Source organism: Streptomyces lacaronensis, from assembly GCF_047337785.1.
GTDB classification, from domain to species: Bacteria; Actinomycetota; Actinomycetes; order Streptomycetales; family Streptomycetaceae; genus Streptomyces; species Streptomyces lycopersici.
The window spans coordinates 336,015-566,700 of sequence record NZ_JBLHDK010000003.1; the positions used below are offsets into that span (position 1 = coordinate 336,015).

At 70.6% G+C, this 230,686-nt stretch carries 169 protein-coding genes and 18 pseudogenes (1 of these 187 running past the window's edge); 85 read left to right on the forward strand and 102 right to left on the reverse strand.

The window, feature by feature from the left end:
• Nucleotides 1–14,805, reverse strand: partial view of a non-ribosomal peptide synthase/polyketide synthase gene (locus tag ACMTAK_RS02660; RefSeq protein ID WP_413804628.1) — the 5' portion only. The gene continues 3,996 nt to the left of window position 1, outside the view; the window shows 14,805 of its 18,801 coding nt (coding positions 1–14,805); the start codon lies at nt 14,803–14,805; its stop codon lies off the left edge, out of view.
• A 477-nt stretch (nt 14,806–15,282) separates the two neighbouring features.
• Between ACMTAK_RS02660 and ACMTAK_RS02665 the strand changes: the two genes are divergently transcribed.
• The 6 genes and pseudogenes from ACMTAK_RS02665 to ACMTAK_RS02690 all read left to right on the forward strand — a co-directional run bounded on the left by ACMTAK_RS02665 (nt 15,283) and on the right by ACMTAK_RS02690 (nt 20,470).
• Nucleotides 15,283–16,269, forward strand: coding sequence for a class I SAM-dependent methyltransferase (locus tag ACMTAK_RS02665; protein WP_413804629.1), 987 nt, complete (start codon nt 15,283–15,285; stop codon nt 16,267–16,269).
• Between the two features lie 38 nt (nt 16,270–16,307).
• Nucleotides 16,308–17,096 carry a 2-keto-4-pentenoate hydratase gene (locus ACMTAK_RS02670; protein ID WP_413804630.1) on the forward strand — a complete coding sequence of 263 codons (789 nt, stop codon included), beginning with the start codon at nt 16,308–16,310 and terminating at the stop codon, nt 17,094–17,096.
• Nucleotides 17,097–17,152: 56 nt separating this feature from the next.
• A complete protein-coding gene (locus ACMTAK_RS02675) occupies nt 17,153–18,100 on the forward strand; it encodes an acetylating acetaldehyde dehydrogenase (RefSeq protein ID WP_413804631.1) in 948 nt (315 codons plus the stop codon).
• Nucleotides 18,097–19,128, forward strand: a pseudogene (gene dmpG, locus ACMTAK_RS02680) (4-hydroxy-2-oxovalerate aldolase); the annotation flags it as partial. The gene ACMTAK_RS02675 and the pseudogene dmpG, both read left to right, overlap by 4 nt.
• A gap of 33 nt (nt 19,129–19,161) precedes the next feature.
• Nucleotides 19,162–19,431 (forward strand): acyl carrier protein, encoded by a 270-nt coding sequence (locus ACMTAK_RS02685; RefSeq protein ID WP_413812779.1) that lies wholly within the window; start codon nt 19,162–19,164, stop codon nt 19,429–19,431.
• 43 nt (nt 19,432–19,474) lie between these two features.
• Nucleotides 19,475–20,470 (forward strand): LnmK family bifunctional acyltransferase/decarboxylase, encoded by a 996-nt coding sequence (locus ACMTAK_RS02690; protein ID WP_413804632.1) that lies wholly within the window; start codon nt 19,475–19,477, stop codon nt 20,468–20,470.
• 141 nt (nt 20,471–20,611) lie between these two features.
• On the opposite strand, the gene ACMTAK_RS02695 is transcribed toward ACMTAK_RS02690, so the two are convergent.
• The 7 genes from ACMTAK_RS02695 to ACMTAK_RS02725 all read right to left on the reverse strand — a co-directional run bounded on the left by ACMTAK_RS02695 (nt 20,612) and on the right by ACMTAK_RS02725 (nt 56,601).
• Nucleotides 20,612–21,760, reverse strand: a complete 1,149-nt coding sequence (locus tag ACMTAK_RS02695) for a glycine amidinotransferase (RefSeq protein WP_413804633.1) — start codon at nt 21,758–21,760, stop codon at nt 20,612–20,614.
• Between the two features lie 28 nt (nt 21,761–21,788).
• The gene (locus ACMTAK_RS02700; protein ID WP_413804634.1) at nt 21,789–22,016 is read right to left on the reverse strand and encodes a hypothetical protein; all 228 of its coding nucleotides are present in this window, start codon (nt 22,014–22,016) and stop codon (nt 21,789–21,791) included.
• Nucleotides 22,013–23,320, reverse strand: a complete 1,308-nt coding sequence (locus tag ACMTAK_RS02705; RefSeq protein WP_413804635.1) for an aminotransferase-like domain-containing protein — start codon at nt 23,318–23,320, stop codon at nt 22,013–22,015. The genes ACMTAK_RS02700 and ACMTAK_RS02705 overlap by 4 nt, the downstream gene beginning before the upstream one ends.
• On the reverse strand, nt 23,317–24,660 hold the full coding sequence (gene dpgC / locus ACMTAK_RS02710; protein WP_413804636.1) for a (3,5-dihydroxyphenyl)acetyl-CoA 1,2-dioxygenase DpgC: 1,344 nt from the start codon (nt 24,658–24,660) through the stop codon (nt 23,317–23,319). The genes ACMTAK_RS02705 and dpgC overlap by 4 nt, the downstream gene beginning before the upstream one ends.
• Nucleotides 24,657–25,535, reverse strand: a complete 879-nt coding sequence (dpgB, locus tag ACMTAK_RS02715; RefSeq protein ID WP_413804637.1) for an enoyl-CoA-hydratase DpgB — start codon at nt 25,533–25,535, stop codon at nt 24,657–24,659. The genes dpgC and dpgB overlap by 4 nt, the downstream gene beginning before the upstream one ends.
• 317 nt (nt 25,536–25,852) lie before the next feature.
• Nucleotides 25,853–36,946, reverse strand: a complete 11,094-nt coding sequence (locus tag ACMTAK_RS02720; protein ID WP_461773806.1) for a type I polyketide synthase — start codon at nt 36,944–36,946, stop codon at nt 25,853–25,855.
• A 110-nt stretch (nt 36,947–37,056) separates the two neighbouring features.
• Nucleotides 37,057–56,601 (reverse strand): type I polyketide synthase, encoded by a 19,545-nt coding sequence (locus ACMTAK_RS02725; RefSeq protein ID WP_413804639.1) that lies wholly within the window; start codon nt 56,599–56,601, stop codon nt 37,057–37,059.
• Between the two features lie 248 nt (nt 56,602–56,849).
• Between ACMTAK_RS02725 and ACMTAK_RS02730 the strand changes: the two genes are divergently transcribed.
• Complete coding sequence (locus ACMTAK_RS02730; RefSeq protein ID WP_413804640.1) at nt 56,850–57,755, forward strand: 2OG-Fe dioxygenase family protein; 906 nt, start codon at nt 56,850–56,852, stop codon at nt 57,753–57,755.
• 127 nt (nt 57,756–57,882) lie between these two features.
• Nucleotides 57,883–59,088, forward strand: a complete 1,206-nt coding sequence (locus tag ACMTAK_RS02735; protein ID WP_413804641.1) for a cytochrome P450 — start codon at nt 57,883–57,885, stop codon at nt 59,086–59,088.
• A 73-nt stretch (nt 59,089–59,161) separates the two neighbouring features.
• On the opposite strand, the gene ACMTAK_RS02740 is transcribed toward ACMTAK_RS02735, so the two are convergent.
• Entirely contained in the window at nt 59,162–62,038 is a 2,877-nt protein-coding gene (locus ACMTAK_RS02740) for an ATP-binding protein (RefSeq protein WP_413804642.1), read from the reverse strand.
• A 296-nt stretch (nt 62,039–62,334) separates the two neighbouring features.
• Nucleotides 62,335–62,415 (reverse strand): annotated as a pseudogene (locus ACMTAK_RS02745) (transposase); the annotation flags it as partial.
• A gap of 1,129 nt (nt 62,416–63,544) precedes the next feature.
• On the opposite strand from ACMTAK_RS02745, the gene ACMTAK_RS02750 reads away from it, so the two are divergent.
• Nucleotides 63,545–65,935, forward strand: coding sequence for an ATP-binding protein (locus ACMTAK_RS02750; RefSeq protein ID WP_413804643.1), 2,391 nt, complete (start codon nt 63,545–63,547; stop codon nt 65,933–65,935).
• Nucleotides 65,936–66,363: 428 nt separating this feature from the next.
• Here ACMTAK_RS02750 and dpgA read toward each other — a convergent pair whose 3' ends face one another.
• The 3 genes from dpgA to ACMTAK_RS02765 all read right to left on the reverse strand — a co-directional run bounded on the left by dpgA (nt 66,364) and on the right by ACMTAK_RS02765 (nt 69,025).
• The gene (dpgA, locus tag ACMTAK_RS02755; RefSeq protein ID WP_413804644.1) at nt 66,364–67,437 is read right to left on the reverse strand and encodes a 3,5-dihydroxyphenylacetyl-CoA synthase DpgA; all 1,074 of its coding nucleotides are present in this window, start codon (nt 67,435–67,437) and stop codon (nt 66,364–66,366) included.
• Nucleotides 67,438–68,020: 583 nt separating this feature from the next.
• On the reverse strand, nt 68,021–68,644 hold the full coding sequence (locus tag ACMTAK_RS02760) for a TetR/AcrR family transcriptional regulator (RefSeq protein WP_413804645.1): 624 nt from the start codon (nt 68,642–68,644) through the stop codon (nt 68,021–68,023).
• Between the two features lie 174 nt (nt 68,645–68,818).
• The gene (locus tag ACMTAK_RS02765) at nt 68,819–69,025 is read right to left on the reverse strand and encodes an MbtH family protein (protein WP_413804646.1); all 207 of its coding nucleotides are present in this window, start codon (nt 69,023–69,025) and stop codon (nt 68,819–68,821) included.
• A gap of 1,327 nt (nt 69,026–70,352) precedes the next feature.
• On the opposite strand from ACMTAK_RS02765, the gene ACMTAK_RS02770 reads away from it, so the two are divergent.
• From ACMTAK_RS02770 to ACMTAK_RS02780, 3 genes are all read left to right on the forward strand, one after another.
• A complete protein-coding gene (locus ACMTAK_RS02770) occupies nt 70,353–70,766 on the forward strand; it encodes a hypothetical protein (protein ID WP_413804647.1) in 414 nt (137 codons plus the stop codon).
• Between the two features lie 49 nt (nt 70,767–70,815).
• A complete protein-coding gene (locus ACMTAK_RS02775; RefSeq protein ID WP_413804648.1) occupies nt 70,816–71,166 on the forward strand; it encodes an NUDIX domain-containing protein in 351 nt (116 codons plus the stop codon).
• A 143-nt stretch (nt 71,167–71,309) separates the two neighbouring features.
• Complete coding sequence (locus ACMTAK_RS02780) at nt 71,310–73,277, forward strand: ATP-binding cassette domain-containing protein (protein WP_413812780.1); 1,968 nt, start codon at nt 71,310–71,312, stop codon at nt 73,275–73,277.
• A gap of 651 nt (nt 73,278–73,928) precedes the next feature.
• On the opposite strand, the gene ACMTAK_RS02785 is transcribed toward ACMTAK_RS02780, so the two are convergent.
• The 6 genes from ACMTAK_RS02785 to ACMTAK_RS02810 all read right to left on the reverse strand — a co-directional run bounded on the left by ACMTAK_RS02785 (nt 73,929) and on the right by ACMTAK_RS02810 (nt 82,690).
• Nucleotides 73,929–75,350, reverse strand: a complete 1,422-nt coding sequence (locus tag ACMTAK_RS02785; RefSeq protein WP_413804649.1) for a glycoside hydrolase family 5 protein — start codon at nt 75,348–75,350, stop codon at nt 73,929–73,931.
• A gap of 87 nt (nt 75,351–75,437) precedes the next feature.
• Nucleotides 75,438–77,558: a beta-galactosidase gene (locus ACMTAK_RS02790; RefSeq protein ID WP_413804650.1), complete on the reverse strand. Its 2,121-nt coding sequence runs from the start codon at nt 77,556–77,558 to the stop codon at nt 75,438–75,440.
• Between the two features lie 66 nt (nt 77,559–77,624).
• Complete coding sequence (locus tag ACMTAK_RS02795; RefSeq protein ID WP_413804651.1) at nt 77,625–79,502, reverse strand: TolB-like translocation protein; 1,878 nt, start codon at nt 79,500–79,502, stop codon at nt 77,625–77,627.
• 49 nt (nt 79,503–79,551) lie between these two features.
• Nucleotides 79,552–80,457 carry a carbohydrate ABC transporter permease gene (locus ACMTAK_RS02800; RefSeq protein WP_413804652.1) on the reverse strand — a complete coding sequence of 302 codons (906 nt, stop codon included), beginning with the start codon at nt 80,455–80,457 and terminating at the stop codon, nt 79,552–79,554.
• The gene (locus tag ACMTAK_RS02805) at nt 80,454–81,359 is read right to left on the reverse strand and encodes a carbohydrate ABC transporter permease (protein WP_413804653.1); all 906 of its coding nucleotides are present in this window, start codon (nt 81,357–81,359) and stop codon (nt 80,454–80,456) included. Before ACMTAK_RS02805 ends, ACMTAK_RS02800 begins: the two co-directional genes overlap by 4 nt.
• Nucleotides 81,359–82,690 carry an ABC transporter substrate-binding protein gene (locus tag ACMTAK_RS02810; protein WP_413804654.1) on the reverse strand — a complete coding sequence of 444 codons (1,332 nt, stop codon included), beginning with the start codon at nt 82,688–82,690 and terminating at the stop codon, nt 81,359–81,361. The genes ACMTAK_RS02805 and ACMTAK_RS02810 overlap by 1 nt, the downstream gene beginning before the upstream one ends.
• A 339-nt stretch (nt 82,691–83,029) precedes the next feature.
• Between ACMTAK_RS02810 and ACMTAK_RS02815 the strand changes: the two genes are divergently transcribed.
• The 4 genes from ACMTAK_RS02815 to ACMTAK_RS02830 all read left to right on the forward strand — a co-directional run bounded on the left by ACMTAK_RS02815 (nt 83,030) and on the right by ACMTAK_RS02830 (nt 88,270).
• Nucleotides 83,030–84,106: a LacI family DNA-binding transcriptional regulator gene (locus tag ACMTAK_RS02815; protein ID WP_413804655.1), complete on the forward strand. Its 1,077-nt coding sequence runs from the start codon at nt 83,030–83,032 to the stop codon at nt 84,104–84,106.
• A 41-nt stretch (nt 84,107–84,147) separates the two neighbouring features.
• On the forward strand, nt 84,148–86,817 hold the full coding sequence (locus tag ACMTAK_RS02820) for a family 78 glycoside hydrolase catalytic domain (protein WP_413804656.1): 2,670 nt from the start codon (nt 84,148–84,150) through the stop codon (nt 86,815–86,817).
• Nucleotides 86,818–87,248: 431 nt separating this feature from the next.
• On the forward strand, nt 87,249–87,824 hold the full coding sequence (locus tag ACMTAK_RS02825; protein ID WP_413804657.1) for a hypothetical protein: 576 nt from the start codon (nt 87,249–87,251) through the stop codon (nt 87,822–87,824).
• A complete protein-coding gene (locus ACMTAK_RS02830) occupies nt 87,719–88,270 on the forward strand; it encodes a YciI family protein (protein WP_413804658.1) in 552 nt (183 codons plus the stop codon). The genes ACMTAK_RS02825 and ACMTAK_RS02830 overlap by 106 nt, the downstream gene beginning before the upstream one ends.
• 173 nt (nt 88,271–88,443) lie before the next feature.
• Here the strand turns inward: ACMTAK_RS02830 and ACMTAK_RS02835 are convergent, their stop codons facing one another.
• From ACMTAK_RS02835 to ACMTAK_RS02850, 4 genes are all read right to left on the reverse strand, one after another.
• On the reverse strand, nt 88,444–89,034 hold the full coding sequence (locus ACMTAK_RS02835; RefSeq protein WP_413804659.1) for a TetR/AcrR family transcriptional regulator: 591 nt from the start codon (nt 89,032–89,034) through the stop codon (nt 88,444–88,446).
• A gap of 137 nt (nt 89,035–89,171) precedes the next feature.
• On the reverse strand, nt 89,172–90,185 hold the full coding sequence (locus tag ACMTAK_RS02840) for an NADP-dependent oxidoreductase (RefSeq protein ID WP_413804660.1): 1,014 nt from the start codon (nt 90,183–90,185) through the stop codon (nt 89,172–89,174).
• Nucleotides 90,186–90,259: 74 nt separating this feature from the next.
• Nucleotides 90,260–91,171 (reverse strand): alpha/beta hydrolase, encoded by a 912-nt coding sequence (locus ACMTAK_RS02845; RefSeq protein ID WP_413804661.1) that lies wholly within the window; start codon nt 91,169–91,171, stop codon nt 90,260–90,262.
• A 74-nt stretch (nt 91,172–91,245) separates the two neighbouring features.
• Nucleotides 91,246–92,061 (reverse strand): oxidoreductase, encoded by an 816-nt coding sequence (locus ACMTAK_RS02850; protein ID WP_413804662.1) that lies wholly within the window; start codon nt 92,059–92,061, stop codon nt 91,246–91,248.
• Nucleotides 92,062–92,196: 135 nt separating this feature from the next.
• Between ACMTAK_RS02850 and ACMTAK_RS02855 the strand changes: the two genes are divergently transcribed.
• Nucleotides 92,197–92,493, forward strand: a complete 297-nt coding sequence (locus ACMTAK_RS02855; protein WP_413813268.1) for a hypothetical protein — start codon at nt 92,197–92,199, stop codon at nt 92,491–92,493.
• Nucleotides 92,494–92,528: 35 nt separating this feature from the next.
• On the opposite strand, the pseudogene ACMTAK_RS02860 reads toward ACMTAK_RS02855, so the two are convergent.
• Nucleotides 92,529–92,777, reverse strand: a pseudogene (locus tag ACMTAK_RS02860) (NUDIX hydrolase); the annotation flags it as partial.
• 5 nt (nt 92,778–92,782) lie between these two features.
• Between ACMTAK_RS02860 and ACMTAK_RS02865 the strand changes: the two are divergent.
• Nucleotides 92,783–92,980, forward strand: a pseudogene (locus tag ACMTAK_RS02865) (transposase); the annotation flags it as partial.
• Nucleotides 92,981–93,044: 64 nt separating this feature from the next.
• Here the strand turns inward: ACMTAK_RS02865 and ACMTAK_RS02870 are convergent.
• The 5 genes from ACMTAK_RS02870 to ACMTAK_RS02890 form a co-directional block, all read right to left on the reverse strand.
• Nucleotides 93,045–93,449, reverse strand: a complete 405-nt coding sequence (locus ACMTAK_RS02870) for a nuclear transport factor 2 family protein (protein WP_413804663.1) — start codon at nt 93,447–93,449, stop codon at nt 93,045–93,047.
• A gap of 618 nt (nt 93,450–94,067) precedes the next feature.
• Nucleotides 94,068–95,483 carry a hypothetical protein gene (locus ACMTAK_RS02875; RefSeq protein WP_413804664.1) on the reverse strand — a complete coding sequence of 472 codons (1,416 nt, stop codon included), beginning with the start codon at nt 95,481–95,483 and terminating at the stop codon, nt 94,068–94,070.
• Entirely contained in the window at nt 95,480–96,232 is a 753-nt protein-coding gene (locus ACMTAK_RS02880; protein ID WP_413804665.1) for an alpha/beta fold hydrolase, read from the reverse strand. The genes ACMTAK_RS02875 and ACMTAK_RS02880 overlap by 4 nt, the downstream gene beginning before the upstream one ends.
• A gap of 203 nt (nt 96,233–96,435) precedes the next feature.
• Nucleotides 96,436–97,239 (reverse strand): VOC family protein, encoded by an 804-nt coding sequence (locus ACMTAK_RS02885; protein ID WP_413804666.1) that lies wholly within the window; start codon nt 97,237–97,239, stop codon nt 96,436–96,438.
• A gap of 87 nt (nt 97,240–97,326) precedes the next feature.
• Nucleotides 97,327–97,560 (reverse strand): hypothetical protein, encoded by a 234-nt coding sequence (locus tag ACMTAK_RS02890; RefSeq protein WP_413804667.1) that lies wholly within the window; start codon nt 97,558–97,560, stop codon nt 97,327–97,329.
• 645 nt (nt 97,561–98,205) lie between these two features.
• On the opposite strand from ACMTAK_RS02890, the gene ACMTAK_RS02895 reads away from it, so the two are divergent.
• Together ACMTAK_RS02895 and qcrB are read left to right on the forward strand one after the other, a co-directional pair.
• Complete coding sequence (locus tag ACMTAK_RS02895) at nt 98,206–99,027, forward strand: SDR family oxidoreductase (protein ID WP_413804668.1); 822 nt, start codon at nt 98,206–98,208, stop codon at nt 99,025–99,027.
• A gap of 356 nt (nt 99,028–99,383) precedes the next feature.
• Nucleotides 99,384–100,805, forward strand: coding sequence for a cytochrome bc1 complex cytochrome b subunit (qcrB, locus tag ACMTAK_RS02900; protein WP_413812781.1), 1,422 nt, complete (start codon nt 99,384–99,386; stop codon nt 100,803–100,805).
• On the opposite strand, the gene ctaF is transcribed toward qcrB, so the two are convergent.
• The 7 genes from ctaF to ACMTAK_RS02935 all read right to left on the reverse strand — a co-directional run bounded on the left by ctaF (nt 100,735) and on the right by ACMTAK_RS02935 (nt 107,203).
• Nucleotides 100,735–101,124, reverse strand: a complete 390-nt coding sequence (ctaF, locus tag ACMTAK_RS02905; protein ID WP_413804669.1) for an aa3-type cytochrome oxidase subunit IV — start codon at nt 101,122–101,124, stop codon at nt 100,735–100,737. The genes qcrB and ctaF overlap by 71 nt on opposite strands.
• Entirely contained in the window at nt 101,121–102,719 is a 1,599-nt protein-coding gene (ctaD, locus tag ACMTAK_RS02910; RefSeq protein ID WP_413812782.1) for an aa3-type cytochrome oxidase subunit I, read from the reverse strand. The genes ctaF and ctaD overlap by 4 nt, the downstream gene beginning before the upstream one ends.
• 375 nt (nt 102,720–103,094) lie before the next feature.
• The gene (locus ACMTAK_RS02915; protein WP_413804670.1) at nt 103,095–103,295 is read right to left on the reverse strand and encodes a hypothetical protein; all 201 of its coding nucleotides are present in this window, start codon (nt 103,293–103,295) and stop codon (nt 103,095–103,097) included.
• Between the two features lie 230 nt (nt 103,296–103,525).
• Nucleotides 103,526–104,269 (reverse strand): SOS response-associated peptidase, encoded by a 744-nt coding sequence (locus ACMTAK_RS02920; protein ID WP_413804671.1) that lies wholly within the window; start codon nt 104,267–104,269, stop codon nt 103,526–103,528.
• Between the two features lie 153 nt (nt 104,270–104,422).
• Nucleotides 104,423–104,836: a DUF2267 domain-containing protein gene (locus tag ACMTAK_RS02925; RefSeq protein WP_413804672.1), complete on the reverse strand. Its 414-nt coding sequence runs from the start codon at nt 104,834–104,836 to the stop codon at nt 104,423–104,425.
• Nucleotides 104,837–105,865: 1,029 nt separating this feature from the next.
• Nucleotides 105,866–106,306, reverse strand: a complete 441-nt coding sequence (locus ACMTAK_RS02930; protein WP_413804673.1) for an SPW repeat protein — start codon at nt 106,304–106,306, stop codon at nt 105,866–105,868.
• A gap of 483 nt (nt 106,307–106,789) precedes the next feature.
• Nucleotides 106,790–107,203, reverse strand: coding sequence for a DUF2795 domain-containing protein (locus ACMTAK_RS02935; protein WP_413804674.1), 414 nt, complete (start codon nt 107,201–107,203; stop codon nt 106,790–106,792).
• A 435-nt stretch (nt 107,204–107,638) separates the two neighbouring features.
• On the opposite strand from ACMTAK_RS02935, the gene ACMTAK_RS02940 reads away from it, so the two are divergent.
• The 3 genes and pseudogenes from ACMTAK_RS02940 to ACMTAK_RS02950 all read left to right on the forward strand — a co-directional run bounded on the left by ACMTAK_RS02940 (nt 107,639) and on the right by ACMTAK_RS02950 (nt 109,236).
• Entirely contained in the window at nt 107,639–107,800 is a 162-nt protein-coding gene (locus tag ACMTAK_RS02940; protein ID WP_413804675.1) for a zinc ribbon-containing protein, read from the forward strand.
• A 100-nt stretch (nt 107,801–107,900) separates the two neighbouring features.
• Nucleotides 107,901–108,182, forward strand: a pseudogene (locus ACMTAK_RS02945) (transposase); the annotation flags it as partial.
• A 547-nt stretch (nt 108,183–108,729) separates the two neighbouring features.
• Nucleotides 108,730–109,236 (forward strand): RICIN domain-containing protein, encoded by a 507-nt coding sequence (locus ACMTAK_RS02950; RefSeq protein WP_413804676.1) that lies wholly within the window; start codon nt 108,730–108,732, stop codon nt 109,234–109,236.
• A 480-nt stretch (nt 109,237–109,716) separates the two neighbouring features.
• On the opposite strand, the pseudogene ACMTAK_RS02955 reads toward ACMTAK_RS02950, so the two are convergent.
• Together ACMTAK_RS02955 and ACMTAK_RS02960 are read right to left on the reverse strand one after the other, a co-directional pair.
• Nucleotides 109,717–109,891 (reverse strand): annotated as a pseudogene (locus ACMTAK_RS02955) (transposase family protein); the annotation flags it as partial.
• Nucleotides 109,892–109,959: 68 nt separating this feature from the next.
• The gene (locus ACMTAK_RS02960; protein WP_413804677.1) at nt 109,960–110,556 is read right to left on the reverse strand and encodes a TetR/AcrR family transcriptional regulator; all 597 of its coding nucleotides are present in this window, start codon (nt 110,554–110,556) and stop codon (nt 109,960–109,962) included.
• An 87-nt stretch (nt 110,557–110,643) separates the two neighbouring features.
• Between ACMTAK_RS02960 and ACMTAK_RS02965 the strand changes: the two genes are divergently transcribed.
• Complete coding sequence (locus ACMTAK_RS02965; RefSeq protein WP_413804678.1) at nt 110,644–111,378, forward strand: SDR family NAD(P)-dependent oxidoreductase; 735 nt, start codon at nt 110,644–110,646, stop codon at nt 111,376–111,378.
• Nucleotides 111,379–111,431: 53 nt separating this feature from the next.
• A complete protein-coding gene (locus ACMTAK_RS02970; protein ID WP_413804679.1) occupies nt 111,432–111,902 on the forward strand; it encodes a nitroreductase family deazaflavin-dependent oxidoreductase in 471 nt (156 codons plus the stop codon).
• Between the two features lie 306 nt (nt 111,903–112,208).
• On the opposite strand, the pseudogene ACMTAK_RS02975 reads toward ACMTAK_RS02970, so the two are convergent.
• The 8 genes and pseudogenes from ACMTAK_RS02975 to ACMTAK_RS03010 all read right to left on the reverse strand — a co-directional run.
• Nucleotides 112,209–112,475 (reverse strand): annotated as a pseudogene (locus ACMTAK_RS02975) (transposase family protein); the annotation flags it as partial.
• Nucleotides 112,382–112,701: pseudogene (locus ACMTAK_RS02980) on the reverse strand (transposase); the annotation flags it as partial. The pseudogenes ACMTAK_RS02975 and ACMTAK_RS02980, both read right to left, overlap by 94 nt.
• A gap of 324 nt (nt 112,702–113,025) precedes the next feature.
• On the reverse strand, nt 113,026–114,078 hold the full coding sequence (locus ACMTAK_RS02985; RefSeq protein WP_413804680.1) for a fatty acid desaturase family protein: 1,053 nt from the start codon (nt 114,076–114,078) through the stop codon (nt 113,026–113,028).
• Between the two features lie 223 nt (nt 114,079–114,301).
• The gene (locus ACMTAK_RS02990; protein WP_413804681.1) at nt 114,302–114,505 is read right to left on the reverse strand and encodes a hypothetical protein; all 204 of its coding nucleotides are present in this window, start codon (nt 114,503–114,505) and stop codon (nt 114,302–114,304) included.
• A 196-nt stretch (nt 114,506–114,701) separates the two neighbouring features.
• Nucleotides 114,702–114,857, reverse strand: a complete 156-nt coding sequence (locus ACMTAK_RS02995) for a hypothetical protein (RefSeq protein WP_413804682.1) — start codon at nt 114,855–114,857, stop codon at nt 114,702–114,704.
• 7 nt (nt 114,858–114,864) lie between these two features.
• Nucleotides 114,865–115,224, reverse strand: coding sequence for an IS630 family transposase (locus ACMTAK_RS03000; protein WP_413804683.1), 360 nt, complete (start codon nt 115,222–115,224; stop codon nt 114,865–114,867).
• Between the two features lie 113 nt (nt 115,225–115,337).
• Nucleotides 115,338–116,225: a reverse transcriptase domain-containing protein gene (locus tag ACMTAK_RS03005; RefSeq protein ID WP_413804684.1), complete on the reverse strand. Its 888-nt coding sequence runs from the start codon at nt 116,223–116,225 to the stop codon at nt 115,338–115,340.
• Nucleotide 116,226: 1 nt separating this feature from the next.
• Nucleotides 116,227–116,400 (reverse strand): annotated as a pseudogene (locus tag ACMTAK_RS03010) (maleylpyruvate isomerase N-terminal domain-containing protein); the annotation flags it as partial.
• Nucleotides 116,401–116,570: 170 nt separating this feature from the next.
• Between ACMTAK_RS03010 and ACMTAK_RS03015 the strand changes: the two are divergent.
• A complete protein-coding gene (locus ACMTAK_RS03015) occupies nt 116,571–117,473 on the forward strand; it encodes a hypothetical protein (protein WP_413804685.1) in 903 nt (300 codons plus the stop codon).
• A gap of 127 nt (nt 117,474–117,600) precedes the next feature.
• Nucleotides 117,601–118,179 carry a helix-turn-helix domain-containing protein gene (locus tag ACMTAK_RS03020; RefSeq protein ID WP_413804686.1) on the forward strand — a complete coding sequence of 193 codons (579 nt, stop codon included), beginning with the start codon at nt 117,601–117,603 and terminating at the stop codon, nt 118,177–118,179.
• Between the two features lie 417 nt (nt 118,180–118,596).
• Here the strand turns inward: ACMTAK_RS03020 and ACMTAK_RS03025 are convergent, their stop codons facing one another.
• Entirely contained in the window at nt 118,597–121,935 is a 3,339-nt protein-coding gene (locus ACMTAK_RS03025; protein WP_413804687.1) for a tetratricopeptide repeat protein, read from the reverse strand.
• A gap of 1,120 nt (nt 121,936–123,055) precedes the next feature.
• Nucleotides 123,056–123,655 carry a TetR/AcrR family transcriptional regulator gene (locus ACMTAK_RS03030; protein WP_413812783.1) on the reverse strand — a complete coding sequence of 200 codons (600 nt, stop codon included), beginning with the start codon at nt 123,653–123,655 and terminating at the stop codon, nt 123,056–123,058.
• A gap of 212 nt (nt 123,656–123,867) precedes the next feature.
• Between ACMTAK_RS03030 and ACMTAK_RS03035 the strand changes: the two genes are divergently transcribed.
• The 7 genes from ACMTAK_RS03035 to ACMTAK_RS03065 all read left to right on the forward strand — a co-directional run bounded on the left by ACMTAK_RS03035 (nt 123,868) and on the right by ACMTAK_RS03065 (nt 130,394).
• Nucleotides 123,868–124,512 (forward strand): VC0807 family protein, encoded by a 645-nt coding sequence (locus ACMTAK_RS03035; RefSeq protein WP_413804688.1) that lies wholly within the window; start codon nt 123,868–123,870, stop codon nt 124,510–124,512.
• Entirely contained in the window at nt 124,509–125,687 is a 1,179-nt protein-coding gene (gene aguA, locus ACMTAK_RS03040; RefSeq protein ID WP_413804689.1) for an agmatine deiminase, read from the forward strand. Before ACMTAK_RS03035 ends, aguA begins: the two co-directional genes overlap by 4 nt.
• Before the next feature lie 1,016 nt (nt 125,688–126,703).
• On the forward strand, nt 126,704–127,516 hold the full coding sequence (locus tag ACMTAK_RS03045) for an acyl carrier protein (protein WP_413804690.1): 813 nt from the start codon (nt 126,704–126,706) through the stop codon (nt 127,514–127,516).
• A gap of 1,038 nt (nt 127,517–128,554) precedes the next feature.
• Nucleotides 128,555–128,962 (forward strand): hypothetical protein, encoded by a 408-nt coding sequence (locus ACMTAK_RS03050; protein ID WP_413804691.1) that lies wholly within the window; start codon nt 128,555–128,557, stop codon nt 128,960–128,962.
• On the forward strand, nt 128,959–129,330 hold the full coding sequence (locus ACMTAK_RS03055) for a hypothetical protein (RefSeq protein ID WP_413804692.1): 372 nt from the start codon (nt 128,959–128,961) through the stop codon (nt 129,328–129,330). Before ACMTAK_RS03050 ends, ACMTAK_RS03055 begins: the two co-directional genes overlap by 4 nt.
• The gene (locus ACMTAK_RS03060; RefSeq protein ID WP_211831398.1) at nt 129,327–129,623 is read left to right on the forward strand and encodes a hypothetical protein; all 297 of its coding nucleotides are present in this window, start codon (nt 129,327–129,329) and stop codon (nt 129,621–129,623) included. The genes ACMTAK_RS03055 and ACMTAK_RS03060 overlap by 4 nt, the downstream gene beginning before the upstream one ends.
• A 441-nt stretch (nt 129,624–130,064) precedes the next feature.
• On the forward strand, nt 130,065–130,394 hold the full coding sequence (locus tag ACMTAK_RS03065) for a hypothetical protein (protein WP_413812784.1): 330 nt from the start codon (nt 130,065–130,067) through the stop codon (nt 130,392–130,394).
• Nucleotides 130,395–130,415: 21 nt separating this feature from the next.
• Here the strand turns inward: ACMTAK_RS03065 and ACMTAK_RS03070 are convergent, their stop codons facing one another.
• The 4 genes from ACMTAK_RS03070 to ACMTAK_RS03085 are packed head-to-tail and all read right to left on the reverse strand — an operon-like array spanning nt 130,416 to nt 134,080.
• The gene (locus tag ACMTAK_RS03070) at nt 130,416–131,294 is read right to left on the reverse strand and encodes a metal ABC transporter permease (RefSeq protein WP_413804693.1); all 879 of its coding nucleotides are present in this window, start codon (nt 131,292–131,294) and stop codon (nt 130,416–130,418) included.
• Nucleotides 131,291–132,217 carry a metal ABC transporter permease gene (locus ACMTAK_RS03075; protein WP_413804694.1) on the reverse strand — a complete coding sequence of 309 codons (927 nt, stop codon included), beginning with the start codon at nt 132,215–132,217 and terminating at the stop codon, nt 131,291–131,293. The genes ACMTAK_RS03070 and ACMTAK_RS03075 overlap by 4 nt, the downstream gene beginning before the upstream one ends.
• On the reverse strand, nt 132,192–133,097 hold the full coding sequence (locus ACMTAK_RS03080) for a metal ABC transporter ATP-binding protein (RefSeq protein WP_413812785.1): 906 nt from the start codon (nt 133,095–133,097) through the stop codon (nt 132,192–132,194). Before ACMTAK_RS03080 ends, ACMTAK_RS03075 begins: the two co-directional genes overlap by 26 nt.
• Nucleotides 133,098–133,111: 14 nt before the next feature.
• Nucleotides 133,112–134,080 carry a metal ABC transporter solute-binding protein, Zn/Mn family gene (locus ACMTAK_RS03085; protein ID WP_413804695.1) on the reverse strand — a complete coding sequence of 323 codons (969 nt, stop codon included), beginning with the start codon at nt 134,078–134,080 and terminating at the stop codon, nt 133,112–133,114.
• 245 nt (nt 134,081–134,325) lie between these two features.
• Here ACMTAK_RS03085 and ACMTAK_RS03090 point away from each other — a divergent pair, with 245 nt between their 5' ends.
• Nucleotides 134,326–135,309, forward strand: a complete 984-nt coding sequence (locus tag ACMTAK_RS03090; protein ID WP_413804696.1) for an ATP-binding protein — start codon at nt 134,326–134,328, stop codon at nt 135,307–135,309.
• A 51-nt stretch (nt 135,310–135,360) separates the two neighbouring features.
• Complete coding sequence (locus ACMTAK_RS03095; protein WP_413804697.1) at nt 135,361–135,753, forward strand: SCO5389 family protein; 393 nt, start codon at nt 135,361–135,363, stop codon at nt 135,751–135,753.
• A gap of 262 nt (nt 135,754–136,015) precedes the next feature.
• On the opposite strand, the pseudogene ACMTAK_RS03100 reads toward ACMTAK_RS03095, so the two are convergent.
• Nucleotides 136,016–136,492, reverse strand: a pseudogene (locus ACMTAK_RS03100) (permease); the annotation flags it as partial.
• Between the two features lie 171 nt (nt 136,493–136,663).
• On the opposite strand from ACMTAK_RS03100, the gene ACMTAK_RS03105 reads away from it, so the two are divergent.
• From ACMTAK_RS03105 to ACMTAK_RS03130, 6 genes and pseudogenes are all read left to right on the forward strand, one after another.
• Nucleotides 136,664–137,122: a Fur family transcriptional regulator gene (locus ACMTAK_RS03105; RefSeq protein WP_413804698.1), complete on the forward strand. Its 459-nt coding sequence runs from the start codon at nt 136,664–136,666 to the stop codon at nt 137,120–137,122.
• The gene (locus ACMTAK_RS03110) at nt 137,074–137,346 is read left to right on the forward strand and encodes a hypothetical protein (RefSeq protein ID WP_413804699.1); all 273 of its coding nucleotides are present in this window, start codon (nt 137,074–137,076) and stop codon (nt 137,344–137,346) included. The genes ACMTAK_RS03105 and ACMTAK_RS03110 overlap by 49 nt, the downstream gene beginning before the upstream one ends.
• Nucleotides 137,343–137,420 (forward strand): annotated as a pseudogene (locus ACMTAK_RS03115) (hypothetical protein); the annotation flags it as partial. The gene ACMTAK_RS03110 and the pseudogene ACMTAK_RS03115, both read left to right, overlap by 4 nt.
• 64 nt (nt 137,421–137,484) lie before the next feature.
• Complete coding sequence (locus ACMTAK_RS03120; RefSeq protein WP_413804700.1) at nt 137,485–138,186, forward strand: WD40 repeat domain-containing protein; 702 nt, start codon at nt 137,485–137,487, stop codon at nt 138,184–138,186.
• Nucleotides 138,183–138,620 (forward strand): (2Fe-2S) ferredoxin domain-containing protein, encoded by a 438-nt coding sequence (locus ACMTAK_RS03125; protein ID WP_413804701.1) that lies wholly within the window; start codon nt 138,183–138,185, stop codon nt 138,618–138,620. The genes ACMTAK_RS03120 and ACMTAK_RS03125 overlap by 4 nt, the downstream gene beginning before the upstream one ends.
• The gene (locus ACMTAK_RS03130) at nt 138,607–138,966 is read left to right on the forward strand and encodes an ArsR/SmtB family transcription factor (RefSeq protein ID WP_413804702.1); all 360 of its coding nucleotides are present in this window, start codon (nt 138,607–138,609) and stop codon (nt 138,964–138,966) included. Before ACMTAK_RS03125 ends, ACMTAK_RS03130 begins: the two co-directional genes overlap by 14 nt.
• Nucleotides 138,967–139,531: 565 nt before the next feature.
• On the opposite strand, the gene rpsR is transcribed toward ACMTAK_RS03130, so the two are convergent.
• The 4 genes from rpsR to rpmG are packed head-to-tail and all read right to left on the reverse strand — an operon-like array spanning nt 139,532 to nt 141,402.
• Nucleotides 139,532–139,777 (reverse strand): 30S ribosomal protein S18, encoded by a 246-nt coding sequence (rpsR, locus tag ACMTAK_RS03135; protein ID WP_413804703.1) that lies wholly within the window; start codon nt 139,775–139,777, stop codon nt 139,532–139,534.
• A 34-nt stretch (nt 139,778–139,811) separates the two neighbouring features.
• Nucleotides 139,812–140,978, reverse strand: a complete 1,167-nt coding sequence (locus ACMTAK_RS03140) for a GTP-binding protein (RefSeq protein ID WP_413804704.1) — start codon at nt 140,976–140,978, stop codon at nt 139,812–139,814.
• Nucleotides 140,975–141,232 carry a type B 50S ribosomal protein L31 gene (locus tag ACMTAK_RS03145; RefSeq protein WP_413804705.1) on the reverse strand — a complete coding sequence of 86 codons (258 nt, stop codon included), beginning with the start codon at nt 141,230–141,232 and terminating at the stop codon, nt 140,975–140,977. Before ACMTAK_RS03145 ends, ACMTAK_RS03140 begins: the two co-directional genes overlap by 4 nt.
• Nucleotides 141,233–141,237: 5 nt before the next feature.
• A complete protein-coding gene (gene rpmG, locus ACMTAK_RS03150) occupies nt 141,238–141,402 on the reverse strand; it encodes a 50S ribosomal protein L33 (RefSeq protein WP_037951410.1) in 165 nt (54 codons plus the stop codon).
• An 89-nt stretch (nt 141,403–141,491) separates the two neighbouring features.
• Between rpmG and rpmB the strand changes: the two genes are divergently transcribed.
• The 6 genes from rpmB (at nt 141,492) to ACMTAK_RS03180 (ending at nt 147,215) form a co-directional block, all read left to right on the forward strand.
• Complete coding sequence (gene rpmB, locus ACMTAK_RS03155; protein ID WP_413804706.1) at nt 141,492–141,728, forward strand: 50S ribosomal protein L28; 237 nt, start codon at nt 141,492–141,494, stop codon at nt 141,726–141,728.
• A complete protein-coding gene (rpsN, locus tag ACMTAK_RS03160; protein ID WP_413804707.1) occupies nt 141,728–142,033 on the forward strand; it encodes a 30S ribosomal protein S14 in 306 nt (101 codons plus the stop codon). Before rpmB ends, rpsN begins: the two co-directional genes overlap by 1 nt.
• Before the next feature lie 191 nt (nt 142,034–142,224).
• Nucleotides 142,225–143,694, forward strand: coding sequence for an ABC transporter substrate-binding protein (locus ACMTAK_RS03165; protein ID WP_413804708.1), 1,470 nt, complete (start codon nt 142,225–142,227; stop codon nt 143,692–143,694).
• On the forward strand, nt 143,691–145,427 hold the full coding sequence (locus ACMTAK_RS03170) for an ABC transporter permease subunit (protein ID WP_413804709.1): 1,737 nt from the start codon (nt 143,691–143,693) through the stop codon (nt 145,425–145,427). Before ACMTAK_RS03165 ends, ACMTAK_RS03170 begins: the two co-directional genes overlap by 4 nt.
• A gap of 61 nt (nt 145,428–145,488) precedes the next feature.
• Entirely contained in the window at nt 145,489–146,499 is a 1,011-nt protein-coding gene (locus ACMTAK_RS03175; protein ID WP_413804710.1) for an ABC transporter ATP-binding protein, read from the forward strand.
• Entirely contained in the window at nt 146,496–147,215 is a 720-nt protein-coding gene (locus ACMTAK_RS03180) for an ATP-binding cassette domain-containing protein (protein ID WP_413804711.1), read from the forward strand. The genes ACMTAK_RS03175 and ACMTAK_RS03180 overlap by 4 nt, the downstream gene beginning before the upstream one ends.
• Before the next feature lie 128 nt (nt 147,216–147,343).
• Here ACMTAK_RS03180 and ACMTAK_RS03185 read toward each other — a convergent pair whose 3' ends face one another.
• Nucleotides 147,344–148,111, reverse strand: coding sequence for a GTP-binding protein (locus ACMTAK_RS03185; RefSeq protein WP_413804712.1), 768 nt, complete (start codon nt 148,109–148,111; stop codon nt 147,344–147,346).
• A 624-nt stretch (nt 148,112–148,735) separates the two neighbouring features.
• Here ACMTAK_RS03185 and rpmF point away from each other — a divergent pair.
• Both rpmF and ACMTAK_RS03195 read left to right on the forward strand, forming a co-directional pair.
• Entirely contained in the window at nt 148,736–148,906 is a 171-nt protein-coding gene (rpmF, locus tag ACMTAK_RS03190) for a 50S ribosomal protein L32 (protein ID WP_413804713.1), read from the forward strand.
• Nucleotides 148,907–148,913: 7 nt separating this feature from the next.
• Nucleotides 148,914–150,182, forward strand: coding sequence for a GTP-binding protein (locus ACMTAK_RS03195; protein ID WP_413804714.1), 1,269 nt, complete (start codon nt 148,914–148,916; stop codon nt 150,180–150,182).
• Here ACMTAK_RS03195 and ACMTAK_RS03200 read toward each other — a convergent pair.
• The gene (locus tag ACMTAK_RS03200; protein WP_413804715.1) at nt 150,158–150,571 is read right to left on the reverse strand and encodes a hypothetical protein; all 414 of its coding nucleotides are present in this window, start codon (nt 150,569–150,571) and stop codon (nt 150,158–150,160) included. The two genes, ACMTAK_RS03195 and ACMTAK_RS03200, sit on opposite strands and share 25 nt — an antisense overlap.
• 983 nt (nt 150,572–151,554) lie before the next feature.
• On the reverse strand, nt 151,555–152,466 hold the full coding sequence (locus ACMTAK_RS03205) for a phosphotransferase family protein (RefSeq protein WP_413804716.1): 912 nt from the start codon (nt 152,464–152,466) through the stop codon (nt 151,555–151,557).
• A 216-nt stretch (nt 152,467–152,682) separates the two neighbouring features.
• Here ACMTAK_RS03205 and ACMTAK_RS03210 point away from each other — a divergent pair.
• Nucleotides 152,683–153,334, forward strand: a pseudogene (locus ACMTAK_RS03210) (site-specific integrase); the annotation flags it as partial.
• A gap of 386 nt (nt 153,335–153,720) precedes the next feature.
• The gene (locus tag ACMTAK_RS03215) at nt 153,721–153,957 is read left to right on the forward strand and encodes a hypothetical protein (RefSeq protein ID WP_413804717.1); all 237 of its coding nucleotides are present in this window, start codon (nt 153,721–153,723) and stop codon (nt 153,955–153,957) included.
• Between the two features lie 198 nt (nt 153,958–154,155).
• Here ACMTAK_RS03215 and ACMTAK_RS03220 read toward each other — a convergent pair whose 3' ends face one another.
• The gene (locus tag ACMTAK_RS03220) at nt 154,156–155,148 is read right to left on the reverse strand and encodes an aldo/keto reductase (RefSeq protein WP_413812786.1); all 993 of its coding nucleotides are present in this window, start codon (nt 155,146–155,148) and stop codon (nt 154,156–154,158) included.
• 227 nt (nt 155,149–155,375) lie between these two features.
• Nucleotides 155,376–155,600, reverse strand: a pseudogene (locus ACMTAK_RS03225) (transposase); the annotation flags it as partial.
• Between the two features lie 76 nt (nt 155,601–155,676).
• Here ACMTAK_RS03225 and ACMTAK_RS03230 point away from each other — a divergent pair.
• Complete coding sequence (locus ACMTAK_RS03230; RefSeq protein ID WP_413813269.1) at nt 155,677–155,997, forward strand: hypothetical protein; 321 nt, start codon at nt 155,677–155,679, stop codon at nt 155,995–155,997.
• Nucleotides 155,998–156,039: 42 nt separating this feature from the next.
• On the opposite strand, the gene ACMTAK_RS03235 is transcribed toward ACMTAK_RS03230, so the two are convergent.
• The 4 genes from ACMTAK_RS03235 to ACMTAK_RS03250 form a co-directional block, all read right to left on the reverse strand.
• Nucleotides 156,040–156,744 carry a flavodoxin gene (locus ACMTAK_RS03235; RefSeq protein WP_413804718.1) on the reverse strand — a complete coding sequence of 235 codons (705 nt, stop codon included), beginning with the start codon at nt 156,742–156,744 and terminating at the stop codon, nt 156,040–156,042.
• 94 nt (nt 156,745–156,838) lie between these two features.
• The gene (locus tag ACMTAK_RS03240; protein ID WP_413804719.1) at nt 156,839–157,690 is read right to left on the reverse strand and encodes an aldo/keto reductase; all 852 of its coding nucleotides are present in this window, start codon (nt 157,688–157,690) and stop codon (nt 156,839–156,841) included.
• Between the two features lie 40 nt (nt 157,691–157,730).
• Complete coding sequence (locus ACMTAK_RS03245; RefSeq protein WP_413804720.1) at nt 157,731–158,759, reverse strand: alcohol dehydrogenase catalytic domain-containing protein; 1,029 nt, start codon at nt 158,757–158,759, stop codon at nt 157,731–157,733.
• A gap of 44 nt (nt 158,760–158,803) precedes the next feature.
• A complete protein-coding gene (locus tag ACMTAK_RS03250) occupies nt 158,804–159,781 on the reverse strand; it encodes an aldo/keto reductase (RefSeq protein WP_413804721.1) in 978 nt (325 codons plus the stop codon).
• Nucleotides 159,782–159,996: 215 nt separating this feature from the next.
• Between ACMTAK_RS03250 and ACMTAK_RS03255 the strand changes: the two genes are divergently transcribed.
• From ACMTAK_RS03255 to ACMTAK_RS03270, 4 genes are all read left to right on the forward strand, one after another.
• Nucleotides 159,997–160,887, forward strand: coding sequence for a helix-turn-helix transcriptional regulator (locus ACMTAK_RS03255; protein ID WP_413804722.1), 891 nt, complete (start codon nt 159,997–159,999; stop codon nt 160,885–160,887).
• Between the two features lie 312 nt (nt 160,888–161,199).
• The gene (locus ACMTAK_RS03260) at nt 161,200–161,523 is read left to right on the forward strand and encodes a recombinase family protein (protein ID WP_413804723.1); all 324 of its coding nucleotides are present in this window, start codon (nt 161,200–161,202) and stop codon (nt 161,521–161,523) included.
• Nucleotides 161,469–161,714, forward strand: coding sequence for a hypothetical protein (locus tag ACMTAK_RS03265; RefSeq protein ID WP_413813270.1), 246 nt, complete (start codon nt 161,469–161,471; stop codon nt 161,712–161,714). The genes ACMTAK_RS03260 and ACMTAK_RS03265 overlap by 55 nt, the downstream gene beginning before the upstream one ends.
• 147 nt (nt 161,715–161,861) lie before the next feature.
• Nucleotides 161,862–162,173: a hypothetical protein gene (locus ACMTAK_RS03270; RefSeq protein ID WP_413813271.1), complete on the forward strand. Its 312-nt coding sequence runs from the start codon at nt 161,862–161,864 to the stop codon at nt 162,171–162,173.
• Here ACMTAK_RS03270 and ACMTAK_RS03275 read toward each other — a convergent pair.
• Nucleotides 162,170–163,162, reverse strand: a complete 993-nt coding sequence (locus ACMTAK_RS03275) for an aldo/keto reductase (RefSeq protein WP_089512095.1) — start codon at nt 163,160–163,162, stop codon at nt 162,170–162,172. The two genes, ACMTAK_RS03270 and ACMTAK_RS03275, sit on opposite strands and share 4 nt — an antisense overlap.
• Nucleotides 163,163–163,342: 180 nt before the next feature.
• Nucleotides 163,343–164,105, reverse strand: a pseudogene (locus tag ACMTAK_RS03280) (Tn3 family transposase); the annotation flags it as partial.
• Nucleotides 164,106–164,316: 211 nt separating this feature from the next.
• On the opposite strand from ACMTAK_RS03280, the pseudogene ACMTAK_RS03285 reads away from it, so the two are divergent.
• The 3 genes and pseudogenes from ACMTAK_RS03285 to ACMTAK_RS03295 form a co-directional block, all read left to right on the forward strand.
• Nucleotides 164,317–164,974: pseudogene (locus ACMTAK_RS03285) on the forward strand (proline racemase family protein); the annotation flags it as partial.
• 26 nt (nt 164,975–165,000) lie between these two features.
• Nucleotides 165,001–165,861 (forward strand): ornithine cyclodeaminase family protein, encoded by an 861-nt coding sequence (locus ACMTAK_RS03290; protein WP_413804724.1) that lies wholly within the window; start codon nt 165,001–165,003, stop codon nt 165,859–165,861.
• 212 nt (nt 165,862–166,073) lie between these two features.
• The gene (locus ACMTAK_RS03295) at nt 166,074–166,430 is read left to right on the forward strand and encodes a hypothetical protein (RefSeq protein ID WP_413804725.1); all 357 of its coding nucleotides are present in this window, start codon (nt 166,074–166,076) and stop codon (nt 166,428–166,430) included.
• Between the two features lie 546 nt (nt 166,431–166,976).
• Here ACMTAK_RS03295 and ACMTAK_RS03300 read toward each other — a convergent pair.
• The 15 genes and pseudogenes from ACMTAK_RS03300 to ACMTAK_RS03370 all read right to left on the reverse strand — a co-directional run bounded on the left by ACMTAK_RS03300 (nt 166,977) and on the right by ACMTAK_RS03370 (nt 196,962).
• Nucleotides 166,977–169,727, reverse strand: a complete 2,751-nt coding sequence (locus ACMTAK_RS03300) for an ATP-binding SpoIIE family protein phosphatase (protein ID WP_413804726.1) — start codon at nt 169,725–169,727, stop codon at nt 166,977–166,979.
• A gap of 156 nt (nt 169,728–169,883) precedes the next feature.
• The gene (locus ACMTAK_RS03305; protein ID WP_413804727.1) at nt 169,884–171,491 is read right to left on the reverse strand and encodes a GMC family oxidoreductase; all 1,608 of its coding nucleotides are present in this window, start codon (nt 171,489–171,491) and stop codon (nt 169,884–169,886) included.
• A gap of 273 nt (nt 171,492–171,764) precedes the next feature.
• Nucleotides 171,765–171,950: pseudogene (locus tag ACMTAK_RS03310) on the reverse strand (DUF3100 domain-containing protein); the annotation flags it as partial.
• Between the two features lie 225 nt (nt 171,951–172,175).
• Nucleotides 172,176–175,286 carry an alpha-N-acetylglucosaminidase gene (locus ACMTAK_RS03315; protein WP_413804728.1) on the reverse strand — a complete coding sequence of 1,037 codons (3,111 nt, stop codon included), beginning with the start codon at nt 175,284–175,286 and terminating at the stop codon, nt 172,176–172,178.
• Between the two features lie 28 nt (nt 175,287–175,314).
• A complete protein-coding gene (locus tag ACMTAK_RS03320) occupies nt 175,315–176,244 on the reverse strand; it encodes a CARDB domain-containing protein (RefSeq protein ID WP_413804729.1) in 930 nt (309 codons plus the stop codon).
• Entirely contained in the window at nt 176,241–177,185 is a 945-nt protein-coding gene (locus ACMTAK_RS03325; RefSeq protein ID WP_413804730.1) for a hypothetical protein, read from the reverse strand. Before ACMTAK_RS03325 ends, ACMTAK_RS03320 begins: the two co-directional genes overlap by 4 nt.
• A 5-nt stretch (nt 177,186–177,190) precedes the next feature.
• Nucleotides 177,191–178,633, reverse strand: a complete 1,443-nt coding sequence (locus tag ACMTAK_RS03330; protein ID WP_413804731.1) for an alpha-L-fucosidase — start codon at nt 178,631–178,633, stop codon at nt 177,191–177,193.
• Between the two features lie 11 nt (nt 178,634–178,644).
• Entirely contained in the window at nt 178,645–180,063 is a 1,419-nt protein-coding gene (locus ACMTAK_RS03335) for an SGNH/GDSL hydrolase family protein (protein ID WP_413804732.1), read from the reverse strand.
• A 68-nt stretch (nt 180,064–180,131) separates the two neighbouring features.
• Nucleotides 180,132–182,165, reverse strand: coding sequence for a TIM-barrel domain-containing protein (locus tag ACMTAK_RS03340; RefSeq protein WP_413804733.1), 2,034 nt, complete (start codon nt 182,163–182,165; stop codon nt 180,132–180,134).
• Nucleotides 182,165–185,854: a beta-galactosidase gene (locus ACMTAK_RS03345; RefSeq protein ID WP_413804734.1), complete on the reverse strand. Its 3,690-nt coding sequence runs from the start codon at nt 185,852–185,854 to the stop codon at nt 182,165–182,167. The genes ACMTAK_RS03340 and ACMTAK_RS03345 overlap by 1 nt, the downstream gene beginning before the upstream one ends.
• Nucleotides 185,851–189,492, reverse strand: a complete 3,642-nt coding sequence (locus ACMTAK_RS03350; protein WP_413804735.1) for a beta-galactosidase — start codon at nt 189,490–189,492, stop codon at nt 185,851–185,853. Before ACMTAK_RS03350 ends, ACMTAK_RS03345 begins: the two co-directional genes overlap by 4 nt.
• Nucleotides 189,489–191,357, reverse strand: a complete 1,869-nt coding sequence (locus tag ACMTAK_RS03355; protein WP_413804736.1) for a DUF4091 domain-containing protein — start codon at nt 191,355–191,357, stop codon at nt 189,489–189,491. The genes ACMTAK_RS03350 and ACMTAK_RS03355 overlap by 4 nt, the downstream gene beginning before the upstream one ends.
• Before the next feature lie 18 nt (nt 191,358–191,375).
• Complete coding sequence (locus tag ACMTAK_RS03360) at nt 191,376–194,387, reverse strand: TIM-barrel domain-containing protein (RefSeq protein ID WP_413804737.1); 3,012 nt, start codon at nt 194,385–194,387, stop codon at nt 191,376–191,378.
• 576 nt (nt 194,388–194,963) lie between these two features.
• On the reverse strand, nt 194,964–195,752 hold the full coding sequence (locus ACMTAK_RS03365; protein ID WP_413804738.1) for a DeoR/GlpR family DNA-binding transcription regulator: 789 nt from the start codon (nt 195,750–195,752) through the stop codon (nt 194,964–194,966).
• Between the two features lie 88 nt (nt 195,753–195,840).
• Nucleotides 195,841–196,962, reverse strand: a complete 1,122-nt coding sequence (locus ACMTAK_RS03370) for a serine hydrolase domain-containing protein (RefSeq protein WP_413804739.1) — start codon at nt 196,960–196,962, stop codon at nt 195,841–195,843.
• A gap of 130 nt (nt 196,963–197,092) precedes the next feature.
• On the opposite strand from ACMTAK_RS03370, the gene ACMTAK_RS03375 reads away from it, so the two are divergent.
• The 4 genes and pseudogenes from ACMTAK_RS03375 to ACMTAK_RS03390 all read left to right on the forward strand — a co-directional run bounded on the left by ACMTAK_RS03375 (nt 197,093) and on the right by ACMTAK_RS03390 (nt 200,469).
• Nucleotides 197,093–197,725, forward strand: a complete 633-nt coding sequence (locus ACMTAK_RS03375) for a TetR/AcrR family transcriptional regulator (RefSeq protein ID WP_413804740.1) — start codon at nt 197,093–197,095, stop codon at nt 197,723–197,725.
• Nucleotides 197,726–197,730: 5 nt separating this feature from the next.
• A pseudogene (locus tag ACMTAK_RS03380) lies at nt 197,731–198,000 on the forward strand (transposase); the annotation flags it as partial.
• Between the two features lie 224 nt (nt 198,001–198,224).
• The gene (locus tag ACMTAK_RS03385) at nt 198,225–199,580 is read left to right on the forward strand and encodes a radical SAM protein (protein WP_413804741.1); all 1,356 of its coding nucleotides are present in this window, start codon (nt 198,225–198,227) and stop codon (nt 199,578–199,580) included.
• A 517-nt stretch (nt 199,581–200,097) separates the two neighbouring features.
• Nucleotides 200,098–200,469 carry a hypothetical protein gene (locus ACMTAK_RS03390; protein WP_413804742.1) on the forward strand — a complete coding sequence of 124 codons (372 nt, stop codon included), beginning with the start codon at nt 200,098–200,100 and terminating at the stop codon, nt 200,467–200,469.
• 663 nt (nt 200,470–201,132) lie between these two features.
• Here the strand turns inward: ACMTAK_RS03390 and ACMTAK_RS03395 are convergent.
• From ACMTAK_RS03395 to ACMTAK_RS03410, 4 genes are all read right to left on the reverse strand, one after another.
• Complete coding sequence (locus tag ACMTAK_RS03395; protein ID WP_413804743.1) at nt 201,133–202,293, reverse strand: NAD(P)/FAD-dependent oxidoreductase; 1,161 nt, start codon at nt 202,291–202,293, stop codon at nt 201,133–201,135.
• A gap of 100 nt (nt 202,294–202,393) precedes the next feature.
• Nucleotides 202,394–203,158 carry an amino acid ABC transporter ATP-binding protein gene (locus ACMTAK_RS03400; protein WP_413804744.1) on the reverse strand — a complete coding sequence of 255 codons (765 nt, stop codon included), beginning with the start codon at nt 203,156–203,158 and terminating at the stop codon, nt 202,394–202,396.
• The gene (locus ACMTAK_RS03405) at nt 203,155–204,090 is read right to left on the reverse strand and encodes an amino acid ABC transporter permease (RefSeq protein ID WP_413804745.1); all 936 of its coding nucleotides are present in this window, start codon (nt 204,088–204,090) and stop codon (nt 203,155–203,157) included. The genes ACMTAK_RS03400 and ACMTAK_RS03405 overlap by 4 nt, the downstream gene beginning before the upstream one ends.
• Nucleotides 204,087–204,998, reverse strand: a complete 912-nt coding sequence (locus ACMTAK_RS03410) for an ABC transporter substrate-binding protein (protein ID WP_413804746.1) — start codon at nt 204,996–204,998, stop codon at nt 204,087–204,089. The genes ACMTAK_RS03405 and ACMTAK_RS03410 overlap by 4 nt, the downstream gene beginning before the upstream one ends.
• A gap of 131 nt (nt 204,999–205,129) precedes the next feature.
• On the opposite strand from ACMTAK_RS03410, the gene ACMTAK_RS03415 reads away from it, so the two are divergent.
• Both ACMTAK_RS03415 and ACMTAK_RS03420 read left to right on the forward strand, forming a co-directional pair.
• Nucleotides 205,130–206,083 (forward strand): LysR family transcriptional regulator, encoded by a 954-nt coding sequence (locus ACMTAK_RS03415; RefSeq protein WP_413804747.1) that lies wholly within the window; start codon nt 205,130–205,132, stop codon nt 206,081–206,083.
• 601 nt (nt 206,084–206,684) lie between these two features.
• A complete protein-coding gene (locus ACMTAK_RS03420) occupies nt 206,685–207,512 on the forward strand; it encodes a calcium-binding protein (protein ID WP_413804748.1) in 828 nt (275 codons plus the stop codon).
• Nucleotides 207,513–207,800: 288 nt separating this feature from the next.
• Here ACMTAK_RS03420 and ACMTAK_RS03425 read toward each other — a convergent pair whose 3' ends face one another.
• Nucleotides 207,801–208,331 carry a hypothetical protein gene (locus ACMTAK_RS03425; protein ID WP_413804749.1) on the reverse strand — a complete coding sequence of 177 codons (531 nt, stop codon included), beginning with the start codon at nt 208,329–208,331 and terminating at the stop codon, nt 207,801–207,803.
• Nucleotides 208,332–208,985: 654 nt separating this feature from the next.
• Between ACMTAK_RS03425 and ACMTAK_RS03430 the strand changes: the two genes are divergently transcribed.
• Nucleotides 208,986–209,789, forward strand: coding sequence for an aminoglycoside 3'-phosphotransferase (locus ACMTAK_RS03430; protein WP_413804750.1), 804 nt, complete (start codon nt 208,986–208,988; stop codon nt 209,787–209,789).
• A gap of 237 nt (nt 209,790–210,026) precedes the next feature.
• On the opposite strand, the gene ACMTAK_RS03435 is transcribed toward ACMTAK_RS03430, so the two are convergent.
• Both ACMTAK_RS03435 and ACMTAK_RS03440 read right to left on the reverse strand, forming a co-directional pair.
• Nucleotides 210,027–210,476: a nuclear transport factor 2 family protein gene (locus ACMTAK_RS03435; protein WP_413804751.1), complete on the reverse strand. Its 450-nt coding sequence runs from the start codon at nt 210,474–210,476 to the stop codon at nt 210,027–210,029.
• Nucleotides 210,477–210,780: 304 nt separating this feature from the next.
• Nucleotides 210,781–210,924, reverse strand: a complete 144-nt coding sequence (locus tag ACMTAK_RS03440; RefSeq protein WP_413804752.1) for a hypothetical protein — start codon at nt 210,922–210,924, stop codon at nt 210,781–210,783.
• A gap of 60 nt (nt 210,925–210,984) precedes the next feature.
• Between ACMTAK_RS03440 and ACMTAK_RS03445 the strand changes: the two genes are divergently transcribed.
• From ACMTAK_RS03445 to ACMTAK_RS03455, 3 genes are read left to right on the forward strand one after another with little or no spacing between them, the layout of a single operon-like run.
• The gene (locus ACMTAK_RS03445; protein WP_413804753.1) at nt 210,985–211,146 is read left to right on the forward strand and encodes a hypothetical protein; all 162 of its coding nucleotides are present in this window, start codon (nt 210,985–210,987) and stop codon (nt 211,144–211,146) included.
• 32 nt (nt 211,147–211,178) lie between these two features.
• A complete protein-coding gene (locus tag ACMTAK_RS03450; RefSeq protein WP_413804754.1) occupies nt 211,179–211,370 on the forward strand; it encodes a helix-turn-helix transcriptional regulator in 192 nt (63 codons plus the stop codon).
• Nucleotides 211,360–211,767: a DUF2178 domain-containing protein gene (locus ACMTAK_RS03455; protein WP_413804755.1), complete on the forward strand. Its 408-nt coding sequence runs from the start codon at nt 211,360–211,362 to the stop codon at nt 211,765–211,767. Before ACMTAK_RS03450 ends, ACMTAK_RS03455 begins: the two co-directional genes overlap by 11 nt.
• Before the next feature lie 68 nt (nt 211,768–211,835).
• Here the strand turns inward: ACMTAK_RS03455 and ACMTAK_RS03460 are convergent, their stop codons facing one another.
• Complete coding sequence (locus ACMTAK_RS03460; RefSeq protein WP_413804756.1) at nt 211,836–211,997, reverse strand: helix-turn-helix domain-containing protein; 162 nt, start codon at nt 211,995–211,997, stop codon at nt 211,836–211,838.
• Between the two features lie 89 nt (nt 211,998–212,086).
• Here ACMTAK_RS03460 and ACMTAK_RS03465 point away from each other — a divergent pair, with 89 nt between their 5' ends.
• Complete coding sequence (locus tag ACMTAK_RS03465) at nt 212,087–212,446, forward strand: hypothetical protein (RefSeq protein WP_413804757.1); 360 nt, start codon at nt 212,087–212,089, stop codon at nt 212,444–212,446.
• On the opposite strand, the gene ACMTAK_RS03470 is transcribed toward ACMTAK_RS03465, so the two are convergent.
• Nucleotides 212,427–213,194, reverse strand: coding sequence for a TetR/AcrR family transcriptional regulator (locus ACMTAK_RS03470; RefSeq protein WP_413804758.1), 768 nt, complete (start codon nt 213,192–213,194; stop codon nt 212,427–212,429). The genes ACMTAK_RS03465 and ACMTAK_RS03470 overlap by 20 nt on opposite strands.
• Nucleotides 213,195–213,307: 113 nt before the next feature.
• On the opposite strand from ACMTAK_RS03470, the gene ACMTAK_RS03475 reads away from it, so the two are divergent.
• The 3 genes from ACMTAK_RS03475 (at nt 213,308) to ACMTAK_RS03485 (ending at nt 215,265) form a co-directional block, all read left to right on the forward strand.
• Nucleotides 213,308–213,694 (forward strand): VOC family protein, encoded by a 387-nt coding sequence (locus tag ACMTAK_RS03475; RefSeq protein WP_413804759.1) that lies wholly within the window; start codon nt 213,308–213,310, stop codon nt 213,692–213,694.
• Between the two features lie 96 nt (nt 213,695–213,790).
• On the forward strand, nt 213,791–214,420 hold the full coding sequence (locus ACMTAK_RS03480) for a TetR/AcrR family transcriptional regulator (RefSeq protein WP_413804760.1): 630 nt from the start codon (nt 213,791–213,793) through the stop codon (nt 214,418–214,420).
• Nucleotides 214,417–215,265 (forward strand): SDR family NAD(P)-dependent oxidoreductase, encoded by an 849-nt coding sequence (locus ACMTAK_RS03485; RefSeq protein WP_413804761.1) that lies wholly within the window; start codon nt 214,417–214,419, stop codon nt 215,263–215,265. The genes ACMTAK_RS03480 and ACMTAK_RS03485 overlap by 4 nt, the downstream gene beginning before the upstream one ends.
• A 542-nt stretch (nt 215,266–215,807) precedes the next feature.
• Here ACMTAK_RS03485 and ACMTAK_RS03490 read toward each other — a convergent pair.
• Nucleotides 215,808–216,992: an LLM class flavin-dependent oxidoreductase gene (locus ACMTAK_RS03490; RefSeq protein ID WP_413804762.1), complete on the reverse strand. Its 1,185-nt coding sequence runs from the start codon at nt 216,990–216,992 to the stop codon at nt 215,808–215,810.
• 271 nt (nt 216,993–217,263) lie between these two features.
• Here ACMTAK_RS03490 and ACMTAK_RS03495 point away from each other — a divergent pair, with 271 nt between their 5' ends.
• The 4 genes from ACMTAK_RS03495 (at nt 217,264) to ACMTAK_RS03510 (ending at nt 218,949) form a co-directional block, all read left to right on the forward strand.
• A complete protein-coding gene (locus ACMTAK_RS03495) occupies nt 217,264–217,596 on the forward strand; it encodes a hypothetical protein (protein WP_413804763.1) in 333 nt (110 codons plus the stop codon).
• Nucleotides 217,597–217,640: 44 nt separating this feature from the next.
• On the forward strand, nt 217,641–218,162 hold the full coding sequence (locus tag ACMTAK_RS03500) for a flavin reductase family protein (RefSeq protein ID WP_413804764.1): 522 nt from the start codon (nt 217,641–217,643) through the stop codon (nt 218,160–218,162).
• Nucleotides 218,159–218,617 carry a nuclear transport factor 2 family protein gene (locus ACMTAK_RS03505; protein ID WP_413804765.1) on the forward strand — a complete coding sequence of 153 codons (459 nt, stop codon included), beginning with the start codon at nt 218,159–218,161 and terminating at the stop codon, nt 218,615–218,617. Before ACMTAK_RS03500 ends, ACMTAK_RS03505 begins: the two co-directional genes overlap by 4 nt.
• 164 nt (nt 218,618–218,781) lie before the next feature.
• Nucleotides 218,782–218,949: a hypothetical protein gene (locus ACMTAK_RS03510; RefSeq protein WP_413804766.1), complete on the forward strand. Its 168-nt coding sequence runs from the start codon at nt 218,782–218,784 to the stop codon at nt 218,947–218,949.
• Between the two features lie 193 nt (nt 218,950–219,142).
• Here ACMTAK_RS03510 and ACMTAK_RS03515 read toward each other — a convergent pair whose 3' ends face one another.
• From ACMTAK_RS03515 to ACMTAK_RS03540, 6 genes are read right to left on the reverse strand one after another with little or no spacing between them, the layout of a single operon-like run.
• Nucleotides 219,143–219,796, reverse strand: coding sequence for a TetR/AcrR family transcriptional regulator (locus ACMTAK_RS03515; protein WP_413804767.1), 654 nt, complete (start codon nt 219,794–219,796; stop codon nt 219,143–219,145).
• Between the two features lie 57 nt (nt 219,797–219,853).
• On the reverse strand, nt 219,854–220,276 hold the full coding sequence (locus ACMTAK_RS03520; protein WP_413804768.1) for a carboxymuconolactone decarboxylase family protein: 423 nt from the start codon (nt 220,274–220,276) through the stop codon (nt 219,854–219,856).
• A complete protein-coding gene (locus tag ACMTAK_RS03525; RefSeq protein WP_413804769.1) occupies nt 220,273–221,130 on the reverse strand; it encodes an SDR family NAD(P)-dependent oxidoreductase in 858 nt (285 codons plus the stop codon). The genes ACMTAK_RS03520 and ACMTAK_RS03525 overlap by 4 nt, the downstream gene beginning before the upstream one ends.
• The gene (locus tag ACMTAK_RS03530) at nt 221,127–222,359 is read right to left on the reverse strand and encodes a cytochrome P450 (RefSeq protein WP_413804770.1); all 1,233 of its coding nucleotides are present in this window, start codon (nt 222,357–222,359) and stop codon (nt 221,127–221,129) included. Before ACMTAK_RS03530 ends, ACMTAK_RS03525 begins: the two co-directional genes overlap by 4 nt.
• Nucleotides 222,250–223,251: an FAD-dependent oxidoreductase gene (locus tag ACMTAK_RS03535; protein WP_413804771.1), complete on the reverse strand. Its 1,002-nt coding sequence runs from the start codon at nt 223,249–223,251 to the stop codon at nt 222,250–222,252. The genes ACMTAK_RS03530 and ACMTAK_RS03535 overlap by 110 nt, the downstream gene beginning before the upstream one ends.
• A 1-nt stretch (nt 223,252) precedes the next feature.
• Nucleotides 223,253–223,450, reverse strand: a complete 198-nt coding sequence (locus ACMTAK_RS03540) for a ferredoxin (RefSeq protein ID WP_413804772.1) — start codon at nt 223,448–223,450, stop codon at nt 223,253–223,255.
• 174 nt (nt 223,451–223,624) lie between these two features.
• Between ACMTAK_RS03540 and ACMTAK_RS03545 the strand changes: the two genes are divergently transcribed.
• The 3 genes from ACMTAK_RS03545 to ACMTAK_RS03555 all read left to right on the forward strand — a co-directional run bounded on the left by ACMTAK_RS03545 (nt 223,625) and on the right by ACMTAK_RS03555 (nt 225,523).
• Complete coding sequence (locus ACMTAK_RS03545) at nt 223,625–223,765, forward strand: hypothetical protein (RefSeq protein WP_413813272.1); 141 nt, start codon at nt 223,625–223,627, stop codon at nt 223,763–223,765.
• A 232-nt stretch (nt 223,766–223,997) separates the two neighbouring features.
• Nucleotides 223,998–224,963, forward strand: coding sequence for a glycoside hydrolase family 6 protein (locus ACMTAK_RS03550; RefSeq protein ID WP_413804773.1), 966 nt, complete (start codon nt 223,998–224,000; stop codon nt 224,961–224,963).
• 317 nt (nt 224,964–225,280) lie between these two features.
• Nucleotides 225,281–225,523 carry a hypothetical protein gene (locus ACMTAK_RS03555; protein WP_413804774.1) on the forward strand — a complete coding sequence of 81 codons (243 nt, stop codon included), beginning with the start codon at nt 225,281–225,283 and terminating at the stop codon, nt 225,521–225,523.
• A gap of 384 nt (nt 225,524–225,907) precedes the next feature.
• On the opposite strand, the gene ACMTAK_RS03560 is transcribed toward ACMTAK_RS03555, so the two are convergent.
• A complete protein-coding gene (locus ACMTAK_RS03560) occupies nt 225,908–226,744 on the reverse strand; it encodes an enoyl-CoA hydratase/isomerase family protein (protein WP_413804775.1) in 837 nt (278 codons plus the stop codon).
• A gap of 107 nt (nt 226,745–226,851) precedes the next feature.
• Here ACMTAK_RS03560 and ACMTAK_RS03565 point away from each other — a divergent pair, with 107 nt between their 5' ends.
• Both ACMTAK_RS03565 and ACMTAK_RS03570 read left to right on the forward strand, forming a co-directional pair.
• Nucleotides 226,852–227,244 (forward strand): winged helix-turn-helix transcriptional regulator, encoded by a 393-nt coding sequence (locus ACMTAK_RS03565; RefSeq protein ID WP_413804776.1) that lies wholly within the window; start codon nt 226,852–226,854, stop codon nt 227,242–227,244.
• Nucleotides 227,245–227,307: 63 nt separating this feature from the next.
• Nucleotides 227,308–227,673 (forward strand): annotated as a pseudogene (locus tag ACMTAK_RS03570) (transposase); the annotation flags it as partial.
• A gap of 36 nt (nt 227,674–227,709) precedes the next feature.
• On the opposite strand, the gene ACMTAK_RS03575 reads toward ACMTAK_RS03570, so the two are convergent.
• A complete protein-coding gene (locus tag ACMTAK_RS03575) occupies nt 227,710–228,597 on the reverse strand; it encodes an aldo/keto reductase (RefSeq protein WP_413804777.1) in 888 nt (295 codons plus the stop codon).
• A gap of 83 nt (nt 228,598–228,680) precedes the next feature.
• Between ACMTAK_RS03575 and ACMTAK_RS03580 the strand changes: the two genes are divergently transcribed.
• The gene (locus tag ACMTAK_RS03580) at nt 228,681–229,259 is read left to right on the forward strand and encodes a TetR/AcrR family transcriptional regulator (protein WP_413804778.1); all 579 of its coding nucleotides are present in this window, start codon (nt 228,681–228,683) and stop codon (nt 229,257–229,259) included.
• A gap of 215 nt (nt 229,260–229,474) precedes the next feature.
• Here the strand turns inward: ACMTAK_RS03580 and ACMTAK_RS03585 are convergent, their stop codons facing one another.
• Nucleotides 229,475–229,693 (reverse strand): hypothetical protein, encoded by a 219-nt coding sequence (locus tag ACMTAK_RS03585; RefSeq protein WP_413804779.1) that lies wholly within the window; start codon nt 229,691–229,693, stop codon nt 229,475–229,477.
• Nucleotides 229,694–229,999: 306 nt separating this feature from the next.
• Here ACMTAK_RS03585 and ACMTAK_RS03590 point away from each other — a divergent pair, with 306 nt between their 5' ends.
• Complete coding sequence (locus ACMTAK_RS03590; RefSeq protein ID WP_413804780.1) at nt 230,000–230,566, forward strand: hypothetical protein; 567 nt, start codon at nt 230,000–230,002, stop codon at nt 230,564–230,566.
• The last annotated feature ends 120 nt before the right edge of the window (nt 230,567–230,686 follow it).

Here is a 230,686-nt window from a genome sequence, read left to right on the forward strand (position 1 = left end):
TCCGGCCACGGTCGGCGCCTCGAACACCGCCCGTACGGAGGTCTCCACACCGAGGACGGCCCGGATGCGGCTGACCAGCCGCACCGCGAGCAGAGAGTGCCCGCCCAGGGCGAAGAAGTCATCGTCGGGACCGACGCGCGGCACGCCGAGCACATAGGCGAAGACGGTGCACAGGAGTTCCTCCCGCGGGGAGGCCGGGGCACGTCCGGGGCCAGTCGCGGACATGGGTTCGGGTTCCGGCAGACCGGCGCGGTCCACCTTGCCGTTCGCGGTCAGGGGCAGCCGGTCGAGCACCGTCACATAGGACGGCACCAGATGTTTCGGCAGCCGCTCGGCCACGAACTCCCGCAAGCTGGAAGCGAGTTGGGCACCGTCGGTGCGGCCGGCGGGCACCACGTACGCCGCCAGGCGCTTGTCCCCCGGACCGTACTCGCGGACGGCGACCACGGCCTGGGTCACGTCGGCGTGCGCGGACACGACGGCCTCCACCTCGCCGGGCTCGACGCGGAATCCGCCGATCTTGGCCTGGTCGTCGACGCGGCCGACGAACTCCAGCACCCCGTCGGCCCGCCACCGCACCAGGTCGCCGGTGCGGTACATACGGGCGCCCGCGCCCTCGAACGGGCAGGCGACGAAGCGTTCGGCGGTCAGTCCGGGGCGTCCGGCGTAGCCGCGGGCGAGTCCGTCACCGGCTATGTACAGCTCACCGGGCACACCGACGGGAGCCGGGCGCAGGGCGCTGTCGAGGACGTAGCCGCGGGTTCGGGCCAGGGCGCGGCCGATGGGGATGTCCCGGCCGCTGTCGACGTCCGCGCGGCTGACGGGGTGGCTGTGGGTGTAGGTGGTGCTTTCGGTGGGGCCGTAGCCGTTGATCAGGACGGTGTCGGGCAGCGCGTCGAGCAGGGCGCGGCAGTGCTCGACGGAGAGTACGTCGCCGCCGGTCAGCAGGGAGCGCACGCCGCGCAGCGCGTCGACGCCGAGGTCGACGACCTGGTGCAGCAGTCCGGTGGGCAGCACGGCGACGGTGACGCGGTGCGCGGCCAGGAAGGTGCGCAGGGAGGCGGCGGACGGCGTCCCGGCGGGTGCGACGGCGAGGGTGGCGCCGTTGAGCAGGGTGATCCAGATCTCGAAGGTGGTGCAGTCGAACGACACGGACGCCATGTGCGCCACGACGTCCCCGGCCCGGACGTCCGCGTAGTCGGCGGGGCGGACCAGCCGGTCTATGGCGCGGTGGGTGACGGCGACACCCTTTGGGGTGCCGGTAGAGCCGGAGGTGTAGACGGTGTAGGCGGCCGCGTCGAGATGCGGGAGCGGAGCCGGGGGCGTGGCGTCCTCGGCGTGCACGGCGGCACGCGTCGCCGGGTCGTCCAGGACGAGACGGACCGGCACGGCGGTCGTCGCGGGCAGCCGGGCCGCGACGTCAGTGGTGGTGAGGAGGGCGACCGGGCCGGTGTCCCGCAGCATCAACTCAATGCGGGCGGCCGGGTATCCGGTGTCCACGGGAAGATAGGCGCCGCCCGTCTTCAGGACGGCGAGGAGGGCGGTGACCATCTGCGGTGAGCGGTCCATGACGACGGCGACGTACTTCTCCGGCCCGGCGCCATGGCGCACGAGATGCCGGGCGAGCCGGTCGGATGCGGCGTCGAGTTCGGCGTACGTCATTCGGGTGCCGTCGGAGACCAGGGCGGGAGCGTCCGGGGTGCGGGCGGCCTGCGCGCGGAACCGGGCGGGCACGGTCGCGGCCGGTTCGGACCGGCCGGTGGCGTTCCACTCGGTGAGGACGTGGTGCCGTTCGTTGGCGTCCAGAGGGTCGATGTCGCGGACCCGCAGCCGTGGGTCCGCGGCGACGACGCGCAGTACGTGCAGCAGCCGGGCGACCAGGGTCTCGGCGGTGGCGCGGTCGAAGAGGTCGGCGGCGTAGGTGAGCCCACCGTCGACGCCGGCGGGCCGGCCCTCGTCGTCGAACCGTTCGACGGCCTGGAAGTCGAGGTCGAACTTGGCCCCGGGCACATCGGTGGCAACGCCCTCGACGTGCAGGCCCGGCAGGTCAATGGTGGCAGTGGGCACGTTCTGCACGGCCAGCATGACCTGGAAGAGGGGGTGGCGGCCCATGGACCGGGCCGGTGCCAGTTCCTCCACGAGCCGCTCGAACGGCACTTCCTGATGCCCCAGCGCGCCCAGCGCCGACCTCCGTACCCGGCCGAGGACCTCGGCGAAGGTGGGGTCGCCGGACAGGTCGGTGCGCAGCACCAGGGTGTTGACGAAGAAGCCGACCAGGTCGTCGGCGGCCTCGTCGGTGCGGCCGGCGACCGGGCTGCCGAGTGGGATGTCCTCGCCCGCCCCGAGCCGGGACAGCAGGACGGCGACCGCCGCCTGCCACACCATGTGCATGGTGACGCCCTGCGCGGCGGCCAATTGGGCCAGCGCGCCGTGCAACTCGTCCGTAGCCCGCAGCGGCACCCAGCCGCCCTCGCGGCTCGCGACCGCGGGCCGGGGCCGGTCGGTGGGCAGCTCCAGCTCCTCCGGGATGCCGTGCAGCGCGTCCTTCCAGAAGGCGACCTGGCCGTTGAGGGGGCTGTCCGGGTCGTCGGAGTCGCCGAGCAGTTCGCGCTGCCACAGGGTGTGGTCGGCGTACTGCACCGGCAGCGGTTCCCAGCGCGGTGCGCTCCCGGCGCGGCGGGCGGTGTAGGCGGTGGACAGGTCGCGCAGCAGCGGGGCCATGGACCAGCCGTCGGCGGCGATGTGGTGGGTGACGAGGACCAGCACGGCCTCGCCCCCTTCAGCCGGTACGGCTCCCTGCGCCGCTTCTGCCGCGTCACCGGCGGCCGGCCCGCCGACGTCGAACAGGGTCGCCCGCACGGGAAGTTCCCCGGCGAGGTCGAAGACGTGGCCGGCCGCCTGGGCGATCCGCGCGTCGAGCGCGGCGCGGGAGACGGGCACGACGTCCAGGTGCGGACGGACCTCGCCGGCGGGTACGACGTCCTGGTAGGGCCGGCCGTCCTGCTGCGGGAAGCGGGTGCGCAGGCTCTCGTGCCGGGCCACCACGTCGGCCAGGGCGGCGCGCAGCGCACCGATGTCGAGGAGGCCGGTCAGCCGCAGCACGAGAGGGATGTTGTAGAGCGCGCTGGCGCCTTCGAGGCGATCCACGAACCACAGGCGACGCTGGGCGTACGACAGCGGCAGCCGCTCCGGCCGCGGCCGGGGCGTGAGGGCGGGCCGGGCCGGGAGGACGCCGGTCGCGTCGATCGCCGCGGCCAGTCCGGCGACGCTGGGCGTCTCGAAGACGGCCTGCACGGGGATCTCCGCGCCCAGAACGACGCGGACGCGGCTGACGAGGCGTACGGCGAGCAGCGAGTGCCCGCCGAGCGCGAAGAAGTCGTCGTCCACACCCACCCGGGGCACGCCCAGCACATGGGCGAAGACGGAGCAGAGCAGCTCCTCGCGCAGCGACGGCGGGCGGAGCAACGCGCCGGCGGCGACCGTCTCGGGGGCGGGCAGGGCGGCCCGGTCCACCTTGCCGTTGCCGGTCAGCGGCAGCCGGTCCAGGGTGACCACGGCGCTCGGCACCAGGTAGTCCGGCAGCCGGGCGGCGACATGGTCGCGGAGCGCGTCGCCCGATTCAGCGGCGTCGGCCGCCGATACCACGTACGCGACCAGGCGTTTGTCGCCCGGAGTGTCCTCCCGGACGGCGACCACCGCCTGGCCCACGGCCGGGTGCGCGGCGAGCAGTGACTCGGCCTCCGCGGGCTCCACCCGGAACCCGCGTATCTTCACCTGGTCGTCGACGCGACCGACGAACTCCAGCACCCCGTCAGTCCGCCACCGCACCAGGTCACCGGTGCGGTACATGCGTTCGCCGACCCCGTCGAACGGGCAGGCCACGAAGCGTTCCGCGGTGAGCCCGGCGCGGCCGACGTAGCCGCGGGCGAGGCCGGCCCCGGCGATGTACAGCTCTCCGGCGACTCCCGCCGGGACCGGGTCCAGGGCGTTGTCCAGGACGTACATCCGGGTGTTGTCCATGGGCCGGCCGATGGGGACGCTCTGGCCGATCCCCTCGGGGTCGGTCAGCGGGATCTGGGTGCCGATGACGGTGACCTCGGTGGGGCCGTAGCTGCTGCGGACGACGATCCCGGGGACCGCCTCGAGGATCTGCCGCACGGCGGCCTTGGGGACGACGTCGGCGCCGGTGAGCACGTCGGACACGCCGGCGAAGGCGGACGGGTCCTCCTCCGCGATGACGCGGAACAGGCCCGCCGTCATATGCACGTGCGTCAGCGCGTGCTGGGCGACGAGGGACCGCAGCCGGGCGGCGTCGAGGCGGCCGGGCGGGGCGATGACGAGTTCGCCGCTGGTGAGCAGCCGCACCCACAGCTCCACGGTGGAGCCGTCGAAGGTGTGCGGTGCGGCGAACAGGCCGCGGGCGGTGCCGGGGAACTGCCAGCAGCGGTCGCCGGCGAGGTCGACGATGTCCCGGTGGGTGGTCGCGATGCCCTTCGGTTCGCCGGTGGAGCCGGAGGTGAACATGATGTAGGCGAGCTGATCGGGCAGACTGCGCCCGGTGACCGCGGTGGCCGGGCGGTCCGCCCAGGCGGTGCCGCCGTCGTCGGCGACGACCACGGTGGCGACGTCATCGCGCACGTCGTCGGCGTACCTGCCGTCGGCCAGGCACACGCCGACTCCGGCGCGGGAGAGCACCTCGGCGATCCGGGGGGCGGGCTGGTCCGGGGCGACGGTGACGTAGGCGCCGCCGGCCTTGAGGATCGCGAGCAGAGCGGTGACGAGGTCGGTCGAGCGGTCCATGACCACGCCGACCGGGGTCTCGGGGGCGACACCGAGGTCGACGAGGTGGTGGGCGAGCCGGTTGGAGCGGGTGTCCAGTTCGCCGTAGGTGACCTGTTCAGTGCCGGAGGTGAGGGCGACGGCCTTCGGGGCCCGGGAGGCGCGGATGGTGAACAGTTCCGGGACGGTGAGCGCCAGGGTGTCGCTACGGGTGGCGTTCCACTCGGTGAGGAGGCGCCGCCGTTCGGTGTGGTCGAGGAGGTCGACGCGGGCGACAGGCTGGTGAGGGGCCGTGGTGACGGCGTCCAGGACGCGCAGCAGGCGCGCGACAAGGGTCTCGGCGGTGCCGGGGTCGAAGAGGTCGGTGGCGTAGGTGAGGCCGCCGAGCATCCCGTCCGGTTCGCCCGCGTCGTCGAAGAGTTCGATGACCTGGAAGTCGAGATCGAACTTGGCCAGGGTGGGCGGGCCCGGACGGGCGTCCACCTCGAGACCGGGCAGCACCACGTCGCTCTGCGGGATGTTCTGCACGGCCAGTATGACCTGGAAGAGAGGGTGGCGGTCGGTGTAGCGGGTGGGGGCGAGTTCCTCCACGAGGCGGTCGAAGGGGATGTCCTGGTGTTCCAGGGCGCCGAGTGCGGCCTGCCGCACCCGGGCCAGCACCTCGGTGAAGTCCGGGTCGCCGGACAGGTCGGTGCGCAGCACGACGGTGTTGACGAAGAACCCCACCAGGTCCTCCACCGCCTCATCCGTGCGGCCCGCCACCGGACTGCCCAGCGGAATGTCCTCCCCCGCACCGAGCCGTGACAGCAGCACGGCCATGGCCGCCTGCCACACCATGAACATCGTCACGCCCTCGGCCCGCGCCAACTCCACCAGCCGCACGTGCAGTTCGGTGGGTACGGCGATGTCCACCCAGCCGGCGCCGCGTCCGGTGCCGGCGGTACGGGGGCGGTCGAGCGGGAGCGTGAGTTCCTGGGGGGCGCCGTCGAGTACGGCCCGCCAGTACTCGACCTGCCCGCGCAGCAGGCTGTCGGGGTCGTCGGAGTCGCCCAGGAGGTTTCGCTGCCACAGCGCGTAGTCGGCGTACTGCACCTTCAGCGGCTCCCACACCGGCGCCCGACCCTCACACCGCGCCGCATACGCCGCCGACAGATCCCGCCACAACGGACCCATCGACCAGCCGTCACCCGCGATGTGATGCACCACCAGCACAAGAACGGAACTCTCCGGCCCATGGGTGAACAGGACCGCCCGAAAAGGCAGGTCGACAGCCAGATCGAAGACGTACCCCGACACCTCCGCGATCCGCGCCTCCAACTCCGCCGGATCCACTTCCGCCTCCGGCAGATCCACCACGGCCTCACCAGCGGGCACGATCTCCTGGTACGGCTCGCCGTCCACCTCCGGGAACCGGGTACGCAGCGTCTCGTGCCGGGCCAGCACATCCCCGAGGGCCGTACGCAACGCACCGACGTCGACACGCCCGGCCAACCGCAGCACCAGCGGAATGTTGTACAGCGCGCTGGCACCCTCCATGCGGTCCACGAACCACAGGCGGCGCTGCGCGAACGACAACGGCAGCCGCTCCGGCCGCGCCCCCGCTGTCAGCCCCGGACGTACGGGGGTACCGCCCGACCCGGCCAGCCGAGCCGCCAGCCCCGCCACGGTCGGCGCCTCGAACAGGGTGCGGACGCGAAGTTCCACACCGAGGACGGCGCGGATCCGGCTGGCCAGGCGCACCGCTTGGAGCGAGTGCCCGCCGAGCGCGAAGAAGTCGTCGTCGACACCCACCCGGGGCACACCGAGGACCTGGGCGAACACCGAGCACAGCAGCTCCTCGCGCAGGCTCACCGGGCGCCGCGCGGCCACCCCGGCGGCGGTGTCGTCGGCGGTGTCGCCGGGCTCCGGGTCGAGCGGGTGCAGCCTGCCTTCGCGGTCCCAGCGGGCGCGGCTGCCGGTGGGTCGCATGAGGCTCCCGTCGTCCGTGAACGGGCAGGGTACGGAGGCGTCATCGTCCTGGGCCGCGCCGTCGGTGACGTACACGTCGCCGGGTACGCCCGGAGCCACGGGGACGAGGTGGGCATCCAGGACGTAGACGCGGGCGCCGTGGCCCGCGAAGTGCGGCTGCCGGCCGGGCCACTCCGCCACGACGTGCTGCCGTTCGGCCGGTTCGAGGACGTCGACCGTGTGCACGGTGCGGCCGGGGTCCCGTGCCATGTCGTCGAGGACGCGCAGCAGGCGCGCGACAAGGGTCTCGGCGGTGCCGGGGTCGAAGAGGTCGGTGGCGTAGATGAGCACGCCCGCCATGCCCGCGGGCCGGCCCCCGGCGTCGAAGCTCTCCGCGATCTGGAGGTCCAGGTCGAACTTGGCGTCGCTGGTGCCGTACGGGAGTGGTTCGACGTCGGCACCGGTCAGTTCGGGGGCGGTGAGCGGGGTGGACCGCACCTCCAGGACGACCTGGAAGAGGGGATGGCGGCCCATGGAACGGGTCGGTGCCAGCTCCTCGACCAGCCGCTCGAAGGGGATGTCCTGGTGTTCCAGGGCGCCGAGCGTGACCTGCCGCACCCGGGCCAGCACCTCGGTGAAGTCCGGGTCGCCGGACAGGTCGGTGCGCAGCACCAGGGTGTTGACGAAGAATCCGACGAGGTTCTCAGCGGCCCCGTCGGTACGGCCCGCCACCGGGCTGCCCAGTGGAATGTCCTCTCCCGCACCGAGCCGTGACAGCAGCACGGCGACGGCCGCCTGCCACACCATGAACATCGTCACGCCCTCGGCCCGCGCCAACTCCACCAGCCGCTGGTGCAGTTCGGCGGGCACGTGCAGCGGCACCAGGTCACCGGCGTGGCTCTCCACGTCCGGTCGGGGCCGGTCGGTGGGCAAGGCGAGTTCCTGGGGGGCGCCGGCCAGTGCCGCGCGCCAGTAGGCGAGCTGGCCGGAGAGGAGGCTGTCGGGGTCGTCGGGATCGCCGAGGAGGTTTCGCTGCCACAGCGCGTAGTCGGCGTACTGCACCGGCAGCGGCTCCCACACCGGCGCCCGACCCTCACACCGCGCCGCATACGCCGCCGACAGATCCCGCCACAACGGACCCATCGACCAGCCATCACCCGCGATGTGATGCACCACCAGCACAAGAACGGAACTCTCCGGCCCATGGGTGAACAGGACCGCCCGAAGAGGAAGTTCTACAGCCAGATCGAAGACGTACCCCGACACCTCCGCGATCCGCGCCTTGAGCTCGCCGTCGTCCACCGGGATCACCGGCAGTTCGACCGGGGTCTCCGCCACAGGCACGATCTCCTGGTACGGCTCGCCGTCCACCTCCGGGAACCGGGTACGCAGCGTCTCGTGCCGGGCCAGCACATCCCCGAGGGCCGTACGCAACGCACCGACGTCGACACGCCCGGCCAACCGCAGCACCAGCGGAATGTTGTACAGCGCGCTGGCACCCTCCATATGGTCCACGAACCACAGGCGGCGCTGCGCGAACGACAACGGCAGCCGCTCCGGCCGCGCCCCCGCTGTCAGCCCCGGACGTACGGGGGTACCGCCCGGCTCGGCCAGCCGGGCGGCGAGCAGGGCGACCGTGGGCAACTCGAAGACGGCCTGCACGGGGATCTCCACGCCGAGCACGGTGCGGATCCGGCTGACGAGGCGGACGGCGAGCAGGGAGTGCCCGCCGAGCGCGAAGAAGTCGTCGTCGACACCCACCCGGTCCACGCCGAGGACCTGGGCGAACACCGAGCACAGCAGCTCCTCCCGCGGACCCGCCGGACGGGTGGCGGGGCCGGTGCCGTGCTCGGGCGAGGGCAGAGCGGCGCGGTCGAGCTTGCCGTTGACCGACAGCGGCAGCCGGTCGAGGACGACGAAGGCGGACGGTACCAGGTGGGCGGGCAGCCTGGACGCGAGGTGGCCGCGCAGGGCGGCGGGCAGGTCCGGGCCGGCCGGCCCGGCGGGGACGACGTATGCGGTGAGCCGTTTGTCGCCGGGGGTGTCCTCGCGGACGACGACCGCCGCCTGGGCGACTCGTGCGTGGTCGGCGAGCCGGGCCTCGATCTCGCCCGGCTCGATGCGGAAGCCACGGATCTTGACCTGGTCATCGGATCGGCCGACGTACAGCAGACGGCCTTGGGACGTGCGGCGGACGGTGTCACCGGTGCGGTACATGCGCGTGCCCGGAAGCCCGAACGGGTCGGCGACGAATCGCTCCGCGGTGAGGCTGTGGCGGCCGAGGTAGCCGCGGGCGACACCGCTTCCGGCCACATACAGGTCGCCGTCCACGCCATCCGGTACGGGATGCAGATGGGCGTCGAGGACGTAGAGGCGCACGCCGGGCAGCGGGCGGCCGATGGTGGGGGCGTCGCCGGGGCGCAGCGGGCCGTCCGCGGCGGCGATGACGGTGATCTCCGTCGGCCCGTACGCGTTGCCGAACCAGTGGTCGGCGCCCCACCGGTCGACGAGTGCGGAGCCCAGGGCCTCACCGGCCACCAGCAGGGTCCGTACGCAGGCCAGCCGGTGCGGCTCCGCGACCATGCCGAGGACGGTGGGTGGGAGTTGCAGATGGGTGACGCCGTGCCGGGCGACCGTCTCCTCCAGACCGGCGCCGGGCAGGAGTTCGGCGGCGGGGGCGACGACGAGGCAGGCGCCCGCGGCGAAGGCCGTCATGATCTCCCAGGTCGCGACATCGAAGCCGATCGAGGCGAACTGGAGGAGCCGGCCGCCGGGCTCCAGGTGCGGCCACCGGAAGGCGAGCAGGTTCACGGCGCCGGCGTGCGGGACGACGACGCCCTTGGGGGTGCCGGTGGAGCCGGAGGTGTAGATGACGTACGCCGGGTGGTCGGGGCGCAGCGGGGTGGTCCGGTCGGCCTGGGTGAGGGGGTGGCCGGGGAGGGCGGCGACGGCGGCCTGGACGGCGGGCGCGTCGACGACGATCGGGGCCGGTCCGGGCAGCTGGGTGTCCGCCGCGGCCGCGGTGGTGGTGAGGATGGCCACCGGGGCGGCGTCGGCGCACAGGTGGGCGATGCGTTCGGCGGGCTGGTCGTGGTCGATCGGCACGTAGGCGGCGCCGGACTTCAGCACCGCCAGGAGCGCGGTGATCAGGTCGGGTGAGCGGTCCATCAGAAGCACGACCCGGCCTTCGGGTCCGACACCGTGGCCGACCAGGTGGCGGGCCAGCCGGTTCGCGCGCTCGTCGAGTTCGGCGTAGCCGAGGCGTTCGGCACCGAAGGCGAGGGCGTCGGCTCCGGGGGTGGCGGCGGCCCGGTCGGCGAACAGGTCGGCGAGGGTGGTGGCGGGGTCGGAGTGACCTGTGCCGGGATGGCCTGTGTCGTTCAACTCGACGAGGATGCGGTGCCGTTCGCCGGGCGGCAGCACGTCGATGTGGGCGAGCGGGCTGTGCGGGGCCTGTTCGAGGGCGGTCACGACGTGGTCGGTGGTGGCGAGCAGCAGTCCGGCGACGGCGTCGGGGTCGATCCCCGCGGCGGCCTGCACGACGTACGCGATCTCGTGGCCGTGGCCGTGGTCGTCGACGGAGACGAGCAGCGGGTAGTTGGTGCGTTCCCGGAAGGCGAGGACGTCGGTGCCGGCGGGGAGGACGGCCTCGGGGTCGCCGGAGAAGTTGTGCCGGTAGTTGAGAACGGCGGTGAACAGCGGGGCGGGCACGCGGACGCCGCTGGCGCCCTGGGCGGCGGCGAGCGAGGCGTGTTCATGCACCATCAGCTCGGCCAGCTGGGTGTGCATGGCGCGCACCGCGTCGGCCACGCCGGTGCCGCCGGTTCGGGCCCGCACCGGCAGGGTGTTGATGAACATGCCCGGAACCCGGTCGGCGCCGCCGCCGGCCTGCATGCGGCCGAAAAGGAGGGTGCCGAACACGACGTCGTCGCGGCCGGAGAGCGCGGCCAGGACCCGGGCCCAGACGACGTGCAGGACGGTGGCGGCACCGACTCCGGCGCGGCGGGCCTGTTCGCGCAACCGGGTGGTGACGAGCGGGTCCAGGACGGTGCGGCGCTCGGTGACGTCGCGGCCGTCGCCGCGGACCTGGAGCACGCCGAAGGGGGCGGTCGGCTCGGTGACGTCGCCGAGGACGCGCGCGAAGTACGCGTCGTGGTCCTCGGCGGGCGTGCCGAGCAGGGCCTGGCCGACGAAGGTGCGGTAGGGCAGCGGGGCGGGCAGGTCGTCGCCGCGGCCGGCGAGGAGAGCGGCGACCTCACGGAGGACCAGTTCGAGGGTGGTGTGGTCCTGGGTGATGTGGTGCATGCGGACGACGAGCAGCCAGCGGTCGGTGCCGGGTTCGGCGGCTGTACGGATGTCCATCAGAGGGGCGCGGCGCAGGTCCATCGGGTCGTCGGCGCGGGCCAGGAGCCGTTCGACGAGTTCGGCGTCGTCGGCCGGGGCGCCGGGGGTGTCGGGGCCGAGATCGACCTCGGTGACGGGCAGCTCGACGTTCCGGTGCACGACCTGCACGGGATGCGGGAGCCCTGCCCAGGCGAGGCCGGTGCGCAGCACCTGGTGCCGCTCGATAACGCGTGGCCAGGCGTCGAGGAAGGCGTCCAGCAGCGTCCGGGTGTCGAACCGCATGACGTACCGCACGATGTACGGGTCACCCGCGTCGGTGCCGCTCTCGGTGTGCAGCCGGTGGTGGAAGAACAATCCTTCCTGGAGCGGGCCGAGCCGGTAGACGTCGGCGACATTGGCGGCGCCGCCGGGGACGGCGGCCGTGACGGTGTCCAGCTCGGCGGCGGTGAGCCCGGCCAGCGGCACCATGTCCGGGGTGATCCGGGTGGCGCCGGGCGGCACGGTGCCCTCCGGGAGCTCGACGGGCTCGCGGCCGGCGACGGCGGCGAGCCGGGCCGGCGTGGCCGCCGTGAACAGGGTCCGGATGTCGACCAGCACACCGCGGGCGCGCAGCTGCTCGACGAGTTGCACGGCCAGCAGGGAGTGCCCGCCGAGCGCGAAGAAGTCGTCATCGACACCCACCCGGTCCACGCCCAGAACGGTTTCGAAGACGGCGCAGAGGATTTCCTCGCGGACGGTGGCGGGGCCGCGGCCCTCGGCGGGGCCGGTGGTATGGGCGGGCGCGGGCAGGGCGGCACGATCGAGTTTGCCGTTGACGGTGAGCGGCAGCCGCTCCAACGGGACGACTGCCGCGGGCACCATGTGGGCGGGCAGTAGCCCGGTGACGGCGTCACGGACCAGCTGGGCCAGCGCGGCGCCGGTCTCCCCGGTGGCGTCGTCGGGACGGCGGGGTACGACGTAGGCGGTCAGCCGCCGGTCGCCGGGGGTGTCCTCGCGAACCACGACCGCGGCGTGCGCGACGCGCTCGTGGGTGAGCAGGGCGGCCTCGACCTCGCCGGGTTCGATGCGGAAGCCCCGCAGTTTGACCTGGTCGTCGGCGCGTCCCAGGTACTCCAGGGTGCCGTCGGGAGTCCACCGGGCGAGGTCCCCGGTGCGGTACATGCGGGCGCCGGCGGGCTCGAAGGGGCAGGCGACGAAGCGGCCCGCGGTCAGGGCGGGCCGGTTCAGGTAGCCGCGGGCGACGCCGGAGCCGGTGACGTACATCTCGCCGGGTACGCCGGGCGGTACGGGGCGCAGGTGGGCGTCGAGGACATGGACGCGGGTGTTGTCCAGGGGCCGGCCGATCGGGCTCGCGCCGTGCGGGCCGGGGCTCGTACCGGTGTCGAGGGTGAGGTGGGTGACGTGCACGGTGGTCTCGGTGATGCCGTACATGTTCACCAGCAGCGGAGCGCCGGAGTCATGGCGGGCGTACCAGTCGGCGAGCCGGGCGGTGTCCAGTGCCTCGCCGCCGAAGACGACGAGCCGCAGCCGAGCGCCGAGGCCGGTGCCGGGTTCCCGGGCGTCGGCGTACGCCAGTTGGTGGAAGGCGGAAGGGGTCTGGCTGAGCACGGTGACGTCCTCACGGACGAGGAGGCGCAGGAACTCCCGCGGGGAGCGGGAGGTTTCGTGGTCGACGACGACGAGCCGGCCGCCGGTCAGCAGGGCGCCCCACAGTTCCCACACCGAGAAGTCGAAGGCGTGGGAGTGGAACCAGGTCCACACGTCCTGGCCGTCGAACCCGTACCGTTCGGCGGCGGTCCGCAGCAGGACGGTGACCTGGGCGTGGGCGACGACGACGCCCTTCGGGGCGCCGGTGGAACCGGAGGTGTGGATGACGTACGCCGGATGGTCGGGCAGCAGCGGCGCGGAGCGCTCGTCCTGGGTGAGCGGGTCCGGGGCGCGGGCGTCGACGGCGGCGCGGACGACCGGGTCGTCGAGCAGGACGCGGGGGATGTCCGCGGCCTCGGGGAGGCGGTCGGCGAGGCCGGTGGTGGTGAGCAGGAGGGTGGGGGTGGCGTCGGTGAGGAGGGTGGCGATCCGGGCGGCCGGGTACGCGGGGTCGACGGGCAGATAGGCGCCGCCAGCCTTCATGACCGCCAGCAGCGCTGTGACGAGGTCGGGGGTGCGGTCCATGGCAACGGCGACCCGCGTCTGGGGGCCGACGCCCTGTCCGATCAGGTGGCGGGCGAGGCGGTTGGCGGCGGCGTCGAGTTCGGCGTAGGTGAGGCTCGCCCCGGCCGCGGTCACGGCGGCCGCGGCCGGGCGGGCGGCGGCCTGCTCGGCGAAGAGGTCGGGGAGGGTGGTCTCGGGCAGGGTGCGGGTGGGGCCGACGGCCGCTTCGCGGAGCGCGCGGTGCTCGGCCGGGTCGAGGACGTCGATGGCGTGCAGCCGGATGCCGGGGTCGGTGGCGACGGCGTGCAGCACGCGCAGCAGGCGGGCGGCGAACGACTCCACGGTCGCGTGGTCGAACAGGTCGGCCGAGTAGGTGATCTCGACGTCCTGCCCGGCGGGCCCACCCCGCGCGTCGCGGCGTTCCAGGACCTGGAAGTCGAGGTCGAACTTGGCGAGCGGCAGCGCGGCGGCGTGCGCGGTGGCCGTCAGACCGGGCAGCTCGACGGCCGCCTCGGGGGCGTTGTGGAGGGTCAGGTTGACCTGGAAGAGGGGGTGCCGGGTCAGGGAGCGGTGCGGGGCCAGCTCCGCCACGAGCCGTTCGAAGGGCACGTCCTGGTGTTGCAGGGCCTGTACGGTGTCCTGCCGGACCTGGGCCACGATCTCGGTGAAGTCGGGGTCGCCGGTCAAGTCGGTGCGCAGCACGAGGGTGTTGGCGAAGAACCCGACGAGATCCTCCAGGTCGGCCTCGTCGCGTCCGGCGACGGGGCTGCCGACGGGGATGTCCTCGCCGGCGCCGAGCTTGGACAGCAGGACGGCGATCGCGGCCCGCCACACCATGAAGAGGGTCGCGTCCTCAGCGCGCGCCAACTCCGCGAGCCGTCCGTGGAGTCCGGCCGGCACGTCGAGGCGCACGGTGCCGCCGGCGCGCGCCGAGGTGGTGGGGCGGGGCCGGTCGGTGGGCAGGGACAGCTCCTCGGGGGCACCGGCCAGGGCCGCGCGCCAATGGGCGAGCTGGGTGGCCAGCACGCTGTCGGGGTCGTCGGCGTCGCCGAGGAGTTTGCGTTGCCAGAGGGTGTAGTCGGCGTACTGCACCGGCAGCGGTTCCCAGCGCGGCGCGCTCCCGGCGACGCGCGCGGCGTAAGCGGCGGACAGGTCCCGCCACAGCGGGTCCACCGACCAGCCGTCGGCGACGATGTGGTGCAGCACCAGCACGAGGACGGACGTCTCGTCGCCGACGGTCAGCAGCCGGGCGTGGCACGGGAGGTCGTGCGCCAGGTCGAAGACGTGCCGGGCGGTGCGGCCGATCTCCGCCTCCAGCCGGTCCGGGGGCACGGCGGTGACGGTCAACGGGTCGCCGATGCCGTCGGGGGGCACGATGTCCTGGACGGGCTCCCCCTCGTGCTGCGGAAAGCGCGTGCGCAGGCTCTCGTGCCGGGTGAGCACGTCGGTGAGCGCCGCCCGCAGCGCGGCCGCGTCGAGCCGACCCGACAGCCGGAGGACGAGCGGAACGTTGTAGAGGGCGCCGGCCCCCTCCAGCCGGTCCAGGAACCACAGCCGACGCTGCGCGTACGACGCAGGAATCACGTGCACTCCTTAGTGCAGTGCGGGCACATCCGTCTGTGCGAGCGCATCCGGTGAGGGACGGACAACGGGTATCCGGGCGGAACGCGGGGCGGTCGCCGGTCCGGTCCGCGGCGGTAGGGGGCGTATGGCCCGGCCGACGTGTCCGGTTCCACTCCGACGGTTGTGATCGTGCTGGGCTACGGGGGTGGCGGCATCGGTGGGAGCCACAGTTACGGGCCACCCGCGCGACGCGCCCGGCGCCGACGGCGCTCCGGGTACCGGCGTGGAACGTGCCGCCGGGGCCGCGGCGACCGTAACGGCGGGGGTCGCGGATGCCCGTCCGCGCGGGGCGCCGAATCATGGCGCTGGACAGATCGGGTGCCGGGCGCGGGCCGCCCGGCGGGCGGACCGCGTCGGCCGACGGTTGGCGACGCGGAGCGGCCCGGCGCGCAGCGCCCTCTTTCGAGACATACGCCCTCGCACCTTCGGGAGTGACGCATGAACAGGACCGACGCCGCCGAGACCGCCGCGGATCTCGCCGCCGAGGCGGCGCTCTTGGAGATCGCCGAGGAGCTTGGGCTGTCCGACCTACTGGACCGTGCCGAACCGTTCACCCTGCGGCAGGCCACCGACCTCGCGGCGGTGCCCGCGCCGGGCGCGGCGGCGTATCTGGGTGCCCTGGTCTCGGCGGGCCTGGTCGAACAGGCGGCGCAGGACGAGCCGTACACGCCCGTCGCCGATCTGGCCGACCGCCGCTACCGGGCCGGCTATCTGTCCTGGGCGCTCAACGCCAACCGCCCCTACATCGACCACGCGGCGCTGTTCCTGCGGGATCCGGAGACGGCGGGCAAGAAGTACGCGCGGGACGGGCGGAAGGTCGCGGTGTCCTCACGGTGGATCGGTTCGCGGGGCTTCTACCCGGGCGTGATCCAGGAGATCACCTCGGGTGCGCCGCGCCGCATCGTCGACCTCGGGGCGGGCGCGGGCGGGCTGCTCGTCCGGCTGCTGCGCGACCTGCCCGACAGCACCGGTCTCGCCCTCGACCTCAGCGCCGCCGCCTGCGACGAGGCCCTGCGGGCCGCACGGCGGGCCGGTGTGGCCGACCGGCTGGACGTGGTCCACCGCTCCATCGAGTCGATCGCCGACGACCCGGCGCCGGTGCGGGGCGCGGACGTGGTGCACGCCGGATTCGTCCTGCACGACGTGGTGGCCAGGCCCGATGTCCTCGACGAGGTGCTGCGCGCCTGCCGCGAGTCGCTGGCGGAGGGCGGCCGCATGATCGTGACGGACGCGGTGCCGTACGTGCCGGACCCGCGGGAGCGGGCGTTCAGCGCGCTGTTCAGCTATCTGCACGCTTCGTCGATGGAAGTGAACCTGCCACCCACGGAGGTGTGGCACGAGGCGTTCCGCCGCGCCGGGTTCACCGACGTATCGAGCACCCCGCTACAGATGCCCGGCAGCCGCGTCTTCCAGGCCGCCGGATGACGCCGGCCGGGCCGCCGTCGGACAGGAGCCGCTTCGCGATGCCGGACCAGGACACCGCGCGCCGGGCACGCGCCCTCTACGAGGCGCGGGCCCGGCGCGTCCCCGTGCCGCCGTTCACCGACAGCGACCCTTCCCTGGGCATGGACGAAGGCTACGCCGTACAGCAGGAGCTGGTCCGGCTGCTGCTCGCCGACGGCGACCGCGTCGTCGGCTACAAGGCGGGGCTGACGTCCGCGCCGATGCAGGAGATGTTCGGCGTCGGCACCCCGGACTACGGGCCCGTGCTGGCGTCCACCGTGTACGCGGACGGGGCGCACGTGCCGTACGGGGCGTTCATCGCGTCGAAGGTGGAGGCGGAGATCGTCTTCCGGCTCGGCGCGCCGCTGAAGGGCCCGGGCGTCACGGTGGAGCAGGCGCGCGAGGCGGTCGCGGAGGTGTCGGCGGGCCTGGAGATCGTCGACTCGCGGATCGAGGACTGGCGTATCCGGCTCGCCGACACCATCGCCGACCTCGCGTCGAACGGCGCGGTCGTCCTGGGCCGCCCGCTCGCGCCACCCGCAGGCGCCGACCTGCGGCTGACCGGCATGGTCTTCCGGCGCGGCGGCGAGCTGATCGCCACCGGGGCGGGAGCCGCGGCGCTCGGCGACCCGTACGCCGTCGTGGCCTGGCTGGCCAACACCCTCGGCGAGCGCGGAGTGGCCCTGGAACGGGACCAGTTGATCATGACGGGCGCGTTGCACGCGGCGGTCCCGATGCGGCCCGGCGACACCTTCACCGCGGAGTTCGACCGGCTGGGCACCGTCACCCTGCACGTGGACGGCGCGTAGAAGCGACGCGCGCTCTCGCCGAGGCGGGAACGGGCGACGGGAAAGGCGATACAGCCATGAAACGAAACGGACGACTGTCCGTGGCCGTGCTGGGTGCCGGGCTCATCGGGATCGACCTGGCGGCGAAGGTGGCGCGCTCGCGCGCACTGGACTGCCGGCTCGTCGTGGCGCGTGCCGCGGACACCCCGGGCCTGCGGCAGGCGAGGGCGATGGGCCTGCCCACGGCGACCGACGGCATCGGCTCGCTGCTGGCGGCCGACGAACCCTTCGACGTGGTGTTCGACGCGACCAACGCCATGGCGCACGCCGAACACGCCGCGCTGCTCGGCCCGTTCGGCACGACGCTCATCGACCTGACGCCCAGCCAGGTCGGGCACATGGTGGTGCCGACGGTGAACGGCGCCGAGGCGGTCGGGCACCGGGACATCAACATGGTCAGCTGCGGCGGCCAGGCGTCGATCCCGCTGCTGCACGGCATCACCCGCCGGCACCGGGTGGACCACGTGGAGGTCGTGACCACCGCGGCGAGCCGGAGCGTGGGCCGGGGCACCCGGCTCAACCTCGACGAGTACGTGGAGACCACGCAGGACGCCGTCCGTGACTTCACCGGTGTGAAGGACGTCAAGGCGATCCTCAACATCAGTCCCGCCCGGCCCCCCGCGACGTTCCGGGTCGCCATGTCGATGGTGGGCCAGGACCTCAACCCCGAGTCGGTGCGCGCCGTCGCCGAGGAGGCGGCCGGCCGAGTACGGGCGTACGCCGCCGGGTTCGAGGTCACGGCGTGCGTCGCGGAGGGCGAACGGGCCTTCGTCGCCGTCGAGGTCGCCGCCTGCGGCGACCGCATTCCGCGCTACGGGGGCAACCTCGACCTCATCAACTCCGCCGCGCTCCAGGTCGCGGAGGTGATCGCGGACGCCCCCGGGCCCAGCCCGGCCGCCGCGCCGCCCCCGGAGCCGGGCCATACCACCCTCGCCGTTCCCACCGGCGGTACGGAGACGTCATGAGCCAGCAGACCACCGGCACGGGCGACGCCACCCGCGGGCACGTCCTCGTGCACGACCCGACCCTGCGCGACGGCCACCACGCCGTACGCCACCAGCTCACCACGGCACAGTTGCGCGGATACGCCGAAGCGGCCGACGCGGCGGGCGTACCGGTGGTCGAGGTCGGGCACGGCAACGGCCTGGGCGCCTCGTCCCTGCAAGCGGGCCGGGCACGGCTGAGCGACGATGAGATGCTGTCGGTGGTCCGCGAGGCCCTCTCCAGCAGCCGGATGGGCGTGTTCATGCTGCCCGGCTGGGGCACCATGCGCGACCTGCGGCGCGCGATAGCGCACGGCGCGGATGTGGTGCGCATCGGCACCCACTGCACCGAGGCCGACCTCGCCGAGCGCCACCTCGGCCTGCTGCGCGAGGCGGGCGTCGAGGCGCACGGCGTGCTGCTGATGAGCCATATGGCCTCGCCCGCGCAACTGGCCGACCAGTGCGCCCGGCTGGTGGGATACGGCGCGCAGGGCGTCGGCATCCTGGACTCCGCGGGCCACTACCTCCCGGCGGACGTGAGCGCCCGGATCGCGGCGATGCGGGCCGCGGTGGACGTACCGGTGATGTTCCACGGCCACAACAACCTGGGTATGGCGGTCGCCAACTCGGTGGCCGCGGCCGAGGCGGGCGCGGGCATCCTGGACGCCTGCGCCCGCGGCTTCGGCGCCGGGGCCGGCAACACCCAGCTGGAGGTGCTGGTCCCGGTCCTGGAACGGATGGGCTGGCGTACCGGCGTCGACGTCTACCGGCTGCTCGACGCGGCGGACATCGCGGAGCGCGAGCTGATGCCGAAGCCGCCGACCATCGACTCGGTGGGCGTCGTCAGCGGCCTGGCCGGGGTGTTCTCCGGCTTCAAGAACCGGGTCCTCGACGTCTCCGGGGGGCAGGGCGTCGATCCGCGCGACGTGTTCTTCGAACTCGGCCGGCGGCAAGCCGTGGCCGGCCAGGAGGACCTGATCGTGGACGTCGCCTTCGCCCTGAAGGAGAGGTCCGCCGGAGCGGGACGGGAAAGAGGATCACAGGTGTACGAGGAACTCAAGGGCATCCTGGTCGACGACCTTCAGATGCGGGCCGAGGACGTCGCTCCGACGGCCGGCCGGGAACAGGTCGGCCTGGACTCGCTCGCGGCGGTGGAGCTGGCGACGCTGCTCAGCGACCGGTACGGCGTGGAGATCCACGACTACGAGCTGCTGGAGGCCGACACCGTCGCGGACATCGCCGACCTGGTGGCCGAGCGGCGCGCGGTCGCCCCGGGCGCCACGCCCGCCGCCCCGGCTCCGGGAGCCTCATGAGGCTGCCCCGGCCCCGCCGCACCGCCGAGGCGGTGACCGGGGCATGAGCGAGCTGACACATCAGGCCGTGCCGGGGCAGCGGATCCATCGGCCCGACGCGAGTTCGCTGCGCCGCGAGGTCCTCGTCTCGCCCGGCATGTGCGGCGCCGGTTCGCTGGTGTTCGGACAGATCGGCGACTGGACCTGGGAGGCGGTCGCCGCGGCCTGCGGCACGAACGTGCACGCCGCGCGCACCGCCGACGGCCGTCCCGCCTATCTGTCGTTCTACTACTACCGGGTGCGCGGCGGCCAGACCCTGCACCCGCACGGCCTCACCTTCGGCGACGAACTGCGGGTCGACTCCCGCGTGTTCCAGTACGGCGGTCAGTCCGCCGTCACGCTGCACCGGCTGGCCCCGGCCGGACTCGACCTGCCCGACGGGCCGCTGGACCCCGCGGAGGTGTACGAGCGGCCTCATCCGGACTGCCTCTACGCGGAGAACTTCAACCGCTGGATCGCCCGCTCCCGCCCCGGCAGCAACGAGAGCCTCGCGCGGACGGCCCCGCCAGGCTTCGCCCACCGGCATCTGCCCCGGCTGCCGAACGCCCACTCACCGCGCTCCCCCGTCGGCCGGGCCCGGGAGGCCGGCACCTTCCATCCCGTTCCCCCGCCCGGCTTCGCTCCGGCGGGCCCCGGCTTCGGCTGCGGGTACGAACTCGACACCGTCCGGGACCTGAACGGCGCGGGCCTGGTGTACTTCGCCGCCTACTTCGCCATCTTCGACACCGCCCTGTTGCGGTCGTGGCGCTCGCTGGGCCGGTCCGACGAGCAGTTCCTCCGGCGTCGCGTGGTGGACGAGCGGATCGGCTTCTTCGGCAACGCGGACCCCGGTTCCGTCCTCCGGATCGAGGTGCGGCGCTGGCGCGGCGCCGGGTCCGAGCGGCCCGGCGCGGAGATCGCCGACATGGCACTGCGGGACGCGGCCTCCAGGCGGCTGCTGGCGGTGGCGTCCATCGAGACCGGCCCGGACGGCGACGCCGCGGCGGAGGGCGGACGATGACCGACGCCCCTTCGAACCGGCCGGTTTCCAGGCCGGCCGGCGGGGTGGGCCCGGCGAGGCATCGCGTACGGGCCCGTTCTTCGGCGATCCCCGGTGCGCGCCCGGCGTGTGCCCACGCCGGCCCGGCGGGAACGGGGACGGTCAGGCGAGGTAGTCCTCGGCCCCGCCGGTGCGCACGGTGTCCAGGGTGAAGCAGTGGAAACCGCCGCCGAAGATCCGACGGTGCCGGTGCCGGACCGGGACGGCGTCGAAGCCGTGCTGCTCCAGGGTGGCGATGAGGGTCTTGCAGGCGTCGTTGACCAGGACGGTGTGCTCGTCCACGGAGAGCACGTTCAGGTCGATGTACGGGCTGGCCGGGATCGGGTCGCCGTTCTCGTACTGCGGATAGTCGTCGATGCCGGGCGGCGGGGGCACGATGGTGTCCCAGCCGCGCAGGCCCTTCGGCAGGTAGTCGACGACGCCCGGGTCACGCAGCAGCAGGGTGCCGGGACGCAGCGGGACGACGACGCTGTCGATGTGGCTCTGGGTGAGCCGGTCCATGCGGTGCACACGGAACCGCCCGTCGAGGTGGCGTTCCAGCCAGTCGTGGGCCAGCGCGTGGTTGGCGTTGGATACGTTGACGATCAGGTCGCGGCCCAGGCGCAGGCAGTTGGCACCGTCGATCATGAGTTCCAGGCCGACGTCGTAGGGCGAGTCCCGGGGATCGAGGGGGACTTCGATGTTCGGGGCGGCATGAGCCACGTTGGCCGGGTCGAAGGAGCGGTCGGTCATCATGGGGCGCGGCATGGTCGTCCAGCGGGCGCCCTGACGGAAGTAGTCCTGGAAGACCGGCTTGAGGAACTGCGTCTCGAAGTAGCGGTCGCGCAGCATGGGCGGGGTCTCGATGATCTCGTCGCCGAGGACGAGGGTGTTGTCGCGGACGTTGAGCGGCGGCGTTACGGTGGCTTCGAAGGCAGGGGTGGCGACCCGGGTGAGGCCGGGGCCGGGCTGCCGGGGGCGGTGCACGGTGACCCCGAGCGCGGTCAGCTGGGCGGCGAGGCCCTCGACGTCCTCGACGAGTTCGCCGAGGAACCGCTCCTTCATCGCCAGCCGGTGCGGGGAGTTGCGCTCACGGCGCTCCTCGCTGTCCCGCCAGGTGGAGAGGGAGGGGTAGTAACCGCGGGCGCCGGAGAGGTTGTCGCTGATGAACATGTCGAAGGACATGTCACGGACGCGGTCGCGGTAGCCGTCTGCGGAGCCGAGAACGACCTCCTTCAGCGGAGTGAAGTCATCGTAGCTGTTCAGGCGCATCGGCGGGGGCCTTTCGGGTCGGTGGCCGTCACCAGGTGACGGGCAGGCGGTGGACTCCGTGAACGGTCGTGTCGCGGCGGTCGGGGGCGTCGGGGAACCGTTCGGGGTCACGGTCGGCGGCGGGCGGCGACACGGTGACGGAGTCCCCGGCGCGTGGCAGCCGGCCGCCGGACCCGACGTTCTCGGGCGGCGGCTCGAAGGGCGCGGGCCGCTCGGTGAGGTGGGGTGCCGAGGTGCGGGGTGTTTCGCCCTTCATGCCACCGCCTCCTTCCGGAGAAAGGTCGCGAGCCGCCGGACTCCCGTCTCGATCCGGTCGGGATCCAGATAGCTGCACGACAGCCGGAGTTGCCGGTCGCCGCCACCGGTGAGGGAGAACTGGCTCATCGGCGTCCACAGCACGCCGTACTCGGCGGCGGACACCTCCAGCAGGTTGATGTCGGCGGGGACCGGCAGGTCGACACGGACGAAGAATCCGCCGGCGGGCCGGTGCCAGGCGATGCCGGGCGGCAGGCCGTCGGCGAAGTGCCGGTCCAGGGCGTCGAGCAGGCAGTCGAGGTTGCGCCGGTAGCGCTCCGCCTTGCGGCGGGCGAGCGCGGTCAGGGAGCGCCCGTGGTCCAGCAGCAGGCCGCCGACGACCGCCTGGGCCAGCGGTGCGGTGTTGACGGTGACCATCGTCTTGAGATCGGCCAGCTCCTCGGCCAGCAGCCGCTCCCCGTCCGGGTGCCCGACGCGCTGGTCGGCGACCGCGTAGCCGACGCGGGCACCGGGGAAGCCCACCTTGGCGAAGGTGCCGACGTGGATGACGCGGCGCCGGGTGTCGAGGGCCTTGAGGCCGGGCAGGGTGTCGTCCTCGGGCGCGGTGAAGCCGTACGCGTTGTCCTCGATGAGCAGCAGATCCTCGCGGGCCGCCAGGTCGAGCAGCCGGTGTCGCGGGCCGAGGGGCATGCGAGCGCCGCCGGGGTTGGAGAAGTCGGGGGCGACGTAGCAGGCGCGGACCCGGCGGCCCTCCCGTCGGGCCTCGCCGCACCGGGCGGCGAGGTCGTCGATGTCGAGTCCGGCAGCCCCCTCCCGGATGGGCACCACAGGGATGTCGAGCAGCCGGGCGGCGCCGGTGATGCCGACGTAGCAGGGGTCGACGACTGCGAGGACGTCACCGTCGCCGGGGTGGCGGAACAGGGCGCGGAGCGTCAGCAGCAGCGCCTCCTGGGCACCGACGGTGATGATGATCTCGCGGGGGTCGGCGTGGATGCCCTGGTCACCGCTGAGTGCCTGGGCGACCAGGCCATTGATCAGCCCCTGCGCGGGCCCGTACTCGTAGAGGACGCGCTCCGCGCGGGCCGGGTCCAGGCCACGCTCGGCGACGAGGTGCGCGACAAACCGGTCGGCCAGCACACGGGTGTCCAGGTCCCGCACGAACTCCGGGTGCGGGGCGCCGGGCGCGAAGGAGATGGCGTCGGGGTACCGGCCCATCACCTCGTTGAGGAAACCGATGGAGCCGAGGACCGGGTCCTGGAGCGAACCGTGCAGGTCCCGCACGTACAGGTCAGGCGTGGCGGTCACGACCCGCTCCTCTCCACCGCGCGCCGCCGCTCCCGCTCCCGCCACCTGCGCTCGACCTTGGCCAGGACGTCCGGGGCGTAGGCGCGTTCCGCCTGGGCGACGGCGAACTCGGCGAGGTAGGCGCGGAACAGGTCGAGGGGTTCCTCGGCGACGGTGAGCATGTGCCGGTTGGCGGCGACGGCGGGCGCGGACAGGGTCCGTACGGCCCGGTCGACCGCCTCGTCCACGCCGTGGGCGGGGACGATCTCGTCGCAGACGAGCCGGGCCTCGGGGTCGGTCGCCGCGATGCGCCGCCCGCCGAGCACCACCTGGCGGGCGAGGCGGGCCCCGGTGTGCCGGGTGAGCCGGAGGTTGCCGAGGCCGGGCACGATGCCCTCCTCGGCGGCGGGCAGGCTGACGTAGGCGTTCTGCCCGGCGATGACATGGTCGAGGACGAGGAGGAGCTGCATGCCCCCGCCGATGGCGAAGGTGTCGACGGCGCCGATCCACGGTTTGCTCGTGGCCCGCTCGGTCCACCCGCCGGGCTCCGGATCGGTCAGCAGGCCCCGCAGGATCTTGTGGAGGTAGCCGAGTTCGCGGCCGAGGAGGAACTCGACGAACGGGATCCGCCCGTCGCGCAGGTCGGTGAGGTCGATGCCCGCGCTGAAGACGCGCCGCCCCTGGTACTTGGGATGGTCGACGGTGCCGCCGCGCAGGACGCCGACCGTGACCCCGTCGTCGAGGAGGGCCAGGTCCACGGCCGTGTCGAGATCGCCGATCAGCCGCTCGTCCTCGGCGTTGAGCCGCCCGGTGTTGCGGAACTCCACGTGCGCCGCCGTGCCGCGGCGTGTCACGAGCACCGTGTCCAGCTCGGCCCGGCCGTCGGCGCGGAAGGCGTCGAGGAGAGCGAGGGCACGCGGGGTGGGCCGCAGCATCGTCTCGACGAGGTGCCGGCCGGCGGTGGGCGAGCGCAGCACGGCGCCGCAGAACAGGCCCTGGTCGATCTCGCGGCCTTCCTTGTGTGCCTGGACGAGCGTCCGTTCGGCTGCCATCTGGTCGCGCGTCGGAACCAGTCCGGGGAAGCGGTCGGCCGCCTCGTACACGAGGTCCGGCAGCCGGACGGAGCGGGTCAGCCCGTCGGTGAGCAGCCCGTAGACCGTCTCGGTGTGGCGGGCGAGGAAGGCCCGGCGGGCCCGGCGGGCGGCCGCGTGGACGGCGGCGGCCCGGTTCCGGTCGGCCGGGGTGCGGTCGGGTGCGGGCGGCAGCGCGGCCAGCCGCTCCTCTCCTTCCTGGATGTACGTGGTGAGGAGGACGGTGTCCAGCCCGTGGTCGCCTCCGAGGACGAGGGGGACGGCGGTCATCCGGCGGTCTCCGCTTCCGGCGTGGCCGGCCCGTCGGCGGCCGGCCCCTCCGCGGTGCGCAGCCGCCGCAACTCGCGGTCGCAGGCGGCGAGATGGGCGCCCAGCGCGTCGTCGTACTCGGCGGACGCGGCTTCCTCCAGGAGGCGCCGTCGGATCCGCGTCTCGTGGTCGGACAGCCGGCCGCGCAGCACGGCCGCGGCGTGCACGGCCTCCGTCAGGTCGTCGCTGACCTGGTCGATGATGCCGAGGTCGGTGGCCTCGGCCACCGGGATGTCGGTGCCCCACAGCACGAGGCGGCGGGCCCGGGCGAGGCCGATGTGGTGCACGAGGCGGTAGAGCGACATGCCTGGCCAGAAGTGACCGTCGTTGATCGGCAGCATGAGGGTCAGATCGGGGGTGCCGATACGGAAGTCCGCCGCGAGCAGCAGATCGAGGACCGGCCCACCGCAGGTGCCCTCGGCGACGGCGATGTTGACGGCGTCGAGGCGTTCCAGCCGGCGGACCGCGCGTTCCCATCGGTTGACCTCCTGGATGGAGACCTCGCCGGGCCACTCACGCGGCTGGGCCGGGGCGGGCGGGAACCATAGGACGACAACCGTCCGCGCGCGCAGGTCCTCCACCTCCTCGCACACCGCGTTCACCATCGCGGTCAGCTCGGGTAGCGGACTGCCGCCGTCCAGCCGGGCGGAGACGCCCAGTCCGTCGGGCAGCCCGGTCCGGTCAGGCTTCGTCTTCATGTCGGCAGCGATCCCTTCCGTCACCAGCCCACCAGGGCCGTCGATGGTCGACCCCGGCCCCATGTCCAGCCGCCGGCGGGACGGCTCGATGCCGAGGTCCTTGATGAGCAGTGCCGAGAAGCCCGGTTGGGTGTACATGTGATGCTCCATGAGGGCGTCGTGCACGGCACCAGTGCTCGCCGCAGTTACGGGAGAGGCCCGAGCCGGCACGCGGTGCCCACGACGAGGGCCCGGGCCGGGCGGTCCTCGGCCACCGCCAACCGGTACTGACGACATGTCCGCCCTCGTTCGGCGCACTGTCGCCGTAACTGCGGCCAAGGCCGCGGGCGATGACGGCGCGGCCGTTCGACAGGACCCGTCCGACGGTGCGCGCCAAGCCGTCGGCGGTGGCGGACCGGTCACGCGGACGCGGTCGCGGTCGCGGTCCGCGCGGGAAAGCCACCTTTACGGCGTGGTCAGTCCCGGCTGCGGGGGCGCAGCCGTGGGCGCCGCCGGGGTCGCGGGGCGTCGTACAGACCGAGCAGATGCGCGGCCAGAGTGTCCGGGGTGGGGTGGGCGAAGACGGTTGCGGCGCTGACCTGGAGGCCGGTGGTGGCGGCAAGCCGGTTGCGCAGCCGGGTGGCGGTGAGGGAGTCGAAGCCCATCTCGACAAAGCCACGGCCGGGGGCGATGACGTCCGGGGTGCCGTGCCCGAGGACGACGGCGGCGTGGGTGCACACGACGCGCAACAGTTCCGCCTCGCGTTCTGCCGGGGGCAGGGCCTGGAGCTGTTTCCCGAACTCCTCCGGACTGTGCGGGCCCGGGGACGCCGCGGCCGTGGCCGCTTGGCGGACAGCGGGGATGCCGTCGAGGAGCCGGGCAAGGGGGCGGGCCCCGGGGTCGTCGGCGAGGTGTCCGGCGAAGCGCGGCCAGTCGGCGTCGAGGACGGCGACACGGCTGTCCTCGGCGGCCACGGCACGCTCCAGCGCCCGCAGGGCGAGACCGGGCTCCATCGGGGTGAGACCGCTGTGTCCGACGGTACGGCCGCCCGCACCGCCCGCGTCCGCCATGCCGGCGTCGGCCCACGGTCCCCAGGCCACACAGGTCACCGGCAGCCCCGCGGCGCTCCGTTCCTCGGCGAGGGCGTCCAGCAGGGCGTTGGCGACCGCGTAGTTGGCCTGCCCGGCAGCGCCGACGGTGCCGGTGAGGGACGAGAACAGCACGAAGGCGGTGAGGTCCCGGTCCCGGGTGAGGTCGTGCAGATGGCGGGCGGCCTGGGACCTGGCCCGTGCCACCGCCTGGAACCGTGCCGGGGTCATCGCCGTGAGGTCGCCGTGGTCGATGACTCCCGCGGCGTGCACCACAGCGGTCAGCGGCCGGTCGGCCGGGATACCGTCCAGCAGGGCGGCGACGGCGGCGCGGTCGCCGACGTCGCAGGCGACGAGGGAGGCTTGGGCGCCGAGGGCCATGAGTTCGTCGCGCAGCGCGGCGGCCCCGTCGGCGGCGGGGCCGCGCCGGGAGGCGAGCAGGAGGTGTCCGGCACCGGCGCGGGCCAGCCGCAGGGCGACCTGCCGACCGAGGGCGCCTGTGCCGCCGGTGATCAGGACGGTGCCGGTGGACGGCCACGGCCCGGCGGGGGCGGCGGTGCGGGCGGGCGCGGAACCCGGGACGAGGGCGGTGTCCGGGACGACGCGGCGGGCGAAGACTCCCCAGCCGCGGATGGCGATCTCGCTCTCCCCGATGCCTTGCGCCAGGACGGCGCCGAGCCGATCGCCCACCCAGCCGTCGAGGTGCTCGGGCAGATCGACGGTGCCGGCCCACCGTTCGGGCGTCTCCAGGACGGCGACACGTCCGAGGGCCCGTACGCCGAACTGCTCGGGCCGGCACACCCGTTCGGCACCGCCGACGGCGGCGGCGGACCTGGTCGCGTGCCATACGGGGACGCGCACTCCGGTCTCGTCCAGGGCCCGCGACAGCGCCAGGGTGAGGGCCACGCCCTGGGGCACCGCGTCGTGCTCCGGGTCGGGTCCGGCGGCGAGGGCGAGCAGGGACAGCACCCCGGAGACGGGGCCGGCACCGGCCACCGCGTCGCCGAGTTCCCCGGCGAGGCCGCCGGGGTGGGTGACGGGCACGGTCACCGGAGTCGCACCTCCGGCGGACAGCGCCTCGGTGAGACGGGTGACCCAGGGGTCGGCGGCGAGCCGCCCGGGGACGGCGACGAGCCAGGTACCGGCCGGCTCGGCGGCCGGGACGGCGACCGGTGTCCAGGTGGTGCGGTAGCGCCAGCCGTCGACGAGCGTGTCGTCGTGGCGGCGGCGCCGGTAGGCGGCGAGCAGCGGCAGCAGCGTGGCCGTGCTCTCCGCGTCGCCGAGAGCCAGCTCGGCGGCGAGTGCCGCGTCGTCACCGTGCGCCGCGGCGTCCCGTAGGCGGCCGTCGGGGGTGTCGTCGCGGTGCGCGGCGACACCCGTGGAGGGCAGCCAGTAGTCCGCGCGCTGGAAGGCGTACGTCGGAAGGCGTACGGGGCGCGGCGTACGGCCGAGTACGCGGGCGACGGCGGACCAGTCGACGTCCGTGCCGCGCACGAACAGGTGGGCGAGCGCCTCGGTCAGGGACGCCGTCTCGTCGGCGTCCGCGTGCAGCGAGGGCAGGAACTCCGCCTCGGGCGCGCAGTCCTGGCCGAGGGCCGACAACACTCCGTCCGGGCCGAGTTCCAGGAAGGTGGTGACCCCCTGGGCGGCGAGCGCGGTCACACCGTCGGCGAACCGGACCGGTTCCCGTATGTGCCGCACCCAGTGGTCGGCACCGCACGGCCGGTCCGCGGGCAGCGGCTCGCCGGTCAGGTGGGACATCACAAGCAGTTCGGGTGCGGCGAAGGCCAGTCGGCTCACCTCGTCCCGGAACGCGGTGAGAACGGGTTCCATGAGCGGCGAGTGGAAGGCGTGCGACACATCGAGCCGCTTCGTCTCGGCACCGCGTTCGCGCAGCACGGCGACGACCTTCTCGACGGCGTCGCGCGTGCCCGAGAGGACGACGGCCTCGGGCCCGTTGACGGCGGCCACGCCCACCGCGCCCTGATGGCCGGCCAGCAGCGGCAAAACGTCGGCCTCGGCGGCCCTGACGGCCACCATGACTCCGCCGTCCGGCAGTTCCTGGATGAGCCGGCCGCGGGCCGCGACGAGCGCGCAGGCGTCGGGGAGCGTGAGCACACCGGCGACATGCGCGGCGACGACCTCACCGATGGAGTGCCCGGCCACGGCGTCGGGCCGTACGCCCCAGGACTCGACGAGCCGGTAGAGCGCGGTCTCCACGGCGAACAGCCCGCACTGGGCGTACAGGGTGCGGGCCAGCTCGCGTTCCGCACCCTCGTGCTCGCCCAGCACGACGTCACGCACGGCCGGTCGTCCGGGCAGAAGCGCGTCGAAGTGGGCGCAGGCCGCGTCGAAGGCGTCGGCGAAGGCGGGGTACGTCGCGTGCAGCGTGCGCCCCATGCCGACGCGCTGGCTGCCCTGGCCGGTGAACAGCACGGCCGTCCTGCCGGTGGTGGCAGTGCCGGTCACCAGGCGCGGCGCGGGCCGGCCGGCGGCCAGCGCGGCGAGCCCCGTGGTGAGGTCCTCCTGCCGCTCCCCGAGCACGGCGGCCCGGTGCTCGAACACCGACCGCTGGGTCGCCAGGGCCGCCGCGACGTCCGCCGGGTCGACGGGCACGCCGGTGCGCACCACGTGCCGCCCGTGCCTCAGGTGGGTGAGCAGGTGGCGGGCCTGGTCCCGCAGGGCGTCCGCGGACCGCGCGGAGACGATCCACGGCACGGTCGTCCCGGCTTCGGAGGGGGAAGGCGCCGGGGCCGCCCCGTCCTCGGGCGGGGCCTCTTCGACCACCCCGTCCTCGGGCGGAGCCTCTTCGACGATGACGTGCGCGTTGGTGCCGCTGATGCCGAACGAGGAGACACCGGCGCGCCGCGGCCGGTCCGCCGCGGGCCAGGCCACGGGCTCCCGCAGCAGTGCGACGTCACCGCTGGACCAGTCGACGTGCTCCGAGGGTCGGCCGAGGTGCAGTGAGGCGGGCAGTACACCGTGTTCCAGCGCCTGCACCATCTTGATGACGCCGGCCACTCCGGCCGCGGCCTGGGTGTGCCCGATGTTCGCCTTGATCGAGCCGAGCCACAGCGGCTGTCGTCCACTGCCGCGGTCCTGTCCGTACGTCGCCAGTACGGCCTGCGCCTCGATCGGGTCGCCGAGCCTGGTCCCGGTGCCGTGCGCCTCCACGGCGTCCACGTCCGCGGGGGCGAGCCGGGCGTCCGCGAGGGCGGCACGGATGACGCGCTGCTGAGCGGGTCCGTTCGGGGCCGACAGCCCGTTGGAGGCGCCGTCCTGGTTCGTCGCCGTACCACGTATGACTCCCAGGACGCGGTGCCCGTTGCGGCGGGCGTCCGACAGCCGCTCGACCAGCAGGACGCCCGCGCCTTCGGCCAGGGAGGTGCCGTCGGCGTCCTCGGAGAACGCCTTGCAGCGTCCGTCGGGGGCCAGGCCGCGCTGCCGGCTGAAGCCCATCAGCGCGCCGGGTCCGGGCATCACGGCGACGCCCCCGGCCAGGGCGAGGTCGCACTCGCCGGTGCGCAGCGACCGTACGGCCATGTGCAGGGCCACGAGGGAGGACGAGCACGCGGTGTCCACGGTGACCGCGGGCCCTTCGAGCCCGAGGACGTAGGCCACCCGCCCGGACACGACGCTGCCGGCGGTGCCGGTGAGCAGATGCCCCTCGGCGCCCTGGCCGGCCTCGTGCAGGCGGGGGCCGTACTCCTGGTAGTGGGAGCCGACGAACACACCGGTCCGGCTGCCGCGTAGCGCGGCCGGAACGATCCCGGCCCGCTCGACCGCTTCCCAGCTGGTCTCCAGGAGTAGGCGCTGCTGCGGGTCCATGGCCAGCGCCTCGACGGGCGAGACACCGAAGAACTCCGCGTCGAAGCGGCCCGCGTCATAGAGGAATCCGCCCTCGCGGACATAGGTCCGGCCAGGTGCGTCCGGGTCGGGGTCGTGCAGAGCGTCGAGGTCCCAGCCACGGTCGGTGGGCAGTCCGCCGATCGCGTCCCCGCCGGAGGTGACGAGCCGCCACAGGTCCTCGGGGGTGGTGACGCCGCCGGGGTAGCGGCAGGCCATGCCGACGATGGCGATCAGGTCGTGGTCGTCGGGGCTGCCGGTGGCGTCGGCGGGCCGCGGGTCGGCGGTGGCCGGGAGGATCTCGCCTTCCGCCCCGACGGCGTGCGCCGCAAGGGCGTCCGGGCCGAGGATCTCCGTGAGGAGGTGCCCGGCGAGGGCGCTGCTGCTCGGATGGTCGAACGCGAGTGTGGCGGGCAGTCGCAGTCCGGTCGCCGTGCTGAGCCGGTTACGGAGGTCGACGGCCGTCAGGGAGTCCAGTCCAAGGTCCTTGAACGCCAGATCCGGCGCGACGGCGCCCAGGTCGTCGTGTCCGAGCACGGCCGAGACCCGGGTGCGTACGAGATCGAGCACCGTGTTCCGGCGGTCGTCCGGCCGCTGGGCGAGCAGTCGCTGCCGCAGCGCGGTCGGCCCGTCGGTGTCGGGACCGGCCTCCGGTGCGGCGAGGGCTCGGCGGCGGGGGGCCGCGGGCCGGCGAACAAGGGTGCGCAGCATGGGGTGCACAGGAGCGTTCGGGTCGGCCGTGCCGAGGGCGCGGGGGTCGAGGCGGGCGGCCAGGAGGAGGCTCTCGGGAGACTCGGTCGCGCGGTCGAACAGTTCCAGACCGTCCTCGGTGGAAAGTTCCTGGATTCCGGTGCGGGCGATGCGGGTGAGGTCGATGTCGTCCAGACCTTCGGTCATCACCGAACGCTGCTCCCACAACCCCCAGGCAATCGACACACCCGGCAACCCACGCGACCGCCGAAACGCCACCAGGGCATCCAGGAACGTATTCCCCGCCGCGTAGTTCGCCTGCCCCGCCGCCCCCAACACACCAGCCGCAGACGAGAACACCACGAATGACTGAACGTCGTGGCCGAGGGTGAGCTGATGCAGGTTCCAGGCACCCGTCACCTTCGCCGCCAGCACCCCCGCCAACCGCTCCGCACTCAACGACTCCACCATCACGTCATCCAACACACCCGCCGCATGCACCACCCCCGACACCCCACCCTCCAGGGACGACAGCACCCCCGCCAACGCATCCCGATCCGCCACATCACACGCCACAACCCGCACCTCAGCACCCCCAGCCACCAACTCCGCCACCAAACCCTCCGCCCCCGGCGCCTCCTCACCCCGACGACTGAGCAACAACAACCGCCGCACACCCCGCTCAGCCACCAGATGACGGGCCACCACACCCCCCAGCACACCCGACGCCCCCGACACCACCACCCAACCATCACCCGCATCAGACACCACCGGCACGCTCAACACCAACTTCCCCACATGTCGCGCCCGCCTCATCACACCAAACACCTCACCAGCCCGCCGCACATCCCCCACCCCCACCGGCAGCAACTCCAATACCCCCGCCTCAAAAAGCCCCACCACCTCACGCAACACCTCACCCAACCGCTCAACACCCGCCTCCGCAAGGTCAAACGCCCGATACCACACCCCACCAAAAGCCGCCGCCACCTCCCCCGCATCCCGCACATCCGACTTCCCCATCTCCACAAACCGCCCGCCCGGCCGCACCAACCGCAGCGACGCATCCACCAACTCCCCCGCCAACGAATCCAAAACCACATCCACACCCGGACCCACACCCGGCCGGAAAACCCTCTCGAACTCCGCCGAACGCGACGACGCAATCCGCTCCCCCGACACCCCCAACCCCCGCACCACCGACCACTTCGCCTCACTCGCCGTCGCAAACACCTCCGCACCCAGATAACGCGCCAACTGCACCGCCGCCATCCCCACCCCACCAGCAGCCGAGTGGATCAGCACCGACTCCCCCGCACGCACACCCGCCAGATCCACCAACGCGTAATACGCCGTCACAAACGCCACCGGCACCGAAGCAGCCTGCTCAAAACTCCACCCCGCCGGCACCCCCACCACCACACACTCATCCACCACCACCGACGACCGAAACCCGTCCTCCCACACACCCATCACACGATCACCAACAGACACACCCCTCACACCAGACCCCACCTCCACCACCACTCCGGCGCCTTCGCTGCCCATCAGAGCGTTCTCAGCGTCGGGATACATACCGAGCGAGACCAGAACATCACGGAAGTTCAGCCCCACCGCGCGCACCTCGACACGCACCTCATGCGGGCCCAGCGCGCGGGTCGCCGCGTCGCAGGGGACGAGTGACATACCGTCAAGCTCGGCTTCCGGGTCGACCTGGAGGCGCCAGGGACCGTCGGGGAGCTTCGGAGTGGCGGGGACGGCGGCCACCCCGGGGATGCTCGGTGCGCCGCGTCGCAGCGCCAACTGCGGTTCTCCGGTCTCCAGAGCGGCCGGCAGCGCGGTGAGTGAGGCTTCGTCCGCGTCGAGATCGACGAGAACGAAGCGGCCGGGGTGTTCGGTCTGCGCGGACCGCACCAGCCCCCAGACCGGGGAGGCGGTCAGGTCGGACACACCCTCGCCCGCCGCGACGGCGACGGCTCCCCGCGTGACGAGCACCAGCCGGGCCCCGGTCGCGGCGGACGTCTCGTCCGCGAGCCAGTCCTGAACGAGCGACAGGGCCCGGCCCGTGGTGGACATGGCCTCAGACGCGACGTCCGTTCCGGCGGAAGGGGCGATACCGGCCAGCACATAATCCGGCGGCGGGCACTCTCCGGCGGCCACCTGCCCGGCGAGGTCTGCCAGATCCTCGTAGCCGTCGCCGAGCCGGTCGAGGCCGAGTGCTTCGCCGCTGACGACGGCGAGACGCCGAGCCCGGCCCTCGATGTCCGTGGCCGATAGGGGCGTCCACTCGACGCGGTGCGGGGCAGCGGTGGTGTGCGTGTCCGCGGGGTCGCCGCCGCCTTCTCCGAGGGGCCGGGTGACCAGGGCCTCGACCGAGGCCACCGGACGGCCCGTGTCGTCCGCCACCAGGACCGACATGCCGCCGCCGGTAACCGGTGTGAGGCGTACCCGCAGCTTCGTCGCACCGGTGGCGTGCAAAGTGACACCGGTCCACAGGAACGGCAGCCGCACGCCGCCCGGACCCGCGTCGTCCGCACCCGCCGACCACGCGTGCAACGCCGCGTCCAGCAACGCCGGATGCAGGCCGAAACCGTCGCCGGCCCGGCGCGCCACCTCGGGCAGCGCGGCCTCGGCGTAAATCTCCTCCCCTCGGCGCCAGACGCGCTCCAGGCCGCGGAAGACCGGCCCGTAGGCCAGGCCGTCGTCACTCAGCCGCTCGTACAGCCCTGCCGTCTCCACCGGCCGCGCCCCCGCCGGTGGCCAACTGCCGAGGCCGGCCGGTTCACCGGATACACCAGCGGTCACGACGGTGCCGCGCGCATGGCGGGTCCAGACGCCGTCGGTACCACAGGTGTGCAGGCTGACGTACCGGCGGCCGTCGCTCCCCTCCGATCCGGTGCTGGTCACCTGGACACGCAGCGCTCCGCCGTCCTCGGGGAGCACCACCGGTGTCTCCAGGCTGAGTTCGTCGAGCCGGTCGCACCCGACGCTGTCCGCCGCGCGCAGGACGGTCTCCACCAGGGCGGTTCCCGGCACCACGGTCCGGCCGCGCACGGTGTGGTCGGCAAGCCAGGGGTGGGTACGCAGTGACCAACGGCCGGTGAGGAAGTGGCCGTCGGAGTCGGGCAGCGGTATACCGGCGTCGAGCAGTGGGTGTCCCATGGATTCCATGCCGATGGGGGCGGCGTCGGCAGGGGCGCTTGGGGCGAGCCAGTAACGCTGTCGTTGGAAGGCGTATGTCGGGAGGTCGACCCGGCGTGCACCGGTACCGCCGTAAACCCGCGCCCACTTCACAGGCGCACCCGCGACGTACGCCTCGGCAAGAGACCTCAACACACGCGCCTGACCACCCTCATCACGCCGCAACGTGCCCACCACCGACACATCGCTCCCGTAGTCCCCCGCGGTCTGCTCAACACCCGGCGTGAGCACAGGATGCGCACTCACCTCGACAAACTGCCGGAACCCCGCATCGAGAAGCACCCGCACCGTCTCCTCGAACCGAACCGGAGAACGCAAATTCCGATACCAGTACCCCGCATCCAACCCCGTCGTATCCACAACGCCACCAGTCACCGTCGAGTAGAACGGCACCTCCGCAACACGCGGCACCACACCAGAGACCGCCTCCTCCACCTCACCCCGAATCGCCTCCACCTGCACACAGTGAGAGGCGTAATCCACCGGAATACGACGAGCCCGAACACCACCAGCCTCACACCCCGCCAAAAACCCCTCAAGCTCACCAACACCACCCGACACAACAACCGCCGAAGGACCATTCACCGCCGCCACACAAAGACCACCCCCATACGACGCAACCAACCGCCGCACCACCTCCACCCCAGCAGCAACCGAAACCATCCCACCCCGACCCGACAACACCACCAACGCCCGACTCCGCAACACCACCAACCGCGCCCCCTCCTCCAACGACAAAGCACCCGCCACCACCGCCGCAGCAATCTCCCCCTGCGAATGACCCACCACAGCCGACGGCTCCACACCATACGAACGCCACACCTCAGCCAACGACACCATCACCGCCCACAACACCGGCTGCACCACATCGACACGGGCCAGCGCCCGCTCATCCGACAGCACATCCGGCAACGACCACTCCACCAGCCGAGCCAGCGCATCAGCGCACTCACCCATCCGCCGTGCGAACACGGGCGAGGACTCCAACAACCCCACCGCCATCCCCACCCACTGCGACCCCTGACCCGGAAACACAAAGACGGGTCCGGAGCCGTGGTGGGCGCTGCCGGTGATGAGTTCGGTGGTTTCCCGGCCGGTCGCGAGCTGCGTCAACTGCTCAATGGCGTGCGGGAGGCCAGGGGTGAGAAGTACCGCCCGGTGATCGAAGGCAGTGCGGGTCGTGGCGAGTGTGTGGCCGATGTCCGCGAGGGTGTGGTCGGGATGCTGTACAAGATGGGCGGCGAGCCGGCCGGCCTGGTCGCGCAGTGCGGCCTCGGACTTGGCCGACAGCGTCCAGGGCGCCGGCGCCAGTTCGCTTTCGCGCGTGGGGGCGGGGGGCTCCTGGGGTACGCCGTCGGGCACCGGTGCCTCTTCGACGATGATGTGCGCGTTGGTGCCGCTGATACCGAACGAGGAGACGCCGAAGCGGCGCGGCTGGTCACCCTGCGGCCAGTCGAGCGGGTCGGTCAGCAGACGTACCGTACCGGCGGACCAGTCCACGTGCGGCGACGGCTCATCCACGTGCAACGTCCGCGGCACCACACCCTGCCGCAACGCCGACACCATCTTGATCACACCCGCGACACCCGCCGCCGCCTGCGTGTGCCCGATGTTGGACTTCACCGACCCCAGCCACAACGGCCGCTCCGGGTCCCGCCCCCGCCCATACGTGGCGAGCAGTGCGTCAGCTTCGATCGGGTCGCCGAGCTTCGTCCCCGTCCCATGCGCCTCCACCACGTCCACATCGTCCGCGGACAGCCCCGCGTCCGCCAACGCCGCCCGGATCACCCGCTCTTGAGCGGGACCGCTGGGCGCGGAGAGGCCGCTGCTGGCGCCGTCCTGATTGATCGCGGTACCGCGGACGACCGCGAGGACAGGGTGCCCGGCGCGGTGGGCGTCGGAGAGCCGTTCGAGGCAGAGCATGCCCGCGCCTTCCGCCGGGCCGAAACCGTCGCCCGCGGCCGAGAAGGGCTTGCAGCGGCCGTCCGGGGCGAGGCCCCGCTGCCGGCTGAAGCCGATGAAGGTGCCGGGGGTGGACATGACGGTGACACCGCCGGCGAGCGCGAGGGAGCATTCGCCCCGGCGCAGGGACTGCACCGCGAGGTGGAGGGCGACGAGGGAGGAGGAGCAGGCGGTGTCGATCGTGACCGCGGGGCCCTCCAGGCCGAGGCTGTAGGCGATGCGTCCGGAGACGACGCTGGGGGAGCTGCCGGTGACGAGATGTCCTTCCATACCGTCGGCGACGGCGTGCAACCGCGGCCCGTAGTCGGGCAGGCCGGCTCCGACGAACACCCCTACGTCGCACCCCTTCAGGGAGGAGGGGTCGATGGCGGACCGTTCGACGGCCTCCCAGGAGGTCTCCAGCGACAGCCGCTGTTGTGGGTCCATGGCCTGAGCCTCACGGGGGGAGATACCGAAGAAGCCGGCATCGAAGTGCCCGACGTCGGCGACGAAGCCACCCGCCCGCGTGTATGTGCGCCCGGGGGCATCGGGGTCGGGATCGTAGACGGCTTCGGTGTCCCAGCCCCGGTCGTCGGGGAACGGTGTGATGGCGTCGGTGCCTTCCCGCACCAGGTGCCACAGGTCCTCGGGGGTGGTGACGCCACCGGGGTAGCGGCAGGCCATGCCGACGACGGCGATCGGCTCGCCTGCCACGGCTTCCAGCTCCCGTAGCCGGCCGCGCGTCTCATGGAGGTCGGCCGTCACTCGTCGGAGGTAACCGAGAAGCTTTTCCTGTTCCGACATCACTACCTCGGGGGGTCGGGCGGGCATGCAGAACCTGCGGGTGAAGGGGGTGAAGGGGGTGAAGAAGGCTGGGGCAGGGAGGGCCGAGGGGCGGGGAGGGGCGGGCGCCGTCAGTGCGAGCCGAATTCCCGGTCGATGAAGCTGAAGAGTTCGTCCGCCCCGGCCGACTCCAGGTTTTCGGCCACGTCGGCCGCCCCGCCGGCCCCCGCGTCATTCGAGGCGGCGCTCCCGTTCCTGGCAGTACTCCCGTTCGGGGCGGCGCTCCCATTCGGGGCGGCGCTCCCATTCGGGGCGGCGCTCCAGTGGGACAGGAGGTCCTGGAGCCGGGTGACCACCATGGCCCGGGTGGCGTCGTCTGTGATGGCGGTCGAGTCGTGCAACCTCGTCTCCAGCCGGTCGAGTTCGGCGCGCAGCGCGGTGTCGGCGTCGTCGACCGTGTCCGGTGGCGTCAGCCGCGCGCCGAGGTAGTCGGCGAGGCGGGTGGCGTCGGGGTGGTTGAAGACAAGGGTCGCGGGCAGCCGTAGTCCGGTCGCGGTGCTGAGGCGGTTACGCAGTTCCACAGCGGTCAGCGAGTCGAAACCCATGTCGAGGAAGCCCTGCTCGGCGGGGATCGACGCGGCCGACCCGTGTCCGAGTACGGTCGCGGCGTGCTCGCGCACGGAGAGCAGCAGCACCCGCCGGCGCTCACCCTCACCGAGTCCGACGAGCTGACGTGCCAACGGCGCGCCGTCCAGTCGCGGTTCGTCCCCGGTGGATGCGGTCCAACGGCGGCGGGATGGCACCTGCCGCTCGGCCAGGCCACGGAGCATGGGCTGGACCGGGGTGTCCATATCGGCCGCGCCGAGGGCGCGGCTGTCCAGTTCGGCCGCCAGCACCAGGCTCCGCGGGGACTCCGCGGCCGCGTCGAAGAGACGGAGCGCGTCGTCGTTCCGCATCGGTACGACGCCCATGCGGGCGAGGCGGGTGAGGTCGGTGCCGTCGAGGCCTTCCGTCATCGTCGAACGCTCGGCCCACAAACCCCACGCCACCGACACACCCGGCAGGCCACGCGACCGCCGGAACGCCGCCAGAGCATCCAGGAACGTGTTTCCCGCCGCGTAATTCGCCTGCCCCGGCCCACCCAGCACACCAGCAGCAGAAGAGAACACCACAAACGAACGGACACCGTGACGCAGGGTCAACTCATGCAGGTTCCACGCCCCCGCGACCTTCGCCGCCAAGACCCCCGCCAACCGCTCCGGACTCAGGGACTCCACCGTCACGTCATCCAGCACACCCGCCGCATGCACCACGCCTGATACGCCGCCGTCCAGAGAGGACAGCACCTCCCCGAGCGCGTCCCGGTCCGCCACATCACACGCGGTAACCCGCACCTCAGCCCCCGCGGAAGTGAGTTCCCCCACCAGCTCCCTCGTCCCCGGCGCGTCCTCACCCCGGCGGCTGAGCAACGCCAGACGCCGCACACCCCGCTCAGCCACCAGATGACGGGCCACCACACCACCCAGCACACCGGACGCCCCCGACACGACCACCCAGCCATTTTCGGCATCCACACCAGAGCGCACCGGCACACTCAGCACCAGCTTCCCCACATGCCGCGCCCGGCTCATCACCCAAAACGCCTCACCCGCCCGCCGCACATCCCACACCCCGACCGGCAACAACTCCAAAACACCCGACTCAAACAACCCCATCACCTCACGCAGCACCGCACCGATTCGCTCAGGACCCGCCTCCGCAAGGTCAAACGCCCGGTACCTCACCCCATCAAAAGCCTCAGCCACCTCCGCCGCATCCCGCACATCCACCTTCCCCATCTCCACAAACCGCCCGCCCGGCCGCACCAACCGCAGCGACGCATCCACCAACTCCCCCGCCAACGAATCCAAAACCACATCCACACCCGGACCCACACCCGGCCGGAAAACCCTCTCGAACTCCGCCGAACGCGACGACGCAATCCGCTCCCCCGACACCCCCAACCCCCGCACCACCGGCCACTTCGCCTCACTCGCCGTCGCGAACACCTCCGCACCCAAATGACGCGCCAACTGCACCGCCGCCATCCCCACCCCACCAGCAGCCGAGTGGATCAGCACCGACTCCCCCGCACGCACACCCGCCAGATCCACCAACGCGTAATACGCCGTCACAAACGCCACCGGCACCGAAGCAGCCTGCTCAAAACTCCACCCCGCCGGCACCCCCACCACCACACACTCATCCACCACCACCGACGACCGGAACCCGTCCTCCCACACGCCCATCACACGATCACCAACCCCGACACTCGTCACACCGGAGCCGACCTCCACCACAACCCCCGCACCCTCACTGCCCATCGCAGCACCCTCGGCGCCGGGATACATACCAAGTGAAAGAAGAACATCGCGGAAATTAACCCCAGCCGCGCACACCTCAACACACACCTCATGCGCACCCAGAACACGGTCGGCGGCCGCCGGGTCAGGAACCCATATCAGGCCGTCCAGCGTGCCGTTCCCGGTGGAGGCGAGCTGCCAGGGGCCGGTGTGCCGCGCGTGCGCCGACTGGCCGGGCTCGTCGCGGACATGTTCCGGCTCATCGCGGACGAGCTGCGGCGCCAGGATCTCGTCGCCGCGGATGGTGAGTTGGGGTTCGCCGACGGCCAGCGCCCGCCGTACCGTGTCAGGGTTCGTGCCGTGCGGATCCAGGTCGAGCAGTGCGAGACGGCCGGGGTGTTCGTTCTGCGCGGACCGCACCAGCCCCCAGACCGGGGAGGCCGCGAGGCCCGCCATGGGCTCGCCGCCTTCGACCGCGACCGCGCCCCGGGTCACCAGCACCAGCCGTGATCCGGTGAACCGTGCTGAGCCGAGCCAGCGCTGGACAAGGTCCAGGGCGTGCCGGGCGGCGTGTTCGGCGGCGGCCGGGAGCAGGTCGCCGCCTCGTGTGGAGACCTCGGCCAGGACGTGGTCGGGCACCGGCTGATCGCCGGAGCCCAGACGGTCCTCCAGCGCCGACAGGTCGCGGCAATCGGCGAGCGCGGGGTCGGGCTCCGGCAGGCCACCGGTGGCCTCGCCGAGCACCGCGACGTGGGGCGCCACCCCCGCCTCCGCCCCGGATCCGGCCACCGTGCTCCAAGCCACACGGTACAGGGACGCACCTGCCCCCGGGGGCGCGGGGAACGTCGCTTCGGTGACCGGGCGGGTCACCAGCGACCGGGCGGAGAGGACTGGCAGCCCGGCGGCGTCCGTGACCAGCACCGACAGCGCGCCCTCGCCCGATGCCTCCGGAGTGAGCACGACCCGTAGCCGCGTGGCTCCCGTGGCGTGCAGCGTGACGTCGGTCCACAGGAACGGCAGCCGTACGGTCTCCGAGTCCGGGCCGTCCGCACCGGCCAGCCACGCGTGCAACGCCGCGTCCAGCAGCGCCGGATGTACTCCGAAGCCAGCGATGTCCGGCTCCCCCGCATCCGGCTCCCCCGCGTCTGCCTCTGCCGCGCCGGGCAGCGTCACCTCGGCGAACACCACGCCGCCGCCGTCCCGCCAGACGGTCTCCACACCGCGGAAGACCGGCCCGTACGCCAGGCCCTCGCCGCTCAGCCGCTCGTAGAGCCCCGCCGTCTCCACCCGCCGCGCCCCGTCCGGGGGCCAACTGCCAAGACCGGCGGGCTCGTCGGGCGCGCCAGTGGTCAGCATTCCCCGTGCGTGCCGCGTCCAGGCGTGGGGCGGCGCGTCCTGGGCTCGGGCGTGGACGCTGATCTCGCGATCGCCGTCGTTGTCGGGCGCGGCCACTAGGACCTGCACATGGGTCGTCCCGGTCGCGGTGAGGACCAGCGGGGTTTCGAGGGTCAGTTCGGCCACGTGGTCGCATCCGACCACGTCGGCGGCGCGCAGCGCCATGTCCAGGAACGCCGTGCCGGGTACGACGACGCGGCCGAGCACGGAGTGGTCGGCCAGCCAGGGCTGGTCGCGGAGCGCCAGGCGCCCGGTGAACAGGAACCCGTCCGAGCCGGGCAGCGGTACGCCGCTGCCGAGCAGGGCGTGCCCGGTGCCGGCCATGCCGTGCGCGGCGGCGGAGGCGCCGTATTGCTGGACCCAGAAGCGGCGCCGCTGGAAGGCGTACGTCGGCAAGTCGACCCGGTGGGCGGGGGGCTGGCCGAGCGTGCGCGCCCATTCCACGGGGGCTCCGGCGACGTACGCCTCGGCGAGCGACCTCAGCAGACGTGCCTCGCCGCCGTCATCACGGCGGAGTGTGCCCACGACGGAGACCTCGGTGCCGCAATCCTCGGCGGTGTCCTGCACACCGGTCGTCAGCACCGGGTGCGGGCTGACCTCAACGAACTGCCGGAATCCCTCGTCGAGAAGCAGCCGTACGGTCTCCTCGAACCGGACCGGAGAACGCAGATTGCGATACCAGTAGTCGGCGTCCAGCCCCGTCGTGTCGAGGCAACCGGCGGTCACGGTGGAGTAGAACGGCACCTCGGCCGCGCACGGCACCACACCGGAGACCGCCTTCTCCACCTCACCCCGGATGTCCTCCACCTGCGCGCAGTGGGAGGCGTAGTCGACGGGAACGCGGCGCGCCCGTACGCCTTCGGCCTCGCACGCGGTGAGCAGTGCGTCGAGGGCGTCAGCGTCGCCCGACACGACCGTCGCGCCGGGGCCGTTGACCGCCGCGACGGTCATCCGCTCACCGTGGGCGGCGAGTCGCTGTTCGACCTCGGTGACCGGCTCGCTGACGGAGACCATACCGCCGCGGCCGGAGAGCCCGGCGGCAACAGCACGGCTGCGCAGGGCCACCACCCCCGCCCCGTCCTCCAACGACAACGCACCCGCCACCACCGCGGCGGCGATCTCCCCCTGCGAATGGCCGACCACAGCCGCCGGACGCACCCCGAACGACCGCCACACCTCCGCCAACGACACCATCACCGCCCACAACGCGGGCTGAACCAGCTCAACGCGCTCCAACGCCCCCGCATCACCCAGCACATCCAACAGCGGCCGGTCCAGATACGGCTCCAACGCCCCCGCACACTCCCCCATCCGCGCGGCGAACACCGGCGAATCAGCCAGCAACTCCGCCGCCATCCCCACCCACTGCGACCCCTGGCCCGGAAACACAAAGGCGACGCGGTCGCCGGAGGCGACGGTGGTGCCGCGGACGACGGCGGGCGTGTCCTGGTCCGTGGCCAGGCCCTCGAGCGCGTCGTGCCGTTCGGCGGTGCTCGCGCCGAGGACGACCGCCCGGTGGTCGAAGCGGGCGCGGGTGGTCGCCAGCGCGTGGCAGACGCCGGTGGCGGATGTGCCGTCGGCAAGCAGCGGCAGCAGCCGGCGGGCCTGCTCCCGTAGCGCGGCCTCGGACTTGGCCGACACCGCCCAGGGCACGACCGTGCTGTCGGGGACGGCCGGGTTCTCCGGGGCCGCGCAGTCGGGGCCCTGCTCCAGGATGACGTGGGCGTTCGTGCCGCTGACGCCGAACGAGGAGACCCCCGCGCGCCGCGGGCGCCCGGTGTCCGGCCAGTCGCGCGGCTCCACCAGCAGTCGTACGGCGTCGGAGGACCAGTCGACGTGCGGCGTGGGTTCGTCGACGTGCAGGGTCCGGGGGAGCTGTGCGTGGTGCAGGGCCAGTACGGTCTTGATGACGCCTGCCACTCCAGCGGCGGCCTGGGTATGCCCGAGGTTGGACTTCACCGACCCCAGCCAGAGCGGCCGTTGCGGGTCCCGCCCCCGCCCGTACGTGGCGAGCAGCGCCCGTGCCTCGATCGGGTCGCCCAGCTTCGTCCCCGTGCCGTGCGCCTCCACCACGTCCACATCGCCCGCGGACAGCCCCGCGTCCGCCAACGCCGCCCGGATCACCCGTTGCTGTGCCACGCCGTTGGGTGCTGTCAGACCGTTCGATGCCCCGTCCTGGTTGATGGCGCTTCCCCGTACGACCGCCCACACCCGATGCCCGTTCCGCCGGGCGTCCGACAGTCGTTCGACGACCAGCACCCCCACCCCCTCGGCGAAGCCCGCCCCGTCCGCGTTCGCGGCGAACGCCTTGCTGCGGCCGTCGGGGGCGAGCCCGCCCTGGCGGGTGAACTCGGTGAAGATGCCCGGTGTGGACATGACGGTGACGCCGCCGGCGAGGGCGAGGTCGCACTCGCCCTGCTGGAGCGACCGGGCGGCGAGATGCAGGGCGACGAGGGAGGCGGAGCAGGCGGTGTCGACGGTGATGGCCGGTCCCTCGAAGCCGAGCGCGTACGAGACCCGGCCGGACAGGACGCTGCCGATGTTGCCCGTGGCGACGTATCCGGCGGCCGCCTCGGGAGCGTCCGGGCCGATGGCGAGGTAGTCGCCGCCGTTGCTGCCGGTGAAGACGGCCGCGCGGGTGCCGCGCAGCGTCGTCGGGTCGATGCCCGCGCCCTCCAGCGCCTCCCACGAGGTCTCCAGCAGCAGCCGCTGCTGGGGATCCATCGCCAACGCCTCGCGCGGAGAAATACCGAAGAAGCCGGCGTCGAAGTCGCCCGCGTCGTAGAGGAAGCCGCCCTCGCGGGTGTGCGAGGTGCCGGCCCGGCCGGAGTCGGGGGCGTGGAGGGCGGCGAGATCCCAGCCACGGTCGTCGGGGAACGGCGCGATGGCGTCGCCGCCCGCCTGGAGCAGCCGCCACAGGTCCCCGGGCGAGCGGACGTCGCCGGGGAACCGGCAGCTCATACCGACGATGACGACGGGATCCTCCGCCTCTTCGGCGGCCGCAACGGGCGCCGCCGGGGGCGTGGGCAGGGTGTCCCGATCCGGGGTGTCGCCGAGGAGTTCGCTGTGCAGGTGCGCGGCCAGGGCGTGGGGGTTGGGGTGGTCGAAGACGATGGTGGACGGCAGTCGCAGGCCGGTGGCGCTGTTGAGCCGGTTGCGCAGTTCGACGGCGGTGACGGAGTCGAAGCCCAGATCCCGGTAGGCGGTGCTGGGATCCACCGCGTCGGGGCCCGCGTGGCCGAGCACCACGGCGGCCTGCTCGCGGACAGTGGTCAGGAGGGCGGCCCGTTGTTCGGTGTGGCCGCCGAGCGCGGTGAGCCGGGAGGCGAGATCCCCGGACCCGGTGGCGGCGCGTGGCGCGGGCGTGTCCGCAGGTTCGACCAGGGTGAGCCGCCGTACGTCGGGCAGGTCAGCGAGGAACGGGCTGGGCCGGGTGGCGGTGTAGGCGACGTGGAACCTGTCCCACTCCACGTCCGCGACCATGACGGTCGGCTCGGGGTCACCGGCCGCCACTGTCACGGCGGTGGCTGCGAGGCCGGGTGCCATGACGGGCAGGCCGTGGCGGCGGGCCGCCGCCCCGATGCCGTCCCCCGCGGCCATGCCCCGCTCGTCCCAGATGCCCCAGGCGATGGAGGTGGCGGGCAGTCCGAGGGCGTGCCTCTCTTCGGCGAGGGCGTCCAGATAGGCGTTGCCGGGGGCGTAGTTGCCCTGCCCGGAGGCGCCGAGAGTACCGGCCACGGAGGAGAACAGTACGAAGGCGTCCAGGTCGCTGTCCCGGGTCAGCTCGTGCAGGTGCCAGGCGCCGTCGGCCTTGGCGCGCAGGACCCGGTCGATCTGGCTGGAGGTGAGGTGCTCGACGACGGCGTCGTCGAGGGTGGCGGCGGTGTGCACCACGGCCGTCAGCGGGCAGTCGCCGGGCACGGCGTCGAGCAGCCGGGCGAGGTCCGCGCGGTCGCCGACGTCGCAGGCGGCCACGGTGACGCGTACGCCTTCGGCTTCCAGCTCGGCGCTCAGCTCGGCGGCACCGGGCGCGCCGGGGCCGCGGCGGCCGGCCAGTACGAGATGTTCGGCGCCGGACCGGGCCAGATGACGGGCCACGCGGGCGCCGAGTCCTCCGGTGCCGCCGGTGACCAGGACGGTGCCGCGCGGCCGCCATGCGGGGTGCGAACCAGTGGCGGCGGCCGCGCGGGCCAGGCGGCGTACGAGGGCACCGGACGAGCGGAGGGCGGCCTGGTCCTCGCCGGTGGTGCCGGAGAGAAGCCCCGCGAGGAGGCGGCCTGTTCGGGAGTCGGGCCGGGCGGGCAGGTCGACGAGACCGCCGAACCGCTCGGGGTGTTCCAAGGCAACGATCCTGCCCAAGCCCCACGCCATGTGCTGTGCCGCCGCGCTGCCGCGGTGGGTACGGACATCCTGGTCGGTGGCGGTGACCGCGTCGTGGGTCAGGAACCACAGGGGGACGCCGATCCCCGCGTCGCCGAGGGCCTGGATCAGGGCGACGGTCGCGGTGAGCCCGGCCCGCGGTAAGCCGTCCTCAGTGGCGGGGCCGTCGGCGGCGGACAGCAGGGACACCACGCCCGCGTACGTTCCCCCGGGCAGCAGCCGGGCGATGTCCTCCCGAGTGGCCGTGGTCGGCAGGTCGAGGGTGGTGACGTCACCGCCGTGGTCGCGTACGGCGGCGGTGACCGCGGCGGCACAGTCGGCCGCGACGGCGGAGCCGGCGGGTACGGCCAGCAGCCAGGCGCCGGTCAGGGTGGGCGCGTCCGGCAGGGACGCGGGGACCCAACGGGTGTGGTAGCGCCAGGAGTCGACGGTGGCCGCCGCCGTACGGTCCCGGCGCCAGGCGCGCAGGGCGGGCAGGACCGGGGCGAGGGACGCGCCGTCGAGGGCGAGGGCGCCCGCCAGGGTCTCGGTGTCGCCGTTCTCCACGGCCCCCCAGAAGCCGGTGTCGTCGGCGGAGCCGGTGGTGTCCTGGGGGATCGCGGGCCCCCGCAGCGTGGCGGGGTCCCACCAGTAGCGTGCGCGCTGGAAGGCGTACGTGGGCAGGCCGACGCGGCGGGCCCCGGAACCGGCGAACACCCGCGCCCAGTCCACAGGCACGCCCCGTACGAAGGCCTCGCCGAACGAGGTGAACAGGCGCCGGGCTCCGCCGTCGTCGCGGCGCAACGTCCCGGCCACCGCCGCCTCATGACCGACCGATTCCAGGGTCTCCCGCACGGCGGCGGTCAGCACCGGGTGGGGACTGCACTCGATGAACGCGCCGAAGCCGTTGGCTGCGAGGGCCCGTACGGCCTCCTCGAAACGGACGGGACGGCGGAGGTTGCGCACCCAGTAGGCGGCGTCCGGCACCTCCTCCCCCAGCCAGGAGCCGGTGACCGTGGAGAAGAACGGAACCTCCGCACGACGCGCCCGGATCGGGGCCAGATCGCCGAGGATCCGGTCCTGAAGCGCATCCACCTGAGCGGAATGCGAGGCATAGTCCACCGCCACCCGCCGGAACCGCACACCCTCCCGCCCACACCGGTCCTCCAGCTCCTTCAGCCCTTCCGGCGAACCCGAAACCACCGTGGTCACAGGCCCGTTGACCGCCGCGACGGACACCGCGTCCGTGACGTCCTCCATGAGGCGGCGCACCTCGTTCTCGGACGTGGCCACGACCGCCATGCCCCCGTGTCCGGCCAACTCGGCGGCGACGGCACGGCTGCGCAACGCCACCACCCGCGCCCCGTCCTCCAACGACAACGCATCCGCCACCACCGCGGCGGCGATCTCCCCCTGCGAATGGCCGACCACAGCCGCCGGACGCACCCCGAACGACCGCCACACCTCCGCCAACGACACCATCACCGCCCACAACGCGGGCTGAACCAGCTCAACGCGCTCCAACGCCCCCGCATCACCCAGCACATCCAGCAACGGCCGGTCCAGATACGGCTCCAACGCCCCCGCACACTCCCCCATCCGCGCGGCGAACACCGGCGAATCAGCCAGCAACTCCGCCGCCATCCCCACCCACTGCGACCCCTGCCCAGGGAACACGAACACCGCCCGAGGCTCGGCGTCGTCGCCCCGTACCTCGCCGCTGTCACCAGACCCACGGGCCAACGCCCGTACCGCGTCCAGCAGTTCATCCCGGCTCGCACCCGCTACCACCGCACGGTGCTCATGCACCGCACGACCGGTGACAAGCGAGGCCCCGACATCAACGAGGGACACCTCGGGCGCCGCCTCGACAAACGCCGCCAGCCGCTCCGCCTGCCCCCGCAACGCGGCACCACCACGCCCCGACAGCACCCACGGCACCACCGGAAGCTCACCGCGTTCACCACGCGGCTCAGCCACAGCCGGAGCTTCCTCCACGATCACATGCGCGTTCGTGCCGCTGATCCCGAACGACGACACACCCGCACGCCGCGGACGACCGCTCCGCACCGGCCAGTCGCGCCTCTCCGTCAGAAGCCGCATGGTCCCGGGGGACCAGTCGACATGCGGGGAGGGTTCCCCGGCGTACAGGGACGCGGGCAGCGTCCCGTGCCGCAGCGCCTGCACCATCTTGATCACGCCGGCGACACCGGCGGCGGCCTGGGTGTGCCCGATGTTGGACTTCACCGACCCCAGCCACAGCGGCCGTTCGGGATCCCGTCCCTCCCCGTACGTGGCGAGCAGGGCATCGGCCTCGATCGGGTCTCCGAGGGTCGTCCCCGTGCCATGCGCCTCGACCGCGTCCACCTCGTACGCCGACAGGCCCGCGTTCGCCAGCGCCGCCCGGATCACCCGCTGCTGCGAGGGACCGTTCGGCGCCGTCAGACCGTTCGACGCACCGTCCTGGTTGACGGCCGAGCCACGGACCACCGCCAGCACCTGGTGCCCGTTCCGCTGGGCGTCCGACAGCCGCTCCAGCACCAGGACACCCACGCCCTCGGAGAAGCCCGTACCGTCCGCGGCCGCCGAAAACGGCTTGCACCGGCCGTCCGCCGCCAGCCCTCGCTGCCGACCGAACTGAACAAAGGGGGCGGGAGTGGCCATGACCGTCACGCCGCCCGCCAGCGCCAGATCGCACTCCCCCGACCGCAGCGCCTGACCAGCCAGATGCAGCGCCACCAACGACGACGAACACGCCGTGTCCACCGTCACCGCGGGCCCCTCGAAACCGAACGTGTACGCCACACGTCCGGACAGAACGCTGCCGGTGTTACCGGCCAGGATGAGGCTCTCGATGTGCTCGGGGGTCCGGTCCAGAGGCGGAGCGTAGTCGTGGTACACGAGGCCCGCGAAGACGCCGGTGCGGTCGGCGCGTACGCCGCTCGCGTCGAGTCCTGCCTGCTCCAGCGCCTCCCACGACGTCTCCAGCAGCAGCCGCTGCTGCGGATCCATCGCCAACGCCTCCCGTGGCGAGATGCCGAAGAAGCCCGCGTCGAAGTCCCCCGCGTCATACAGGAATCCGCCCTCACGGGTGTACGAGGTGCCCGGGTGGTCGGGGTCGGGGTGGTAGAGCGCGTCGAGATCCCAGCCTCGGTCGGCCGGAAAGGGGCCGATGCCATCGGCGCCGGTGGACACCAACTCCCACAGGTCCTCGGGGCTGGCCACACCCCCGGGGTAGCGGCAGGCCATCCCGACGATCGCCAGGGGTTCGTCGGCCCGGGCGGCCCGTTCCTCTCCGGGCGCGGCGTCGGCCACCGTGGTGTCGGCGGGCGCGGCGTCGGGAGGTTCGTCGGCACGGGCGGTCAGCACGGGCCGCCCCTCGCCGGACGCGGCATCCACGGCACCGGCCAGTTCGCCCACCAGGAACGTGGCGAGCGCGGTGGGCGTGGGGTAGTCGAAGAGCAGCCCGGCGGGCAGCCGCAGGCCGGTCTCGGTGTTGAGCCGATTGCGCAGCTCGACCGAGCCGAGCGAGTCGAAGCCGATGTCCCGGAAGGGCCGTGTGGCGGGGACTCGCTCCGCCGACGCGAAGCGGAGGACGGCGGCGGCCTGGGCCCGTACGAGATCGAGGGCCAGGCCGGGCCGCTCGTCCGGTGCGAGGGCCGCCAGACGGGCGGCGAACGGAGAGTCCCCGTTTCCGCCGGTCGCACGCGGCGGGCGGACGATGCGGCGCAGCAGCGCCGGCACGCCGTCCTGCGGGGCCCGCTCACGGACCGGACGCACGTCCAGCTTCGCGGGGACCATGAGCGGCCTCGGGTCGGCGACCGCGCGGTCGAACAGGGCGAGAGCCTCGTCCTCGGGCAGCGGCACCACCCCGAGCTGCGCCAGCCGCGACCGGTCGGTGTCGTCGAGGCCCGATGCCATGCCGCCGCCGCTGCCGTGCTGGTCCCACAGGCCCCAGGCGTGGGACTGGCCGGGCAGGCCCAGATGGGAGCGGTGGGCGGCCAGTGCGTCGAGGAAGGCGTTGGCGGCGGCGTAGTTGGCCTGCCCGGCGGTGCCGAGCACACCGGAGACCGATGACAGGACGATGAACGCGGTCAGCGGCTCCTCACGGGTGAGTTCGTGCAGGTGCCAGGCGGCATCCACCTTGGGCCGCAGAACCTTGGCGAGTTGTCCGGCCGTCAAGGAGGTGACCGCACCGTCGTCGGTGGCGCCTGCGGCGTGCACCACCGCGGTGAGGGGGTGCTCGGTACGGACGCTCGCGAGGGCGGCGGCGAGCGCGCCGCGGTCGGCCGGGTCGCAGGCGACCGTCGTCACCGCGCAGCCCGCCTCGGTGAGTTCCGCGGCGAGGTCGCGGGTCGCGGCGGCTCCGCGGCGGCTGACGAACAACAACCTGCGTACGCCGTGTTCGTGGACCAGGCGCCGGGCGAGCAGGCCGCCGATCCGCCCGGAGGCGCCGGTGAGCAGGACCGTACCGTCCGGGCCGAAGGGGCCGGCGGCGTCGGCGGTCACGGCCGTGGCACGGGCGAGCCGGGGGGTGTGGACGCGGCCGGCGCGCAGTGCGACCTGCGGTTCCGCGCCCGCCGCGACGGCGGGCAGGAGCCGGAGTGATTCCCGGTGCCGGTCGGTGTCCACGAGGAGGAACCGCCCGGGGGTCTCGGTCTGCGCGGTGCGCAGCAGACCCCAGACGGTGGCCGCGGCGACGTCGGTCACGGCGTCCGGGCCGGCAGCACCCTCGGTGACGGCGAGGAGGCGGGTGGCGGTCATCCGGTCGTCGAGGAGCAGGGCGCGGGCGGTTTCCAGGGCCGCCGCCGCGTGCGCGTGGGCGGCGGTCACGGGGTCGTCGTCCGCGTGCGGCACGAGCCATACGAGGACGTCGGGTACGGCGGCGCCGGCGTCGAGGGCGGTGCGCAGATGGCCGGCGTCCCGGTAGGCGGCCGCTGTGGCCGGGAGGGCGCCGCTGTCCCGGAGGGCGGCCGGGACCGGGCCGTCGTCACCGGCCAGCAAGGCCCAGAGGCCGGTGGGTCGCGGGTCGCCCGGCGACAGGGCGTCCCACTCCACGGCGAACAGCGACCGGGCGGCTGCCCCGGTCGGCGCGCCGAGCCGAGCGGTGTCGGCCGGCCGCATGGTGAGCGATCCGATGCTTCCCACCGGGCGCCCGGCCTCGTCGGCGAGGTCGATGGCGACCTCGCCCTCGCCGGTACGCGCGATACGGGCGCGCAGGGCACGGGCACCGGCGGCGTACAGGGCGACATCGCCCCAGGCGTACGGCAGGCGCAGCTCGCCGCCCAGCACGCGGCCGGCCGACACGGCGTGCAGGACGGCATCGAGGAGGACCGGGTGGAGGGCGTATCCGTCGCCGTCACCGGTGACCGTGCCCGTGGCTGTTCCGGTGCTGGTGCCGTCCTGGTCCCGCTCCGGGAGGCGTGCGTCGGCGTAGACGGTTCCGTCGGGAGCCGCCCACAGGTGGCCGAGACCCTGGAACGCAGGTCCGTAGGTGTAGCCGGTGTCGGCCAGGTCGGCGTAGACATCGCCAGGGCCAGTCGGGGTGGCTCCGGCCGGCGGCCAGGTGGTGGCCCAGTCCGAGACGGGCCGGGCCCGGGTGGCGGGGGTCGCGGTAAGCGTCGCGGTGGCGTGGTGCGTCCACGGAGCGTCGGCGTCGTCCGTGGCAGCGCGTGCCTGGACGGTGGCCGTGGCACAGCCCGGCTCGCCGGACGAGGTAACCGTGATCTGGAGGTCCGCGGCGCCGCCCGGACCGGGCAGCACCATGGGGGCGTGGAGGACGAGTTCGCCGACGTGCGGGGCGCCGTACCGGTCCCCCGCCTGCACGGCCAGTTCGAGCAGAGCCGTCCCGGGCAGCAGGGCGAGGGTACCGACGGTGTGGTCGTAGAGCCATCGGTGGGTGTGCGCGGCGATCCGTCCGGTCAGGACGAGGGTGCTGCCGTCGGCGGTGCGGACGGCGGCGCCGAGCAGTGGATGCCGGGCGGGGGTGAGGCCGGCGGCCGACACGTCGAGGGTGCCCGTGTCGGCGTCGAACCAGTAGCGTTCATGTTGGAAGGCGTAGGTGGGCAGGTCGACGTGGCGGGCCCCGGAACCGGCGAACACCTGCGCCCAGTCCACCGGGACGCCCCGTACGAAAGCCTCCGCCAGCGAGGTCAGCAGGCGTCGTGGGCCACCGTCATCACGGACGAGCGAACCGACGACGGCCGCGTCCTGACCGGCCTCCTCCAGGGTGTGCTGAATGTCCCCTGTCAGCACCGGATGGGGGCTGCATTCGACGAACGCGCCGAAGCCGTCGGCAGCCAGCGCACGAACGGCCTCCTCGAAACGGACGGGACGGCGGAGGTTGCGCACCCAGTAGGAGGCGTCCGGCACCCCCTCCCCCAACCAGCCGCCGATGACCGTGGAGAAGAACGGAACCTCCGCACGACGCGCCCGGATCGGGGCCAGATCGGCGAGGATCCGGTCCTGAAGCGCATCCACCTGAGCGGAGTGCGAGGCGTAGTCCACCGCCACCCGCCGGAACCGCACCCCCTCCCGCCCACACCGGGCCTCAAGCGCCTCCAGCCCCTCCGGCGTACCCGAAACCACCGTGGTCGCAGGCCCGTTGACCGCCGCAACCGACACCACGTCCCGAAGATCTCCGATGACCCGGCGTGCCTCGTCGGCAGGGACCCGCACGACCGCCATGCCGCCACGCCCCGACAGTTCCGCGGCGACGGCGCGGCTGCGCAGGGCCACCACCCGCGCCCCGTCCTCCAGCGACAGAGCACCCGCGACGACAGCGGCGGCGATCTCACCCTGCGAATGACCCACCACAGCCGACGGCTCCACACCATACGAACGCCACACCTCGGCCAACGACACCATCACCGCCCACAGCGCGGGCTGCACCACATCCACCCGCTCCAACGCCACCGCATCACCCAGGACCTCAAGAAGCGGTAGGTCGAGATGAGGCTTCAACGCCACCGCGCACTCTCGCATCCGCGCGGCGAACACCGGCGAATCCGCCAACAACTCCACCGCCATACCCACCCACTGCGCCCCCTGCCCGGGGAACACCAGCACCACCCGCGACGCGGTGTCGTCGCGCTCGCCCACCACGGCGGCGCCTTCCGTGGTGCCGCGGGCCAGCGCCCGTACCGCGCCGAGGAGTTCATCCCGCCCGGTGCCCGCGACCACCGCCCGATGCTCCAGCACCGCACGGCCATTCACCAGGGAGGCCCCGACATCGGCGAAAGACACCTCGGGCCGCGCCTCGACGAACGCCGCCAGCCGCTCCGCCTGCCCCCGCAACGCCCCACCACTACGCCCCGACAGCACCCACGGCACCACCGGAAGCTCACCACGCTCGCTCCCCGGCTCGGCCACAGCCGGAGCTTCCTCCACGATCACATGCGCGTTCGTGCCACTGATCCCGAACGACGACACACCCGCACGCCGCGGACGACCGGCCCGCTCCGGCCACTCCCGTGGCTCCGCCAGCAGTTCCAGGCCGCTCGACTCCCACGCCACGCGCGGCGTCGGCTCTTCCGCGTGCAGCGAAGCGGGCAATGTCCCGTGCCGCATCGCCTGCACCATCTTGATCACGCCACCGACGCCGGCGGCGGCCTGGGTGTGCCCGATGTTGGACTTCAGCGACCCCAGCCACAACGGCCGCTCCGGATCCCGCCCCCGCCCGTATGCCTCCGCCAGCGCCTGCGCCTCGATCGGATCGCCCAGCCGCGTTCCCGTGCCGTGTGCCTCGACCACGTCCACCTCGTCCGCGGACAGCCCCGCGTCCGCCAACGCCGCCCGGATCACCCTCTGCTGCGACCGACCACTCGGCGCCGTCAGACCATTCGACGCACCATCCTGATTGACCGCACTCCCCCGCACCACCGCCAGCACCCCATGCCCAAGACGCCGGGCGTCCGACAACCGCTCCAGCACCAGGACACCAACACCCTCACTCCACCCCGTACCATCCGCAGCCGCAGAAAACGGCTTGCACCGCCCATCCACCGCCAACCCCCGCTGCTGACCGAACTCAATGAACATCCCCGGAGTGGCCATCACCGTCACACCACCCGCAAGCGCCAGATCACACTCCCCCGACCGCAACGCCCGACCAGCCAGATGCAACGCCACCAACGACGACGAACACGCCGTATCCACCGTCACCGCGGGCCCCTCAAAACCAAACGAGTACGCCACACGACCCGACAACACACTCGGCGTACTCCCCGTGAGAACGTGACCCGTGAGATGCTCCGGAGCACCGTACGCACGAGGACCGTAATCCTGCGTAGTGGCACCCACGTAAACACCCGTAGCCGAACCACGCAGACCCACCGGATCCATACCAGCCCGCTCCAACGCCTCCCAAGCACTCTCCAGCAACAACCGCTGCTGCGGATCCATCGCCAACGCCTCCCGCGGAGAAATACCGAAGAACTCCGCGTCGAAGTCGCCCGCGTTGTACAGGAAGCCGCCGGCCGGAACGTGGTCGCCGGAGTCCGCTCCGTGCAGGATGTCCAGGGCCCAGCCGCGGTCGGTGGGCGGCCCGCCGATCGCGTCCCCGCCGGACGCCAAGAGGCGCCACAGGTCGTCCGCCGAGGCAACGCCGCCCGGGTAGCGGCAGGCCATGCCGACGATCGCCAACGGCTCGTCCGCCGCCCGCCGTTCACGAGTATCTGGGATGTGTTCGGTGCTGGTGAGCGCATCGCGCAGATGCTCGGCCAGGGCCGCGGGGGTCGGGTACCCGAAGACCGCCTCCGCTTTGAGAGGCAGGCCGGTGCGGGCTGCGAGCGCCTCCGCGAGTTCCTCGGTCATGAGCGAGTTGAAGCCGAGGTCCCTGAACGTCAGCGCCGTATCGACGGGGCCGGAGTCCCGCATGATGGCGCCTGTCTGCTCCCGCACCAGTTGGAGCAGGTCGGGCAGTTCACGCAGGGTGCGGGGGAACGCACCGGAAGGTTCTCCGGCCGGAGCGGTGACGGAGGCCGGGATCGGGGTCGGAGTGGGAATTGGGGCGGAGGCGGCGGCCGGAGCATCGACGTCGAGCCAGAACCGTTGCCGCTGGAACGGGTACGTCGGCAGATCCACCTGCCGTGCGGCCCCGAGCAGCGGCTCCCAGTCGACATCGGTCCCGCGCGCCCACAGCTGCGCGAGCGCCTGGACCAGCGACTGTCCCTCGTCCAGGTCACGGCGGCACAGAGGGACCGCGGAGACGTCGGGACGCTGCTCGGCGCCGGGCGCCGACGCGCGTACGGACTCCTTGATCATAGTAGTGAGGGCGGCCCCGGGGCCGATCTCCAGGAACGTCGAGACCCCTTGGGCCCGCATGGCGGAGACCTCGTCGGCGAACCGCACCGTCTCCTCGACATGCCGCGCCCAGTAGGCGGGATTCCGCAGCAGCTCCGGCTCGGCGACCCGCCCCGTGACATTCGATGTCACAGCCAGCCGGGGAGCCGCGAACTCCACCGACCCCAGCACCCGGCCGAACTGCTCCAACATCGGCTCCATCAACCAGCCGCGCGCCAACACCACCCGCGCCGCATCCCGCAACGACCACACGCCCGCCACATGAGCGGCGATCGCTTCCCCCACCGAATGCCCGGCCACCACCGACGGCACCACGCCCAACGACGACACCAGCCGCCACGCCGCCACACCGAACGCGAACAACCCCGCCTGAGCCCAACCGGTCCCGCCCAGACCGGGTTCCCCGTCGTCGGCCCCCTCCGCCATCACACGCCGCAGAAGCGCGCCGAACTCCCCCCGCTCCACACCGAACCGCTCACGCGCCTCCTCCGACAGACCAACCTCGTCCGCGACCTCCCCGGCCACCTCGTCGAAGACCTGGCACACCTCGGCCAGCGCCTCGGCGAAGGCCGGGAAACGAGCCAGGCCCGTCCCCATACCACCGTGCTCGGACCCCTGACCCGAGAACACCACCCCCACTCCACCCGGTACGGCCGTCCCGGTCAGGACACCGGGCGCGGTGGATCCCTCGGCCAGCGCCCGCACCCCGGCGAGGAGGTCGTCCCGTGAGGACGCCACGATCGCGGCGCGGCGCTCGAAGGCGCTCCGGGAGGAGGCGAGGGACCAGGCGACATCTGCCGCCGAGACCTCCGGGTCACGCGCGGCATCGCTGTTCTCGAGCCGGGACGCGGCGTCGCGCAGAGCCGCCTCGCCACGCCCGGACAGCAGCCAGGGCACGGCGAGCGGGTCCGGTTCGGGCCGGGCCGGTTCGGGCTCGGGGTGCCAGTCGCTCAGTACGACATGGCAGTTGCTGCCGCCCATACCGAAGGAGCTGACGCCTGCCACGAGTGACCGGTCGGCGGCGGGGGCGCCGGGCCATGGGCCCAGCTGCCGCTGGACGCGCAGGTTGAGTGCGTCGAGGGGGATACGCGGATGGGGATTGTCGAAGTTGAGGCTGGGGGGCAGTTGCCGGTGGACGAGGGCGAGCACGGTCTTGATGAAGCCGGCGATGCCGGCCGCGCCGCTCAGGTGGCCGATGTTGGTCTTCACGGAACCCACGGCCAAGGGGCGGTCGGCGGGGCGGTGTCGGCCGATGACCTCGCTGAGGGCGGCGGCCTCGACGGGGTCCCCGGTAGGGGTGCCGGTGCCGTGCAGTTCGACGTAGTCGACGGCGTCCGGGGCGATACCGGCGTGCCGGTAGGCGCGGGCGAGGGCATCAGCCTGGGCGGCGACGGTCGGCGCGGTGAGGGTTACGCCGTCCGGGTCGTTGGTGGTGGCGCTGCCACGGACCAGGCACAGGATGCGGTCGCCATCGGCGAGGGCGGTGCGAAGGCGCTTCAGGACGACGGCGCCGCCGCCCTCGCCGGGCACGTAGCCGTCCGCCCGCTCGTCGAAGGCGAAGCAGCGCCCCCGCGGGGACAGGGCGCCCAGGCGGGAGGCGAGCAGCACACTCTGCGGCAGCAGATGGAGGTTGACCCCGCATACGAGCGCCATGTCGGACTCCTCGCCGCGCAGGCTCCCGCAGGCCAGGTGGAGCGCGACCAAGGAGGAGGACTGGGCGGAGTCGACAGTGATGCTGGGGCCGCGGGCACCGAGGAAGGCAGCGAGGCGGTTGGCGATGACGCCGCGCTGCACACCGGGCAGGGAGTGCTGGGTGGCGAGGGTGTGGACGTGCGGGGACAACAGCTGGGCGTAGTCGTCGCCGGTGGCTCCGACGAACGTGCCCAGGCGGGTGCCGCGCACCTGGTCCGGCACGATGCGGGCGTTCTCCAGGGCCTCCCAGCCGAGCTCCAGGGCGAGCCGCTGCTGCGGGTCGACGTACGGCGCCTCGCGCGGGGAGATGCCGAAGAACGCGGCGTCGAACTCCTCGGGGCGTTCCAGGAACGCTCCCCAGCGGGGTGTCTCCTCGGCGGCGGGGCCGGACCAGCGGCCGGGCGGCACCTCGCCGACGCTGCTCTCGCCCGCGGTCAGCAGCCGCCACATCCGGTCCGGGTTCTCGGCACCGGGGAATCGGCACGAGACGCCGATGACGGCCATCGTCGTATCCGGGTCGACGAGGTGCCCGGCGACGCCCCTGGAGTATTCCGCTGCCTTCGTGAGTGCGCTTTTCGCAGCCATTTTCCTCGCGACCTTTTCTCACGTCCGGTACCCGCCATACCCGATCGTTCTTCGCGCGGCCCCGCCTGGGCATCCGCGAATGCCGCCGTTACGGCCGTACGCGGGCGCGTTTACCGAGGTGCGGACCCTGACCCTTTCGTTCGACTATTGCTTTCCCGAACCCCCGATGCTAGACCGGTGGCAGCTGTGGTTTCAGCGCCTGCCACTTTTTTTCGCAATTTCGCGGCACCGTCCTGGAGGAAAAGGGAATGCCGAACGACAGCCTGGATTCCGATCTCGCCCAGATACGCTCGTCCTATATCCGTGACCGTTTCACCTTCGTGCCCGGCGAGAAAATGGTCCGTATCGTGCAGGCTCTGGGTGCCACGGACGAGGATCTCGACCGGCTCGTCACCGTCAGCGACGCGCTGGAGAGCGATCCGACGCTGCCGTTCCGCAAGACCCGCACCGGTCGTTTCGGTTTCGACCCGGTGGCGATGGAGGTGCGGCGGCTGGAGTTCCAGCCGTTCATGCTGTCCACGGAGGACGACTTCGTGCGGCACGACGCCGGAAAGGTGCGGATCTTCGACGAGATCCGCGACGATCTCCAGCTCAACACCGCGCTGAAGGCGCTGTTCGTGTTCAAGTTCCTGGTGTTCGACGGGATGACGATCGAGCACCGGCCGAAGCTCGACTACGGCAGCGACCGCTGGGTGTGCACACTGCTGAACGTGCGGACCACCACCGACGGGGACCTGATCGGCGAGCCGGCGCTGGAGGGTGTGCACAGCGACGGCGTCGACCACACCATGACGACGTACCTCGGTAGCCAGAACATGACCGAGGACAGCGCGGTCACGTTTCTGCACGAGATGGACGAGGCCAATGGCACCCGCTGGCATGACACGGATCCGGAGCTCGTGCGCGCCCGCGCCCAGCACCGCGACTTCCTCGACACGTGCCTGATCGTCGACCACGAGCTGAAGCACAGCGTGTCGACGCTGTACGCGGCTGACCCGGAGCGTCCCGCTACCCGTGACCTACTGGCGTTTCTGACCCGCAGGCCGGTGGCGGAGGGGCACCATTCCCAGGAGTTCGACTCCGCCGCACCGCACCCGACCATGCCGATGACGGTGCCACTGCGGGCTCTGGACGGTACGACTCGGGTGGGCTGACCGCCCGGCCGGACTCGTGACAGCAGGTCAATTCTTCGTCACCGCATCACATTGATGCGACGGCAATTTCTCGAGAGTGATTTTCGAGCATTGTTAAAAAGCGTGCTGTACAAGATGAGGTTTGGTCATGGATGAATCCCTGCACACCGTCACGACGATGCCGACGGCGCGTCAGCCCGGCCGTCCCTTCGACCCGCCGGCAGAGCTGCTCGACGCCCGTCGGCACGGCCCCATCAGCCGCTACACCTTCCCCAGCGGAAAACCCGGCTGGCTGCTCACCGGGTACGACCTGATCAAGTCGGTCCTGGCCGACCCGAGATTCAGCTCACGCAAGGAGCTCATGCTCCACCCGACCATCGACTACGGAGGCATCCAGATCCCCCCGGCGCCGCCCGGTGAGTTCCTCCTCATGGACGAGCCCCGGCACAGCCGTTATCGGAAACCGTTGATGGGCAAGTTCACCGTACGGCGGATGCGACTGCTCACCGAGCGCCTTGAGCAGATCACCGCCGACCACCTGGACGCCATGGAGAAGGCCGGGCCTCCGGCCGATCTGGTGACCGCGTTCGCCAAACCCATCCCCGCCATCATGATCTGTGAGCTGCTGGGGGTGCCGCACCAGGACCGGGACTCCTTCCAGGACCAGTTCGCCTCATTCATGGACGCGGAGGCAGACGACGAGGACCTGATGGCGGCCTACACCACGACCCAATACCACCTCGCGGAGTTGGTGGCCGCCAAACGCGCGCACCCCACCGACGACGTGCTCAGCGACCTCACCGACAGCGATCTGACCGACGAGGAGCTGAAGGGCATCGCCCTGATCCTGCTGGCGGCCGGGCTCGACACCACCGCGAACATGCTGGCGCTCGGCACCTTCGCGCTGCTGCGCAACCCGGATCAGCTGGCCGCGCTGCGCGCCGACCCCTCACTCACCGACCGGGCCGTGGAGGAACTGCTGCGATATCTGAGCGTCGGCAAGACGTTCATGCGGACCGCGCTGGAGGACGTCGACCTCGGCGGCCAGACCATCAAGGCCGGCTCGCCGCTGATCCTGTCGTACAACACCGCCAACCGCGACCCCGAGCGCTTCGCCGACCCCCACGTGCTCGACCTTCACCGGCAGGACGGCGGGCACCTGGCCTTCGGCCACGGCGTCCACCAGTGCCTGGGCCAGCAACTGGCCCGCGTCGAGATGCGCGTCGCCTTCCCCGCCCTCCTCAACCGCTTCCCCACACTGCGCCTTGCCATACCGGCCGAACAGGTCCCCCTGCGCCCGGAGATCGCGGACATCCACGGGGTGAAGAGTCTCCCAGTCACCTGGGATGCGTGACCCGGCACGCGGAGGTCGGGGTGTTCACGACGCGCGGCCCGACGGTCGTCCAGCCCTACGGCCGCCTCATCGGTCACTGCGGGTGAGGCGGCTCGGCGCTGCCCGCGCCCGTGTCCGGCTCCAGCCCGCGGCGCAGCTCCCGACGACCGGACGACAGACCGAGCTTGCGGTACACCGAGGTCAGGTGCGCCTCCACAGTCCGGCGCGTGACGAAGAGGGCGTCCGCGATCCGCGTGTTCGACCAGCCGTCGGCCGCCAGGCGCGCGACCTGGGCCTCGCTCCGGGTGAGCGCGCCGGACCTGCCCGAGACGGCGCGCCGGGGCCGGGCCCCGGTCGCCAGCAGGGCCTGGTGGGCGGCGGCGTGGAGCGCGCGGGCGCCGAGCGCGTGGGTCTCCCGCCAGCCCTTGTGCAGTACCGTCCGGGCCGCCTGGGTGTGCCCGGCGCGTTGCAGCGCCCGGCCCCGGAGCACCCGCACCCGGGCCAGCAGCAGCGCCGCACGGGTTGGCGCCAGCACCGATTCCGCCTCGTCGAGCAGAGCCAGCCGGTCCCGCTCGTCGGCGGCCTCGGCCAGCAGTTCGAGCCCGGTCCCCAGCGCGCAGGGCAGCCCCGCCGGGCGTGCCAGGCCCACGGCCCATTCGCCCAGCTCGACCGCTGCCGTGCGGTCGCCCACCGCCAGGTGGGCCTGTCCCGCCCAGTACCACCAGAAGGAGACGGCCGGATTCGTACGGTGCCACGCCCGCTGCCGGTGTCCGCACTCCGTCAAGTCCCGCAGGGCGGCCCGTGGTTCGCCCTGGGCCAGGCGCAGGCGCCCGCGGGCGCACAGCAGTTCGTTCCACTGCCAGTCGTCGTCGGCCCGGGGGTCGGGCATCTCGGCGGCCAGGCCTGTGGCGGCCGCGAGATCGCCCTGGTCGAGGAAGGTGTGCAGCCGTACCGCCAGGGGCAGCGCCTCATGCCGGGTGGCCCGCGCGATCCGGGTCTTCCGCAGCGCCTTGGCCGTGGTCCGCAGCGCCTCGTCGAGAGCCCCGAGCCGCTCGTCGGCCGCCGCGCCGAGCGCCAGCAGCGTGGGGTACGCCTGGCTCCGCACGTCGGTGCCGTCCATCAGCTGCCGGTACGCACGGTCCGCCTCGTGCGGGCGGTCACCGTACAGCAGCACGGAGGCGGCCGTGGCCAGGGTGACGGTCGAGTCGGTGGTCGGCCCACCCATCCTGATCACCGTGCCCGCCGCGCTGAGTGCCTGCGGCACGTGATCCATGCGGCACACCGAGATGAACGCGCGCCACGCGAGGAGGGCGCGTGCCTCCGGCGTGTCGCCCGGCAGGTCCATGTGGAACGACTCCGTCTTGAGGATTTTGGTGTACGCGTCGAGGTTGTCGATGGCGGCCATCAGCATGTCCGCCTCCAGGAGCCTCGCGCTCGCGGCCCCGGCCGCGGTACCGGCCATGGCGGAGCGGTGCCGGGCGAGGAGCGTGACGGCGCGGTCCACCTGGCCCGTACGCGCCAGTCCACCGACGAGTGCGCTGAGGGAGGCGAACCGCAGACCGGGGCGGGAGACGCGGTCCAGGACCGCCGTCAGATGCCGGATACCGGCCGCCGTGTCCACCCTGCTTTCGGCGATGCCCAGTTCCGCCACCAGGTCCGGGTCACAGGCGTCCGCCGCGCCGTCCGGCACGCACCGACGCAGCAGTTCCACCGCACGTGCCACCGCGCCGTCGAGCATCGCCTTGCGCGCCGTGTCCAGCAGTACGGCCTTCGCCCACGGCTGATCCGCCGTCACCTCGGACCGCAGCAGATGCTCGGCGACGTCCGAGGTGGGTGCCCCACCGTCGTGCAGCAACCGGGCCGCCCGGCCGTGCAGCGCGGCACGTTGCCCGGCCGGCGTGTCGGCCAGGACCGCGTTCCGTACGGCGGGATGCGTGAGGGACCAGCCGTCCGTACGGGAGGACGCGTGTGCCAGTCCGAGGGAGCCCAGGGCGGACAGGGCACGGGCGAAAGTGGTGGCGTCGGCCCTGGCCAGCTGGGCACAGGTCTCGCGGTCCGCCGCGTCACCGAGTACCGCCACGGCCTGGGCGGCCCGCACGGTCGGCGGTGGCTGACGGCGCAGCAGCCGCACGACGCACTCGCGGAAGGCGGGTAGGTCGTGATCGCCCGCCGCCTCGAGTCCCGCGCCGGTCAGCGACACACCGCGCTCCCGCAGCGCGGTGACCAGCCCGGTCACCAGAAGGGGGCTTCCACCGGTGGCCGCCAGGCAGTCCGCCTGGAACCGCGCCTCGGTGTCCGCGCCGGTGAGCCGCCGGGCTAGCCGGCCGATGCCCGGCGCGGTGAGCGGCCGTGGCCGCACGACGCGGCACAGCGGCTGGGCCATCGCCGCCTCGTCCAGCGGGGTCCACGCGTTGCCGTCGCGCCGGCCCAGCGCCAGCAGGACCGGCAGCCCGGTCAGCCTGCGCGCGGTGTACGCGAGGCAACGCAGCGACACCGGGTCGGCCTCATGGACGTCGTCGATCGCGATCAGGAGCGGGCCTCGCGCCGCGGTGGTGCGCACAGCCTCGTGCCATCCGGTCAGGGCCCTGTGGAGGACACCGGCCGGGGCGCGGGCGGCTTCGCCGGGGGCCGGCTGCCGCGGCGGCGTGGCCGGGCCCGGGAGTGTGTCGGCGGGCATGGCCCCCCAAAGGGCCCTCACGGTGCCCAGCGGCAGGGTGCGCCGGTCCGGGTCGGCCCGCGTGTGCAGAACGCGCAGCCCGAGCCGGCGCGCGTCCGCGGTGAGGGTGTGGAGCAACGCCGTCCTGCCGATGCCGTCCGGCCCCTGTACGACGACAAGGCCGGGGTGGCCCGCCGCGGTCCGCCTGGCAAGGTCGCCGAGCACGGCGAGTTCGCGGTCCCGCTCCACCCATCGCACGGGCTGTTCGCCGTCTCGCGTCCCGTACGCGCCGTGCCCGACCGGGGTGACGATCACTGCCGCGTCCCTCTCCCTCTCCCCCCTCGGCCGCGACGATCATGTCCCTTCTGCCACTGAGGGATTTCCTAGAACGTGGCGTTTTCCCCTGTCGTTCGCCACGTTCCGGCAGTCGCGTGAAGAGTTGAAGGTCACCTGGCCTCACGAAGGTCCGTTGGGCCGGGTCACACCCGGACGCCGGGGCGGAACTGCTGACGGAGGCCGTCCGCGTACTCTCGGCCCGTACGTCGCACACCCTTGGGCGGCAGGTCGTGCGGTGTCATAGGCGCTCTGTTGACCGCTGACCGAGCTATGGCCTTCCACGCGGCGATCGCCGGCTCGATCAGGACCCACTGCTCGTCCGATAAGTCACTCGGATACGGCTTCCGTTCACTCACCCGGCCAGCCCTCCAGACCACAGACCCCCGGCGGGAAGGTGGATCACCGAGCGGACCATGTCCTGGCCTGTCTCGGGCTGGCAGTCACCCTCTGCTGCCACAAACGACTGCTCAAGCTGACCATGTAGGACACGGTCTTGCTTGCCTGCACCACCGAACCCTGGAACCACAATGTTTCGGGACCGTGCAAAGGATTGCTTGACCGGCCAAGAGAAAATTCCTATCGTCAACTGCATTACTTGCGACCGACGGCCGTTAACCCCCACATATGAGCGTAGAAAGACGGTGCGCCGTGGCGACCACTCGTCCAGCAGGCATCGCAGGCGATCGAGATCGGACAGCCCCTCCTCCTGCCTCTCACGGTCTCGCAGAAGGGTCCCCGCCGCATCAGTGGGCCACCCCGGGCACGTACACGGCACACATCGACCCCCAGATGCGCATCCTCGCTGTGGAAGCGGGGATCTCCCACCAGCTCGGCCGGACCTCGGCCTCCTCCGGCGAGTTGACAGCCGTCACGGCGCAGGACAGCGGCTGACGGCTGGTCGACATCGTTGTCCAGGTGCGCCCGGACGACGAGGCCACCAAGGACCGGGCCGACGGGACCCGGCTGTCCCACAGAGCCTGCCAACGGGGAAAGATCGACGCACTCGTCCTCGCCGATGGCCGCGGCGTGTGCTGCCGGAGTTCATCAAGTAATTCTCAGGACCGGGACCACATTCTCAGTGACTCTCCTGGTTCAGGGGCGCACCTCACCACCGCGCTCCCGGCGAAAACGGAGTAAGAATTCGGCATGCCCCCACCACCTCGATCGCTTGCCGATCAGGCGCGCCGGCCACGTGACGTCCCGTCGGCTTGACTGAAACCGCGCCACGCCAAATCCCCCGCACGCTCCCACTCTTTTCCGCCATCGAGCCGTCCGCCGTCCGCCGTCAGGCGGACACGCGTCCTTGTATCCCGGGACGGCCCTTACCCATGCCCGTCCTCACCCACAAAGGTAGGTGCTATGTCCGCTTCCCCGACGGCTAGCTGCGACATGTGCGGCCGGCCGGTGCGCCCGCACGGGCAGTCAAGTACCTCGCCGCCGCGGGCCCGCTACTGCTCCAACGCCTGCCGGCAACGCTCCTACCGCATGCGGCAGAAGTCCGGCGGCATGGACACCGCGCTGGTCGAGACACCGTTGACACAGATGAGCAGCTTCATCGGACGCACGGACGAACTCATCGACCTGGCCCGTATTCTGCGTGAGTCGCGGCTGCTGACACTGACCGGCCCAGCGGGCGTCGGCAAGACGCGGCTGGCCCTGGAACTGGCCGGCCAGGAGGCCCGCGGCCGACGCCACGAGGTGGCGGTGGTGAAGCTGGGTCAACTCACCGAACCGGAGGAGATACGGCAGCGCATCCTCACCACGGTCGACGCGATGCCCGACAATGCGGATGGGGCGGAGAAGGACCGGCTGCTCCTCCTCGACGACTGCGAACACGTCCTCGACACCTGCGGCACACTGCTGACCGATCTGCTGCCGCGCCACCCCCGACTGCGGATCCTGGTCACCAGCCGCGAACCCCTGCGACTCCCAGGCGAATCGGTCTTCCCGGTGATCGAACTGGCGCTGCCGGACCTGGACTCCGGCACCGTGCTCGCCGCCTGCCTCCGCTCCGACGCGGTCACCCTGTTCATGGACCGGGCTCGCGCCGTCGCTCCCGACTTCCAGCTCACCGAGGCCAACGCGGCGGACGTGGGCGAGATCTGTGTACGGCTGGACGGGGTGCCGCTGCCCATCGAGATGGCGGCCCGGCTGATGCGCGTGTTCCCGCCTGCCGAGGTCCGGGACCGGATGGACGACAGGCTCGCGCTGCTGACGAACGGATGGCGGCTCGCCGACGGCCGGCACCGGAGCCTGCGCGCCTCCCTGGAATGGGGCTACGACCTGCTGAGCTCGGCGGAACGCGCGCTGGTGCGCAGGCTGTCGGTGCTCCCGGGCGGTTTCGGGCCGGATGCGGCCGCCGCGCTCGCGGCCGACATCCCCGAGGCGGTGTCGGCGATGCCCGAGATCCTCATCGGTCTGGAGGCGAAGTCCGTCATCACACCAGTCCCCGGCGCGGACGGCCCGGCCCGCTTCCGGCTCCTGGAGTCCATGCGACACTTCGGGCACGAGATGTTAGTCGCCCAGGGCGAGGACACAGCGGCATACGAGCGGCTGACCGCCTGGCTGACCACGGCGTCCCTGCCACTGCGCGAGGAGGCCGTCGCACCGGCCGGGACACTGAGCATGCTGGAAAAGGAACACGCCAACCTCACACACGCCCTGCGCAGACTCGGCTCGGGTGACGACGAACGCCAATTGCTGCTGGCCGTGGCGCTGGCAGCGGCGGAGGTCGCCGGCGGGCGGCACACCGGTGCCGCAGAACACGTGGCGCACGCCCTGGACCGCACCGCGCCGACCTCCGTCTACCGTGGCGTCGCACTGGAGGCGGCGGCCGCGCTGGCGCGCCGGGACGGCGAAGACGCCGCCGCGGCCCGGCGGGCCGACGAGGCGGTGGCACTGGAGCGCGAACGCGGCGGAGGCACAGCCCGGCTGGGCCGCCTGCTCCTGCTGCGCGGCACGATCCGGCAGCTGGCGGACGAGCGGGAGGCGTCCCGAGCCGACTTGGCGGGGGCCCTGAAGATCGGCCTACGGCTGGGCCACAACATGCTGACCGCGCTCTGTCTGGGCGAAATCGCCCGGCAGCAGATGGAGAACGGCGAACTCGGCGGCGCTGAGCAGACGATCCGCCGTGTCCTGCCCACGCTGCGCCGCCACGCGGCACCCTTCCGACTGCGCTCGGTGCTGGTCACGGCCGGTGCGCTGGCTCTGGAGAAGGACGACCTGACATTGGCGGAGGCACACTTCACCGAGGTGCTTTGTGTACGCCCGGCCCATCGGAGCGACACTGCCGCGGCGATCGAGGGGCTGGCTCTGGTCGCCACCCGGGCCCGCCGGTTCGACCGGGGGCTGCGGCTGCTGGGCGCGGCGGAGCGAATCCGCGACAACGCCGGGCGGGACACCGAGTGGTGGCGTCGGCGCGTTCACGAGGCGCGGGAGACCGCGCTCCGGGCCATGCCGCCCGCCCGCGCCGAAGCCTGGCTCGATTCGGGCCATGGTCTGCCGGAACATCAGGCGGTCGCGCTCGCGCTCGGCGACGACGGGCCCGGAACACACCACAAGCGCCCCGCCCACCCGTTGAGCAGACGGGAACGGGACGTGGCCGAGCTGGTCGTGGAAGGCCTCACCAACCGTCAGATCGCGGCACGGATGCATGTGTCGGTACGGACCGTCGAAACCCATATCCGGCACATCCGCACCACCCTGGGGCTGCGGTCCCGGGCGCACATCGCGGCGTGGGTGGCGCAGCGGCAGCCGAAGCCCCTGGCCCGCCTCACCACCCCACCCGCGGAGCAGCGGATGCCTCAGGTACGCAGCGTGGTCCATGGTGCCCGCGTCATGGGCGGGCCCAGCCCCCGACAGCTCAACGACACCTGATGCCGGGGCCGACGCCCAGGGCCGCCGCCCTCACTCGGCCGTGGTCTCCACCGGAAGCAGCACCACCGCGGCCGCCGACGCCGGCTCCACCTCCCGCTCCGTGTCGACCGACCGCGATGACGTGGCCGAGCCTGACACGGGTGATCCGGCGTCCGCTCATGAGCCGCTCCACCCGCTTGAGGTTGACGGCGGCCCAGTCGCCACGGTTCAGCGTGCGTCCGCGGAACACCGCAAGCGCCCCTCGGAGCCGGGTGAACCAGAGTGATCTCGGTGTGACGAGGCACAGGTCGACGGACTCGGTCAGCGGTGTGTCGGTGCCCCACAAGACGACAGCGAACGGCCGCTCTCCAGCGGGGCCGGCACGTCCAGGCGGCCGGGCAGCCGGGTCCGGTCGGGCTCGGTCCACATGTCCGCAACGGTTCCTTCCGTCACCAGCCCACGAGAGCCGTTTCGATGGTCGATCCCGGTCCCATGGTCATCAGCACCCCGATGTCGCCGGGGAGAGCCGCCTTCTCGTCGCGCAGCCGCTCGTAGGAGAACAGGAACGAGCCGCTGGAGAGGTTGCCGTGGTCCCGCAGGACTCCGATGGTGTGCCGCACGTCGTGCCGGGACAGGCCGAGGTTCACCCGGACCGAGTCGATGACCTTCTTGCCGCCGGAGTGCACCACCCAGTGGGTGACGTCGCTCGTGTGTATCCCGGTGCCGGCCAGAAGGCGCTCTACGGCGGTTTCGGCGTTGGCCCCGACGACGTAGGGAACGTCGGGGTCGAGGTAGAAGCTGAACTTGCCGTGCGCGTCATCCCAGTCGTAGCGCATGGCGTCGACGGCTTCAGGGATGATGTGGCTGGTGAACCGCAGCAGCGCGGGCGTCGGCGGCTGCTCCCCGGAAGTCCGTCCCGGGGCGCGGACGGCAACGGCCGCCGCCCCGTCACCGAACAGACTGTTGACCACGGACGAGCGCAGGGTCCCGTCGAAGACATACGCGGCGGAGCACACCTCGACGCACACCATCACCGCCAGTTCGCCGGGGTGGCCGGCGGCCCAGGCGGACACGGAGTTCAGGGCGTTGAGTCCGGCGTTGCAGCCCATGCCGACCACGTCCAGGCGCTGGCAGGACCGCTCGACGCCCAAGTCCTTGATGAGCAGCGCGGAGAAGCCCGGTGTGAGAAGTCCGGTGGAGGTGACACAGCACAGGTAGCGCACGTCGGCAAGGGAGGCGCCCCCGTCCTTCAGACAGCGCTCGACGGCCTCGCGCCCCATGCGCAGCCCGCTCGCCGTGTGTTTGCGCAGCAGGTCGCCCTGTGTCTCGGTGGTGGGCTTCCCGTCGGGGCCGAGCGGCGGCAGGCTGAGGTTGCGCCGCTCGATCGCTCCGTTGAGGAAGATCGAGCGGATACGGGGGTCGGTGATGCCGAAGGTATCGAGGAGTTCCTGCTGCGTGTAGGAGTCCGGCGGCACCGCGGCACCTACGCCGACGATGCCGGGCGCCTCTCGGATCGCTCGCATGATTCCCTCTCGTATCGCCGTATCACGGGCAGTCGCCGTCGGCCGGATTACGCCGACAAATCAGAACACTTCCGCGTCCGCCCCGGCCCGGTATCAATACTGGAGCAGGGCGAGGCCAAACGGCACCAGTGGTAGCCACAGTTACGCGTCCGCGCGCCGATCGGTATTCCCGCCGGGTTTCCGGGAGCCGCTGTCGCCTTTCCCATGGGGATGGAAGGTACGGGCCGCCCGCAATTCGAATTGGGATCCGCCCGTTCATGATCGAACGCTACGGGGCAAGGTCGCGAAGCTCACCACGCGCGTCGACATGGAGCCGGGAGACTCATTGCGGCAGATCGAGTGGATGGCCGAGCCCGTGGGGTTGGAGGTCGTGCGGGTGGGCATCGCCGATGTCCACGGGAGCGGCCTTGTGCGTGGCGATCGCGCGTCGCGGCCCATCTCACCGGCCCGAGAAATCGAGGCTCGCCCGGCCGCGCGCCCTCTGTTGGTGCCGTCCGTGTGGCGTTCACCCATCGCCCGGGAGACCATGACGGCCGAGAACATCAGCGGTCGCCTTTGTCAGGACTGGCCGACGGCCGGACCCTTATACCGATGTGATGCAGCGGTCGAAAAGGTCCACCAACTGTCGCGCGCACCGTTCCAGATCGACGTCACCATCGCGGAGATGGTGATGACGGACGACGTTGTCGATGGCGCCGCGGATAGCGAGGGCCATCAGACGGGAGTCGGACGTGTGGAACTCGCCCGCTTTGCATCCCTGCTCCAGCAGGTTGACCAGACACTCGATGGACAGAGCGCTGCGGGCGATGTCGTCCAGGCCGTCGACCTGGCGCGTCTGAGCCATGGCGACGATCTCCGCCAGTGCCTGGGCGTACAGCGGCCGACGAATGACAATGGTCACCTGAGAGGCGATATAGGCGCCGAGCTTCCCCCGGTATGTCATCTCAGCGGCGATACTGGCCTCTATGGCCGTTCCGGCCTCCGTCAGGATGGTTTGGCCGACCTCCCGAAAGAGTTCGGGCTTCCCCGAGAAATAGTAGGAGATCATTCCGGTACTACTGAGCCTGGCCCGTCGGCATATCGCACTGAATGAGGCTTTTGAATAACCAATTTCGGCCAGTGTCTCGATAGTTGCCTGGACTATCTGCGCTCTGCGTGCGTCCTGGGTGAATGTTCGAGCGCTCAGCTGGGCGGCCCTGGTCATCATGATGCGAAAGTAGCAGCTCCGGCTTCAGGATATACGACTCCTGCCCCTGACAGGTGATGTCCGCCTGGCCACGGCCCGCGGCGCGGATCGGAGCTCCTGCTGGAAGCAGCCGGGCGACGCGCCCCTCGCCCGCGCCCCGTCACGCCGCCTTCGGCGGCAGACATCAGTCGACGCTCAGCCGCCCATCGCCTCGATCAGGCTCTTGGGCCGCATATCCGTCCAGTTCTCCTCGATATGGGCCAGGCACGCTTCGCGGGTGTCCTTGTCATGGTCGACCGTCCACCCCTCGGGTACATCCGCGAAGGCCGGCCACAACGAGTACTGTCCCTCGTGGTTGACCAGCACCAGAAATTCCGCGTCGGAATCGTCGAAGGGATTCACGCCAGTCTCCGCCTCTCATACCGCTACCGTCCTGACAGTGGACGACCCACCGGGACGCCTCCATGTTTATGCGTCACGGCGGGATCGGCATCAGCGAGAGCCACCGTTACGGACGTTGGCGGTCGCCCGGCGCGGGCCGAGGTCACGGGTGTAGTCGTCGATGGCGGCCTTGGACGCTTTCCTCCCCTGAACCAAGACCGGGTGTAGCCCGTCCGTACCGACCAGCGAGACGCTTGACCGTGCTGCTGCGACTCCTCTACGTCACCCTGTCGACCGTGTTCACGTTCGTACGGCTCGTGCCGATGAGCGATCGCAAGAAGGACCTGGAGATTCTGGCGCTGCGCCACCAAGTCGCCGTACTGCAGCTTACGGTAGACCGTCCGCAGTTGACCTGGCCCGCCTGCGCCGCCGCCGCCACGCGAAGGCCTCCCGTCCCAAACGCCGCGGCCGACCACGTACCGTCCGGCCGCCCGCACCCGAACGGGAACACACAACCTGGGGGCCGTCTTACGGACGCCGTCCCGACGCATCCGCCGTGCCCACCGGCTCTCCATCCACGATCGACGAACTCCAGCCCGACGGGCGCAGCCTGTCACCGCGCTGTCACGCCGAAGAGACCTCGATTTGTTCCCTCCTGGCAGCACCCGAGGTGGTGTCCCCGGTGGGCGAGTTGTTCACACGTCAATCCCTCAGCCGAGTGAACCCGCCCCGCTCGAACGACCCAGAAGACCGGCGAGCCCCACCACAGCAGGCGAACCGCCGCTGCATGGAACTTTTGTTCGCCAGATACCCGTAACGGTGCCCCGTCCGGCGCCGTTATTAGAGCACCAGTACCTCAGACGCGCCCTTCCGGAGGACACCGTGGCCCCCAGTCCTGTTCCAGCGCCTGCCCTTGTCTTAATCGAACAACATCGTTCCGGCAGGCTGACTGCCGCACTGATGCGGCGCCGTGTTGACGCTGTCACAATGGCTACCGCCCCACGGGCCCGCACTGAGTGGTCTGTGCTTCCGCTCTCCCCGCTGCGGCGGCGCGGCCACCGGCTTCCTTCGACGGAGCGGTGGTGGAGCGTGTCTGCCGGTGCCCAGGTTCTGGTCATCGGCCCGCCCGCCGAAGTGCTCGGGCAGGAGCAGTGGGCATGAAGCCGTGGAGGAAGCCGGGAGAGACGGCGAGCGGGATTTCGGACGCGGAGCAGGAGCTGTACGGAGGCCGGCTGCGCTGGGATCAGTCCTTCGCGCATCATCAGGACGCGCTGACTCGCAAGGGGTTCGGGAAGATGGCCAGGTCGAGCGGGCCATCTCCGCCCGGTATGACCAGGCCGTCACCCAGGTGGAGGTCGAGGCGACCGAGCGGCCGGAGGTCCAACGGGTCTTGGAGGCGGGGAAGTTCGGCACCGACTCGGCACGCAACATGCTCAGACTGTCGGTGGGCGTGGAAAACGTGTTGATCAGTCTGGTGGCGGCCATCGTGCTTGCCTCGCCGCACTGGACTTTGCTTCCGATGCTGCTGGCGATCGCCCTGCCCAAAGGGTGGGGCGCGGTGCGCTCGGCGCGCCGCGATGACACCTCGCGGCTGAACTGGGTCGATCACCGGCGCGCTGTGGCCTCGTTACTGGCGTACCTGACCAGGCCGCACGCCGCTGGTGAGATCCGCGTACACGCGGCGGGCAAGCGGACAGCGTTCGCAGCAGCTGACGTCGCCAGCGCGCTCGCCTACGTCCCCGGCACGGCGACCCGCTCGTGACCGCGCGCAGCCGGCACACCGTCGAACGCCTCCTGCAGGAGGGCTGTCTGTGAGCAACGCGCCTCACCTGCTGATCGCTGACGTGGTCCAGGTCCTGCTCCGTGCGAACGGCGCCGCCCTGTGCGTGCGCCGCAAGCCGGACGCGGCCCTCGCCCCGGGACAACTCACCGTCGTGGGCGGCCATCTGGAAGCCGGGGAACCGCTCGATCGCGCCGCACGGCGCGAAGCGAAAGAAGAGACAGGGGTCCACATCAACACTGATCAGCAGGAATTCTGCGGCCTCAGCCACCACCACGAACCCGGCGACGGCATGGACCGGATCACCGCCGTGTTCATCGCCCAGTCCTGGGCGGGCGAGCCGCACAACGCCGAGCCGGACAAGCACGAGGAGCTGTTCTGAGTGCCGATGGAGAAACCCCCGCCGGACTGCCACCCTTACACCGCCGCCATCTTCCACATGCTCACCCACGGCCCGTCATACCGGGGGCTGAACTGGCCTACCCCGGGAGGCGCCCGGTGAAGAGGTTCTTCGGACGGGTGAGAATGGCCGAGCCCCGGGTCTCCGACGCCGAACAAGAGCTGTTCGGCGGACCGCTGCGCTACGACATGGGCTGGTCCCACCACGAGCACGCCGGCCTCGACCTGACCATGATGTCGGCACTGCGATCCATGCCCGCGCTCGTCGGCGCCACCCTGCGCATGGCGTGGCAGGCCGACCGGCGCGCGCTGCTGGCCGTGGCGGTCAGTGAGATCGGCCAGGGCATCGCAGCGGCCATCGGTCTGCTCGCCATCAACGCCGTCATGCACGCGCTGCTCGCCGGAACCGGCAGCGCCGACCAGCGGCTGCACGCGCTGTTACCCGGTCTGCTGGCCGCCGCCGCCATCGGTGTCATCAACTCCGCCCTCTCCGCCTGGTCCACCTCCCGCGCGGGGCGCCTGGAGCCGAAGGTCGAGCGGATCGCCACCACCCAGTACCTGGCCGCCGCCGCCGACGCCGAGCTGGAAGCCATCGACGACCCTGACTTCCGTCGGCTCGTCGACATCGCCCAGCACGGCCCCGGCTCCGCCCGCCGCATGATCGGCGCCTGCGTCGCCGCCCTCAACGGCCTGATCTCCCTGATCACCACCGCCGGCGTTCTCGCCGTTCTGCACCCCCTCCTGCTGCCCATGCTGATCCTCATCGCCGCCCCGCGCGGCTGGGGTGCCATGCGCGTGGCCCAGGAGCGGTACGTGTCGGTGATGACCTGGATCGAGCACGTGCGAGCCAGCCGCCTCATCGGCAATCTGCTCACCGAGCGCACCGCCGCCCAGGAGGTCCGCCTCCATGCCGTCGGCGCCTTCCTTCTCAGCCGCTACGAGCGCATGGCCGAGAGCGCCGAAGCCGAACAGGAACGCCTCGCCTCCAGCAAAGCCCTGACCGAATGGGTCGCCTCCGCGCTGTCCGGGCTGGCGATGGCCGCAACCTACGGGGCCATGTTCTGGCTGATCATCGCCGGGCACATGAGCCTCGCCGTCGCCGGGACCGCCGTGATCGCGGTGCGGACCGGCTCGGCGAGCCTGGGCGCGCTGGTGATGAACATCAACCAGCTGCACGAGGAATCCCTCTACGTCCGCGACCACGGCCGGTTCCTCACCCAAGCCGCGCAGCGCACCATTCCCGCGGGCGGCGACCCGGTGCCTGATCGGGTCAAGGAGATCGTCCTGGACCAGGTCACCTACCGCTACCCCGACCGTGACACGGCGGCCCTGGAGCAGGTGTCGCTGACCCTGCCGATGGGGTCGGTCACCGCAGTGGTGGGTGAGAACGGCTCCGGCAAGAGCACCCTCATGAAGGTCTTGTCGGGCATGCTGCTGCCCCAGGCCGGCGCCCTGCGCTGGGGCGAGGCGGACGTCACCGGTCTCGACCGTTCGCAGGTCTTCGAGCGCGTCTCCCTGCTCACCCAGGATTTCCAGCGCTGGCCGGTGACCGCCGCGATGAACATCCGCCTTGGCCGCCCTGCCCACGCCGCGACCTCGCAGGACCTGCAGCCATCGGTCGACTACGCGGGTGCCGCCCCGGTCATCGCCAAACTCCCCGACGGTCTTCGGAGCTTGCTGGCCCGCATGTTCCGCGGCGCCATCGAACTCTCCGGCGGCGAGTGGCAGAAAGTGGGGCTGGCCCGCACCCATTGGCGTAGCGCGACCTCGCAGGCGGACAGCGTCCTCATCGTGGACGAGCCCACCTCCGCGCTCGATCCCGAGGCCGAGATCGAAGCCTTCGACCGCATCCGCCGCCTCGCCGCCCCGAACCGGGCCGTCGTCCTGGTCACCCACCGCATGTCCGGCGTACGCCACGCCGACCACATCTACGTCCTCAACGCGGGACACCTCGTCGAACACGGCACGCACGACGAACTCATCGCCAAACGCGGCCGGTACGCCGCCATGTCCCACGCGCAGGCCGCCCAGTACGCCCCCACCACAGCCAGCATCCCGAACCCCGCCGCACCCACCGTCGCGGATCCCGCATGACCCGCTCGAGCGAAAGGCCCGCCGTGGCGACACCCCCGTCACCGACCCCGACGAAGCCAGCGCCCTGCGCCACCAGCTGGCCGACCAGCGACCACGTCCGCGCCTGGAACGCGAACCGGCGCACCGTCCCCGACACCGGCGTCCACCCCGACGGCGAGAACGGGGTCCTGAACCCGCCGCCCAAGCACTGGCCCGGCGCCGCGATCGTCCGCGGTGCCTCCCTCGCGCGGCTGGCCACCGAGCGTATCTCCGACAGAGACGACGGCAACACCCTGTACGAGTTCGTCGTCCACGGCTACGGTCCGCACGGCCACCTGGCCGCGAAAGAGATGGCCGAACAGGTCCAGCACTGGCAGCAGTGCCTTCGCCCCGTTGACCTGGCACCTTCCCGCCGGCCATCGCGAAGACATGGAATCCGCCGTCACTTGCATGGTCCGGGATCTTCTACGTCCCCATGGGCTGGTCCCGACGGGGTCCGCATCCTGACGACCGGCTTGGCGGCACTCTCAGCGGCTCCGCTGCCTGCCGTCGCCAGAACCGCTACCGAGAAGGGCGGACCTTCGCAGATGAGCACCACGCAGGACGAAGAGAACCGCGGCTCCGCCGAAGGGCGCCGCACACCGTCGAGCACGCACGACAAGGAGGACGCCGTCATCCGGTTTCGAGCGCGTCCAGTAGCCAGTCGCGCCGTACGCACTGCTCCAGCGCGAAGGAGTCGGCCAGGGCCAGGAGGTCGTCGTCGCCCAGGCCCCGGAACAGTTCTGCGTATTCCAGGACCAGAGGCTGGCCCAACAGGACATGCCGCAGGAGGACGTCCAGCCACTGACGGGCCCCGAACGGCTGGGGAGAGAAGCGGGGGAACTCGTCGGCAATGAGTTGTTCGAGCGGCTTGGCAAGCTCGCGGATCTCGCCTTCCGGGGAGCCCCAGGCCTCCGCTCCCAGTCGGTGCTTCTTCGCCATGAACGCGGCGAAGTGCCGGTGGTAGGCGCTGTTCGGCGCGATGTGGACGAGTCCTTGCAGACCGACGTCCTTGTAGGTCCAGATGGACCAGCTCGCCTCGTGTCGGCGGTAGATCTCCAGCTGGTCGGCGAGCAGTTGTGCGCACTGCTCGTCCCGCGCCGGGTCACCGGTGTAGACGGGGCCGAACTCGCCGATCCAGATCGGGGTGCCGGTTTCGCGCATGTAGGCGGTGCGGCGCAGGAAGGCTTCCTCGACCTGTTCCTTGCCGGTCCAGACGCCGTCCGTGTGACCGGGGTAGCCGCCGCTGCGGGCGAAGCCGGCGCGTGCGTAGTCATGGCAGGTGTAGACGGCGTTCTCGATGGGGTCGCCGAAGATGCCGAAGTCCGTGGAGTAGTGGTTTCCGTCGAGGAAGAGGATATGGCGGGGGTCTATCGACCGGATCGCTGCCGCGAGACGGTCGTAGAAGGCGGGCAGTACCCGCCCGGAGTCGTCGGCGGGCTCGTTGATCGGGTTGTAGCCGGCCACCCACGGGTTGTCCTTGTAGCGGTCCGCGATGACCTCCCACACGCGCACCACCCGGTCCTGGAAGTGCGGGTGGGTCCAGAAGAACGCCAGGTGCGTGGGGTTGTCGGAGTGCCACTGGTGGTTCTGGCCACCGGGCAGGGAGTGCAGGTCGATGACGGTGTAGATGCCGTGCCGTCCGCACAGTTCCACCACGCGGTCGAGCTGGGCGAAGCCCTCCTCGCGGATCTCGAACGGGCGGGCGTCGTCCTCGAGGTGGCGGTAGTTCACCGGCAGCCGCAGGCAGTTGACGCCCTTGGAGGCGAGCAGCGCCGCGTCTGCCTCGTCGAAGAAGGCCGTCAGGAGCCGGTCGAAGAAGAGGCGGTAGCGGCGCTCGCCGAGCACTTCCCGCACAGCGGAGCGCATCGCGGCCTCGTTGCCCGGAAAGCCGGTGATGAAGTTCTCCATGTTCATCCAGCCCCCGAGACCGGCGCCCCGCAGCCGGACGGGGGTGCCGTCCTGGGTCTCCAGCCGGGTACCGGAGACCCTCAGCAGCGGGTTCGGGGAAGGGCGAGGGGAACGGACGGAGGACGAGGAAGGTGAGGTGACCAAGACGGGCGGATCCTTCGTGATGCGGTGACGGACGGGGTTCGGTGGTGCCGTGCCATCTGGTTGAGGCGGGCTCACGACGGGGCGGGCTCAGGAGGGGGCGGACTTGTCGTCGGCGCCGACGAAGACCCGTACGTCCCAGGGACCCAGGCGCAGGGTCGTACCGGCCGGTGCGGCGGTGTCGTCCAGTACGTCGGACAGCGCCAACGGCGCCGTGACATGCGCCGGGTCCCAGCTCCAGTTGTGGACGACGTGGACACGGCGTCCGTCCGGCGAGGTCGCGGTGGCGGCCGTGACCGACGGCGGCAGGTCCCGCCAACCGCTGCGCGGGGCGGGCGCCAGCCAGTCCGCCAGCGCCCGCGCGAGGCCGCGGCCGGGAACCGTGCCGACGCAGGTGACGCGGCCCGCACCGTGGCGGCGGGTGGTGACGGCCGGCCAGCGGCCGAAATGCGGGTGGTCGTACGTGGCGAGTACCTCGGCGTCCAGGGCGGTGAGTCCGTCCACCCAGCGGGTGGCCGTGGCCTGTTCCGGCAGCCGCAGCGGGCCGCCGGGCGCAGCGCGCAGCGGGATGTCGGCCGCCAGGTTGCTGAATTCCTCGTAGCCGGCCCCGGCCGCGTCGACGAGCCGCCCCGGCGCCGGTTCCCGGCGCACCCGGGCCTCGTGGTCGGCGTAGCCGGTCCGGGGTCCGAGCACCAGGTGGCCGCCCGCGTGTGCGTAGGCCGCGCACCAGTCCAGTGTGGTGTCGGCGGCCAGGTACAGCGCCGGGACGACGAGGACGGGATGGCGGCGTGCCGCCTCCCCGGGACTCGGGCCGGGGCGTTCGCCGCTCGGGTCGTGCAGCTGGCGGGCGTGCACGATCCGGACCTGGCGCCCCGCCTCGAAGGCGCCGCGGTAGAAGGGGTCGAAGATCCCGTGGTAGGCGTTCGCGTCGGGCCCTCCGTCGGGGCCGGCCAGCGGCGGGTACTTCTGCATCAGCCACTTGCTCGGCGTCGAGTAGACCATGGTGAGGTCCGCGTCCGGTTCCAGACCGGCGACCAGGGGCCCGACGGCCTCGAACTCGGCTCCCAGGCGGGCCAGTTCGTCGTAAGTGCGGCCGGGCCTGCCGCTGTGCGGGAGGATGCCACCCACATAGGTCTCGGTACCGAAGTGCAGGGTGTGCCAGTGCCAGTACTCGACCATCCGCGCCCCGCGCGCGACCAGCGCCCAGGCCGCCTGGCGCCACTGGCCGTCGTAGGCGGGGCGGTTGTCCCAGGGCGGGCCGATGGTGCCGGCGTTGGTCTCGGTGACCAGGAACGGGGCCTGGCGGGAGGAGTACATCCAGTCCCCGAGCTGGGTGACGGACCAGGCGCGCTCGGTGGCGAGCAGGGCGTCCTGCATGCCGTAGTAGGGGTTGCCCGCTGCGACGTCCAGGACTGCGTTGAGCTCGTGGTCCTCCACCCCCGGGCGGGGATACGACAGGCAGGTGGTGACGAACTGTGCGGCGTCGGCGAACTCGCGGACGATGTCGGCCTGCCAGGCGACGAAGTCGATGGTCAGAGTGGCCTGGAACGCCCGCCAGGCCACGTCGTACTGCGGCTGCCTGTTGCCGTCCGGCCTCCACAGGTCGGCCCACGTGGTCAGTCGGTGCGACCAGTAGACCAGGCCCCACTCGCGGTTGAGGGTTTCCACGTCGCCGTACTTCTGGCGGAGGTGGTCGGTGAAGCGCTGGAAGACACCGTGGTTGTGGAGGAGTTCCAGGCCGGGCTCGTTGTCCACCTGGAAGCCGATGACCGCCGGATGCCGGGCGTAGCGGGCGAGAATGCGGCGGATGACGCGTTCGGCGTGGAAGAGGAAGGCGGGGTGGGTGTAGTCGACCTCCTGGCGCGCGCCCCAGGGGATGCGCTCTCCGGTGCGCCGCTCACCCGCGATCTCCGGGTACTGGCGTGCCAGCCACGGCGGAACCGCGTAGGTCGGGGTGCCCAGGATGACGGAGATACCGCGTTCGTGGGCGCCGTCGAGGACCGGCTGGAGCCAGTCCAGGTCGAAGACATCGTTCTCCGGCTCCCAGGTCGACCAGACCGACTCGCCGACCCGGATGACGCTGAAGTGCGCCTCGGTCATCAGGTCGAGGTCGTTCTTGAGCTGCTCCTCGGCCGGTTCGGTGCCGTAGGGCGGCCGGTACTCGTGGTAGTACGCGGCGCCGAAGAGAACGCGGGCGGGCAGGTCCGCCATGAAGTGGGCCTCCTGAAGGCAGAGTTGGTGCACGGGAGCGGCGGGGAAGATCCGCCGCTCCCCGGATCAGCTGCCGTTGGCCGGCTGGCTGTAGGTGGTCCCGTCGATGGTCGTGGTGAGCGTGCCAACCGCCTGGAAGTCGTTCCTGAGCATCGCGGACGGGCCGAGCGTGAAGCCTTCTGGGCCGGTGCGCTTGGTGCCCGTGTGCCGGCCGGACAGCTTCAGGTCCTCGGTCCACGTGACGCAGGCGAGGGCCGTGGCGGTGCCGGGCGTGCAGCCGAGCGCGGTATTGGAGACGCGCTCAACCTTTTCGGTGCCGTCGATGATGTTCGTTCCGTCGTCGCTGTAATCGCGGTAGTCGACGGCGATGCTGAGCGTCTGGGTGCCGGCGCTGTCGTTGGTGATCTGGACGGTCGCGGAGCCCTGGACCTTTCCGCGCAGGGTGTACGTACCGGTCGGCACCGGCTTCGGCTGCTGCGGAGGTGTGTTCGGGTCGTAGGGCCGGCCCCAGGTCTTGTCGGAGACCGGCGCGGGAGTCACGGGCGCGCTGGGCTCGAAGTCCGGGAAGCGGGCGATCATCACCCGGCTGTTGCGGCCTCCGGGTTCCGTCGAGTCGGCGCAGCGGTGCGGTGTCGGGTTGGCGCCGCAGGCCAGGTTCTCGGTGTAGACGACGGCCGTGCTGTCGGCGAGCCACACCGGGTCGGCGGCGGCGTTCCAGTTCGGGTCGGACCCGGCGTTGATCTGGAAGCCGCGACCGGTCGCGGGGTCGACGAGCCAGGGCGAGAAGTAGCGGCGGTTGCCTGCGTTGCGGATTCCGGAGACGTACGGGGCGGTGCCCGCCTGCGCGGTGAGCGGTGGGATGCCCGGCATGCCGGAGATGAAGTTGAGGCGTCCCGAGCCGTTGACCTCTTCGGCGAGCAGCCACTTGCCGTTGGGCGACATGGCCATCGGGTCGGTGTAGTGCGCCTGCCGGGTCAGCGGCTCGGAGCTGCCGGTCGCCAGGTCGGTGGCCCAGGCGTCCATGTTGTCGGAGTTCAGGCTCTGGATGCCGAGGGTCGCCCGTCCGTCGGCGGTCCAGCCGCGCGGCTCGCCGATCATTCCGGCCTGGTTGAAGCGCAGTTGGTTACCGTTCTCGACGACCATGGGCTGGTAGGCCGAGGACGGGTTCTGCAGCACCGAGACATTGGTGAGGTGGTAGCGCCCCTTCTCCTGGTCGTAGGCGATTCGGCCGACGTATGGCGCGATGGTGAGGACCCTGAAGTCGACGACATTGAACACCAGGTGCTCGCCGTCCGGGCTCAGCCGCCACTCGCGGCCGTTGTTGACCCCGTGCTCGTCACGCTCGAAGAGCGGCTTGTCGTTCCAGTAGATGGGGGTGATGCGGGTGTTGGCCGGAGTGCAGCGCGGGTCGGTGACGGTGTACTCGGCTCCGTCAGCGCCGCACTCCAGGATGCCGTTGCTGACCAGGACGTGCTTGCGGTCGGGCAGCTCGTTCGCCGGTGGGTAGACGAGCTGGCTGGTGTCGATCGCGGAGCCGAAGGAGACCCCGCAGGTGATGCACTTCCACGCCTCGCCGTTCGGGAAGGTGGTGCCGTCGGTGCGGACCACCAGGACCTGATTGCCGCTGTAGACGCTCGCCGGGCCGGAGGCCGGTGCCCCGGCGTAGGTGATTCCCAGGAACGTGTACTTCGGGTCCCTGGCGGGGCCGGGTGTTCCGATGCCGCTCCAGTCGGCCGAGACACAGCCGGTGGGATGGGTGCACACGCCGTCCTGCGGGACGGTCGGCGGCACCGGCAGTTCCTTGATGTCGACCCGCGGTCGGGTCGTGCTCGACGCGTCCGCGGCGGCGTCCGCGTCCACGGCCATGGACGTCTGGGGGCCGGACAGGGCCGCGGCGAGCACCAGTACGGCGGCCGCGGTGCCTCTCGCGAGGGTGGAACGCACACTCCGAACTCTCATGATCGCTGCAGCTCCCTCTCTGGTCGTCGCGTGGTCACTTGAGCGCTCCCGCCGAGAGCCCGCTGATGATGTGGCGCTGTGCGATCGCGTAGAAGATGACGATCGGCAGGACCGCGATGATCGAGGCGGCGAGCAGGATCTGCTGTTGAGGGGACTCCGCCGAGACGAAGTTGGTGAGTCCGCGCTGTACGGGCATGAGTGAGCTGTCGTTGAACAGCACCAGGCCCATGAGGTACTCGTTCCAGACCCCCATGGCCTGGATGACGGCCACCGCGACCAGGCCCGGCTTGGCCAGCGGGAGGATGATGCGCCAGAAGGTGCCGAGCAGGGAGGCGCCGTCGATGGCGGCGGCCTCCTCCAGTTCCTTGGGCTGGCTGGCGAAGAACCCGCGCATGATCAGGATGGAGATCGGCAGTCCACCGGCGATGAGGACGAGGATGTAGCCGATGCGGGTGTTGGCGAGCCCGAGCGTGATCAGCAGCTTGTACTGGGCGATGAACGACGCCGGCAGCGGGATGATCATGATGACGAGGATGGCGCCCACGATGGCGCCTCGTCCGGGGAACTCGATGCGCGCCAGGGCGTACCCGGCCAGGCTCGCGATGATCAGGATCCCGAGGACCGCGGCCGCGGTGTACAGGAGGCTGTTGGGCAGGTACTGGCTGAAGCCTCCCTCGTTCCAGGCGGTGGTGAAGTTGCCCCATTCGAAGGGGTGGGGAATGGGGTCGGTTCCCTTGTACAGCTGCTCGGCGCTCTGCAGGGATCCGCTCAGCACCCACAGGATCGGCACCAGCGCTTCCAGCGCTCCGGCGATCAGCAGGGCGTACAGGGCTACGCGTGGTCCGCGCAGACGGTTTCGACGGCCTCGTGGACTGCCCTGTGCCGGTGTCGGCGCCGTCTTTGGCTTCGGTGCCGGGTCGAGAAGCGTGTTCACCGTCACCTTCCGTTCTCCGTCCGGGGGTTGGCGCTTCCGCCGAGCCTTCGGGAGACCCACAGCTGGACACAGGCGAGGGCCACCAGGCACGCCCCGAAGATGACCGACATCGCGGCCGCGCGACCGTACTCGTTGAACTGGAAGGCCTGTTGGTAGATGTGCAGGGTGGGGACCGAGGTGTGGCCGGCGGGGCCGCCGTTGGTCAGCACCTGGACGGTGCCGAAGATCTGCAGGCCGCTCAGCAGGGTCAGCACGCTGACGATGCCGGTGACATGGGACATCCCGGGCCAGGTGATATAGCGGAACTGTGCCCAGCCGCGCGCCCCGTCCAGCGACGCGGCCTCGTACAGCTCGTTGGGGACGTCCTGGCGGCCGGCGAGGAAGAGGATGAAACCGAATCCCCAGTGGTACCAGACGAACACGGCGGCAACGGCGATCACGGCTGTCTTGGGGTCACCCAGCCAGTTGTGCGTCAGGCCGTCCAGACCGAGCGTCTTCAGCGCCTGATTGACGATCCCGATCTTCGGGTCGAGGAACCACGAGAACATGACGCCCACCACCACCGTGGAGAACACCCCGGGCAGGTAGTAGACGGTGCGGAAGAACGCTGATCCGCGGCGGGCGCGGTGCACGGCCAGCGCCATGACCATCGACACCGCGTTGGCGACGACCAGACCGACGGCGCCGAAGACGACGGCGTTCTTCATCGAGCCCCAGAACTCGGTGTCGTCCATCACCCAGCGGTAGTTGTCGAGCCCCACGAACGGCGTGTCCGGGCTGACCCCGTCCCAGGACTGGAAGCTCAGCAGAATGCCCTGAACGAAGGGAATCACCGTGAACACGGCGATCATCGCCAGGGCCGGCGCCAGGAAGACGCCGGCGGCCAGCATCCGATTGCGGCGCCTCACTACGCCCTCCGCTGCGCCGCGTCGAGGTCACCGAGGACCTCGTCGACCGAGCGTTCCTTGAGCACGATGGCCTCAGCGCCCTTCTGCAGGGCGGTGACGACCTGCAATTTCATCTGATTGGCAACGAGCTGGACGTCGGAGATCTTCGCGGCGATACCGGTGAGCTGCTGCGGAATGTTCTCCGCGGGCACGGACCGCGCGGAGGGGATGAGCGGAACCTCCTTGACGAAGACCGTCTGCTGGTCCGGATCGGTCAGCCACCGCACGAACTTCAGCGCCTTGCCCGCGTTCCTGCTCCTGGGGTTGACCGCGGCCCCCTTCGCGGCACCGCCCACCATGCGCGGTGTCCGGGTGCCGTCATCGGCCTTGGGGACCGGAAAGGAGCGGAAGTCCGTGAAGTCCGGGGCAGTCGCGCGAGCCACACCGACGGCCGAGGTGCCGTCGAAGACGGCCGCGACGCCCTGGTTGTTGAAGAAGGCCTTCTCGACGGTCGGGTTGTCGCTGTTGCCGGACGGAAGTGAGCCTGTGGAGATCACACCGGCATCCCGCAGGTCGACCAGGAGCTGGAAGCTCTTGCGCCAGCCCTCGCTCTTCCAGCTGGACTTGCCGGTGAAGGTGGCGTTCAGCTCCTCGTCGGTGAAGTAGTTGGAGGCGTACGACTGGACCAGCTGGTTCGACAGGCTGGCCGCGAACCAGAAGGGGTCCTTCCCAGCCTTCTTGATCTTCCGCAGCTGATCGATGAACTCGCTCATGGTGGCGGGCGGCTGGTCCGGGTCCAGCCCGGCGGCCTTGAACATCGAGGCGTTGACGAAGATCCCCATGGCTGGGCTCTCCCAGTGGGCGCTGTAGATGCCCGGCTTCACGCCCTGCGAGTTGTCCGCCTCGAACGTCGACGCCTTGATCGTGGCGAGCCGGAAGGTGTCGCCCCAGCTGCCCTTCATCCGGTCGGTCAGGTCCATGGCCCAACCCGCCTTGTTGTAGGGCGCCATGGAGAAGGAGTCCATCGCCGAGTAGATGTCGGGCATGTCGCGGGCCTGGGAGCTCGACTGGAGCTTGGTCAGAAAGTCGGCCGGTCCGACGTTGTCGATCTTGATCTTCACGCCGGTCTGCTGCGTGTACTTCCGCGCCAGCTGTCCGAGCGCCGCCGCCTGTCCGCGGGACTGGTTCATGAACACGATCTCGGAGCTGCTTCCCGTACTGCCCCCGCCCGACCCGCAGGCGGCCAGCGTGGTGGCGGCCAGTCCGCCGCCGACGGCGCCGAGGAAACCGCGCCGGGACGGGAATGTGGCGGCGGTCGGCGAAGCCGCCTCCGCGGTGTGGTCTCGCCTCATCGCGAGTCCTCCTCCATGGGTCGGTGACGATGACGTCGGGGCACCGGGCGTCCGTCGGAAAGCAGGCCGAGGCAGCGCGCGAAGGGTGGCCGCAACTCGGCGACAGTGCTGTGCGGGCTATCGAAAATTAATGACCTATTTGATCGAAACTCATTTCCCCTGAGTTCCGTTGACGCTGAACGCTAGGTATGACGGTGACCTTCGTCAACCCTCCCGACTGCCCCTGTTTTCGCATTTTCTCTCCGCGACGCGAGCCGATAGGACTCCGAAAAATATTTCGGTGCTACTGTGCTGACTGCACGGAACGCTACGTCCGACACGGTCGTCAAAGGGGCAGCCATGGCATCCACTTCGAGCCGCGTGACACTGGCGCAGATCGCCGAGTCCGCCGGCGTCTCGGTGGCCACCGTCTCCAAGGTCATCAATGGGCGCCCCGACGTGGCGCAGCAGACGCGCGACCTGGTGCTGGATCTGATGCGCCAGTACAACTACGGCGGGAACCGGGACGATCTGCGCGCGTACCCCACGGTGGAACTGTTCTTCGGGTTCGCCCGGTTGAGCATCTACCACACGGAGATCATCCAGAGTGTGGTGGACGCGGGGGCCCGCGAGGGCATCGGCGTGGTGGTCGGCAGACGCGGCGACCACGACCCTGCGGCCGACCCCGCCGCATGGGCCCGCGGCCTGGCCGCCGCCGGCCGGCGCGCGGTCATCGCGGTCACGGCGAACACTCTGTCGGCCCCGATCCTCGAAGCCCTGAACCGGGTCCGGCTGCCGGTGGTGCTGCTCGACCCGGAGTCGTTGCCCGATGGCTCTATCGTCAGCGTCGGTGCGACCAACTTCGCCGGCGGCCACGCCGCCGCCACGCATCTGCTCTCCCTCGGCCACCGCCGTATCGCCTACCTCGGCGGCACGGAGCACGCCTGGTCCAACCAGGCCCGGCTACACGGGTTCCGCAGCGCGATGGAAGCGGCCGGCGCGCCGGTGCTGGGCGAATTGATCCGCCATGCCGGCACGTTCCACGCCGCCGAGGGCATCGAGCACGGCGGGCGACTGCTGGCCGTGGACCCCGCGCCCACCGCGGTGTTCGCCGCCTCCGACGAACTGGCCGCCGGGGTCATCGAAGCCGCTCGGCGGCGCGGCCTGCGCGTACCGGACGACCTCAGCGTCGTCGGCTTCGACAACACCCCGCTGGCTCAGGTGATCTCACCCCCGCTGACCACCATCCACGGTCCCGTGCCTGAGATGGGGACCGTGGCTCTGCGCACCGCCCTTCGCCTTGCCGCCTCAGAGGAGATCGACTCCCACCATGTCGAGCTGGCCACCAGGCTGATTGTCCGCGACTCGACCAGACCCCTCCCCTCCGTGACCGACCGCGACGCCCCCGGGCCGGCCCCGGGTGGCGCCACCTCCTGAATCAATCGGCCACCCACCCCGAAAGGGAGACGATGGCACCGATGTCCGCGCCCGCTCCGTACGACCTCACGATCGACTTCGGCGGCGACCTGTTCCCGGTCTCCGGGAGCAGCCCGCGCCTGTCGTGGAAACCCGCCGAGGGCATGCCGGCCCGCGGCGCCCACGAGCTGGAGATACGCGTCGAGGACCGCCCCCCGCTGACGGCGCCCGTCGACGATCACCTCTACGCCGACTGGCCGGCCCCGCCGCTGCGCAGCGGCGAACGCGTCCGCTGGCGGGTGCGGTCCCGTACCGAGGCACAGCTCTCCCCATGGAGCGCCTGGCACGACTTCGAGGCCGGGCTGCTCGACGCGGACTGGACGGCACGCTGGATCACCCCCGCGGGCGATCCGCAGACTGCGCGCCTGGCCCCCGGCACCCGCCCCGCGCACGTCCTGCGCGCCACCTTCACCACCACCGGCGCGGTTCGCGCTCGCCTGTACTCGACCGCCCTCGGCGTGTACGAGGCGTTCGTCAACGGCGAGCGCGCGGGCACCATCGAACTCGCGCCCGGCTCGACCTCGTACGACCGCACCCTGTACGCCCAGGCCGCCGACGTCACCGCCTCCGTCCACCCCGGCACCAACACTGTCGAGATCGTGCTGTCCGACGGCTGGTACCGCGGCCAGGTCGGCGCCTTCCGTAAACCGGCCGGCTGGGGGGAACTCCTCGCCGCCCGGCTGGAGTTGCATGTGGAGCATGCCGACGGGACGCGTCAGGTCGCACGCACCGACGAGCACTGGACCTGCGCCCCGAGCCCCTTCATCCGGGCCGATCTGATGGACGGCCAGATCACCGACTTCCTCGCCCCCCGCGGGCCCGAGCGGCCCGTCCTCGTCGACGCCGTTACCGCGCCCCCGATCGACTGGTCACCGGCCCCGCCCGTGCGCCGCGTCGAGGACCGTCCCGCCGCCTCGCTCATCCGGCTGCCCGGCGGCGCCTGGATCGCCGACTTCGGCCAGAACGCCTCCGGCTGGGTCGCCCTCACCGACCTCGGCCCGACCGGAACCCGCACGGTGATCGACTACGGTGAGCACCTCGACCCTTCCACCGGCGATCTGACCACCTCTCACCTGGACATCCAGCGCCCGGGCGACCCGGTGACCGTCTTCGTCCAGCACGACGAGGCCGTCTCCTCCGGAGCCGCCGGCGAGGTCTTCGAACCCCGCCACACCGTGCACGGATTCCGGTACGCCCGCCTGGAGCGCGGCGACGCCCCGCTCGACGCGTCGAGCCTCACCATGCGCGTGGTCCACACCGACCTGCGCTCCACCGGCACCTTCGCCTGCTCCCACCCAGACCTGAACCACCTGTACGAGGTCGCCCGCTGGAGCTTCCGCGGCAACGCCGTCGACGTCCCCACCGACTGCCCCACCCGCGAACGCATCGGCTGGACCGGCGACTACCAGGTCTTCGCGCCCAGCGCCGTGCGCCTCTACGACGTGTACGGCTTCAGCCGCAAATGGCTCCGCTCGGTCCGCGACGACCAACTCGACGACGGACGCATCGCCAACTTCTCGCCTGACGGACGGCGCATCAAGCTCCGCGGCGACCGGCGCCTGGACAGGATGACGGGCTCGGCAGGCTGGGGCGACGCCATCGTGCTGGTGCCCTGGCTGCTGTACGAGACCTACGGCGACCACCGGTTGCTCGCCGAGAACTGGGACGCGATGACCCGCTGGGTCGAGTGGGCACTGACCACCGCCCGTACCGCCCGCCACCCCTCCCGCGTGGCCCGCTCTACCCAGCCCCTGCCGCACGAGGAGTTCATCTGGGACGGTTCCTTCCACTGGGGGGAGTGGGGCGAGCCGAAAGCCCGCGCCGAGGACGGTTCGCTGATCGAACCGGTGGAGGACGGCCCGGACGGCTGGATGAGCACCGACAAGGGCGAGGTGGGCACCGCCTTCCTGTACCGCTCCACCGCCACCCTCGCCCAGGTCGCCACCGTCCTGGGCCGCGAGGCCGATGCCGCCCGCTACACCCGGCTGGCCCAGCGGACCAAGGACGCCTGGTGCACTGAGTTCCTCGACGACACCGGCCGCACCACCGTCGACACCCAGGCGAGCTACGTCCGCGCCCTCGCCCTCGGACTGGCACCCGAGAGGCTGCGCGACGCCGTCGCCGGGCGCCTGGCCGAGCTGATCCGCAAGGCCGGAACACACCTGGGCACCGGCTTCCTCTCCACCCCCGACCTGCTGCCCGTCCTCGCCGACACCGGCCACCAGGACCTCGCTTACGAGGTACTTCTCCAGCGCACGTCGCCGTCCTGGCTCGGCATGCTCGACCGCGGCGCCACCACGATCTGGGAGGACTGGGACGGCATCGACGAGAACGGCGACGCGCACGACTCGCTCAACCACTACAGCAAGGGCGCCGTCATCCACTTCCTGCACACCCACACCCTCGGACTACGACAGGCCGAAGGCTCGGTGGCCTGGGAGCGGTTCGTCGTCGCGCCCTTGCCCCACGCGTCGGTCGAGTGGGCGCGCGGCACCTTCGACAGCCCGCGCGGCGTGATCGCGGTCGAATGGCGCACGGAGGACGACGAACTGCACATCACCGTTGATGTCCCGCCCACAACCAGCGCCACGGTTCTCTTTCCCGACGGCGAGAAACTGCCACTTGGGCCGGGCCGGTTCGTGTCGCGCCATCCTTTGGCTCGCGGTAGGTAGCGGGTGATTACAGCTCCAGCTCCAGCGGGAGGAGTTGCCGGCGATGTCCTGGTGCAGGACGCCGCATCCGGATACTGGGCGCCACCGCACCCCCGACCACCTCCTGGGTAACGCAAGAGCACTTCTACAACGCCCACCAACCGCACCAGGGCATCGACAACGCCCGACCGCTGCACCCACTGCCCACACCGGTCGACGACCGCGACGCGTTAACCCGCCTCGACATACGGCCGGGCCCAGGCCACCTGGGCGATCAAGGCCAGCGGCAAGGCGTCAGTGATCAAGGCGTACCCGCGGCAGGTCCCTGCCAGCGGCTGTTATTCGCGAACCTGCAGCGGCCCAAGAACGGCGGCCCGCCGGTCGGCAAGCCCGGACGACGCGTCCCGAAGCGCCCACTGGTTCCCGAACGGCCCCGCGTGATCACGGGCTGGGTGCAGCTGACGCTGTTCACCGTGTCCCGCGATTTCCGGCGGTTCGACCGGGAGCAGCACGCTGACCTGGCCATCCCCTGGCTGGTCCGGGCCCGGCAGACGGCCCGGGTGCTGGGCGAGGTCCGCGGCTGGAGCCGCTGGATCACCAGCGACGTCGGCCACATCTTCCGCAACCCCACGATCCGGATCCGTGTCCCCCGACAGACCGGCGGCATCCTCCAGTCCCTTGAACAGGCGGACATCGACAAGGCAATCGCCACCGCCACCACCCCGCTCGACGAGCTCACCCACCGTGCTGTCCTGGACTGGCTCGACCACCGCCGCGGCCGCTGGCCGAACACGGCCAACCCCCACCTGCTGATCATGCAGAAGACCGCCGTCGAGCCCGGCCCGGCCGGCAGGCTCTATCGCAGCAGTCATCGCGGTGAAACTCGCTCGCCTGGTTACCTCCTTGACGAGACCCTATGGGCATGGAGTTCCTCTGCTACCACCGCGACCGGCCCGGTTCCCTGCCGCTGCGCGACAAGCTGCTGGAAGATCATTGGTCCTACATGGACCGGTACGCGAAGGAAATGATCGCCCGGGGCCCGACCCTCGCCGACGACGGCGACACACCCACCGGCAGCGTGCACATCGTCGACCTGCCCGATCCCGCCGCTGCCCGCGTTTTCGCCTTCGACGAGCCGAACTACCAGGCCGGCGCCTACCGGGACGTGCTGCTGCGACGGTGGCGCAACACGCTGGGGCGCACCATGTGGGACTTCCCCGGCGGCCGGACCGGCGGCAACCGCTATCTGGTGCTCGGTCTCGGCACGGGGCGGCCCGCCGACCTCGCGGTGCCGCCCGACCGGGACGAGCTGATCGCCTACGGGCCGTTGCGGTCCGACGACGGCACCACCTGGCTGGGCACGGCGGTGTTGCTCCGGGCGCCGGACCCGGAAACGGCACGCGCCATCCTGACTCCGGACCGGTACGCCGACATCGAGGTGCACAACTGGCAGTTCGGCGGGCGGCCCTCATGACGGAGGACGTCCAGGCCGACGTCACCGCGGAAGTCCGTCGGATCGCTCGGCATCCCCGTGTTTCACCCGGACCCGCGGATGGATCGGCCTGACGCGTACTGGCGAACCCGTGGGTTCACGCTGAACACCTTTCAGTTTCCCCGAACCCACGGGGATCTCGGCCCTGCGGCGTGTCAGCGGGACTGCTGTGCGCTGAGCAGAGTGAGGGCGTTGCGGATGCCCTCTTCGAGGAGTTCGTCGGAGAGTCGCCGGTCGGCCAGGGCGCGGGAGAGCTGCAGCGTCCCGACCATCATGGCGTAGACGCTGAGGGTCTTCATGTGCACCGAGCGCGGATCGGCAGGCGCCAGGCGAGCGGCGATACCGTCGATGACGGCGACCACGCCGTCGGTGTACGCCTGCTTGGTCTCGTCCGCGCAGCGCCCGATCTCATCGAGGAGTGCGGCGGAGGGGCAGCCGTCGTCGGGACTGTCGCGGTGCTGGGGCGACAGATACCACCGTACGATCTGCTCGAGTCCGGCGACCCCGGGGGCCGCCTGCTCGATGACGTTCGCGTACTGCGTGCGCAACTGGTCCGCGACCGCGGTGGCCACGAGATCGTCCTTGGACGCGAAGTGGGCGTAGAAGGCGCCGTTGGTCAGTCCGGCGTCGGCCATCAGCGTCGAGATGCCCGAGCCGTCGATACCGTCCTGCTTGAACCGGCGGCCGGCGGTCTCGATGATCCGCTGCCTCGTCGCCTGCTTGTGCTCTTTCCCGTAACGCGCCACGCGCTCGCTCCTTTGTGCGCCGGAAGGGTCACCTGCCCTCCGCCGGCTTCGCCATCATATTGGATTGCGAACGTACTCCAATGGTATGCGAACGGCGTCTTGGAGCACCGCCACGCCTTCTCTGCGGCCAGCTCGATTCAGTCATTGTCGGGCGCCATCGAGATCACGACCTTTCCGGCCGTGGTACGCCCCTGCTCGACATACGCCATCGCCTCGAGCGTCCGGTCGAAGGGGAAAGTTCGGTCGATGACCGGGCGGAGCCGTCCGTTGTCGTACAGGGCGCCGAGTTCACGGAGCTGGGCGCCGCCGGCCTGCATGAAGAAGAACTGATAGCGCACACCCAGGACCTTGGCCCGCTTGCGCACCCTGCGGCTGAGCGCGGACATGACCACGCCCATGAACGACGGGGCGTCGAGTTGCCTGGCGAACCCGGCGTCCGGCGGGCCGACGACACCGATGGCCAGGCCGCCCGGCTTCAGCACGGTCAGCGACTTCTCGAGGTTCGCCCCGCCAAGGGAGTCCAGCACCAGGTCGTAGCCGGACAGCAGCTGCGAGAAGTCCTCCTTGGTGTAGTCGACGACGATGTCGGCGCCGAGGCTCCTGACCAACTTCTCGGTGCGGGAGTTCGTGGTCGTCGCCACCGTGGCACCGAGGTGCTTGGCGAGCTGGATGACCGTCGATCCGAGGCCACCGGCACCGGCGTGGATGAGCACCTTCTGACCCGGCATCACGTGGGCGCGGTCGACGAGGATCTGCCAGGCGGCCAAGCCCACCAGCGGCACCGCGGCCGCCTCGCGGAGGGTGAGTGACTCCGGCTTGGGCGAGACGTCGTCCTGGTCGATCGCGATGAACTCGGCGAAGCCTCCGATCCGCAGGTCGCGGGGACGTGCGTAGACCTCGTCGCCGACTGTCAAGTCGCGCACGGCCGACCCGACCTGCGTCACGATGCCGGCGACATCGTGGCCGAGCACGAACGGAAGCTTGTACTTCAGGAGTCGTTTGAACTCCCCGTTGCGGACCATTTTGTCCAGTGGGTTGATGCTGGTGGCGCTCACTCGGACCAGGACGTCGCCATCCCCGACGGTGGGCTCGGGAACCTCTGCGGCGCGCAGGCCGTCCTTGCCGTACTTCTCGACGACGAATGCCTTCATGTCGGCCATCCCTTTGCGTGATCTTCTCGGTTGCCTTATCGGCGGACGATGCGCATGTCCGGGCAGCTTCCACGTCAGCTGCCGAGGTGCCGACGAAGCCACTGACCCATCTGCTCGATCGCCCGGTCCACCTCGGGCACGCGCCCCGCGCCGAGGATGAACGAGTGCTGGCCCTCGGGCAGCGGGCGGACCTCGGAGAGGGTCTTGAAGTCGGCGAGTCGGCGGCCGAAGTCGGCGCCCTCGCCGGCAAGCACCTCGTACTCGCCGTAGTGGAGGGCCGTGGGCGGCAGGCCGGTCAGGTCGGCGTTCACGAGGCTGATGTCGGGGTCGGTGAAGTCCACGCCGGGGTCCTGCAGCCAGGCTGCTCGGAACTGCTCGAGGATGTCCCGGCTGAGCATCTTGTCGAGTTCCTCGTTCTCGTCCACCTTCGGGTTGCTGATGGTGAGGTCGGTCCACGGCGAGATGCTGATGATCGCCCCGGGGGCTGGCTCGCCCTTGGCGAGCAGGCGCAGCGGCAGCGCGACCGCGAGGGTGCCTCCGATGGAGTGACCGGTGCTGCCTATGTTCCGCGGCTCGTAGCCCTGCGCGAGCAGCCAGCGGTAGGCGGTCTCGGCGTCGTCGATCTGCGCCGGGTGGGGGTGCTCGGGCGCCAGGCGGAAGCCCACGACGAGTGAGCGGGCTCCGGCCGCCTTGGCGATGTGGCCGGCGGCCTTGCGGTCCGAAGAGATCGAGGCGGCGACCGATCCGCCGAAATGGAAGTGGAGCAGCGCCTTGTCAGGGTCGGCGCCCTCAGGGATGGCCCACAGGGCGGGGACGCCGCCCGCGTCCACGTCGGCGTAGGTGACGCCTTCCGGCTCGGTCGATGCCGAAGCATGTGTGTCGACGATGTCGCGGACGACGGCCAGATCGAGGCCCGGTGTCGACGCCTTCGCGCGCACGCTTTCGAGGAACTGCGCGAACCGCTGTGCTTCCGTGCTGATTCCCACGGTGATGCTCCTTGCCAGGTCAGAGCCGAACGCGCCTCTCGCGCGCACTGCAGGTCGATGGGCCGGGTGCGACGTCAGCCGGGCATCCGGTTGAATCTGCGGATCTGCTTGTCGAAGATCCCGGCGGGGACGAGACGTCGCGCGGTGGCGATGCGCGAGGCCAGCGGTCCGGCGGTGTAGCGCAGCTTCGGCTTCGGGGCGGTGGCTGCCGTGACGATCACCTTGGCGACGACGGCGGGGTCGTCGCCGGTCTTCATCGCCGCGGCGACCACTTCGTCGAAGACACGCCGCCGCTCCGTATACAGCGGCAGCGGGGTGTCGGGCTGCGCGGCATTGGCATCGAAGGCGGTCCGGGTGTAGCCGGGCTCGACGAGCAGGACGCGGACGCCGTGCTCGCGGACCTCGTGGTCCAGGGACTCGGAGTAGCCCTCGATGGCGTGCTTCGCGGCGACGTAGAGGGCCATGTAGGGCTGCGGGATGACGCCGAGGACGGACGAGAGGTTGACGATGCGTCCACGGCCCTGGGCGCGCATGTGGGGCAGGACGGCCTTCGTCATGCGGACGAGACCGAAGAAGTTGAGGTTGAAGAGGCTCTGGGCCTGGGCGACGGAGTTCTCCTCGGCGGCGCCGGCCGAACCCAGACCGGCGTTGTTGACGAGGACGTCGATCCGGCCGAACCGTTCGATCACTTCCTGGACGGCGGCGGTGACGGATTCGTCACTGGTCACGTCGAGGTCCAGGAAGGTCACACCGGCGGGCGGGGTGAGTCCCGAGGTGCTCCGTCCGGTTCCGATCACCTCGAACCCGGCTGTGACGAAGGCGCGAGCGGTTGTGTTACCGATCCCCGATGACGCCCCCGTCACGAGTGCTACCGGTCGATGTATCGCCATCACAGACTCCCTGCATAATTGAATTACGATCGTTTAGCTTACGATCGTAATCGTACTGCGGGACGGGGGCCGATGGCAAGGAGCGGCTCCGGCGACCGCCGGGAACCTGCCGTTTGGTGCGGGAGGGGAAAGGGGGTGACGAGGGCGGCAAGCCACCGATACAAGCAGCAGCGGCGCCCGCCGACAGCCGTGCCCCGCGAGGTGTTCCTCGGCAGCCACCTCTACCGGCAGAACCGCGACCCGCTGTGGGAGCCGGTCTCCCGCGGCGACCCCGGCGAGGAGGACTGGCTGCACCTGGCGTACGCCGACAAGACCCTGGCGACCCAGATCGACGGACTGGGCGCCGCCGCTGCCACCACGCCGCGGACGGGCCGGCCCACATCCTCGGGGGAGAAGTCGGCGTTCGACTCGTGCGTGAGCCGAGCGAGGTAGGTGTCCAGGGGTTGCACGCGTCCTGGGAGGGCTTCGTGGAGGTCGCGCGCACCCGCCTGACGAGGGGGTTCACCTGCTTCAATACGCCCGCCAGGCAGTTCCCAGGACTGGCGGAACCGATCGAAGACCATGAGGACCCGGTCGGCGTGCCAGACGGCAACCAACGCCGCCGACAACGGCGCATCATCCGGTGGGGCTCCTTCCGCCCCGAGCCCGAAGGAGATCAAGGCGTTACCGCACTCGTCGGCTGGAGCCGCGACGGGGGTGAGGGAGTTTCGGAACACGGCTCCCGCTGATAGCCCGGCGCGGCACCGAGCACGGTTCCGGACTCGGCACCCAACGCTGGGTCGTGGAGCGCGCGTTCGCCCACCCGCACTGGTTCCGCCGCCTGCGGATCCGCTGGGAGATCCGCGACGACATCCATGAAGCCTTCCTCACCCTCGCATGCGCGCTCATCTGCTGGAGGCGCTCGAAGTCATCGCAATAGGAGTTCTTGGAACTTCAACAAAGTGACAGACCGGTCACCCGGCTGACCCGAGCGAGGCCAAGAATCAGGCTCCGGCGATGGTCCGGCCCGGCATTGGCTCCGCGAGCGCGGCCCGCCAGGCCGGCGCGCCGAACGGGTCGGCGAAGTACTGCGTCTCGTGCACCACGTGCTGGTCAGCGAGTTCCATGATGCTCACCGAGTACGAAGGCACACCGTCGTAGGTGATGACGCATTCGCTCACCCACAGATTCGCATGGCCGGTGATCCGCTGGACGGTGAAGTGTCGGTCGGCCGGGTGCCCGCCGCGTTGCGCCGAGATCGCCGCTCGGCCCCGGAACCGCTCACCTGACTGCGGATAGTCCAGGATCGCGTCCGTGGCGTAGATGGCGTGCTCGGCTTCGGTGTTCCCGCGTTCCGAGGCCTGCCAATGCTCCTCGATCGCGGCCCTGGTACGGGAGTCAGCATCCATGGCACCGCCTTTCCGTAGCGGTGACAGCCTAGGCACTCCGGGCCACAGCCGGCCCGGGCCAGGCGGACCTGGGCTGCCACGTCCCCCCTTTGGCCGGATCGGAGGGCGGCAACCGTCCACCCTGGCATGGCGTCGAGTGACCGCCACCCGGCTCACCCCATCTTCGGACCGCACGAGCCGACCGCGGTCGGAAGAACCGGCGCCCAGGTCAGCCGGGTCCGAGTCCGGTGCGCGCCGCGCCAGCAGCCACGACCGCTGGAACTCATCCATCAGCTGCCCTTCCTCTTGTAGGGGAGCGGCCCGCCACCGAGGCATTCCCAGTGGCGAGCCGAGGGTAACGGCGCGACGCCGAAGCGGATCGCGAGCGGCGCGGCGGCGACCTCTTCCGCTGTCTCCGCCTGCCTCCCCCGGCTCTGGGTCGACGGTCTTCTCTGCTCGGGGCCGGCTCGCCGACCGCGATCGGCAGCGACCCGCGCCCCTCGCGCGGAATATCCCACGCGTCGGGGCCCGTCACCGGGGCGGCGAGGCGCGATTCGGGCTCCTCGCCAGGCAGGAGGATCGGTTCCTCCCGCGTGGCTGGGTCACGGCGTCACTGAACTCCGGCGCGGCGGGCTGACATCACCCGTCCGGACGCCAGTCGATGTGTCCCCGGCCGGTGAGCGCCGCGGTGGCGTCGGCGATGCCGAGTGGCAGTGGCATCGGGTAGCGGGCGCGGATCCTGGCCAGTTCCCGGTGCGAGCGGACCAAGCCGGCGAAGTCGCGGGGGTACGCGGCGGCGTCCACACCGGTCAGCACGCCGATCTTGCGGGCACGGGCCGCCGTACGCCGCCAGTCCTCCGCGCCGGCCAGGCCGATGGAGTCGGTGCCGTGGTTGAAGAGCAGCACGCGGATCTCGTCGTACGGCTCGGTGGTGTCCAGATACGCGTCGAGGCCGGCGCGGGACGCCTGGGTGCCGAAGACCGTCCAGTACGGCACGGAGCCGGTTCGCAGTGCTTGCCAGGGGTCGAGCAGGAGGAAGGACTCCACCAGGAGCCGGCCGGTGGGCAGGCCGCGCTCGGCGTACCAGGAGCGGTGGAGGTCGGCGACGGCGGGGCTGAGCCGCTGCGGCGTGTCGAAGCGCAGCAGGCCCAGGCGGAGCCGGTGCCGTCCGGCGAAGGCGGAGACGTCGTCGAGGAGCGCCGGCTGGAGGCCCCACTCCGCCTCGGGGCTCTCGCCGTCGGCGGTGGGCGGGTCCCAGCAGCGCGTGGCGGAGCCGTAGCGGGCCAGCAGGTCGGCGACGCGCGGGCCGCCGGACCTGTACTCGTCGGGTGCGGCGTCCCCCAGGGCGCCGAACTGGAACACATAGCGATCGTCCACGTGGGTGGTGGGCCAGCGTAGTGTGCAGTCGACGGCGATGACCGTTCCGCTGGGGGCCAGGTGGTCGCGGATGAAGCGGCGGTAGGCCACCGGCAGCCGGTGCCATTTGACGCGGAAGTACGTCATCCCGGCGATCATGAGCCGGTCCTGATTGGGATCGTGCATGTGGTGCAGGAGCACATCCGGGTTGGCGGCGAGCAGGGCCCGGCCCGCGTCGTGGACGGCGGCCAGATCGCCGCGCGGATCGTCGGGCCCGACGCCGCGGCGGCGCACCGGGAGCAGCAGGGTTTGCGGCAGCCATGCCGCGTCCAGGGCGGCGGCCAGATGGACCAGTGCCCCGTTGGCGGAACCGATGAAGATCACGGGGTAGCGGCGCCGGGGGTAGTGGGACGTCGCCCATGCGGCCAGGGCCTCGGACCGGACGGCGCCGACCCTGCGCAGGGGCAGGGCCTCGGCCCAGCCGCTCGCGGCGTAGGCCCGCTCCCGCGCCGGCGTCGGCAGCCGGTTGAGGGCGCCCAGCAAACCGGACAGCGGCACCTCGAAGGCGGTGGGGAACTGGCCGATGGCCGGGACGTCACGCCCGGCGAGGAAACGCGACAGGGCGCGCAGCATCCCGGTGGCCGAGTCGAACACGGCGACCGCCCGGGACGCCTTCACCTCCGCCCCGGACACCCTCACCTCGCCGTCCTTCCACGGACCTCGGCGAGGAACTCGCCGACGACCCCGGACAGCTCATCCGGCCTCCGGTAGGGCACCATGTGGCCGGCGTCCGGCACCACGGCCAGCCGGCCCGCCGGCAGCAGCCGGGTCACTTCCTCGGCCCACTCCTGGGGAACCAGCCGGTCATCGGCTCCCCGGACCACCAGGGCCGGCATGACGACATGGGGCAGCTTGTCCTCGATGCGGTCGCGCAGCGCCTCGCCGAAGGTACTGAACACGCGGCGCAGGCCCGCGTCGCGGTAGTCGGCCAGGTTGAGCGCCGCCATCGAGGCCCGTTCGTGGGGCGAGTTGCGCAGCCAGCGCAGCAGCTGCCGGGTGAAGCCCCGTGCGGCGGGGTCCACCGTCGGCCCGACCAGGACCAGCCCGGCCACCCGGCCCGGATGGCGGACCGCGGTGTCCACGGCCACCTGGCAGCCGAAGGAGCCGCCCAGCAGCACCACGTGCTCCAGGCCCACAGCGCTCAGCCACCCCGCGAGCGCGTCGGCCAGCGCCCGCAGCCCCAGCGGATGCGCGGGCCCGGTGCTCGCGCCGAACCCGGGAAGGTCGAGGGCCCACACGTCATGGCGGCGGCCGAACACGTCGAGGAACGGCCGGAACTCCCGGCTGGAGACACCGGCACCATGGACGCACACCACCGACGGTCCCCGCCCGGTGCGCCACCAAGCCACCACCGGCCAGTCGCCCGCCGTCGCCACGATCCGTCGCATGGTCCATCTCTACCGGGATTCCGCACCCGCCGCGTCGGTGAAGCGGCGCCCGCGGCACCGGCGCACGGCACATGCCAGGACGACGGCCCAGCCGGCTCAAGGCTCGGGCCGGCCGTGAGCCGGGGCCGGACGCGTCCTGGGGCGGGTTAGCCCGGACGGAGGCCGACGGCGGCCGGCGGACCTCGTTCATCGGCGGACCTCGTTCATCGGTCGGTGACAGTGAACAGGCTCCCCTCGGGGTCCCGGACGATCGCGCGTCTCCCCGTGGAGGTGGTGGCCGGCGGGTCGGCGACACCGCCTCCCGCGGAGCGCGCCGCCGCCGCGGCGGTGTCCACATCGGGTACGCGGAAGTGGAGGCGCCAGCGCGGTTGGAGGGGCGGATCGGGACGGGCCTTCGCCTGTTCCCCCCGAAGCCTGACGACGGTCTTCCCGCCCGCCCGTACGACCACCTCGGGGTCCTCGTAGGCGACGGTGGGGCCATCGTGGGCATCGTCGCCGGAGGCCCAGTCGAAGACCTCGCCGTAGAACATCGCGGCCGCGAACGCGTCACGGGTACGGAGCAGCGGCCATACGGCCGGCCTGCGCTCTCGCGTCCCCGGGGCCGAGCGCTCGCCGTGCGGGACGGCGGGGCGCGGCCTGGCCCAGACCCCGAACGCGGCGCCGTCGCGGTCCGCGGCCAGCGCGGCCCGGCCGGTCCCGCAGGAGAGGGGGCCGACACCGACCGTGCCACCGCGCTCATGCACCCGTGCAACAGTCTCGTCCACGTCGGGGACCGTGAAGAACGGGATCCAGCAGGCCACCGCCTGGAGGGCGGCTCCACATGCTCCGAGGCTCGCCACGGCCGAGCCCCCGGCGAAGGCGATCCGGAAGTCCTCTCCGAGGGGATCAGCGCGCCACTCCCAGCCCAGGACCGAGCCGTAGAACGCCTGAGCGGCCGGAAGGTCACGGGCAGCCAGACTCGCCCAGCACGAGAAATGACCGCCTCGCGCACGCCCGGAAGCCGTCATGGAACTCACCCTCGCTCTCTCACTCGCGCGCGAAGGCCCCGGCGTCCGGGGCCCTCGGGTGTTCGGGGCCCTCGGGTGTTCGGCGGATCAGCTGCCGAGCCGTGCCTTCAGCAGCTGTTTGCCCAGCTCAGCACCCTTGCGGCTGTCGGCCTGGGCCCTGCGGAACAAGTCCGCGACCTCGGTGTCCTTCTCGCGTTCCGCGTCCTGGATGTAGGTCTCCAAGCGCAGGGCATTGCTCAGGCATGCCTCGACATACCAGACCAGGTTGTAGTTCTTGTCCTTGGTGCCGGTGATCTCGCCTGTTTCGGTGCTCTGGGCCATGGTGGCTCTCCACTGTCGAGTGCTGTGGTGATGCGGGCAACATTGAGCGAGTTGCCCTCCTGACCGGACCGGCGGAACGGCCTCCCGTCGATCGCACAGCGCCGGGTGCCCCCTGAGTTCAGTGATGATTCGTAAAGGAGCGCGCCGATCGCAGGTGACGCAGCGCGGCCGCGGCCCTGATCTGGTTCGTGACCTGCTGGTTCGTCCCCCGGGCCCGGCTCTTCCACCGTTCGCGCAAGGATCGCTGACGGCGAGTCTCACGCCTGACCGGTGCGGCCCTGCCCCGGGAGCGAACTCGTCAACGAGTCCGGCGACGTTGAGGAAGCCAAGGCAGTCGTGGCGGGCCTGATCCGGACATCGGCTTCGACCCGGCTGACGCCGGTCGCCGCGGACCGGACGGCCCCGCGGTCGGCGCGAGCGACGACCGGGACGAGAAGGCTCTACCGCTCGCCCTCGCCGCGGCAGACCGACGGGAGACCACCGCGCGCCTGGTCCACGCCCGGACGCTCCGGCACCGATTACGGCCGGCGCCGACGGGTACCCGCGCGCCTCACACGAGGCCGCTGGGACCGTCCCCCCGACCGCACGTCCGGTCCCCGTGCCGGACATATCCCGCACCCGACCACCCCTCATCGGAGCCGATGGATGAGCAACCACCAGAACACCGGACCTGATGGCATCGCCCGCGTTGCCGTCCTCACCGGCGCGGACTCCGGCATCGGGCGCGCCACGGCCGTACGGCTGGCCACCGAAGGCATGGACATCGGCATCACCTGGAACAGTGACCGCGAGGGCGCCGAGCGGACCGCGGCCGAGGTCCGGGAGCTCGGACAGCGGGCTGTTGTCGAGCAGATGGATCTGACCGGGCTGCCGGAAGCCGCGGACGCGGTCGACCGGCTCGCCGAACGCCTCGGTCGCCTCGATGTGCTGGTCAACAACGCGGGCACCGGCACCGCCACCCCTTTCCTCGATATCGACCTGATGACCGTCCGGCGGGTGCTGGACGTCGACCTGGTGGGCCCCTTCCTGTGTGGTCAGCGCGCCGCCCGGCACATGATCCGTCGGGGCGGAGGCGGCCGTATCGTCAACGTCACCAGCGTGCACGAGCATCAGCCGCGCGTTGGCGCCGCACCCTACTGCGCGGCGAAGGGCGGACTTGGCCTGCTCACCCAGGTGATGGCCCTCGAGCTGGCCGAGCACGGCATCCAGGTCAACGCGGTGGCGCCGGGCGAGATCGCCACACCGATGACCGGCCAGGAGGACACCGACGTCCGGACCGAGGAGCGTCCCGGGGTGCCGGTGGGCCGGCCCGGCGACGCCCGGGAGGTCGCGGCCGTGATCGCCTTCCTCGCCGGTCCGGACGCCACCTATGTCACCGGCGCCTCCTGGGCCGTGGACGGGGGCATGCTCCGCATGGGCCCGATGGCGGGCTCCCACCTGCGAAACGATGACTGGCGCCGGGGCTGAACCACCGTTGCGCGACCGTCTTTTCGGACGCTCGGGCGCGCCGTGTCCCGCCGCTTTCGCAATGTGCCGCGCAGACGGCGAAGGGAGGCGCGCGGTGCGAGTGATTCCCGGCGTGTGGGTACCCGCCTTGCGGTCCGGAAGCGACAGATGGCGAGGAGCGAGCCGTGACGAGGCGCAGGAGCAGGCGACCCGACCGCCAGAGGCGTGCGCGGCCCGTCGACCACGCTGTGGACGACCGCGAGCCGGGCGGGAGCCCGAGGGCGGACGCGCCGCCGTCGGCTGAACACCGGCGCCGCGGCGAGCGGTTCGCCGACGCGGTCGACGCGCGGCTGCCGGTCGTCGACGGTGGCGGGCGGATGCTGCGCAAGGCGTTCCCCGACCACTGGTCCTTCCTCCTCGGCGAGATCGCGCTTTACAGCCTGATCGTCCTGCTGCTCACGGGGGTGTGGCTGACGCTGTTCTTCAAGCCGGAGATGCACGAGGTGGTCTACGCCGGACGTCATGTGCCCCTGCGCGGAGTGCGGATGTCGGCGGCCTTCGAGTCGACCCTGCGCATCAGCTTCGACGTACGCGGTGGTCTCCTCATCCGGCAGACGCACCATTGGGCGGCACTCGTCTTCGTCGGCGCCATCGGTCTGCATATGTTGCGGATCTTCTTCACCGGTGCCTTCCGCAGGCCCCGGGAGGCGAACTGGATCATCGGCGTCACGTTGTTCCTGCTGTCTCTCGCGGAGGGCTTCGCGGGCTACTCGCTTCCCGATGACCTGCTGTCCGGTACGGGGCTGCGCATCGCGCAGGGCATCATGCTGTCGATCCCGGTCGTCGGCACGTACGTGAGCACCCTGGTGTTCGGCGGCGAGTTCCCCGGCCATGACATCGTCACGCGGCTGTACGGCATGCACATCCTGCTGCTTCCGGGTGCGCTGATCGCCCTGCTCACGGCGCATCTGATCCTGGTCGTCCACCTGAAGCACACCCAATGGAGGGGTCCGGGCAGGTCGAACGCGAACGCGGTCGGCAAGCCGTTCCTCCCGCAATTCGCAGCCTCCTCCGGCGGCCTGTTCCTCGGCGTCTTCGGCGTGCTGGCGATGCTCGGCGGTATCGCCCAGATCAATCCGGTGTGGGTGTACGGGCCGTACCGGCCGGACCAGGTATCGAGTGGTTCACAGCCCGACTGGTACGTGGGCTTCCTGGAGGGCGCGTTGCGGTTGGTGCCGCCCTGGGAGACGACAGTCGCCGGGCACACCCTCATGTGGAACGTACTGCTCCCGGCGGTCGTCCTGCCCGCGCTGCTCTTCCTCGTCCTGTACTCGTACCCCTTCGTCGAGCAGCGGCTGACCGGCGAATGGCGCCATGAGCAGCACCTGTGCGACCGGCCGCGGGAACGGCCCGTGCGCACCGGTCTCGGGGTCGCCGGCGTCACCTTCTACGGCGTCCTGATGCTGGCCGGCGGCAACGACGTCGTGGCACACACGTTCCGCATCTCGGTCAACACGCTGACCTGGGTGCTGCGTATCGCCCTGGTGGTGGCGCCGGTCGTCGCCTTCGTGATCACGCGACAGCTCTGCCACGCCCTGCGGGACGCCGAACGCGAACTCCTCGAGGAGGGGGAGGAGACCGGCGAGGTGCGGCAGACCGTGGAAGGCGGGTACGTGAGCGGGCACCGGCCCGTCGACACGTTCCGTCCAGGGGCGCCCAGGCGCCCGCTCAGTCCTGGCGGCGAGCGTACTGGAACACCATCCCCAGAACGCCCCGCGCCAGCACCCCGACGCCGATGAGGAACAGCCACAGCCCGTAGACCACACCGGCGGAGACGATGGCGAAACCGAGAGCCGTGATCAGCGGCCAGGGGCTCTTCGCCGGGAAGAACCCCAGCGGTCCACCGGCGTCGGCCACTTCCGCGTCGCGGCGGTCCTGTGGGCGCCGCCCCCGGCGCCGGTATTGCACCGCGCAGAAGAAGCTCACCAGGGCGCCCATCAGGAACGCGACCACCAGGGCGGCCGTCCCGGCCGGATCGCCGGACCACCAGCCGTACAGCACGGCGGCGCCCGCGAAGAACGCGGCGACGCCGCCGAAGAGGAACGCCTCGACCCTCATCGCTCTCCCTCGGCCTTCGCCCGCTTGAGAACCTCGGGGTGGTGCAGATCGAACGCGGGCGACTCCGACCGTACGCGGGGAAGCGCCACGAAGTTGTGGCGGGGCGGCGGGCAGGAGGTCACCCACTCCAGCCCGCGCCCCCACCCCCAAGGATCGTCCTCCGTCACCTTCTCCCCGTACCGGGCCGTGCGCCAGACGTTGTACAGGAAGGGCAGCGTGGAGACGCCCAGCAGGAAAGCGCCCACCGACGACAGCGTGTTGAGCAGCGTGAATCCGTCGGCGGGCAGGTAGTCGGCGTATCTGCGGGGCATGCCCTCCTCGCCGAGCCAGTGCTGTACCAGGAAGGTCAGGTGGAAGGCCGGGAAGAGCAGCCAGAAGTGCAGCTTGCCGAGCCGCTCGTCGAGCATCTTCCCCGTGAACTTCGGCCACCAGAAGTAGAACCCGGCGAACATCGCGAAGACCACCGTGCCGAACAGGACGTAGTGCAGGTGGGCCACGATGAAGTACGAGTCGGTGAGGTGGAAGTCGAGCGGCGGGGACGCGATCAGCACCCCGCTCAACCCCCCGAGCAGGAACGACACCAGGAAGCCCAGCGCCCACAGCATGGGCGTCTCGAACGACACCGATCCCTTGACCATGGTGCCGATCCACGCGAAGAACTTGATCCCCGTGGGCACCGCGATCAGGAACGACATCAGGGAGAAGAACGGCAGCAGCACCGCACCGGTGGCGAACATGTGGTGCGCCCACACCACCGCCGACAGCATGGTGATCGCGATGGTCGCGCCGATCAGCGGCACGTACCCGAACAGCGGCTTGCGCGAGAACACCGGCAGGATCTCCGAAATGACCCCGAAGAACGGCAGCGCGACGATATAGACCTCCGGATGGCCGAAGAACCAGAACAGATGCTGCCACAGGAGGGCGCCCCCGTTCGCCGCGTCGAAGATGTGCCCCCCGAACTTGCGGTCCGCCTCCAGGGCGAGCAGCGCGGCGGTCAGCACCGGAAACGCCAACAGCACCAGGATCGACGTGAACAGGATGTTCCACGTGAAGATCGGCATCCGGAACATCGTCATCCCCGGAGCCCGTAGGCACAGGACCGTGGTGATGAAGTTGACCGCGCCGAGCGTCGTCGACACGCCCGTCACGACCAAGCCCATCACCCACAGATCACCACCCGCTCCGGGCGAGTGATAAGCGCTGTTCAGCGGAGCGTAGGCGAACCAGCCGAACGCCGCGGCACCGCCCGGCACCAGGAAACCCGAGACGACCATGAGGCCACCGAAGAGATACATCCAGTACGACAGGGCGTTCAGCCGGGGGAACGCCACGTCCGGGGCCCCGATCTGCAGGGGCATCACCGCGTTCGCGAACCCGGCGAACATCGGTGTCGCGAACAGCAACATCATGATCGTGCCATGGACCGTGAACAACTGGTTGTACGTGTGTTCGTTCACCAACTGCATGCCCGGCCGGGCCAGTTCGGCCCGCATCGCCAAGGCCAGCAGACCGGCGAGGAGAAAGAAGCAGAAGGCCGTGACCATGTACAGACCACCGATCACCTTGTGATCGGTGGTGGAGGACCAGCCCATCAGCCTACGCCCCAGAGAGGGTGTCGAGACGGCCTCCTGCCGTGCGGTGCCGACGCGCTTCGACGGTGCGGTCATCGTCCTCCTCCACGGGTCCGCCCCAGGCCCGCGACGCCGACAGGAACCGTGCCGGGAGGCAGGAGGAGCGCCTCGCGAGTGCCCCTTTCCCCTCGCGGGAAAACCAGCCGCGGCTCTGTCAACCAGCCGGCGGTGTCGCACTCTCGGTGCTGACCACGTGTTGCCTCCCACGCCGCCTCGGTGGGACGGCGCGGGCGGCGGATCTGTTCGGACCGGCTTCCGGTCTCCCGCGGCGCGGGCGCTTCTGGACGCGCACGCCACGGGCGGCTGCGCCGGTACGCCGCGGAAGCGACGTGGACGTCAGTCGGAGCCTCCCGGGCGCTCACCCTTCGGCCCCCGGCCGCGCTCGGTCCTGGGGCCGCGGCTGCGCCATTCGTCGCTGTCCTGCAGCTCCTCGTTGGCCGCCCGGTTGGCGTCCTGGTCGGTCACCCCGGACCTCTCGGCGTCCTTGCGGAGCCGGGCCCGCCGGGTGTCGTACTTCTTGCTTCCTGGCTCGGGCATGACGATTCACCTCCTGCCGCCCCAGGTCCCCGGGCCCTCCGGAGGGCAAACGCCTCGTCTGCGAAGGCTCCCAGAGGCAGACGGAGCAAGGTATCTCGTAGGTGAGAGGGGTGGCTCGGTCATTCCGGGTACCTGCTCGGCGGCGGAGCCGGATATGACGCGTCCGGCTCGGACAGACCGACAACGAACACACCGAGGGACCGGCCGACGCGGCTGTCGGATATCGCGGCTTACGGGGTGATCTCCTCAAGGAGCTCCGCGCTGTTGCTGCGGACATCGTTGACGGCGGTGGAGACGGGGCGGGCGTTCAGGTGACCGCCCGCGGGCGGGGTGAGCAGTGCGCGCAGTTGGCCGGGCTCCTCGTGGCGTGGGTCCAGCCAGGCGTCGTAGTGGTCGGGGGTGAGTGCGAGGGGCATGCGGGGGTGGATGCGGCCGGCGGCGTCGGTGGCCTCGGTGGTAATGATCGTGCAGGTCATCAGCCAGGCGGCCGGGTCCTCGTCGTGCTTGATCTCCGGATTGCGCCAGTATTCGTACAGCCCGGCGAGCGCCAGCACCTGACCGTCCTCTGGGTGGATGTAGTAGGGCTGCTTGCGGGCCTTTCCCGACTCCTCGTCCTTCATCTGCTCCCACTCGTAGAAGCCATCGGCCGGCAGCAGGCAGCGGCGTGTGACGAATGCGCGGCGGAAGGCGGGCTTCTTGTGCACGCTCTCCGCCCGTGCGTTGATCATCCGCGCGCCGATCTTCATATCCTCCGCCCAGGACGGCACCAGCCCCCACCGCAGCGGCCGCAGTTGCCGACGTACCGACGCCATGTCGTCACTCCCGCGTGGGGTGCGCTCCAGGACGGCCCACACGTCGTCGGTCGGGGCCACGTTCCAGCTCGGCGCCAGGGCCTCTTCCGGATTCCAGTCCGTGACGCGGAAAAGCCGGGCCAAGTCCTCGGGGCTGCGGGTGGAGACATAGCGACCGCACATGACATCACTGTGACACGGCACGTTGTCACCGTGCTGGGCGGACCGCGCCGCCGGGCCGAGCGTGCGGTGCCGCCATGCCCGCCGTCCGGCCGGTGCCGCCTGTGCGCGCTGCCGCGGACACGCGGCCCGGTGGATGGCTTCTCTCGACGTTGGTCAGGTGATGGTGCCGGTGCTGCCGGCGAAGAGGATGCGGGCGAGTTCGTCGTCCAGCGCCCGGCGGACCTTCTCGGTCAGGCCGCCCTGGGTTGCCTCGCCGACAACCTCCATGACAGTGCGGGCCTCGTGGGTGGCCTTGGCCTTGTCGGCTCCCGCGCGCTGGGCGACACGGTCCAGGAATTCGTCGTAGGCCATCCGGATACCGGTGTCGGGCTGGTCCGGGGCGGTGGCGACGCGGTGCAGGTGTTCGCCGATCTCGCGAGGCAGCTGGGCAGCGAGGTTGTCCGCCAGGGAGGCGGGTATGCGCTCCGCAAGGGTCTCCAGGGTGGCTCGGGTGGCGGCCTCAGCGGCACCGCGGCTGTCGAGCCGGGCCCGTGCCTGTACCTGACCGATAAGGGTGTCGTGGTCCATGCCCGTTCTCCGTTTCGCATGTGGTCGGTGGGTGGCGAGGGCGGCCCTCCTCCGTAGGCAGGGCCGCGCCGATGTCCTTGCCCCGTATGCGGCGGGGTACGTCGACCTCGATGCACCGGAGGCCCTCGACCGGCGGGGCGGTCATGACGTCCCGCACCCACTTTTGGACCGTGGGTCCCGGCACCCTGTTTGGATCGTGGCGAGCTCCCGGGGATCGTCGTAGCGCCATGCTGGCAGGGGCGCGTACCGCCGTCAGGGTGCGGTTCCAGTGTGATCGTGGTGGCTGCGGGCTGCATCTGGAAGCGCGGATCATGGTGAGTCTGTGCGCGGCACCGGTCGTGCCGGAGACGCGCGCGGTCGGTTCATCCGGGAGACGCTCATTCGGCTGCGCAGCGGCGCCTGGGACACGGGCTTTCGGGCGAGGTTTCGGCCCCGGTTCCGGGGCTACCCAACGGTTGACAGACAAAGTCGGGCACGTCACGGGGCATGAGCACTGCCGGATCTGTGCCGAGCCTGTCGCCCCTGTGAACTGTCCTGCCGCGTTCGGTCTCTCGGGTGGCACCTTGCGTCATGGGACGAACTGACAGGCCCGCCCCCGGCCGACAGGAAGAGGCGAGATGAGTAATCAGCATCGTGATGATCTTCCGCTCCCGGACTATGATCATCTGCCGGTAGGTTCTCTGGAGCACCGCATACGATCGCTGGGCTCCGAAGAACTTCAGGAATTGCTCCACTACGAGCGCCAACACGCCAATCGACGGGCCGTGGTCGACCTGATCGGCTCCCGTATCGACCAATTGGCAGCCGGTGGCACTCCGTCAGCCGGGGACAGAAGCGGTGTCCGCCCAGAGCAACCCGAACCACCGCAGGGAGGTTCGCCCGTCGCGCCCGACACCTCTCCCGAGCCGATACATCCACCGCCGCACGGAACGCCTGGCCAGTACGGCAAGCCCAAGGGGGATCGCTCGTAAGGGGCCTTGGGCTTGCGGTCCGGCGGGTAGACACAGGCAGGTCATGTGTCCGACTCGTTCACCGCTCCTGCGCTCGCGCTCCGCCTCCCGCCCCGAGAGCCGAGGTGGCCAGCCCCAGGAGGAAGGTCACCGCGCCGGTGACCACATTGCTTGTGATGGTGCCTGCGGCGGCCGAGGGACCCGAGACGATCCATGGCGTGATGATCGTCCAGATGCCGATCGCCGACACGACCCAGCCCAGGCCGTGCGTGCGCTCGTAGACCGAGCCGAAGCCGAGCGCCAGGATCGCGACCGCCAGTCCGGTGATCAGGTTGTTGACGGTCAGCCCTGTAGCGGTCCCGGAGAAGCCCACGACCCACGGAGAGATGGCCAGGTACAGTCCGGCCAGCAGAGTCAGACCCTCTACGGCCCGGGCCTGCGGAGTCGTCGCCGCCCGCTCGTAGCGGGCCCTGAGCTCCATCAGGTCGGGGTGTTGTTCGATGCGGCCATGTGTGGTCATGCTGACTCACTCCCTTTGCTTGTGGCGGTCTCCCCCGAATAGCCACGAAGAGCGTGTCCAATCAGGGTGGCCGTGCCGGATGTGCGCGGCAGATGCTGCGGGAGCGCTGTCGGGGTTATCCGATCCGTTGCTCTTCCCACCCGCTCGGGGTGAGTGACAGGCCATGCCCAGGGCGGGTCCGGTCGGCCCGGAACGGGGCCGCCGTACGGCTCGACCGGCTCGCGTGGAGCGGGGCGGCGCGCGGCTGCACGGGGCGGAGCGCGGCTGGAACGGGCTCGCCGACACGGTCCCGCGCGCGAACCGCCGTCGCTGCCTGAGCCCTCGGGGCCACTGGTCCCGCACCGAGGGCGACGAAAGGCCGGAAGCCGCTCTGCCGCTGCCCCCGCCCGCGGCTGGCTCCTCGCGGACGACCTCAGCGGACGGGACGTCGCTTCCCGACGATCGGGGCGGCTCACGGCGGCTCACCGCAAGTGTCCTGACCGGTCAGGTCCGGTGATCCTCCACGCCGAGCCCGAGGGCCCGTGCGATGTCCTGGGCGTTGCGGTAGGTCTCGCCTTCCGGGAGCCGCGCGGCGAGGCTCATGAGACGGTCGGGGGCGTTGTTGTCCCGCAGAGTCTCCAGCACCGTGCCGCGGTCGGCCGGATACAGGCCGCGCCCGAGGTACCGGGCCAGCTCGGAGCGTGATTGGACGTCCTCGGCCGTCATACCGGGCGGTGTGCCACCGGTGAGACCGGTGTCCGGGGCGCGTTCCGCCACCGGCTGGTCCTCGCCGGAGGGCTCCGGTTCCCGCTCCTCCTCCACGCGCGTGGACCGGTCCGCCCTGATCTCGCCCTGCGTCCGCTTCTTGAGCTCATCGTCCCGCAGAGGACCGGTCTTGTCCCTCCCGTGTGCCGCCATCTCTGTCGCCTCCCTCGTCCGCCCCTCATGTGCGGCCGCGGGTACCCCCCGATCGCGGTGGTAATCGGGGTTCGGGAGGGCGGTGGGATCAGGTCTCTTCGACAATGGACACCGAGACGTGCACCCGGAATGTGCCGCCGGGACCCGGTCGGGGTTCCGGGTGGCAGCGGCATCGCCCCTGAAGAAAGCCGGGGACCAACGTCCGAGCGGTCCGGCGCAACGGACCGGCATGCCGTCGCCACATCATGTGACCGGGTACAGGTGATCAGGAGAGGAGGACAGCCACATGGTGCGCACGAGAGTCAGGATCGCAGCGCACCGATGAGCGGCCCCCGGAGGCGCGGGGCGCGTGGCGCCGCAAGAGCCGCTCCTTTCACGGGGTGGGCCGCCCCCGGAGTCCAGAAGCTCGGCCCTGCGGGAGAACAGGAGCAGCCCATGACAGCGAAAGCGGGCGAGAAGGCCCAGAAGACCGGCGACTTCTACTGCGCCAAGTGCGACAGCAAGGTCCATGTGGCCCAGGGCGACAAGATCCCGAAGTGCCCGAACGGCCACGCCGAATTCGAAACCCGCCGGCATGAGCCCGACACGAAGTCATAGGCCGGCGACTCAGGCCGCTGCCGCAGACGTCCTCGCTGCCCTCAGTCGCACGAGTACAGCACGGACGTGAAGGGGCACCGCTTCAGGGGCACCGCTTCCCCTGCCGGGTGAGAAGGTGGCCTCGACCCTCATGGCCCGCCTGGCGAAGGGGGTGATTGCCCTTAACGAGGAGATCGCCGAAGTCGACGCACTCATCGAGGCCCGGTTTCGCCAGCGCCAGTACGCGAAGATGATCAACAGCCTGCCCGGCATGGGGCCCCGGCTCGGGGCTGAGTTCATCGCCGCCACCGGTGGTGACCTGGCGCCCTTCGGTACCGCCGACCGCCTGGCCGCCTTCGCCGGCCTGGCACCCGTTCCACGCGACTCCGGTCGCGTCAACGGCAATCCGGTCGCGTCAACGGCAACATGGGTCGGCCTAGCCGTTTCCACCGTGGCCTCCTGCGAGCCTTCTGCCTCTCCTCACTGGCCAGCCTCAGGGTCTGTCCGGCCTCGCGGACGTACTACGAACGCAAGCGCGAGGAAGGCAAGAACCACCAATCATCCCTGTACGTGCAGTTCGGTGCCACGGGCAGCCGCCGCTCGTAGCCCCTCGGTTAGCTCGGCGAAGCGCTCGCGTGAGCGGACGGTGATCCGATCCGGCTTCAGATCGTGAGCGACGGCTGTACCAGGAAGGCGGGCTCACGCCTCCCGTTCTCGTAGGTCTGCGGGCGGCGCTCGCGCCGGGCTTGTAGGGGATTTGCCATGCGCCGGTGCACTTCTGCCGCATGGATACACGACGTGTCCATGCGGTTGTTTCCGGGAAATTGCCAATACATAAACGGAGGTTGCCCCTCCGGCTTCTGATTTCCTATTCGCTTCTCGCGCGTAGCGTTCATGGGCACCTTCATAAGGCCGTCCATCTGTGTCAACAACACGAGAAAGGACTCCTCATGACCACTCCTCACCTCAGCGGCGACGCGGACCCACAGTCTGTCCGTCCGCCATCTGTGATCATCCCGACAGGCCGGGATGTATGGATCGACCATCTGCAGTCTTCCCTGCACCTCAACAGCGAAGGCTTCCACGGAGGCCCGAATGGTCACGCGTTCCTGTTCCACGACCGGGACACGACCAACACGCTCGGCGAAAAGTGGAGGTTCGAGAGCGCCGGGGACGGCACCTATTACATCACGAACGCGGAATCGCGTCGCCAACTCATCACAGCGGCCAGCGGCCTGGACTACAAGAAGGTTGTCCTGACCGGAGACCAGAACGCTGCCCAGACCCAAAAGTGGCGCGTGCGGGCCTCAGGTCTGTTCGACAGTTTCAGCATGCACCCGGACGACGACCCTTCCCAGGCGATCGCCCCGCTCAACAACGCGGATCTGCACCTGTATCTGTTGCCTTTCCAGCAGTACCTGACGCAGTTCTTCAAGGTAGTCGAGAGGAACGTCTGACAAGGCGGTACGCCGACAACAGCGCGGCTCACTCGGGGAAGGGCCGGTCGCCGCACCGGTATCTACGTGCGTGCGGCGACCGCAAATCCAGTAAGGCCGAAGGTTGCAACACCGCACGGGGCTGCGCTCGTATCGCTTGGTTGGGCCAGCGGCAGGCGTCGGCCCAGTCGTGATCCTGCGCGTGCTGGACGAGCCGTTCATCGTCCCTCGCGTGCCGGCGGGCATACATCATCCACGCCAGATTCCGCTCCCCCCCGACCCACCAGCGGCGGACACAACCTGGCTCACGGTCGCACGCTCACGAGGCTACGCATGGCACCTCAGCGCCCTGGCCGAATACAGCAGCGGCCACCCCCTGCTGCTCGCCGCCGAGGCCGAGGCCAAGTGGTTCGCCAGGCAGGTGCAGGAATTCATGAACGACGGGTCCGATTTTGAGTTCTCCGCCTACCTGACGGCCTGTCAGGGGTTCCGGCCCTCATCGGGGATGCCCAGACATTCGCAGATATGGATGATCCGGTGGGTACGGGCGGCGGTCAGGTCGGGGGCACGGCCCGGCAGTGCACAGGCCCGGCGCGCGCTCGGCGAGCAGGTCGGTGACCGCTGTGGTGCAGGCGTGAGCAGTGGACTCACTGATGCCGAATCCTGCGGCGATCTGCGTACCCGAGGCCTCGCCTGTCACGCAACCCTGGGCCATCCCCCGATCGGTGGCCAGACCGAAGAAGCTCAGTGAGCGGGGCGGGGCAGTACGGCAAGGGCTGTCCGGGCTATATCGATCAGCGTCTCCTCGGTCGCTCCGGCCTTGCCCAGCGCTTCAATGCCGCGCAGTACGGCGAGCACCAGCGCGGCCAGCTTTCCCGGATCCGCGTCCGCGGCGATATCGCCATTGCGCTGACAGGCTGCGATGTCGCCCTCCAGCAGCGCCTGCAGCGCCTCGATGGCCGCGCGCGCCCGCTTGGCCACCGTCTCGTCGTGTTCGGCCAGCTCGGCGGCGCCCTTGGCCAACAGACATCCGCGGTGGGCGGTGTCTGCGGCAGTGGCCGCCGCCACCGCGTACACGTGGGCGGACAGCCGCGCGTAGGCGTCCGCGTCGTCGCCGCGCAGCTGACGGCTCACAGCATCGACGACGGAGCCGCAGTAATCGTCGAACACGCGGTGGAACAGCTCCTGCTTCCCGCCGAACGCGCCGTACAGGCTGCCTTTGCCGAGCCCCGTTGCCTCGGCGATGTCTTCCATGCGCGTGGCGGCGTACCCACCCGACCAGAACCGCTCCCGGGCAGTGTCCAGTACCTGCCGCTCGTCGAACTTCCTAGGTCGTGCCATGGGGGCAGCTTACCCATTCTTGACTGGGTCGTCCATTACGGTTAGCGTTATGGACGAACCAGTCAAGAATTGAGGAGTGGGCGCGTCATGACGAAAGTACTCGCGGGCAAGGTGGCGGTGGTCACCGGAGCCAACAGCGGCATCGGGCTTGCCATCGCCAGGCGGTTCGCCGCGGAGGGGGCACGGGTGTTCCTGGCCGGTCGGCGTCAGGAGCCGCTCGACGCGGCCGTCGCCGAGATCGGGCCGGCGGCCACCGGTGTGAGGACCGACGTTTCGGTACAGACGGACCTCGATGACCTTTACTCGGTCGTGCGCGAGGAGGCGGGCCGCATCGACGTGCTGGTTGCCAACGCCGGCAGCGCTGTCCCTCAGCGTCTCGGTGAGATCACAGAGGAAGCCATCGACGCCACCTTCGGTACGAACGTGAAGGGCACGATCTTCACCGTACAGAAGGCGCTGCCCCTGCTGTCGGACGGCGCCTCGATCGTAGTGACAGGATCGACCACCAACCTCCGCCCCGGACCGAGCCTGGAAATCTACGGCGCGTCGAAGGCAGCGGTGCGCAACCTGGTGCGCAGCTGGGCGCTCAGCGCACAGGAACGGAAGTTCCGGGTGAACGTACTGAGCCCCGGCCCGACCGAGACCCCGGGCCTGGTCGGCGCCGTAGGCCCGGACCTCCACCAGTTCGCCTCGGAGGTGCCGCTCGGCAGGATCGGCCGCCCGGATGAGATCGCCGCCGTGGCGACGTTCCTGGCCTCGGACGCTTCCAGCTTCGTCAACGGCGTCGAATGGTTCGTCGACGGAGGCCAGGCGCAGGTCTGACGGTGAGCCTTTGCCAACCTGGCTGACTCTTCGACAGTATGGAGATGGGCGACATGCCACTTAAAGGCGAGTATGAGCCGAGCACGATGCAGTTGGTACGTGACCAGGTGGAGCTGTACGAAAGCTCCGGTGGCACGGTAGGAACGACGCTGAACGAACTGTTCGGTCCGGATGGGCGGGATTTGCCTGTCGTCATCCTGACCACCCTGGGCGCGAAGAGCGGCAAGATCCGCAAGTCCCCGGTCATGCGGGTGGAGCACGACGGCTCCTACGCCGCCGTCGCCTCCTTGGGAGGAGCTCCCAAGCACCCGGTCTGGTACCACAACATGGTGGCCGACCCCCGGGTGGAGCTTCAGGACGGCCCGGTGCGCCAGGACATGGTGGCACGCGAGGTGACCGGGGACGAGAAGGCCGTCTGGTGGGCTCGCGCCGTCGAGGCGTTCCCGGACTATGCCGACTACCAGAAGAAGACGGACCGGGAGATCCCGGTCTTCGTTCTGGAGCCGGCGGCCGAGCAGCACTGACGCGGCACAGCTGGTTCATATCCGAAGAGGGGCCATGGCGCCCGCAGCGCCAGGTCCGCCTACGCACACGTGAGCTCAAGATCGATCGTGATAAGCGGGGTCACCACATGCCGCCGCATGACAGTCTGTGCAGGTCAGAGGATTGCGGCGGCATGTTGAGGGTCACCCCCTGCCAACGGCCCCGAAGTCGTCCGGGCACGCAATGGGCACGCAGTGGGCACGCTGCGTGGGTCCTGCAACCTGGGCTTTTACAGGTGGCACGGAGGTTTTGAACCCGCGCCGTGCGTGCCCGTCGTCGGCACGCATGCGCAGGAGACGCCAGGTCTTGAGGGTGGCCATCGCCTGTTCGCCGAGCGCGCGGATCTTGGCGTGGGAGCGGTTGACGGCCTGCTGACCTGCGGACAGCTTCTCCCAGCGGCCTCGGTAGGGAACCAGCACCGTACCCCCGGCGCCCTGATACGCCTTGTCGGCCCAGCATCCAGGGCGACGTGGACGGGCCGGTTCGCCACCTGCCCGTCGCACACCTTCACGTGCACGCAGTCGATGAAGATCACCGGATAGACCGGGTCCAGCGGCCGGTTCTGCCCCTCGGCCATCCCGTCCATGACCTTGTCGGTGATGGTCGAGATCGTCTGCTTGGACACGCTCGCGCCCACCTGGCCCGGGTCTATGCGGAGATGTCGCCGTGTGTCAGACCACGCGCGGACAGCGACAGGACCATCTCGTCGACACCGGTCAGTGGCCGCTGCCGCTTCTTGACGATCCGCGGCTCGAAGCTGCCGTCGCGGTCACGCGGCAGCCCCCGACCGGTGCGGGGCAGGGCTTTGAGAACGGCTGGTTCGAGGGCGTGCGAGCGGTGGCGAGCGATCTGCCGCGCATCGCCGACACCACCGCCGCAGCCGCCGCGCTCGATGCGGATGAGGTCCTGGCGGCGGCGCGGCGGTGTACATGGGCATGCACCGATCCGAACCGCTTCTTCGATCCCGGGGCGTCGGCGGAGATCCTCACCGCGGACCTCAGCGCCGTACGCGACGAAGAACGGGCCGAGTACGCGCAGTGTCTGGTGACGTTCGCCGACCGGCGTCAGCCCGGACCGGCCCCGTGGCCCCGTGGCCGACGGGGCTCATTCGGGCCGGGCCGCACCGCCGACCGTGTGCATGTGCCGCAGTCCTTGCCGGTAGGAGTCGAGCAGCCCGGTCTCGGCGTACAAGATCCCGAGGTCGCGGCAGTGTTGACGGACCAGAGGCTGTACGAGCCTGAGATGGGGCCTGGGCATGTTCGGGAAGAGGTGATGTTCGATCTGGTAGTTCAGCCCGCCGAGGAGCCAGTCCGTGACCGGCCCGCCCCGGACGTTCCGCGAGGTCAGAACCTGGCGGCGCAGATGCCCCCAGCGCTCGCCCGCCGGGTCGGGCATGTCCATGCCCTTGTGGTTGGGCGCGAAGGCCATCCCCAAGTGAAGCCCGAAGAGCGCCTGATGGAGCAGTGCGAACGCGATGGCCTTGCCCACCGGCAGGCAGATCAGCAGCAGGGCACCGTAACCGGCCGTGTGCAGCGCCAGCAGGGCGCCCTCGACGACCCGCTCGCGCACCGGCTGCCGCCGCAGATCCTGGACGCTGCTCACCTTCAGGGCGATGCCTTCGAGCAGCAGCATCGGGAAGAACAGCCAGGCCTGGTGGCGGGTGACCCAGCGGGCGAATCCGCGGCGCACAGCGGCCTGCTCCGCGGTCCACACCAGTGCGCCGGCGCCGACGTCGGGGTCCTTCTCGATGTGGTTGGGGTTGGCGTGGTGCCGGTTGTGCTTGTCGTTCCACCATGCGTAGCTCATGCCCAGAAGCAGATTGCCGTGGAGGAGTCCGATGGCGCGGTTCGCCCGGCGGCCGACGGCGATCTGGGCGTGCCCGGCGTCGTGGCCGACGTAGGCGGTGCGGGCGGACAGAATGGCGAGCGGCACGGCGAGCAGCAGCGTCCACCAGGTGTCCCCGGCGAGGACGAACCCTGTCACCACGGCGGCCAGGGCGAGGAGGTTCACGGTAATCATCCGCGCGTACCAGCCCTTGCGGCGCTCCAGCAGCCCCCGTCCCCTGACCTTCTGCAGCAGGGGGGTGAACTCACTCCCCTGCCGCGCGGGGGCGCCGACGGGTGCGGTGGACACAGACGGCGCGGTGGTCTGAGACATGGAGGACTCCGGTCCTGAATCGGCCAGCAAGGCTCTGACCTGCTTAAACGTACGGACCTGGGACCATGCGGCGCCATGGCGTCAACACCCCGGCCGCACGGGGGCCAGCCCCAGGACCCCGAAGGGGGCTAGCGACACCCCCGCCCCGGCCTCCAGACGACCACCACGCCGGGGCACCTGGGTCATGCCGCGAAGGAACCGCTCCTGCGGCGCCGCACGGTGATCACCACTCCGCGCCGACCGCCGTGCCGGTGGTGTGGGGCACGGTCATGGTGAAGGTGCGCCGGCCGCCACCGGCCACGATCGTGCCGGGCACCCTGTTGAGCGTGAATCGCGCCATGGAGTGGGGCCCGTTGCGGCAGGCATCGGCGACGCGGAGGGCGGCCAACGACCCGCCGTCGGCGGGGGCGGCGGTCGCCGCCCGCAACCGTGCCGCTGCTCCAGCAGCACCTGCCCGAGCAGCCCCCGGATGACACGGCATGAAGCCCCCTCGCCCTCACGGGCGGCGGCCCACGGCAGTTGTCCAGCGCTTCGGGAGCCACCCGACCACCCGAACTGCGCGGTGTTGGATGTTCGTGAGAAGCGGTTCTGGCTCAGCTTCTGTGGCCAGTGACGGAGAGCTACTAGTGTCCCGGTCCGGAGATCCTGTCGCAGTAGCGGCAGATGCGGTCGATGATCTGATCTGCGGTCTTGGTCCACTTGAAGGGCCGAGCCTGTTCGTTCCAGGTCTTGATCCACTCTTCGAGCCCGGTCTTCAGTTCGTCAAGTGAGCAGAACACGCCGCGTTCAAGGCAGCGTCGTTCCAGCTCCGCGAACCACCGCTCGGACCTGGTTGATCCAGGACGAGTAGGTCGGGGTGAAGTGCAGGCGGAGCCGGGGATGCGCAAGCAGCCACTTGTGCACCACCGGCGCCTTGTGGGCGGAGAGGTTGTCGCAGATCACGTGGACCGCCAGGCCGGGATCGGTCTGGCGGTCGATCTCGTCGAGGAAGTCACGGAAGTCGACCGCGCGGTGCTGTGCGGACAGCTTCCCGATCACCTTGCCGGTGGCGGTGTTCAGGGCGGCGAAGAGGTCCACGGTGCCGTGCCGGACGTAGTCGAAGCTGCGGCGCTCAGGGGTGCCCGGCACCATCGGCAGCACCGGCACTGTCCGTTCCAGGGCCTGGGTGAGTCGGCGGCGGGAATTTCACCCGCCGCCGCTCTCAGAACCGTGCGTAAGCCTCGCGGCTTACACGGCTCCCATCGTCCAGTCGTTCACGGTCACGGCGTGACGAACTTCCAGTGGGCAAAGAGCCCTGGGAACAGCCGGGCATGACGGCGCAAAGCCTCCCGTGCTCGTGCTCGTTTCCGTTTGAACCGCTTGTACTTGCGGACGAGCCAGCGCACCAGATAATCGTTGATGCGGTTGAGGCTGAACCTCAACGCGGACGGCTGGAACCGCCCGAAATAGTTGATCCAGCCCCGGACGACCGGGTTGATTTCCCGGGCCAGTCCCTCCAGGCTCGTCTCACTGCGCAAATGCAGCCGCCACCGGCGGATCTGCACCCGTATCCGCTTGGCGGTCTCGTCGCTGATCGCCGGGCTGAAGCCGAAGAAGAAATCCCCGTACTTCGTCCGCAGCTTTCGCGCTCGAAACCCGTATCCCAGGAACGTGAACGATGTGTGCTCAGCTGAGCCACGCCTGTTCCGGTCCCGGCAGTACACAATGCGGGTCTTCTCTGGATGCAACTCCAACCCCCCGCAATCGGCCAGCCGACCAGCGATATCCTGACGCACCTGGTGCGCCTGGGTCTCGTTGCGGCAGTGGACCACGATGTCATCACAATAGCGCTCGAACCGGACGGCAGGGTACTCACGTGCCATCCACGCATCGAAGGCATAGTGCATGAACAGGTTGGCCAGCACACGTGAGACCGCCGAGCCCTGGGGACTCCCACGATCACGGGCTTGCAGGCTGCCGTCCGGCCCCTGGAGCGGGGCTTTGAGCCACCGCTCCACATACAGCAGGACCCACCGCAAGTCGGTGTGGTACGCGACCGCATTGAGGACAAAGCCGTGGTCAAGGTTGTCGAAAAAGCCCTGGATGTCGAGATCGATCACCCAGTCCGTCTTCCAGCACCTCTCCCGGCACACCGCGACCGCGTCCATCGGCCAGCAGCGCCGAATGGTCCGTCCAGGCGAGATGCGCGATCTGGTGGGCGACGCTCCAGCCGGGCGCCGGGGTGGCGAGGGCCCACTGCTCGGCGCTCAACTCGGCCACCAGCCCGTCGAGTTCCTCGCTCTCCTCGCGCAGGTCGTCGAACACGGGCGTCGGATCGGACACGGGACGCTCCCCTCGGGCATGGCAGCGCCGAAGAAAACAAGCAAGCATGCTTGCATAATTGTGGCCGTTCGGTGCACGCCCCGGGGCGAGGGCTGCGCGGACCCTGTGTGCTCAATACACTCGGCGATCGCGCCCATCGCGGCGCACACTCGCATATCGGGGGACGAACGATGAGCAACTGGAACCCGGGCGGACAGCCGCCCCAGGGGCCGCAGCCCTACCAGCCGCAGCCACCTCAGCCCTATCCGTCCCAGCCCTACGTGCCGCCACAGCCCCAGCCGCCCTACCCGGGGCCGCCGGTGCCGCCGCCGGGCGGGCCGATCACCCGGCTGCGGCGGCGGATCGGCCCCATCCACACCGCGCGCAGGGTCTTCACCCCGTCACGGCCGGGCATCGTCTCGGATCCTGAGGTGGCGCGGATGCGGAAGATCAGGACCCTGGTCGGCGTGGGCGCGTTCCTGTGGATGTCCTACTCCTACAAGCTCGCCCCCAAGCTCAGCGATGCGGCGGACGAGCAGGTCGACAAGTCGTGGACCAGCGCCCTCGTGCTGGCGGCGACCCTCCCGGTCGTCGTCGGCGTCCTGTACGGCCTGGCCGCTCCGGCGGCGCGACGGGACCTGCTGCGCCGGGCGGGGCGGTGCTTCGGCGCGATCGTGGCCATGATGGCGGCGGCCTCCGTCTTCCCGATCATCGTGCTCTCAGGGTTCTTCGAGGGCCAGGAACCCCTCGTGGAGGGCCACTTCACCGTGACGAAGGGACTCATCCTCGCGTTCACCCTCTTCGTCCTCTTCTGGGTGACGCCGTTCGTCGTCTGGGGCGTGGGACTCGCCGTCCAGCACGTGTTCCGCACCGCGGACATCCACGAGACGGTGCCGCCGCTGCTGATCATGGCGTTGGCGTGGGGGATGGCACTGATCGACATGTTCACCGGCGCCCACGAGGGCGTGCCGACGGTGATCCGGTACCTGTTCATCCTGGGCGCCCCGCTCTCCGTCACGGCGGTGGGCCTGTGGGAGCTGCACCGGCTGCGCGTGCACTACGGGCTGGGGATGCGGGGACTGCTGATGCGCTAGGAACGGCGCCTCGCAGGACGTACTAGTGATCTGGTTTTGAGGTCGTGGGTCGCCACGTGAGGCGTCCCCTCTTTCAGATTGCGGCGTTCTGCTGCGGCGGGTAGCGCGCTCGCGCTGTGCTGCGTGGATGGGCGATACCCGGCTGGAACCTGTCGTGTTGTCGGAGGCCGAGCGGCTGACGCTGGAGAGTTGGGCCAAGCGCCGCTCGACCGCCCAGGGACTGGCCGTTCGCGCACGCATCGTGCTGGCGTGCGCGAACGCCTGGAACAACACCGTGGTCGCCGCGCGACTCGGTGTCGGCAGAGATACCGTGCGCCGCTGGCGCACACGGTTCCTTGCCCGGCGACTGGACGGACTCGCCGACGAGCCGCGGCCCGGGGTGCCGCGGACCATCACCGATGCCCAGGTGGAAGAGGTCGTGGTCCGCACCCTGGAGCAGACGCCACAGGGCGGGACGCACTGGTCGAAGCGGGAGCTGGCCAAGGTCGTGGGGATCTCGCCGGCGAGCGTACTGCGGATCTGGCACGCCTTCGGCCTGCAGCCGTGGCGGACTGAGACCTTCAAGATCTCACCCGACCCGTTCCTGATCGACAAGATCCGATGTCGTCGGCCTTTACCTCGCCCCGCCGGCCAATGCCGTCGTCTTCGCGATGGACGAGAAACCACAGATCGTGTGCCACGAACGCGGAAGGGAGCGTTGATGTAGGAGCTCCTGGAAGCGGTGCTGTGCAGGAGATGGAGGTAGGTCCTCCGGGGTCGCCCTGCAGGGGGAGGCCCCAAACTACCGCAGGCTGCGTCGGTTAAAGGCCGGTCGTGGTGAGCGCTGCGGAAAAGGCGCGACAGTGATCGCGTCAGGTATGGGTCAGGAAGGCGAGCGTGAGCGAACCGCTGATGACGTGTCGTAAATTCTTCAGTGGCGTCGAAACCTGAGAAGCGACAGCACCCGGCGGCCGGCCATGGCTGCGTCGCTCGATCATTCGCGAAGTGGCCCCTGTTATCCGCGGCAACGCAGCGGTCAGTTCCTACCGCACGATCCGGTGCGCTGTGTTCCCCGGTCCTCCGTTCCGCTCGATCGTGACGGGCCCGGTCGGGCTCGATCCCGCGGGAGCCCGTCGGTTGCTCGTCATTCGTCCGGAGGGAGCTGGTCCAGGTCGAGCCGCAGGCCGGTCTCCAGGTCGGGGTTCGCGCCAGGCGGCAGGACCTCCAGGGCGCGCAGCCACTGCTCGCGGCATTCCGCGATACATGAGGCGCCCTTGAACAGCGCTCCGAGCCAGGTTCGTATCGACGCCTCCATGACCCGGTCGCCGAGGTCCTGGTAGAGCGTCACCACCTCAGTGCCTGTGGCGACGGCCGCCTGCGTGGCTCCTGACTGCTGCTCTACGAAGAACTGCCGGGTCAGCGCACCGGCCAGCGTCCTGTGGTCTTCGATGCCGCGGAGGGCCGCGACGCACTCCTGGTGGCGGGCCTGTGCCTCGTCGTACCGCTGCAGGTGCCACAGTGCCTCGCTGAGCGTGCCCAGCGCGCCGCCGGTCCGCCGGTCGCCGGCCGCGGTGAACAGTTCCACGGCCCGCTCCAGCAGCGGTACGGCCTCGGCATGACGTTCCAGCTGCATGAGGGTCTGGCCGCCGCCGAGCAGCGCATGTGCCGCTCGCGGGCCGTCGCCGTGCGGTTCGAGGACTGCCCGGGCCCGGTCGAACAGTTTCAGCGCCTCTTCCCGGTCGCCTTGTCCGCCGGTGGCAAGGGCGAGGTTGACCAGGGTGTCGCCGAGGAGCCCTGGGTCGTCGAGCGTCTCGCACATCTCCAGCACAGCGCGGTGCGTGCGCACCGCGTCGTCGTAGCGCAGCAGTTGTGCCTGCGCGACGCCGAGGTTGTTTCCGGCCGCGACTTGCCCGGCGGGGTCGTCGAGTTGCTCGAAGAGATGAGCTGACTCGGTGCAGACGGCGATCGCCTCCTCGAACCGGTGAGACGCCCAAAGGGCGCTGCCCAGGCTGGTCAGCGCGATGGCCGCGGCATGTCGGTCGCCCAAGGCCCGGTCGACCTCTGCCTCCTCCCGGTGGACCTCGATGGCCGCCTCGAAGTCGGCCGACTCTCGCAGTACCTGACCCAGGCCGTTCAGGGCCATGCTCAGCGAGCGCAGGTCAGTGGTCCCGCGCAGGAGGGCGACACTCTCCACCAGCCACTGCCGCGCCTCCGGGAGCCGGTGCGCCTCGAACAGGGCCGCTCCCAGGTGGGTCAGCGCCTGGGCCTCGCCGTGCCGCTCGCCGCGGCCGCGGAAGATCTTCAGACTCCGCTCGTGGACCTCCACGGCGGCTGCGGGCCGGTGTCCCCGTAACAGGGCGATGCCCAGGCCGCTCAGCGCGTAACCCAGCGCCGTACCGTCATAGCCGACCTTGTTCAGGATGCTCACGGCCTCCTGGTGCGCGGTGATCGCCTCGGCCGTACTCCCTTGCGCGGTCAGGGCCAGCCCCCGGCTGTGCAGAGCCCGTGCCTCGTCGAACGCGTCGTCCGCGGCGCGGGCCGCCGCGAGCGCTGTGTCGGCCATGTCCAGTGCGTCCGTGAGGTGGCGGTACTGGACGAGGAAGTCGCCCTGCGCCTGGGCCAGGTCGAACGCCCGGCGACCGAGACCATGTTCCTCCGCGGCCCGCGCCGACGCCACGAGATTCGGGCGTTCGGTCTCCAACCAGCTCACCGCCGCCGCGCGGTTCGGGAAACGGGCCGTGCCGGCCACTCCGCTCAGCCGCTCGTCCGCCTCCCGCGCAGTGGCCACGTACCAGTCCAGCAGCCGCTCCCGGGCGGCCCCGCGGCCGTCCGGGAGGGCCTGAGTCTCTCCCAGTTCGTCGGCGAACAGCCGCACCAAGTCGTGCATGCGCCAGCGGCCCCAGGTGGGTCCGGGTGCGATCAGGTGAGCGCGCGTGAGGTCCTGCAACAGTTCCTCGGTCCGGTACTGGTCGATGCCGGCCAGGTAGGCGGCGGATTCGGTGGACAGGTCCGGGCCGGCGTTGAGCGGCAGCAGCCGGAACAGGCGGGCGTGGTCGTCACTGACGCGTTGGTAGGACAGGTCGAAGGCGGCGCGCACCGCGCGGTCCTCGCGGCGTAGCCGGTCCAGCCGGGTGTGCGCCGCCTCCAGGGTCCCTGCGAGGGAGGCCAGCGGGCGGGTGGAGATGTCGGCGAGCTGGGCGGCGGCGATGCGCAGGGCCAGGGGCAGGCCCCCGCACAGCCGGGCGATCGTGGCGGCCTGCTCGGGCGCGTCGTCCACGCGGGTGTCGGCGGCGCCGCGGGCCCGCAGCAGGGCCTGGCGGAGCAGTTCGACCGAGGCGTGCTCGTCGAGGATGTCCAGGTCGTGCAGGCGGGCGTCGAGGTCCAGGGTGTGGCGGGAGGTGAGCAGGGCCGCGGTGGTGCCGTCGGCGGGCAGCAGGGGGCGGGCCTGGTCGGCGGTGGAGACGTTGTCGATGACGACCAGGATCCGGCGGCCTTGTTCGGCGAAGTTCGCCAGAATACTGCGGTACAACCGGGAGCGGTCCTGCACGTTGACGGGAAGGTGTTCGCCAGGCATGCCCAGCGCCCGCAGCAGGCCGTCCAGCGCGTGTCCGTGGGACAGCCGGCGTTCCGGGTCGTAGCCGAACATGTCGAGGAACAAGACACCGCCGGGAAACCAGCCGGGCCGTCTGAGTGCCTGGGCGGCGGTCTGCAGTACGAGTTCGGTCTTGCCGACCCCGGCCAGCCCCGCCACCAGTACTGCCTGCGGACGGTCTGCGCCGGGCGCCAGCACCCCGAGGAGTTCCTCCACCTGTTCGTCGCGGCCGGTAAAGGTGACCGAGGCGGCTGGAAGGCCGGACAGTGCCGGGGTGATCTGCGGGGGCAACTGCACGGTGATGTCCCGGCCCTGAATCACCGCGTGGAAGAAGACACCGCCGCTGATCCGATTCTCCACCGCCCGGCCTATGCCAGCCGGGCTGTGGGGGTCCGAGTCTGCCACGCCGGTCAGCTCTGCGCGGAGGGCGTTCCGGGGCCTTGAACGGCTTGCGGCGGCGGGGGCGGGGGGCGCGGGGGTGGGCCCGGGCGGCGCGGGGGCGAAGGACACCCCGGAGATATCCCGGCCGAGCAGCACCGGCCCGTTGAAGGTGTCGCCACTGATCGTGCTGTCCACCTGCCCGTCGCCGGTGCGCACCAGCTGCGCCTGCTCGTGCCACCTTTCCAGGCCGGTACGGAAGTCCGCGTCCACTGCCGCCCGAACCACCAGCGCGGTACTGAGGGCCCGCGCGCACGCCGGATCAGCCGGCGCCCGCTCCAACTCCGCCAGCTCCACCTCCCCCGACCTCACCGCGGGCCCATCCTCGGTGCCCTGGCCGTCCCGAAGCGGACGTCGCACCAATGCGGTCAGCCCCGTCCACGCCTGCCAACCGATCTCACCCCCGGCGCCGCCAGCCAACGCCGCCAGCAACTCCACCGATACCGGATCCACCCCGCACCCCCCGCCACATGCACCTGGAAGTAGACACGCTACGAGGAGCCATGCCCGCGCCGCACGGCAAACGTGAGATGCCGTTCACCGCCCCAGGGCACAAGCCCAGCGGGGCCGGCTCACGCAACGCACAGCGCGCAGATCCGGGTAGCGCACGATCTGACACGCGTTGTTCCTCCACCCCGGGCCTCCCAGCTGGTACAGCTGCTCGAGGCCGATGAGCGGCAGCGGGCCGGTTTCGGCCGCAACCACCGGCGCTGTCGAGACGTGTGAGCATATCGACTCGCGGACGAGCACCAGCTGCCCCCCAACTGGTGTACAAGCGCTGTGGGTTCTCCCGGACAGAGCCTGCACGCCGGATTCCCGGTAGGCGCGGACGTCGTGGCGTTGCCGGGCGTGGGCCGTCCGGTCGCTACGACCAGGCGGGTGTTGGCGTCGACAGCGCACACGCTACTGGCGGGACGGGCCAGGCCGCGCTCCGGGCGGCGGCCCACACGGCGGCGCCAGTCCTGGCCGCCGACCACGTGGCGGGGCCGGCAACACTTCGCCACCACCCCCGCACCGGCCCCGCCACGGCCCGGCGACCCACCGCGGAGCCGGGAAGAACGCCTGGCGTACCGCGGGGATCGACCTCGGCCGCGTCCACTGTGCGCCGGCACACGGTGGAGGCCAGAGGAATCACGCCATCCGCCCCCGCCTCGGTGAAGGCATCGACGCGGATCCGGCGTCCGCTGTGCAGCCGGATCTCGCACGTAGAACCCATACCCCGGGTGCCGGCGAGCGACCGGCCGTCACCACCAGTGCTACTCATCTGCGCGACGTCCTCCCAGGGGGTCACGGTGGCGGTGCCCGCCACCCGGTGGGTGAACCGCCGCCCAGGAATGGCGAAGCACTGCTCCCGGGTACGGAACGCCCGCACCAGGTGCCAGCTCCCCAGGCCCCACCCCACCAGGCCGACCCCGAGCGGTAACCCCGCCGGCCCGGGGGCCTCCGGCAGGGCCTGGAAGCGTGGTTGAGCGAGCTGGGCGTCACCACCGAGGCCCCGGCGTGCGGCTGTTCCTGAGCGCCGCCGTCGTGCTTGGGCCGTGTGGAAGGCCCGCGGAGCCTGCCGCGCGTGCGCCTATGCGTCCGGGGGCTCGGACTCGTTTGCCGCGCCGGGCAGTTGGGTCAGGTGCCGGTGCAGGACGGCCCGTATGGTGTCCGGACTCAGGCGGTCGGGGTGGAGCGTCGCGCCAAGGGCGAGTCCGTCGAGTACTGCGGCGAGATGCTCCGCCGCCACCGGATCGTCCACGCCCAGACGGTGCAGCAGACGCCCGGCGACGTCCCGCAGTCCGTCGTGGAGCTCGGCGGCGATCTCGCCCAGGGCGGGGTCGGTGCGGGCAGCCGCGACGAAGTCCAGCCAGACCGCGATCTCGTCGGCACGCGCCGCGTCGAGCGGCAGGAACTGACCCACCACCTCCTGCGCCATCAGGTACGGGTCGTCCCCCGGCTGCCGCCGCTCCCGCTGGGCCGCCACTCGGACGTCCACCCGGCGCACCATCTCGCGGGCCGCGGCCATGAGGAGCTCGTGGTGGCTGGCGAAGTAGTGCCGTACGGACCCGACGGCGAGACCGGCCTCGGCGGCGACGTTCCGGAGAGTGGCCTGCTGGATGCCGCCGCGGGCCACGACCCGGAAGACGGCGTCCACGACGTCGCGGCGGCGCTGCTCGGGATCCACCATCTTCGGCACCCGGCTTTTATAGCACGACCGTGCTACGGTTTATTTAGCATGGCGGTGCTAAATAAATGGCTGACGCCGCAGCCCGCCATCCCGGTGACAAGGATCAAGGAGAAGCCATGGACCCGTCGGAGCCGACATCTTCGCCTTCAGTACCGCAGCCGGCCCGGCCGTCGGCGCCCGCGCGCCCGCGCCACCTCGGCCGCCTGGCCCGCTTGGCTCGCTTGGCCCTCGACCTGGGCATCTCGCCCCTTGCGTACTACGGCTGCCTCCTTGCGGGTCTGGCCACACTCCCCGCGCTCCTGGCCGCGACCGGAGTAGCGGCCCTCTGGCTCGCCGCCACCGTCCTGCACGACCGGCGTGCCGACGGCCTGGCCCTTGCCATGCTCCTCATGTACGGATTTTCGGCCGCCTTCGCCGCCGTGACCTCCGAACCCCAGCCGCTGCTCCTGCGTGACCCACTGATCAGCGCCCTCGCCGGATTCGTGTTCCTCACAAGCTGCCTCACCGCTACGCCCGCCACCGCCTATCTGGCCGACAAGCTGCACGGTCAACCGTTGCGTGACCCGATCCTGCTCCGCGCGCACCGCACGGAGACGCTGGTGTGCGGTGCCGGACTCATGGCAGAGGCCGTGGCGCGTGTTCTGCTCGTGCTGACCTTGCCGGTGGCCACGGCCGCGTCGCTCACACCACCGCTGGAATTCGCCGTCCTCATCCCGATCGTCGTGTGGACGATCCGCCACCGCAGGAACGCGCGCACCCGTATCACCGCCCAAGTGCCTTCGCGGACGCAGGATCCCGAGCCCGCGCCGCCGTCGGTCGCCCTCGTCCTCGAACGCCATCGCGGGGGTGCGCGATGAGGACCATCGACAGCACGCCCGCCGCGGACGGCTTCCGCATGCCGGCGGAATGGGAGCCGCACGACGGATGCTGGATGACGTGGCCGCAGAACGGCTACGTCTGGCGCGAAGGAGCCCGCCCCGCGCAGCGCGCCCTCGCGGCCCTCGCCAACGCCGTCGCGGACACCGGGGAGGCAGTCACCGTCACGGTCACCGGCGACCAGTACGCACATGCCCGCTCCCGCCTCGACTCCCGCGTCCGCGTGGTGGAGACGACCAGTTGGCTGGGCTGGGCCCGGGACATCGCCCCCGCCTTCGTGGTCGACGGCACCGGGCGGCGCCGCGGCGTGGACTTCGCCTTCAACGGCTACGGCAACCGCTACCCGTACTGGGCCACCGACGACCAGTACGCCCGAAGGGTGCTCGACCTCACCTCCACCGACCGCTACCGCGCCCCGCTCGTGCTGGAGGGCGGCTCCTTCCACGTCGACGGGCAGGGAACCGCCCTCGTCACGGCCGAGACCCTGCTCGACCCCGCCCGCAACGACGCCCCCTCACGCACCGCCATGCATCACCTCATGGCGGCCTACCTCGGAGTCACCCGCACCGTGTGGATCGAGTGGGGCCTCGCCCACGACGGAACGCGCGGCCACGTGGACAACATGGCGTGCTTCGCCGCCCCCGGAGTGGTCTGTCTGACCTGGACCGACGACACGAGCGACCCCCAGTACGAGCGCAGCGCACGCGCCCTGGAAGACCTGAGAAACGTCCAGGACGCCAGAGGCCGTACCCTCCGGGTGGAGAAACTGCCGCTGCCCGGCCCGCTGTACGCCACCGAGGTCGAGCTTCGAGGCATCGACCGTCACGGCGTCCCGGTCACCGGCACCGTGCCACGCCCCCGGCTCGCCGCCTCCTACGCCAACTTCTACGCCACGGAGGACCACCTCTTCGTCCCCCTGCTCGACCCCGAACACGACGACGAAGCCCTCGCCCGCCTCGCCAGGATCCACCCGCACCACACGGTTGTCGGCCTCCCTACCCGCGAACTCCTCCTCGGCGGCGGCAACATCCACTGCGCCACCCAGCAGATACCGAGCAGCGGTGCGGTGGCGACGGGTCCTGGCAGTGGAGCCGGGCGGCGCCTCCGATCGAACCATTCGAATGCCAGCAATCCCGTCGAACACTCTGTCCGGTGACCGAGTCGGCGTGGGGCGCGCGTCGCCTCGCACGCCGGACCGGACGGCTTCGGACGCGATCACGGGTCGGCACACCAGGACGCCGACACCCCGCGTGAGGCGTCCCGCCACCACTGCCCGATCCTGAACCGGGTGCAGCGCCCGGACGGCTCCTGGTGCGCGCTGGATGCCGTCTGCCTCTACCAGCACGTCGTCGCCGTTACTGACTTCGGCTCGTCAAGGTGACGCTGATCCGTCGAGGGTCGGGCCGGTGCCCCTCAGCCGAGATCACCGGCAAGCTGAAGAACCCCGCGTGGCTCCAGGAGGGGCGCCCCCTGGCCCTGATCGGCGACAGCGGCGCGGGCTGGCCATGTGTGGGCGTGGGGTGTCTTTCCTGTCACCAAACGGCATCAGAGGGCTGCCGCAGGTGACGGCACGGCACGGGCTCGGGGGACCGCCGCATGCTGGTGGGCGCGGCAAGAGGTGGAGTCGACGCCGACCAGCCTCCGTCGATCCAGCCACTGTGGTTGTCAGCGACACCGTCGTGCTCCGCGGGCCGATCGGGTCGGGGGCCGGCATCGGCGCCTGCGCGATTCCATGGGGCGGGAGAGTTCACCGGAACTCCACGGCCGATCCGGCCAGGCGGGTGCCGGCGGCGACGTCGCGCCCGCCCGGCGGGCACCGCTTTCGCTCGCACGACCCTATGGGTAAGGCCGTGCACATGCTGCGTGACCGTCAGCCACTCACACCTCACACACCGCATGCCCCGCGCGGAAGTGTCACGCTTCCCGCTCTACCTCACATCCGCATCATCCACTCATCGAGGGCAATGCGGGGCAGCCTCCGGCCGACATCCAGGTGAACGTGCAACCCGGACAAACCCCTCTCCTGCCACAGCCGCGTAACAGCGGCCGCACAGGGGACAACTCCCGCCCCACCCCGCCGGTCGAACCTGGTGCGTCGCACACCTGCGCTGCGGCGGAACCGGTGCCGCCCGGCGCGACTTCCCCAGTCCCGACAAAAGTTGGAGTTGCCCCGTGCCCAGGAAGTCCTTGCCGACGCGGCTTGCCGCCACCGCCGCGCTCCTGCTCGCCACAGGCGCCCTGTCCGCGCCCGCCGCCTCAGCGGAGCCCTCGGACGCCTCCCCCGGCGACGCCTACGTGCTGACCGTGAGCACCAACCCGACCAGCACCGACTACGACAACCGCAACGTCGACGTCACCGGCACCGTCACCAAGGCCGACGGCACCCCGGCGCCCAACATCCCCGTCACCGTCCAGGAAGTCGTCCTCTTCACCACCTGGAATCCGTGGGGCGACCCGATCGACCCCAACTACTACGAGCCGCGCGACCTGGGCACGCCGGTCACCGACACCAACGGGAAATTCACCATCCCCGACGTCGACATCGACCACGTGAGCGGCAGCAGCCTGCTCAATGTCCAGCACCGGGTGCAGATCACGGCCCTCTACGACGAGGACGGCGACCCCAACACCCCGCAAGACGGCTACTACGCGGACACCGCCGTGGCTGCCAACACCAAGCCCAGCTCCGTCAGTTACCAGGTCAACAAGAAGAAGGTGAAGGCGGGCGACATCCTCACCGTCCGGGGCAGGGTCAGCCTCCCCCGAGGGGTCGAGCCCCAGGGCACCGAGGTCTTCCTGCAGACCTACTGGGAGAACGAGTACCACGTGAAGACCACCGTCGAGGACGACGGCTTCTTCGTGCTGTCCGTGCGCGTCTCGCGCGAGGACGATACGTTCGAGCTGCGCACGGCTCCGACGGACCTCTACGTAGCGGGCGCGGACCAGCCGCTCCCGGTCACCAACACCTCGCTCCCCCGCAGGTAGACGCAGCCCTCCGGACGACGGGACTTCGGACCCATGGGGGCCGTAGCGCCGAGGGAAGGAACCCCTGGGTCCCAGCGACGGTCACCCTCGCGCGAGCGGGGGTGACCCTTGTGCTTCCGCGCGGCCCGCGGGGCTACGCGGTCAGGGCGGAGACGAGGTCGGCAGCCTCCCGGACACATCGGGCGAATCCGGCCTGCGGCCGGTCGGTCCAGCGCTCGCGGGCGGTCTGGATGATGCCGAGGCCGACGTGGACGAGCAGTCCCGCCCTCGGATTCGGTGGCGCCCCACTACCGCAACGCGCCGGCGCTCTGGCGGCCGTATGACTGAACCACGGGCTTCCCGCGGTCGGTGGGTGGGCGACGAGCAGCGTGCCCACCACCGTGGTGACCTTCCTGCTCGCAGGCGGGCCGCGCCGACTCCTTGCGTTCCGTCAGGTGCTGTGACGTGACGTACATCGGCCCGTGTGCCCGCATGTCTCGTCTCGTGCGGACCACTCCCCACGGCGCGGACAGGCGCTGGAGCGTCGTGTGCGGATGGAGCAGATCCACAAGGAGAAGGGCCTGCTTCGTGCGTACCGTTGAGCCAGATCGGACCTTCGTGAGTAAGGGCACTGAGCTGCGGAAGGCCACTTCGGCCGGACCTGGTGGCCGTCGCTCACCGCCCGCAGAGACCACATCAACGCGGTCGCCGTCATCGACCCCGACGCGCAGGCCCTCGCACTCCGGGGCTGAAATCGCGCGTCCCCTGAGCATCCCCTGACCGCGGTTCCGCTACGGCCTGCTGCCCCTCCAGCCACTGCATCACCGCAGATCACAGCGTTAAGGACAACTGCAGACCCAGGCGGCTGACGAAGCGACACCCAAGGGGGTCACCCGCATGCCCCGCCTCAACCCCATGTCCTGCGGGTGTGGGCAGGTCGCGCCTTGAGGCCACTTCTCGCGGCATCGGAGACCCTGACACTCCCGGAGCGTTGATTGCTAGACTTTGAAAGTCTAGTCTCGACGGAATATATCGTGACCGGCCCCCGATGGAGGAAGCGTGAGAGCCACCGGCAGCACGGCACGCGTTGGCCGCCTGGTCTGGATGGACACGGACCTGTGGAAGCGGCGGGTGAAGCAGCGCGCCGAGGGCAACGGCCTGGCCCGAGCCCGCTCGCGGGTCCTCGAGGCACTCCTGGCCGCGTACGCCGAAGGGTCGCTCGGCGCGCCCGTGCCGGCCGGCAGCACGTTCGGCACGGTGGAGCGGGGCGGGTGCCGCGTCTACCTCGATGACAGCGTGTGCGAGAGGGCAGAGGCCAGGTGGAAGATTCAGGAGCAGGCCCGTCGAGGAGGCGACCCCGGGTTCGGACTCCTGTGTGAGGTGCTGCTGAGGGAGTATGCCGAGGGGCGCGTCGAGTTGCGGATCACCGCGGCTCCCGCCGGGAGCGCTGGAAGCGTGGCGGCATGAGCGAAGCAGCAGCGGACGGGCACGAAGCCCTGATTCCGCAGCCCAATACCACGGCGGAGGAGTTGCGCGCGGCTGTGGTGCAGATCGCGCCCAACCAGGTGGCTGTGTTCGACGCCGAGCGGACGGCGGCGGTGGAGGCGGCCCGCAGCCAGGTCGACGCGGCCCCCATGCGCCGGTTCCTGAGGCGGTGGGCACTCGCGGTGGCGATCGAGCGCGTTCCTGCGCGGGCGGCACGACTGAGCGAGCTGGAGGCCCGCGCGGGGCAGGTGGAGAGTCTGGCCGAGGGACGTGCCATCGCCGCCGAGGTGGCGGCCATCCACGCGGAGGCAGCGGCCGAGGCCGGGATCGACGGGCGGACCGCCGGGTGACCGAAGACGCCGGACAGGGATGGCGCTGGGAGTACGAGCCCGACTACGAGCACGTGGCGAAGGGGCTGTCCGAACGCGTGGTCGGGGAGGTGGAGCGGCTTGCCGGGCAGCTGGTGGACCTGGCCGAGATGGGCATCGACATCACGGCCATCGGAGACGGTCCGAGGCCGGGAGCCGCAGGCGGTGTGCGGCGCCTGCCGGTCCTGGACGACGGGTTCATGCTGGTCCTGCCGCTCCCCCGGCTGCTCCTTGTCGCCGTCACATACGTCTGCCCCCCGTTCGCCGACTTGTAGGTTCTTTCGCGTACGCGAGGACGGCAGGCCCTGGCGGGCGGAGCCGTACGGACGATCTACCCACTCGCTACACGGATCTTCGCGTGGTTCGCTCTGCTGCTGTACCGGTCCCCTGCGGCTCAGAACGCCGAAATACTCGTTCCCCGCCATGAGGCCGCCGTGCCGACAAGTGCCCACTCCGAAACGCAACTACGTACGATCTGCCCTTGGCAGGCTGCCCCGGGTGAAACGACTCGAGCCGCCGCCTGCTGGAAGGCGGACTCCGCAAGGGTGAGGAGCGGCTGGTGGTGGTCGCGGGCAGCGGACTGACGGCATCCAGTGCGCCGCGGAGATCGCCGAACGGCGCCCGGAGCTGAACGTTGTGCTGGTGGACCGGAACGAGCCTCGCTCAGCGCGCGGCTGGCCGGACGGCTACCCGAGGCGGAGGTCGTCGCGGTGGACATGGACCCGCTGCGGCTGGAACTCGACCGCACCCGCCACGCCGACGCGGCCCGGTACGTCGAGACGGTCATCCGCGCGGCTGGATGGATCGACGCACTGGGCCTGGACCGGCCGCCGCACGCCGTCGTCTCCACGACGGCGCCGCACTGCCTCGCCGAGGACTCCCTGCGGGGTACCTACCACCAGCTCGCGGACCCCCTCCACGAAGGCCACGACCACCAGCACCGGGAGGGCTGCGGCCATGTCGCGGTCCCGCACGGCGACCATGTGGACTACGTCCACGACGGACACCGCCACGCCCAGCACCAGGACCACTGGGACGACCACTGACAGCTTCCGCCCGCGTGCCGGTCACAGCCGTGACGGCCCCGGCACATTGCCCCGCGACCCCTGCGATGTCACCGTGCGGCCCCGGCGGGGCCGCACGGTGAGGAACGTCGCGAGGTAGACGGCGGTGGCGGTGGCCAGGATGGCGAAGCTGGGCGGCAGTCGCGGCGCGGCGTAGCTCAGCCCCAGCCCGGCCCACATCTCGGCCACCGCCAGCCCGGCCGACAAGGCCAGGGCGTGGTATGGGCGGGCGGTCAGCCGGTGGGCGGCTCCGGCGGGGGCAGCGAGCAGGCCGAGCAACAGCAGGGAGCCGACCGCCTGGGTGGCTTGGGCGGCGCAGGCCCCCACCAGAACCAGGAACGCCAGGCCCAGCGCCCGCACGGGCACACCGCGCGCCGCGGCCACCGCCTCGTCGACCGAGGCGAACAGCAGCGGCCGGGCGAGCAGCGCCACCAACGCGCAGATCCCGGCGGCCACCAGCGCCGCCACTCCCGCCTGGCCCGCCGACAGGCCGAAGATCGAGCCGAACAACACGCTCACCCCCGCGGTGCCATGAGCGGCGCCGCGGGTGCTGTAAAGGGTGAGGAAGAAGGCGCCCAGGCCCAGGATCCAGGCGAAGACGCTGCCGATGGCCACGTCGTCGGAGCGGCCCCGTTTCCCGAGCGCGCCGATCAGCACGGCGAACACCACGGTCGCGGCGAACAGTCCCAGCCGCAGGTCGTAGCCGAGCGCGAGCGCCGCCAGCCCTCCGGTGAACGCCACGTGGCCGAGCGCGTCCCCGGTGAACACCTGCGCGCGAAGCACCAGGAAGTACCCCACCAGACCCGCCGCCGCGGCGATCCCCGTTCCGGCCAGCAGCGCATGCGTGAAGTACGGGTGGTCGAACGCGGTGAACACGCTCATACCGCACCCCCGGAGAGGCGGGCGGACGCCGGGGCACGCCGGGCGAGGACCTGTGTGAGGACGCGCGTGAGCCGGGCCAAAGCGTAGGCGCCCAAGGCGAAGGTGGTCACGAAGAACCCGATCGGGTACGGCGAGTAATACGCGGCGATCAGCCCGGTCCACGTCACAATGAGCCCCACCAGCACCGAGACGGCCAGTCCCGTGGCGGGCCGGGCGGTGAGTTGCTGGGCGGTGGCGGCGGGCATCACCAACAGGGCGAAGACCAGCAGGGTGCCGGTGATCTGACTGGTCGCCGCGGTTGCTGTACCGAGCAGGACGAGGAACACCACGGACAGGACGCGTACCGGAACCCCGCGTACGGCGGCGACAGCGGGATCGACCGAGGCGAACAGCAGCGGCCGTGCGATCACCGCCAGGGTGGCCAGTGTCGCGGCCGCCACTGCCGCCAGGACGGTCACCTGAGTGGTGGTGATGCCGAGGAAGCTGCCGAACAGCAGGGAGTTGATCCCGCCGAGGAAGCCCTTGTACAGCGCGACGAAGAGGAATCCGCAGGCCAGCCCGAACGCCTGGACCGTCCCGGTCAGGGCCGCTTCCTGGCCGCTGCCGCCCTGCCCGGCTCGCGGGATGGCTGCGATGACCAGGGCGGCGCCGACGCAGAAGGCGAAGTATCCGACGACCGGGGCGATGCCCAGCAGGGTGGCGCAGGCCGCGCCCGGGAAGCTGACCTGGGCGAGCGTATGGCCGGCGAAGCTCTGCCGGCGCAGCACCATGTACCAGCCGATGACACCCGCGAGGACGGCGACGACAGTGCCGGCCCGGAAGGCGTTGACCATGAACGGGAAGGCCCACATCGCCCGCAGCTCGGTCACCGGGTTCCAGGACCAGACCGGGTTGGCGTCAGTCAAGCTCAGGGTGGTGACCATGGCCTCCCCCTTCCCCTGTGCCGTGCCCGCCTCCGACGACCACCAGCCGCCCGTCGCCCGCGCGCAGCACCTCCACCGGCGCGCCGTAGAGCCGCGAGAGCGTCTGTGTGGTGATGACCTGCTGTGGCGGGCCTGCGGCAGCGCCGCCCTCGGCGAGGTACAGCACCCGGTCCAGCCAGGGAAGGATCGGGTTGACGTCGTGCGCGACCATCACCACGCTGACCCCCTCCGCACGGCAGATTAGCCCGAGGCGCGCGGCCACCGCACCCTGGTGGGACAGGTCCAGGCTGTCCAACGGCTCGTCCAGCAGCAGTTCGGGCCCGCGGACGAGCGCCTGGGCGATCAGCAGCCGCTGCTGCTGACCCCCGGAACAATCCCCGAGCGGCCGATGGGCGTACGCACTCGCCCCGACCAGGTCGATGACCTCGGCGATACGGTCCCGAGCCGCCCGGCGCCGCGCGCTGAACCGCGAGGGCAGGGGCAGCGGAACGCCCCAGCGGTCACCGTCCAGGCCCATGCGCACCACATCGATGCCGCGGATCCGCAGGGACGGATCGACGTTGCGGCGCTGCGGCAGATAGCCGATCCGGTGCCCGGTCCGGCCGGGGGCCTCACCCAGCACCCGCGCCTCACCCGCGGCGGTCGGCAGGATCCCGAGTATCACCTTGAGCAGAGTGGACTTGCCGACACCGTTCGGGCCGAGAACGGCCGTGAACTCTCCCGCTCCGACCCCCAGATCCACGCCGGACCACAGGGTACGCCCGCCGACCCGTACGGCCGCGCCGCGCAGGGACACGACGCACTCACCGCCTTCGCGGCGTCCGACAGTGGTGGCTTGCGGCGGTACGCGGTACCGCACCGCCTCCCGTATCCGGGCCATCGTTCCCACCGTCCTTACTTCTTGCCCGTCGCCTCGGCCAGGGCCTTCTGGATGCCCTTCAGCTGGCGGACCTGCCAGTCCTGGAACGAGGCACCCGCCGGGGTGGGGGTCTCGGTGACCGCGGCCACCGGGATACCGGCCGCCTTGGCCTCCTTGACCTGGGCTCGCACATCCGGGGTGGAGTTCTGGCTGTTGTAGACGTAGATCTTGATCTTCTTGTTCTTGATCTGCTGATCGATGGCGGTCTTGTCCTTCGCGGTGGGGTCGGTGCCCTCGCTGATGGCGTCGAGGAACGACTCGGGGGTGGCCATCTTCAGGCCCAGGCCCTGGGCGAGTGGCGCGACGATGGACTCGGAAGCGCCGACGGACGTGCCCGCGTAAGTGGACTTGATGCCGGACACCAACCGGCTGTAGGGGGCCAGACTGGTGTCCAGATAGGTCTTCTTCCGCGCGTCGTAGAAGGCGGCGTGGTCCGGGTCGATCTTCTTGTAGTCGGCGGTGATCTTCTCGATCACCTTGTGGACGTCAGCCGGGGCATACCAGCGGTGGGGGTTGCCACCCGGCTTGACGCCGACCAGGTCACCGATCTTCAGCTCGGTGCGGTCGCCGCCCGGGTTGGCGGAGAGCAGCTTGTCGGCCCACGCGTCGTAGCCGATACCGTTGACGATCGTGTACCGGGCGGTGGCGGCGGCGCGACCGTCGGCGGCGGTCGGCTCGTAGTCGTGCGGGTCGGCGGCAGGGTTGTCGATGATGCTCGTGACGTGTACGTGGCTGCCGCCCAGCTGCTGCGCGATGCTGCCCCAGAAATTTTCCGCGGCCACGATCTGGATCACCTTGCCGGACGCCGCCTTGCCTGAGGCGGAGCCATCGGACGTGTCCGAGGAAGCGGTGGAACAGGCGCTGGTGCCGGCGAGCACGGCTACGGCGGCGGCACACCCGGCGAGGGCGCGGGGACGTATGCGGTGGGCTATGGCCGATCTCATGGCAGGGGACTCCTCAAGGGCGGAACGAACGCCACGAGGCTAGATGAAAATGATTTCCAGAACCACTTTGCCGCCACCCGAGGTGGGAATCATTGCCAGAACTTGACCCCGCCCCGCCACACAGGCAACGGCACTCCGAACCCATCCCCCCTTCTTCAGCGGCGACTTGACAGCGAAGCCACGATCCGGGAAGTCTTCAGAGCTCGCACATGACATTCATATTCACCTGGAGGTGATGCGCAGCCATGCGTACCGCGTTCGTCGGCAAGGGCGGAAGTGGCAAGACCACGCTGTCCGCCCTCTTCGCCCGGCATCTGGCACGCTCCAACGCGCCCGTCGTCGCCATCGATGCCGACATCAACCAGCATCTGGGGGCGGCGCTGGGGCTGGAGGAGGACGAACTGCGCGAGGTCGTCCCGCTCAGCACTCGCCTCGGCGGGATCAAGGAGTATCTGCGCGGCGACAATCCCCGTATCGCCTCCGCCGACGCCATGGTCAAGACCACTCCCCCGGGACGTGGCTCCCGCCTGCTGCGGCCGCTGGGACCCGACCCGGTGCACGCCCGCCACGTCCGGGACGTCGCGGGAGTCCGGCTGATGACCACCGGCGTGTTCACCGAGGAGGACCTCGGTGTCGCGTGCTACCACTCCAAGCTCGGCGCCGTCGAGCTGTATCTGAACCACCTCGTGGACGGCCCCGGCGAGTACGTCGTGGTCGACATGACCGCCGGCGCGGACTCCTTCGCCTCCGGGCTGTTCACCCGGTTCGACATGACCTTTCTGGTGGCCGAGCCCACGCGCAAGGGGGTGTCCGTCTACCGCCAGTACAAGGACCACGCCGCCGAGTTCGGCGTGCCGCTCGCCGTGGTCGGCAACAAGGTGACCGGCGAGGACGACCGGCTCTTCCTCAAAGAGCACATCGGCGACGACCTGCTGGCCTGCTTCGGCCACTCCGACTGGGTCCGCGCCCGCGAGCAGGGCCGCCACACGGGGGAACTGGAACCCGAGCACCGCCTGGCGCTGGAGGAGTTGCGCCGCGCGGTGGACGGCCGCACCAAGGACTGGGAGACCTTCCAGAGGCAAGCGGTCGAGTTCCATCTGCGCAACGCCCGCGCCTGGGCCGACCGCGCCACCGGCCAGGACCTGAGCACCCAGGTCGACCCCGACTTCCAGCACGGACCGGCTGCCCTGTCCGAGACACTCATCGCCGCCCCCACGGCATCGAGCTGAACACCCCCGCCCATCCACATCCGCAACCCAGCCGTTAGGACACCGCATCCCATGTCACTGAACGTCGCACCGGAGCTCCTCGCCCAGGCCGAACAGGGCGAGATCCAGGAGCGGGACTTCGTCGCCACCGTCCGCGAGTCGCTTCCGTACGCCTACAACCTCATCGCCGGTCTGGCGGACAAGCTCCGCGACGGTGACGCCGAGTTCGCCGACAACCAGACCCCGCCACCGTCGGAGGCCGAACGCGGACAGCTGCTACGGGCCCTGGCCAGCAACGCCATCCGCGGCAGCCTCGAACGTCACTTCGGCATCACCCTGGCCTTCATGAACTGCCACCGGGTGGCCGCGTTTCGGCCCGGGACCGAAAGTGGCACCATCTATGCGAAGTTCACCTCCACGCGCTCCCAGATCCTCAACCAGTCACCCGAGTTCCGCGACTGCTAAGCCGCGCGGCGTGCTTGAGCCCCAGGCCGCCGGCCTGGGGCTCAAGTACGCCGCCGCCGCTTCAGCGACCGTCCGGGGTGACCACCACATCGTGGTACGGGTCCTTGGGCGCGGGAACGCGTTCGACGGTGGAGACGTCGGGGGCCGGGCTGGCGTCGTCGGTGCCCAGCTTTCCGGTGGGGTGCCAGGTGCCGGTGACCGTCACCCAGGTGTCGGCGGGTGGAGCGGCGGGCCCGTGCACCCGCGCCTTGCGCACTTGCGCAGCCGCCGCCGGGGCCACCCCGCGCCGCATCAGACTGCCGGCCACCGGAACCGAAGCGCACTCACACCCCGGCGGCACCACCCCGGCGGCACCGGCCACCGGTACGGCGAGCGCCGGGTTGCGCGGAAGCACCCGGGTGAACACCCACGCCGGTACGAACGCGCTGATGGCGGCCGACACCACCGTGCCCAGCAGCAGAAACGGCACGCCCTGGACGACGATCGCGGTGAACACCGCGCGCCACGCCGCCACTGCACGGTCGTCCAGCGCGGCGGTGATGGTCGGCCCCAGCATGATCGCGACGACGCCGAGCACTACCACCGGAAGCCCAGCGATCAGCGCGTGAATGGCGACGCGCGCCGCCGTGCGCACTCCACCGGCCTCATCGGCCCCGTCCACTCCGTCGGGGCGCCGCGACAGCGTCCGGCCGCTGCCGCCGCTCACATGCTGCGGCGCTATATCGACATCACTGTCCATTCGTGTCTCCATACGGCTTTCGTCACGGCGGCGTCCGGGCGCACCTTAGCGGCGGCGGATGGAAGGCAGACACACCATCACGCATGAAGGGGCGTTCACATGGACATGGATTTCATTTTCACCTATCTTATATATACCGCTTCCCGCCGAGCGCCAGTGAGGTGATCCGCCGTGAGCAACCGCAGGACCCGGCAGCGAACCGCCGTCCTGCGCGTCCTCACCGGCTGCCAGGACTTCGTCTCCGCGCAGGAATTGCACGCACTGCTGACCGCGGCCCACGTTCCGATCGGGCTGACCACGGTCTACCGGGCCCTGAGGGATCTGGAGGCTGCGGGTGGCGTCGACGTCGTACGCGACGGGGCGGGAGAGCGGCTCTACCGCCCGCGGCCCGCCGACGGACACCGTCACTACCTGATCTGCCGCTGCTGCGGCCGCAGTCGTCCGGTGGACTCCGAGATCGTGGAGCAGTGGGCCGACCGGGTCGGAGCGGACACCGGATTCGCCGCGGTGGAGCACACCGTCGAACTCACCGGCATCTGCGGCGACTGTCAACCCGCCACCGACGAAGGAGAACCGCCGCCATGCCACTGGGAGCCCGTCCGGGGCCGAGCCCACAGCTGCGCCGGCTGAGGCAGTCCGTACGGCGCCTGCTCGGACTCGACGAGGACACAGCCGTCGTCATCCGGCAACTCGCCTGCGCCGTACCTGGCTGCCCACCCCTGGAGACGGTCATCGCCGTCCTTCCCATGACCGGCCGGGCCCGCCGCTGGACCCTGCACACCACCGCCGAAGAGATCACCGAGGACGACCTGCGGGCCGCCTTGCTCGCCCATGACCCGAAGGAGTCCGAATGACCAACCAAACGTCCGACGAGCCCCGCGACCAGCGCGTCCGCGTCACCGTACTGACCGGCTTCTTCGGCTCCGGCAAGACGACCCTGCTCAACCGCATCCGCCTGGTCCTCCACAGCGGCGTGGGCGGACAACGAGCGGGTGGCGATCGCCACCGGACGCCACGCCCTCGTCCTCACCCCGGACGGCGAGGAACGGTGGGCCACCGAGCCCGCTGCCAGCACCGTCACCGACCTCGCCTGGCTGCGCCAGGGGCGGCGGCTGGCCGTCGCCGCCTACGGGGCCGTGCGCTGCCACGAACGGCACACCCCCAAGCCGGTGATGACCTACCCCTACATCGGCTCGCACCTCGCGCTCGCCGTCGCCCCCACCGGACGGTGGATCTGCAGCGGCAACCAGGACGCCTCCATCCACATCTGGCGCACCCGCGACGGCGGCGAACTCACCATGTCCGGCTACCCGGAGAAGGTCTCCCGCCTCGCCTTCGACGACACCGGCTTCTGGCTCGCCGCCGACGGCGCCCCCGACGTGACTGTCTGGGACTTCTCCGGCAAGGGCCCCGCCGGCACCGCGCCCCGCTCCCTGCGCTGCCATGAGACCATCACCGCGCTGGCGTGGCGGACCGGCGGGGGCGGTCACCTCGCCAGCGGTGGCGCCGACGGCACGGTCGCGCTGTGGCGGGCCTCGGCGGGGCGGCCCGAATCCCGGCCCTCCCCCGCCCGCACCCTGGACGGCGATACGGCCGTCACCGCTCTGACCTGGGCCGGCCCCGAGCTGCTGATCTGTGCGTACTGGGACGGCCGGATACGGGTCCGCCGGCTGCCTTCCCGGACCGCACTGTGAGCCCGCGCGTGGCCACCGTGGGGGCCGCCCGCGACCGGCCGTGCACTCTGGTCGTCTGCCGTGGCTGCTGCTGTGGCAACCCACGCAAGCAACCCCATGTCGACCATCAGTGGCAACTCGACCGGCTACGCGCCGCTGTCGCCGACTCCGGTGGTCGGCTCGCCGTCCACACGACGGACTACCTCGGCCCGTGCGACCAGGCCAACGTCATCGTGGTTCAGCCCGCCGCAGCCGGGCGTGCGAAGGGCGGCCGGACGACCTGGATCGGTTGGGCCAACGACGACGACTGCATGGACGACCTCCTCCGTTGGGCGGCCGCCGGCGGTCCGGGCCTGGCCCAGCCGTCGGCCACGCTCGAGCTGCAGTTCATCCGCCCACCGGGAGAAGCCCGGACACGGGCCCGCGGCCGCGGACGCGGACGTGCACGCCGATGAGGCCAGGGGCGGTCGCGACATCCTCGCGACCGCCCGCCTCGACGACGTCACGGCAGCGTCCGTGGCCACTACGCTCCAGGCCCTGGCCACCCCGTCGCGGCTGTTGATCCTCACGGTCCTGCGGCAATCGCCCCACTCTGTCACCGAACTGGCCACCGAGGTCGGCATGGGGCAGTCCGCCGTATCCCATCAACTCCGTCTCCTGCGCACCCTCGGTCTGGTCACCGAGCGCCGCGACGGCCGCCGCATCGTCTATCGCCTCTATGACGACCACGTGGCCCAATTCCTCGACCAGGCCGTCCGCCACATCGAACACCTACGCCTCGGCATCCGCGACACACCCTGACATCCGACCCGCGCCGTACACGGCCACCACGCTGCCGTAGAGGCCGACGCCCGGAACGGGGCCCGACGGCACAACCGTCGGGCCCCGCTTCGGCGTGGAGAATGCGCCCTTGCCAGGCATATGAGGCCGTCAGTTGAGGTGGGCGGCTCCCGCTGGAGAAGGGACCGCACGCAGCCGGTCAGGAAGGGTGCCATCGTCCGGCATCCCCCTCCGTAGCCACGTGCTCAGCGCCTCGGCGTCGGCTACGGTGACGACTGGCCCCAGCCGCGCCACGGGTCCGCTGGGCCTGCGATCCACCGCACACGGCTGGACGGCAGCGTACAGCCCGTGGCGACGACGGCAGTCCAGGAGCTTGCCGAGACATCCGGTGGAAGCGAGGACCCCGTGCGAAGAGCCTTGGACAGCCTTGCGCATGCTCTCCATCACCTCATCGCCGTCGGATCCCCCACGACAGCTCCCGCAGATGACAAGAGTGAAGGGGCGGTTCGGGTGGTCGTCCGGGCCATGCGGCATAAGGCTCCTCCGTGGGCAACTGAGGCGAAGTCCGGTCGACGCAATCGGACAGCTAACGGGAGCCGTAGGGAAGCAGGGCCATCTCGCGCGCGTTCTTGATGGCGCGGGCGATCTGGCGCTGCTGCTGTCGTGTCACATGGGTCACCCGGCGGCTGCGTATCTTGCCGCGGTCGGAGATGAACTTTCGCAGGAGGTCGGTGTTCTTGTAGTCGACGTAGGTGACGCCGGCGGCGTCGAGCGGGTTGACGCGGGGGCGCTTGGCTCCCCGACGGTCGGTGATGGTGGTGCGGCGGGCCATGAGCGAGTCCTGTCCGTATGAGCGTGAGGCGCCGTCAGGCGACCGGGTCGAGCAGTTCGTCGAAGGCGTGCGGCAGCCGGCTCCAGGCCTCCGGCCCGGCCGCGTACTCGGCGTCGGTCAGCAGACACGAGTCGAGCAGCGCCAGCAGCCCGTCGCGGTCGAGACCGGGCGAGGTGAAGGTCAGGTGCTGACAGCGGTCGCCATGGTCGGGGTGCCAGTCCAGCGCGGCGGCCACCCGCCGCTCGGCCGGCACCATCTCCCAGGCCGCGTCCGGCAGCGCGGCCAGCCACGGCCCGGCCGACTCCACGCACAGCGCCCCGCCCGCCGCGTCCCACGACAGCAGGGTGTCCCCCCGGTCCGCCAGCCAGAAACGGCCTCGGCTGCGGGCCGCGGCACAGGTCAGATCCTCCAGCGCTTCGTAGAGCCGCCCCGGGTGGAAGGGCCGCTCGCGCCGCCAGACGAGCGTGGCCACGCCGTGCTCATCGCCCTCCTGCGGCAGCAGCGCGCACGCCGGATGCTGCCGGGCGGCCGCCGCCGCGATGTCGAAACCCTGAAGGAGCGCGGGCCCCAAGGCCCCCTCGCCCAGCCGCATCTTCCGTGCGCCCGGGGTCAGTTGGGTGAGCAACGCGTGGTCGCCATCGTCCGCGGGCTCCTCACATGTGGTGTCCTCGGCCACGGCGAGCACGGTGGGGTACTCCAACTGCCGGGCAAAGGTGTCCGCGATGGTGCGCCGGTCGGTCGGGGCCGCGGCGAGACCGACGTCGGCCAGGTCGTCGCCGTTGGCCAGGTACGGCACCACCAAGGCCGGATCGACCGCGGTGGCCACCCCGGTCAGCTCCAGCGGCGCGCCCTCGCCCGCGATGACGGCGGCCATGGCCTGGGGCTCGACCGAGTCCCACAGCTCCACGACGGCGAGCCGGTGCCCACCGCCCGTGGCCAGACGCAGCAGTTCGGGGACGATGTCCTCACGCAGCGCACAGCAGGCGCAGTCGTTCACCAGCGGCGCCTCGCCCTCGCCGAGCGGCCCGGAGGCGTCGCGCACGGTGCGGCGCACCGCGCGGTCGGTGGCGGCGGACAGATCGTGGTGCAGCGCCACCGAGCCGGGCACCGTGCGCAGGATCTCCTCGACGGCGGCGCGGCGGGCGTCGGCGTGCAGTCCGCCCACGACCGCCACGGCCAGCCGGTTCCCGTCCGCGGTCACCGGTCCCTCCGCATCCGTCCGTAGCGCCGCTCGAACCGCTCGACGCGGCCCGCGGTGTCCACCACGCGCTGGTTGCCGGTGTAGAAGGGGTGGCTGGCCGAGGAGATCTCGACGTCGATGACCGGATAGGTGTTGCCGTCCCGCCACTCGACCGTCTGGTCACTGGTGGCGGTGGAACGGGTGAGGAAGGCGAAGTCGGCGGCCCGGTCACGGAAGACGACGGGCCGGTACGCGGGGTGGATACCGGGCTTCATAGCGGTCAGCGCTCCTCACGGAAGTCGACATGGCGGCCGACGACCGGGTCGTACTTGCGCAGGGTCAGCCGGTCGGGGTCGTTCCGCCGGCTCTTGCGGGTCACATACGTGTAGCCGGTGCCCGCGGTGGACCTCAGCTTGATGATCGGGCGTAGTTCATTGCGTGCCATGAACCGCAGCATACACCGAAGTGGTTTTCATTTTCATCTAGCTGCTACGCTGCCGCGACATCCACACCACACGACCGAACGGAGAACCCATGTCCGCCCACTGCCAACTCACCGGCCGCCAGCCCGGCTTCGGGCACCACATCTCGCACTCCCACCGCCGCACCAAGCGCCGGTTCGACCCCAACGTCCAGCGCAAGCGCTACTGGCTGCCCAGCGAGGGCCGCCACATCCGGCTCACCCTCAGCACCAAGGCCGTCAAGACCGTCGACACCATCGGCATCGAGGCCGCCGTGGCCCGCATCCGCGCCCGGGGAGGAAAGGTCTGATGGCCAAGAAGAGCAAGATCGCCAAGAACGAGAAGCGGCGCCTTGTCGTGGCCCGCTACGCCAAGCGCCGCGCCGAGCTGAAGGCGGTCATCGCCGACCCTCGGACCTCGGCGGAGGAACGGCTCGACGCCCAGCGGGAGCTGCGCCGCCAGCCCCGCGACGCCAGCGCCACCCGCGTACGCAACCGCGACTCCATCGACGGCCGCCCCCGCGGCCATCTGCGCGCCTTCGGACTGTCCCGCATCCGGCTGCGCGAAATGGCCCACGCGGGCGAACTCCCCGGGGTGACCAAGAGCAGCTGGTAACCCTCGCCGGGCCACCGGACGCGGGCGGACGCCACATGCCACATTCCGGCCCGGAGCGTCCGCACCGCGGCCCCCGCCGCGCCCGCGTTCGCACTCGCGTCGACAGCCTGCCCGGCAAGCCAATTTGGTTTATCGTGTGCTACGGCCAAGGGCAGGTAAATTCCCGGCTCGCCGCCATCAGGAAGACTCCTGTGAACCTGCCCAAGGCGCTGCCCAACGCCGCGATATCCGTGGCTTCCTCGCTTCTGCTCACCGGCTGCTTCGCCTCCAGCGCGCCCTCGGCCGCCGAGGGCAAGCGCATCCGCGTCGCGATGACGCAGCCGCCGCGCTCCGGTCTGTCCCCGCTCAGCGACGATGCGTTCAAGCCGTCGCGCTGGAGCACCGCCGAGACCCTGGCCACCCTCGACAAGGACGGCGACGCGCAACCGGCCCTCGCCACAAAGTGGCGGCAGAGCGGAGAGAAGACCTGGACCTTCACCCTCCGTCAGGGCGTGGAATTCCACGACGGGACGGCACTCACCGCCCAGGCCGTCGCGTGGTCCTTGAACACCGCCGCCAAGGCCGCGCCCAAGCCGCGCATCCTGGACGGGGTCGCTATGACGGTGAAGGCGAGCGGTGGCAGCGCCGGCACCGTCACCACCGCTGACGCGGACCCGCTCGTCCCGCAGCGGCTGTCCTCTCCGCAGCTGTCGATCCTCGCCGCCAAGGCGTACCGGGGGAAGACGGTCAACCCGGTCAGCGCCGGCACCGGCGCCTTCGTCCTGAAGAGGGTAAACGGCACTACTTCGGCCACTCTCGATCAGAACCCGGACTACTGGGGCGGCAAGGCCAAGGCCGCTGGTATCGACGTCACCTTCGTGCCCGACGGCGCCGCCCGGGCCGCCGCCCTGCGCAGCGGCGAGGCCGACATCGTCGAAGCCGTACCCGTCTCCCAGGCGGCACTGCTGGACCAGGACCAGATCAGCGAAGTCCCCATGCCGCGTACCAACACCCTGTACCTCAACACCGAGCGAGGCCCGTTCCGCGACCCGGCGCTGCGCGCCGCCGCCCGCCGGGCCATGGACGCCAAGGCGCTGGTGAAGGGCGTCTACGAGGGCCGCGCCGATGTCGCGCGGGGGCTGCTGGGGCCGGCGTTGCCCTGGGCTGCCGAGGGGCGGGAGGGCCGTACGAAGACCGTCAAGGCCGATAACCCGGACGGCCGGTCCCTCACCATCGGGACCTTCACCGATCGCGCTGAACTGCCCGAGGTCGCCGCCGTGCTGCAGCAGCAGCTCAAGGACGCGGGCTTCAGGGTGAAGCTGGAGGTGCGCGAGTACGCCAACATCGAATCCGATGCCCTGGCGGGGAGGTTCGACGCCTTCGTCCTCTCCCGTGCGACGGTGCTGGACTCCGGTGACCCGGCCGCGTATCTGCACAGCGACTTCGCCGAGGACGGCTCCTTCAATATCGCCCAGCTCCGCGACGAAACGGTCGACAAGGCGGTGCGGAAGGCCGAGGCCACCGCGTCCGGCGATGCCCGGCGGGCGGCGATCCTCAACACCGACGCCGCGATCCCCATGCTGCACGAGCGGGTCATCCAGGGGGATGCGGTGGACGTCGTGGGCTCCGCCAAGGACCCGCGCGAGCGTGAGCTGGTCACCGTCGATACCTACGTCAAGTGAGCGCCGCTCTACGGGTCGGGCTGACCCGGGTGGCGGTGCTGGCCGCCGTCACCGCCGGCGTCGGGCTGCTGCCGTGGCTCTCCGGCCGGGACCCGGCGCTCACCGTGCTGCGCGCCCGGTCCGCCGAACAGGAGCCGACACACGAGGCGTTGGCGGATGTGCGGCGGGATCTCGGGCTGGACGCCGGGGCGCCGGCTCTGCTCGGCGACTGGGCGGGCGGGGTGGTGCGCGGCGACCTCGGACGGTCCTGGGTCTCCGGCACCGATGTACTGCCGTCGGTGCTTTCCGGGCTCGGCGTCTCCCTTGCGCTGATGGGCGCGTCACTGCTGGTGGCGCTGCTGATCGCCACCAGCCTGTGTGCTCCGGCGCTGGTACGGGGTGCGCGGGGCACCGCACGCGGCGGTGGTGGCGCGGTGGCCGCGATGCTGGCGGCCGTGCCCGAATTCCTGCTGGCGACCGTGCTGCTGATCGCGCTCGGGGTGTGGTGCGACTGGCTTCCGACCTCCGGGTGGCAGGGACCCGCGCACATGGTGCTGCCCGCTCTCGCCATGGGTGTCCCGGCGGGTGGCATCGTCGGACGGCTCCTCGACGACGCGCTGCCCGCCGCCTTCAGTGAGCGGTGGGCGGGGTTGTGGCGGGCCTCGGGTGTCACGGGGGGACGCATCGCCTGCGCGGCGCTGCGGAGGGCCATGCCCGCACTGGTGCCGCAGCTCGGTCTGGTGGCGGTCGGCCTCACGGGTGGCGCCGTCGCGGTCGAGACCGTCTTCGCCGTGCCGGGGCTGGGGCGCACCGCCCTCGGCGCCGCCAAGTCCCAGGACCTGCCGCTGCTTCAGGGCACCGTACTCTTCCTGCTCGCGCTCGGGCTGGCGGCGGGCGCGCTGGCCCATCTCGTCCGCGGTCGGCTGCTCGGGCCGGGGATGAAGGACGCGGCACTGTCCCTTCCCGCCCCCGCCGCGCCCCAGCCGACACGGCTGCGCCGGGCGGTGCCAGTGCTGTTCGCGGCCGTCCTGACGGCCGCCATCGGCTGGGGGCTGCTCGGCGATCCGTTCCGTCTGGACACAGCCGGGCGCCTGGCCGTGCCCTCGTTCGCCCATCCGCTCGGCACGGACGCACTGGGCCGCGACGTCCTGGCCCGGCTGGGACACGGCGCCGCCGCGACGGTCGGCGTGGCCATCGCCGTGTGCGTGGTCTCGTATCTCTTCGCCCTGGCCTTCGGCTTCCTGCCGAACGTCTCGACCGGCGCCGCCGATATCGCCAATGCCCTACCCCCGGTCGTCGTCGGCATCCTCGTCGCCGCCGTCCTCGGTCCCGGCACGGCGGGGGCATCGATCGCCGTCGCCCTCGTCTCCTGGCCGCCACTCGCCGCGCATGCGGCGGCGCTGGTGGTGGAGACGCGCGCGACGGCCTATCTGACCGCCCAACGGGCCATCGGCGCACGGCCTTTGTGGATCCTCACCCGGCACATCCTCCCCACGGTCGCCGGGCCGGTCGCCCGCCACGCGGTGCTGCGGCTGCCCGGCATCGCGCTCGCGCTGGCCTCGCTCGGCTTCCTGGGGCTCGGCGCCCAGCCGCCCGCACCCGAATGGGGCCTCATGCTCGACGAGTCACGGCTGTACGTGGAGCGGGCCCCCTGGGCCGCCCTCGCCCCCGCGCTGGCCCTCGCCCTGCTGGCCGGGCTGGCGGTCTCCCTCTCGACCGCCGGCCTGCGCACGCGCCGGAACACCGGCCCGTGAGGTCGCTGCCCGCCCCGCGTACGTATCCGATCCGCACCCTCCGCCTCAAAGGAGACATCCCATGCCCGAACCAGTCCTCTCCGTACGCGACCTTCGTGTGACCCTGAGGGACAGGGGCCACGTCATACCCGCCGTGTGGGGGTTGTCGTTCGAGGTGGACGAAGGCGAAGTCCTCGCGCTCATCGGGGAGTCGGGAGCCGGAAAATCCCTGACCGCGCGGGCGGTCCTCGGGATGCCGCCATCCGGGGCCCACGTCACCGGCAGCGTGCGGCTGCGCGGGCGCGAACTCATCGCGAAACCCCGCGCGGACGTGTGGGGCCGCCGGATGGCGTTCGTGCCGCAGGACGCGCTGACCGTGCTCAGCCCGGTGCACACGATCGGCGACCAGATCGCCGCAGCCGTGCGGTCCGTCGCGAAGACCTCCCGCAAGGAGGCCCGGTCCCGAGCCGTGGCGGCCCTGGACCGCGTGGGCATCGCGGACGCCGCGCGGCGGGCACGGGCGTATCCGCACGAGTTCTCGGGCGGGATGCGACAGCGTGCGGTGATCGCGATGGCGATGGTGAACGAGCCGGAGGTGATCATCGCCGACGAGCCGACGACCGCGCTGGACCCGGCGATCGAGGCCCAGATTCTGAACGTCCTGGCGACAGCACGCGAGGCCACCGGCGCGGCGCTGGTGCTGATCACCCATGACCTGCGGATCGTCGCACGGCACGCGGACCGGGTCCTGGTGATGTACGCGGGTCGGGCCGTGGAATCGGGCCCGGTGGAACCGGTGTTCCGCGCACCCCGAGCCCCGTACACCGCCGGCCTGATCGCCTCCCTTCCACCCATCGAGGCGGACATGGCGGACCGGTGGCTGCCATCGATCGACGGGGCACCGCCTTCGCCGACCGACCTTCCGCGCGGCTGCGCCTTCGCACCGCGCTGCCCGCTGGCCGGGCAAAAGTGCGACGGCCGTGAGCCCGCGCTGACCGAGGCCGGGGAGCCAGGGCAACTGGCCGCGTGCCACAGCTCGATGGATCTCCCCATACCGGCGACCGAACTCTTCTCACGGAAGGCGCCAGCATGACCGACCCACTGCTGAAGGTGACCGACCTCGTCGTCCGCTACGGCCGCCACACCGCCGTCGACAAGGTCTCCTTCGAGATCCACGCGGGCGAGACACTCGGCCTGGTCGGTGCGTCGGGCTGCGGCAAATCCTCCACCGCTCTGGCCACGCTGGCGCTACGCCGCCCGGAAGGTGGGAGCGTACGTTTCGAGGGACGGGAGCTCACCGGCCTGCCGGAGCGGGAGCTACGTCCGCTGCGGCCACGGTTCCAGCCGGTATTCCAGGACCCCTACGGCTCGCTCAGTCCACGCCTGAAGGTCCGCGACGCGATCGCCGAACCTCTACGTGTCCAAGGGAGGTCATCGGCACCCGGCCGGATCGAGGAGCTGATGGAGACGGTGGGCCTCGACGTCTCGCTGGGCGGCCGGCTGCCGCACGAACTATCCGGGGGGCAATGCCAGCGCGTCGGAATCGCGCGGGCGCTCGCGGGCGAGCCACGCCTGCTGGTCCTGGACGAGCCGGTCTCGGCACTCGACCCGTCGGTGCGCGCCGGGGTGCTGAACCTGCTCACTGCCCTCCAGGAGGACCGCGGGCTGGCGTATCTGTTCATCTGCCACGACCTCGCACTTGTACGCCACATCGCACATCGTGTCGCGGTCATGCGCCGGGGCCGGATCGTCGAGACCCGCCCCGCACGCGAGCTGAGCCTCACCGCGCTCGGCGGCCCTCCTGCCTAGCTTTGTCCCGCAGCGGGGGCGGCGGCGGCCCTCGCGCTCAGCCGCCCTCCTCATCTCCAGCCGGCGCCGAAGGTGGGTGGCCAGTTTGCCGCCGCACGCACTGCCGCACGGCCCCGGCCACTTACCGTTCAACCCTCCGGCTTCTGTGCCGCGGTGCCGAGCAGCGGATCGGGCAGGCAAGTCCAGTGGGCGGCGCCGAGTGCCAGTTCACGGTCGTCAAGTACGGCGGTGTCCAGCGCGGCCCGCAGCCGGTCCTCGTCCAGTTCCGCTCCGATGAACACGATCTCGTTGCGACGCTCGCCGTAGTGGTCATCCCAGTGCCACGAGGCCAGGGTTCGCCGCTCGGGCGACGCGGCGCGCCACGCGCCCGTATCGCCGTCCTCCAACCACTTCCCCGCCTGCCGCAGTTCGAGATGGCGACCGGTCGACCGCCAGGAGACAACCGTGTCCGGGTGGGTGGCCACCCACAGGTGCCCTCGGCTGCGTACCACCGCGGGCATGATCCGGGGCAGGGTTTCCGCCAGCCGCTGGGGGTACAGCGGGCGCCCGGACCGGCACAGCACCGAGGCCACGCCGTGGCTGATGCCACGACGGCGTATGGCGGGGGCGATGACATCGAGCCGGTCGGCCGGTCCAGCCGCGGCCCACCCGGAATCGGGCCGTGTCAAAGGCGTCAGCGAGGTGCTGTCGCGAGCTTCCGTATCGAGAAGGACCAGCGCGGACGGGTTGAGATGGTCGAGCAGGGCGCGGGAGCCTTCAAGGCGGCCGTCGTCCTCCGCTCCTCCCTCCCGCAGGACCATCACCTGCGCGGCCTCGACTTGTCGGGCGGCGGCCTCGGCGAGCGTAAGGGCTACGGCGTGCGGGTGGTCACCGAAGATGTGCGCGGCGCGGTGCACACAGCGCAGGTCACTCGGCAGCCGGCCGGGGTCAACGCCGACGGCGAGGGCGCGAAATCGTAGTGGTCCGACAGCGGAGTCCTGCCCAGCGGGGTCCGCCACAGCTCGGCCAGAAACGGCAGGGGTCAACGTTGCCAGGGAGCGCAAGCACGACATGCGGGCAGGTGGCGGCCTGGGCAATGGCACTCAGATCCTGGCGGATGATGACCGCCGGGTCGCCCGTGGCCGCTTGGGACAACGAAGCCAGCTGCCGTTCGTCACCGCCCATGGCGAACCGCTGCACGACGGGGTACCGCCCCGCCTCGTCTCCGTGGACCGAGACAGCGAGCACCAGCGCGCCGGGCGAGGCGCGGCGCAGCAGGTCCAGGACGCGACCTCGCGCTTCGGGGGTGTTGCCGGACACCACACCCAGCAAGCCGCGGACCCGTCCCCCATCCCTCACTCCGGCCTCCGTCCGATGGCGGTGACGAGCGCATAAGCGGTCCTGCGTACCCGCGACATCACCAACGGCACTTCTCCTCCTGAACGACGGCCTCACAACAACCAACACACCTACATGGAAACGGTACCCATTTTCATATACGGTTGCGGGGACAACACCGAGCAGGAAAGGACCCGTACGTCATGGCCGTGCCCAAGCGGAAGATGTCCCGGAGCAACACCCGCCACCGCCGCGCGCAGTGGAAGGCGACAGCACCGGAGCTGGCGACGATCACCATCGACGGGCGCGAACACCGGGTGCCGCGACAGCTGGTCCCCGCCTACCGGCGCGGTCTGCTGCGCCCCGAGGACTGACCGCGCCATGGCCGACCAGCTTCCGGTGACGGTCCTGTCGGGTTTCCTGGGATCCGGCAAGACCACCCTTCTCAACCACCTCCTCAACAACCGCGACGGACTGCGGGTCGCGGTCATCGTCAACGACATGAGCGAGGTGAACATCGACGCCGCACTCGTCCGCGACGGCGACGCGGCCCTCTCCCGTACCGAAGAGCGCCTGGTCGAGATGACGAATGGCTGCATCTGCTGCACCCTGCGCGACGACCTGCTCGAGGAGGTGGACCGGCTCGGGAGGGAGGGGCGATTCGACTATCTCCTCATCGAGTCCAGCGGCATCTCCGAACCCATGCCCGTCGCCGCGACGTTCGCCTTCCCCCGCGACGACGGGGCCACGCTCGGCGAGGTCGCGCGCCTCGACACCATGGTCACCGTCGTCGACGCCGCGAACTTCCTGCCGGAGCTGACCGGGGGTGACGAGTTGGTCGAGCGGGGCCTGGACCAGTACGAGGACGACGAGCGCACCGTCAGCGATCTCCTCATGGACCAGGTCGAGTTCGCCGACGTCATCGTCCTCAACAAGCTCGACCTGGTCACCCCCGAGACGGCCGAACGGCTGGCGGCGGCGCTGTCCCGGCTCAACCCCGCCGCCCGTCTCCTACCCGCCACACACGGCCGCGTCGCCCCCGCAGACGTGCTCGGCACCGGCCGCTTCGACCTCGAACGCGCCCAGCAGGCCCCCGGCTGGGTGAGGGAACTCAACGGCGACCACGTACCGGAGACCGAGGAGTACGGCATCTCCAGCACCGTCTTCCGCGCCACCCGGCCCTTCCACCCCGCCCGGCTGTGGGACTTCGTCACCGCCGACCTGGACACCGGGGCCTACGGCAGCGTCCTGCGCTCCAAGGGCTTCTTCTGGCTGGCCACCCGCCCCCGAGTGACCGGACTGTGGTCGCAGGCCGGCGCCGTCGCCCGATTCGAGCCCTCCGGAGCGCGCGACGGCCACAGCGAGGGCGAGGAAGCCGCCGCGCGCGGCCAGGAACTCGTCTTCATCGGCACCGGCCTGCGCCCCGCCGCCCTGCACAAGGCACTGTCCGCATGCCTGCTCACCGACCATGAACACGCGCTGGGCACCCAGGGCTGGTCGGCCTGGCACGACCCGTTCCCCGCCTGGGAGACCCACGGCCTCGACGAGACGTGTGACCACGAGCACGGTCCACACGAGGCCGAACCCCTACCGGTGCCCCGGACGCCGGCCTCGCCGCCGCCTTGTCAGCCCCGCTCGGACCAGACGTAGTCGAACTTGAAGGTGACGGGGTTGTATGCACACGGCTTGTCGATGTCGTGGTCCTCGGCATAGCCGCGCTGGCCGTCCAGACAGCTTTCCATCGAGTAGTTGCTTTGCGTGTGGAGGTGATTGCCCCGTCCGGCCGGCTCCTGCCAGGCGAAGATGTACTGCCGGAACGTGTCGAGATGGCAGGTCTGCTTGATGATGTGGCCCTGCGCCACATGCTTTTCCAGAGCGGCCTTGCAATCGGCCTCATAGTCGTAGGCCAACTGCCAGTGGGTGTCATAGGCGGCCGCGGCGCGCGGCGCCTGCGATGCACCGGCCGGGGCCGCGCCGACGGTGAGTCCTCCGAGCAGGAGGGCGCCGACGATCGCCGCGCCCCGCTTGGTCCCCTTCATGGATTCTCCCGAGAGTTCACAAGTATTGATTATCGGGTCAGGAATTGCGTCGCCGACATTAACAGGGAAAGGGGAATGAGTCGGGGCCGGTATTCGGCCAACCTGCTGCAAACAATGTGAATTGGAAGTTTTTTGTGCGGGGTTTACCGCGGCGGACTTCTTCGGTGAGGGAGAAGGCGGCCGGGGCAGGCCGACGCCTTGTTCCAGCGGCACCGGTTAAGTGCTGCACGCATCACTGGTTGGGTGCACGTGGGAAGGGCAGACGACGCCTCTCTCCGTGAAGTCTCACGGGCGAACTGCCGGTTCGGTGATCCTTTACCAGGCCCCGGCTGGATCCGGCCGGGCGCGCGACTTCCAGCAGTACTTCGAGCTGCGCAAGGTCTCCCTGGACACCTGCGGCCGCCCCTACGGAACCCCCTGCAAGCGCGAACACGCCTGCTTAACCGGAACTGATCTTGGCGGTCCCGTATCTGCGCACTGAGATGGCCACTTCACGCAGGGTGGCCGGAAGAAATCTTGAGGCGCTGCGACTTCCGGGCGTGTCGGCCCGAGGCTACGAGTTGCCGAACCATCCGGGCACGTCGAGCAGGAATGGCTCTGCGGGTGTCACGCTGCGTAAGTGGGCTTCCAGAGGCTGCGGTACTCCTGGCCGTGGCATTCGGCTCTGCGGCGTGCGATGAAGGCCGGTGGTGGGCGATGACGTCGTCGGAGTAGATCGCCGCATATCCCATCGTGGTGTCGAGAACCTGGTGGCCGCAGATCGCGGCGGCGATGTGTGGAGGCAGCCCGGCGCGGATCGCATCGGTGATGAACAGCCTGCGGAAGTCGTGCGGCGCGAACGTCAGCGGCTGGTTGCCGACGTCGGTGAGCGCGGCCGTGGTGACGGCCGTAATGGGGATGCCCGGAATTCCCCAGGGTCTGCCCGGCCCACTTGGTTGAGCGATGAACGATGAGGTCGGGGCCGCGCCCCGGACCGCTTTGACTCAGCCCAACGCGTCCATCACGGCGGTGACATAGGCATCCAGCCGCTCCCCCACCGCTCGCGTCGTCAGCTCTGTCCGCCCTGCCTCCCGCCATGGCCGCGCCACCAACCGCACTTCTTCTGAGCACGCCAGCCCGTCCCGCACCCGCCAGTACAGCCGCTCGCTCGCCGCCGCGGCCAGCACGCCGCCGGCCTCCTCATACGCCTCAGCGAACCGCAGACCCCACGCCGGGCCGTGCAGCAGCGCGAGATGGGTGGAGCAGTGCGCCACATCGAGATCCGCCGGGCCCCAGGAGGTCGCCGCCCAGTCGACGACGCCGGTGATCCGGGCACCTGCCGGGCTTGGGGACGGCACGTCGAACAGCACGTTGCCGGGTTGGAAGTCCCGGTGCAGGAACCGCCCCTCATAGGGCGGTGCGGGCTTGCGGATCACGTCGATCGCGGCGGCCCATACCGCCGCGTCGGCACCCTTCGGAACGACGACGGTGTCGGCGGTCGTCAACGCCACGTACCCCCGGGGCCGCACGGCGGGTCGCACCGCGTGGATCGCCACGAGTTGACGGGCCAGCAGAGGAACGCGCGTCTCCAATCCCTCATCGTCGAGGACCGTCCGGCCCGCCAGATGGGTCATCAGGAGCGACGGATACTCGCAATACGCGGCGGTCGGATCAACCGCGACCATTCCAGGAGCCGGTACACCGGTCCCCATGAGCAGGGTCAGGGCGCCGGCCTCCCTGTTCAGCCAGTCCTCGGCGTGCCCCACGTAGAACGGGTCGACGAAGCTCCGCAGCACCAGGTCGCGGGTGCCTCCGTCCGGCGTGCCGACGGTCAGCCGCCGCATTTCGGCGGTGATGCCGCCGTGCAATGCCTCGGTCCTGACGATCCACTCGCCGACCTCGAGGTGCCGGCTCACCCAAGCCAGGGTCAACGGTCGGACAGCCGCCGCGTCATCGTGGTTGGTCACCGTGCCACCTCATCATCCGGACGACGGCACGCGCGAAAGTTTTATTGGATGCGATGGCCGTGCTGCTCCGTCAGACGCGAGCCGAGCGGGTCCGAGACCACCACGGCCTTCACCGCCCCGAGCACGACCAGCACCAGCGCATCCACCCTGGCCTGCCGGCTGAGGCGCCCACTCGGGTCGGTCGCGGACGATGAGATCGGCGAGGCCCTGGAACTGCTGTGGGGCACCGCGGCGGTCAACACCTGGAGCGCCCGCCGGGTGGCGGTGCTGTCCTGGCTGGGCTGGTGCGAGGAGTACGGCTACGACGGCCCGGCGGTCCCGGCCTGGACGAAGCGGCTGGCGGTGCCGGACTCCGAGACCCCGGCCCGCCCGAAGATGGCCGTGGACCGGCTCATCGCCCGGCGCGAGGTCCACCTGCGGGAGAAGACGCTGTGGCGGATGCTCTACGAGACCGCCGGGCGGTCGGAGGAGATCCTCGGCGTGAACATCGAGGAACTGGACCTGGCCGCGCACCGCTGCCCGGTCAAGGCCAAGGGTGCCCGGAACAAGGCCCGCCGCCGCGGGCAGGCGCGCGAGGACTTCGTGCTGGAGACCGTCTACTGGGATGCCGGCACCGCCCGGCTCCTGCCCCGCCTGCTGCGCGGCCGCACCCGCGGCCCGGTGTTCGTCACTCACCGCCGCCCCGGCCTGGGGAAGGTCGTCAGCCCCCGCGACATGTGCCCGGACACCGGCCCTGGCCCTCCGCTGCTTCAAGCCGTCGCCCGAGGCGATCTCGGAGCTGACCGATCTCCTTGCGCCCGGCGACGCGCGCCGCTGACACCACAGGCGGCGGGGCGGCGCCCTCCGGGTGGCAGGGCGTATCCGGCACCGTGGCGGCTCGTTGGCCAGCCGGGGGCCGACGAGCGAGGAGGCCCCCGATGGGGCGGGTCAAGAAGAAGCGCGCGGTGCGCGACGCCCGCCGCAGCCCGGGACCCGGCCGCGGACGGCTCCGCCGTTCCCGCAGGCCGAGATCGAGCGGGTCATGCGGCTGTGGGACCGGGCGATCGACACCGGGCTCATGGCCACCGGCACCGATGTGAAGTACCACCTGGGTCCGGACGGCACCGTCCTCCCCGTCGCGCTCGGCCGCAGCGGGCAGATCCCTGGCCAACGGCCAACGGCGAACGGCTCGCCCCCTCGGCAGCCGAGCGCCTGCGGGAGCAGATGCCGCTGCTCGCGGGGATGGTCACCTTCTACGAGAACAACCAGCTCGCCGGCCGCGGCCTGGAGGGAGCACCCGAGGACGGTGTCACGTCGTTGGCGCCGCCTCCGGGGCCCGATCCGATGCCGCCGCTGAACGAACAGGCCCTGGCCGAGGCGCAGGCCGCCACCGCGATGCTGGTCCGCCAGGGCAAGGTCGCCGAGCCGGTGGGCGCGATGGTGATCCCCGCCCGGGGGTGACCGAGATACGCGTCAAGGAGGCAACGGGATGATCTTGAGTGCTTAGGTCCGGCCTCGGGGAACATCGGTACAGCACCCACTCCTACCGCGTCGCTCACACCCGAAACCGGAAAAACACGGCGGCCAGCTGAACGGTTCCGTGGCCGCATCTTGTGGGTTCGACCTCGATCCCGGAGGCCGGTGCAGAATTCGAGCGGGTTAGCGGCCGAACAGTGACTTCAACTGCTCGGGAACGCGCCCGCCCTGGATATGAATTTGGGCCGCGGTCTCCTCGATACGCTGCAGGTCACCGGGCGTCAGCTCGACGTCGAGTGCACCTAGGTTCTCTTCTAGGCGGTGCAGCTTGGTGGTGCCGGGGATCGGCACGAACCACGGCTTCTGCGCCAGCACCCAGGCGAGGGCGATCTGAGCCGGCGTAGCTCCCTTGTCGTCGGCAATCTGCTGGAGCAACTCGACCAGTGCCTGATTAGCCTGTCGTGCTTCGGGTGTAAAGCGCGGCAAGGAGCGGCGCAGATCGTCGTCGGCCAGCGACGTGCTGGAATCGATTTTGCCGGTCAGATAGCCCTTCCCGAGCGGACTGTAGGGCACCAGACCAATGCCCAGCTTCTCCAAGGTCGGAATAATATCGGCCTCGTGCTCTCGCATCCAGAGCGAGTATTCACTTTGCAGCGCCGCCACAGGCTGCACAGCATGGGCGCGGCTAATCGTCGTCGCGCCGGCCTCCGACAAACCGAAGTACTTGACCTTACCCTCGGAAATCAGCTCTTTTACCGTGCCGGCCACGTCTTCAATGGGCACGTCGGGATCGACGCGGTGTTGATAGAGCAGGTCAATGTACTCGGTTTGAAGGCGCTTGAGCGAGGCCTCAGTTACTCGGCGGATCTGCTCGGGTCGGCTATCGACCCCCGACATCGGGGTCGGCCCGTGTTCGCCGTGCTTGATACCGAACTTGGTGGCTATCACCACCTGGTCGCGCACCGGCGCCAGCGCCTGACCGACTAGCTCCTCATTGGTAAAAGGGCCATAGACTTCGGCGGTGTCAAAGAAAGTCACGCCGCGGTCAACTGCCGCCCGCAGCAGCTTCGTCATCTCGGCTGGGGCCGGGGGCGCACCGTAGAAGAAGCTCATGCCCATGCAGCCGAGCCCCAGGGCTGAAACTTCGAGTTGCTGTCCAAGTTTGCGCTTTTGCACTAGAGATGCTCCTTCAGAAAAGATCATCTGGCCCATTGCTTTCCCTGCGTTCAGCCGGGAACCGACCACAGGTTAAGCAGGCCTTGCGGCCGGCAGGGAGCCCCTCGTGATACAGGTACTGAGAGAACCCCCCTTGCCTAACCTCGATCTTTCGTGAGGGGCCGTCAGCTTGCTGACAGTCCCTCTTCGGTTTGTTGTGCGGGTTTTTCGGTGTCTGGGCAGGGCGAGGGCCCGGCTGTCGCGTGCAGCCGGTTGAGGGCGCCCGTGATCACGTCAACCCAGGGCCAGTGCCGGGCCAGGCGGAGGACGCGACGCCGTCCGGTAGTGACCAGTTGGGCGGCGGCGGAGAACAGTCGCGACCGCAGGCGGCGGGGCTCCCGCAGCCGGGCCGGGCCGGTCAGGGCCAGCATCGGCATCCACGCCAAGAGGTCCAGAGCCATCTGGACGATTAGCACAGTGATCTGCTTCGTTGCTGGGGTTCAGCAAAAGATTATCTGAGCGGTGCGACGCGGGACTACCGTCCGCCGCGTGCCGGTGGAATTTCTGACTGATGAGCAGGCCGAGGCGTACGGGCGTTTCGTGGAGGAGCCGACGCGGCCAGAGCCGGAGCGGTTCTTCTACCTCGACGACGCCCGGACGCCGCCGTCGACCATCTGCGCGCCGCGCCCGCCGGTGAGCGGGAGTATGAGGTTGTGGACGAGGACATCGTTCGCCTCCCCGCTGCGCCATGCGAATCTCAACTGCCTGGGCCGCTACAGCTTCCGTGCCGCCGTCCCTGTCGGCGGTGGTCTGCGCCCGCTGCGGGACCCGGCCACCGGCGATGCGGACGAGGACGGCGAACAGATGTGAGCTCGCGGTCCCTGCCGAGCCGTGACGTGCTCCGCAGGGTGATTACCGGGCGGGCAGTCCGATGCGTCGCAGCCATGCCTCAACTTCGGTGTCGGCGTCCTTGAGCTCTTCGCCGCGTACTGCGAGACCCTCGGCGATGGTCGCTCCGGGGCAGGAGGCGGCGTAGTCGCGTTCGGTGGTGCCCAGGCCGCTCATGGCGTAGGTGGTGACCGGGTGGACGGTCTTGCCGCGGAGGTCGAGGGCTTCGGTGAACGTCGTCATGATCATGGGTGCCCGGACGTTCCAGATGGGGCCGGCCAGGAGGATGGTGTCGTAGCCGTCGAGGGAGGGCGGGCGGCCTTCGATGGCCGGTCGGGCGTCGGTGTCCTGCTCGCGGACGTTGCGCTTCACGGTCGCGTCGTAGTCGCGCGGGTAGGGGTTGGCGGCCTGGATCCGGTAGGCGTCGCAGGCGATGCGGCTGGCGATCTTCTCGGCGAGCACCTCGGTGTTGCCGACCTTCAGGTCAATGCGTCCGCCGTAGTAGTAGTTCTCGCCCGGGCGGGAGAAGTAGGCCAGCAGCACTCGTTTCACAGGGCTTCCGGGCGTCGCGGCGGACTGGGAGGGGGCGGGGGAGGCGCTGGACGGCGGTGAGGACGGTGAGCAGCCCGCAAGGTGGGTCGCGCTCGAAGCGGCGGCTGCGGTCAGCAGCGCGCCGTGCAAAACGGTGCGTCTGCTCGGCAGGGCGGCATGGTGCTGTGGCGTGATCATGGTGGACGGCTCCCGGTGCGCCGTGAAGAGTGCGGGGCCGGGCGGGTGCCCCTGGCGTTCGGGGCACCCGTGGCCGACAAGGGGTGTCGTGCCTTCAGCTGTCCAGGCGGCGCCCGGCGAGCCAGGTGACCATCTCGGGGTCGTGGTGGTCGAAGAACAGGGAGCTGCCGGTGTCGAGGGTGGCGATCCGGGCCATCTGCTCGTCGGTGAGCTCGAAGTCGAAGACGTCGAAGTTCTCGGCCATGCGCTCCGCCCGCACCGACTTGGGGATGGCGATGACGCCGCGCTGGGTGAGCCACCGCAGCACGACCTGGGCGACGGACTTGCCGTATGCCTTGCCGATCTCGGCGAGGAGCGGGTTGGTGAACAGGTCGTTCTTGCCTTCGGCGAAGCCGCCCCAGGACTGGATCTGCACGCCGTGCTCGCGCATGAGGTTCTGGTAGTCGGCGCGCTGGAAGAAGGGGTGGGTCTCGATCTGGTTGACCTGCGGGGTGATCTCGTTGTTGAGGACCAGGTCGATCAGCCGGTCGGGGTAGAAGTTGGCGACGCCGATCGCCTTCGCCGCGCCCTCGCGGTTGAGGGCCTCCATGGCGCGCCACTGACCGTAGACGTCGCCGAAGGGCTGGTGCATCAGGTACAGGTCGAGGTGGTCCAGGCCCAGCTTGGTCAGGGACGTCTCGAACGCGCGGCGGGTGTTGTCCTGGGCGGGGGTGTCCTGGACCCACAGCTTGGTGGTGGCGAACAGCTCCTCGCGCGGGATGCCGCTGGAGGCGATGGCGCGGCCGACGGCTTCTTCGTTGCCGTAGGCGGCGGCGGTGTCCAGCAGGCGGTAGCCGGCGGCCAGGGCTTCGGAGACGGCGCGCTCGGTGTCCTCGGCGGGGATCTGGTAGACGCCGAAGCCGAGGAGCGGCATCTCGACGCCGTTGTTGAGCGTGACGGTCTGCATGAGCGGGATGTCCTTCGCTGTGCGGGTGGGGGGCGGGTGGTCAGGGGCGGAGGAGGGCCTTGAGGACCTGGCGGTCGGCCATGGCCCGGTAGGCGTCCGGTGCCCGGTCGAGCGGGAAGGTCTGGTCGAAGACGCGGCCGGGGCTGATGGTGCCGTCCAGGACGTCGGCGAGCAGTTCGGGGATGTAGGCGCGGGCGGGGCTGGCGCCGCCGGTCAGGGTGATGTTGCGCATGAACTCGGCCGGGCCGATCGGTCCCTGCTCGTACTGGGGGACGCCCAGGCGGCTGATGGTGCCGCCGTCCAGGACCGCGCCCAGCGCGGTGTCGAGGGCCTGACCGGTGCCGACGGCCTCGATGACCTTGTCCACGCCGCCGGTCAGCTCGCGGATCCGGGCGATGCCCTCCTCGCCGCGCTCGGCGACCACGTCGGTGGTCCCGAACTCGCGGCCCAGGCCGGTGCGGGCTTCGTGGCGGCCGGCGAGCACGATCCGCTCGGCACCGAGCCGCTTGGCGGCGATCACCGCACACAGGCCGACCGCGCCGTCCCCGACCACCAGCACCGCATCACCGCGGCCGACGCCGGCGGTGACGGCGCCGTGGTGGCCGGTGGTCATCACGTCGGACAGCGCCAGCAGCGACGGCAGCAGCGCGGAGTCGGCAGCCACCGGCAGCTTCACCAGGGTGCCGTCCGCGTGCGGGACGCGAACGGCTTCGCCCTGCCCTCCATCGACACCGTCGAAGCCGTACCGGCCGCCGTTGCGGCAGGAGATGTGCAGGCCCTTGACGCAGTAGTCGCAGGTGTTGTCGCTGTAGGTGAACGGGGCGACGACCAGGTCACCGGTCTTCAGGCCGGTCACGTCCGAACCGGTCTCCTCCACGACGCCGAGGAACTCGTGCCCCATGGGGCGGCCGGTGCCGGTGGCGGGCATCGACTGGTAGGGCCACAGGTCGCTGCCGCACACGCAGGAGGCGGCGACGCGCACCACGGCGTCGGTGGGCTGGACGATCTTCGGGTCGGGCCGGTCCTCGACGCGGACGTCACCGGCTCCGTACATCACTGCTGCACGCATCAGGGGTTACTGCTCCAAACGGGGGTCGTGCCGGGGGCCGGGTGTCAGCGTTCGAGCATCCGGGCCTGGGCCTCGGTGTGGGTGTCGCCGGCGGCGGGCGGCAGGCTGGAGAGCCGGTCGAGCTGCTCGGCGGTGAGCGTGACCGTGTCGGCGGCGGTGTTCTCCTCGACCCGGCTGACGCGCTTGGTGCCGGGGATCGGGGCGATGTCGTCGCCCTGGGCGAGCAGCCAGGCCAGCGCCACCTGACCGGGTGTGGCACCGGCCTCGTCGGCCAGGGCCTTGACCTCGTCGGCGAGCGCCAGGTTGCGCTGGAAGTTCTCGCCCGTGAAGCGCGGGTTGTCGCGGCGGAAGTCGTTCTCGTCGAACTGGTCGGTGGAGCGCACGGTGCCGGTCAGGAAGCCGCGGCCCAGCGGGGAGAACGGCACCAGGCCGATGTTCAGCTCCCGCAGGACGGGCAGCACGCGCTCCTCGATACCCCGGGTGAACAGGGAGTACTCGGATTGGACCGCGGTGATGGGCTGGACGCCGTGGGCCCTGCGGATGGTTTCCGGACCGGCCTCGGAGAGCCCGAAGGCGCGGACCTTGCCCTCGGCGATCAGTTCGCCCACGGCGCCGGCGGTCTCCTCGATCGGCGTGTTCGGATCGACGCGGTGCTGGTAGTACAGGTCGATGTGGTCGGTGCCCAGCCGCTTCAGGGAGCCCTCGACCGCGGTGCGGATGTTGGCCGGGCTGGAGTCCAGGTTCCACGCGCCTTCGCCGGCGTGCGAGACCAGGCCGAACTTGGTGGCCAGCACCACCTTGTCCCGGCGGCCCTTCAGCGCCCGCCCGAGCAGCTCCTCGTTGGTGTAGGGGCCGTAGATCTCGGCGGTGTCGATCAGCGTGACGCCCAGCTCAAGGGCTCGGTGCACGGTCCTGATCGACTCCGCGTCATCGGTGCCCGAGCCGGTGTAGCCGTGGGACATGCCCATCGCACCCAGCCCGATCCGGGAAACCTCCAGGTCACGCAGCTTGATGTACCGCATCTCGCCCTCTTCCGATCATGGTGTCGCCTGGTCTCTCACTCTTGCCAGGCCCGGCAGGCCGTGCCCGTCGAAGTCCGGGCGGTGCAAGAGGCCGGCGTCTTCCTCATTCACCTTCGCCCGGATTGCTCGGGTGTGGCAGGGCGGGCTCTTCAGGGGTAATGACAGGGCCCCCCTCCCGTCTGCGGCGCGGCTGCCTACCGGGTGAGACTGGAGTCATGGCACCCCAGAGCGCGAACAGCGAGGGCGCCGAGCTGGGCCGCTTCCTGCGCGCCCGCCGCACCCAGACCAGCCCCGAGCACGTCGGCCTCACCGTCGGCGCCGGCATCCGCCGCACCCCCGGCCTGCGCCGCGAGGAGCTGGCCACCCTCGCCGGCATCAGCATCGACTACTACGTACGCCTCGAACGCGGCAAGGAGACCCGCCCCAGCCCCGCCGTCCTCGACTCCCTCGCCCGCGCCCTGCACATGGACGACCAGGAACACCAGCACCTGCGCGAGCTCGCCGCCCGCGCCGCCCGCTACGCCCCCGAACCGCCCCCGGCCCCCAGCCGCGCCGTGCGCCCCCACCTGAAACTGCTACTGGAGTCACTGCGCCCGAACCCCGCATACGTCATCAGCCGCAGCATGGACATGCTGGCCTGGAACCCCGGCGGCCTCGCCCTGTACGCGGGACTGGAGGACTGGCCGGCCAAACACCGCAACCTGGCCCGCTACCTCTTCCTCCACCCGGCCTCGCGGAACCTGTTCACCGACTGGGACCGGCAGATCACCGCCTGCGTCGCCCGCCTGCGCGCCGTCGCCGGCACCGCTCCCGACGCCCCGGACCTGACCAACCTCGTCGGCGAGCTCCTCCTCAAGAGCCCCGACTTCGCTCGGCTGTGGGAACGCTACGAGGTCACCGGCCGCAAGCCCGCACAGAAGACCTTCCACCACCCCCGCGTCGGCCCCCTCACGCTCACCTCCCAGTCCATGCACCTGGAAGGCACCCCCGACCAGCGCATCGGCGTCTACACCGCCGACCCCGGCACCCCCGACCACGACGCCCTGCTCCTGCTCGACATGACCGCGCCCGCAGCCGCGCCCCACCAGGAAGTCCCGCACACATAAGCAGGACGGACCCCCTTCCGAGACGTGCATTGTGCGAAAATCCGCGCCCATGACGGACCCCTCAGCAGCCATCCCGGACTGACCGGTCAGACGCGGACGACGTCGAACAGCACGCCTGCCCGAAGTGTGGCGCGCGGGTGCCGACCCCGGCGGACCGAGGCCCGGGCCAACCGTGGCGGCCGGGCACCCCTCCGCCGGCGCCGATACCCGAGTGCGGGTTCGTCCCCGTTTCGAGGAGGCGCTGAGGACGGCACGGGAGGTCAAGGCGCATGCCCCGCACCGCACTGCCGGGTCATCTTGACGGTGTACGAGATGAAGCGCCTCAGCCGCGACATCGCCGAACTCACCGCCCTGGCGGACCACCTCACCGCCCACGGCCTGGTCCTGGAGATGCTCGCCGGTCCCCTGCCCGGTATCTACGACCCCACCGGACCGGGCAAGCTGCTGTTCGCGTTCTTCGCCGCGATGGCGGAGACCGAGCGGGCGAACATCCACGAATCCACGCTCGAAGGGCTCGACACCGCAGCCCGCAAGGGCAAACACGGCGGCCGGCCCCCGGTCATCACGATGCGCTCCACACCGTGCTGCGGCGCCGAGCGGGCGGCGAGTCCGTCGAGCAGAACCAGCCCGACCTGATCATCCCCACCGGCAAGCGCAAGGGGCAGAACCCTTCGGTGGCCAGCATCTACCGGGCGCTCGCCGAGCACGCCAAGCGCGAGGCGTACCCCGAAGCCGTCGAACAGGCCCACGCCGACTTCGCCGCCCTCCACGCTGAAGAAGTTCACGAGCCCCGAGCTGGGTCACAGCCGTACGGTGACACGCCATAGGGGTCCCAGGAGCGCTTAGCGCTAACGGATGTTCCGTTGTCCCGAGGCCGGTGTTGGTGGCGAACGCTGTCAGGCGCAGGCCGTCGGCATCGGTGAATCGCAGCTGGGCGCCGGGGTGCGGGTACTGGTGATCTCGGTTATCAGAGGGTGCGGAATGCTGCGGGGGATGTCGTCTCTGGCCTCGTCGGCGCTGAGTGGATCGGCCAAGGGCGCAACCGCCAGAAGCGCGGTTCCCGTGGCGGCCGAGCATCGCGCTTCGACCCGGTCGACCACCGGGCGCTGGTCTCCTACGGCGAGATCGCCCCGGGCTCCGGCAACCAGGGCGCGATCCTGGCCGTCGGGCAGTACGGGCCACCGCCGGCCCGACCCCGGCTGGTCGTGACCGGCGAGGTCACCGGTGGGCGCGACGTCAACGACGTCGTCGAGCTGGACGTCGTGCGCGTCGAGCCCACCGGCTAACCCCGAGCGACCTCAGCGGTGTGCGCGGGGGTGTAGCGCTCGCCCATCACCTGGTCGCTCAGCGGGTCCAGCGCGGCCAGCGCCTCGGCGTCCAGGGTGAGCTCCAGCGCGGCCGCGTTCTGCTCCAGCCGGGCAGGGCTGCGGGTGCCCGGAATGGTCGCCACCGCCACCCCGAGCCGCTCGGCCTGGGCGTACACCCAGGCCAGCGCCACCTGGGCCGGGGTGGCACCCAGCCGGTCGGCCACCTCGCGCACGGTCTGCGCGATCTTCTCGTTGGCCTCGCCCGCCTCGCCGGCGAAGCGGGGGTTGGTGCGCCGGAAGTCCTTCTCGCCCAGTGTGGAGCGGTCCAGGGTGCCGGTCAGAAACCCCCGCCCCAGCGGCGAGTACGGCACCAGCCCGACCCCCAGCTCGGCCATCACCGGGGTGACCGCCTCGACGTCGCGGGTCCACAGCGAGTACTCGCTCTGCACCGCGGTGATCGGGTGCACCGCGTGCGCCCGGCGCAGCAGCTCGCCGTCGACCTCGGACAGGCCCAGATGGCGGACCTTGCCCGCCTCGACCAGCTCGGCCATCGCCCCGACGGTCTCCTCGATCTCCACGTCCTGGGGCGGGCGGTGGGCGTAGTACAGGTCGATCACCTCGACGCCCAGCCGCAGCAGCGAGGCGTCGCAGGAGCGCAGCACGTAGTCCCGGGCACCGCGGATGCGGCGTGCCCGGTCGCCGGCGCTGCGGTCGATGCCGAACTTGGTGGCCAACTGCACCTGGTCCCGGCGGCCGTGGATGGCCCGGCCCACCAGCACCTCGTTGTGCCCGGTGCCGTAGGCGTCGGCGGTGTCCAGGAACGTGATGCCCAGCTCCAGGGCCCGGTCGATGGTGGCCAGGCCGCCGTCCCAGTCGGCGGCGCCGTAGCTCTCGCTCATCCCCATGCACCCCAGGCCCATCGCGCTGACGGTGAGACCGGGCGAGCCGAGCGTGGTTCGAGTGATCATGCGCGGATACTCCTCCGGCCCGGCGGACCGGGCGGTACCTCGAGGGCTGACGAACGCCTCCGACGCTAGGACTTGGAGCGCGCTCGAAGTCAAGCCGGAGGACCAGCCCCCGCCGGCGGGTCAGGCGCGGCGGGGGCGGGTGAGGGTGAAACGGTCCACCGGCTGCCGGGCGGGGTCCCGTCATTCGTCGTCGGTTGCGTGCTTGTCGCGCAGGGGCCGCAGCCCGCCGGGCGGCTCGGGGAGGGCGAAGGAGTACCGGCCGAGCACGTTGATGTGGTTGGTGGCGGACGAACGGCGAGAGCCGGGCGACGTCCTCGTTGCGGACCTCGAAGCCGTCCTCCCGGAGCTGGGTCAGGGCGGCGTCCATGTACCGGGAGTTGAACAGCACGAGGGCGTTGAGGACCAGGCCCAGCGCCCCGATCTGGTCCTCCATGCCGTCCTGGTAGCGCTGGTAGAGCTGCCCCGAGCGGCCGTGGAAGATCTTCCGCGCGAGCGCGTGGTGGCCCTCCTGGAGGTTGGCCCGCACCTTGATCTGGCGGCGGTAGCCGGGCTCGTCGGCCAGGCGCAGGATGTGCAGGGTCTTCGCGGTCCGCCCGTAGTGCGCGATCGCGTCCCCCAGAGGGGTGGGCCGACCGTCGCGGGAGGGCATCCGGATGACGTCGTAGGCGCGGACGGCCCCGGTGTGGATGGAGCCGATGATCCGCAGGATGTCCTCCCAGTGCCGCTCGATCCGGGCGAGGTCGATCCGGCCGCGGGCAACGTCGGTGAAGGCTCCGTAGTCGGCCGAGCGGTCGATGCGCCACGTCTTCTGGTCAGGCAGGTCGGCGAGGTGCGGGGCGTAGCCGAACCCGGCCAGGGTGAGCAGGCCGAACACGATGTCGCTGTAGGAGGCGGTGTTGGTGACGATCATCTCCGGGCGGCGGCCGCCGTCGCGATCGTAGAGCTTCGTCCTGTGCCGACTGCCACTGCGCTGTGCGCAGTTGGTTACGGCGGGCCGTAATCAGGCAGTGTCACTCTCCGCGCTCGGGTACGACACCGGCCGCTTCCTCGGAGCTTTCTTCCCGCCCGCGTCCCTTCACCAAGGGGAGTTCGGGCCCTCACCCGCGCTTCCTCCCCCATGGCCCTGTTCAGCGGGCCTAGGGCATGCCACATGAGTCGTCGTTGGTGGCGTGGCCAAGATCCCGGGCGGCTCCATGTCCGAGCTGCGCACCTGGGCCGAGCAGCACCTGAGTGGCCTGTGCGGGTTGCTGATGGGCGAACAGCGCGGCCACGCCGCGATGTCCGGGGCAATCCCGCAACCACCGACGCTCCCGGACGCCGATTTCGGCGTGCTGTTACATCGGCGGTCCGGCCTTCTGCCCATGTGTGGTCACGCGACGATGGGCGTGGCGACGATCCTGGTGGAAACCGGCATGGTCAACGTGACCGAGCCGGTGACGAAGGTGCGCCTCGGCACTCCCGCGGGCCTGGTGGTCGCCGAGGTGGAGGTCGAGCGGGACCTCACCAGGATGGGGCTCGCCCTCATCGCCACCGCGTGAGCATAGCCCCCCCGGTGCACCCCCTCGGCCCGTCACCGCGCAGCGTGCATCACATCCAACTCGTGCCCCGCCACCGGTAACCGGCCCGCGCGGAACATGGTCGTCGGGGAGCCGGGCCGTGGGCCGGTCCCCCTGTGGCACCGGCGCCTCGTCGCGCATGGCGCTCCTGCTCCCCGCCGCCATCACTACCATCACTGGTCGTGCGTGGTTGACCGGAACCACGCAGTTCTTCCTCGATCCGGAGGATCCATTCCCGGAGGGCTTCTACCTGTGATCCCTGTTCTGGAAGGCGCCCCGCCCATGGCGGCCGCCATCGATGTCCTGCGCAAGAGCTTGCTCGACGGACTGGACCCGGAGGCGGGGCCACCGCGCTCCGTCGTCCCGGTGCCACACGGCCAGCTCCTGCTCATGCCTGCGTACTGGGGGAGCTACGCCGGGGTGAAGATGGTGACCGCGACACCGGGCAACGCGGCCCGTGGCCTTCCCCGCATTCAGGGCAACTACCTGCTCCTGGACGGCGAGACCCTCACACCGCTGGCCCTGCTGGACGGGATCGCCCTCACATCCGTACGCACCGCCGCCGTGTCGGCGGTCGCCGCCGACGCGCTGGCCGGGCCGGACGCGAGCCGACTTGTCCTGTTCGGAACAGGACCACAGGCCCGGTCCCATCTCGAGGCCCTCAGCTGCATCCGCCCGATCCGGGACATCGTGGTCGTCGGCCGGAACGCCGACCGCGCCCGCGCTTTCGCGGCCGAGGTCGGGGCGCGGGCCGGCACCGTGGACGACATCGTGCACGCGGATATCGTCGCGTGCTGCACGACGGCACGCACCCCGTTGTTCGACGGCGCCCTGCTGCCGACGTCGGCGACCATCGTGGCCGTCGGCTCGCACGAGCCCGACGCCCGGGAGGTGGACGAAACAGCGGCCGCCCGGTCCACAGTGGTTGTCGAAGCGGTCTCGGCCGCGCTACGCGAAGCCGGCGACGTGGTCCAGGCGGTCCAGGCGGGCGCCATCGACCCCGGCGACCTGGTGGGCCTGGCCGATGTCGTGTCGGGCAGGCGCGAGATCCCCCCGGACCGACCACGCTTCTTCAAAAGCGTGGGGATGGCCTGGGAAGACCTGGTACTCGCCGCAGCCCACTTCGAGGCAACCAGACCATGAACTAGCCCCCTGGCTGGGCAATCTCATACCGGTGGATTTGCCGGGTCATTCCGGTCGTGCCGAGATGGTCGATGACCTCGGCCAAGGTGCGCAGCCGTATGTCGGAGTCGATGATGCGCCCTTCGCTCGGGGAGCAGGGGCGCACCTCACCGATGGCTCGGGTGATGGCGGAGTGGAGTGGTCCACGCCAAACCTCGTGGCACCGGTGCGGCATGAATGCCCCGAACGGCCCGCTGGACGTGTGGCTGATCGATAGCGAAGAGGCCGCCACCCACGTGACGGCCGGGTCGGACTGGTGCCTGATCGTGGAGTCGTCGGCGCCTCCCGAGGGATACGACATGGCGGAACTGGGCCGCGTCCAGGTGTCGGCGGTCGGCGGCGAGACTCCGTTCGCCGACCACCTCGGTGACACGGTCCTCGCCGTGCGTGAAGAGGTGGACCCGGACAGCGGGCGGCTCGCGATGGAGCTCACCTTCGACTCCGGCCGTGTCCGGTGCGGTACGTGGTCCGGGGAGCTCCGCCTGTCCAGCACGCGATCAGCACACCAGTCGTCGGCGGGATACGCGTGAGGAGCAGGCACCCTCACCGGCCGATCATGCTTCTCGCCAGAGCGTGTATTGAAAGTGCTGCCAGGTGCCCGAGCTGTATGCGCGAAGAACGAGCGCAACCTGGTGGCGTCCGGAGTGGAAATCAGGAAGGCTCGCGCGCATGGTCTCGGTATTGCAGAACGTTGCCATTGACTGTGCGGATGTCCCGCGGGTCGAACTTCGCCGGCCGACCGCCACGCCGGCCACCGCGCAGCCCGCCCAACCGGCCGGCGCCTACCGTTCCGGTGCACTGGCCGGGCTCGGCAACAGCCTGCCGCAACGGCGCGGTGCAGCGTGTGGAAGGACCATGCGGGACCCGTCGGCGCAGGCCGCGCGCACGCCAAATGCCCGGGTTGATACGTCCGGGTCAAGGCCTACTGCGACAACGGGAGCATCAGCACCAGCGTATGGCTCAAGGGCTACGCCAAGGCCGAGTGCCCCGCGTGGTTGACGTTGACATGATCAGGCACTGGACACGGAGGCGATAGACCGCCATCGGGGCGCCGGATCAGAAATCCATACGCCATCTCAACGTCCTCCAGCGCGTGGCTGGCGAGCATCCTGATCCACTCCACCGCCGGCGCCGACAGGCCCGCTCCGCCATCTCGCACTCGCCTGGCTGCGATCGTCGTCTCTGTGTGGCAGTGCCTGCTCCGTCCACATGCACTTGCCCGCCGCCGTGAAACGCATGCCCCATCGATCGGACAGCGCCGCGACCAGTTGCAGGCCGCGCCCGCCCTCGTCGGTCTCGGCGGCGCGGCGGATCCGCGGGGTGGTGAGGCTGCCGTCCGACACTTCGCAGATCAGTGTCCGGCCGTACAGCAGGCGCAGCCGCGGAGGGCCCTTGGCGTGCCGGACGACATTGCCGACCAGCTCGCTGACCAGGAGCTCGGTGGTCATCGACAGCTCGTCGAGATCCCACGCGGACAGTTGTTCGGTGGCCCGATGGCGGGCTTCGGTAGCGGCGATGGGGCCGTCCGGGAGCGTCCAGGACACCATCCGGTCCGGAGCCATCGACCGCGTCCGGGCGATCAGCAGCGCGGCGTCGTCGTGAGTCTCGGCCTGCTCCGGCACCAACGTGCTGATGACGGCGTCGCACAGCCGTCCGGGGCCATGGAGCGTGGTGCGAGCGCATACCGTGGACGGATCGGCCGGGGCGGGCGACGACTCGGCCGGGGCGGACGGATCCGCCGGAGGCGCGGCGGCCTTGGTGAGGGCGTGGGCGAGACGGGCCATGCCCTCGTCGATGTCGACCGTCGAGGACTCGACCAGGCCATCGGTGTACAGCACCAGATGGCTGCCCTCGGGCACCTCGATCTCATGGGTCTCGAAGGGCGGGCTGGCGGCGCCGAGCGGTGGATCGGCGTCGACAAGGGGGAAGTAGGTCGTCCCGTCGGGCCGGACGATGGCGAGCGGTGGGTGCCCGGCGCTCGCGAAACAGCAGAGGTTGGTGGCGGGGTCGTAGACCGTGTACAGACAGGTGGCGTAGAAGTCATCGCCGAGGTCGCCGACCAGGTCGTTGAGGTGGGCGAGGAGTTCATCGGGCGGAAGCTCGAGATCGGCGAGAGTGTGGACGGCCGTGCGCAGCCGGCCCATCGTCGCGGCCTCGGACAGCCCATGGCCCATGACATCGCCGATGACGAGGGCGACCCGCTCCCCGGACAGCGGGATGAGGTCGTACCAGTCGCCGCCGACCTGCACGCCCTCGGCGGCGGGCAGATAGCGCGCGTCGGCCGTGACGGCCGGCAGGACGGGCAGCCTGTGGGGCAGCAGTCCACGCTGGAGCTCCTGGGCGCGGGTGTGCTCGGCGTCGTAGAGCCGCGCCCGCTCCAGCGCCTGGGCGACCAGTCCGCTCAGGGCGATGAGCAGGGAGCGGTCCTCCTCGGAGAAGTGGCGGGGCCGGCCGAAACCCACCACGCAGTAGCCGATCTGCTGGTCGGAGGCGATCAGGGGGAGGAAGGCCCATGCCTTCATCCCGCTTCGGTGGAGGTAGCCGACCGCGTCCGGGTGGTGTTCGGCGTATTCCTGCGGCGTGGACAGGAAGGTCGGGGTGCGGGAGGTGAGGGCCTCCACGATGGCGGACATCTCCATGACCGAGATGCTCTGAACGGTCTCGAGGAACTCCTCCGGGTACCCGGCCGAACCGACCATGCGCCACTGCCCGTTCTCGATCAGCTGGCAGATCAGGCCGGTGGCGCCGAACGGCGGAAGGACCCGGTCGGCGACCGCCTTCACGACATCCTGGACGGTCAGCGCCTCGGCGAGCGCCGAGGTCAGCTCGCCCATGCGCAGGACGCGCTCGGCCGCGGTGCGCTGGGCCGTGGAGTGCTCGGCCTGCTCCCTCCGGCGTTCGGTGATGTCCGCGATGTGGATCACCAGTCCGTCGGGGACGGGGTCGAGGCGCGCGTGGTACCAGCCCGCTCTGCCGGGCCACCGGGTGTCGAATCCGACCGGCGCGCGGGTGGCCACGACCCGACCGTGGCAGGTGGCCATCCCGGTGTCCCGGACCACCGGGTGGTCCCACAGTACGGTCCCCAGCGCCTCCTGGGCGGAGGAGCCCAGCAACTTCAGGGCCGCGGGGTTGGCGAAGGTCAGCCGTGCCTGGCCGTCGAGGGCGAGGAGGCCGTCGTTCATCCGCCATACGGCACTGCCGACGGCCTCACCGCCGAGCGGTTGCCTCTCGTACTCGCTGTCCGTGGCGGCGGGCCGGGCGGGCCGCAGATACTCGGCGACCCAGTCGGCGACCATCCGCAGGAACACACCTTGCGCGTCGTCGAGCTCGTCCGGCGCCTCCACCAGGACGGACAGCGCGCCCACCGACTGCCCGTCGGCCGTGACCACGGGCACCGACACCACCCCGCTCCCGGGCGGCAGCGTGCCGGCGCCGGGAGAGATGTCCCCGCGCGGAGGGCGGCCGGACAACGGGGGATCCGTCCGGTGCGGCACATCGGGCGGTGGCGGCGTCCAGACCTGGGTGCGGTAGCGGACACAGGACACGGGGGCCGCGCTGTCCTCGTCCGTGAGGTTCTCCCATCCCGCGATCAGGTAATCCGGGAGCCCCACGCCGGCGACCACGCGCATGCCTCCCTGGCGTGGATCACATATATGGACCATACCGCCCAGGGCGCCGAGTTCGGCGACCGCCTGCCCGAGGGCGAGCCTCACCGGCCCGGTGCCACTCAGCTGGCCACCCGCGGAACCCATCAGCCGAAGCCGCGTCCGCGCCGACCGAGTGATCCGGGTGCCCGCGTCGTGTGGGCGCCGGTCGTCCACACTCATGGTGTCACCTGTCATCTCCTCGGTGGCCCGATGTCGTACGGATCGCAGACCGCGAGCGTCCCATATAGCCCGAATATAACCCTCCCCTCGAGGAGAGTCCCCGGCCGATGGACATGGTCATCGGTATACGAGCCGGACGCCGCCGAGGCGCGGAGGTCAGCCGATGCCCTGCCCGGCCTTGATCAGGTCCGCGGCCCGTTCGCCGATGATGACGCAGGGTGCCATGGTGTTTCCGCTGGTGATGGTGGGCATGACCGAGCCGTCCGCGACGCGCAGGCCTTCGACACCGTGGACGCGCAGGGAGGCATCGACCACGGACATCTCGTCGCGCCCCATCTTCGCGGTGCAGGTCTGGTGGAAATACGAACCGACCGCGTCCCGGATGAAGTCCCTGAGCTCGGCACCGCCCAGTGGACCGGGCATGACCTCGCGTTTGACGAACGGCTCGACCTCCGCCGAGTTGCCGATCTCCCGGCAGAGCTCCACGCAGTGTTCAAGGGCTCGCATGTCCTCCTCGGCCCCGAGGTAACCGGCGTCGATCAGCGGGGGTGCCAAGGGATCCGTACCGGCCAGCCGTACGGAGCCGCGGCTGGCCGGGCGGGCGAGGCCGGGCGCCAGCGTCCAGGCGGAATCGGCCCCCACGGGAACGTCGTACCGCAGGACCGTCGCCTCGCTGGCGAGCGGGAGCTCGTCCAGCACCGGCATCAGATCGGGGCCGGGCAGCGACGGGTCGCTCCTGGCGAAGATGGCGAACTCGGCGGCGTTGTTCCGGGGTGGCTCGGGGATCCGATACTCCCAGATACAGCCGGCGAGCAGGATGTGATCCTGGAAGTTCTTCCCCACACCCGGCAGATGTACGACGCCGGGGATGCCGAGCGCCGCGAGTTCCGCCTGGTCGCCCAGGCCGGAGAGCATCAGCAGCTTCGGGGTGTTGATGGCACCGAGGGAGACGATCACCTCCTTGTCCGCCGAGACGGTGTGTGCGCGGCCCCGGCTGACGAACTCCACCCCGGTCACCCGGTTCCCCGACATCGTCAGCCGGGTCACCTGGGCGCGCAGCACGACGTCGAGATTGGGGCGGCCCATGACCGGATGGAGATAGGTGGCGGCGATCGAGACCCGGGTGTGTCCCGGGCCGACCAGGAGATTGGGAAGCCCGCAGCCACAGCCGGACTCCATGGGGTCCGCGTTGAGATCGTCGACCGCAGGAATGCCGGTCGCGGACGTCGCCCGGGCCAGGGCCGCCGCGACCGGGACCGGGTCTTCGGGGAGGGTGATCCGCAGCGGGCCACCGGTGCCGCGGCGGGGGTCGGCGGGGCCGGTCCAGCCCTCCACCCGGCGGTAGACATCGAGGACGGAGGCGTACGACCAGCCCGGATCGCCGGTTTCCTCGGCCCAGGAGTCGAAGTCGACGCGGTGGCCCCGTGCCCAGACGGAGGCGTTGACGCTGGAGCCGCCGCCCAGCACCTTGCCCATCGGCAGCGCGGGCGCACGGCCGCGCAGCGAGCGGGACGGCTGGGCTGAAAAGCCCCAGTCGCGTTCGCTGCCGATGTTGGACATCCACCGGGTGGCGTCGGTGACCGACTCCACCCGGTCGCTGCCACCGGCCTCCAGCAGCAGAACCCTCACCTCGGGCACGTCCGCCAGCCGTCGGGCGACGACGGAGCCCGAGGTCCCTCCGCCGCAGACGATGAAATCGTAGACGGGACGAGGGACATCCGTGACGAGCTCACGGTCCTCGGCGATGTGACTGGTGTGTGCCATGGGTAACGGCCGTCCTCCCGCCGGACGCGGCGTTCGGTGACACCGCCTGGCGGGCTCGCTGACGTCCAGCGTAGCCGGGGCGTGGAACCACTCGCCAAACGTGTGACGGCCGCGGATGAGCGCCGAGGGCCAGGAGGATCGCGTAGCCGCCGATGATCTGCCGGCTGAGGGCCTTGGCCGACACCGAGGCGGCGCCGATGCCCAGCACCGTGGCGGACGCCCCCGTGCTCGTGCCCGGCTCCGTCGTGGCGGCCACGGCCGCGCCGTCGTTCTGGACCCGGATCCGACGCCCGCTCCCATGGCCATCGCCCGTGGATCGAAGATGCGCCAGTTCGCCACGACGGATGTCAGGAGCGTGATGAACACGGCGCCGAAGAGCGTGCCGAACACGTACATCGCCAGCACGCCGCGGTACTGGTTCGGGTCCGGACCGTACTTCTCCGAGACCATCGCGAAGGAGGGCGCGCGGACCCAGGCTCGGACCGATGTTGAAGCCCAGCCGGGCCACGAGGAGCATCACGGCCACGCCGACGAGAGCCGCGGCCGCCTTCTGGAGGTCCACGCCCAGGGGCCTGACCTTGCATGGCGGCCGTCCAGTGGGCGGCGAGTGTCTCATCCTGGACCAGCGGCTCATAGAGCGGCTCCGTGGCCTCGATGGTCAGAACCGCACGGACCTCTTCCTGCTCAGGTGACGGACAAGCCCTGGAAAGCAGCGATTCCGCGGGTGCCGGTCCAGCCGTTGGCGGCCGTCATGAACACCCCGATGTCCTGGGCGTCGGCGATGCCGCGCGGAGTGGCCGTGCCGACCGTGGTCCATGAGACGCCGTCACCGCTGCACTCGCCGGTATAGGCGTCGCCGGAGCGCGTCAGCCGCAGATGCACCGGGGCGGTGAAAGACCCGGCCAGTTCGACGGAGTCGAATGTTCCGTTGCCGTCGGAGTCCCAGGACAGCGCACATCCGTTGGACGGAGTCACCGCCAGATTGACGTACCCGGCCGAGCCGTCACCGTTCGCCGAGAGGTCGTTGCGGACGATCAGTCCGGCACGGGCCCAGCCGCCGGTGCTGTCCTGCGAGGTGACCTGGACCGTGGCGGTCGAGGAGGATCGGAAGGCGGCGACCCGGTGGATCGTGGCGAACTCATTGGTGCCACCCCACAGATCGGCGCCCCCGCCCTCGATGGCGAGCGCGTCCCCGGACTGGCCGAAGACCGCGTCGTTGAAGGAAGCGGTTCGGTAAGGCGCTTGGACACCGGTGCCCGCCATCAGACGGACCGCCGCCACGGCCGAGCCCCGTGAGCCGCCGGTCCGGTAGGACGCGCCCACCGGCACCCGGGAGACCAGCGCACCGGTGTCCGTGGTCAGGGTGACCCGGAAGCTCGCCGAGAAGGTCTCGCCCGGGGCGACGGACGCCGCGGTGGCCGTACCGATCGGCTCGGCGGCCATCCCCTCCGGTGCGTCGACGGACAGGCTCACCTGTGTCGCCGGGCCGAATCCATTGCGGTTGGTGAACGACACGGTGACCGTGGCCGGGCGGTCCTCGGCCACCGCTCCCCGGTCGGCGGACGCGGTCAGTGTCACCTGGTGGGTGTCCGCGGCCAGGGTGTCCCGCACCTGCCGGGCCAGCTTGTGGATGTCGCCCGATGTCCGCACGGGGTAGCTGTCGTGCTGGTGCGCCCAGCGGTCCTCCAGCGCGAACCAGTCGATCTCGGTCGGCTGCCGGCCGGCCGCGAGCGCCGCGGACAGCTCGTCGAAGTATGTCTTCCAGCGGAGGTGGTAGAGGCCGCCGACCAGCCCGGACCACTCCCGGTTGGCGTAGTCGTGCAGCCCCTCGTCGCTGCTGGCGCGGCCGCCCCAGGTGGTGATGATCGACCGTGCGTCGTACTCCAGTTGGTCCTTCTCCGCTTTGGTTGCGCCCCAGGAGCGGGCGTCGGCCAGCCACCGTCCGAGCAGGTGCTGACCGCTGGTGGCCAGCACCTTGTCCATCAGCTTCATCCAGCTGAGCCAGGTGGTGGTGAGCCGGTCGAAGCGGCCGCGCTCACCGGCCTCGTACGCCGCCTCGATCTGGGGCAGCAGCACCCGGCTGCGGTTGGACAGCACCTGACGGGCCACGTCGGCCAGGTCGTACGCGTAGGCCGAACTGTCGCGCAGCCGGGGCGCGACCTGGAGCAGTTCGGTGAGGGCCGGGTCGAAGGCGGTCGTGTCGTAGCGGTCGGTCTCCGGGCCCCATGCGGCGGCCTTGTTCGCGCCCAGGCTCGGCCGGGCGCCGAACAGTCCGTCGGGCGCCTCGCTCCAGGAGTCCGCACGGGTCATGTTGTACGCCGTGTCACGGACCGCCTTCCAGGCGGCGACGGCGTGCGGGTCCGCACCGCCGTAGCGCGAGATGGCGTACGAGGCGAACCAGTCGTCGAGGTCGATGGTGCCGGGGGTCCAGGCCAGCTCGGTGAACAGGGCCATCGCGGCAGGGTTGTTGTCGGCGCCCTCGGGCATCATCGCGATCCCGGCGAGCGCGCTGTCCGCCTTGTCCCGCCACTTCGGGTACTGGTCCACCCAGTCGGGGGCGTTGGCGCCGATCGGGGTGTGGCCGCCGAAGTTCCAGATGGAGCCGAAGGCGTACGGGGTGCCGTCCCAGTCGCTCTCCCGGTCGGTGACGGTGGTGTAGCGGTCGGACAGGCCGTCGACGACGAGCATCCCGCTCTTGTCGACCGCGCCGAGGATCTCCCGGCTCGGATTGGTCTGCCAGCCCAGGATCGCCCAGACCGCCCCGGGATGTGCCGTCCGGAGAGCCGCCTCGACGGCCTTGGCCGCATCGGCGACCGGCACATCACCGGCGTTGCCGCCCTCGTGCAGCAGGTCCATCTTGTACATCCCGCTGTCGCCGAACCGCCTGCGCTGGTGCCGGTAGAAGGCGGCGGCGACCTCGGCGAAGAGGTCCGTACGGGGATCGAGCCAGTCGGGGCGTTTGAAGGCGCCCCAGGTGCCCTGGGCGACCAGTGACGCGCCGGGGTGCTTGGCCAGGAAGTCGTCCGGCACAGTGCCGAAGTAGCCGGGCAGCACGGGGGTCATGCCGAGTTCCCGCACCCGGTTGATGATCTTCTTGGCGAGGGCGGCCCGCTGGTCGATGAGGTGTGTGGACACCGGACCGCCGAACCCCGACATGTTCTGGAGCAGCCACCAGGGCTGGTGGGCCGGGGCGGGGATCCAGGCCCGCAGCTCGGCGTCGGAGTAGCCGAAGTCACGGAAGGTGTCGTAGTAGACGGCGTCGGCACCGATGTAGACGAGCACCTCGTTGATGCCGTGCAGCGCGAGCACGTCGATCTCGCGCTCCCAGGCCGTCCAGCCCCGGTAGGCGCCGGTGTAGCCCTCGTTGGTGTCGTTGTACGCGAACCGGTGTGCGACGTTCGCCGCTCCGGTGATCTCCGTGCCGGGCGCGGGCAGCAGCCGGGGCAGGTTCAGCTGCTCGCCGTTCCAGGAGATGTCGGCCTTCGCGGCCTCGGCGAGGTACCGGTTGAACCCGGTGAGCAGTACGGCGGGGCTGGTGCCCTCCACCGTGATGCGCCCGGCGCGGCCGGTGACCCGGAAGCGGTCCCCGTCGCCGCCGGCCACGGCGCGCAGGGTGACCTGCTCGTGGTGGGCGGGCACCAGCCGCCGCAGCGCGGCGGTGGCCGGTGCCGTGTCGAACGGCCGGGCGCTGCCCTTCGCGGCGGCGGCCTGCGGCGGGGCCAGCAGCAGCGCGCCGCCCACGGCGGCCGCTCCGGTCAGCACGCTTCTGCGGCTGACGCCTTCATTGCCTCGCATGAGCTTCCTTTCCCTCTGACACGCGCTGTCAGGCGACCGTCATCGCGAATATGTGCAGAGCCGGGACACCGGACTGCGAGCCGTCGCTGACCTTCGGCAGCACGACCGCACGCAACTCCTTCTCCTCGAGCGCCACGTCGAACACGTAGAGGCTGACCGGGGTGTCGTCCCGGCCCGTGGAGATGTGGCGGTACGGCGCCACCACCGCGGCGGAGGCGTTCGTCCCGTACCAGTCGGGTACGGCGACGGAGAACGCCTGCTCGGTGCCGTCGGCGTACACGACCGTGCCTCTCCCCTTGCCCTCGCCCCAGGTGCTGGTGCCGAGGAAGGCCAGCCGGGAGCCCGCGCCGGACAGCAGCACGGTCTGCCCGGAGGCGACGACGTTGTCCTTGTTCCCCGGCTCGGTGTCCGGCCAGGTGAAGGCCACGCCGTCGTACGTCACCACCGCCCCCGGCGTCAGCCCGACAGAGGCCAGCGCCTGCGCGGACAGGCTGGACCGCGACCCGTCGATGTCGGCGACCGTGAGGGCGTCGTCGGAGGCGATGCCCGCGTTGTCGAAGGCACCGGCCAGCGACCGGTTCGGCAGCCGCACCGAGGAGGTGGCGCGGGCGCAGTCGGAGCCTTCGCGGTGGACGTCGAAGAGCGCGTGGGCGGTGAACGAGACGAGGCCCTCGGCGTCGTCGGCGAGCCGGGTCCGCCAGCTGCGGGTGGCCGTGGCACCGGGCGCCAGGCTGCCCAGATGCGACGGCCGCCCGGTGCCGTCCACGGCGAGGTGGAGCACCGTGTCACGCAGTGTGATCGAGGCGGTGTTGGTGATGGTGGCGGTCAGCGTCACCGCCGAACCCGCGTCCGGGCTCTTCGGCGACACGGTCAGCGAGACGGGCGGGCTGAGGAAGTCCTCCTCGGGCCGGTAGGGACGGTAGGGCCGATACGGCTGACTGGTCGGGCTGCCGCTCACGTTGCCTCCACCGTGAAGTGGTCGAATACCGCCTGGACGGTCGTACCGGGGTAGTTGAGGTTGACCGCGCTGGCGACGACACCGGCGTCCCCCATGCCGCTCGCCGAGGACACGGTCGCGGTGCCGACCTCGTCCCACTTCAGTGGGTTGCTGGTGGCGTACGCGGTGTACGTGGTGCCGGAGCGCACCAGTCGCAGCCAGGCGGGATGGTACGAGGCGCCGCCACCGGCCCAGGTGTCCAGGCGCCCGTCACCGTCGCTGTCCGTCACGAACTCCAGCCCGTACTGCTTCGACATGGTCAGCACGGCGTAGCCGCCCGCCTCCGGCGCGGTCAGGTCGCCCGCCATGGCCAGTCCGTACTTGGCGGAGGGGTTGTCGCCGCCGGTCAGGCTGACCGCCTTGACCTGCGCCACGCAGGATTCGGCGGCGGCGCCGGGGACATAGATGCTCCCCTTCTCGTCGGTGCCGCCGGACAGGTCCCGGCCGCCCGACCAGATCACCAATTGGGTGCCGTACTGGCCGTACTTGGCGTCGTCGGTGGTGGCATGCGTCAGATACGGCTCCCGCACGCCGTTGGCCTCATAGGGGATGGTGAACGTCTTCGCGGACCGGGCGGAGTCGGTGCTGTGCCCGGCGACGTCGAACACCACGTGCGCGGTGAACGACACCTCCCCCGCCACATCGGCGGGCATCTGTGTCCGCCAACTGCGGCTCACCTTCGCGCCGGGCCGCAGGTCGCCGAGGGCGATGGTCCGCGTGGCCGTCGTCGCCCCGGGATCGAGCAGGTGGAGGACGGCGCCGCGGAGCGGGAACGGGCAGTCATTGGTGAGGACGGTCTTGACCGTCACCGCGTCGCCACCGGCCGGGTCCGCCGGTTCGGTGGTGACGGAGAGCGTGGGCCCGCGGGTGTCCAGTTCCGTATCCGCAGGTCGTCCGGTCATCGGGCTCACCCCCGGTCCCAGTCGACGGTGAAGGTGTTGGCGATGTCGCTGGGGAGACTGGACGGGACGGTGATGTGGATCTTTCCGTCCCGGCGGGTCCACCGCACCGGTCCGCTGTGGCCGAGCAGCCGGATCCGCGAGCCGGCGCTGATCGGGATGTCTGCCGGTACCGACAAGGTTCCGCTGGGGGCGCCCAGCGCGATGATGTTGAACTTGCCGGGAGTGACCGTGTACCGGATGCCGAGTGGGCTGCCCTCCTCCTCCGCCCGCACCCACGGCGCCGACCCGTAGACCGCCGGACCGTTGACGTCCAGCCAGGCTCCGATGTCGCGCAGCCGCTGCCGCATGATGTCCGGGATGGTGCCGTCCGGCTTGGGGCCGATGTTGAGCAGCAGGTTGCCGTTCTTGCTGACCACGTCGGCGAGCAGGTGGATCAGGAACTCGGAGGTCTTGTAGTCCTCGTCCAGTTCGTGCTTGTTGTAGCCCCAGGAGTACCCCATGGTGATGCAGCACTCCCACTTCTGCGGGTCCATCGTGGGGTTGGTGCGCTGCTCGTACGTCGCGAAGTCGAAATGGGTGTCGAACCGGTCGTTGACCACGACACCCTTGGGCTTCCGGCGGTTCTTGGCCTGGTTGTAGTAGTGCGCCAGGGCCTCTTCGCTGCGCCACGGCGGTTCGCCGGTCGGCCGGAACCACTGGCCGTCCGCCCACAGCAGATCGGGATCGTAGGCGTCGACGATCTCGTAGAGCTGCTTCAGCTCGTAGTCGCCGACGTAGTCCTCGACGGGTTTGTAGCCGACCATCGGAATTTCCTCGTCGGTGTAGAAATTCCTCATCGGCCGGCCGATCGCCGGGTTGAAGAACTCGCCGAGCGAGTAGTAGAGGCCCGGCCGTACGGTGCCGCGCCTGCGGGCGGCGGCCATCAGCTCGCCGACCAGGTCGCGCTTGGGTCCGTACGCCACCGAGTGCCGGTCGGTGACCCGGCTCGGGAAGAGCGCGAATCCGTCGTGGTGCTTGCTGGTCAACGCGAAGTACTGGGCGCCCGACTGCTCGAAGAGCCTCACCCAGGAGTCCGGTTCGAAGTTCTCGGCCTTGAACCGCGGGATGAAGTCGTCGTAGACGAAGTCCTCGCCGTAGGTGTCGCGGTGGTACTTCCACTCGGCGGTGTCCTTGAAACTCTGGTACCACAGGTACCACTCGCCGGCATTCTGCCGTCCGGTGCCGCCGGGCACCGAGTAGACGCCCCAGTGGATGAAGATGCCGAACTTGGCGTCCTTGTACCAGCGCGGCACCGGATGGGTGTCGAGGGATGCCTTGGTGGCCGTGTAGTCGGGGATGCCGGTGCGCGCGGATCCGCCGAGCGCTTGGGCGACCCCGGGCGGGGAGAGCAGCACGGCCCCGCCGAGGGCGGTCGCGGTGGCCAGGAGGTTTCTGCGACTGACTGCCATGGAGGTGCCTCTCACTCGGTGACGGAGAAGGAGTCGAAGACGGCGGAGAAGGAGTCGAAGACGGCTGTCGGTGGCGCTGTCGCCCGGCGCGAGGGAGCGTATCCGCGCACCGCCGGCCGGTTCGGCGGCCCAGCCGCCGGGGAGGTCGAGGCGGCGGCCGGCCGGTACGGGGTGAGCCGGACGCGGGCCGGGGGACAGTCGCGGGCCGCCCCGAGAGTGGTGAGGTCGACCGCGTCGGCGAACGCTTTCATCCCGGTGTCGTTGGGGTGCAGATGGTCGCCCGAGTCGAACGCGGCGGCGTAGCGGGTGGGGTCGTTCGGGTCCCGTACCGCCTTGTCGAAGTCGGCGTAGTCGTCGAAGACCCCACCGGAGTCGCGTACGAACGTGTTGACGTTCCGCCGGTCGGCCTCCTTGGCCTCGGTCCAATAGTCGCCCCAGCCGCGGTACGGCACGACCGTCGCGCCGATCACACGCAGCCCGCGGGCGTGGGCGCGGCGCGCGATCTCCTTCATGCCGTCGATCACCTGATCGGCGGTGGCCCGGCCCCAGCTGAGGTCGTTGACGCCTTCGAACAGGATCAGCGTCCGGGCGCCCGGCTGGGACAGCACATCGCGTTCCAGCCGGTCCAGCGCCGACGGATTGCCGTCGGTCCCTGCCGTGATCCGGTTGCCGCTGATGCCCTCGTTCAGCACTCCCGCGGTGGCCGAGCAGGCCGACAGCCGCGCTGCCAGATAGTCCGGCCAGCGCCGGTTGGCGTTCGCCGTGGAGGACGCCCCGTCGGTGATGGAGTCACCGAGCGCCACCACGGCGCCCGCCGTGTCACCGCCCCGCACATCGACCCCGGTCAGAAACGGGAAGGTGGAGTCGGTCCTGGTAAAGGCGTCCCCGTCGGCGTCCCCGGCGTGGTCCCCACCGCCATCAGACGTCCAGTAGACGGTCTGGAGCCCCATCCAGTGCTGGCTGACATGGGTGAGCCGACCGGGGAAGTACAGGCTGACGACCAGGTCGCCGCGGGCCGGCACGGGGATCCGGACGGCATCGCTCACCGCCTGCTCCCCGGCGGCGATCGTCACCTCGTCCTTGCCGCCGAACCGGAGCCTGTACGGCTTCGCGACGGCGGAGCCGCCGTCACCACGCCCCACGGTCGCGTGGCCGATCGTCACCGGCTCGGTGGTGAAGCCGTTGGTCAGGCGGATGCGTACGCTCGACCCCCCGGCGCTCACCCGAACCGGTATCCGTACGGTCACCTCCGAGGTGCCGGGGTCGTACGCGGCGTGCTGCGCGGTGGCCCACGTACCCGTCCACCCCCGCTGCTTCGTCCCGGCCACGGCCGGCGCCGCCGGAAGCAAGGCCGCCGAGGTGGCCGCCAAGGCCCCGGCAACGGCCGCGAATCTTCGGCGTCCACGCAGGTGTCCAAGCGGTCCGGACACAGATCCTCCTTGGGAACAGCCGCGGCCGAGGCCGAGCGCGGTCACGTCGACGGAGCCGGCGAATGCCTTCATGCCGGCGTCGCTGGGACGGAGATGGTCACCGGAGCCGTACGGCGCGCCCAGCCGCCGCGGGTCCGCCGGGTCCCGGACCGCCCGGTCGAAGTCGGCGTAGTCGTCGAAGACCCCGCGTGAGTCCCTGACGAACGCGTTGACCCGCTGTCGCCGGGCCTCCGTCTCCTCGGTCCGGCCGCCCCGGGCGAAGTCCGTTCCGTGCCCGCACGCTGGAGCGCCTTCAGTGCCTTGGCGGCGCCCTTCGCCTTGAGGTTCACGAACGCGGGGGTCACCCCGAGCGGCGCCGCGTACCCCTTGAGCGTCACCGGGCCGCGGACGACCGTGCCGCCTGTGACGTCACGCCACGTTCCGGACGGCAGGAAGACGTCCCGGGCAGCGCCTTCGCCGAGTTGGGGCGCGGCCAGCACGGCCGGACCGAGCATCCACTCGTCGGAGACCGTGATGGCCGCGCGGTAGAGCTCGACCGTCCCCCGGTCGTAGCCGACCCACTCGCCGGTCGTCGCGTCCCGTACGCCGGTGGGCGAGGTCGACGCGTACATCAGCGGCATCAGGGAGGCCGCCTGCGCCCAGCGGGTCAGGACCCGCTTGGTGGGCGGCGGATAGCTCAGCGAGCCGCCGATCATGTCGGTCTCGACGAACGGGTAACCGACCGTGGAGACCGCCAGGTTGGCCGAGACCGAGGCGCGCAGCCCGGCGAAGGTGGTCGGCTTGTCGGCCGTGCGGGTGGCGAAGCCCTTGGCCTGCGCGGCGTTCCACGCCACCCGTAACCCGGCCCCCTGCTGGTCGAACGCGTCGGCCAGCTCGGTGCCGTACGTCACGTAGTCGACGCGGGTGGCCCCCGGGTAGGGGGCGCACCGGTCGTCGAAGAAAGCGGTGTCGAACTTGAACCCGGCCACGCCCAATTCGCGGATCTGGGCTTTGAGATCCTCGGTGTACCACTGTCGCGCGGCCGGATTCACCAGGTCGATCAGCCCGGTCCGACGGCCGTTCCACCAGGTGAACAGGCACGGCTTGGACGGGTCGGACGGATCCTTCAGCAGATAGCCGTGGTCGACCGCCTCGGAGAAGTCGGTGGCGGTCTCGGGCATGTACAGGCCGGTCCACATGCCGAGGTCGAAGCCGAGGCGGCCCAGTTCCCGGGACAGGGCGGGCAGGTCGGGGAAGCGTTCGCCGAAGTCGGCGGCGATCACGCTCTCCTCGATCTGCACCGCGTGCCCGCCGAGTCCCGCGCCGGCCAGCGCACGGGCCCAGTCGAGGACGTGTCCCTGATTCTGCCGGCCGTAGAGCCGCGCCCAGGAGTTCCACAGCGGGGTGGCGTATTGCTCATAGGAGGTGTCGGAGCGCTCCGGTTTGCCGACCAGCGCGATGTGGTCGCGGTACACCTCGGCCGGGGTGTCCTCGACGAACACCGTGGAAGCGGCGGCCCGGTCTCCGGTGACGGTGAACTCGCCCAGCCCGTTGCCGCCGGAGTTGATGCGCACGTCCATCGGCTCATCGGTGTCCACCCGCAGCCCGGTGGCGCTCGCGGTGTACCAGAAGGGGGTCACCACCTGGTACGACGCCGGGCTGAACCCGGTGTCCACCAGTTGCCCGGAGTCCAGTGGCCACGGCTGGACCGTCTGGTCGCCGTTCTCACCGTGCCCGTACCAGTGCCCGGCGCTTTTCAGGTCGTACGCCGTGCTGAGGGCGTCGGCCCGGGCACCCGACAGGGACCAGTTCATGTCGTACCGGTCGGAGCGGAGGGTGATCCGCAGCTCGGCGGCGACGTCCGGCAGGTCGGTGGCGGCGGTGACGCGCAACGTGTCGCCATTACGGGTGCTAAACGCCCCGGGCGCGGTGGCCAGGACCGTCCGGCCCGCTCGTACGGTGGTGAGGGCCAACCGGCCGGTGGCCACGCGCAGTTGGTAGTCCGAGGTCGTGACGGCGATCGGCCCGGACGTGGCGGCCGTCGCGGGGGCCGCGCCGAGCAGTGGGGCGGCCGTGATCAGCGCCACGGAGCCGCGGCGCACCGCCTGTCCGCGGCTGCGCATCAGACACCGTCCTTGCAGGTGACCTTGGCATCGGCCCAGTCCGCGTGGTCGAGGGCGTTGCCGTCCCCCGCGTCCGAGACGGCGAGTTCGAGCCGCCGGGCCCCGGTGACGTCCACCTCGATCGCCTTGGTCGCGGTGTCGCGGTCCACCGTCCCGCTCTCGTAGACCGTCACTCCGTCGGCGATGACGCTGTAGGCGACGGTGGCCGGACCGTCCGACCGGCCGTATGTCTCCTGGTCCAGGCCCAGCGCGGCCGTGAATGCCGTACAGGTGCCGCCGAGCCACACGCGTGCCGAGCCGGCCGCGTGCATGCCGAGTCCCTTGGTGTAGGTGACGTCGTGCAGCCGCAGGGGCTGTCCGTCGCCCTCGGCGTTCTCGCCGTTGGACTGGTCGCGTTCGACCGGGCCCCAGCCGTTGCTCGACGACTGGAAGGGCAGATCGCTGATGTGGTGCTCGCCCGCGGCGAGCGGTGGCGGCTGGGCCGCGAGCATCTCCTCGCCGGTCACCGAGCCGGCGGCGAAGCGTGCCGTGGCGCGCAGGGCCGCGACGGTGCCGGTCTTCTGGTCGTCCGGCACGGTGACCGTCCAGGTCGCGTCGGCCGACCGGCCGGGCTTCAGGGTGCCGAGTGCGACCGGGGTGTTCGGAGTCGCGCGCCAGCCGTCGGGGAGGTCGAGGGTGAGGGACGAGTCGCGCAGTGGGCGGCCGTCGCGCGGTACCGAGACCGCGGCCGTGATCCGGTAGTCGCCGCCCGGCTCGACGGTGTCCGGGGCGTCGACGGTCACCCGGGCCGGGACCACCGGCTCCGTGTAGTCGGCGGCGTCGTAGGCCGGGGAGGTCACGTCGCCGACCCGCAGCGAGGAGGTGACATTGCCCAGGGTCGTCAGGCTCACCCTGCCGAGGCCGCCGCTCTTCGCGTCCTCGCTCCACGAGGCGATGGCGATGGTGTTCTCGCCGTCGGCGCGGAGAATGCCGGCCGGGATGGGGAAGGTGTGCTGAGGGCCGGTGTCGTTGACGTACTGGCCCATCAGCCAGCCGTTGACGTAGATCAGAGCACGGTAGTCGCGGTCGGGGTCGTCCGCGATCGTCACGCCGACGGACACGTCCTGACCCTTGGGAAGCCGGGGGTTGAAGGTGGTGCGGTACCAGGCGACGCCGGGCGTGGTGCCACTGACCGGCAGCCTGGCGTCGTTCCAGGAGCGGTCCGGGTAGCCGGGCAGTGTCCAGCCCGACCTCTCGCCGTACAGACCGCCGTTGTTCATGTGCCCGCGTACGCCGTCGACGGGCCGCTCACCGCCCCGGGCACCCTGGATGCGCCAGGTGATCTGCGCGTCGGAGCCGGAGAGATACGCCTCGGTCAGTCCGCGCGGCTGCTTGTGGTCGTCGCTGTTCCAGGTGAAGTCCTCGTTGTGGCCCATGGTGCCGACGAGGACGGAGACGACGTTGTCGGCGCCCTTCTTGAGCAGGCCATCGGAGAGGGCGAAGGTGTGGCGGCCGGTCTCACTGGTGCCGGCGAACCGGCCGTTGATCCACACCGAATAGGCGCCGACCGCCTTCGAGGAGGTGTCCGGATTGGTGGCGAGAGCGGACAGGGAGAGGGATTTCTCGGTGCCGGTGGCCTTGAAATGGCCTCGGTACCAGACGAAGCCGTAGTGGTAGCCGTATTCGTCCTGGTACAGGACGGGCAGGGTGCCCGGCTTGGTGGGGTTGGCCGTGGCCGGCTTGTCGGCGTAGGTCCACGAGGAGTCGTCGAAGGCCGGGGCGGCCTCAGGGGTTTCGGCGGACGTCTTCCAGCCGGAAAGCTCGGGCAACGTCGCCTTGCGGGGGCCGGGGATCCTGCCGAGCAGACTGCCTGAGGAGGTGCGCTCGGTGGCCACCTCGCTGCCGTTCCAGGTGACGGTGCGTACGCCGGGGGCGGCGAATACCTCCAGCGGGCCGGCCTCGGCCGCGTCACCGGTGAGGGCGAGGGTGGAGCCGTGGACGGCGGCCGTGCGGACCAGTTCGGCGCCGCGGACGAGAGTCGTGGCGTCCGGCCGCCAGAAATTGGCCGCCTGCCCGTCGGTGCCGATGAGCAGCAGCAGGTCGGGGCGGTCACCGCCGTGGACGAGGACCCGGGTCAGGCCCTTGTGGTCGTAGTCCAGCCGCAGGTCGCCGCGTTCGGCATCCCAGGTGCTCCTGGCTTCGCCGTCGAGAACCGTGACGTCCGGCTTCGAGGCGTACCGCAGCACCGTCTGCCCGGGGTCGCCCGCGCCGCCGTACAGCACGGCCACATCCCGCGCACCGGCCTTCGTACTGGTCATCAGCTCGCTGGTGGAGTACACGAGCCGCTGGCCGCCCAGGTCGTAGCCTGCGACGAGGATCTTGCCGGTCTGCCCGTTCAGCCGCACGCTCACCGGATAGGTGCCGTCCGGGGTCCTCCACTCGAAGGTGGTGGTGGCATCGGCGTCGGCCATCGGGTCCCGGTGGCGTGCGTACAGGAACTGCGTCTTCGTGTCCGGGTTGGCGCGCACCTCGCCGTGGACGGCGTCGTTGGACGAGGCGGGCGCGTCGGCGGGGTCGGTCGCGGTGAGCGGGGCGGTGGTGGTGTAGAAGAGGCCCTGCCGTTTCATCTCGTCGTAGTCGGCGCCGGTCTGACGCGGCTCGCTGATGGGCGCGCCGTAGTCGTAGGAGGTGTAGACCTGTCGCGGGTCGGCGAGCCAGCCCCAGTTGGTGCCGCCGTAGGTCATATAGAGGTTCTCGATCGTCGTGCCCTGCATGACCTCGTGCTTGTTGACGATCTTCTGGTAGGCCGGGCCCATCTTCTCCCGGCACTTCTCATAGCCCGTGTCACCCCAGGTCTGGAACCAGCCGGTGCCGGCCTCGAAGATCGCCAGCGGTGCGTCGTCCTGCTGCCGCTCGAGGGCGGGCAGCCACCACTCGCCCTTGCAGAAGGAGTTGTACTGGTCCAGCTCGCCGACGAAGTCCAGACCCTCACCGCCCGCGTACTGCGGCATCGGCTCATTGCCGACGAGGGGCACGGTGATGCCGTCGGCGCGCACCTGCTTGCTCAACTCGACGATGTGGTCCCGGCCGTCGGGGTCGTACAGCTCGTTCTCGACCTGGTAGAGCAGCACCGGTCCGGTGCCGTCGGTGACCTGGCGGCGAGCGAGGATCCGGTCGATTTCCTTCAGCCACTCGCGGGCGGCGGAAAGGTATTCGGGGTCGGTGGACCGGGCCTGCCCCTTCTGGGTCATCAGCCAGCCGGGGAAGCCTCCGCCGTCCGTCTCGGCGTTGATGTACGGGCCGGGGCGGGCGATGACATAGAGGCCGGCCTCCTCGGCCATGTCGAGGAGCTTGTCGACGTCACGGACACCGGTGAAGTCGTAACGGCCCTTCGCCGGCGAGTGGAAGCCCCAGTCGAAGTAGATCGAGACCGCGTTCATACCGCTTGCCTTGATCTTCTGGAGCACATCACGCCACAGGTCCGGGCTGGGCAGCCGCCAGTAGTGGAACTCTCCGGACCATACGAAGAGTCGTTTGCCGTCGATGGTGACGGAGTGCTTGTCGTAACCGACCGTGTGAGGCGTGGCCTTGGCGGCGGCGGCCTGGACCGTGGCGTGGGCGGGCACCGCCGCGGTCAGGATGGCGAGCAGTACGGCGGCCAGTGTTCCGGCCAGGGCGGTACGCAGGTGGCCGACGCGCGCGAAGTTCACGAGGTGCCGCCCGTACAGGTCAGCTTGGCGCCGGCCCAGTCGGCGTGGTCCGTGGAGACATCGCCGTCCCCGTCGACCAGCAGCTCCAGCCAGCGGGCGCCGGTCACGTCCACGTCGATGTCGGTGCCGCCGTCAGAGCCGCGCACCACCGGGCTGGTGGTGCGGGAGCGGCCGTCGGCGATCACCTGGAAGGAGACGCTGCCGTTGTCGCCGACCTCGTCGTCCACCCCGGCGGTGGCGGTGAAGCGGGTGCAGCCGCCACCGAGATGGACCCGGATCTGGCTGTTCGCGTGCACGCCGAGTCCCTTGTCGTAGGTGGCGCCGCCGACGGAGAGCCTCCGCCCGTCGCCCGCGGCGGACTCCCCGTTGGAGGCGTCCTTCTCCACCGGACCCCAGCCGTTGACCGCCTTGACCAGGGTCAGGTCGCTCACATAGGCGTCGTCGGACAGCCCTCGCGGCGGCACTTGCACGGCCCGTACCCCGGTGGCGGTGCCCGGACGGCCGGTCTGCGTGAGCGTGGCGGTCGCGGACAGGACGGCGTAGGGGACCGGGTCATCCGGCGGGGTGACGGTGTAGTCCGCGGTCACGGTGTCGCCGGGCCGCACCCGGTGGAAAAGGGTGGTGTCGTCGGTGGTCGCCGTCCAGCCGTCCGGGACCTTCAGCGCCAGCTCGACGTTCCGGGCGGTCGGCGCGTCCTTCGGCACGCCGAGGGTGACGGGGACCTTGGCGGCGGTGCCGGTGCTCAGGAACGGCTCGGCATCGACGGTGACCTGAGCGCCCGAGTCCGGCATGGCGTACGTCTTGGCGTCGTACGAGGGCGCGGCCACCGTACCGACCTTGATCCCGCCCGCCGAGGCACCGAGGTCGACGAGCTTGGCCGAGCCGGGGCCCGCGTCCTCGTCGGTGGACCAGACGGCCAGGGCGATGGTGTTGGTGCCCCGCTCGCGCAGGATGCCCGGGGGGATGACGAAGCGTGTCTGCGGTCCGGTGTCCGGCAGGTAGCGCCCGACCAGCCAGCCGTTGACGAAGATCTGGGCGCGGTAGCCGGTGCCGCCGCCCTCTGCTTGGTCGAGGTCCAGCGCGATCGCGGTGTCCTGGCCCCGCGGCAGGTCGAGCCGGGCGGAGGTGCGGTACCAGCGCACGCCAGGCCCGGTTTTCCCGGTCTGCCGGGAGAGGGTGGTGCTCTTCCAGCTGCCGTCGGGGTATCCCGGCAGCGACCAGCCGGCCCGCTCCCCGTACAGCCCGCCGTTGTTGTAAGGGCCCCGGGCGGTGTCGACCGGGTCTTCGCCGCCGCGGCTGCCCTGGATCTTCCAGGTGAGGGTGGAGGCCCCGCCGATCACCTCGGCGCCGAACAGGCCGCGCGGTTCCTTGGAGTAGTCGTGGCCCCATTCCTCGTTGTGGCCCGCGTTCTCCACCAGGACGGAGAGCACGTTGTCGCCGCTGTCCTTCAGTGTGTCCGTCGGGATGTCGAAGGTGTGCGCGCCGCTGCCGGAGCTGCCGAGGTAGCGGCCGTTGAGCCAGACCGCGTACTGGCCGGTGGGACCGGTGTTGGCGTTCAGCGCGAGCGCGGTCGGCTTGCCCGTGGTGGTGAACCGGCCGCGGTACCAGGCGTTGCCGTGGTGGAAGCCGTACTCGTCCATCGCGAGGACGGGCAGCGATCCCACCAGCTCCGGGTTCTCGGCGGTGAGGTGGTCGGCGGTGGTCCAGGCGGAGTCATCGAAGCCCGGGGCGGACTCCGGCGCCTCCTCCTTGTACTTCCACGTCGTCAGCGCGGGCAGTGCGACGGGGCGAGGCGGCTGGGTGACGGCGGTCTTGCGGCCGTTCCAGGTCACCTTGGTGGTGTCCGCGATGACCTCGATCTTCGCGGCCCTGGTGGAGTCGCCGGTCAGTTTCAGGGTGCCACCCGCCAGTTCGGCGGTGCGGACGAGGGACGGGCCACGCACGAGGACCGGGCCCGCCGCGGTGTCCTGCCGCCACCAGTGGGCGGTCTCGGCGGTGTCGGCGATCAGCAGTTCGAGGCCGTTCACCAACACCCGGGCCAGCCCCTTGTGCGTGTAGTTCAGCCGCAGGTCGCCGCGTTCGGCGTCCCAGGTGGAGGTGACATCGCCGTCGAGGACGGTGACCTTCGGGCGTTTCGCGTACCGCAGTACGGTCTCGCCGGCCTCGCCCTCACGTCCGTAGAGCAGCGCCACGTCCCGGTCGCCGATGGTGGCGTGTGTCATGATCTCCGAGGTGGAGTAGACGAGCCGCTGGTCGCCCAGGTCGTAGCCGGCGACGAGGAGTTTGGCGTCCCGGCCGTCGACGGTGATCGCGCCCTGCTGCGGTACGCGCGGGTAGGCGCCGTCCCTACCCGAGAGGGACAGGGTGGTCTCGTCCTTGTCCTTCACCCGGGTGTCGGCGTGCCGGACGGTGAAGAACTGGGTGCCGTCGTCGGGGTTGACCCGCCGGTCCACGCGCAACGCCTCATCGGAAGGGGTAGGTGCCTCGGCCTTGTCGGTCCGCGCCAGCGGGCGGACCGCATTGACGAAGTACCCGAGGCGCTTGAACTCCTGGTACTTATCGGTCAGTTGGCGGGACTCATTGATCGGGGCCCCGTAGTCGTACGACGTGTAGACCGCGGCCGGGTCGGCGAGCCAGCCCCAGTTGGTGCCGCCGTACGTCATATAGAAGGACTGGCCGCTCACCCCGGCGGCGATGTTCATCTTGCTGAACACCCGGGTGAAGTCGGTCCCGGTGAGTTTCGCGCAATCCTGGTATCCGGTGCCGCCCCAGGGGTCGAAGGCGCCGCCCTGCGCTTCCGGGATGATCAGGGGGGACTCGGGCTTCCACTCATTGACGTAGGAGTAGTCGGGCAGGTTCTTCCAGGTGTCGGGGTCCTTGCAGTCGAAGCCCTGTGGGTAGGCGTCGAAGCCGTAGATGTCCGGGGCGCCCTTGCCACTCACCCAGTTCTTGTTGGCGCCGCCGTCGTTGACAAAGGTCGGGACGTCGATACCGTCCTGGCGTGCCCAGTCGATGAGCGTCTGCATGTAGTCGGCGTCCTGGCGGCCGCCCTGGTACTCGTTCTCGACCTGGTAGAGGATCACCGTGCCGGTGCCCCGGGTGAGCTGGTGCCGGGCGATGACCGGGTTGATCCTGCTCATCCACTCCCGGGCCGCCTCCAGGTACTCCGGCTCGGAGGTGCGGTTCACGCCCGCTTGGGTCTTGCGCCAGGCGGGCATGCCGCCGCCGGAGACCTCGGCGTTGATGTATGGGCCGGGGCGGGCGATCACATACAGACCCGCGCGCTCGGCCTCGTCCAGCAGCCGTTCCACATCACGAATGCCGGTGAAGTCGTAAGCGCCCGGCTTGGACGAGTGGTATCCCCAGTCGAAGTACAGCGAGACCGCGTTGAATCCGCCCGCCTTGATCTTCTGGAGTACATCACGCCACGCGTCGGGGCTGGGCAGCCGGAAGTAGTGGAACTCGGCGCCCCAGAGGTACAGGGGTTCGCCGTCGACCTTCACGGAGTACTGGTCGTAGGTGACCGTGTGCTCCCGCGCCCGCGGTTTCGCCTGGGCGGGTGTCGCGACGTTCGCGCCGATCAGGGGCATGACAGCGAGGAGCGTCGCGAGCAGCAGGGAGCCCCATCGTCCTCTCATGACGTCAGCTCCTTCACCACTGCGGCCCGCGCGGTCTCGATGTCGGTGACGTCCTTCGTACGGCCGTCGAGGTCGCGGGTCGCCGTGGTGAGGGCCTCGGTCAGGGCGTCGCTGTCGGCGGCGCCGGGCTCCTTCTCCCTCAGCCGGGCGATGAGCTCGTAGTCCTCGATGCCCTCCTTCAACTGCTCCCAGCGGATGCTGGACATCGGCCCGTCCTCGCCCGGGTAGACCAGGTATTCATCGCCCTGGGTGAAGATGTGCACCGGCTGCTTGAAGGGGTCGCTGGTCCAGCTGTTGTACGACCAGCGCAGAAAGCCGTCCAGATTCCGCTGGGCGGAGATCCACGGCAGCATCCGCGACTCCACGGCGGGCGAGTACGACAGCGTGTTGGGATGGGCCGGCGAGCCGTACACGTAGAAGGTCGTGGTTTTGCCGGCCTTGCGCCGCTCCTCCACCTTCTCCTTCGTCATCGCGTCGATGCCGCCCCAGTCCACGGACAGGTTCGACGCGACGCCTTCTGTGCTGATCGACCCGGCGACGGAGATCCGGTCGTCGAAGACCGGCGCGACCTCGTGGACGAAGTCCTTGACGACCCTCATCGTGTCGATGGGCCGCTCGTCGAAGGACAGCCAGGTGTCCCCCAGCCAGCCCTTCGCCTTCAGATGCTTCTCGAAGGCGGGCAGAAACGCCCCCCACGCCTCCCGCCACCGGTCCCCGCCCAGATCGACGTTCTCGTAGACGGTCTTGCCGGTGCGGGTGTCCGTGTAGGTGAGGTGCTCCCGGTCCTGGAACGCCAGCATGGAGAAGGCACCGATATCGGGCCCGAGCCCGGCGCGTCTGGCGGTCCGGACATACGTGTCCCAGCGGCTGAAGTCGAAGGAGAACGCCTTTCCGTTCCAGGTCCAGCCCACCATGCTGGTGTACGGCGTGGCGGTCTGCGACTCCCGGGTGCCGAGCGACCACTGATGGTGCCAGGGGTTGTCGACGATGGTGGTGTTGATGACCTTCTGGCCACGGGAAGCCAGATCGCGGTCGTACTTCTCGATCAGCTTCCAGTGCCGGTCGGACCAGAGCTTGACGCCGTGGTTCTTGGCGATCGTCTCCGGCTGCGCCCATACGTCGAGGAAGAAGTCGTAGTCCTCCGGGTCGGGCACGCTCGCGTCCGCGACCTCGATGGTCAGCGGGTAACTGGCCTGGGTACGGCCGTCGGCGTCGACCCGCACGGTGCCCCGGTAGGTGCCGGGCCTGGCCTTCTCGGGGACACGGAAGGTGAACCACAGCGGCTGCGCCGCGTACGCGGGCACGTCCACGCCGGACCGCTCTTCCAGAGCGTCGCCGACCACATCGGGGTTGCGGTCGCCGGAGACCTCCTTGCCGGAGCTGACCTGGTCGATCGTGGCGGACCAGTCGACCTCGCTCTTCGACCGCTGCACGGGTACGTACTTCACGAACCGGACCCGGGTGTCGTCGCCGGACAGCGTGGCCCCGCCGGGCCCGGTGAGATCGCCGACCACGGCCTTGACGTTGTCGAGATCCTGGCCGGACGCGATCGCCAGCTGCGCCGAGACCTGCTCGTTGCGCACGGCGGAGAGCGTCAGCTCCTTGGTGTCCTTGCCCTGGATGGCGGTCATCGGGTAACGCGGGACCCGCTCCTCAGCGGAGCTGGCGAAGGATCCGGTGGGCACCCAGGTGATGGTGTCCCTGGTGCCCATGGCGTCGGCGACCTTGACGCTCAGCCAGGGGGTGGTGGCCTTGGAATCGAGGTCGGTGCCGGTGGACGTACCAGTGATGGCGATCGCGGTGGTGCTCGCGGCCACCACGACACCCGCGAGGAAGGCGGCGACAGCTGCGGACCTGCGTGGCATGGGTCTGTGTTCCCTCTCTCAGGTGACCGAGAAGCCACTGAAAATGGCCTCGATGTCTTCGCCGGGATAGTTGGCATTGGCCGCGCTGGCCACCATTCCGGCGTCACCGGTGCCGGTGGCCGACGGCACCTCGGCGGTGCCGACCTTCGACCACGTCTCGCTGTCCTTGCTGGCGTACGCGGTGTAGGTGGCGCCGTCCCGGGTCAGCTTCAGATAGGCCGGGTGGTAGGTCGAGCCACCGCCCGCCCAGGTGTCGAGCTTCCCGTCGCCGTCGCTGTCCGTCATGAACTCCAGTCCGTAACTCTCGGTCATGGCCAGCACCGCGTAACCGCCCTTTTCCGGCGCGGTCAGGTCGTTGGCGAGGGCGACGCCGGCCTTGCCGACCGGGGAGGCGCTGCGCTGGGAGACCAACTGGGCCTGCACGGTGGCCTTCTCCCCGGCCCCGTCATCGCGGTAGATGACGCCCTTCTCGTCCTTCCACCCGGACAGGTCCTGACCCCCGGCCCAGATGGCGAGCTGGTCCCCGGCCTGGGCGTACCGGGCGTCATCAGTGGTGGCGGTCGTCCGATACGGGGCCGCCACACTGCCCGGGGTCGCCTTGACCTCCGCCCGCACGGTGTCGGTGACCTTCCGCGCGCGGTCGTATGTCACCGTCCCGGTGAGATCGTGACCGCCCCATTTCGCGTCGTCGGCCGGGGTCACCGTCCAGGTGGTGGTGAGCGTTCTCCCGGCCGGGAGGGTCTTCGCGGTGGTGGGGCCGGTCGCCTTGGCGGTCCAGCCGTCGGGGAGGTCCAGTGCCGCCCTGACGTCCCTGATGGCCCGGGTGGACCAGTTGGTCGACTCGGTGGTCACCTCGAAGGGCGTGCCGGAGCCGGTGACCGGAGCGTCGGGGCTGATCAGGACGGAGGCGGCCGGGACGCCGTCGCGCTTCAGCGCCTTGATCGCCTTGGCGGCGCCCTTGGCCTTGAGGTTGACGAACGCCGGGGTGACGCCGAGCGGCGCCGCGTACCCCTTGAGGGTTTTGGGGCCGCGGATGACCGTGCCCTGGTTGACGTCGTACCAGGTGCCGGGAGGCAGATGGACGGTCCGGGTGGCGCCGGTGCTCAGCTTGGGCGCGGCGAGCACGGCCGGGCCGAGCATCCACTCGTCGGTGACGGTGTAACTCTCCTCGTCCTTCGGGAAGTCGAAGAACAGGGGGCGCATGATCGGGTCGCCGGTCTTCAGGGTGGACTGGACCTGGTCCCAGATGTACGGGGCGAGCTTCTTGTGCGTCTCGATCGCCTGCCGGTAGAGGTCGACCGTCTCCTGGTCGTAATCCACCTTCTGCCCGGTGGTGGTGTCGTTGGTGTCCACCGGTGAGGTCGAGGAGTACATCAGGGGCATCAGCGAGGCGGACTGCGCCCATCGCACCAGTACGTTCTTCGACGGAGCGGGCTGGCCGCCGGAGCCGCCGATCATGTCGGATTCGACGAACGGGTAGCCGATGGTGGAGATCGCCAGGTTCTGGGTGGCGGAGGCGCGCAGGGAGTCCCAGCCGGTGCCCTTGTCGACCTGACGGGTGACGAAGCCGGCCTTGTGGGCCGTTTCGTTCCAGTGCACCCGGATACCCGCGCCCTGGAGGTCGTACTCGTCGGCGAGCTGGGTGCCGAGCTTCTGGTAGTCGGTGGCCCGGTGGCCTTCGCGCGGCGCGCACTTCTCATCGAAGAAGCGGGTGTCGAACTTCAGCCCGTCGATGTCGTAGGTGTCCATGAGCTTCTTGAGGTTGCCCTCGTACCAGGCCTTGGCGTCGGGGTTCGCCAGGTCGATGATTCCGGCCTGGCCGTTCCACCAGGTCACTTGGCAGGGCTTGCTGGTGTCCTTCGCATCCATGAGCAGATAGCCGTTGTCGACCGCGTGCTGGTAGTTGTCGGAGTCGAGGTTGATCCAAAGTGTGACCCAGAGGCCGAAGTCGAACCCCATGTCGTGGATCTTGTCGGACATGCCCTTGGGGTCGGGGAAGGTCTTCGGGTCCCAGGTGAGATTGCCGTAGTTCGACTCCCACTTGTCGTCGAGCTGGATGGTGTGCCCGTCGAGACCGTTGTCGTGGAGGTCGGTGGCGTAGTCGAGCAGTTTCTCCTGGTCGACCTTGGTGTAGAACTGCGCCCACGAATTCCACAGCGGCTTGGCGTACTGCTCGTACGTGGCGTCGCTCTTGCCCGGCTTGCCGACGATGCCGATGTAGTCGCGGTAGACCTCCAGCGGGGTCGACTCGACGAACACGGTGGCCTTGTAGGTGTCGGGCGACTCGACGGTGAAGGTGCCGAGGCCGTCTTTGCGCTTGTTGAGTGTCACGTCCATGACATCCCCGGTATCGACGCGGAGACCGGTCGACTTGGAGGTGTACCAGAACGGGTCGATCATGTTGTACGAGGCCGGGCCGAAGGTTTCGTGGTCGACCTCGCCGGTGTCGAGCGGCCAGGGCTGGTTGACTCCCGGGCCGCCCTGTGGGGTCTCCGCCTCGCCATGGCCGTACCAGTGGCCGGCCGATGACAGGTCGTAGGCGAGGCCGAGTTGGTCGGGGCCGCCGCCCTCGACATCCCAGTCGAGCTGGTAGCGGTCGGAGGTGGGTGTCAGCCGCGCCGCGACGGTGGCACCGTCGAGTGTGGTGTCCGCGGTGAGGGTGAGGACTCCGTCCTTCCATGTCCAGTCGGTGACCTCGGTCGCGTGCTGCCACTGGCCGCCGGACCGGAAGCGCAGGCCCCCCGTGTCGCCGCCCGCGGTGCTGAGCACGGTGTTACCGGCGCGCTCGGTGGTGAGGGCGAGTTCGTCGGTGGCGATGTCGACGGTGTAGCCGGGGGTCTTGCTCGTGGCCGGCACGGACACGGTGAGGGCGTCCGCGTGGTGGGTCACCCTCGGCTGGGCGGCGGTGTCCGCCCGGGCCGGTGTGGCGAGGGGGTCGGTGACGGACGGTGTGACTGTCAGGGCCAGCGCGGCGGCCAGGAGCGTGCCGAATCTGCCGGGTTTACGCGGTCTGCGCGGGTGGGTGTGCACTCACGTCCTCCTGCGGGGCGGGCCGGCGTCATGGAGTGGCCACTGCAAAGTCATGCTTGGTCATGCTTATTTGTGTTGATGTTCTGGCCAGATCCATCAGATGTCAACGCTCCCCTTCCATGATTTCTTGGCCCCTCCACCCCTCCGGTCGCCCCTGACGACGGTGGACTTCGCCGGTCCGCGCCCTGTTTCCCGAGGCCGCGGACCCCGGGAAAGCCGACGGTAAAATCTGCGTGAACTGGACGGATTCGGTGGGCCCTTCTCCCACACGACAGATCAGCCCCTGGATCGCACCCCGGGGGCGGGGGCGACCAACTGGCCGTCGGTGCGGGCTGTCTCTTCAAGGCCCCGCTGGGCCCATACGTCCAGCCCCGGCCAAGGAAGGTGAACCGCTCAGCGCTGAGAAGCTCTTCCGTCAGCGGCTCGGCGAGCGCCGACACCGGCCGTCCGCCCCGGTGTATGTAGTTGCTTGACTCCTGCAAGTTACAAGCAGAAGTAATCAATTCATCTCTACAGAGCGCCGTCTGATCAGCGGTCTGACGGCAGGCTCCGTCAAGTGCGTTACCCAGCCGATGCTCAGGCCCGGACGATCTCCACGCCCGCGGCGGCGAACGGTTCGGTCAGCTCGGGGCCCGCCGCCTTGTCGGTCACCAGTACATGGACGTCCTCCACCGGGCAGATGCGGGCGAAGGCCCGCCGCCCCAGCTTGGAGGAATCAGCGACAACGACCACCTGCTCGGCGCACAGGGCCAGCGCCCGGTTGATGCCGGCCTCGCCCTCGTCCCGGGCCGTCGCACCGTGCCGGACGTCGATCGCGTCCACACCGATGAAGACATGGTCGAGGGTGATCTGCTCGAGCACCTCGGTGGCGAGCGGTCCGGTGAGCTCGTAGGAGGCGGTACGGGCCACGCCCCCGGTGACGACGAGCTTCATATGGCGGCGTACAGCCAGTTCGTTGGCGATGTTCAGCGCGTTGGTGACCACCGTCAGCGAGGGCCCGGCTCCCTCGCGGCTCAGCTCCGGCCGGGTCGCCAGCGCCCGGGCGACCGAAGTGGTCGTGGTACCGCCGTTCAGACCCACCACCGCACCCGCCTTCACCAGGCCCGCCGCCGCGTCAGCGATCCGCTCCTTCTCCGGAGCGTTGCGCGCGGCTTTGTAGCGGAGCGGCAGATCGTAGGCGATAGCGTTGATCACGGCACCACCATGGGTACGGGTGACCATCTGCTGGCGCGCCAACTCGTCCAGATCACGCCGGATCGTGGCGGCGGAGACCCGCAGTGCGTCGGCGGCGGCCTCGACCTCGATCCGCCCTTCGCGCGTCAGCATCTCCAGCAAGGCGCTCCATCTGGCCTGCGGTGCCACCATGCGCCATCCCCCGTTCCGTGGTGTGCGGGCCCGCGAGATTTTATCTCGTCAGAACGAGCGACGCGCAGTTCGCCGATGGCGGCCTGATCTACCCAGGTTTTCCGCAGTAGCCCTGCTGGAAGGCAGCCCAGAAGTCCTCGTCGATCCCGGTGTCGGCGAACGAGTTCCAGTTGGTGTGGGCGACGAGTTGGTCGCGCCCGTCGCGGCTGTTGAGGGCGAAGGTCAGGTACCCGAGTGTGCTGCCGCCGTGGCCGTACGCACGGCCGCAACTGGTGGCGTAGACGTAGACACCCAGGCCGTAGGCGACAGTGGGCGGGGCGCTGCCGGTTGTGGGGACCGTGTCGGTGAGCATCCGGCGAAGCAGGCCTGGGGGCAGGAGGCGTCCCTGCAGCAGGGCCCGGTAGAAGCGTGCGATGTCGGCCGCGGTCGTGACGAGGGCGCCCGATGCACCAGCCTCGGATGGGCTGAACGCGGTGACGTCGAACCGGGTTGGGTCCGGTGCGTTCGGCAGCAGGAGCGAGACGTCCGCGTAGCCGTGTACGTGGGCTCCGTCGATGGTGGTCCGTGCCAGCGGGTACGAGGTGTCGCGCAGCCCGAGGGGGGCGAAGACGCGGCGTTCGAGGTTGGTGCGCAGGTCGCGGTCGGTGATCCGTTCGACGATCAGGTCGAGCAGCAGGTAGTTGGTGTTGGAGTACCGGAACCGGGTGCCAGGAGCCGGGAAGTACCGGGGTTGGGCAAGGCCGATGCTGATCAGCTGGTCCCGGGGCCAGTACTGGTCAAGCCCGCGGAAGTGGGGAAGCAGCCGGTCGATGTAGTCGTACAGCCCGCTCGTGTGGTTGAGCAGCTGGCGGATAGTGATGGGCGCACCGGCCAGAGCGTTGTCGGTGCGGACTTGGTCGGGCAACAGGCTCTGCACGGTGTCGTCCAGTCGCAGCCGGTGCTCGGCGACGAGTTGCAGGACGACCGTTGCGGTGAAGCTCTTGGTGACGCTCCCGGTGCGGAACTTCAGGTCCGGGGCCATGGGTGTGCCGGCGGATCGGTCGGCGACGCCGGCCGATCCGAAGCGGTCGTCCGAGCTATGGCGGGCGAGTAGGAAAGCGCCCGGGTTGGGGTTCGGGTGGGCCACCACCTGGTCGACCAGGGCCTGCAGGGCCGGGTCACGGCGGCTGCCGACCGTCTGTCCGCCACTGGCCTGGCCCCCGGTGGCCATACCGGGTGGCAGCAGGAGAGCAAGAGCAAGTCCCAGGCCTAACAGACGGGTTGAGCGTCGTCGGATCATCGCAAGGCCCCCTCCGGTAGCAATATAGACGTACGGTTATAGCATGCGATAGCGTCCTCACGTGCCGAGAGTTGCCGACCATCACGTCCGACACGGGCAGATCACCGACGCCGTCCAACGCTTGGTCGTGCGACACGGCCTCACCGCCGTGACCGTCGCGCGGACCGCCGCAGAAGCGGGCATGTCCGTCGGCCTGGTGCAGCACTACTTCACGGCAAAGGACGAAATGTTGCTGGCCACGTTCACCCGCGTCAACGGGCGTTTCACCGCACGAGTGGACGAGCTGGTGAACCGAGGCGAGGCCGAGGGCCGCACCATCGCCGAGATGCTGCGGCAGGCGCTGGCCGAGCTCATGCCGCTGGACGACGCCCGCCGCGCCGAGTTCCTCGTCCGTCTCGCCTTCGCAGACCAAGCCGCGCACAACGCCCGCCTTGCCGCCGTCCAGAGAGAGACCCTCGTGGGCATCCGCTCACGCGTCGCCCAGGCCATCAGAAATGGCACGGTATGCGGCGAGGTCGCTCAGGGGATCGACGCGGCTGACCAGGCCCTGCAAATCGTCGCGTTCACCGAAGGACTCGCCCTGCACACGCACATCGACCCCAACGGCACGCCGAAACCGACGATCCTCGCCGCGCTGGACGACCGACTCGGCAGCGTATTCACCGGAACCTGCCGACGCGCCCAGCTCGGTTAGAGATCAACGGGTCGTTCTTTCCGTCGCTGCTGGAACGCCGGTGGCGCATCGACCAAGGCCCTCTACGCCGTCATCATGGAGGCGCGTGCAGGGCGTGTCCACCCGCAGCGTCGACGACCTGGTCAAGGCCCCTGGGCGGTGACACCGGGAACTCCAAGAGCGAGGTCTCCAGGATCTGCGGCGATCTCTCCCGGGCCGGCCGTGGTGATCGCCACGGCATCACCAAGGACGGCGGACGCGAGGCCCTCGGGCTGATGGTCGGCGACAGCGAGACCGAAGCTGACACCCTGGTAGCCCGTGCAGTACCGGCTCGACACTCTTACCCGTTCCCGTCGGGAGGGGTCCCGGGCCACCCGGCGCAGGATGTGCCGGGCGCGCCGGTGCCGCGCGGAGCGACGGGAGAGCTCCGCTCGGACATGTGCGCTGCACGGTGACCTCCCGCTGTCCGTGCCGCAACCGTGTCGCAGCGGGATCGAAGGCGAGTGGCTTGGAGTGATCGTTGAACGGAACGACGGACGTCTTCGCGATCCCGTTGGAGGACGGGGCACAGCTGGTGTACGCGCCGCTGCACGGTGTGGCCTTCGCCGCCACGAAGGGCATGGTGTCGGCGCTCTCCGGCGTCCTGGCCGGTGAGGGTGGGGACGACAGCGTGGTGGCGCTCGCCCGTGAGACGGGGCTTCTGCGAGAACCCCCCTCACCTGTCACCCGCCGTCGAGGCGCCCCCTCTCCGACCGAGGTCACGCTCTTCCTGACGACGGCGTGCAATCTGCGCTGCACCTACTGCTATGCATCGGCGGGCGACACTCCGGCCACGTACATGACGATGGACGTCGCCAAGCGGGGCATCGACTTCGTCATCGACAACGCCCGGCGTGACGGCGCGCCGTTCGCCGGGGTGAACTATCACGGAGGCGGAGAGCCGAGCGTCCACTGGCGTCTGATGACCGAGTCGCTGGCATACGCCCGTGAGCGGGCCGGCGACCTCGAGGTCATCGCGGCGTCGGCGGGGAACGGCGTGTTCACCGATCGTCAGATCGACTGGATGATCGCCCATCTCAACGGCGGTATGAGCTTGTCCTTCGACGGGTTGCCCGAGGCGCACGACAAGCACCGCCCGACGGTCCGGGGTACGGGGTCGAGCGCTCGCGTCATGCACACGATGCGCCGCTTCACCGAGGCGGGTTACCCCTACGCCGTGCGGCTGACCGTCACCGCCGAGCAGATACCACTGCTGCCCGACTCGATCGAGTTCGTCCTGTCGAACTTCACGCCGCAACGCGTGCAGGTGGAGCCCGCCTATCAGCTGGGGCGTCATGCGGGGAAGCCGGACGCCGAGACGGAGGAGTTCATCGCCGCCTACCGGGAGGCCCAGGGCAGGGCCGCCCGCTTCGGTCATGAGCTGATCTACAGCGCGGCCCGGGTCGGGACGCTCACCAACCATTTCTGCGGGGTCACCCAGGACAACTTCTGCCTGAGCCCCGCGGGGAACGTATCGGCCTGTTTCGAGGCGTTCTCCGAGGACAACGAGTTCGCCGATGTGTTCTTCTACGGTTCGTCCGGGCCGGACGGCTACACCTTCGACATGGACCGGCTCAACCGGCTGCGCGGCCTGGGCGTCGAACACCGGTCCTTCTGCGACGGGTGCTTCGCCAAGTGGAACTGCGCGGGCGACTGCTACCACAAGTCGCTGTCGGCGAACGGACGGGGCGAGTTCACCGGGTCCCAGCGCTGCCACATCACCCGGGAGCTGGTGAAGGACCAGCTGCTCACCCGGATCGCCGGATCGGGCGGTCTCCTGTGGCGCGACACCCGTGACGGCGAGCCCTGTGGCGTTCATGGAGGCGAGCATGAATGACGTCATGCTGCCGTGGCCGCGGCCCAGGCGCTCAGGGAAGGACCAGCCCGACCCCGGACAGCCCTCCGGTGCTCCGCGGTACGAGATCCAGCACATGGCACAGGAGGACCCCACGAGCCCGGTGGAGGTCCTACCCGTCACCAGGCCGCCGTGGACAGCGACGTCCGGGCGGCGTGGCCTCCTGGGTGCGGGCATCGCGTCGTCGGTCGCGGCGGCCCTGTTGCTCGGCGGATGCGACGACGGGGGCTCGGAGCCCGCCTCGTCCCCGTCTCCCGCCGGTTCCCGTCCCTCGTCGAGACCGCCGACCCACGCCCCGCGGACTCAGACCCCCAGCCCCTCGACGTCGTCCCCCGACTTGTCGACTCCGACCTACGAACCACCGACGTACGATCCCCCGACGTACGAACCGCCGACCCCGACGTACGAAGCGCCCACCCCCACCTACGGCGGTGGCGGAGGTGTGATCTGTACCTGCAACAAGGTCTGCACCTGCATCCCGGTCTGTCAGGCGCACCACTTGCTGCACCCCGATCCGGCCATCCGGCAGTTGGCGGAGATTGTCGTGCTCGCGATGGGCACACGCGAACTGCCGTATCTGCGGTGGGCGGCGGACGAGGCACCGGCTCCCTTGAGTACACGCATCGAAGAGCTTATGGAGGAGGTGCGCGGCGGCCGCCGCGTCGGTCCCGGCGATCTGGGAGACGCCGACTGCGAGCCCTACCTCACCTCCGACGATCCGGTCATCGCGATGATGGCCGCGCAGGTTCTCTCCCTGCGCGCGCTGTCGCTGGGGACGGGACTGAGCGGTGTGACGGCAGAGCACACTGCTCGGGCGCTGACCACCGGGCACGCCCTTCACCTCGAACGGGCTCCCGCGTGGAGTCGGTGAGTTCCCAGACCTCGGGGCAGTCGCGCGGCCGGCGCGAATGGAACGGCGCGGCGCGTGGTGGACTTCGGAGGCGCTCTTCAAGGGCACGCGCCCAGGCGGTGGCCGTGGGTCGGGCCACGGTGGTCAGCGCGTAGCCGCGTGAGCGCCTCGCCGTAGCGGTCGGCGTACCGGATGTGCCCTCGACCAGGCCATTGGGGCCCGGCGTCAAGGGGGCGGCGGGGGCCGTGTCGATCAGGCCGATGTTCGCGCCGCCCGGCCGGGCTCTCTCACGCGGCACGATCCGGCGGAGGTTGTCCTGGCCGACGATGGCCAGGCCGCGGCCGAAGCGGCTGCGGCCGTTTCTGCCGGTCGGGGCTACGGGCGGTGCGGTCGGTGGCCGGGTCACCGCCAGGTGATCGACGGCATCCTGCGCCGGGTCCCGCCGGGTCTTCCAGCATCTCGTCGCCGCGGCACTGCTGAGCGCCGGCCGTTGTGCCCTTGCTCGTGACCTCGTCCGTCCCGCCCGAGGCGGTCCTCGAGCGCGCGCCCGCCTTGGTGTCATAGCCGCTGCTGGCCTGCTCCGCCTCACCCTTGCCGTCCCCGTTGGACGCGGACCGGCTCTGCGCGGTACCGGCGACGCTGTCGCCGCCCTCCGGGGCACTTCACGTCATCAGTCCTGAGAACTCAACCGGCTTCAGCGCGGTGCCCGCTCATCACTGCCAGGCTTTCGTCGCGGATGGGGTGTGAGGTGTCGCGGTCGGGCCGGTAAGGAGCCAGGGTGGGTTCGGGCATGGAAGTGGTGAGTTCCGCGGCGGCGAGGGCGGCGAGGAGCGGGGCGAGGGTGACGCCGCTGTGGGTGGTGATGGTGTAGAGGCCGGGAGCCTGGAGATGCGGGCCGACCAGCGGAAGGCCGTCTTCGGGAACGGGGCGTACACCGATCCGGGTGCCCCCCAGGGAGCGGAAGGCGGGCAGGATCGCGGCGCACCGGCTGAGGAGGTCCGCTTCGGGCGGCACATCAGTTGACGCGGCCGGGGCGAGGAGGGCGTCGACCGGCCAGGAGATGGCGCAGACCCGGTTGCCCGGGGCGGGGCGCAGATCGACGCCGGGGGTCGTGACGATGGCGCGCAGCGGCTCGGCGAGCGGGACGGACTCGCCCACCAGACCGGGGATCTGGCGCAACGGCAGCCGTACCCCGGCCAGTTCGGCGATGCGCCCGGCGTAGGGGCCCGCGCAGTTGACGATGTGGTCGGCCTCGAAGCGCCGGCCCCGTGCCTCGGCGCCGCGTACCCGCTCACCGTCCAGCAGCAAGGCGGTGACGGGACTGTCGTAGCGGATGTCGGCGCCCAGGGCCGCGGCCCGGTCGAGGAGGGTGCGCGCGAGGAGAGGGGCGTCGTACCAGGCGGCGTCGTCGTGCACGACGAGTTCGGTGGCGCGGCAGGAGGCGGGGTCGACGGCAGGTGCGAGAGTGCGCAACTCGCCGGGGTCGGCGGTGCGGCAGGGGTGCCCCCAGCCCGCGAGGCGCTCGGCACGCGCGCGGAGGACGCGCTGTTCCTCCTCGGTGTGGCCCCACTGGACGAGCGGCGCGGGATGGCGCCAGCCGACGGCTCCCGTGGCCGCGTGGATCTCGTGCTCCAGCTCCCGGTGGAGCGCGGCGCTGCGCCGGTTGAGCAGGAAGTACGAGTGGGGGGTCTTCAGATGGGTGACGTCGATGGAGAAGGTGGCGCTGGAGGTGCCCGGCGTGCGGCCTCCGGCGTCGAGCACGGTGACGCTGACACCTGCCTCGGCCAGGCGGTGTGCGGTGGCGGCGCCTATCACTCCGGCGCCGATGACGAGGGCACGGGTCATGGAGACTCCTTCGGTGGCGGTCAGGTGTGGGGCGGTCGGAGAGCGCGCCCGGCGACCGGAAAACCTTGCCGGGGAGGGTCGGAGAATCCCGGCGAGGTGGTCAGAGAACCTTGCTGAGGAAGGCGCGGGTGCGTTCGTGGCGCGGGTCGCTCAGCACGTCCGCCGGCGGGCCGGTCTCGACGACGGCTCCGTCGTCCATGAACACCAGCGAGTCGCCGACCTCGCGGGCGAAGCCCATCTCGTGGGTGACGACGACCATGGTCATGCCGTCGTCGGCGAGCGCTCGCATCACCTCCAGCACCTCTCCGACGAGTTCGGGGTCGAGCGCGGAGGTGGGCTCGTCGAAGAGCATCAGTTCGGGCTCCATCGCCAGCGCGCGGGCGATGGCCACCCGCTGCTGCTGGCCGCCGGAGAGCTGGGCGGGGTAGCTGGCCGCCTTGTCGGCGAGGCCGACGCGGTCGAGCAGTTCCGCGCCGCGCTCGCGTGCCTGTTTCCTCGGCACCTTCCTGACCTGGACGGGGGCCTCGATGACGTTTTCCAGCGCGGTCATGTGCGGAAAGAGGTTGAAGCGCTGGAAGACCATGCCGATGCCCTGGCGGCGTCGTGAGACGGCCCTTTCGCTCAGCTCGTGAAGCTTGCCGTCCCGCTCTTCGTAGCCGACGAGCTCGTCACGGACGTACAGGCGTCCCCGGTCGATGGTCTCCAGATGGTTGACGCAGCGCAGGAAGGTGGATTTGCCGGACCCGGAGGGGCCCACCAGACACATCACCTCCCCGGGGGCGACGGTCAGGTCGATGCCCTTGAGCACATCGGTGCGGCCGAAGCTCTTGTGCACGCTCTCGGCTCTGATCACGGCTGGTGTCAACGTGCGCTCTCCTTACGGTGGTTCCGGGCCGCGGCGCGCAACCGCTGGAGCGGGGTGGGCGGCAGGTCGCGGACGTTTCCGCGGCCGAAGCGCCGTTCCAGGTAGTACTGGCCGACGCCCAGTACGGAGGTCGCCACGAGGTACCAGAAGCAGGCGACGACCAGCAGCGGAACCTGCTGGAAGTTGCGTGAGTAGATGCCCTGGATGGAGGTCAGCAGCTCGGGCACGGCGATGGCGAAGACCAGCGAGGTGGTCTTCAGCATGGAGATCACCTGATTGCCGGTGGGCGGGATGATGATGCGCAGTGCCTGCGGCAGCACGATGCGGCGCAGGGTCTGCCCGCGGGACATGCCCAGCGCCTGGGCGGCCTCGTTCTGGCCGTCGTCGACGGAGGTGATGCCCGCGCGGACGATCTCGGCCATGTACGCCGCCTCGTGCAGCCCGAGGCCGAGGACAGCGGCGGTGAGCTGGGTGATGAGGTCGTTCGTGTCGGCCCGCACGAATGTCGGCCCCCAGGGGATGCCGAGGCCGATGGTGGGGACGACCGCGGAGAGGAAATACCAGAAGAGGAGCTGGACCAGCAGCGGGGTGCCGCGGAAGAGCCAGATGTAGCACCAGCTGAGCCGGGAGAGTATCGGGTTGGCGGACATCCGCAGGATGGCGAGGACGACACCGCCGACGATGCCGAGTGCCATGGCGAGGAACGTCAGCAGCAGCGTGGTCCGCAGCCCCTCCATGATCACCGGCGAGAAGAGGAACTCACCGACGGTCCCCCACTGCATACGGGGATTGGTGATCCAGCCCTCCAGGAGGAAGACCAGCAGGAAGGCCACGACGACCGCGGCGACGCGCTGCCCCGGACGGCGCGGCGGGACGGGGCGCAGGGACTCGGCGGCGTCGCCGGAGTCCGCCCGGATGAGGGTCCCGGTCATGCCGCACCCCCGTTCACCGTGGCGCTCTTCAGGGCTCCGGACCTGATGTTCCACTGCTTGAGGATCTTCGCGTAGGTGCCGTTGTCGATGAGTTTCTGCAGGGCACCGCGGACGGCCCGTACCAAGGTCGGCTCCTCCTTGTTGATCAGGATTCCGTAGGGCAGGAAGCGGTACGGCTCACCGGCCGTGCGGAACCTGCCGTGCGACATCTCCGCCTGGTAGACGACGGTGGGGGTGCCGCCGACGAACGCGTCGGCGCGGCCCGTGGACAGCGCCTGGAAGCAGCCGACGGAGTCGGGGAAGACCAGTTTCTCCAGCTCCGGCCCGCCGTTTGCCGCACACTTCTCGGCCTGCGCCGCCACATCGTCCACCTGCGAGGTGCCCTGCTCGACGGCCACCTGGCTGCCGCACAGACTGGTGAGGGAGCGGATGTTCCCGGCGGCCTTCCTGGAGGCGAGGATCGAGCTGCTGGTCTTCATGTAATCGACGAACGTGACCTGCGACTGGCGCTCCTTCTTGTCGAGCATGGCCTGGATCGCCACGTCGTAGCGCCTGGACCGGACACCGCCGATGATGCTGTCGAAGTTCGCCTGCACCAGGTGCACGCGGACGCCGAGGATTTGGCCGACCGCGTGAATGAGGTCGGGTTCGGCGCCGATGACGGTCTTGTTGTCGATGTCCAGGAGGGACAGCGGCGGGTAGTCGTTGCCGACGGCCGACGTGATGGACCCTTCATCGCGAATGTCCCGAGGGAGCAGGGCGCGGAGTGCGGGGTCGACGCGCTGCTCGGGCACCTTGGACTGATTGACGGTCGCGGTGCCGCCACAGGCCGTCACGGTCAACGTGAGCAGCGTCGCGAGCGCGAGGGGAAGTGCGGTGGCGTGGGCTCGCGCATGCCTTCCGAGCACGGTGCCTCCCTTCTGGGCCGCTGGTCAGAGGACCGGCGCGGGGCTGGTGAACGCCCAATCTGCGGGATGGCGGCAGCCTGGGCAAGAACAGGGAGAATGAACGTTTCCATGCGGAGTGTTAAGTTCATTTGATGCTGACTCCGCCGCAGCTTCAGGCGATATGCGAGGTGGTCGCCGCGGGCTCGTTCCGTACGGCCGCCCAGCGCCTCGGCTACACCCCCTCCGCCGTCTCCCAGCAGATCTCCACCGTCGAGCGCGCCCTGGGCGTCCCGCTCTTCGAGCGCTCACCGCGCAGCGTGCGCCCCACTGCGGCCGGGCTCCGGCTCGCCCTGCGCGCGGGACGGCTGCTGGCCGACCTGTCGGCGACGGAGAACGAGATGCGCGCCTACGCCGCGGCCGAGCGAGGGCGACTGCGGCTGGGCAGCTTCTGGTCCGCGGGGTTCCGGCTGGTGCCCACGGTGCTGACGGGGTTCCTCCGCGATCGGCCCGAGGTCGACGTCCGCTACGAGGAGGGCGACCCGCACGTCACCGTGCCCGCGGTACTGGAGGGGCGGCTGGATCTCGCCGTGATCTTCGAGTACGGCGTGGTACCGCACAGCTGGCCCGAGGGCCTGGAACACACGCTGGTACGGGAAGAGCCGCTCTACCTCCTCCTCCCCGCGGGACACCCCCTCGCCGGACGGCAGCGCATCCGCCTCGCCGACCTGCGGGACGAGCGCTGGATCAGTTACCACGAGGACACCGACGCCGCTCACTGCCTGCGCCACATCTGCGCGGCCGGCGGCTTTCTGCCCGAGGTGCTCTTCCGTACGAACGACTACAACCTGCCCTACGAACTGGTCCGCCAGGGCCTGGGGGTGGCGATCGCACCGGAACTCGCCGTCGTGGACACCCCCACCTCACCCGACGCATCCGGCACCCGCCTCGTCCGGCTCACCGACTCCACCCACACCCGTCGGGTCTATGCCACCCGGCGTACCACCGACCCCAACCCCTTCCTCCCCCAGGCCATCGCCCTCCTGCACACCGCCGCGGCCGCCCTGCCCGAGCGGGGCGAAGGCGAGTGCCCCGTGGTCACCGGCTGAACAGCGGTGCGTCGGCAGCGATACGTTCCGCAGCCATCCCGACCCACGGAGTCGGCGGAGTAGTCCGCCGTTCGCGGCTGTTCCGCCGTTCGCGGCTGATCCCCTCCGCCGCGACCGTGTCCTGCCACGGCGAGGTCGGCCGGAGAATCTCGGGTCAGCCCTTCCGACTGCCGAGACGGCCCCGAGGATGGCTGAGGGATGCGGGCCCGGTTCAGGGGCGCTCACCGGCCTTGTCGACGACGGCGCGCTCCAGGACCGCACTCGTACCCCGCAGCTTGTCGTTCTCATCGACCACACGCTCGCCGAGATACATGTCCTGCCGGCACGAGCAGCCACGAACCGGTCGTCAGGAAGCGGGTGCCCTGAGCGGTGCCCCGTACGGCCTTCGCCACCCGTTCCGGGGGACTCTCCGGAATTCCCGCCGGTCGAAAAACGCACATTCCGAGAACGCGGAGAAAATTCCCGGTGTCGTAGAGCTGAACGCGAAATGGGAATTCGAAGAGAACGGTGAACAGGGCATGGGAGCGGCACAACCCCGCGCGGATTTTCCACGTCGAAACGAGTGATCGGAAATCAGATCCACTCCCCACGGAGGTCTTTCGTGTCCACCCTTGGCCCGCGCTCCCGCCGCGTCCGCCCGGTCGGCGTCGCCGCCTTACTGGCCGTCGCGGCCAGCACCGGACTCTTCGCCTGGAACGCCCAGGCCGCCACCTGGCCCGGGGCGTCGTCGCCGATGTCGTCGGCCGTCTCGCCGGCCACCGTGACCGTCACCGACGGAGTGATGGCCTACACGGCGGCCGACGGCCAGACCAACAAGCTCACCATCAAGCGGGTCAGCGAGACCGACACCACGCTGACCTTCGGCGTCGACGACGTTGTCGAGATCGCCGCCGGCACCGACTGCACCCATCCCACCGCCACCGACCAGACCTATGTGACCTGCACCGTGCCCGTCCCCGACCCGGACCACGGCGGCGACCAGGGCAACGTCGAACTCGGCGACGGCAATGACAGCGCCAAGATCTCCGGCGGCGATGTGAACGTCCACGGCGGGGACGGGGACGACACCATCATCGGCGCCTCCGTCGTGGTGGGCGGCGACGGCGACGACACCATCAGCCACGCCACGAACGCGAACGGCAACGCCGGCAACGACACCATCACCGACTCGTTCGCAGCGTGGGCCGGGGACGGCAACGACACCGTCATCGGCGATGACGTGGCCAACGAGATCTACGGCGGCCCCGGCGACGACCACCTCGACGGCGCCGGCAACGATGACTCGATCTACGGCGAAGAGGGCGACGACACCATCAAGGGCGGACCCGGCAACGACTACCTCTTCGGCGGCCCCGGGCAGGACGACATCGACGGCGGCCCCGGCGACAACGTCATCGACCAGGACGGATCCGTCCCCGAGGGGTTCTGAGGGGACCTGAGGAACCGCAAGGGACCTCAGGGACCTGAACAACAAGACGGCCCGATGTAGCGATCCGGCGCCGTTCACTCCCAGTCGTCCTCCCGCGTGTCATGGAGACGCGGGAGGACGCGGCACACTCCGGAACTCCTCATCTTCACCACTTGGGCCGCGGCCAGGGCCACGGACTGCGGTCTCCGAGCCGCCGACGGACCGCTCATGACCGCACCGCCGACGGACCGCTCATGACCGCACCGGGACGCACCCTTGCATCGGCTGGGACGCGGCAGCCAGGTCTGGTCAGCGTCCCCGGCCCTGAGGGAACTGACCGAGGTGAACCGCACGATGGACGACCACCGCCAGGCCCCGGATGTCCTCGGTGAAGCCATCGACGCGGATCCGGCGTCCGCTGTGCAGCCGGATCTCGCACGTAGAGCCCATGCCCCGGGCGTCGGCGAGCGGCCGGCCGTCACCACCGGAGGTACTCACCTGCGCCACATCCCCCCAGGGGATCACGGTCGCGGTGCCCGCCAACCGGTGGGTGAACCCCCGCTCATGAATGTCGAAGCACTGCTCCCGGGTACGGAACGCCTGCACCAGACGCCAGATCCCCAGACCCCACCCCACCAGGCCGACCCCGAGCAGCAAACCCGCCAGCCCCGGGGCCCCCTCGGTGGTGCCCACCGACGCGATCGCCACCGGCACCCCGAAGGCCGTGCCCACAGCCCCGGCCAACAGCCAGATACCAGCCTGCCGCAGGCGCCGCGCGCCGTCGGTACGGTGCTCCCGTACAAACCTCCCCAACTGCTTGGCCGCTTCCGTACGCCTCATCGGGCCCCCTCCCAGGTGGTGGACATCTCAACCTATGCCCCCGCCGCCGAGCGATGCACGCTTACTGCGGGCGTTGTTGGAACACCTGGTGGATTCCGGATGGCGCGAGTCCCCGAACCGGTTAAGGGTCAGCGTCGCTCTCGAAATGGCCTGCTCGTGCGGAGGATCGCACACCTCGACCGCTCCTTGCGGCCGGGCAGCCCGGTCGGCCTTTCGGGGCGGTGGCCTCGTGCTGCTTCTGGCAGCCGTTCTCGCGGGTTGTGGGGCGGCGATGGGCAGTCCGAGGGTCTGACCGGATCAGCGTCCGGTGCGCCGAAAGGGTCGGCGTCCGGTTCGTCGGCGGAGTCCAGGACCGGGCTGCTCTACCGGGACAAGGAAGTCTCGCTGAGCAACGTCCAGGCGATCAAGAACGGATGCCCGTCCGGACTTCAGCCAGGATTCCGGTGACCAGTCGTACCCGCCGGGTCACAGGACGCGATCGACGGCGCCACGCGCCGGGTGCCACGCCCTCGTGGCGGCGGAACGCCCTGCTGAAGGTGGCGTCGGTGTCGTAGCCCACGCTGGCCCCGCGGTGCCGAGTCCCCGGAGTCGCCGGCGGCGGTGTCTGGGAAAACTGGTTGACCGACTGCTGGCGGGTCCGGCGAGAATGGCCTGGTGACAGCCACGTCGCCGCAAGGACCGGTCGAGCTTCCACGGATCGTCACCGAGTTCGCGGCAGGGCGCCCGGTGCGGGCAGTGTGGAAGAACGAGCTCGGCGGACTGACGTTTCGGATCGGTCTGGGAGACGCGCAACAGTTTGTGAAGTGGACGCCACCAGGCAGTGGTATCGACCTTTCGGCTGAGGTGGTGCGCTTGCGCTGGGCAGCGGCGTTCACTGTTGTGCCGCGCGTACTCGACGAGGGCGCGGACGAAACAGGGTCCTGGATCGTCACGGCCGGCTTGCCCGGGCGCATGGCCGTGGACGACCACTGGAAGCGCGACCCCCAGACCGCAGTACGCGCTATCGGCACTGGGCTGCGCGCCCTGCATGAGGAACTGCCCGTTGCGGACTGCCCGTTCGGCTGGTCGGCCGAACAGCGGCTGGAGACGGTTCGGCAACGAGCGGCGGCGGGCCGGATCAATCCGGCGGACTGGCATCAAGACCTCCGGCACATCGGGACCGTTGAGCGTGCGCTCGGCGTGCTCGCCGACATCCCGTCCGTCGATGAGGTAGTCGTCTGCCATGGCGATGCCTGCGCTCCGAACACCCTCATCGGCGACGACGGCACGTGCAGCGGCCATGTCGACCTCGGTGCGCTCGGTGTCGCCGACCGCTGGGCCGACCTCGCCATCGCCACATGGAGTACGCAGTGGAACTACGGTCCCGGTTGGGAAGAGTCGCTACTCGAAGCCTACGGGGTGGCACCGGACCCGGAGCGGATCATGTATTACCGCCTGCTGTGGGAGCTGTCGGACTGAGCCGATGGACCTGTTTGGTGCGGTGAAGCGGTTCGAGCCGCGGTGACATCCTCGCGCTCGCCCAGGTGTCCGCGTTCGACGTGGTGGCACCGGGCCTGCTTTCGCAGACCCGGGATCAACCGGCCCAAACGCCACCGGGCCGTGGCGACGAGGTGCGACAAACATGCCGTCCGCTATGAGGCGACGGTACTGGTCGCAGCCCTCGACGTGTGGCTGTGAGTGGGTTCGCAGTCGGCCTCAGCCTGTTGGCGCGGACCCGGCGCAGGCGTCGGCGATGGCCTGAGTATCCCAGTAGAACGGACGGACCTCGGTGATCTGCCCGTCCTTGACCGTGACCGTTTGCAGGATTGGGAAGCTGAGTTCACGGCCGGTCGCACGAGCGCGAGCACGGACCTGAGTGAGCACGACCGCAGTCTCACCGGTGGCAAGAAACTCCTGCTCCACCATGTCGAAGGTTTCCCAGACCTGTCCCATCGCGAGGAAGAACTGCGTCATTCCGTTGTGCCCACGCCAAATGCCTCCGTATGGCAGAGCGTCCGCTTGATGCAGCTCGACATTCGGCGCGAAGAAGGGGGCGAGCAAGTCGAATGAAGCCTCGCCGGGGCCTCCGGCCGCCAGGTACTCCGCCTCCGCCGCATACATGCCGGTGAGGACGGTTACTGAGTCTGTGGTGGATGGCATCGTCATGTCGCCAGCATGACCGGCGAAGGCCCACCGTGCTGGCGGTGATCAGACATCACGGTCGGCACTCGGCGTAGGCCGCTTCCAACAGTTCCACCCGTACTCGCCCGTCGTCTCGTACTGCCTGCCGGCCTGCTTCAACGGCGGCGTCGCGCGCTGCGTCCCTGTTCACATCCCCATCGTGCACGAAGGGTGCGGCCGGCCGAGGTCAGTTGATCGCGTCCTGCGGGACGCGTTCGCGGAAGTGTCCCACTTCCGAGTGGAGTTGTACGCGTGGCTGGCCACCCCCCACGACGTGGGCAAAAACGGTTCAGGCCGGGCGGGGCAGGTCGAGGGCGTCGAGGGCGGGGAGTGCCCAGACCGCCTCGGCGTCCGGTTCGCCGAGGCGTCGGTCGAGCCGGCCGCGCAACCAGCCGAGGCAGGTGTCCGGTTCGTCCAGCCGTGATCCCGGCATGTCGTGTGCGGCGCCCCCACCAGTTGGCGGAGGCCGTTCACGACCGTGCGCAACAGGGTCGTGGGCAGGTCTTCGCGTGCCGCGTGGTGGAAGACGTCGGCCGCACGGCTCCGGCCCAACGCGTCGGCGTGCTCCAACGGTGTGCTGATCGGCACCCGCGACCAGGTGCGCAACCTCGCGGAGTTCCTTCGCCGGGCCTCCGGCGATGTAAAGGTCACTTGACACTCCCCTGATGTAAAGCCTACTTTCCATGCATGCGGAACGAGGTACGTCAGCTGCGTATCGTCATAGGGCTCTCCCAGCAGGAGTTGGGGCGGGCGCTGGGTGTTTCCCGGCAGACGATCAATGCCATCGAACAGTCTCGCTATGACCCATCGCTGCCCCTGGCGATCCGTATGGCCCGGTACTTCGGTAAGACGGTGGAGGAGATCTTTCATGTCGACTGACCACAAGCCACAGACCACCCGCGGCCAGCGCTGGGCCGTTCCAGCCGTGGGGCTGGCCATGGGCGTCGTCTTCATCGCGGTCTTCCTGGCCCGGAACGACCCCGGAATGGCTGCCGGCGGCTTCGTCACCATGGGCGCTTATGTGCTGATCCTCGTCATGGCGTCGCGCCGGTCGGAGTCCGCCGCGTTGCTGCGCGGCCAGACCACGGACGAGCGCCGTCGAGCCATCAACCAGCGCGCGTCCGCGTTTACGATGCACGTTCTCGTGCTGGTGCTCCTGGCCGGTTTCGTGACCGAATTGATCCGCGGGCGCAGCGGTCACCCCTGGGATGTGCTGTGCGGGGCAGGCGGCGTGACTTACATCCTCGCCACCATCTACTTCTCGCGTCGCGGCTGACCGGCCTGCGGACGCCCTGGGACGGCAGCGGCCAGGTTCGCCGGCCGGCCGCGGCCACCACCATGCGGCTAACGAATGCCGGGCAGCTCTCGCAGTTGCCTGCGCGAGGTGAGCCCGAGCTTGCGGAAGATGTTGCGCAGGTGCGCGTCGACCGTCCGCGGGCTGAGGAACAGCTTCGCCGCCACCTCCTTGGAGGTGGCGGCGTCGGCGACCAGGCGTGCGATGTGCACCTTCGGACAGCGACTCGTGCGCCGGCCGCAGCGCGGACGGGCGTCACGCCGCCGGCCCTGGCGGCGCAGCCACTCCCCCTACAGCAGATGTGCCGGGCGCGGTAGCCGACCAGTGCGCTGTCGTCGAGCAGGCCGATCGCCTCCTGGTAGGCGGACTCGTCCTCGGTCACCAGGGCCCGCGCATAGGCCTCGACGCCAAGACCCCACGCCTGCCGGCCCGCCTGCGTGCGCTCTTGGAGGAACGCGAGGGCCGCGGCGGCGACCTCGGTCTCGCCGCACCGCATGGCCGCCTCGACCAGCTCGGGCAGGGCAAGGCCCGCCGTGCCGACGGCGCCGTACTCGACCGCCTGCTTCGCCGCTTTCAGCGCGGCCGGGGACCCGCCCCAGCCGCCGGGTCCGCCACTGACTCCCCCACGGCGGCCCGGCCTGTCAACGGGTACGGCTCATGAGGTGGGCGAGGCCGTCCAGGATCCGTTGCAGTCCAAAGGCGAAGGCGTGTTCAGGGTTGTACATGCTCTGGTGCGCTGACCCCGCGGCGCTTCCGACCCGCGCCGCGAGGGGGAATCGGGCGGGGTCGAAAACCTTGGTCAGGAGCGGTTCGTTGGCGGCCCACCACTGCTGGTCGGACATCACGCTGTCGCGGGCGGCGGCCTGGGTGTCAAGGGTCGCGCGGGCGACGGAGCGGACGAAGTCCAGAAGGAGGGTGAGGGCTGCGTCCATCTCCACGTCGTCGAGGCCCAGGCCGTCGAACGCGGCCAGTTCGTGTTCGTACTTGGTCATGAGGCCGGGGCCCAGCGGCGGGCGTGCTGTGGACATCGTCGCGACCCAGGGGTGGCGGTTGTACAGATCACGGTTCTCGTGCGCGACGGCCTCCACCCTTCCGCGCCATGTGGCCGTCGATCGGTCGCCGCGCGGCATCTCCAGGTACACGCGGTCCAGCATGAGGTCGAGCAGCTCCGCCTTGCCCGGGACGTAGGTGTAGAGCGTCATCGGGGTCACGCCCAACTTCCGGGCGATGCCGCGCATGGTCAGGGCCTCCAGGCCGTCGGAGTCTGCGAGCTCGACGGCGACCCGGACAACGGCGTCGACCGTCAGACCCTGCTTGGGGCCACGGCGGGCATCTCCGTGTCCGGGCTCTCGCCACAGCAGTTCCAGAATGCGGGCCGGGTCGCTCGTGCCCCCGTGTTCCTTGGCCATGGGCTCCATTCTTCCTTCTCAGATCCTCGGCCCCGCACCTCTTATCTCTATACGCAGTACAGTGTACTGTGTATAGAGATATCAGAGATACCCCCCTCACCCCGGGACAGGTCATGAACATCACCTCCACCGCCGTCTCCTTGACCGTTGACGACGTCCCCGCATCCGCCGCGTTCCTGGTCAAGCACTTCGGCTTTCAGGAAGCCGTGGCCGCCGACGGCTTCGCCTCGCTGGTCCGCGAGGACGCGGCCAACGTGATCTTCTTGCAGCGCGGTATCGAGGCCCTGCCCGAAGGCTTCCGGGACCAGCACGCCGCAGGCGTGATCATCGCGTTCACCGTGAACGATCTGGACGCCGAGTACGAGCGGCTGCGGAGCGAGGGCGCCCCCATCACCATGCCACTGCGCGAAGAGCCCTGGGGCGAGCGCCTCTTCCAGGTCACCGACCCCAACGGCGCCATCCTGCAGCTCGTCGCCTGGGCCGCCCCCGCGCATCAGTGACGGCCGCGGGGCCGGCCGCGACGCCGACCCTCGGCGAACGTCCCGTACGGATTGCGAACCGGTACGTCTCGGTTCGATTCATGTACCCTCGGAACCATGCCGTCCACCCCCGAGCCGGTCCGCCCCGGCCGCAAGCGCAGTGAGAGCAGCCGCACCGCGATCCTCACCGCTGCCTGGGAGCTCACGGTCGAGCTCGGCTACCCCGGCCTGACGGTGGAGGGAATCGCCGCGCGGGCGGGCACCGGCAAGCAGACCGTCTATCGCTGGTGGCCGTCCAAGGCCGATGTGCTGCTCGACGCGTTGGCGCTCAAGGCCGACGTCCAGATCGGGCTCGACGACCACGGCAGCTACGCGGCAGACCTGCGCCAGTTCCTCGATCGGTCGTTCGCGCTGGGCCTGGACCCCTCGGTGATGCGCGTGATGCGCACGCTGATGGCCCAGGCGCAGATCGACCCCGAGTTCGGCGCCTGCTTCCGTGAACAGTTCCTCGCCCGCCGCCGCGCCGCCTTCGAGATCCTGGCGGGCCGCGCCGTCGAGCGGGGGGATTTCCCGGCAGGCCGTTCACCGGCGCTCGACGCGCGGATCGTCTTCGGCCTGCTCTGGTACGAGGTGCTTGCCGCACCTCCACCGCTCGATTCCGGCTCGGCCGACGCGGCCCCCCATGCCCTCGTCGACGCCCTCTTCGGCCTCCTCACCCGCAGTCTCGCTCCGGAGGAACTGGCATGACCACCACGACCATCGCGATCACCGGCGCCACCGACGGCCTCGGACGCGCCCTCGCCATGCGCCTCGCGGCCGACCGCGACGTCCGACTCGTCCTGCACGGCCGCGACCCCGCCAAACTCGAGCGGGTCGTCGCCGAGATCGAAGGCGCCGGCGCCGCCGCACCCGTCACCGCGACCGCCGACCTGTCCGACCTCGCCCAGGTGGCCCGACTGGCCGACACGATCGCGGACAGCGTCGGCAGTCTCGACGTACTCGTGAACAACGCGGGCATCGGCTCCGGCGAGCCCGACGGACGCCAGCGCCGCACCAGCCGCGACGGCCATGAGCTGCGCTTCGCGGTGAACTACCTCGCGACGTTCCTCCTCACCGAGAACCTGCTCCCGCTCCTGCACGCCTCCGCGACCACGGAGCACGCCGCCCGCGTCGTCCACGTCTCGTCCCTGGGCCAGCATCCACTCGACTTCGACGACCTCATGCTCGAACGCGGATACTCGGGCACACGCGCCTACGGCCAGAGCAAACTCGCGCAGATCATGCACTGCTTCGACCTCGCCGGACGGTTCGCGCCCACCGAACTGACCGCCACCTGCCTGCACCCCGGCACCTATATGCCGACCAAGATCGTCCTGTCCGAGATCGGCGTCACCGCCGACACCCTGGAGTCCGGGGTCAAGGCCACCCGCCGACTCGCCGTCGACCCCGCCCTGGAAGGCACCACCGGCCGATTCTTCGACCGCCTCCGGCCCGCGCGCCCGATGGACCAGGCTTACGACGAACAGGCCCGAGCGGCCCTGCGTGCCCACAGCCTCGCGCTCGTGAACGGCTACCTCACGACCGCGCACTGACCCGGACCCCGCTCAGCAGACTCACGGCAGGGACACCGAGCCCCGACCGCCCCCTTCGCCCCGCGGCCGACGGCGCTCATTCGGGCCGGGCCGCACCGCCGACCGTGTGCATGTGCCGCAGCCCTTGCCAGTAGGAGTCGAGGAGTCCGGTCTCGGCGTACAAGAGCCCGAGGTCACGGCAGTGTTGACGGACCAGAGGCTGTACGGGCCTGAGATGGGGCCTGGGCATGTTCGGGTCTCGGTGACATTGAACAGGGCCGGGTCGAGGCGGCCCGCCCGCACTAGCGGAAGCACATCCTCCGGTACAACGCTGACCTCGCCGTTCTGCTCGGTCGACACGAACGTGGCGGCCTCGCGCCCCTTGCCCCGGCCACCGCCTCGCAGTCAACGGTTCCGGCGCCCGCCGTATGGTCGTCGGACCGTCCAGTTGCTCCGCGGCGTCCAGTCGGTCCGTACGGCCAGCCGGACGCCGGCACGGCGTCTGTGCTGCTGACGTCGGAGGCTGCGGATCGCGGCATCACTTTGACAGCGGACTCATTCAGTCAGTCGGTCGCCACGGATTTCGCTTCCTGTTCGGCGGCGTGCTTGTCGCTCGCCGCCCGGAGTGCGGCCGTCTGACGGGCGTGCAGGTCGTCGTGGTGGCCGCGGCCCCATCGCTCGCTCGCGCGCAGCCGCGCGTTCTGGTTCTGGAAGACTGGCATGACGTGTTCGGCGAAGAGCTCGCACGAGCGCTTCGTCGCATCGAACCGCGCCCATTCGTTGCCCATGATCAGGTATGTGCCGAAGCCGCCGTCGCTCATCTCCTGAAGCCGCCGGATCTGCTCGATCGCGTCGTCCGGTGTGCCGATCACGCCGACTCCGCTGTCGACGACCCACCGGATGCGCTCCTCAGTCGTGGTACCGGCCGGGGAGAACTGCGGGGATGCCGAGACGTTCTGCATGTAGTCGAACCACAGGTCGATACCGTGACGGACGTCCTCGACCGCTTGCTCGCGCGTCTCGGCGAGGTGCATGGGCCCCAGCAGCCGCCACGTCGAGCGCGGTGCCGCGGGCGCGCCGAATTCCCGGGCCCGTTCCTCGACGATGCGGCGGTGGCCGGCCAACGCGTCGGTTCCGCCCTGCATCGTCGCGGCGATCGACATGAGGGAGAGCCCGTGCTTGCCCGCGATGCGAGGTCCACTCGGTGACACCACAGCGGCGACGGCGACCTCGAAGTCCGAGTACGGCTTGAGCTGGACCATGGCGTCATTCAGGGTGTACCGGCTGGTCTTGACCGAGATCGGCTCGTCGGAGTGGATCAGGTGCATGAGGACGTCGACGTCGAGTTCGAACGCGTCCCGTTGCTCTGACGGCTCGATACCGATCATCTGCGCATCGGTGGGGAGAGCTCCGGGACCGAGGCCGTACATGGCCCGGCCACGGGTGAGATGGTCGACGAAGATCATGCGCTCGGCGGCCCAGAGCGGATTGTGGTACGGAAGGGAGAAGACGCCCGTACCGAGCTTGATGTGCCGTGTCTGCGGCGCGCAATGGGCGATCATCGTGATCGGATCGCCGATGAGCTCGCACCCGCACGAGTGATGCTCGCCGAACCACACCTCGTCGAAACCCAGCATGTCGTAGTGCTTGACCAGTTCCACGTCCCGCCTCAACGCCCATGTGGGGTTCTGGGTGTTGGGGAGGTGAAAGGGGGTGAGGAAGATGCCGAAGTTCATCCGTTCAGCCATGTCTCCCGCTCTCTCCATCGCGGCGGACCGCGACAACAGCGATGAGTGAATCGACTTCAATTTGAACGCTAGATGCGGTTGTGTCGAAGCGTCAATAGACGCAACATGCTCGGTGCTTATGATTGACGGCGCTCGAGGTCACATTTAACTTTGAGCTCGATTAGGTTCAACCATGCGTCCTGGACGACCCCTGACACCGGCCGGTACCCGGGAACCGTCCGACGTCCGGCCGTCGGACGCCGTCGGACGCCGTCGAGCGAGGGGAACCTTCATGTACGTCCAAGTCGACCTCCGGACACCACCCGCCACTTCCGTCGAACTACAGGAAGCCGACGACTTCCGCGCCTTCAAACTCGTGGTCCTGAGTCCGGACGGACGCCCGGACGGCCTCGAAGACGCACTCCGGGACGTGGGCTCGATCGGCCCTGACGGGGACGCGTACCTGCGGATCGACGCCGTCCGCCGGCTGGCCGGCGACACTGCCGAGGACCCGGCGTGGACGACCGCCTTCGACCAGATGATCGACTACGCGCGCTCCCGTGGGTGGGTCGCCGGTGACGTCACGCTGCGCGCGCACCAAGAGCTGCGCCAGGAATCGGCGTGATGGCTCCCGCCCCCACCCCTCGCTCCGCGACGACGTCCCGGACCATGCCGCCATCCGACGACTTCCGCCGCGTCATCGGGCACTTCGCCAGCGGCGTCACCGTCGTCTCGACATGGCGGGACGGTCGGCCCTGCGGCACCACCGTCAGCGCGGTCAGCTCTCTGTCACTCGATCCACCGATGCTCCTGGTATGCATGAACGAGCGGTCAGCCACGGCACGGGCGATCAGCGCTTCGGGCCGCTTCGCCGTGAACATCCTGCGCGAGGACCAGGCCGCGACCGCCGAGAGGTTCGCGCGCAAGGGCGACGACAAATTCGCGGGAGTGCCCATCTGCCGGGAGCCCGGTGGGCTGCCCCTGCTCGTAGGGGCTCTGGCCACCCTGGAGTGCCGGGTGGTGCGGGAAGTCGTCGGCGGCACGCATTCGGTGTTCCTGGCGGAGGTGGACCGGGCCCGCGCCCGCGCAGGGTCTCCACTCGCCTACTTTCGAGGCCGCCTCGGCGGCCTGGATGACGAACTCTGGAGCCCCGCACCGCAACGAGCGACCGTTCGGGAGGAGGACCGATGAGCATTGACCGAGTGACCGGCGGCACCGGCGCCCGGGCGGGCGAAGCCGAAGTGCTGCGCCGGTTCATCGACGCCATCAACACCTGGGACTTCGATGCGATCCGCGACATCCTGGACCCCGACTGTGTCTTCGAGATGCCGTTCGCGCCCGGTGACTTCCCCCGCCGTATCGAAGGGCGGGCCGCCACCATGGAATTCCTCAGCCGTATGCCTGACTTCATCGAGCCGGAGAACCTTCACGACGTAACCATTCACGCCTTCACCGACGATCCGGCAGAGCTCCTGGCACAGTACCGGAGCGCGACGCGGCTGCGGAGCACGGGCGCGGAATACCGCAACTCCTATGTGGTCCGGGCCCGGGTGCGGGACCGTCGACTCCAGCGTTTCGCCGAGTACTTCGACCCGGTCCCGCTCGTCATAGCCATGGGAGGAACCGTACAAGTGCCCCCGGCGTAACGGCCCGTGCCCCGCTGCCACTGTACGGCGCTTCCCCGTGGGCCGTTTCCACGCGCTGCTCGATATGGCGGGCGCGGCGCTGCTGGTCTGCGGCGGTACGACGGTGGCGCCGGAGGCCGTGCCGGTGGGATCGCCGCGGTCGGCGCCGATGGCTCACCAGGCGGGTGCTGGACGCCTACCGCACCGCACTCGTCGTCCCGGTGGTCATGGCGCCGCTGGGGGCGGCGGTCTCCGCCTTCGGCCTGCGCAACGCCAGGCGCCAGGCCCCCGGCCAGCAAAAGGGCGCGGCGCCAGCGGCCCGCGACGAGGTCAGCGACGGCGCTCCGGGATGAGTGCCCCTGCTCCTGATCCGCTTGCCTGATCGGCGGGTTGATGGCCCAACCAGCGGTGGGGCGCCAGCCTCACACCCTGGCACGCCCGCCGTGGCGGGATATTCATCCCAGGTCCGGCCGTCAAGCGGACGGCTGCCGGCTTTCGGGGTCAGCCACCGGCCTGCGGGCCGGAGGCTGGGGTCCATGCCGGGTATCACCCGACCGCACCGCGGAGGACGGTATCGACGGTGCGGTGGGCGAAGACCGTCAGTTCTTCCGGATCCTGCTCTCCGAAAGTGGAGGCCCACAGAGCGAAGCGGCCGAAGAGGGCCGACCAGAGCGTGGTGGCCGCGTGTTCGACGCCATCGGGCCAGTGCCGGCCTTCGGTCTCGCAGGCGTGGAGGGCGGCGAGCCACTGCTGCCACAGAGCGCGAGCGGGATGGGCATCGCGCGGTATCCCGAAGGCGGTGGCGTCATAGCCGAACATGAGGCGGTGAACGCCACGTTGGGTGCGGGCGAAGGTGTAGTAGGCGTCGGCTTGGGCTTGCAGCCGCTCGCGGGCATCGGCTCCGCAGTCGACCGCTTCGGCGTCGGCGTCGCGCATGGCAGCGACGAGACGCTCGTAGCCGTCTTCGGTGACCGCACGGGCCAGCTCATCCTTGTCGGCGAAGTGCAGATACATGCTCTGGGCGGCGATGCCGACTTCGCGCGCGACCTCCCGGAGGGAGACGGGAAGGGCGTCGTTCGCCACCTTCTCGTCGAGCAGGCGGCCGACGGCCGCGAGGATGTCCTGGCGCAGCCGCTCGCCCTGGCCTCGGGCGTTGCGCCTGCGTACGGTGGTGGATGGCTGGTCGTTCACCTTTCTCATTGTGGTCCATCAGCTGCTTCGGGGAGGTCGCCCGGCCGGTCGACCTCCCCGAAGCAGCTACGCCTGCCCGAGGGCACGCGTGGCCGTGGCCATCGCCCGGCCGGCCGCTGGGTACCCGATGTACGGGACGGTGTGGAGTACGGCTTCCAGGATCTCCTCCGGGCTGAGTCCGTTGGCCCGGCCTGCCACGACATGGTTGCTGATCTCTGTCTGATGTCCTTGAGCCATCAGCACGCCGAGGGTGATCAGGCTGCGGTCGCGCCGGGCGAGCCCCGGACGGGTCCAGATGTCCCCGAAGACGTGCTCCAGGGCCAGTCGGCCCATGCTGGGTACGGGGCCTTCCCCCTCGGGCGCGGCCTTCAGGTTCGCGGCCATGAAGTCCGCGCCCAGCATCTCCTCCACGACCTGCTCCCCCGCCGCTCGGCGCGCACTTGCCGTGCGCTGTGCGTCGGCGGCCCCGAGGTCTTCGGTCCTGCTCATGGCTGTTCTCCGTTTTCGGGTACGGTCAGGCGGGACAACATGCCCAGGCCGGTCGCGGTGGTGGTCCCGGCGTCCACGGGGAGCACCGTGCCGGTGATCCAGCGTGACTCCGGGCCGGCCATGAAGAGCGCGGCCCAGGCCAGGTCCCAGGCGGTGCCCTCCAGTCCCAGCAGATTGGCCTTGCGGCGCATCTCCCGGCCCTCGGCCCCGCCCTGGTCCCCCATGGGGGTGTACAGGTGCCCGGGGACCAGGCAGTTGACGCGGATGTTGTCCGGCCCCCAGGCGTGGGCGAGGTCGACGGTCAGGGACTGCAAGGCGCCCTTGCTGGAGCCGTAGGCGCCGGTGCCGAAGCCGCGCAGGCCGGCGATGGACGAGACATTGACGATCGAGCCCCCACCGCTGCGGACGAGATGCGGGTGGGCGGCGCGGGCCACCAGCATGGGGGCGGTCGCGTTGACGGCGAAGACCCGGTCCCAGTCGGCGCGGGTCGCCGTCTTGATGTCCCCCTCGGCGGTGACGGCCGCGTTGTTGACGACCGCGTCGAGCCGGTCCGCCGTGAACGCGAAGGAGTCCACGGCGTCACCGACGGCGTCCTCGTCGGTGATGTCGGCCACCAGCGTGACGGTCTTGCCGCCGGCCTCCTCGATACGCGTGCACGTGTGCGCGGCGCGCTCCTCACTGACGTCGAGAATCCCGACGGTGGCGCCCTGCGCGGCGAGCAGCAGTGCGGTCGCGGCTCCCGTGCCGAGGAAGTCTCCGCTGCTGCCGGCACCGGTGATCAGCACCGCCTTTCCCTCCATACGCCTGCCGCGGCCGTCGAGGTAGCCCCCGACGGTGAACGCGCCGGTGCTCACCAGGTCACCGGCAAGGACTTCAGGCCGTACACGGCGGTCTCGCTCTTGAAGTCCAGTTCGTCCTCGGCGACGGCCAGCCGCAGCCCGGGGATCCGTTCGAAGAGGCGGGGCCAGGCCACCTCCATCTCGACACGGGCGAGGTTCTGGCCCAGGCACTGGTGGGTGCCGAAGCCGAAGGCGACGTGGTTGCGGGGGTTGCGGCCGATGTCGAGCCGGTCGGCGGGGCACTCGTCCGTGTCGAAGACGCGCGGGTCGTGGTTTCCGGCGACCAACGAGACGATGACGCCCTCACCCTCGCGGACCAGCTGCCCGCCGATCTCCACGTCTTCGAGAGCGACACGGCGCGGGTTGACGGCGACGATGCTCCAGTAGCGCAGCATCTCCTCCACGGTGCTGGCCGCCAGCTCGGGGTGGGCGACCAGCCGTTCGCGCTGGTCGGGGTTGACGAGAAGCGCGGTCAGGCCCAGACCCAGCATGTTCGCGGTGGTCTCGTGTCCTGCTCCGGTCAGGAGCGCGACCAGACCGGGCATGGTCTCGGGCGGGAATCCGTCCGGACCGGAGTGGTCCGCGAGGAGACGGCTGATCATGTCCTCGCCGGGCTCGCGACGCTTGCGCTCGATGAGATCCGTGTAGTACGCGATCGCCTCCAACTGTCCCTGGACACGCTCCTCGTGCGTGGCGGTCAGGTCGGCGCCGAGGTCCGCGTGCTTCTGGAAGACGTCCCGGTCCTCGTAGGGGACGCCCAGGACGAGGCAGATGGCCCGGGACGGCAGGGCGAGCGCGAACTCCTGGACGAAGTCGACGGGACCGTCCTTGGCGAGCATGGCGTCGATCAGCTCGTCCGTGATCCGCAGGAGCTCGTCGTACATGGCCCGGGTGCGCTTGACGCTGAACTCCCGGGTGAGCATCTGCCGCAGCCGGGTGTGCTCGGGATCGTCGAGGCGCAGGAAGAGGCCGCCCTGCTCCTCGCGCTGGGTGGACCAGTCGAGCGGGTACTTGGGGTGGCGCACGTCGGCGCTGAAGCACTGGCTGCCCAGGACGGCGCGGATGTCCTCGTGCCGGGTGGCGAGCCAGTGCTGCGAGCCGTCCCAGATGGTGACCTTGTGCAGGCCGCCGGCCTCACGGAACTCGGTGTGCTGCGGCGGCGTGCTGAAGGGACAGGTACGTGGGGTCGGGAAGAAGGGCGCCTCGCTGTCGGGTGCCGGGGTGGGGGGTGCGGAGGTGGTCATGTCGCCTTGCCTTCTTTCGAACGTCTTTGTTCTGGGTGAGTTGCGAGTACGCGGTCCGCCGACGCCTATGCGGCGGACGGAGCAGCTGCGGGCCATGCGGCCCGGTCGAGGACGACCCGCCGCCAGGTGCGTAGGGAGCGGGCCATGCCGTTGCCCAGGCTCGGCCCTCCTCCGTCGCGGCGAGCCGGTGCTCGCTGCGCCGATGGCGCCCACTCGCCGGGTCTAACCAGGCCGCCATGTCACCCGCGGCCCAGATGCCCTCGCCCGCTCGCCCGGCCTTGTCGCACAGCACGCCTTCGAAGCCGTCGCGCTTCCGATCGCCGAGCGGCACACCAGAGTCGGCGAACCAGCCCACGGCCGGGCGAGCACCGACGGCGACCAGCACGTTCGTCGCGTCGTCGACGCTGCCGTCGTCCAGGGCCGCCCCCGTGGTACGGCCGGTCTCGGAAGGCACCTCGGTGACGTCGACACCGCACCGCAGGTCCACTCCGGCAGCGCGATGGCGTTCGGCGAGCATCTGCGCCACCTCCTCGCCCAGCACGCCGACCATGGGGAGCGCCAGCGGGTCGACCACCGTCACCGGTACGCCCATGCCTCGAGCGACGGTCGCCGCCTCGGCCCCGACGAATCCGGCGCCGACCACGACCGGCCGACTACCTTGGGCGAGCGCGTCACGAAGCCGGAGCGCGTCCGGGAGGCCGCGCACGACCTGGCTGCCGGCCAGACCGACGCCCAGTGAGACGGGACGCACCGCAGCCGCTCCGGTGGCGACCACCAGCGCGTCGTACTCGCACGTCGTGCCGTCGACCAGACACACCTGGCGGGCAACAGCCAGGCCCGCGGCCGACGCACCGAACACGATGAGCCGCCGCGGTTCCGGAGCGGCAGTCACATCAGCCCTTCTCGATCAGAATTGCGGCAGCCGGACACACCTGCGCGGCCTCTCGTGCGGCGGCTTCCTGCGCCGTCCCGGGCTCCGGGTCGAGCAGCACCACGATGCCGTCCTCGTCCCGCTGATCGAACACCTCCGGGGCCACAAGCACGCACTGCCCGGCAGCGCAGCATTTCTCTTCATCGACCGTTATCTGCACCCAACTGCCTTTCCCGTGAGCACAGTTCGGGCTCTTCCGTCCCCAGCCGTGCATGACCTGACACGCATCACCTTACGGATGTCTGGTTAGAGTGGGCAAGAGATCGCGAAAGCGGCATGCGGAACGCCCACTTCGGCATCGCGCCACCGACCGGCGAACGCAAGAAGACAGGGGATGCGGACGACGCCCGAAAGCCGCTATGGGCTGATGGACGGTGGTGAGCGGCGGATCGGCGATCTGGGCGACGGCCAGGTCTCCGAAGCCGAGCGGCCTTGTCTTCGCCATGTGAAGGGCGAGTTGTACGCCGGCCCTTGACAGCTTCACCAGCCCGCAACACGATACCGACCACACCCCACGTGTCCTCAGCGCTATGGGGAACGCTTCCGGTGGGAGCGCTCCCAATCTCGCTGCCGACCTTCGGCCGCGTCATCCCTGCCGGAGAGTCGCCGGCACAACGGGACGTCGTACCACCGCACTTCCTCAGCGCGTCGCACGCTCGTGACCGAGAGCGTGCGACACACCCCTGTCAGGAAACCGAGGTACCGTCATGCGCCGCAGACTCCGCGCCCTGGTGACAGCGCTCCTCGCGCTGCCGCTGGCGCTCGCCGTCGCACCGTCCGCCCACGCGGCCGACCCGACCACCATGACCAACGGGTTCTATGTGGACCCCGACTCCAGCGCGAAGAGGTGGGTTGCCGCCAACCCCGGCGACGGCCGGGCGCCCGCGATCAACGTCTCCATCGCCAATACCCCGATGGCCCGCTGGTTCGGCTCCTGGAGCGGCACCATCGGCACCGCCACCGGCGCGTACGTGGGCGCCGCGGACCACGGGGACAAACTGCCCATCCTCGTCGCCTACAACATATACAACCGCGACTACTGCGGAGGGCACTCCGCGGGCGGGGCCGCCTCGCCGTCCGCCTACGCGACCTGGATCGCCCAGTTCGCCGGGGGGATCGCCGACCGCCCGGCGGTCGTCATCCTCGAACCGGACTCTCTCGGGGACTACGGTTGCATGACCCAGGCTCAGATCGACGAACGCGAGGGCATGCTCACCGGCGCCCTCGCCCAGTTCAGCCGCCAGGCCCCCAACACCTGGGTCTACCTCGACGCCGGCAACCCGGGCTGGGCGGACCCGGCGACCATGGCCCGGCGCCTCCACGAAGCCGGCCTCCGACAGGCCCACGGCTTCTCCCTCAACGTCTCCAACTACTTCACCACGGCCCAGAACACCGCCTACGGCAATGCCGTCAACAGCGAACTCAACGCCCGCTACGGCTACACCAAGCCGTTCGTCGTGGACACCAGCCGCAACGGCAACGGGGCCAACGACCAGTGGTGCAACCCCTCGGGCCGCCGTATCGGCACACCCACCCAGCTGGGCGGAGGCGCCGAGATGCTTTTGTGGATCAAGGCCCCGGGCGAATCCGACGGCAACTGCGGCGTCGGGGCCGGATCCTCGGCCGGACAGTTCCTCCCCGAGGTCGCCTACAAGATGATCTACGGCTACTGATCCGGGACTCCCGTGGTCTGGATCATCCCTGCCCCGCCGGGCAGCTGCGTGCGGCAGCCGGTGACGAGGCCTCTTCGGGTCCGCGGCGGCCAGTTCGCCTTCCAGGAGCAGCGGGCGCATCCAGGCGAGCAGGTCGATGGCGGTCAGGGACAGCTCCAGCCACGCTTGGCTGATGGCGAAGTGACGGGAGGGAAGCGGCCGAGGCCCGTGGTCTTCGCCTCAGCGGATGCGGTCCTCGACCCGTGCGTGCGCGCGGTGGCGGACCTCCAGATGCTGCAACGGGCCATCACCTCAGGGGTTCCGGTGAGGAAGACCTGGTGGCGCATGCCCCCGTCCAGGTCGGACAAGGACAGCTGGGCGCCGGGATGCGGGCGTTCCCGACGGACGGTGATCCGTGTGCCGTCCGGATAGTCGGCGAGGGCGATCACACCGGTCAGCTCGGCGGCCTCCGCACCGGTGCGGAGGCCGCCGAGCTGCTCAAGCGCGGGGTGCCGGACGTGCTCGGGCCGGCGCGGATCACCCGGCGGACCGGCTCGGTGACGGGATACCCGACCGAGTAGAAGGTGTGGATGCCATGCCCGCGAGGGCCGCGTAGGTAGGTCAGGAACGCCTTGGCGCCTGCGGCGCGGTCGGCGCGGATGAGGAGATCGGCGCTGTGGCGGTGGGCGTCGGGGAGCTGCGCCAGGGCCGCGTTCGTAGGTGGCCGCCGCCTGCTTTTTCCGAGTGACAGGTGATCAGCGTGGCATCGATGTCCAGGACCGGGCCGGGTAGGCCACGTCCACCGGCCCGCGAAGCCGATATTCCCGTCCGGTTCTGGGCGGCTTGCGGCGAGGCGATCTCCCGCGCGACGGCCCGGGCGGTACGCAGTAGCGACCGCTCCAGGGAGCTGCGGGATCGCGCCACCCGCCCGCACGGCCGTCTCGGCGTCAGCTACCGGTTCTGGCTCATTGGCGCGTGACGCTGCGCATCAGTTCCTCGAGGTCGCGTTCACCTGTCGGGGTCTGCGCCCCGTTGCGCAGTCCTCGGCCCATCAATTGCTGAACAGCAGGCAAAGCAATCTGAGTGGCCCACGCCTCGTTCTCACGGAGGAGTCCGTCCGTGATGTGTTCGGCAGGCAATGCGCGCTTGGCCGCTTCGATGACACCATCGGGCAGGGCAGCGATATTGCGGGCGATACGGTCGACGTACTCATCGAGTTGGTCGGCCGGCAGAGCCCGGTTGATCCAGCCGTAAGACGCTGCGGTCTCGGCATCGAACAGGTCCGCGGTGAGCACCACCTCCAGCGCACGGTTGCGGCCCACGCGGTCACGGAGGTACTGCGTTCCGCCCCCGCCGGGGACGATGCCCATGAGGGCTTCGATCTGGCCGATTCCGGCGGTCTCGGCGGCGGCGAATGCCATGTCCGCCGCGGCTACGAATTCCGCCCCGCCTCCCCGGGTCTTCCCGGCGAGCTTCACGATGGTCACCTGGGGCTGATGGCGGAGGAGTTCGCCCACGGCCTGGAACACATTGACGTCCGCCGGCGCCGACGCGGCGAGCTGCTCCAGAACGTCCGTCGTCTCCCCGATCCGCATGTCCACATGAGCGAGGAAGAACTCCGGGTCGGCGCTGGAGAAGACGATCACCCGGACCGATGAATCGCCCCTCAAGCCGTCCAGCGCAGTGCGGAGCTCGCGCATCATCGTCGCGTCGAGCACGTTCACCGGCGGATTATCGAGGACGATCCGGGCGACGCCGTCTTCGATGCTCACCCGCAGAGTCGAGTAGACATTGGTGGTCAAGAGGTTCTCCATTTAGTAACCGATAGGTGTGTAGGTTTGCGATGCATACCTACCGTCGGCGACGCTGCTGGGACCGTCAAGAACGCACTCTGGGAGAACCAAGGATCATGAGGGATACCGACCCGCACGGCGTTGACGAGGGAACACACATCGTTTTCCGGGCGGACTGCCCCAGCCGACCGATACTCGACCAGATAGCAGACAAGTGGTCGATGATGGTCATGGCGCTTCTGGAGCGGCCCATGCGGTTCAATGAGCTGAAGCGCCGCTTGGAAGGTGTGACGCAGCGTGTCCTCACTCAGACACTGCGCCGTCTTGAGCGGAACGGCATGATTCAGCGGAAAGTACTGCCGACCTCACCGGTCGGCGTCGAGTACTCGCTCACGGCGCTGGGCGAATCCCTGCGCGAGCCATTCGGGCATCTTTACAGCTGGACTGTCGAGCACGGCGAGGAAATCCAGAACTGCCGGCGGGCGTACGACAGCAGGGCTGACACATAGCCGCCTGCTCACTCACCTATACGACCCCTGCAACCTGCAGTTCCTCTACCAGGGCAAGTCCCGGTGAGCAAACGTATCGGGTCATACCCGCGCGTCCGCGTCGAGGGCGACCGCTGTGGGGTGGTGTCCCAGGCCGGCGGTGTACTGCTGGTGGAGACGGCCGGCAAGACCCGTCTGGACCAGGCGATATCGGCAGCGTTACGCCATGGCGGAAGCGACGTGCGGTGCACGATCCGGGGAAGAACCTGCTGGATGTGGCACGCGCAGTCGCACTGGGCGGGGCTGCCTCGCGGACGTGGGCGTGTTGGGGGCCAACGGGCCGTGTTCGGGCCGGTGGCCTCCGACCCGACCATCGCCCGCCTGATCGACACGCTCCCGCGTGGCGGGAAGCGGGCGCTGACATCGATCCGGCAGGCCCGCGCTGAAGTACTTCTGGATGCCGCCGAGGAGCACGGGAAGCGCGGGCTATTCCTCCAGCACGGCCAGCGCCTCTTCGTCGAGCACGATGTCGCCGACGGCGAGGTTCTCCTCGAGGTGGTCGAGGCTGCGGGTGCCCGGGATGAGAAGCGTCTGCGGCCCCCGGGTGAGCACCCATGCCAGCCCGACCTGGGCCGGGGTTGCGCCCAGCCGCGTCGCTACCTCCCGCACGGCGGGCTGGTCGGCGACCTTCGGCAGCTCCGGGAACCCCGACCCGAGCGGGAAGTACGGCACCCAGGCGATGCCGTGCTCACGGCAGAGGTCGAGCACGGGCTCGGACGAACGGTCGACGAGGCTGTAGGCGTTCTGCACGCAGACGACGCCGGCCGGCAGGGCGTGCCGTAGCAGGTCGGCGTCGACGTGGCTGAGGCCGATTCCACCGAGCAGCCCGGCGTCGCGCAGGGCGATCAGCTCGGCGAGCTGGTCATCGAAGTCGACCCGCTGGTCGGCTGGGATTCCTTGCGTCCGGTACATCGGGTAGATGTTGACCACGTCGAGGCGCTCGGCGCCCAGCGTGCGCAGGTTCGCCTCCAGTTCGGAGCGCAGTTCGGCGGGTTTTTGCGCCGGACGCAGCCCGTACTGGCCGTTCGGGTCGCTGGTGGCACCGACCTTGCCGGCCAGCACCAGGTGCTCGGAATAGGGGTGCAGTGCGGCTCGGATGCGCGCGTTGACGCGGCCCGCTCCGTAGAACTCGGCGGTGTCGATGTGGTCGACGCCCAGCTCGACGGCCCGCCGCAGCACGGCGAGGGCCTGCTCGTCGTCGCCGTGCTCGAGCTGCATCGCGCCGTAGCCGATGCGGGCGACGGGACGTCCGGCGAGAGACGTGAGCCCGCCGGGGTGTGGGCGTGCGCCCGAAGTGGTGCCGGTGGTGGTCATGGTGGGACTCCCGTGGAACGGTAGGCTCACGGCTAAGCGGAGGGACCTCCGCAACGTATCACAATCGGAGGTGCCTCCGCTTCATGGCTACTGTCAACCGTGAACCACGCCTGCGGGCCGACGCCCAGCGCAACCGGGACCGCCTCCTCAAGGTGGCCCGCGCCGCCTTCACCGCCGGACAGACACCGACCCTGGAGGCCGTCGCCCGCGAGGCCGGCGTCGGGATCGGCACGCTCTACCGGCACTACCCGACCCGCGAGGCGCTGATCGAGGCGGTCTACCGCGCCGAACGCGCGCAACTGTGCTCCCGCGTGGAACCGCTGCTCGCCGAGCACGAGCCCGTCACCGCACTGCGCACATGGATGGACGACTACGCCGACTTCATCGCCACCAAACGCGGCATGGCCGAGACACTCAAGGCGATCACCGCCGAGGGCACGGTCGCCTCCGCCCGCGCGCGAGCGAACATCAACGGCGCCGTCGGCGCGCTGATCGCCGCCGGGGCGCGAGAGGGCACGCTCCGGGCAGACGTGCGCCCCGACGACGTCGTCAGCACCCTGGTAGGGATCTTCCTCGCGACAGACGACCGCGAGCAGGCCGGGCGGATGCTCGACCTGCTCGTCGACGGCTTGCGGGCCGGAACGTCAGCGAAGCGCGGCTGACGGGGCCGGGCGCTTCTCCCAAGTGCCGAGTTGCAGGAGGGCCGTCGCCGCGATGATCGCCGCGAAGACCTCACCGGGCAGGGATGAGTCGGCCAGCAGCGCGTCGACATTCTCCGGACAGCTCGCAGGGCCGGACCTCCGGCTCCTGGCCGTGCGCCTCACCCAACGGGCAGCCCGGCTGCCCGGCGACGCGACACTCTTGTGCAGGGTGCCATTCAGCGCGGCCTCGGTGAACCGGCCACCGGACGGCCTGTGTCCAGCATCGCCTCGCACCACCAGCGGCGCAGGGCCCCCTCGGCGTCCTCCGGCGCGGCCGCCAGGAGCTCGCGGTAGAACTCCATCCGCCGCTCGCCCTCGAGCGCCGCCGCGATGCCCTCGGCATTCCGCGGCACCCCCAGCCCCGCGAAGATCCAGGTCGTCGCGACCGTCAACATCGACGAGTACGTGTACGAGGCCCTCCGCGTCGACGCCGACGGCTTCCTGCTGAAGGACGCCCCACCGCCCGAACTGAGCGGCGCGTCGCGCACCATCGCCCGCGGCGAGTCTCTCCTGGCCTCCGCCGTCACCCGCGCCCTGATCGGCCACTCCGCCGAACGCGTACGTCTCTCCGCCGCCCCGGCGTGCCTCCGAGCGCGAACACCTCATGTCCTCACTCTCCGCGAGCACGAGGCCCTCCTCATCAGCGAGGACCTGTCCAACACTGGAATAGCCACCGACCAGTCGGGCCGCACTCGCCGTTCGTGCACGAGCTTATCCAGCATCTGGAAACCGTCGGCTCCGACGCCGCGCCGAGGCTGCTCGGAACCGATGCCAAGGGCCGCGAAATCCTCAGCTTTCAGCATGGTGAAGTCACGACCGCCTTCCGGGCCCGTAACTGGTCGACCTCCCAGATCACCGCCGCGGCGCAGCTGCTGCGCCGACTGCACGACGCAACCACCGGCACGCCGATCGCCGGCGGCAAGGAGACGGTGTGTCACAACGATTTCTCCCCGCTCGACGTCGCCTTCGTCGGCGGCATCGCCGTCTCCGCCTTCGACTTCGACCAAGCGGCGCCCGGCCCCCGCACGCGTGACCTCGCCTACGCCGCCTGGCTGTGGCTGCCCGGCGCCGACATCGCCCGCCCTCTCGACAGCGACAGCCATCTGGCCCTCTTGCGCACCTTCCTCGACGCGTACGGGCTTAAGGACGAGGACCGTCAGGGCTTCGGCAGGTGCCTTGTCGCCCGGGTCGAGGAGCGCGACATGCATGACCGTGCCGGACGCGTCACCAGCCCGGGGACTGGCTGCATCTTGAGATCGCCTGGTTGAGCGAACATGTCGACGCCATCGACTGGTTCTTGAGAAACAGAAACTGACGGATGACCAAAGTGGCCCCCAAATGATCGACGAGTGGCGTTATCGACGCCGTGGCCTCGCACTCAGCCCGTC

Coding starts and splice junctions, on each gene's coding strand:
- ACMTAK_RS02790 (WP_413804650.1), bottom strand. CDS start 77,558: ATGGCGGACCTGCCCGCCCGCGTTCTCTTCGGCGCCGCGTACTACCAC.
- ACMTAK_RS03565 (WP_413804776.1), top strand. CDS start 226,852: ATGAGGGATACCGACCCGCACGGCGTTGACGAGGGAACACACATCGTT.
- ACMTAK_RS03275 (WP_089512095.1), bottom strand. CDS start 163,162: ATGATCACTCGAACCACGCTCGGCTCGCCCGGTCTCACCGTCAGCGCG.
- ACMTAK_RS02920 (WP_413804671.1), bottom strand. CDS start 104,269: ATGTGCGGTCGCTATGTCTCCACCCGCAGCCCCGAGGACTTGGCCCGG.
- ACMTAK_RS03055 (WP_413804692.1), top strand. CDS start 128,959: ATGAGCGAAGCAGCAGCGGACGGGCACGAAGCCCTGATTCCGCAGCCC.
- ACMTAK_RS03550 (WP_413804773.1), top strand. CDS start 223,998: ATGCGCCGCAGACTCCGCGCCCTGGTGACAGCGCTCCTCGCGCTGCCG.
- ACMTAK_RS03520 (WP_413804768.1), bottom strand. CDS start 220,276: ATGAGCAGGACCGAAGACCTCGGGGCCGCCGACGCACAGCGCACGGCA.
- ACMTAK_RS02830 (WP_413804658.1), top strand. CDS start 87,719: ATGGAGTTCCTCTGCTACCACCGCGACCGGCCCGGTTCCCTGCCGCTG.
- rpsR (WP_413804703.1), bottom strand. CDS start 139,777: ATGGCCCGCCGCACCACCATCACCGACCGTCGGGGAGCCAAGCGCCCC.
- qcrB (WP_413812781.1), top strand. CDS start 99,384: ATGCTGCGCAAGGCGTTCCCCGACCACTGGTCCTTCCTCCTCGGCGAG.
- ACMTAK_RS03575 (WP_413804777.1), bottom strand. CDS start 228,597: ATGACCACCACCGGCACCACTTCGGGCGCACGCCCACACCCCGGCGGG.
- ACMTAK_RS03020 (WP_413804686.1), top strand. CDS start 117,601: ATGGGCGATACCCGGCTGGAACCTGTCGTGTTGTCGGAGGCCGAGCGG.
- ACMTAK_RS02735 (WP_413804641.1), top strand. CDS start 57,883: ATGGATGAATCCCTGCACACCGTCACGACGATGCCGACGGCGCGTCAG.
- ACMTAK_RS03495 (WP_413804763.1), top strand. CDS start 217,264: ATGTACGTCCAAGTCGACCTCCGGACACCACCCGCCACTTCCGTCGAA.
- ACMTAK_RS03070 (WP_413804693.1), bottom strand. CDS start 131,294: ATGAGCGTGTTCACCGCGTTCGACCACCCGTACTTCACGCATGCGCTG.
- ACMTAK_RS03255 (WP_413804722.1), top strand. CDS start 159,997: ATGGCACCCCAGAGCGCGAACAGCGAGGGCGCCGAGCTGGGCCGCTTC.
- ACMTAK_RS03295 (WP_413804725.1), top strand. CDS start 166,074: ATGAATGCCCCGAACGGCCCGCTGGACGTGTGGCTGATCGATAGCGAA.
- ACMTAK_RS03290 (WP_413804724.1), top strand. CDS start 165,001: ATGGCGGCCGCCATCGATGTCCTGCGCAAGAGCTTGCTCGACGGACTG.
- ACMTAK_RS03250 (WP_413804721.1), bottom strand. CDS start 159,781: ATGCGGTACATCAAGCTGCGTGACCTGGAGGTTTCCCGGATCGGGCTG.
- ACMTAK_RS03425 (WP_413804749.1), bottom strand. CDS start 208,331: ATGAGGCGTACGGAAGCGGCCAAGCAGTTGGGGAGGTTTGTACGGGAG.
- ACMTAK_RS02960 (WP_413804677.1), bottom strand. CDS start 110,556: ATGGCACGACCTAGGAAGTTCGACGAGCGGCAGGTACTGGACACTGCC.
- ACMTAK_RS03260 (WP_413804723.1), top strand. CDS start 161,200: ATGAAGCGCCTCAGCCGCGACATCGCCGAACTCACCGCCCTGGCGGAC.
- ACMTAK_RS03005 (WP_413804684.1), bottom strand. CDS start 116,225: ATGGACGCGGTCGCGGTGTGCCGGGAGAGGTGCTGGAAGACGGACTGG.
- ACMTAK_RS02885 (WP_413804666.1), bottom strand. CDS start 97,239: ATGACGGCTTCCGGGCGTGCGCGAGGCGGTCATTTCTCGTGCTGGGCG.
- ACMTAK_RS02720 (WP_461773806.1), bottom strand. CDS start 36,946: ATGTCGGAACAGGAAAAGCTTCTCGGTTACCTCCGACGAGTGACGGCC.
- ACMTAK_RS02670 (WP_413804630.1), top strand. CDS start 16,308: ATGCCGGACCAGGACACCGCGCGCCGGGCACGCGCCCTCTACGAGGCG.
- ACMTAK_RS03085 (WP_413804695.1), bottom strand. CDS start 134,080: ATGAGATCGGCCATAGCCCACCGCATACGTCCCCGCGCCCTCGCCGGG.
- rpmF (WP_413804713.1), top strand. CDS start 148,736: ATGGCCGTGCCCAAGCGGAAGATGTCCCGGAGCAACACCCGCCACCGC.
- ACMTAK_RS03240 (WP_413804719.1), bottom strand. CDS start 157,690: ATGCAGACCGTCACGCTCAACAACGGCGTCGAGATGCCGCTCCTCGGC.
- ACMTAK_RS02985 (WP_413804680.1), bottom strand. CDS start 114,078: ATGTCTCAGACCACCGCGCCGTCTGTGTCCACCGCACCCGTCGGCGCC.
- ACMTAK_RS03580 (WP_413804778.1), top strand. CDS start 228,681: ATGGCTACTGTCAACCGTGAACCACGCCTGCGGGCCGACGCCCAGCGC.
- ACMTAK_RS03365 (WP_413804738.1), bottom strand. CDS start 195,752: ATGGTGGCACCGCAGGCCAGATGGAGCGCCTTGCTGGAGATGCTGACG.
- ACMTAK_RS03485 (WP_413804761.1), top strand. CDS start 214,417: ATGACCACCACGACCATCGCGATCACCGGCGCCACCGACGGCCTCGGA.
- ACMTAK_RS02760 (WP_413804645.1), bottom strand. CDS start 68,644: ATGATGACCAGGGCCGCCCAGCTGAGCGCTCGAACATTCACCCAGGAC.
- ACMTAK_RS03175 (WP_413804710.1), top strand. CDS start 145,489: ATGCCCGAACCAGTCCTCTCCGTACGCGACCTTCGTGTGACCCTGAGG.
- dpgC (WP_413804636.1), bottom strand. CDS start 24,660: ATGACCGCCGTCCCCCTCGTCCTCGGAGGCGACCACGGGCTGGACACC.
- ACMTAK_RS03455 (WP_413804755.1), top strand. CDS start 211,360: ATGTCGACTGACCACAAGCCACAGACCACCCGCGGCCAGCGCTGGGCC.
- ACMTAK_RS02695 (WP_413804633.1), bottom strand. CDS start 21,760: ATGCGCCTGAACAGCTACGATGACTTCACTCCGCTGAAGGAGGTCGTT.
- ACMTAK_RS02970 (WP_413804679.1), top strand. CDS start 111,432: ATGCCACTTAAAGGCGAGTATGAGCCGAGCACGATGCAGTTGGTACGT.
- ACMTAK_RS02965 (WP_413804678.1), top strand. CDS start 110,644: ATGACGAAAGTACTCGCGGGCAAGGTGGCGGTGGTCACCGGAGCCAAC.
- ACMTAK_RS02870 (WP_413804663.1), bottom strand. CDS start 93,449: ATGGATGCTGACTCCCGTACCAGGGCCGCGATCGAGGAGCATTGGCAG.
- ACMTAK_RS02700 (WP_413804634.1), bottom strand. CDS start 22,016: ATGAAGGGCGAAACACCCCGCACCTCGGCACCCCACCTCACCGAGCGG.
- ACMTAK_RS03180 (WP_413804711.1), top strand. CDS start 146,496: ATGACCGACCCACTGCTGAAGGTGACCGACCTCGTCGTCCGCTACGGC.
- ACMTAK_RS03300 (WP_413804726.1), bottom strand. CDS start 169,727: ATGAGTGTGGACGACCGGCGCCCACACGACGCGGGCACCCGGATCACT.
- ACMTAK_RS03470 (WP_413804758.1), bottom strand. CDS start 213,194: ATGGCCAAGGAACACGGGGGCACGAGCGACCCGGCCCGCATTCTGGAA.
- ACMTAK_RS02880 (WP_413804665.1), bottom strand. CDS start 96,232: ATGCGACGGATCGTGGCGACGGCGGGCGACTGGCCGGTGGTGGCTTGG.
- ACMTAK_RS03435 (WP_413804751.1), bottom strand. CDS start 210,476: ATGACGATGCCATCCACCACAGACTCAGTAACCGTCCTCACCGGCATG.
- ACMTAK_RS03350 (WP_413804735.1), bottom strand. CDS start 189,492: ATGAGAGGACGATGGGGCTCCCTGCTGCTCGCGACGCTCCTCGCTGTC.
- ACMTAK_RS03440 (WP_413804752.1), bottom strand. CDS start 210,924: ATGCCGGGATCACGGCTGGACGAACCGGACACCTGCCTCGGCTGGTTG.
- ACMTAK_RS03200 (WP_413804715.1), bottom strand. CDS start 150,571: ATGAAGGGGACCAAGCGGGGCGCGGCGATCGTCGGCGCCCTCCTGCTC.
- aguA (WP_413804689.1), top strand. CDS start 124,509: ATGAGGACCATCGACAGCACGCCCGCCGCGGACGGCTTCCGCATGCCG.
- ACMTAK_RS03330 (WP_413804731.1), bottom strand. CDS start 178,633: ATGGCAGTCAGTCGCAGAAACCTCCTGGCCACCGCGACCGCCCTCGGC.
- ACMTAK_RS03585 (WP_413804779.1), bottom strand. CDS start 229,693: ATGTTGACGGTCGCGACGACCTGGATCTTCGCGGGGCTGGGGGTGCCG.
- rpsN (WP_413804707.1), top strand. CDS start 141,728: ATGGCCAAGAAGAGCAAGATCGCCAAGAACGAGAAGCGGCGCCTTGTC.
- ACMTAK_RS02750 (WP_413804643.1), top strand. CDS start 63,545: ATGCGGCAGAAGTCCGGCGGCATGGACACCGCGCTGGTCGAGACACCG.
- ACMTAK_RS03110 (WP_413804699.1), top strand. CDS start 137,074: ATGCCACTGGGAGCCCGTCCGGGGCCGAGCCCACAGCTGCGCCGGCTG.
- ACMTAK_RS03405 (WP_413804745.1), bottom strand. CDS start 204,090: ATGACCGGGACCCTCATCCGGGCGGACTCCGGCGACGCCGCCGAGTCC.
- ACMTAK_RS03305 (WP_413804727.1), bottom strand. CDS start 171,491: ATGGCACACACCAGTCACATCGCCGAGGACCGTGAGCTCGTCACGGAT.
- ACMTAK_RS03475 (WP_413804759.1), top strand. CDS start 213,308: ATGAACATCACCTCCACCGCCGTCTCCTTGACCGTTGACGACGTCCCC.
- ACMTAK_RS03195 (WP_413804714.1), top strand. CDS start 148,914: ATGGCCGACCAGCTTCCGGTGACGGTCCTGTCGGGTTTCCTGGGATCC.
- ACMTAK_RS02890 (WP_413804667.1), bottom strand. CDS start 97,560: ATGGCCCAGAGCACCGAAACAGGCGAGATCACCGGCACCAAGGACAAG.
- ACMTAK_RS03030 (WP_413812783.1), bottom strand. CDS start 123,655: ATGGTGGATCCCGAGCAGCGCCGCCGCGACGTCGTGGACGCCGTCTTC.
- ACMTAK_RS03065 (WP_413812784.1), top strand. CDS start 130,065: ATGGACCCGCTGCGGCTGGAACTCGACCGCACCCGCCACGCCGACGCG.
- ACMTAK_RS02925 (WP_413804672.1), bottom strand. CDS start 104,836: ATGGACCACGACACCCTTATCGGTCAGGTACAGGCACGGGCCCGGCTC.
- ACMTAK_RS03450 (WP_413804754.1), top strand. CDS start 211,179: ATGCGGAACGAGGTACGTCAGCTGCGTATCGTCATAGGGCTCTCCCAG.
- ACMTAK_RS03095 (WP_413804697.1), top strand. CDS start 135,361: ATGTCACTGAACGTCGCACCGGAGCTCCTCGCCCAGGCCGAACAGGGC.
- ACMTAK_RS02950 (WP_413804676.1), top strand. CDS start 108,730: ATGACCACTCCTCACCTCAGCGGCGACGCGGACCCACAGTCTGTCCGT.
- ACMTAK_RS03505 (WP_413804765.1), top strand. CDS start 218,159: ATGAGCATTGACCGAGTGACCGGCGGCACCGGCGCCCGGGCGGGCGAA.
- ACMTAK_RS03355 (WP_413804736.1), bottom strand. CDS start 191,357: ATGCCACGCAGGTCCGCAGCTGTCGCCGCCTTCCTCGCGGGTGTCGTG.
- ACMTAK_RS03490 (WP_413804762.1), bottom strand. CDS start 216,992: ATGGCTGAACGGATGAACTTCGGCATCTTCCTCACCCCCTTTCACCTC.
- ACMTAK_RS02810 (WP_413804654.1), bottom strand. CDS start 82,690: ATGAGGCGAGACCACACCGCGGAGGCGGCTTCGCCGACCGCCGCCACA.
- ACMTAK_RS03395 (WP_413804743.1), bottom strand. CDS start 202,293: ATGACCCGTGCCCTCGTCATCGGCGCCGGAGTGATAGGCGCCGCCACC.
- ACMTAK_RS03325 (WP_413804730.1), bottom strand. CDS start 177,185: ATGACCGGACGACCTGCGGATACGGAACTGGACACCCGCGGGCCCACG.
- ACMTAK_RS02940 (WP_413804675.1), top strand. CDS start 107,639: ATGACAGCGAAAGCGGGCGAGAAGGCCCAGAAGACCGGCGACTTCTAC.
- ACMTAK_RS02725 (WP_413804639.1), bottom strand. CDS start 56,601: ATGGCTGCGAAAAGCGCACTCACGAAGGCAGCGGAATACTCCAGGGGC.
- ACMTAK_RS03480 (WP_413804760.1), top strand. CDS start 213,791: ATGCCGTCCACCCCCGAGCCGGTCCGCCCCGGCCGCAAGCGCAGTGAG.
- ACMTAK_RS02915 (WP_413804670.1), bottom strand. CDS start 103,295: ATGCCCGAGCCAGGAAGCAAGAAGTACGACACCCGGCGGGCCCGGCTC.
- ACMTAK_RS02895 (WP_413804668.1), top strand. CDS start 98,206: ATGAGCAACCACCAGAACACCGGACCTGATGGCATCGCCCGCGTTGCC.
- ACMTAK_RS03530 (WP_413804770.1), bottom strand. CDS start 222,359: ATGACCACCTCCGCACCCCCCACCCCGGCACCCGACAGCGAGGCGCCC.
- dpgA (WP_413804644.1), bottom strand. CDS start 67,437: ATGCGAGCGATCCGAGAGGCGCCCGGCATCGTCGGCGTAGGTGCCGCG.
- ACMTAK_RS03515 (WP_413804767.1), bottom strand. CDS start 219,796: ATGAGAAAGGTGAACGACCAGCCATCCACCACCGTACGCAGGCGCAAC.
- rpmG (WP_037951410.1), bottom strand. CDS start 141,402: ATGGCACGCAATGAACTACGCCCGATCATCAAGCTGAGGTCCACCGCG.
- ACMTAK_RS02815 (WP_413804655.1), top strand. CDS start 83,030: ATGGCATCCACTTCGAGCCGCGTGACACTGGCGCAGATCGCCGAGTCC.
- ACMTAK_RS03215 (WP_413804717.1), top strand. CDS start 153,721: ATGCCGCTGCTCGCGGGGATGGTCACCTTCTACGAGAACAACCAGCTC.
- ACMTAK_RS02840 (WP_413804660.1), bottom strand. CDS start 90,185: ATGAAGGCATTCGTCGTCGAGAAGTACGGCAAGGACGGCCTGCGCGCC.
- ACMTAK_RS03545 (WP_413813272.1), top strand. CDS start 223,625: ATGCGGACGACGCCCGAAAGCCGCTATGGGCTGATGGACGGTGGTGAG.
- dpgB (WP_413804637.1), bottom strand. CDS start 25,535: ATGTACACCCAACCGGGCTTCTCGGCACTGCTCATCAAGGACCTCGGC.
- rpmB (WP_413804706.1), top strand. CDS start 141,492: ATGTCCGCCCACTGCCAACTCACCGGCCGCCAGCCCGGCTTCGGGCAC.
- ACMTAK_RS02930 (WP_413804673.1), bottom strand. CDS start 106,306: ATGACCACACATGGCCGCATCGAACAACACCCCGACCTGATGGAGCTC.
- ACMTAK_RS03500 (WP_413804764.1), top strand. CDS start 217,641: ATGCCGCCATCCGACGACTTCCGCCGCGTCATCGGGCACTTCGCCAGC.
- ctaD (WP_413812782.1), bottom strand. CDS start 102,719: ATGGGCTGGTCCTCCACCACCGATCACAAGGTGATCGGTGGTCTGTAC.
- ACMTAK_RS03015 (WP_413804685.1), top strand. CDS start 116,571: ATGAGCAACTGGAACCCGGGCGGACAGCCGCCCCAGGGGCCGCAGCCC.
- ACMTAK_RS03315 (WP_413804728.1), bottom strand. CDS start 175,286: ATGCGAGGCAATGAAGGCGTCAGCCGCAGAAGCGTGCTGACCGGAGCG.
- ACMTAK_RS03235 (WP_413804718.1), bottom strand. CDS start 156,744: ATGATCACGCCACAGCACCATGCCGCCCTGCCGAGCAGACGCACCGTT.
- ACMTAK_RS03245 (WP_413804720.1), bottom strand. CDS start 158,759: ATGCGTGCAGCAGTGATGTACGGAGCCGGTGACGTCCGCGTCGAGGAC.
- ACMTAK_RS03145 (WP_413804705.1), bottom strand. CDS start 141,232: ATGAAGCCCGGTATCCACCCCGCGTACCGGCCCGTCGTCTTCCGTGAC.
- ACMTAK_RS03340 (WP_413804733.1), bottom strand. CDS start 182,165: ATGCGCAGCCGCGGACAGGCGGTGCGCCGCGGCTCCGTGGCGCTGATC.
- ACMTAK_RS03075 (WP_413804694.1), bottom strand. CDS start 132,217: ATGGTCACCACCCTGAGCTTGACTGACGCCAACCCGGTCTGGTCCTGG.
- ACMTAK_RS02675 (WP_413804631.1), top strand. CDS start 17,153: ATGAAACGAAACGGACGACTGTCCGTGGCCGTGCTGGGTGCCGGGCTC.
- ACMTAK_RS02665 (WP_413804629.1), top strand. CDS start 15,283: ATGAACAGGACCGACGCCGCCGAGACCGCCGCGGATCTCGCCGCCGAG.
- ACMTAK_RS02730 (WP_413804640.1), top strand. CDS start 56,850: ATGCCGAACGACAGCCTGGATTCCGATCTCGCCCAGATACGCTCGTCC.
- ACMTAK_RS02780 (WP_413812780.1), top strand. CDS start 71,310: ATGGCCGAGCCCCGGGTCTCCGACGCCGAACAAGAGCTGTTCGGCGGA.
- ctaF (WP_413804669.1), bottom strand. CDS start 101,124: ATGAGGGTCGAGGCGTTCCTCTTCGGCGGCGTCGCCGCGTTCTTCGCG.
- ACMTAK_RS02820 (WP_413804656.1), top strand. CDS start 84,148: ATGTCCGCGCCCGCTCCGTACGACCTCACGATCGACTTCGGCGGCGAC.
- ACMTAK_RS03370 (WP_413804739.1), bottom strand. CDS start 196,962: ATGGCCACCGGGGGCCAGGCCAGTGGCGGACAGACGGTCGGCAGCCGC.
- ACMTAK_RS02935 (WP_413804674.1), bottom strand. CDS start 107,203: ATGGCGGCACACGGGAGGGACAAGACCGGTCCTCTGCGGGACGATGAG.
- ACMTAK_RS03090 (WP_413804696.1), top strand. CDS start 134,326: ATGCGTACCGCGTTCGTCGGCAAGGGCGGAAGTGGCAAGACCACGCTG.
- ACMTAK_RS03080 (WP_413812785.1), bottom strand. CDS start 133,097: ATGGCCCGGATACGGGAGGCGGTGCGGTACCGCGTACCGCCGCAAGCC.
- ACMTAK_RS02690 (WP_413804632.1), top strand. CDS start 19,475: ATGAGCGAGCTGACACATCAGGCCGTGCCGGGGCAGCGGATCCATCGG.
- ACMTAK_RS02850 (WP_413804662.1), bottom strand. CDS start 92,061: ATGGCGATACATCGACCGGTAGCACTCGTGACGGGGGCGTCATCGGGG.
- ACMTAK_RS03415 (WP_413804747.1), top strand. CDS start 205,130: ATGCTGACTCCGCCGCAGCTTCAGGCGATATGCGAGGTGGTCGCCGCG.